General features: G+C 47.0%; 189 protein-coding genes, 21 tRNA genes, 6 rRNA genes, 1 pseudogene and 3 riboswitches (2 of these 220 cut by a window edge). Of the genes and pseudogenes, 145 read left to right on the forward strand and 72 right to left on the reverse strand.

Annotation, left to right across the window (positions count from 1 at the left end; all coding sequences use genetic code 11):
* A protein-coding gene (locus KAI36_RS01295) for an MFS transporter (RefSeq protein WP_220026704.1) crosses the window boundary here: on the reverse strand, positions 1–888 show its 5' portion. 312 nt of this gene lie to the left of the window's left edge; 888 of the gene's 1,200 nt are visible here — the first part of the coding sequence; its start codon is at positions 886–888; its stop codon lies beyond the left edge, outside the window.
* A 231-nt stretch (positions 889–1,119) separates the two neighbouring features.
* Positions 1,120–1,617 carry a DinB family protein gene (locus tag KAI36_RS01300; RefSeq protein WP_023986557.1) on the reverse strand — a complete coding sequence of 166 codons (498 nt, stop codon included), beginning with the start codon at positions 1,615–1,617 and terminating at the stop codon, positions 1,120–1,122.
* Between the two features lie 320 nt (positions 1,618–1,937).
* Here KAI36_RS01300 and KAI36_RS01305 point away from each other — a divergent pair, with 320 nt between their 5' ends.
* The gene (locus KAI36_RS01305; protein ID WP_220026705.1) at positions 1,938–2,441 is read left to right on the forward strand and encodes a MarR family transcriptional regulator; all 504 of its coding nucleotides are present in this window, start codon (positions 1,938–1,940) and stop codon (positions 2,439–2,441) included.
* Between the two features lie 206 nt (positions 2,442–2,647).
* On the opposite strand, the gene KAI36_RS01310 is transcribed toward KAI36_RS01305, so the two are convergent.
* Positions 2,648–3,577: a response regulator gene (locus KAI36_RS01310; protein WP_023986559.1), complete on the reverse strand. Its 930-nt coding sequence runs from the start codon at positions 3,575–3,577 to the stop codon at positions 2,648–2,650.
* Between the two features lie 5 nt (positions 3,578–3,582).
* Positions 3,583–4,887, reverse strand: coding sequence for a sensor histidine kinase (locus KAI36_RS01315; RefSeq protein WP_068938349.1), 1,305 nt, complete (start codon positions 4,885–4,887; stop codon positions 3,583–3,585).
* Between the two features lie 211 nt (positions 4,888–5,098).
* Between KAI36_RS01315 and KAI36_RS01320 the strand changes: the two genes are divergently transcribed.
* The 9 genes from KAI36_RS01320 (at position 5,099) to KAI36_RS01360 (ending at position 14,820) form a co-directional block, all read left to right on the forward strand.
* Positions 5,099–6,352: a cation:dicarboxylate symporter family transporter gene (locus tag KAI36_RS01320; RefSeq protein ID WP_023986561.1), complete on the forward strand. Its 1,254-nt coding sequence runs from the start codon at positions 5,099–5,101 to the stop codon at positions 6,350–6,352.
* A 257-nt stretch (positions 6,353–6,609) separates the two neighbouring features.
* On the forward strand, positions 6,610–8,121 hold the full coding sequence (locus tag KAI36_RS27520) for a methyl-accepting chemotaxis protein (protein WP_220026707.1): 1,512 nt from the start codon (positions 6,610–6,612) through the stop codon (positions 8,119–8,121).
* Between the two features lie 130 nt (positions 8,122–8,251).
* Entirely contained in the window at positions 8,252–8,614 is a 363-nt protein-coding gene (locus tag KAI36_RS01330) for a DUF1304 domain-containing protein (RefSeq protein ID WP_220026709.1), read from the forward strand.
* A 157-nt stretch (positions 8,615–8,771) separates the two neighbouring features.
* Positions 8,772–10,391 (forward strand): ABC transporter substrate-binding protein, encoded by a 1,620-nt coding sequence (locus KAI36_RS01335; protein ID WP_220026710.1) that lies wholly within the window; start codon positions 8,772–8,774, stop codon positions 10,389–10,391.
* Between the two features lie 72 nt (positions 10,392–10,463).
* On the forward strand, positions 10,464–11,414 hold the full coding sequence (locus tag KAI36_RS01340; protein WP_023986565.1) for an ABC transporter permease: 951 nt from the start codon (positions 10,464–10,466) through the stop codon (positions 11,412–11,414).
* A gap of 4 nt (positions 11,415–11,418) precedes the next feature.
* Entirely contained in the window at positions 11,419–12,264 is an 846-nt protein-coding gene (locus KAI36_RS01345) for an ABC transporter permease (protein ID WP_220026712.1), read from the forward strand.
* A gap of 58 nt (positions 12,265–12,322) precedes the next feature.
* Positions 12,323–13,360, forward strand: coding sequence for an ABC transporter ATP-binding protein (locus KAI36_RS01350; RefSeq protein WP_220026713.1), 1,038 nt, complete (start codon positions 12,323–12,325; stop codon positions 13,358–13,360).
* Positions 13,353–14,315, forward strand: a complete 963-nt coding sequence (locus KAI36_RS01355) for an ABC transporter ATP-binding protein (protein ID WP_220026714.1) — start codon at positions 13,353–13,355, stop codon at positions 14,313–14,315. Before KAI36_RS01350 ends, KAI36_RS01355 begins: the two co-directional genes overlap by 8 nt.
* Positions 14,316–14,364: 49 nt before the next feature.
* Positions 14,365–14,820 (forward strand): hypothetical protein, encoded by a 456-nt coding sequence (locus KAI36_RS01360; protein ID WP_220026715.1) that lies wholly within the window; start codon positions 14,365–14,367, stop codon positions 14,818–14,820.
* A 69-nt stretch (positions 14,821–14,889) separates the two neighbouring features.
* Here KAI36_RS01360 and KAI36_RS01365 read toward each other — a convergent pair whose 3' ends face one another.
* A complete protein-coding gene (locus tag KAI36_RS01365) occupies positions 14,890–15,504 on the reverse strand; it encodes a hypothetical protein (RefSeq protein ID WP_220026716.1) in 615 nt (204 codons plus the stop codon).
* Positions 15,497–16,420 carry a hypothetical protein gene (locus tag KAI36_RS01370; RefSeq protein ID WP_028541929.1) on the reverse strand — a complete coding sequence of 308 codons (924 nt, stop codon included), beginning with the start codon at positions 16,418–16,420 and terminating at the stop codon, positions 15,497–15,499. Before KAI36_RS01370 ends, KAI36_RS01365 begins: the two co-directional genes overlap by 8 nt.
* Before the next feature lie 70 nt (positions 16,421–16,490).
* Between KAI36_RS01370 and KAI36_RS01375 the strand changes: the two genes are divergently transcribed.
* The 6 genes from KAI36_RS01375 (at position 16,491) to KAI36_RS01400 (ending at position 25,353) form a co-directional block, all read left to right on the forward strand.
* Entirely contained in the window at positions 16,491–17,534 is a 1,044-nt protein-coding gene (locus KAI36_RS01375; RefSeq protein ID WP_220026718.1) for an iron ABC transporter permease, read from the forward strand.
* A gap of 119 nt (positions 17,535–17,653) precedes the next feature.
* Entirely contained in the window at positions 17,654–18,211 is a 558-nt protein-coding gene (locus tag KAI36_RS01380) for a GNAT family N-acetyltransferase (protein WP_023986581.1), read from the forward strand.
* A 271-nt stretch (positions 18,212–18,482) separates the two neighbouring features.
* Positions 18,483–21,155, forward strand: coding sequence for a pyruvate, phosphate dikinase (gene ppdK, locus KAI36_RS01385; protein WP_220026719.1), 2,673 nt, complete (start codon positions 18,483–18,485; stop codon positions 21,153–21,155).
* Between the two features lie 218 nt (positions 21,156–21,373).
* On the forward strand, positions 21,374–22,672 hold the full coding sequence (locus KAI36_RS01390; protein ID WP_220026720.1) for an ABC transporter substrate-binding protein: 1,299 nt from the start codon (positions 21,374–21,376) through the stop codon (positions 22,670–22,672).
* Positions 22,673–23,086: 414 nt separating this feature from the next.
* Positions 23,087–23,815: a LytR/AlgR family response regulator transcription factor gene (locus KAI36_RS01395; protein WP_220026721.1), complete on the forward strand. Its 729-nt coding sequence runs from the start codon at positions 23,087–23,089 to the stop codon at positions 23,813–23,815.
* 434 nt (positions 23,816–24,249) lie between these two features.
* A complete protein-coding gene (locus KAI36_RS01400) occupies positions 24,250–25,353 on the forward strand; it encodes a hypothetical protein (protein ID WP_220026722.1) in 1,104 nt (367 codons plus the stop codon).
* A gap of 79 nt (positions 25,354–25,432) precedes the next feature.
* On the opposite strand, the gene KAI36_RS01405 is transcribed toward KAI36_RS01400, so the two are convergent.
* Positions 25,433–26,269, reverse strand: a complete 837-nt coding sequence (locus KAI36_RS01405) for a helix-turn-helix transcriptional regulator (protein ID WP_220026723.1) — start codon at positions 26,267–26,269, stop codon at positions 25,433–25,435.
* 138 nt (positions 26,270–26,407) lie between these two features.
* On the opposite strand from KAI36_RS01405, the gene KAI36_RS01410 reads away from it, so the two are divergent.
* Positions 26,408–27,694, forward strand: a complete 1,287-nt coding sequence (locus KAI36_RS01410; protein ID WP_220026724.1) for a Gfo/Idh/MocA family protein — start codon at positions 26,408–26,410, stop codon at positions 27,692–27,694.
* A gap of 106 nt (positions 27,695–27,800) precedes the next feature.
* Here the strand turns inward: KAI36_RS01410 and KAI36_RS01415 are convergent, their stop codons facing one another.
* A complete protein-coding gene (locus KAI36_RS01415; RefSeq protein ID WP_220026725.1) occupies positions 27,801–28,637 on the reverse strand; it encodes a carbonic anhydrase in 837 nt (278 codons plus the stop codon).
* Positions 28,638–28,855: 218 nt separating this feature from the next.
* Between KAI36_RS01415 and adhP the strand changes: the two genes are divergently transcribed.
* Positions 28,856–29,872 carry an alcohol dehydrogenase AdhP gene (gene adhP / locus KAI36_RS01420; protein WP_071559468.1) on the forward strand — a complete coding sequence of 339 codons (1,017 nt, stop codon included), beginning with the start codon at positions 28,856–28,858 and terminating at the stop codon, positions 29,870–29,872.
* 77 nt (positions 29,873–29,949) lie between these two features.
* Here adhP and KAI36_RS01425 read toward each other — a convergent pair whose 3' ends face one another.
* The gene (locus KAI36_RS01425) at positions 29,950–30,315 is read right to left on the reverse strand and encodes a winged helix-turn-helix transcriptional regulator (RefSeq protein ID WP_013308345.1); all 366 of its coding nucleotides are present in this window, start codon (positions 30,313–30,315) and stop codon (positions 29,950–29,952) included.
* A gap of 187 nt (positions 30,316–30,502) precedes the next feature.
* Between KAI36_RS01425 and KAI36_RS01430 the strand changes: the two genes are divergently transcribed.
* From KAI36_RS01430 to KAI36_RS01460, 7 genes are all read left to right on the forward strand, one after another.
* Positions 30,503–31,699, forward strand: coding sequence for an MFS transporter (locus KAI36_RS01430; RefSeq protein WP_220026726.1), 1,197 nt, complete (start codon positions 30,503–30,505; stop codon positions 31,697–31,699).
* 31 nt (positions 31,700–31,730) lie between these two features.
* On the forward strand, positions 31,731–32,573 hold the full coding sequence (locus tag KAI36_RS01435; RefSeq protein ID WP_023986591.1) for an aldo/keto reductase: 843 nt from the start codon (positions 31,731–31,733) through the stop codon (positions 32,571–32,573).
* A gap of 164 nt (positions 32,574–32,737) precedes the next feature.
* Entirely contained in the window at positions 32,738–33,760 is a 1,023-nt protein-coding gene (locus KAI36_RS01440; protein WP_220026727.1) for a LacI family DNA-binding transcriptional regulator, read from the forward strand.
* A gap of 183 nt (positions 33,761–33,943) precedes the next feature.
* Complete coding sequence (locus KAI36_RS01445) at positions 33,944–35,419, forward strand: glycoside hydrolase family 32 protein (RefSeq protein WP_071559465.1); 1,476 nt, start codon at positions 33,944–33,946, stop codon at positions 35,417–35,419.
* Between the two features lie 67 nt (positions 35,420–35,486).
* Positions 35,487–36,905: a sucrose-specific PTS transporter subunit IIBC gene (locus tag KAI36_RS01450; protein ID WP_220026728.1), complete on the forward strand. Its 1,419-nt coding sequence runs from the start codon at positions 35,487–35,489 to the stop codon at positions 36,903–36,905.
* 539 nt (positions 36,906–37,444) lie between these two features.
* Positions 37,445–37,765 (forward strand): hypothetical protein, encoded by a 321-nt coding sequence (locus KAI36_RS01455; RefSeq protein ID WP_220026729.1) that lies wholly within the window; start codon positions 37,445–37,447, stop codon positions 37,763–37,765.
* A 102-nt stretch (positions 37,766–37,867) separates the two neighbouring features.
* A complete protein-coding gene (locus KAI36_RS01460) occupies positions 37,868–38,272 on the forward strand; it encodes a hypothetical protein (RefSeq protein WP_025722579.1) in 405 nt (134 codons plus the stop codon).
* 98 nt (positions 38,273–38,370) lie between these two features.
* On the opposite strand, the gene KAI36_RS01465 is transcribed toward KAI36_RS01460, so the two are convergent.
* A complete protein-coding gene (locus KAI36_RS01465) occupies positions 38,371–39,159 on the reverse strand; it encodes a helix-turn-helix domain-containing protein (RefSeq protein WP_028541943.1) in 789 nt (262 codons plus the stop codon).
* A gap of 179 nt (positions 39,160–39,338) precedes the next feature.
* Here KAI36_RS01465 and pyk point away from each other — a divergent pair, with 179 nt between their 5' ends.
* Entirely contained in the window at positions 39,339–40,754 is a 1,416-nt protein-coding gene (pyk, locus tag KAI36_RS01470) for a pyruvate kinase (RefSeq protein WP_220026730.1), read from the forward strand.
* Between the two features lie 82 nt (positions 40,755–40,836).
* On the opposite strand, the gene KAI36_RS01475 is transcribed toward pyk, so the two are convergent.
* The 7 genes from KAI36_RS01475 to KAI36_RS01505 all read right to left on the reverse strand — a co-directional run bounded on the left by KAI36_RS01475 (position 40,837) and on the right by KAI36_RS01505 (position 47,419).
* Positions 40,837–41,235 (reverse strand): hypothetical protein, encoded by a 399-nt coding sequence (locus KAI36_RS01475; protein ID WP_220026731.1) that lies wholly within the window; start codon positions 41,233–41,235, stop codon positions 40,837–40,839.
* A 244-nt stretch (positions 41,236–41,479) separates the two neighbouring features.
* Positions 41,480–42,601 (reverse strand): GerAB/ArcD/ProY family transporter, encoded by a 1,122-nt coding sequence (locus tag KAI36_RS01480; RefSeq protein ID WP_258382232.1) that lies wholly within the window; start codon positions 42,599–42,601, stop codon positions 41,480–41,482.
* Complete coding sequence (locus KAI36_RS01485; RefSeq protein WP_220026732.1) at positions 42,591–43,742, reverse strand: GerAB/ArcD/ProY family transporter; 1,152 nt, start codon at positions 43,740–43,742, stop codon at positions 42,591–42,593. The genes KAI36_RS01480 and KAI36_RS01485 overlap by 11 nt, the downstream gene beginning before the upstream one ends.
* Before the next feature lie 15 nt (positions 43,743–43,757).
* Complete coding sequence (locus tag KAI36_RS01490; RefSeq protein ID WP_023986602.1) at positions 43,758–44,009, reverse strand: hypothetical protein; 252 nt, start codon at positions 44,007–44,009, stop codon at positions 43,758–43,760.
* A 74-nt stretch (positions 44,010–44,083) separates the two neighbouring features.
* Positions 44,084–45,289 carry a Ger(x)C family spore germination protein gene (locus KAI36_RS01495; RefSeq protein ID WP_220026733.1) on the reverse strand — a complete coding sequence of 402 codons (1,206 nt, stop codon included), beginning with the start codon at positions 45,287–45,289 and terminating at the stop codon, positions 44,084–44,086.
* Positions 45,290–45,325: 36 nt separating this feature from the next.
* Positions 45,326–46,921, reverse strand: coding sequence for a spore germination protein (locus KAI36_RS01500; RefSeq protein WP_220026734.1), 1,596 nt, complete (start codon positions 46,919–46,921; stop codon positions 45,326–45,328).
* 153 nt (positions 46,922–47,074) lie between these two features.
* Positions 47,075–47,419 (reverse strand): DUF805 domain-containing protein, encoded by a 345-nt coding sequence (locus KAI36_RS01505; protein ID WP_220026735.1) that lies wholly within the window; start codon positions 47,417–47,419, stop codon positions 47,075–47,077.
* Between the two features lie 428 nt (positions 47,420–47,847).
* Between KAI36_RS01505 and abnB the strand changes: the two genes are divergently transcribed.
* The 3 genes from abnB (at position 47,848) to KAI36_RS01520 (ending at position 51,217) form a co-directional block, all read left to right on the forward strand.
* Positions 47,848–50,283, forward strand: a complete 2,436-nt coding sequence (abnB, locus tag KAI36_RS01510; protein ID WP_220026736.1) for an arabinan endo-1,5-alpha-L-arabinosidase AbnB — start codon at positions 47,848–47,850, stop codon at positions 50,281–50,283.
* A gap of 386 nt (positions 50,284–50,669) precedes the next feature.
* Positions 50,670–50,870, forward strand: a complete 201-nt coding sequence (locus KAI36_RS01515) for a cold-shock protein (protein ID WP_007428290.1) — start codon at positions 50,670–50,672, stop codon at positions 50,868–50,870.
* Between the two features lie 131 nt (positions 50,871–51,001).
* Positions 51,002–51,217: a cold-shock protein gene (locus tag KAI36_RS01520; RefSeq protein ID WP_013308357.1), complete on the forward strand. Its 216-nt coding sequence runs from the start codon at positions 51,002–51,004 to the stop codon at positions 51,215–51,217.
* Between the two features lie 108 nt (positions 51,218–51,325).
* Here the strand turns inward: KAI36_RS01520 and KAI36_RS01525 are convergent, their stop codons facing one another.
* Complete coding sequence (locus tag KAI36_RS01525) at positions 51,326–52,144, reverse strand: alpha/beta fold hydrolase (RefSeq protein WP_220026737.1); 819 nt, start codon at positions 52,142–52,144, stop codon at positions 51,326–51,328.
* Positions 52,145–52,331: 187 nt separating this feature from the next.
* Here KAI36_RS01525 and KAI36_RS01530 point away from each other — a divergent pair, with 187 nt between their 5' ends.
* Complete coding sequence (locus KAI36_RS01530; protein WP_013308359.1) at positions 52,332–52,664, forward strand: hypothetical protein; 333 nt, start codon at positions 52,332–52,334, stop codon at positions 52,662–52,664.
* Positions 52,665–52,715: 51 nt separating this feature from the next.
* On the opposite strand, the gene KAI36_RS01535 is transcribed toward KAI36_RS01530, so the two are convergent.
* Both KAI36_RS01535 and KAI36_RS01540 read right to left on the reverse strand, forming a co-directional pair.
* Entirely contained in the window at positions 52,716–53,261 is a 546-nt protein-coding gene (locus KAI36_RS01535; protein WP_220026738.1) for a GNAT family N-acetyltransferase, read from the reverse strand.
* A gap of 191 nt (positions 53,262–53,452) precedes the next feature.
* Entirely contained in the window at positions 53,453–54,025 is a 573-nt protein-coding gene (locus KAI36_RS01540; RefSeq protein WP_220026739.1) for a hypothetical protein, read from the reverse strand.
* Positions 54,026–54,238: 213 nt separating this feature from the next.
* Between KAI36_RS01540 and KAI36_RS01545 the strand changes: the two genes are divergently transcribed.
* From KAI36_RS01545 to KAI36_RS01570, 6 genes are all read left to right on the forward strand, one after another.
* Entirely contained in the window at positions 54,239–54,652 is a 414-nt protein-coding gene (locus KAI36_RS01545; RefSeq protein WP_220026740.1) for a GntR family transcriptional regulator, read from the forward strand.
* Positions 54,649–55,362, forward strand: a complete 714-nt coding sequence (locus KAI36_RS01550) for an ABC transporter ATP-binding protein (protein WP_220026741.1) — start codon at positions 54,649–54,651, stop codon at positions 55,360–55,362. Before KAI36_RS01545 ends, KAI36_RS01550 begins: the two co-directional genes overlap by 4 nt.
* On the forward strand, positions 55,359–56,126 hold the full coding sequence (locus KAI36_RS01555) for an ABC-2 transporter permease (protein ID WP_220026742.1): 768 nt from the start codon (positions 55,359–55,361) through the stop codon (positions 56,124–56,126). The genes KAI36_RS01550 and KAI36_RS01555 overlap by 4 nt, the downstream gene beginning before the upstream one ends.
* 40 nt (positions 56,127–56,166) lie before the next feature.
* On the forward strand, positions 56,167–56,652 hold the full coding sequence (locus KAI36_RS01560) for a CcdC protein domain-containing protein (RefSeq protein ID WP_220026743.1): 486 nt from the start codon (positions 56,167–56,169) through the stop codon (positions 56,650–56,652).
* 334 nt (positions 56,653–56,986) lie between these two features.
* On the forward strand, positions 56,987–58,207 hold the full coding sequence (locus KAI36_RS01565) for a stalk domain-containing protein (RefSeq protein ID WP_220026744.1): 1,221 nt from the start codon (positions 56,987–56,989) through the stop codon (positions 58,205–58,207).
* Positions 58,208–58,300: 93 nt separating this feature from the next.
* On the forward strand, positions 58,301–58,978 hold the full coding sequence (locus KAI36_RS01570) for a hypothetical protein (RefSeq protein ID WP_220026745.1): 678 nt from the start codon (positions 58,301–58,303) through the stop codon (positions 58,976–58,978).
* 93 nt (positions 58,979–59,071) lie between these two features.
* On the opposite strand, the gene KAI36_RS01575 is transcribed toward KAI36_RS01570, so the two are convergent.
* From KAI36_RS01575 to KAI36_RS01585, 3 genes are all read right to left on the reverse strand, one after another.
* Positions 59,072–60,076 carry a LacI family DNA-binding transcriptional regulator gene (locus KAI36_RS01575; RefSeq protein WP_220026746.1) on the reverse strand — a complete coding sequence of 335 codons (1,005 nt, stop codon included), beginning with the start codon at positions 60,074–60,076 and terminating at the stop codon, positions 59,072–59,074.
* A 162-nt stretch (positions 60,077–60,238) separates the two neighbouring features.
* On the reverse strand, positions 60,239–63,679 hold the full coding sequence (locus KAI36_RS01580; RefSeq protein WP_220026747.1) for a GH36-type glycosyl hydrolase domain-containing protein: 3,441 nt from the start codon (positions 63,677–63,679) through the stop codon (positions 60,239–60,241).
* A gap of 25 nt (positions 63,680–63,704) precedes the next feature.
* Positions 63,705–65,867 (reverse strand): glycoside hydrolase family 3 N-terminal domain-containing protein, encoded by a 2,163-nt coding sequence (locus KAI36_RS01585; RefSeq protein ID WP_220028022.1) that lies wholly within the window; start codon positions 65,865–65,867, stop codon positions 63,705–63,707.
* 601 nt (positions 65,868–66,468) lie between these two features.
* Between KAI36_RS01585 and KAI36_RS01590 the strand changes: the two genes are divergently transcribed.
* From KAI36_RS01590 to KAI36_RS01600, 3 genes are read left to right on the forward strand one after another with little or no spacing between them, the layout of a single operon-like run.
* Entirely contained in the window at positions 66,469–67,722 is a 1,254-nt protein-coding gene (locus KAI36_RS01590) for a sugar ABC transporter substrate-binding protein (protein WP_220026748.1), read from the forward strand.
* A gap of 36 nt (positions 67,723–67,758) precedes the next feature.
* Complete coding sequence (locus tag KAI36_RS01595; protein ID WP_025723881.1) at positions 67,759–68,643, forward strand: carbohydrate ABC transporter permease; 885 nt, start codon at positions 67,759–67,761, stop codon at positions 68,641–68,643.
* A gap of 18 nt (positions 68,644–68,661) precedes the next feature.
* On the forward strand, positions 68,662–69,516 hold the full coding sequence (locus tag KAI36_RS01600; RefSeq protein WP_023986622.1) for a carbohydrate ABC transporter permease: 855 nt from the start codon (positions 68,662–68,664) through the stop codon (positions 69,514–69,516).
* Between the two features lie 96 nt (positions 69,517–69,612).
* Here the strand turns inward: KAI36_RS01600 and KAI36_RS01605 are convergent, their stop codons facing one another.
* A complete protein-coding gene (locus tag KAI36_RS01605) occupies positions 69,613–70,290 on the reverse strand; it encodes an RNA polymerase sigma factor (RefSeq protein WP_346730195.1) in 678 nt (225 codons plus the stop codon).
* Between the two features lie 126 nt (positions 70,291–70,416).
* Here KAI36_RS01605 and KAI36_RS01610 point away from each other — a divergent pair, with 126 nt between their 5' ends.
* The 11 genes from KAI36_RS01610 to KAI36_RS01660 all read left to right on the forward strand — a co-directional run bounded on the left by KAI36_RS01610 (position 70,417) and on the right by KAI36_RS01660 (position 84,100).
* Complete coding sequence (locus tag KAI36_RS01610) at positions 70,417–72,159, forward strand: ABC transporter ATP-binding protein (protein WP_220026749.1); 1,743 nt, start codon at positions 70,417–70,419, stop codon at positions 72,157–72,159.
* A gap of 104 nt (positions 72,160–72,263) precedes the next feature.
* Entirely contained in the window at positions 72,264–72,449 is a 186-nt protein-coding gene (locus tag KAI36_RS01615; RefSeq protein ID WP_071559456.1) for a CLI_3235 family bacteriocin precursor, read from the forward strand.
* A 71-nt stretch (positions 72,450–72,520) separates the two neighbouring features.
* Positions 72,521–73,975, forward strand: coding sequence for a Cys-rich peptide radical SAM maturase CcpM (gene ccpM / locus KAI36_RS01620; protein WP_013308381.1), 1,455 nt, complete (start codon positions 72,521–72,523; stop codon positions 73,973–73,975).
* An 11-nt stretch (positions 73,976–73,986) separates the two neighbouring features.
* On the forward strand, positions 73,987–75,111 hold the full coding sequence (locus tag KAI36_RS01625; RefSeq protein WP_220026750.1) for a TIGR04066 family peptide maturation system protein: 1,125 nt from the start codon (positions 73,987–73,989) through the stop codon (positions 75,109–75,111).
* Between the two features lie 13 nt (positions 75,112–75,124).
* Positions 75,125–75,400, forward strand: a complete 276-nt coding sequence (locus KAI36_RS01630; protein ID WP_220026751.1) for a peptide maturation system acyl carrier-related protein — start codon at positions 75,125–75,127, stop codon at positions 75,398–75,400.
* A 123-nt stretch (positions 75,401–75,523) separates the two neighbouring features.
* Positions 75,524–76,306 (forward strand): muscle M-line assembly protein unc-89 Uncoordinated protein 89, encoded by a 783-nt coding sequence (locus tag KAI36_RS01635; protein WP_220026752.1) that lies wholly within the window; start codon positions 75,524–75,526, stop codon positions 76,304–76,306.
* A gap of 148 nt (positions 76,307–76,454) precedes the next feature.
* A complete protein-coding gene (locus KAI36_RS01640; protein WP_220026753.1) occupies positions 76,455–78,041 on the forward strand; it encodes a S8 family serine peptidase in 1,587 nt (528 codons plus the stop codon).
* 306 nt (positions 78,042–78,347) lie between these two features.
* A complete protein-coding gene (arfA, locus tag KAI36_RS01645) occupies positions 78,348–79,862 on the forward strand; it encodes an arabinosylfuranosidase ArfA (RefSeq protein WP_276572454.1) in 1,515 nt (504 codons plus the stop codon).
* 421 nt (positions 79,863–80,283) lie between these two features.
* Positions 80,284–82,179: an HSP90 family protein gene (locus KAI36_RS01650; RefSeq protein ID WP_220026754.1), complete on the forward strand. Its 1,896-nt coding sequence runs from the start codon at positions 80,284–80,286 to the stop codon at positions 82,177–82,179.
* 24 nt (positions 82,180–82,203) lie between these two features.
* Positions 82,204–83,265 (forward strand): hypothetical protein, encoded by a 1,062-nt coding sequence (locus KAI36_RS01655; protein WP_220026755.1) that lies wholly within the window; start codon positions 82,204–82,206, stop codon positions 83,263–83,265.
* An 88-nt stretch (positions 83,266–83,353) separates the two neighbouring features.
* Entirely contained in the window at positions 83,354–84,100 is a 747-nt protein-coding gene (locus KAI36_RS01660; RefSeq protein WP_220026756.1) for a glycerophosphodiester phosphodiesterase, read from the forward strand.
* 167 nt (positions 84,101–84,267) lie between these two features.
* On the opposite strand, the gene KAI36_RS01665 is transcribed toward KAI36_RS01660, so the two are convergent.
* From KAI36_RS01665 to KAI36_RS01685, 5 genes are all read right to left on the reverse strand, one after another.
* Complete coding sequence (locus tag KAI36_RS01665; RefSeq protein ID WP_071559451.1) at positions 84,268–85,095, reverse strand: class I SAM-dependent methyltransferase; 828 nt, start codon at positions 85,093–85,095, stop codon at positions 84,268–84,270.
* 144 nt (positions 85,096–85,239) lie between these two features.
* Complete coding sequence (gene galU, locus KAI36_RS01670) at positions 85,240–86,121, reverse strand: UTP--glucose-1-phosphate uridylyltransferase GalU (RefSeq protein ID WP_023986636.1); 882 nt, start codon at positions 86,119–86,121, stop codon at positions 85,240–85,242.
* On the reverse strand, positions 86,118–86,540 hold the full coding sequence (locus KAI36_RS01675) for a GtrA family protein (protein ID WP_220026757.1): 423 nt from the start codon (positions 86,538–86,540) through the stop codon (positions 86,118–86,120). Before KAI36_RS01675 ends, galU begins: the two co-directional genes overlap by 4 nt.
* Before the next feature lie 3 nt (positions 86,541–86,543).
* On the reverse strand, positions 86,544–87,635 hold the full coding sequence (locus KAI36_RS01680; protein ID WP_220026758.1) for a glycosyltransferase family 2 protein: 1,092 nt from the start codon (positions 87,633–87,635) through the stop codon (positions 86,544–86,546).
* 17 nt (positions 87,636–87,652) lie between these two features.
* Positions 87,653–89,998, reverse strand: coding sequence for a glycosyltransferase family 39 protein (locus KAI36_RS01685; protein WP_220026759.1), 2,346 nt, complete (start codon positions 89,996–89,998; stop codon positions 87,653–87,655).
* Between the two features lie 288 nt (positions 89,999–90,286).
* On the opposite strand from KAI36_RS01685, the gene KAI36_RS01690 reads away from it, so the two are divergent.
* Positions 90,287–90,973, forward strand: a complete 687-nt coding sequence (locus KAI36_RS01690) for a response regulator transcription factor (RefSeq protein ID WP_220026760.1) — start codon at positions 90,287–90,289, stop codon at positions 90,971–90,973.
* Positions 90,970–92,460, forward strand: a complete 1,491-nt coding sequence (locus KAI36_RS01695) for a sensor histidine kinase (protein ID WP_220026761.1) — start codon at positions 90,970–90,972, stop codon at positions 92,458–92,460. The genes KAI36_RS01690 and KAI36_RS01695 overlap by 4 nt, the downstream gene beginning before the upstream one ends.
* An 83-nt stretch (positions 92,461–92,543) precedes the next feature.
* Here the strand turns inward: KAI36_RS01695 and KAI36_RS01700 are convergent, their stop codons facing one another.
* Complete coding sequence (locus tag KAI36_RS01700; RefSeq protein ID WP_220026762.1) at positions 92,544–96,836, reverse strand: S8 family serine peptidase; 4,293 nt, start codon at positions 96,834–96,836, stop codon at positions 92,544–92,546.
* Positions 96,837–97,198: 362 nt separating this feature from the next.
* Here KAI36_RS01700 and KAI36_RS01705 point away from each other — a divergent pair, with 362 nt between their 5' ends.
* A complete protein-coding gene (locus KAI36_RS01705) occupies positions 97,199–98,134 on the forward strand; it encodes a manganese-dependent inorganic pyrophosphatase (RefSeq protein WP_276572455.1) in 936 nt (311 codons plus the stop codon).
* Between the two features lie 60 nt (positions 98,135–98,194).
* Here the strand turns inward: KAI36_RS01705 and KAI36_RS01710 are convergent, their stop codons facing one another.
* From KAI36_RS01710 to KAI36_RS01720, 3 genes are all read right to left on the reverse strand, one after another.
* The gene (locus KAI36_RS01710; protein WP_220026763.1) at positions 98,195–99,118 is read right to left on the reverse strand and encodes an alpha/beta hydrolase; all 924 of its coding nucleotides are present in this window, start codon (positions 99,116–99,118) and stop codon (positions 98,195–98,197) included.
* Entirely contained in the window at positions 99,103–99,645 is a 543-nt protein-coding gene (locus KAI36_RS01715) for a MarR family winged helix-turn-helix transcriptional regulator (protein ID WP_069290889.1), read from the reverse strand. Before KAI36_RS01715 ends, KAI36_RS01710 begins: the two co-directional genes overlap by 16 nt.
* A 110-nt stretch (positions 99,646–99,755) precedes the next feature.
* Entirely contained in the window at positions 99,756–100,718 is a 963-nt protein-coding gene (locus KAI36_RS01720; protein WP_220026764.1) for an ATP-dependent DNA ligase, read from the reverse strand.
* Positions 100,719–101,033: 315 nt separating this feature from the next.
* On the opposite strand from KAI36_RS01720, the gene KAI36_RS01725 reads away from it, so the two are divergent.
* The 35 genes from KAI36_RS01725 to KAI36_RS01895 all read left to right on the forward strand — a co-directional run bounded on the left by KAI36_RS01725 (position 101,034) and on the right by KAI36_RS01895 (position 120,765).
* Complete coding sequence (locus KAI36_RS01725; protein ID WP_013308402.1) at positions 101,034–101,309, forward strand: GNAT family N-acetyltransferase; 276 nt, start codon at positions 101,034–101,036, stop codon at positions 101,307–101,309.
* A gap of 291 nt (positions 101,310–101,600) precedes the next feature.
* Entirely contained in the window at positions 101,601–102,167 is a 567-nt protein-coding gene (locus KAI36_RS01730) for a DUF420 domain-containing protein (protein ID WP_013308403.1), read from the forward strand.
* A gap of 184 nt (positions 102,168–102,351) precedes the next feature.
* Complete coding sequence (locus tag KAI36_RS01735; RefSeq protein WP_220026765.1) at positions 102,352–103,626, forward strand: ABC transporter substrate-binding protein; 1,275 nt, start codon at positions 102,352–102,354, stop codon at positions 103,624–103,626.
* A gap of 63 nt (positions 103,627–103,689) precedes the next feature.
* Positions 103,690–104,571: a carbohydrate ABC transporter permease gene (locus KAI36_RS01740; protein WP_013308405.1), complete on the forward strand. Its 882-nt coding sequence runs from the start codon at positions 103,690–103,692 to the stop codon at positions 104,569–104,571.
* A complete protein-coding gene (locus tag KAI36_RS01745; protein ID WP_023986649.1) occupies positions 104,571–105,461 on the forward strand; it encodes a carbohydrate ABC transporter permease in 891 nt (296 codons plus the stop codon). Before KAI36_RS01740 ends, KAI36_RS01745 begins: the two co-directional genes overlap by 1 nt.
* Positions 105,462–105,511: 50 nt before the next feature.
* Positions 105,512–107,338, forward strand: a complete 1,827-nt coding sequence (locus tag KAI36_RS01750) for a protein O-GlcNAcase (RefSeq protein WP_220026766.1) — start codon at positions 105,512–105,514, stop codon at positions 107,336–107,338.
* A 100-nt stretch (positions 107,339–107,438) separates the two neighbouring features.
* On the forward strand, positions 107,439–108,977 hold the full coding sequence (locus tag KAI36_RS01755) for a DUF4127 family protein (protein WP_220026767.1): 1,539 nt from the start codon (positions 107,439–107,441) through the stop codon (positions 108,975–108,977).
* A 5-nt stretch (positions 108,978–108,982) separates the two neighbouring features.
* On the forward strand, positions 108,983–109,702 hold the full coding sequence (locus KAI36_RS01760; RefSeq protein WP_220026768.1) for an N-acetylmannosamine-6-phosphate 2-epimerase: 720 nt from the start codon (positions 108,983–108,985) through the stop codon (positions 109,700–109,702).
* Complete coding sequence (locus KAI36_RS01765; protein ID WP_061832131.1) at positions 109,680–110,519, forward strand: MurR/RpiR family transcriptional regulator; 840 nt, start codon at positions 109,680–109,682, stop codon at positions 110,517–110,519. The genes KAI36_RS01760 and KAI36_RS01765 overlap by 23 nt, the downstream gene beginning before the upstream one ends.
* 129 nt (positions 110,520–110,648) lie before the next feature.
* Positions 110,649–111,611: an ROK family protein gene (locus KAI36_RS01770; RefSeq protein WP_220026769.1), complete on the forward strand. Its 963-nt coding sequence runs from the start codon at positions 110,649–110,651 to the stop codon at positions 111,609–111,611.
* A 25-nt stretch (positions 111,612–111,636) separates the two neighbouring features.
* Positions 111,637–113,247 carry an FAD-dependent oxidoreductase gene (locus tag KAI36_RS01775; RefSeq protein ID WP_220026770.1) on the forward strand — a complete coding sequence of 537 codons (1,611 nt, stop codon included), beginning with the start codon at positions 111,637–111,639 and terminating at the stop codon, positions 113,245–113,247.
* A 391-nt stretch (positions 113,248–113,638) separates the two neighbouring features.
* Positions 113,639–115,194, forward strand: a 16S ribosomal RNA gene (locus tag KAI36_RS01780).
* 354 nt (positions 115,195–115,548) lie between these two features.
* Positions 115,549–118,475 (forward strand): 23S ribosomal RNA (locus KAI36_RS01785).
* A gap of 150 nt (positions 118,476–118,625) precedes the next feature.
* Positions 118,626–118,742: ribosomal RNA gene (rrf, locus tag KAI36_RS01790) — 5S ribosomal RNA — on the forward strand.
* Together the 16S, 23S and 5S rRNA genes with 21 tRNA genes alongside form the textbook arrangement of a ribosomal RNA operon.
* A 36-nt stretch (positions 118,743–118,778) precedes the next feature.
* Positions 118,779–118,855: transfer RNA gene (locus KAI36_RS01795), tRNA-Ile, on the forward strand.
* Between the two features lie 22 nt (positions 118,856–118,877).
* A tRNA-Ala gene (locus KAI36_RS01800) sits at positions 118,878–118,953 on the forward strand.
* Between the two features lie 4 nt (positions 118,954–118,957).
* A tRNA-Asn gene (locus KAI36_RS01805) sits at positions 118,958–119,033 on the forward strand.
* A 34-nt stretch (positions 119,034–119,067) separates the two neighbouring features.
* A tRNA-Met gene (locus KAI36_RS01810) sits at positions 119,068–119,141 on the forward strand.
* Positions 119,142–119,144: 3 nt separating this feature from the next.
* Positions 119,145–119,236 (forward strand) — tRNA-Ser (locus tag KAI36_RS01815).
* A gap of 32 nt (positions 119,237–119,268) precedes the next feature.
* Positions 119,269–119,340: transfer RNA gene (locus KAI36_RS01820), tRNA-Glu, on the forward strand.
* A 6-nt stretch (positions 119,341–119,346) separates the two neighbouring features.
* A tRNA-Val gene (locus tag KAI36_RS01825) sits at positions 119,347–119,422 on the forward strand.
* Between the two features lie 30 nt (positions 119,423–119,452).
* Positions 119,453–119,526: transfer RNA gene (locus tag KAI36_RS01830), tRNA-Met, on the forward strand.
* A 25-nt stretch (positions 119,527–119,551) separates the two neighbouring features.
* Positions 119,552–119,628 (forward strand) — tRNA-Asp (locus KAI36_RS01835).
* A 66-nt stretch (positions 119,629–119,694) separates the two neighbouring features.
* Positions 119,695–119,767 (forward strand) — tRNA-Phe (locus tag KAI36_RS01840).
* Between the two features lie 26 nt (positions 119,768–119,793).
* Positions 119,794–119,869 (forward strand) — tRNA-Thr (locus KAI36_RS01845).
* Positions 119,870–119,873: 4 nt separating this feature from the next.
* Positions 119,874–119,959 (forward strand) — tRNA-Tyr (locus tag KAI36_RS01850).
* 19 nt (positions 119,960–119,978) lie between these two features.
* Positions 119,979–120,051: transfer RNA gene (locus tag KAI36_RS01855), tRNA-His, on the forward strand.
* Between the two features lie 17 nt (positions 120,052–120,068).
* Positions 120,069–120,143: transfer RNA gene (locus KAI36_RS01860), tRNA-Gln, on the forward strand.
* Positions 120,144–120,147: 4 nt separating this feature from the next.
* Positions 120,148–120,223 (forward strand) — tRNA-Lys (locus KAI36_RS01865).
* A gap of 14 nt (positions 120,224–120,237) precedes the next feature.
* Positions 120,238–120,324, forward strand: a tRNA-Leu gene (locus KAI36_RS01870).
* A gap of 6 nt (positions 120,325–120,330) precedes the next feature.
* A tRNA-Gly gene (locus KAI36_RS01875) sits at positions 120,331–120,405 on the forward strand.
* A 10-nt stretch (positions 120,406–120,415) separates the two neighbouring features.
* Positions 120,416–120,486: transfer RNA gene (locus KAI36_RS01880), tRNA-Cys, on the forward strand.
* A gap of 26 nt (positions 120,487–120,512) precedes the next feature.
* Positions 120,513–120,589, forward strand: a tRNA-Arg gene (locus KAI36_RS01885).
* 22 nt (positions 120,590–120,611) lie between these two features.
* Positions 120,612–120,685, forward strand: a tRNA-Pro gene (locus tag KAI36_RS01890).
* Between the two features lie 9 nt (positions 120,686–120,694).
* Positions 120,695–120,765, forward strand: a tRNA-Gly gene (locus KAI36_RS01895).
* Between the two features lie 201 nt (positions 120,766–120,966).
* Here KAI36_RS01895 and KAI36_RS01900 read toward each other — a convergent pair.
* The 3 genes from KAI36_RS01900 to KAI36_RS01910 all read right to left on the reverse strand — a co-directional run bounded on the left by KAI36_RS01900 (position 120,967) and on the right by KAI36_RS01910 (position 123,309).
* On the reverse strand, positions 120,967–122,070 hold the full coding sequence (locus KAI36_RS01900; protein ID WP_220026771.1) for a PAS domain-containing sensor histidine kinase: 1,104 nt from the start codon (positions 122,068–122,070) through the stop codon (positions 120,967–120,969).
* Positions 122,063–122,716 (reverse strand): response regulator, encoded by a 654-nt coding sequence (locus KAI36_RS01905; RefSeq protein WP_016818376.1) that lies wholly within the window; start codon positions 122,714–122,716, stop codon positions 122,063–122,065. Before KAI36_RS01905 ends, KAI36_RS01900 begins: the two co-directional genes overlap by 8 nt.
* Positions 122,717–122,859: 143 nt before the next feature.
* Positions 122,860–123,309 carry a GAF domain-containing protein gene (locus KAI36_RS01910; protein WP_220026772.1) on the reverse strand — a complete coding sequence of 150 codons (450 nt, stop codon included), beginning with the start codon at positions 123,307–123,309 and terminating at the stop codon, positions 122,860–122,862.
* 299 nt (positions 123,310–123,608) lie between these two features.
* On the opposite strand from KAI36_RS01910, the gene KAI36_RS01915 reads away from it, so the two are divergent.
* The 4 genes from KAI36_RS01915 (at position 123,609) to rrf (KAI36_RS01930) (ending at position 130,031) form a co-directional block, all read left to right on the forward strand.
* Positions 123,609–124,349 carry a Crp/Fnr family transcriptional regulator gene (locus tag KAI36_RS01915; RefSeq protein WP_025718906.1) on the forward strand — a complete coding sequence of 247 codons (741 nt, stop codon included), beginning with the start codon at positions 123,609–123,611 and terminating at the stop codon, positions 124,347–124,349.
* Positions 124,350–124,927: 578 nt separating this feature from the next.
* Positions 124,928–126,483 (forward strand): 16S ribosomal RNA (locus tag KAI36_RS01920).
* 353 nt (positions 126,484–126,836) lie between these two features.
* Positions 126,837–129,763: ribosomal RNA gene (locus KAI36_RS01925) — 23S ribosomal RNA — on the forward strand.
* Positions 129,764–129,914: 151 nt separating this feature from the next.
* Positions 129,915–130,031: ribosomal RNA gene (rrf, locus tag KAI36_RS01930) — 5S ribosomal RNA — on the forward strand.
* A gap of 179 nt (positions 130,032–130,210) precedes the next feature.
* Here the strand turns inward: rrf (KAI36_RS01930) and KAI36_RS01935 are convergent.
* Positions 130,211–130,369 (reverse strand): hypothetical protein, encoded by a 159-nt coding sequence (locus KAI36_RS01935; protein ID WP_180984517.1) that lies wholly within the window; start codon positions 130,367–130,369, stop codon positions 130,211–130,213.
* A gap of 294 nt (positions 130,370–130,663) precedes the next feature.
* Between KAI36_RS01935 and KAI36_RS01940 the strand changes: the two genes are divergently transcribed.
* The 5 genes from KAI36_RS01940 (at position 130,664) to KAI36_RS01960 (ending at position 136,945) form a co-directional block, all read left to right on the forward strand.
* Entirely contained in the window at positions 130,664–131,995 is a 1,332-nt protein-coding gene (locus tag KAI36_RS01940) for an extracellular solute-binding protein (protein WP_220026773.1), read from the forward strand.
* 228 nt (positions 131,996–132,223) lie between these two features.
* Positions 132,224–133,114: a carbohydrate ABC transporter permease gene (locus tag KAI36_RS01945; protein ID WP_220026774.1), complete on the forward strand. Its 891-nt coding sequence runs from the start codon at positions 132,224–132,226 to the stop codon at positions 133,112–133,114.
* A 5-nt stretch (positions 133,115–133,119) separates the two neighbouring features.
* A complete protein-coding gene (locus KAI36_RS01950; protein ID WP_371917997.1) occupies positions 133,120–133,953 on the forward strand; it encodes a carbohydrate ABC transporter permease in 834 nt (277 codons plus the stop codon).
* 30 nt (positions 133,954–133,983) lie between these two features.
* Positions 133,984–135,780, forward strand: a complete 1,797-nt coding sequence (locus KAI36_RS01955; protein ID WP_220026775.1) for a sensor histidine kinase — start codon at positions 133,984–133,986, stop codon at positions 135,778–135,780.
* A complete protein-coding gene (locus KAI36_RS01960) occupies positions 135,761–136,945 on the forward strand; it encodes a response regulator (protein WP_220026776.1) in 1,185 nt (394 codons plus the stop codon). Before KAI36_RS01955 ends, KAI36_RS01960 begins: the two co-directional genes overlap by 20 nt.
* 72 nt (positions 136,946–137,017) lie before the next feature.
* Here KAI36_RS01960 and KAI36_RS01965 read toward each other — a convergent pair whose 3' ends face one another.
* Positions 137,018–137,923 carry a LysR family transcriptional regulator gene (locus KAI36_RS01965; protein WP_220026777.1) on the reverse strand — a complete coding sequence of 302 codons (906 nt, stop codon included), beginning with the start codon at positions 137,921–137,923 and terminating at the stop codon, positions 137,018–137,020.
* A 160-nt stretch (positions 137,924–138,083) separates the two neighbouring features.
* Between KAI36_RS01965 and KAI36_RS01970 the strand changes: the two genes are divergently transcribed.
* The 6 genes from KAI36_RS01970 to KAI36_RS01995 all read left to right on the forward strand — a co-directional run bounded on the left by KAI36_RS01970 (position 138,084) and on the right by KAI36_RS01995 (position 144,795).
* Positions 138,084–138,674 (forward strand): flavin prenyltransferase UbiX, encoded by a 591-nt coding sequence (locus tag KAI36_RS01970; RefSeq protein WP_025723836.1) that lies wholly within the window; start codon positions 138,084–138,086, stop codon positions 138,672–138,674.
* A gap of 28 nt (positions 138,675–138,702) precedes the next feature.
* A complete protein-coding gene (locus tag KAI36_RS01975) occupies positions 138,703–140,121 on the forward strand; it encodes a non-oxidative hydroxyarylic acid decarboxylases subunit C (protein WP_220026778.1) in 1,419 nt (472 codons plus the stop codon).
* Positions 140,122–140,161: 40 nt separating this feature from the next.
* Positions 140,162–140,386, forward strand: a complete 225-nt coding sequence (locus tag KAI36_RS01980) for a non-oxidative hydroxyarylic acid decarboxylases subunit D (RefSeq protein WP_220026779.1) — start codon at positions 140,162–140,164, stop codon at positions 140,384–140,386.
* A 71-nt stretch (positions 140,387–140,457) separates the two neighbouring features.
* Complete coding sequence (locus tag KAI36_RS01985) at positions 140,458–140,919, forward strand: pyridoxamine 5'-phosphate oxidase family protein (protein ID WP_025723840.1); 462 nt, start codon at positions 140,458–140,460, stop codon at positions 140,917–140,919.
* Between the two features lie 163 nt (positions 140,920–141,082).
* Complete coding sequence (locus tag KAI36_RS01990) at positions 141,083–142,243, forward strand: serine hydrolase domain-containing protein (protein ID WP_220026780.1); 1,161 nt, start codon at positions 141,083–141,085, stop codon at positions 142,241–142,243.
* 215 nt (positions 142,244–142,458) lie between these two features.
* The gene (locus KAI36_RS01995; protein WP_220026781.1) at positions 142,459–144,795 is read left to right on the forward strand and encodes an Ig-like domain-containing protein; all 2,337 of its coding nucleotides are present in this window, start codon (positions 142,459–142,461) and stop codon (positions 144,793–144,795) included.
* A 72-nt stretch (positions 144,796–144,867) separates the two neighbouring features.
* On the opposite strand, the gene sdaAA is transcribed toward KAI36_RS01995, so the two are convergent.
* Positions 144,868–145,767 (reverse strand): L-serine ammonia-lyase, iron-sulfur-dependent, subunit alpha, encoded by a 900-nt coding sequence (gene sdaAA, locus KAI36_RS02000; RefSeq protein ID WP_220026782.1) that lies wholly within the window; start codon positions 145,765–145,767, stop codon positions 144,868–144,870.
* Positions 145,757–146,446, reverse strand: a complete 690-nt coding sequence (gene sdaAB / locus KAI36_RS02005; protein WP_013308430.1) for an L-serine ammonia-lyase, iron-sulfur-dependent subunit beta — start codon at positions 146,444–146,446, stop codon at positions 145,757–145,759. The genes sdaAA and sdaAB overlap by 11 nt, the downstream gene beginning before the upstream one ends.
* A 211-nt stretch (positions 146,447–146,657) precedes the next feature.
* Positions 146,658–146,773: riboswitch (glycine riboswitch) on the reverse strand.
* 214 nt (positions 146,774–146,987) lie between these two features.
* On the opposite strand from sdaAB, the gene KAI36_RS02010 reads away from it, so the two are divergent.
* The 7 genes from KAI36_RS02010 to KAI36_RS02040 all read left to right on the forward strand — a co-directional run bounded on the left by KAI36_RS02010 (position 146,988) and on the right by KAI36_RS02040 (position 155,625).
* Positions 146,988–148,577 carry a DUF6359 domain-containing protein gene (locus tag KAI36_RS02010; protein WP_220026783.1) on the forward strand — a complete coding sequence of 530 codons (1,590 nt, stop codon included), beginning with the start codon at positions 146,988–146,990 and terminating at the stop codon, positions 148,575–148,577.
* Between the two features lie 326 nt (positions 148,578–148,903).
* Complete coding sequence (locus KAI36_RS02015; protein ID WP_220026784.1) at positions 148,904–149,935, forward strand: ABC transporter ATP-binding protein; 1,032 nt, start codon at positions 148,904–148,906, stop codon at positions 149,933–149,935.
* Positions 149,913–150,839, forward strand: a complete 927-nt coding sequence (locus KAI36_RS02020; protein ID WP_025723847.1) for an ABC transporter ATP-binding protein — start codon at positions 149,913–149,915, stop codon at positions 150,837–150,839. Before KAI36_RS02015 ends, KAI36_RS02020 begins: the two co-directional genes overlap by 23 nt.
* 13 nt (positions 150,840–150,852) lie before the next feature.
* On the forward strand, positions 150,853–151,821 hold the full coding sequence (gene opp4B, locus KAI36_RS02025; RefSeq protein ID WP_103046713.1) for an oligopeptide ABC transporter permease: 969 nt from the start codon (positions 150,853–150,855) through the stop codon (positions 151,819–151,821).
* A gap of 28 nt (positions 151,822–151,849) precedes the next feature.
* Complete coding sequence (locus KAI36_RS02030) at positions 151,850–152,758, forward strand: ABC transporter permease (RefSeq protein ID WP_023986676.1); 909 nt, start codon at positions 151,850–151,852, stop codon at positions 152,756–152,758.
* Between the two features lie 42 nt (positions 152,759–152,800).
* A complete protein-coding gene (opp4A, locus tag KAI36_RS02035; protein WP_220026785.1) occupies positions 152,801–154,621 on the forward strand; it encodes an oligopeptide ABC transporter substrate-binding protein in 1,821 nt (606 codons plus the stop codon).
* Between the two features lie 65 nt (positions 154,622–154,686).
* Positions 154,687–155,625, forward strand: a complete 939-nt coding sequence (locus KAI36_RS02040) for a LysR family transcriptional regulator (protein WP_258382233.1) — start codon at positions 154,687–154,689, stop codon at positions 155,623–155,625.
* A 27-nt stretch (positions 155,626–155,652) separates the two neighbouring features.
* On the opposite strand, the gene KAI36_RS02045 is transcribed toward KAI36_RS02040, so the two are convergent.
* The 4 genes from KAI36_RS02045 to KAI36_RS02060 all read right to left on the reverse strand — a co-directional run bounded on the left by KAI36_RS02045 (position 155,653) and on the right by KAI36_RS02060 (position 158,659).
* Positions 155,653–156,303, reverse strand: coding sequence for an amino acid ABC transporter permease (locus KAI36_RS02045; protein WP_025723851.1), 651 nt, complete (start codon positions 156,301–156,303; stop codon positions 155,653–155,655).
* A gap of 14 nt (positions 156,304–156,317) precedes the next feature.
* A complete protein-coding gene (locus tag KAI36_RS02050; protein ID WP_023986681.1) occupies positions 156,318–156,977 on the reverse strand; it encodes an amino acid ABC transporter permease in 660 nt (219 codons plus the stop codon).
* A gap of 71 nt (positions 156,978–157,048) precedes the next feature.
* A complete protein-coding gene (locus tag KAI36_RS02055; protein ID WP_220026786.1) occupies positions 157,049–157,879 on the reverse strand; it encodes a transporter substrate-binding domain-containing protein in 831 nt (276 codons plus the stop codon).
* A 42-nt stretch (positions 157,880–157,921) separates the two neighbouring features.
* Positions 157,922–158,659: an amino acid ABC transporter ATP-binding protein gene (locus KAI36_RS02060; protein ID WP_029514673.1), complete on the reverse strand. Its 738-nt coding sequence runs from the start codon at positions 158,657–158,659 to the stop codon at positions 157,922–157,924.
* A gap of 327 nt (positions 158,660–158,986) precedes the next feature.
* On the opposite strand from KAI36_RS02060, the gene KAI36_RS02065 reads away from it, so the two are divergent.
* The gene (locus tag KAI36_RS02065; RefSeq protein ID WP_013308442.1) at positions 158,987–159,454 is read left to right on the forward strand and encodes a cupin domain-containing protein; all 468 of its coding nucleotides are present in this window, start codon (positions 158,987–158,989) and stop codon (positions 159,452–159,454) included.
* A 90-nt stretch (positions 159,455–159,544) separates the two neighbouring features.
* Here the strand turns inward: KAI36_RS02065 and KAI36_RS02070 are convergent, their stop codons facing one another.
* From KAI36_RS02070 to KAI36_RS02080, 3 genes are all read right to left on the reverse strand, one after another.
* Positions 159,545–160,210 carry a class D sortase gene (locus KAI36_RS02070; protein ID WP_220026787.1) on the reverse strand — a complete coding sequence of 222 codons (666 nt, stop codon included), beginning with the start codon at positions 160,208–160,210 and terminating at the stop codon, positions 159,545–159,547.
* A gap of 110 nt (positions 160,211–160,320) precedes the next feature.
* Positions 160,321–163,887, reverse strand: coding sequence for an LPXTG cell wall anchor domain-containing protein (locus KAI36_RS02075; protein WP_220026788.1), 3,567 nt, complete (start codon positions 163,885–163,887; stop codon positions 160,321–160,323).
* A gap of 225 nt (positions 163,888–164,112) precedes the next feature.
* Positions 164,113–164,193, reverse strand: a riboswitch (cyclic di-GMP riboswitch).
* A gap of 50 nt (positions 164,194–164,243) precedes the next feature.
* Positions 164,244–165,125 (reverse strand): AraC family transcriptional regulator, encoded by an 882-nt coding sequence (locus KAI36_RS02080; RefSeq protein ID WP_220026789.1) that lies wholly within the window; start codon positions 165,123–165,125, stop codon positions 164,244–164,246.
* Positions 165,126–165,718: 593 nt separating this feature from the next.
* On the opposite strand from KAI36_RS02080, the gene KAI36_RS02085 reads away from it, so the two are divergent.
* Complete coding sequence (locus KAI36_RS02085) at positions 165,719–166,975, forward strand: DUF445 domain-containing protein (RefSeq protein ID WP_220026790.1); 1,257 nt, start codon at positions 165,719–165,721, stop codon at positions 166,973–166,975.
* A 33-nt stretch (positions 166,976–167,008) separates the two neighbouring features.
* Positions 167,009–167,389, forward strand: coding sequence for a TIGR02328 family protein (locus KAI36_RS02090; RefSeq protein WP_220026791.1), 381 nt, complete (start codon positions 167,009–167,011; stop codon positions 167,387–167,389).
* A gap of 104 nt (positions 167,390–167,493) precedes the next feature.
* Here KAI36_RS02090 and KAI36_RS02095 read toward each other — a convergent pair whose 3' ends face one another.
* The gene (locus KAI36_RS02095; RefSeq protein WP_028541224.1) at positions 167,494–168,168 is read right to left on the reverse strand and encodes an NAD(P)H-dependent oxidoreductase; all 675 of its coding nucleotides are present in this window, start codon (positions 168,166–168,168) and stop codon (positions 167,494–167,496) included.
* A gap of 189 nt (positions 168,169–168,357) precedes the next feature.
* On the opposite strand from KAI36_RS02095, the gene KAI36_RS02100 reads away from it, so the two are divergent.
* Complete coding sequence (locus KAI36_RS02100; RefSeq protein ID WP_076294527.1) at positions 168,358–168,741, forward strand: winged helix-turn-helix transcriptional regulator; 384 nt, start codon at positions 168,358–168,360, stop codon at positions 168,739–168,741.
* Between the two features lie 82 nt (positions 168,742–168,823).
* On the opposite strand, the gene KAI36_RS02105 is transcribed toward KAI36_RS02100, so the two are convergent.
* The 5 genes from KAI36_RS02105 to KAI36_RS02125 all read right to left on the reverse strand — a co-directional run bounded on the left by KAI36_RS02105 (position 168,824) and on the right by KAI36_RS02125 (position 175,789).
* A complete protein-coding gene (locus KAI36_RS02105; RefSeq protein WP_220026792.1) occupies positions 168,824–170,071 on the reverse strand; it encodes a stalk domain-containing protein in 1,248 nt (415 codons plus the stop codon).
* A 237-nt stretch (positions 170,072–170,308) separates the two neighbouring features.
* The gene (locus KAI36_RS02110; RefSeq protein ID WP_220026793.1) at positions 170,309–171,058 is read right to left on the reverse strand and encodes a YcnI family copper-binding membrane protein; all 750 of its coding nucleotides are present in this window, start codon (positions 171,056–171,058) and stop codon (positions 170,309–170,311) included.
* Between the two features lie 31 nt (positions 171,059–171,089).
* Positions 171,090–172,808: a copper resistance CopC/CopD family protein gene (locus KAI36_RS02115; RefSeq protein ID WP_220026794.1), complete on the reverse strand. Its 1,719-nt coding sequence runs from the start codon at positions 172,806–172,808 to the stop codon at positions 171,090–171,092.
* Between the two features lie 254 nt (positions 172,809–173,062).
* Positions 173,063–174,913 carry a bifunctional diguanylate cyclase/phosphohydrolase gene (locus tag KAI36_RS02120; RefSeq protein WP_220026795.1) on the reverse strand — a complete coding sequence of 617 codons (1,851 nt, stop codon included), beginning with the start codon at positions 174,911–174,913 and terminating at the stop codon, positions 173,063–173,065.
* 282 nt (positions 174,914–175,195) lie between these two features.
* The gene (locus tag KAI36_RS02125) at positions 175,196–175,789 is read right to left on the reverse strand and encodes a DUF5317 domain-containing protein (protein WP_025723384.1); all 594 of its coding nucleotides are present in this window, start codon (positions 175,787–175,789) and stop codon (positions 175,196–175,198) included.
* A gap of 202 nt (positions 175,790–175,991) precedes the next feature.
* Between KAI36_RS02125 and KAI36_RS02130 the strand changes: the two genes are divergently transcribed.
* The 5 genes from KAI36_RS02130 (at position 175,992) to nfsA (ending at position 181,543) form a co-directional block, all read left to right on the forward strand.
* On the forward strand, positions 175,992–177,221 hold the full coding sequence (locus tag KAI36_RS02130) for a multidrug effflux MFS transporter (protein WP_071639294.1): 1,230 nt from the start codon (positions 175,992–175,994) through the stop codon (positions 177,219–177,221).
* Between the two features lie 116 nt (positions 177,222–177,337).
* Positions 177,338–177,688, forward strand: coding sequence for a metal-sensitive transcriptional regulator (locus KAI36_RS02135; RefSeq protein ID WP_103046733.1), 351 nt, complete (start codon positions 177,338–177,340; stop codon positions 177,686–177,688).
* 55 nt (positions 177,689–177,743) lie between these two features.
* Positions 177,744–177,944: a copper ion binding protein gene (locus KAI36_RS02140; RefSeq protein ID WP_220026796.1), complete on the forward strand. Its 201-nt coding sequence runs from the start codon at positions 177,744–177,746 to the stop codon at positions 177,942–177,944.
* A gap of 113 nt (positions 177,945–178,057) precedes the next feature.
* Positions 178,058–180,514 carry a heavy metal translocating P-type ATPase gene (locus KAI36_RS02145; protein WP_220026797.1) on the forward strand — a complete coding sequence of 819 codons (2,457 nt, stop codon included), beginning with the start codon at positions 178,058–178,060 and terminating at the stop codon, positions 180,512–180,514.
* A gap of 285 nt (positions 180,515–180,799) precedes the next feature.
* Complete coding sequence (nfsA, locus tag KAI36_RS02150; RefSeq protein ID WP_023986699.1) at positions 180,800–181,543, forward strand: oxygen-insensitive NADPH nitroreductase; 744 nt, start codon at positions 180,800–180,802, stop codon at positions 181,541–181,543.
* Between the two features lie 182 nt (positions 181,544–181,725).
* Here nfsA and KAI36_RS02155 read toward each other — a convergent pair whose 3' ends face one another.
* Genes KAI36_RS02155 through KAI36_RS02170 form a run of 4 tightly spaced genes read right to left on the reverse strand, consistent with a single transcriptional unit; the run spans position 181,726 to position 184,622 of the window.
* Positions 181,726–182,568 (reverse strand): TatD family hydrolase, encoded by an 843-nt coding sequence (locus KAI36_RS02155; RefSeq protein WP_220026798.1) that lies wholly within the window; start codon positions 182,566–182,568, stop codon positions 181,726–181,728.
* A complete protein-coding gene (locus KAI36_RS02160) occupies positions 182,561–183,511 on the reverse strand; it encodes an ABC transporter ATP-binding protein (RefSeq protein WP_220026799.1) in 951 nt (316 codons plus the stop codon). Before KAI36_RS02160 ends, KAI36_RS02155 begins: the two co-directional genes overlap by 8 nt.
* A gap of 44 nt (positions 183,512–183,555) precedes the next feature.
* The gene (locus tag KAI36_RS02165; RefSeq protein WP_220026800.1) at positions 183,556–184,332 is read right to left on the reverse strand and encodes an ABC transporter permease; all 777 of its coding nucleotides are present in this window, start codon (positions 184,330–184,332) and stop codon (positions 183,556–183,558) included.
* On the reverse strand, positions 184,329–184,622 hold the full coding sequence (locus KAI36_RS02170; protein ID WP_016818835.1) for an MTH1187 family thiamine-binding protein: 294 nt from the start codon (positions 184,620–184,622) through the stop codon (positions 184,329–184,331). The genes KAI36_RS02165 and KAI36_RS02170 overlap by 4 nt, the downstream gene beginning before the upstream one ends.
* On the opposite strand from KAI36_RS02170, the gene KAI36_RS02175 reads away from it, so the two are divergent.
* Positions 184,621–184,920, forward strand: a complete 300-nt coding sequence (locus tag KAI36_RS02175; RefSeq protein WP_220026801.1) for a hypothetical protein — start codon at positions 184,621–184,623, stop codon at positions 184,918–184,920. The two genes, KAI36_RS02170 and KAI36_RS02175, sit on opposite strands and share 2 nt — an antisense overlap.
* A gap of 4 nt (positions 184,921–184,924) precedes the next feature.
* Entirely contained in the window at positions 184,925–185,107 is a 183-nt protein-coding gene (locus KAI36_RS02180) for a hypothetical protein (protein ID WP_143109560.1), read from the forward strand.
* A gap of 7 nt (positions 185,108–185,114) precedes the next feature.
* Here the strand turns inward: KAI36_RS02180 and KAI36_RS02185 are convergent, their stop codons facing one another.
* The gene (locus KAI36_RS02185) at positions 185,115–186,158 is read right to left on the reverse strand and encodes an ABC transporter substrate-binding protein (protein WP_220026802.1); all 1,044 of its coding nucleotides are present in this window, start codon (positions 186,156–186,158) and stop codon (positions 185,115–185,117) included.
* 191 nt (positions 186,159–186,349) lie between these two features.
* A riboswitch (TPP riboswitch) is annotated at positions 186,350–186,459 on the reverse strand.
* 270 nt (positions 186,460–186,729) lie between these two features.
* Between KAI36_RS02185 and KAI36_RS02190 the strand changes: the two genes are divergently transcribed.
* The 6 genes from KAI36_RS02190 (at position 186,730) to KAI36_RS02215 (ending at position 194,353) form a co-directional block, all read left to right on the forward strand.
* Complete coding sequence (locus tag KAI36_RS02190; RefSeq protein ID WP_053324487.1) at positions 186,730–187,164, forward strand: pyridoxamine 5'-phosphate oxidase family protein; 435 nt, start codon at positions 186,730–186,732, stop codon at positions 187,162–187,164.
* A gap of 220 nt (positions 187,165–187,384) precedes the next feature.
* Positions 187,385–189,487, forward strand: a complete 2,103-nt coding sequence (locus KAI36_RS02195) for a bifunctional 2',3'-cyclic-nucleotide 2'-phosphodiesterase/3'-nucleotidase (RefSeq protein ID WP_220026803.1) — start codon at positions 187,385–187,387, stop codon at positions 189,485–189,487.
* A gap of 275 nt (positions 189,488–189,762) precedes the next feature.
* Complete coding sequence (locus tag KAI36_RS02200; RefSeq protein WP_220026804.1) at positions 189,763–190,824, forward strand: EAL domain-containing protein; 1,062 nt, start codon at positions 189,763–189,765, stop codon at positions 190,822–190,824.
* Positions 190,825–191,221: 397 nt separating this feature from the next.
* A complete protein-coding gene (locus tag KAI36_RS02205; protein ID WP_220026805.1) occupies positions 191,222–192,235 on the forward strand; it encodes a zinc-dependent alcohol dehydrogenase family protein in 1,014 nt (337 codons plus the stop codon).
* 153 nt (positions 192,236–192,388) lie between these two features.
* A complete protein-coding gene (locus KAI36_RS02210) occupies positions 192,389–193,546 on the forward strand; it encodes an SMP-30/gluconolactonase/LRE family protein (protein WP_220026806.1) in 1,158 nt (385 codons plus the stop codon).
* An 18-nt stretch (positions 193,547–193,564) separates the two neighbouring features.
* Positions 193,565–194,353 carry an SDR family oxidoreductase gene (locus KAI36_RS02215; RefSeq protein WP_220026807.1) on the forward strand — a complete coding sequence of 263 codons (789 nt, stop codon included), beginning with the start codon at positions 193,565–193,567 and terminating at the stop codon, positions 194,351–194,353.
* 222 nt (positions 194,354–194,575) lie between these two features.
* Here KAI36_RS02215 and KAI36_RS02220 read toward each other — a convergent pair whose 3' ends face one another.
* Positions 194,576–195,667 carry a hypothetical protein gene (locus KAI36_RS02220; RefSeq protein ID WP_220026808.1) on the reverse strand — a complete coding sequence of 364 codons (1,092 nt, stop codon included), beginning with the start codon at positions 195,665–195,667 and terminating at the stop codon, positions 194,576–194,578.
* Positions 195,668–195,939: 272 nt separating this feature from the next.
* Between KAI36_RS02220 and KAI36_RS02225 the strand changes: the two genes are divergently transcribed.
* Entirely contained in the window at positions 195,940–197,637 is a 1,698-nt protein-coding gene (locus tag KAI36_RS02225; RefSeq protein ID WP_220026809.1) for a glycoside hydrolase family 13 protein, read from the forward strand.
* Between the two features lie 71 nt (positions 197,638–197,708).
* Here KAI36_RS02225 and KAI36_RS02230 read toward each other — a convergent pair.
* Both KAI36_RS02230 and pdaA read right to left on the reverse strand, forming a co-directional pair.
* Positions 197,709–198,476 (reverse strand): annotated as a pseudogene (locus KAI36_RS02230) (HAD-IIB family hydrolase).
* A gap of 160 nt (positions 198,477–198,636) precedes the next feature.
* On the reverse strand, positions 198,637–199,434 hold the full coding sequence (gene pdaA, locus KAI36_RS02235; RefSeq protein ID WP_023986714.1) for a delta-lactam-biosynthetic de-N-acetylase: 798 nt from the start codon (positions 199,432–199,434) through the stop codon (positions 198,637–198,639).
* A gap of 262 nt (positions 199,435–199,696) precedes the next feature.
* Here pdaA and KAI36_RS02240 point away from each other — a divergent pair, with 262 nt between their 5' ends.
* Together KAI36_RS02240 and KAI36_RS02245 are read left to right on the forward strand one after the other, a co-directional pair.
* Positions 199,697–200,719 (forward strand): methionine ABC transporter ATP-binding protein, encoded by a 1,023-nt coding sequence (locus KAI36_RS02240; protein WP_025722905.1) that lies wholly within the window; start codon positions 199,697–199,699, stop codon positions 200,717–200,719.
* On the forward strand, positions 200,716–201,381 hold the full coding sequence (locus tag KAI36_RS02245; protein ID WP_023986716.1) for a methionine ABC transporter permease: 666 nt from the start codon (positions 200,716–200,718) through the stop codon (positions 201,379–201,381). The genes KAI36_RS02240 and KAI36_RS02245 overlap by 4 nt, the downstream gene beginning before the upstream one ends.
* Here KAI36_RS02245 and KAI36_RS02250 read toward each other — a convergent pair.
* Positions 201,378–201,752 (reverse strand): MerR family transcriptional regulator, encoded by a 375-nt coding sequence (locus tag KAI36_RS02250; protein ID WP_025722906.1) that lies wholly within the window; start codon positions 201,750–201,752, stop codon positions 201,378–201,380. The two genes, KAI36_RS02245 and KAI36_RS02250, sit on opposite strands and share 4 nt — an antisense overlap.
* A gap of 99 nt (positions 201,753–201,851) precedes the next feature.
* Positions 201,852–202,832 (reverse strand): aldo/keto reductase, encoded by a 981-nt coding sequence (locus tag KAI36_RS02255; RefSeq protein ID WP_220026810.1) that lies wholly within the window; start codon positions 202,830–202,832, stop codon positions 201,852–201,854.
* Between the two features lie 276 nt (positions 202,833–203,108).
* Between KAI36_RS02255 and KAI36_RS02260 the strand changes: the two genes are divergently transcribed.
* The 4 genes from KAI36_RS02260 (at position 203,109) to KAI36_RS02275 (ending at position 211,318) form a co-directional block, all read left to right on the forward strand.
* The gene (locus tag KAI36_RS02260) at positions 203,109–206,309 is read left to right on the forward strand and encodes an S-layer homology domain-containing protein (protein WP_220026811.1); all 3,201 of its coding nucleotides are present in this window, start codon (positions 203,109–203,111) and stop codon (positions 206,307–206,309) included.
* Positions 206,310–206,471: 162 nt separating this feature from the next.
* Positions 206,472–209,615: an ATP-binding protein gene (locus KAI36_RS02265; RefSeq protein WP_220026812.1), complete on the forward strand. Its 3,144-nt coding sequence runs from the start codon at positions 206,472–206,474 to the stop codon at positions 209,613–209,615.
* A 154-nt stretch (positions 209,616–209,769) separates the two neighbouring features.
* Entirely contained in the window at positions 209,770–210,921 is a 1,152-nt protein-coding gene (locus KAI36_RS02270) for a response regulator (RefSeq protein WP_220026813.1), read from the forward strand.
* Positions 210,922–211,165: 244 nt separating this feature from the next.
* Positions 211,166–211,318, forward strand: coding sequence for a hypothetical protein (locus tag KAI36_RS02275; protein ID WP_167348614.1), 153 nt, complete (start codon positions 211,166–211,168; stop codon positions 211,316–211,318).
* A gap of 142 nt (positions 211,319–211,460) precedes the next feature.
* On the opposite strand, the gene KAI36_RS02280 is transcribed toward KAI36_RS02275, so the two are convergent.
* Positions 211,461–213,215 carry an alpha-glycosidase gene (locus tag KAI36_RS02280; RefSeq protein WP_220026814.1) on the reverse strand — a complete coding sequence of 585 codons (1,755 nt, stop codon included), beginning with the start codon at positions 213,213–213,215 and terminating at the stop codon, positions 211,461–211,463.
* 151 nt (positions 213,216–213,366) lie between these two features.
* On the opposite strand from KAI36_RS02280, the gene KAI36_RS02285 reads away from it, so the two are divergent.
* The 5 genes from KAI36_RS02285 to KAI36_RS02305 are packed head-to-tail and all read left to right on the forward strand — an operon-like array spanning position 213,367 to position 217,889.
* Complete coding sequence (locus KAI36_RS02285; RefSeq protein ID WP_220028025.1) at positions 213,367–214,041, forward strand: response regulator transcription factor; 675 nt, start codon at positions 213,367–213,369, stop codon at positions 214,039–214,041.
* The gene (locus tag KAI36_RS02290; RefSeq protein ID WP_220026815.1) at positions 214,041–215,471 is read left to right on the forward strand and encodes a sensor histidine kinase; all 1,431 of its coding nucleotides are present in this window, start codon (positions 214,041–214,043) and stop codon (positions 215,469–215,471) included. Before KAI36_RS02285 ends, KAI36_RS02290 begins: the two co-directional genes overlap by 1 nt.
* Before the next feature lie 59 nt (positions 215,472–215,530).
* Complete coding sequence (locus KAI36_RS02295) at positions 215,531–216,448, forward strand: ABC transporter ATP-binding protein (protein ID WP_103046757.1); 918 nt, start codon at positions 215,531–215,533, stop codon at positions 216,446–216,448.
* Positions 216,445–217,161, forward strand: coding sequence for an ABC transporter permease (locus KAI36_RS02300; protein ID WP_220026816.1), 717 nt, complete (start codon positions 216,445–216,447; stop codon positions 217,159–217,161). Before KAI36_RS02295 ends, KAI36_RS02300 begins: the two co-directional genes overlap by 4 nt.
* Positions 217,161–217,889 (forward strand): ABC transporter permease, encoded by a 729-nt coding sequence (locus tag KAI36_RS02305; protein ID WP_220026817.1) that lies wholly within the window; start codon positions 217,161–217,163, stop codon positions 217,887–217,889. Before KAI36_RS02300 ends, KAI36_RS02305 begins: the two co-directional genes overlap by 1 nt.
* A gap of 72 nt (positions 217,890–217,961) precedes the next feature.
* On the opposite strand, the gene KAI36_RS02310 is transcribed toward KAI36_RS02305, so the two are convergent.
* Entirely contained in the window at positions 217,962–218,918 is a 957-nt protein-coding gene (locus tag KAI36_RS02310) for an L-lactate dehydrogenase (RefSeq protein WP_028541197.1), read from the reverse strand.
* Positions 218,919–219,454: 536 nt separating this feature from the next.
* Here KAI36_RS02310 and KAI36_RS02315 point away from each other — a divergent pair.
* The 3 genes from KAI36_RS02315 to KAI36_RS02325 all read left to right on the forward strand — a co-directional run bounded on the left by KAI36_RS02315 (position 219,455) and on the right by KAI36_RS02325 (position 221,478).
* Positions 219,455–220,276 (forward strand): MerR family transcriptional regulator, encoded by an 822-nt coding sequence (locus KAI36_RS02315; protein ID WP_220026818.1) that lies wholly within the window; start codon positions 219,455–219,457, stop codon positions 220,274–220,276.
* Positions 220,277–220,420: 144 nt separating this feature from the next.
* Positions 220,421–221,242, forward strand: coding sequence for a serine/threonine protein kinase (locus tag KAI36_RS02320; protein ID WP_220026819.1), 822 nt, complete (start codon positions 220,421–220,423; stop codon positions 221,240–221,242).
* A gap of 116 nt (positions 221,243–221,358) precedes the next feature.
* Positions 221,359–221,478 (forward strand): hypothetical protein, encoded by a 120-nt coding sequence (locus KAI36_RS02325; RefSeq protein WP_013369112.1) that lies wholly within the window; start codon positions 221,359–221,361, stop codon positions 221,476–221,478.
* Positions 221,479–221,657: 179 nt separating this feature from the next.
* Here KAI36_RS02325 and KAI36_RS02330 read toward each other — a convergent pair whose 3' ends face one another.
* The 4 genes from KAI36_RS02330 to KAI36_RS02345 all read right to left on the reverse strand — a co-directional run bounded on the left by KAI36_RS02330 (position 221,658) and on the right by KAI36_RS02345 (position 225,714).
* Positions 221,658–221,843, reverse strand: a complete 186-nt coding sequence (locus KAI36_RS02330; RefSeq protein WP_061831157.1) for a hypothetical protein — start codon at positions 221,841–221,843, stop codon at positions 221,658–221,660.
* 92 nt (positions 221,844–221,935) lie between these two features.
* A complete protein-coding gene (gntK, locus tag KAI36_RS02335; protein ID WP_103046763.1) occupies positions 221,936–223,483 on the reverse strand; it encodes a gluconokinase in 1,548 nt (515 codons plus the stop codon).
* Between the two features lie 41 nt (positions 223,484–223,524).
* On the reverse strand, positions 223,525–224,886 hold the full coding sequence (locus tag KAI36_RS02340) for a GntP family permease (protein ID WP_220026820.1): 1,362 nt from the start codon (positions 224,884–224,886) through the stop codon (positions 223,525–223,527).
* Positions 224,887–225,018: 132 nt separating this feature from the next.
* Entirely contained in the window at positions 225,019–225,714 is a 696-nt protein-coding gene (locus tag KAI36_RS02345) for a GntR family transcriptional regulator (protein WP_220026821.1), read from the reverse strand.
* A gap of 193 nt (positions 225,715–225,907) precedes the next feature.
* Here KAI36_RS02345 and map point away from each other — a divergent pair, with 193 nt between their 5' ends.
* Both map and KAI36_RS02355 read left to right on the forward strand, forming a co-directional pair.
* Positions 225,908–226,654: a type I methionyl aminopeptidase gene (gene map, locus KAI36_RS02350; RefSeq protein ID WP_007428495.1), complete on the forward strand. Its 747-nt coding sequence runs from the start codon at positions 225,908–225,910 to the stop codon at positions 226,652–226,654.
* Between the two features lie 709 nt (positions 226,655–227,363).
* Complete coding sequence (locus KAI36_RS02355) at positions 227,364–228,326, forward strand: glycoside hydrolase family 26 protein (protein WP_104497382.1); 963 nt, start codon at positions 227,364–227,366, stop codon at positions 228,324–228,326.
* 236 nt (positions 228,327–228,562) lie between these two features.
* Here the strand turns inward: KAI36_RS02355 and KAI36_RS02360 are convergent, their stop codons facing one another.
* Entirely contained in the window at positions 228,563–229,060 is a 498-nt protein-coding gene (locus KAI36_RS02360; protein WP_220026822.1) for a CcdC family protein, read from the reverse strand.
* Positions 229,061–229,225: 165 nt separating this feature from the next.
* Positions 229,226–229,702: a disulfide oxidoreductase gene (locus tag KAI36_RS02365; protein WP_220026823.1), complete on the reverse strand. Its 477-nt coding sequence runs from the start codon at positions 229,700–229,702 to the stop codon at positions 229,226–229,228.
* Positions 229,703–229,939: 237 nt separating this feature from the next.
* Here KAI36_RS02365 and KAI36_RS02370 point away from each other — a divergent pair, with 237 nt between their 5' ends.
* A complete protein-coding gene (locus KAI36_RS02370) occupies positions 229,940–230,566 on the forward strand; it encodes a nitroreductase family protein (protein ID WP_220026824.1) in 627 nt (208 codons plus the stop codon).
* A 106-nt stretch (positions 230,567–230,672) separates the two neighbouring features.
* Here the strand turns inward: KAI36_RS02370 and mprF are convergent, their stop codons facing one another.
* Positions 230,673–230,686: the final stretch of a bifunctional lysylphosphatidylglycerol flippase/synthetase MprF gene (gene mprF, locus KAI36_RS02375; RefSeq protein ID WP_220026825.1), read on the reverse strand. It continues 2,629 nt past the right edge of the window; 14 of the gene's 2,643 nt are visible here — the last part of the coding sequence; its start codon lies off the right edge, out of view; it ends in the stop codon at positions 230,673–230,675.

A 230,686-nucleotide genomic window follows, 5' to 3' on the forward strand; every position in this document is an offset into this window, starting at 1 on the left:
CCAAAGAAATAAGATGATTTCCACCATGATCAACAATAGACCGATGATACAAAGCATCAAGCGATCCTTAAGTAGATCAGATATTTTGCCAATAAAGGGCGCTGATATGAAGGTTGATATGCCGATAATTGTAAAAGCTAAGCTAATTTCTGCGGGGCTCCAATGGAGCTTGTAGGTTGCATATATGGAGAAGTACGTTAAAAATATAGCGAATGCACTCATTTCAAGAAAATGAACGGTAGAATAGACAAGTAACTGTTTCGTTAACATGGTTTTTTCTTTGGGTTTCAGAGGGAGCGAATGCTGTTCTTGTGGTTTTAAGGGAGAACTGAGGAAAGTCATTCTTGAAACGGCAACGAAGGATATACAGGAAAAAAAAGCAACGAAATAGAATGGAACGGATAAAGAAAAATAAGAAACAATAGCTCCACTCATAAGAGGCCCTAAAATCATACCAGCACCTTCACTGCTGCTGATATATCCATTGAGTGTGCCTCGATTCTCTGCGGTGCTCATATGGTTGATCGTGACTCTTACAAAGACGGTTAGCCCTATAGCTACCAAGCCTTGGAGGAGTCTCAGTATGGATAGAATGATGAAGCTTGTTGCAATCGGAAACAGAAGCATACAAGCGATTTCGGCAATGAGTAAGCTCAACCCCAAGCGTTTTGCGCCAATCTTTTCATAAATTCGTCCTGCCATGCCTCCACCAAGAAATCTTCCCATATAAAAAAGAGAAAATAAAATACTCATGCCGAGTGTAGATATCCCGAATTGCTCTACATAAATAGCAAAGAGTGGAAGGATCATACTCCCACTCATGTTAGCAATAAGGCTGATCACGATCATACAGGCGATATTACGATTTAAATATAAGTGTCTCACCATAACCTCGAAACCTCTCTTTGATCTTGCATCATGGGAACCGTTATTCGGATTGCACCTGATTACGGATGAACGGTTTCAGGTCGAGTTAGCGGATTCCCATATAGGGTACGCAAGCGAGTTCCTCGTGGTGCCTAAATCCCAATGCAATGATGGAGGTATGAAGCAGCAGATTGGGGAAATCCTTTTGTTTAATTTATGCTCTATTCGTATGACCAGGGCATGGTGTTGCCTTTAAGCGGGAAAGCCGCCTCCTGGTGGTGGCCAAGCTCCATAAATCCGGCGTAGCAGTACGATTTCACCCAAATGATATGAATTGTGGGAAGCGATATTCCGCAGTAGTCCTGCTTTCGTTTCACCTGGGAAATGAGCTAGTGAATCATCCAGTTGCGCGGTTTCGGCAATCTGCACAGCCTGATCTACGCCCTGTAAAAATTCGTTAATGACAGCCTGCCATGCCTCTTCGCTTTGCGGTCCAGTCTCTTCGGGCCAGCTTTCCATGACATTTCCCGGAAGCTGGGGCTTCCGTCCTTCCAAATGCTCCAACATAAATTGCTGCCAGTAAATCATATGCTTCAGCAGTTGATAAATGCTGTAAGGCATTTCTGCATTTTTCTTCCCTGCCAGCTCGACGTCGATGTCTGGTAACGCCCGAGCCACTCGAATATGTCCACGTTCCCCGACCAGTGATTTAACCAGTGCTTGACCGAATAATTGGTTTGCATCCGACATGTATCATCATCCCTTCTATAGAGAGCTTGTTTCTAGCCTGTTCTCATTTTACGATTATACAATTATATTTTTCAAAACGAAAACACCCCTGTAGTTTGGAGAGAAACAGAAATGATTTTTAAAAAAATGGTTGATAATCATTCTCAATTGTACTAAAATAAAATTGTTTCAAAGGAAACAAAGTATCAACGACAGATATATTCTGTATATATACGGAAATGTTAAAGGGGAGCTTTCCGTATGCATATATTGTTTTCTATGAAACAAAAATGGGCTATAATGAAAGGAGGAGTATGCCAAAGGAGTGACCATTTTTTCGTATGGAGAAAGCGACATCAGTTCAGCATGTTTATGATTTGCTCATTAAGATGAATCACCAGCTGGAGCAGCATCAGCAGAGAGAGAGCATGTCTTTTCTCGAAGAAATCCACGAGCATTTTGATGGAATTGCTTCGCTCAATCTGACGGATGTGCACGTCATTGACTGTATTGGGAGGCATGAGCCGATTAATGTTACGACATTAGCGGATCGAATTGAGCTGAGCAAGGGTACAGTTTCGAAAGTCAGCACCAAGCTGCTCAAGGAAGGCTGGATTCGCAGAACTCAGCTTAACGACAACAAGAAAGAAATTTATTTTCGATTAACCCCGTTGGGGAAAAGACTCTTTCTTGTGCATGAACGACTGCATGTTAAGGTACAGCAGCAGTTATTTGAATTTTTAGATCGTTACAGCTCGGAAGAACTGAATGTCTTGAAACGTCTGCTGTCCGATGGTGTAGATCTCTTGGAAGCTATGGAGTGGCAGGACAAGAGTCTGGATTAAAGGGATATCGAATCATCAACGATGGGCACCTGTTTTATCTCCGAGTAATAGATACATGGGGAGATGCAGGTGCTTTTCTTTTAATGTCAGCATTTTGCATAATTCGATTCCCAACGCTCAAGGGTACAATATTTAGACGACGGACTAACCCGTTCTGATCTATATATTGCTGATTTGTGAATACTCTTGGGATTTATGCAAAATGCTTAGTGTAATAGCCGTTTTGCTTCCATATAGAGCACCTGTACGAACTTTTTCGTATTAATGCGGGCTTGGGACAGTGAAGGCTCCACATTGTTTTGCAGCTCCAGCATTTTTTTGCGGATTTCTGTAAAGTCAAAAAATTTGGATGCATAATTTTCAAATTTAGGATGGGTATAGTCGGTCAATCCGAGCGATACTATATGGCTTAGCGTCTGGAAAATAGCGCGGCGGACACGTTGCTCCGATGCTTTGATTTCCTTACTCAGCTCTACTGCTGAGGCTGAAGCTCCTAACCGTTTGGACGCTACATTGGCAAATATATCCTTCAACGGCGGGAACAGATAGGGAGATAGATTGCCTGTTTCCTCCTCATACTGGTCCAGAAATTCCAGCATGTCCAGTAAATCCATACTCCCAGCTTCGCCGATCATCCCCATTTCGGAGAGCAGAAACTGCCCGGAAGTTACGATGTTTCGGGTTGGTTCAATCGTTGCCGTTGGGTTATTCGATGTGAACATCGACAACCCTTGAAGCGTGCGCTGGATATCCGTTATCGACTGCTGCATGCGTAGACGCTCAGCCACCTTATGAATAACTGCAATAATCTCCAGTCGATTCAAAGGCTTGGCCACATAATATTCAATACCGAGCGAGTACGCCTCGCCGATCATGTTTTTGGATTCGATGCGAGAAATCATAATGATTTTGCCGCTGAATTGATCGCCGAGTGCACGCACGGTCTGAATGCCGTCACGAAGCGGCATCAGCAGGTCAATCAGCAATACATCAATGCGGTTCAGCTCCAGGAGGCCGCTATTCACGTAGGTACCATCCTCTGCTTCCCCGATGACTTCCCCTAGACCTTCGTCTTCAATAATGTCTGCCAGCATAGAACGAATTCCCTGATCGTCATCCACAATATAAAAACGCATCCGGGCTATCTTCCTTTCTCCGTCAGTTTCCGTAAAGGCAATGTAATTCTAAAAGTGGTCTGTAATCTATCTGTATTCTCTTCTTCATCCTGTTGCAGTTCAATCGTTCCTTCAAGGCTCTCCGCGACCTCACGCACATAAAACAATCCCATACCGGTCGACGGCTGTCCTTCCTCATCATACTTGGTCGTGTACCCTGGTGTGAAGACCGTTTCCCGTTTCCGCTGAGGAATACCCGGACCGTTGTCGGTAACACTAAAGGAAGCTATATCCTCTTTTCCCGGGAGACAGCGAATGGAAACGTCAATCCTTCCGTTGTCCTTCATTGCTTCAACCGCATTGGCTGTCAGGTTATTAATAAGTGTCAAAACGGTATAAACATGCAGCTTGGGTAACAAAGGATCGACATCTAGGGTAAAACGGATGGACTTGTCCAGCGATTGTGCATATTTGCTGTTCGTTCGGATGATTAGCTCCCCGAGCTCCTGAGAAGCCATGTAATGCACTCCGCTTTCGGCATCAATCAGCTTGGACAAACCAGCAAAAATCCGCTGGCTGTCTTTTTTAATCTCGTGGACCTGTCCGGAAATACGAAGTGCCTGTCTGGCGTAATGTTCTCTATCCTTCAGAGATTCATCCTGCTGCAGCTCACGGTACAGCTCGTAGCTTTCACGAGTGATTTGTTCTGCATGTGACAGCGTTTTGCCTAACTGGACCGACTCCTCATACAAGTCCGATACAAGGAGTAAAATTCGCTCTGTCTGCTGCCTTTGTGCCTCTTCATGCTGAACCGATTGATTTAACCGAATCATATTATAAAACCCAAGCACGAAGAAGCTGCGGATCATAGCCATGAAAGCTACTTTGCTGATCTTAATGATGTCCCAGAAATCGCCGTCAATGCTCCACCGGACGCTAAGTTCCGACACACTTGCGGCAACCTCAATCCCTACAGAGAGGATGCCCACGCGGAGTGCGCGGTAAGGCTCAGCATTAATGTTAAGGACCTGGAAGAGCAGACCGTAGACCATGTAATAAAAAAAGGTAGGGCCGTGCAGTGTCAGCAACTCTTCGAAGGGAAGGCCGGGCTGAGTGTAATGATTGAGTAAGATGCGAAAGGCGACTACCGCTATCCCTGCAAGCACTCCCGATAATGCAGGTGGAATATGACGAATAGATAACAGAAAGAAAAAAAATACAGGTGTACCAAAGCTGAGACGGAATGTATTAGCGAACGGGTGAATATTCAGCTCACCTGCGAGCGGTACAAATACAAGCATGAGCAGGAACAGGAGCGTATTCAACTTCAACTATATTCACCTCCTGGGTATTCAGTCAGAAAGGCAATGTGAGCTAAATTCACAGGCTCGCCGTTAAAGTTTGTGAATTTATAGAAAAAAATAAATGCAGCTGTAGATAATTGTCGTTTTTTATAGATCAGATTGTAGTATAAATAACATCATTTGAATATTAAGAACAGCATACTGCAAAAATATACAAATCAGCCAGGGGGGACACGAAGTGAAAAAGATTAATTTGACGATGCAAATCTTTATCGGTCTGGCTTTAGGTATTATTATTGGTGCCTTATTTTACGGCAATTCAGGGGTGGAAGTCTACTTAAAGCCAATCGGCGATATTTTCATTCGCTTGATCAAGATGATTGTCGTGCCTATTGTGATCTCAACGCTCATTATCGGCGTTGCCGGCGTGGGAGACATGAAAAAACTAGGTAAACTTGGCGGCAAGTCTATTCTGTACTTTGAGATTGTAACGACAATCGCCATCCTTTTCGGACTGCTTGTTGCCAATCTGGTTCGACCTGGTGACGGCGTGGACATGTCCCACCTGGCCAAGAGTGATATCCATTCCTATGTGGAGACTGCAGAGAAGTCAGGCCATAGCTTTATAGATACGATTGTGCATATTGTTCCTACCAATATTATTCAAGCTCTGGGCGAGGGAGATATGCTGGCTATTATATTCTTCTCCGTACTGTTTGGACTAGGGGTAGCGGCGATTGGTGACAAGGGCAAGCCCGTGCTGAATTTCTTTGAAGGCGTAGCCGACGCCATGTTCTGGGTAACCAATCAGGTCATGCGCCTGGCTCCGTTCGGAGTATTCGCACTGATTGGAACGACAGTGGCCAAGTTTGGATTGGCGTCGTTATGGCCATTATTGAAGCTTGTTTTGTCGGTGTACGGCTCCATGGCGCTGTTCATTGTGATTGTTTTCGGAATTATCGCCAAGCTTTGCGGTACCCGTCTCTGGACCATGATTAAAATTTTGAAAAGTGAGCTGTTGCTTGCATATTCGACGGCCAGTTCGGAAAGTGTTCTGCCTAAGATCATGGAGAAGATGGAGAAGTTCGGATGTCCTAAAGGAATTACTTCCTTTGTCATTCCGATTGGGTATTCTTTTAATCTGGACGGTTCCACCCTGTATCAGGCACTGGCTGCGATTTTCATTGCCCAGATGTACGGCATTGACCTGCCAATCACGACACAAATCACGCTGGTGCTCGTTTTGATTATTTCATCCAAAGGTATTGCAGGAGTGCCGGGTGCTTCCTTTGTCGTTTTGCTCGCTACACTTGGAGCAGTGAACCTCCCACTGGAGGGTTTGGCTTTTATCGCTGGTATTGATCGCATTCTGGATATGGCGCGTACGGTAGTCAATGTATTAGGCAACTCGCTTGCCGCTGTGGTCATGTCCAAATGGGAAGGCCAATATGATAAAGAAAAGGGCGAGGAATACGTTGCTTCAATTAAATAAGATGCAATGAACTGAATAGTTGACAGAAAGAGCACTTTTGCGAAGTAATGCGAAGGTGTTCTTTTCGTTTCCAGACTTGTTAAGACCTTTCCTTTTTCGACATTTTTCGATGTTTTTTGTATGAAAATATAGGTATATGGACATAAAAATGATTCTTATTACCTATGCAATTTTAAATTTATTTATAATGATTCTTAATAAAATTCCGATATTAAACTATATCGTTTTATATATTGGCTTAGAAGGGAAGAGCATATATGTTTCTTAAAAAAAATGAGACCCACTCACTTGCTCCTTTAGTAGAAGAAAGCCGCAAACTTTCACAAAGAATACAGCAGAAGGATTATTCCGCCGCAATACAAGTTTCATCCAAATCTTCCGAGGTTCAAGAAATCGCAAACAATGTCAACCAAGCGCTTGAGTCCATGAAAAAGGATGCTCAACATGTTGACATCCGTCTGAAGCTTGTTACCAAGGCTATAGAGATTGGCTTATGGGACATGGAGGTGGTTGCGGGTGATCCCGTCAATCCAAGTAATACGTTCACATGGTCAGAAGAATTTCGTGCTATGCTGGGGTATCAGAGCGAAAAGGACTTCCCCAATGTATTAAACAGCTGGGCATCCCGGCTGCACCCCGAAGATCATGACAGGTCATTGGCAGCTTTGTCAGATCATTTGCTGGATTTTACGGGAAAGACGCCTTATGACGTACAGTATCGTTTGAAGCTGAAGCATGGAGAATACCGCTGGTTCCGGGCTACCGGAACAACGATCCGCGATCAGCAGGGAGTGCCGCTTCGAATTGCGGGTGCTCTATTGGATGTGCACGACCAGAAGATCAAGTCCGAGGAGTTGCAGGCTCTAGTTACAAGATATGATCTCATCAATCGTGTTTTGGTGGAGGCTCCATATGATGTCATTCTGGCTGATGGAGACATTGAGAACCCGGATAATATATTTTGGTGGTCCCAGCAATTCCGCCACACCTTGGGCTTTAAGGATGAGCAGGACTTCCCTAGTGTACTAAGCAGTTGGAGTTCGCGTATACATCCTGACGATGCCGAGCATGCGTTTAAGGCTGTAGTTGACCATTTAAATGACTATTCAGATCGTACGCCATATGACATGGTGTGTCGCTTGCAAAGTAAAAATGGCGAATATCGCTGGTATCAAAACAGTGGAAGAAGCATACGCGATAGCAAGGGAGTGCCTATTCGTATTGCCGGGACCATTCGTGATATCACAGTGGAAAAGGAAAAGCAGGCTGTCGCGGATGAGCTTACGCTCAAAATCCAGCATCTCTCCGATTCCATTACGGAAATGGTGAACGGCGTTAACTCGGTTAGTAACCAGGCGCAGGAGCTGGCAACGGCTCAGGAGCAATCGACAGAGGCAGCGAATCAAGCCAAAGTCAGTGCAGAAGAAACCCAAAACATTTCCAACTTCATTAAAGAGATTGCGAATCAAACAAATCTGCTGGGTCTGAATGCTGCCATTGAAGCATCGCGTGCGGGCGAGCAGGGGCGGGGTTTTGCGGTAGTCGCAGATGAAGTGAGAAAACTTGCCATTCACAGTGCTGATGCGACCGGAAATATCGAGACTAGTCTGGACGAAATGAAGACACTCATCGAGCGGATTTTGCACAATATCGGTAACATGTCTACGCTGACACAAACACAAGCCGCGCTAACGCAGCAAGTGAATGCATCTACGGACGAGATTAACAGCATGTCCAAAGCTTTGTTGGATTTTGCAAGAACGATGTAAGGCTTCATGTAGAAATGAGGCCGAGCCTTAGGCTCGGTCTCTTTACTGTTTTTGGAAGATGAACTATACTTTTCGAGGATAGATCTAAAAATCACCTCATAGTAACTTTATGTGGAAAAGAGGAAACTACTTGAGCTTACTTAGTTCAATATTGGTCGGAATTGTAGCTCTGGAGCATGTGTACATTCTAATATTGGAAATGTTTCTGTGGACGACTCCGCGGGCAATGCGTACGTTCGGCACCTCGAAGGAGCTGGCGGAAGCAAGCAAATCCTTGGCTGCAAATCAGGGGCTGTACAACGGCTTTTTGGCAGCCGGATTGGTGTGGGGCTTGTTCTATCCAGATCCTGTGATCGGGCGGCAAATCCAATTATTCTTTGTCATTTGTGTGGTAGTGGCTGCGTTGTATGGTGCATTAACTGCCAATAAGTCTATTTTATTAAAGCAAGGCCTGCCTGCCATCCTGGCACTGATCAGTTTGTGGATACTCTGAAGACACCCTTCACGGGTGTCTTTTTTCTAGATTCGATCACATAATGTCTGGAATGCTAATGACAAGGGGAATAAACAGTTTTTGACCGATTGTAAATCCGACTATTCCGATTTATAATAAATTTATTACATACTAAGAGGACACGGGGGCTAGAGCGATGCGTCGTAATTTGACTGGTGTATTGGTATTAATTGTATTAATGTTGGTTGTAAGTGCATGCTCCGGCGGGAATTCTGGATCTACGTCTGAGACGAATGGGAATACGCCTGGTACAGCTACCACAACAGCTGATAACGGACAGCCTAAAGATGGCGGCAGCCTGATCATTGGCGTACAAGCTGATCCGGTGGTGCTGAATCCAAACTATGCGGGTGATCGGGTAAGTCTGACGATAGACCAGGCGATATTCGCACCATTGTTTCAGGTGAACAATGGCAAAAAGACATTTTATTTGGCAGACAGTCTGACTCCTTCAGCAGACAAGCTGACTTATACACTAAAATTGAAAAAAGATCTGACTTGGCATGATGGCGAGAAGCTGACAGCTGACGATGTCGTTTTCACCATTAACAAAATTTTGGACGAGAAGCAGCACAGCTTTTTGAGAAGTAATTTTATGGTTAATGGCAAACCGATTCAGGCGAGCAAGGTTGATGATACAACGGTCGATTTCAAGCTTCCTCAGCCAGCTCCTGCTTTTGAGGCAGCACTGGTACAGGTATCCCCGATTCCGAAGCACATTTTCGAGAATGAAGCGGATATTGAGAAAAGCACGAAAAACAACTCTCCGATTGGATCAGGTCCTTTCAAATTTAAAGAGTACAAAACTGGTGAGTACGTTACACTTGAACGGTTCGATAACTATGTTGGCGGAAAGCCGCATCTGGATACAGTAACATACCGGATTGTTAAAGATTCAAATGCTGCGAATTTGGCCCTTCAAAATGGTGAGATCAATGTAAACTATCTCGATCCACAAAATGTAGAGACCATTAAAGCAACAGATAAGTTTGACATTTTCCCTTACAGCGAAGGTCGCTTGGCTTATCTGATGTTTAATGAAAACAGTGATACGAAGCAGTTGAACAAAAAAGAAGTACGTCAGGCGCTTTCTTATGCATTGAATCAGGATGAATTGATCCAGGTATCCTATGGCTCCAAGGATTATGCAGATACTGCGAAATCTGCTCTGACACAGGACGTACTGTATCACACGAACGACGTTTCATTTTTCAATAATGATGTGAACAAGGCAAAAGAGCTGCTGAAATCGGCTGGAGCTGAAGGACTGAAGCTGCGCATTATCATTCCGGGCGGCAACAAGGTACAGGAAGCACAAGCACTCTATATCCAGCAGAAGTTCAAGGACATAGGCGTTCAGCTGGACGTGAACAGCATGGATTCCTCGGCATGGTCGCAAAAGTTCGTCGATACGAATGCCAAGGACTTCGATCTGGCGATCAGCGGCTATATCATGGGGTATGACCCTGACGCGTATCGTATTTTGTATAGCACCGGATCGTCCTCCAATTATTCGCATTATTCAAATAAAGAAGTGGATAAGCTGCTGGAAGAGGGCGCGGGTGAGTCGGATACGACTAAACGTGGAGAAATTTATAAAAAGGTACAAGAGCTGCTGGCTGAGGATGCTGTCATCTACCCGATTGCTTACACCAAAACGATTGTAGCCTTCGACAAGCAGTATGGCGGTATTGATCAGGCTGTGTTGAAGCCGGTCGTGATTTTCGAGGATTTGTCCAAAATTTATCACAAATAAGACAGGGTTTTCAAAAATAAGCTGGGCTAACCAGCTTATTTTTTTCGAAAACAGCAAGGGGAAGGGAAACGTATGAGACAACTCATCGCCAGAAGGTTGCTGCAAGTTATACCGATGCTATTTTTTGTGTCCATCGTCTGCTTCGGCTTGATCAAGCTGGCTCCAGGTGATCCGGTTCTCTCTTTTGTTACACCGAATATGCATCTGGAAGACATTGAACGAATGAGGCATAGCTTGGGGCTGGACCAGCCCGCTTATGTGCAGTACATATTATGGCTCAAAAAGAGCCTAACGGGTGATCTCGGCTACTCGCTAATTAATCACCAGCCTGTGCTGGATCAGATTCTCGATCGTCTCCCGGCTACAGCCGGGTTAATGGGCGCATCCATCATACTGGCTGTGCTGATTGCAATTCCACTCGGTTTGACGGCTGCGGCTAATCGGAATCGCTGGATCGACAAGCTTATTAATCTGATGTCGTACATCGGGATTTCTGTTCCGCTGTTTTGGCTCGGTATTTTACTTATTTATTTGTTTGCGATTTATCTGCACTGGCTTCCGAGTACAGGGATGCGTACCATCGGTACGGACTCGGTGCTGGATGTGATTAAGCATGGGATTTTACCATGTTTTGTACTGGCTTTCGGCTTTCTGTCTGTGTATGTGAGGTACATCCGTTCCAGCACGATTACGCAGCTCAAGGAAGAGTATGTGCAGATTCAATACGCGTTCGGGTCTGGAAAAAGACTGGTTTTGTTTCGACATGTGCTCAAGCATGTGCTGTTGCCCATCATTACGCTGCTCGGAATGTCGGTTGCGGACCTGGTGGCTGGAGCCATTGTGACGGAGACGGTATTTTCCTGGCCGGGCATTGGCTCGCTGGGCATGACGGCGGTGAAAGGGATGGATTATCCCGTTATCATGGGGATTACTTTATTTTCCGCCCTGCTGCTGATCCTGGGTAATCTGCTTGCAGATATCTTATACAGCATTGCGGACCCGAGAATTAAATCAACGAGGTGAATTCATGAATCGGAGCAAATGGCGCAACATCGGGATCGAGCTGATGACGAGCAAAATGGGCGCCGTCGCCCTCATACTATTGATCGTATTCTCGCTGGGGGCGATTTTCGCATTTTTATCGCCGCAGGACCCGAATAAATTGAACGTGCTGGAGCGTCTCCAACCACCGGGAGCGGCACACTGGTTTGGGACGGATGATTATGGGCGGGACTATTTTACAAGAGCACTGTACGGCGGACGTGTATCATTGCTTGTAGGCTTTGCGTCCATGATTATTGCGACCAGTATCGGTGCAGTGGTAGGTATTGTGAGCGGATATTTTGGAGGATGGATCGACAATCTGCTTATGCGGGTTTTGGAGCTGATCATGTCGATTCCGTCTTTCTTGGTTATTTTGCTGCTGAGTGTGTTTTTGAAGCCGGGCGTCGGCAATATCATTGTCATTATCGCCCTGCTCATGTGGATGAACATTGCCCGTGTGGTCCGTGCAGAGACAATGACGTTGCGCGAACGGGAGTATGTACTATACGCCAAAGCTTCGGGACAAAGTACGTTTGGTATTATTATAAAGCACATCGTACCGAATCTGATTCCGGTAATTATCGTAGGGGCGACGAACAATATCGCTTCAGCGATTATGATGGAATCGTCGCTGAGCTTCCTCGGCTTTGGTGTTCAGCTGCCGAATGCTACGTGGGGCAGTATGCTGAATAATGCCCAAGGATATATTGCACAGGCCCCATATATGGCATTATTCCCAGGTCTACTTATTTTACTGACGGTGTTGAGCTTTAATGTTTTGGGAGATGTGCTGCGTGTAGGCTTTGAACCCAAATTAGTAAAACGATGATTCATGCACAGATCCATTACAAATGGCTCCAGGAGCGACAGGAAGGAGCGAAAACACAATGACAGAACATCTACTGTCCGTCGAACAGCTGGAGGTCTCCTTTTTCACTCGTGAAGGGGAAAATCAGGCAGTTCGAGGGGTTAGTTTTCATATTGATGCTGGAGAAACGGTAGGAATCGTAGGAGAATCCGGAAGCGGCAAAAGTGTTACAGCGAAAGCGATCATGTCGATGATTGCCCCGCCGGGCAAGCGGCTGAACGGCGATATCTGTTATCGGGGACAAAGTCTGACCGCTCTGACGGAAAAGCAATGGCGCAAAATACGCGGAAACCAGATAGCGATGGTCTTTCAGGACCCGATGACCTCACTGAATCCGGTCAAAAAGGTTGGCTATCACCTGGTTGAGGTGATCCGCAGACATCGAGGACTGAGCAAGGAAGCGGCTACGCAAGCAGCTGTAGAACTGCTGCGACAAGTAGGCATTACCGAGCCGGAGCGCCGAATGAACCAATACCCGCATCAATTCAGTGGCGGGATGCGCCAGCGGGTGATGATTGCCATGGCGCTCTCGTGCAGCCCGGAGCTGCTGATTGCAGATGAGCCGACTACAGCGCTGGACGTGACGATTCAGGCGCAAATCTTGGAGTTGCTCAAGACGCTGAAGCAGCAATCCGACATGTCGATTGCTCTAATCACCCATGACCTGGGCGTCGTCGCCCAGGTGTGTAGCCGTGTCATCGTCATGTACGGCGGTATGGTGATGGAGGAGGGACGCGTGGACGATATCTTTTATCGTCCGGGCCACCCGTATACGCAGGGCCTGCTGCGTTCTGTGCCCCAGCGCACGAACGGTTTCCGCGAGCGGCTGGTGCCGATTGAGGGCACGCCGCCAGACCTGCTGAACCCGCCATCGGGCTGTCCGTTCATGGAACGGTGCCCGCATGCGTTTGCCCGCTGTGTGGAGCGGCCGCCGATGGTGGAGCTGCGCCCGGATCAGCGAGCAGCCTGCTGGTTGAACGAGCCGGACGCAGTGCCTGCTGGAGTCTACGAGACGCCCGAAGCGGGCCAAGCGGAAGGGGGGAATAACGGTGAGTGAAGCAAACGATGCATTGGGTGAGCATCAGCCCTTGGTAGAGGTACACCAGCTTAAGAAGCATTTTGTGACCGCAAAGGATTTGTTAGGGCGTAGCTCTGAGGTGCTCAAGGCGGTGGATGGCGTGAGCTTTCAAATCAAGCGTGGCGAGACGTTCGGACTGGTCGGTGAGTCAGGTAGTGGGAAATCAACAGTTGGACGCTGTCTGACACGGTTATACGATTATACAGAAGGTACGGTACGCTTTGACGGTCAGGATATTTCCAAGCTGAACGACAAACAGCTCAAGCCGCTGCGTCGGCGCATTCAGAGCATTTTTCAGGACCCATATTCCTCTCTTAATCCGGGTATGAACGTGCTTGACCTGATCGGTGAGCCGATGGATATTCACAGGTTGCATCAGGGGAGTGAGCGTAAGGATGCTGTAGTGGCTTTGCTTGAAAAGGTAGGGCTGAAGCGGGAGCATCTGTATCGCTACTCGCACGAGTTCAGCGGCGGGCAGCGCCAGCGGATTTCCATCGCTCGTGCTCTCTCCGTGAACCCCGAGTTCATCGTCTGTGACGAGCCGATTTCGGCACTGGATGTGTCCATCCAGGCGCAGGTCATTAACACGCTGGAGGATCTCCAGCAGGAGTTCGGGCTGACGTACCTGTTCATCGCCCATGACTTGTCGATGGTGCGGCATATTTCAGACCGAATCGGTGTGATGTACCATGGGCGACTGGTAGAAGTAGCTGATGCAGATGAGTTGTATGAGCAGCCCGCTCACCCTTATACGCAGGCGCTGCTGTCCTCTATCCCTGTGCCCGATCCGAGAGCAGTCGGAGAGCGGGAGGGACTGGAGGGAGGCTTGGCCCAACCAGACGGTTCATTAGTATGGGACAAGGATAACAACAGTGCAACCGAGTTGAGAGAAATCAGTCCCGGCCATTATGTAGCATACCCGGTTAACCGTTAGGGTTAAGATCGGTTGTACGATGTGCATGACCCAAAGGAGGCAAAAAACGATGACTGAATCGACGAATAGAGTACGTATTTCCCAATGGGACGCGCTCTTGCTGGAATCATTACGCTCTTTAGGCTGGTCTCAAGAGGAATTAATCCGTCGGGTGCAGCAAAATGAACTGCCAACGGACGGACCATCCGATTTTGATTATACAGAGCTTGTCACCGGGCTGGCGTCCAAAGAGCCGAAGGTGTTTGTCAGCGCGGTAACGGACGGATATCAGATCAAGTACAATACGATCCGGGGCATTCGTTCGTGGATTGCCGTTGCGTTCGGGCGGGAGCCTGAGCTGTCACTGGAGGAAGGAAGCGAAGCCGTTACATCCGAACTGACGAAGGCTGAGTATGATCGGCTGGAGAGAGTGCTGTCGTTAGGATGGTTCATCCAGGAAGTACGTCCCGCGGCTGGCGAGACTTCGGGATTATACCGAATTGTACCTGCCGCACAGACGAATTAAATATTGTTTATGGAGTAAGACGCTTTACCGAAAATTGAAACGAGCTGACCGTGAAGGCCAGCTCGTTTTTTAATGCAATCCTTCTTCATCTTTTTTATTCAGCATGACCAGACTATTGTGAATGACCCGTGTCATGCAGTAAAAGAAGGCCATTCTGGTGGTTTGCATAATAGCTCCCAGCAACATGGACATCGACTCCATATGGGAAAAATGTAAGATAAGAATCCGGTTAATAATCCCTTCACCAAACCAGACAAAATATAGCGGAACAATCATCTTTTGAATATAACGGGCTTTGCGCTCCAATTCGGGGTGGAGCGCAAAGTACCTATAAATATGGGTGAATGTATTGGAGAATCCCCACAAGTTAATAAAAGGAATCATGCGAGCGATGGCTCCCACGGTACGAATCGGATAATCGGAATGCTTTTGCCGGATGGCTTTATGTACTTGAACTAGCCAGATCAGATAGGTTACAAAACACATGTAGTAGAGAACAAAGCTAAAAACTGTAAATTTTTGCTCCAGCTCGTATAGATGATCGTAATAAAAATCGTTTGCGTAAATATACATTAACGTAAAAATAAGGATGAGAAATTCGCCCATAGTGCCCACTGCTAGTAAGGCTTGATGCACACTGCCAGCCGTCTTGGACGGGAATGCTTTGGAATCTGAATCATTCAAGATGTACTTCCTCCCAGTCTAGTTGCTTCAAATACACGATAGCATCCTCCAGTGTTTCTACGGGGATAATGCGCAGCTTGAGTCCATGCTCCTTTTGGACTCGGGCAGCTTCTGCTTCGTTGCCTTCCTCACCGTACCATTCATAATCTGCCGGTACGAAAAATAGATCAACCTTTGCGGCCTCGGCTCCCAGCAGCTTTTGCTCCAGCCCACCGACCGATCCGACATCTCCGTATTCTTCCATCGTGCCAGAGCCAGCGATTTTGTGACGTCCGCCATCTGAAAAGTCGATGTTATTGGCTTCCTCATACAGTCCGATGCCTGTCATCAGACCCAAGGAATTTCCCGAAAGATCCTGCAAATGAGTCAATAGCTCCGCATAGCGAGCATCCTCCAATTTGCTAAGATTCGAGAACGTTGCCGTAGCCTCAGCTGTGTCGCTGTCTACGCTTAATTCCGTCGCTGCATGTACCGCTTGCATGGCAGAATATTTTAGCGTGTCTGTCTCTGTGAGGTCCTTCAAATACGAGTCCACTTCATCAGGGGCAAGGGGTTCAAATGTAATCGCTCCCCCGGATACATTTTCACTGGAATATACATTCCAACGCTCCAGGAGATTGTTAGCAATACCCGTTTGAACAGACGCAAAAAACACGCTTCCCTGAACGCCAAGATCTTTGACCGGATGCATTTCTCCTTGCAAAATATACTGTGCAGGCATAGGCCGTGTTCCAATAAAGGCAGCGATAGCCGGGATCAGCAGCAGCGCGAAGATGAGTATACGTTCTTTGTTTATGCCAAATATCTTTTTGAGGAGATATGGATTACGGCTTGGCACCTCATTCACAACCTTTCCATCTTTTCTCATACGGATATCATCGGTTGAAATGATTAGAAAGGTTACATTTTTCACCATAAATGACCGATAAGAGTATAGTGATATTCATATTTTATGGTAAATGAGGAAAGGGGATCTTTTAAATCTGATGAGTGAACAAGAAATACATGTGGGTGAACGTGGAGGTGGAATGATTGCTGCTGAACCGAACGCAGCTCCACCCCGTCCACAAAGAATTGTTTTGACCTTGGTTGCAGGATTTATTTTATTGATCCTTGGTTTGTTTCTGTCGCTAATCACAGGTATATTTCCTATCAGCTATGCAGAGGTATTGGAAGTGTTGTTTTCTTCAAATCCCAATCCTATGCTTGTGGAAGTTGTATACCATACTCGTATGCCATTTGCATTGGATATGTTGTTGCTTGGGGGATGTCTGGCCGTTTCAGGAACTCTTTTACAATTACGAACAGCTAATCGCTTTGCATCACCAACCTTAACCGGACTTATGCCTGGGGCAATGGTAGGGCTATGTGTTGTCCTTTTACTTGGGATGGACATAGACTCTTTTGGTAGTATGGCTCTTTGTATTGCAGGAGCGGTATTTGGGGGATTCATTGTATTTACATTGAATAAAATCCGTTTCATTCGAGGACGGTCTGCGGGAGTTCATTTATTCATGATTGGTTTCATTATTGATGTTGTCCTTCGTTCAGCGTCGGGATTTATTATGTTACTTGGAGAATATGGAGAATATCAGCAAGAGTGGGCAATATCTCAGGGAGGTTGGGGAATAAGAGAAGGATCATTCACGTTTTGGCTTGCATTGCTTACAATTCTCGTTGTGTGCTCTGTCTTTGCATTCCCCAAGCAGCTTAGTCCGCTATACATTCCCTTCGCGATTGTGTTGACCGCCGTTACTGTATGGGCATGTGGTACCATCGGATATATAGGACTTATTGTGCCGTATTTCATGCGTTGTATGATAGGAAACCGTCCACGGCTTCTCATTTTGGGCTCCGTCTTTTGGGGGGGAGGTCTGTTGATGCTAGCCAAAGTCATTTCCGCTAAAATCAACGAGCCGGTTGGGTTTCCCGTAACCCCGGTGCTGGCCTGTATCGGCATACCTTTTTTGATCTTTATGGTGTGGATAGAATGGAAAAGAAGCTCTCTGCTTGAAAGCAGTAGATTTTGAACGAGAAAACTTTTCCCAGATCACTGGACTGTTATCATAGGTGCTCTGCTAGATCATCAGACGCTCATTTTTTATGCTATATTTTATACATAAGGAAAATTTGAGAGTTGAGGTGCAGCATGACATCAATGACTATTGTCAAATCATCCGTCACACCAGAATTAATGGCTTTTCAGGCAAGCACTGAAGATCAGGCTGAGGTTCAGGAGTTAATTTTAAAGACGGCCAGATGGCTGCACAGCAAAGGCTCCACGCAATGGGGCAACTTACTTAAAGGAAAAGATGATCACAACTTGGGCGGCGCTATTGCACGCGGAGAAGTGGTTATTTTCCGAGCATCGGAGGACCATAGCCTGGCAGGCGCAGTGATCTTGCAGCAGCAGCCCAGTGCATGGGATCGTAAGTTGTGGGGACTAGACGAAACGGATTCTGAAGGAGGAACCTCAGTATATCTGCATCGTTTGGTTGTGGATCGCGATAGCACCGGGAAGGGGCTAGGCCGTGAGCTGATGCAATGGATTGAACAAGGCATCCACTTCACAGGCAAGGATCGAATCCGTTTAGACTGTATCGCGGGAAATGACAAGCTTAGCGAGTTTTACAGACAATGCGGTTATACGTATATAGGCGAAACGAACGGCTATAATATTTTTGAAAAGATGCTAACAGAGATGTAGAAAAATAAAATCTGAGCTGAGCAAAGGGACGTCTAAACAGATGTCCTTTTTGTTTTTTTAAGTCGTGTCATTCTATCCCGATATACGTCTAACTCCGAATTAAAGTGTTTTATAAATAAGTTTATTCATTAATTAAAACATCATAAATGAATGTTATAGGTATATATTACGTCATATATATTGAAATTTCCTCCTGATTTGTGTTACAACTTTAAATAGACATATAGATTAATTCAGGCATGTATCTCGATAAGTGGAGGGAATGAATTTAATGCTGAAAAGAGTGTACTCATTTAACGAAGGTAAGTTGGGGATGAAAGCGCTACTAGGAGGAAAAGGCGCTAATCTCGCGGAAATGACGACACTGGGTCTCCCGATCCCTCCCGGCTTCACGGTGACCACCGAGGCGTGCCGAGCCTACTTTGCTTCAGGCGGCAAGCTTCCGGAGGGCTTATTGGGGGAGATCGTAATCGCCCTGCACGACATTGAGGAAGCGCAGTCGGCTATATTCGGAGATACGGAGCGGCCTTTGCTGGTATCTGTCCGTTCAGGCTCGGTAACCTCAATGCCCGGTATGATGGATACGATTCTGAATCTGGGTCTGAATGATGAAACCGTGCGTGGATTGGCAGAACAGTCGAGAAATGAAACCTTCGCCTATGACTGTTACCGCAGATTTATTCAAATGTTCGGCGAGGTCGTGCTAGGGATAGACTCCATCCATTTTAATCAGCTTCTGGAGCAGAGCAAGCAAACCAACGGGCGTGTCAGTGACCAAGAGGTTAGCGCAGGAGAATGGAAGGAACTGATCGCAAATTATAAAGATCTTGTCGCAGAGCGGAGTGGACAGCCGTTTCCACAGGATGTGTATCAGCAACTGCAACTGGCGGTGGAGGCTGTATTCCGCAGTTGGAACAATATGCGTGCCAAGGTTTACCGGAAGGCTTTCGGCATTCCAGATGAACAAGGAACAGCAGTGAGCATTCAGGCCATGGTGTTTGGCAATCTCGGCAACGATAGCGGAACCGGAGTGCTCTTCACCCGCAATCCCTCCACAGGTGTGAAGGAACTGTACGGTGAGTATATGGTAAATGCTCAGGGAGAGGACGTCGTGGCAGGAATAAGAACGCCTAACCCTATTCCACAACTTTTGGAAGAGCTGCCGCTAGTCTATGATCGTCTGGAAGAGCTGGCCTCATTGCTGGAGTGTCATTACCGGGATATGCAGGATATCGAATTTACAATTGAAAAAGGCAATTTGTATCTGCTACAGACGCGCAGCGGCAAAAGAACGGCGCAGGCGGCTGTAAAAATAGCTGTGGATCTGGTGGAGGAAGGGATTATCAGCAAAGAGGAGGCTATCCAGCGGATCGAACCGTCCCACATGGACCAGCTGCTGCATCGCTCCATTGATACTTCCACACCGCTGGAGGCAATTACCCAAGGTTTGCCAGCCTCGCCTGGCGCAGCGAGTGGGCGTATTGTATTCGACGCGGATACGGCAGTGAACTGGACGAAGGATGGGCAAAAAGTCATCCTGGTCAGTGTGGAGACCTCACCCGATGATGTTCACGGAATCATTGCCGCCGAAGGGGTGCTGACGAGTCGAGGTGGGATGACCAGCCATGCTGCTGTGGTTGCAAGGGGCATGGGTAAACCCTGCATTTGCGGCTGTGACGCGCTGAGCATTGATCTGAGCAGTCGGAGCGTCAGTATCGGTACCCTGACCTTTCAGGAAGGGGAGGATATTTCACTCGATTCGACCACCGGACAGGTGTACCAAGGCAGTCTGTCGCTCAATGAGCCGGTTATTACACCGGAGTTACTGAAGCTGCTGGAGATTGCGGACGGCATTCGGACGTTGAAGGTCTACACTAATGCGGATACGCCACTCGACGCAGTCAAAGCCCGTGAATTTGGAGCCGAAGGCATCGGGCTATGTCGGACGGAGCATATGTTTTTCTCTGGCAATCGTCTATCTATCGTTCAGGCGATGATTTTGGCCGATGATCAGGAGGAGCGGATTCTTCATTTGAATCGTCTGCTCCAAATGCAACAATTTGACTTTGAGGCTATGTTCAGTGCGATGGACGGTTTACCGATGACGATTCGCCTGCTGGACCCGCCGCTACATGAGTTCCTGCCGAATCTGGAACAGCTTCAGGAGCGACATCGGGAGCTTGTGCTTTCCGGCGGCCATGCGGAGGAGCTCCAACGTCTTAAAAGAACTATCTCCAAGGTTCATGAACTACGGGAAATTAACCCTATGCTGGGTCTGCGCGGTGTTCGGCTGGGCATTCTGTTTCCAGAGATATACGACATGCAGATTGAAGCGATCTTTAAGGCCGCGGAAGCGGCACTACGCAAGGGCGTGGATGTGAGACCGGGGATTATGATTCCGCTGGTCGGTCACTCCAATGAACTCAAGCAAATGAGGGAACTGGTTGATAAGGTAGCCGTTCAGGTGCTTAGCGAGGAATTTAAGTGGTTCAAGTATCGGGTGGGCACCATGATTGAGGTTCCAAGAGCAGCCCTGCTGGCAGATAGCGTGGCCCAGTACGCGGATTTTTTCTCCTTTGGAACCAATGATCTGACGCAAATGACCTTTGGTTACAGTCGAGATGATGCTGAAGGTAAATTCCTCGGCTCCTATATGGAAAAAAACATACTGGAAACGAACCCTTTTCAGGTGTTGGATCAGGATGGCGTAGGCAAGCTGATCGAATGGGCTGTTGTCAAAGGCAGGGCAAAAAAGCCTTTTCTGGAGACAGGTATCTGCGGCGAGCATGGCGGGGATAGTGAGTCTATTCTCTTTTGTCACCGCAGCGGACTGGACTATGTCAGTTGCTCACCGTACCGGGTGCCATTTGCCCGCATTGCCGCTGCCCAAGCAGCTTTGCTTGTCAGAGCGGAGCAACCTGAGGGAGCGTTGTCCGCTTTGTAGCTTATTAGCATATTCAAGGCAGCCTTGCTTCAAAGGCTGCCTTGTTCGTTTTACAGCAACATTGATATGCAGATCTCATCGAGAACAATAAATTTTATATAGAAATGAAAATGGGGATATCGTGTCTCGCCCTCCTACATATGATGATAGGGAAAGTTTTGTAAGCGTTTCAAAAAAAGAAGACATACAACCAAGTGAAGCTACAGGAGGCGGTTAAGGTGGACAATTACATGAGCTGGATAAAGATTGGATTTTTCCTCAGCGTTCTGTTTTTGCTTGCAGCGGCATGCAGTACCTCTCCCAAAATAAAGAACACAGACGGGCAAAAAGTGCGGCTTACGATGCTGGCTTGGGGTAATCCTGCGGAGGTGAAGGTGTATCAGCGGGCGCTGGATGCATTTGAAAAGGAAAACCCATATATCGAGGTTAAGCTGGTGCCTGTGCCGGGAGACCAATATGAGCAAAAGCTGCTGACACAGCTTCAGGAAAGTCGCGGACCGGATGTGTTTTATGCGTATGAACCGACGATTGCGCGTTTGATCGGGGCGAAGCAGGTGCAGCCTTTGGGTGAGTTTTTAAATAGTGATGCGAGTGATGTGAAGGCTGAGGATTTTCCGGAAGGATTGTGGGGACCGGCAAAGCGTGACGGGGAAATCTATGGGGTCACTCTCGATTCCAACCCGATGGTCATGTATTACAACAAAAAGGTATTTAAGGAAGCAGGCGTGAAGACGCCGCAAGAATACTATGACGAAGGCAAGTGGAACTGGGATGCTTTTGAGGAGGTTACATCCAAGCTGAAGGCAGCTGGAAAGCAGGGTTATATTGCGGAAAACTGGTGGGCTCACTGGTATTCATGGGTGTGGTCGAATGGCGGTCAGATCTTTGATGAACAAGGCAAATATGTGCTGGACCACAATGAAAAGGGCAAGGAATCCTTCAGTTTTATGTACGATATGGTAAAAAAGGGGAATGCGGTATATCTCGGCTCGCTTCCCAAAGGGCAAGGGGCTGACGCGATGTTCATGTCCAATCAAGTCGGCATGCTGGCGGCGGGAAGATGGCTGGAGCCCTTGTTTAGTCAAAATAAAAGCCTCGACTTCGATTATATCTACTGGCCATCCAATACCGGTAAGAATGAGCCCGTCGCCATTCCGGTTGCCTATGTAGCTGTAAACAAAAATAGTCCGCATGTGCAAGAGGCCATGAAGCTGGCAGCATTCTGCGTCTCTGTGAAGGGGCAGGAGGCACGGCTGGTTGAAGGCGGGAATGCCATGGGTACACTTGCTGCGGCAGATGAGAGCATAATGAAAAAGGCGACAATTGAGCATTCAAGCTATTTGACTGAGGGACGTAACATAGGGCATGCTCATGGATCTGCACTGGCCTATGATGCTCAGGTGCCGGGGTTGAACTCGGATATCACGGAAACCATCGACCTGATGTTCCTGGGCAAGCAGGATGCTGCGGCAACCATTGAAAAGTTGAATCAGATCATATCCAAGGCGGTCAAGTAGGCACGGGATGGGCCGTGACCGGGGAGGAAGGTGACAAGATGCAGAAAAAGCATCAAGCGCTGTGGGGCTATCTATTCATTGGCCCCCAGCTTCTGGGTCTGTTAAGCTTTTGTTAAAAATTGTTTTCCAGGTTCTGATTAGTTACCCCTTAAAAAGTCAGAGTTTCGCCTTAAAAACAAGCAAGGAATTCGAGTCGCCCATGTAGAAGTTGTTGTTGTCGAGGGAAAAAAGATTCCAAATAAGTCGTCTCGTGCTACGCCGTATTATGAAGGAAACCCGTCTGAAGATGAATTGCCCGTCCCCGTCATAGAATCACATATCAAGCAGTTCGGTAAAGCGCCGCAGGCTGTAGCCACCGACCATAAATTTTCAACACTTGTATCTTAACTGTACAAATGAAGGAAGTGGTATGCCGTGAAGGTCGTAATTTGTGAAGACGAATGTTATTGGCGCGATGCGTTAAAAGCGTCTATATCTCGGTGGGCTTTAAATAAAAATATAGAGCTGCAATGTGCTGATTTTTATTCGTCCCAGAAATTAATTCAATATCTTAATGCTCACATAGATATAGACGTAGTTTTGCTCGATATTTCGCTAAGTAGTGAAGAAGATATTGATGGGATGACTACAGCAAAGCATATCCGAAAAATGGGCAATCGGGTACCTATCATTTTTGTTACCGTTGATTCTGCTCGTGCTATTGACGGATATTTAGTGGAAGCAATGGGCTTCTTGAAAAAACCTATTGACGAGAAGCGACTTTCGCTATTTTTGGATAGAGTAGTGAAGCAAAAAAAACCGGAGCGAGTGTTCACTATCATAGCAGAGTCCACCATAAATAGTGTTCGTCAAAGTGATATAGTTTTTGTGGAAGTGAATAATCATACGATAATCTATCATACAACAAAAGAGGAAATCTATCTTAGAGGAACCTTAAACAAAGTGATGCAGTTATTAGGATGTGACAATTTTATCCAGATACATAGGTCGTATGTAATTGCAAAATCTAAAATCTACAGAGTAAAAATAACTTATCCATATTCCGTCGATATTTTTAATGGTCATGAGATTACCAATCTTCCCGTGAGCAGAAATTATATTACTAACCTGCTTGAGGTATATTCAGATGATGTATTGCAGTGAATATTATAAATACAGTATGCTTTCTTGAAGTGTTTTGAACGAAACGTAGCGTCGTACTGATACCCTTGGCGTAATCAGTCCTATCATCAGAAAGGCATGCCCAAATTAATGAAGGGTGCCGCGAAACAGCTAATTTACAGCTGGTTTGCGACACCCTCTTTTAGTTGTCCGGACGGAAATTTACTCGTATTTCATGCTGTTTACGTCATCAACATACTATCTACGCCAGTCCATTGAAATTTCTTCTGTACTATTTAATAATCTAGACACAACAGAAGAAACGATTGACTCATATTCAAAACTACGAAAGGAGAATGCGAGTGATATAGACTTTTACGTTATGCATCTTAGAGATGATCATGTAGATGACTTCCTAGCACGAAGCTTACTAATTTTTTTGAAAATAAGTATCTCAATCGTGAAAGGAGTACATTATGAAATTTGTCAGAAAAAGTGTTAGTTTTATTTTGGCATTACTGCTCATGTACAGTGTTTCAGTAGTTCCCTCTTTCGCGGCAAGTGAAACAACGTCGCAAGCGGCTAAGGAAGAGACGAAGAAGGCAGAAATTCAATCCATGTCCTCGATACCGTATTCTGCAATGGATACTCAAAAATTTGAAAATCTAGATGAAATATCTCCGGACGAAGCGAAAAAGATTTCCACAGATTCAACCCAGAGCAGAACCGTTAAACCGCAAAGCGCATGGGGTATCTCTGAACCTGTATTTGTAGGAGATGGCACTCTCAGTGATTCATTTGATAGCTACGCGGTTTCTCTCACTGCAAAGCAGCTATCATTCCTAAAGCTGGATTCCAGCAATCCAAATCTGTTGGCTATTCTGTACAATGTCAATGCCAACGGCTCGTTAGGCAGTTCTACTGGATGGGGTGTTAAAGCAAACGGAGGTCAAGCATACATTAATATCCCGGCAGGTAAATATGCGATTGTAATTGGTTCTGCGACAGGTGAAGAAAAAGGCAACTATAAATTGATGTGGAATGCTTCAAATCCATCGGGTGCCTCTGCCATTATCAATTGTACAGCTGACCTTTCCAGAGTCGTATTGTATTATGATCTTTCAACGATCCGCAGCAACGGAGATAATATCTTAACGGGACTCAATTGGGAAAACCACGAAACCTGGTATACCCCAAATGGGTATTCCGCTAGAGATATGAGCATTTCAGTAGCTGAAGTAAAGGGCGTATATTTGGGGTCGTTCTCCAGTAGTGCACCCTATTCTGCTCCAAATGCATTACTGATTGAAATCAATAAGGGGTCATGGCTGTATAGTAACAGCTATTATCGTAATGTAAAGGGAGATGTAACCCATATTATGGATTACACCGATCCTTCGGGTCTTCAAACTCCGAGAACCTTTGGAACAGGGGAAGCCGATTTTTCGTATGGTCCTAGTTACATCGTTATTAATTTGGACACATTCCAGGTTGGTGAGTTCTTAAGTCCATTCAATTATTTTTATACTTCAGATGGTGGCCGCACCTATTCGCTTACCAAGCTACAAAAAATATCTTAAATCGAAATCTTCATCATTGTCTAAAAGCAAATTATTGAAGGCATCACCTTGATGGGAGTTAAGGAGTAGGGGCATTCCTCTACTCCTTTTTGTATTTTTTTCGGTACTGTAGCGGGGTGTGCCCGGTAAGATGCTTGAATACACGACCAAAGTGAGCAATGCTGTCAAAGCCCGTTTTTTCAGCAATGGAGGTTACTTTCCAGCTCGTTTCTCTCAAATACGCACGAGCCTGCTGCACCCGCACATCCTGAAGATATTCTACCAAGGTAAAACCGGTGGTCTGCTTGAAAATACGGCACAAATACGTGCTGCTAATATAAAAATGCTCAGCCAGTCGATCTAGCGACAGGCTCTCGGCATAATGAGCATGCAGGTATGCAATGACCGAGTACACGCGCTGCTGCTTTTCGCTGCGTTCCGGTGCAATGGTATCGGCAGTGGCCGATTGTATGCGCCGGATGCGGATAAGGAGCTGGAGTAGCAAGCTTTGGAGATATAGTTGGCGGTAGGCATGTTCTTGGTGGTATTCATCCAGCATTTGCCGGAATAGATGCTCCAGCTCGCATTGTTCTTCCGCGGAGGGGCGAAGCAGAAAGCTTTTTTCTGGCAGAAGAAGCTGGTTCTGATCGCTGGAGGGAGAGACATTCATTGACGAGGCTGCAAATTCTTCATCAAAGTTAATCAAAATCCGTTCATGGCTACCGCTACCCTTGTTACTCGTACGGTGAAAATCATGTTTGCTGATCCAAATCAGATCGCCCTTCTGGAGCGCGTATACCCGCTGATTAATGTAGTAGTAGCGCTCTCCTGCCAGCAAATAATAGATTTCGTGCGCTTGGTGGACATGGTCGGCAGACATGCTGAATGGCACCTTCCGCAGTGCTTGCTCGATGGCAAAACGGGGTGTAGCGATCATATCGATAGTCTCCTTTAATAAAAGAATGCATAAGGATAATATATGTACACTTTACGGGAAAAATCATAATAAAAGCGAAGATTTTGCTCTTTCTTATACTATAAAATAAAAGCAATTCATGTAAAGGGTGTGAACCAATTGGCTAAAATCAAATATGCACTTGTGGGTACTGGAGGAAGAGCCGAATTTTTTTACGGTGAAGTTGTTACCGTTTTCAAAGATACCTCGGAGCTGATCGCGTTCTGTGACGTCAATCAGACGAGAATGGATTATGCCAATCGGCTGTTGCAGGAGAAATACGAGCATGAGCCGATTCCGACCTATAAAGCTCACGAGTTTGATCGGATGATCGCGGAGACGAAGCCGGATATCGTCATTGTCACGACCATTGACCGGGTGCATCATCGGTATATTATCCGGGCGATGGAGCTGGGCTGTGATGTCATTTCCGAGAAGCCGATGACGGTGGATGAAGATAAATGCCAAGACATTTTGGATGCCATAGACCGCACGGGACGGAAGCTGCGCGTCACCTTTAACTACCGCTATGCGCCGCACAATACGAAAATCCGTGAGCTGATCATGGACGGAACGCTCGGAGAGGTGCTGTCAGTCAATTTCGAATGGCTGCTGAATACACAGCATGGTGCGGATTATTTCCGTCGGTGGCATCGGGACAAGCGCAATAGCGGCGGTCTGCTGGTGCACAAGTCGACGCATCATTTTGATTTGATGAACTTCTGGCTTGGCTCAAAACCGGAGACGGTGTATGCGATGGGGGATCTGAAATTTTACGGACGGGAAAATGCGGAGCAGCATGGCGTGACGGAGTTTTATCAACGAGCTTACGGCAGCAAGGCAGCGGTAAATGACCCCTTTGCGCTACACCTGGACCGTAACGAGCATCTAAAAAGTATGTATCTGGACGCTGAGCATGAGGATGGCTATGTGCGGGATCAAAGTGTATTTGGCGACAATATCAGCATTGAAGATACGCTGAGTGTCATGGTGAAGTATCAGAACAAGACGGTGATGAACTATTCACTGAATGCTTACATGCCTTGGGAGGGCTTTATCATCGTATTTAACGGCACGAAGGGACGGATGGAGGTTCGGGTATCCGAGCAATCCTATGTTAATTCCGGCGGCAGCAAGGCAGATGAGGGTGCGCTAAAAGAGAAGACCATCACCATCTATCCCCACTTTGCAGCACCTTATGAGGTCGAAGTGGAGGAAGGCCAGGGGGGTCATGGCGGAGGAGATCCAGTTATGCTGCGTGATATTTTTGATAAGCCGGCAGAGGATCGGTTTCATCGTGCGGCCTCACATATCGACGGTGCATGGTCCATTTTAACAGGCATCGCCGCCAACCGTTCTATGCGTACAGGTCAGCCAGTGAAGGTGGAGGAACTGGTGCGCTTGTAATGAGCAATAAATTGAATATCAAAAGAAGACCCCTCTAACTAGTTTAAACAGAGGGGTCTTCTTTTGGTATTCAAATATAGAATGCACCTTATCTAACGACATTTTATTATTTGTCGGCAGTCAGTTCCCGGGTTCCCAGTTGTTGTACAGGACGATGGTTATCGGGGAAAATGGCAGCAAACTGGTTGATTTGGTCTGCGGACATTTCAATAGGCTGCTCCAGCACTGTCCAATTTACATGTTCTGTGCATGGCGGGGTAGTCAGCGATCCGTTGTAGCGAACGGAGTGTAGATCTTTTGGCAGCAGCGCAGCGAGATTTATTTCTTCATCCAGAGCTGCTTCTTGGGAAATATCTTTCGGCAGTTTGGACCAGATGCGGTGGAAAGCCTTGTTTTCTTTGCCACTTTGGATAAGGACCCCTAAGACAGCTGTGCTTCCGTTGTCGCTTTGATGGACAAAATGAAGCTCCATTTCAGCATTTTTACCATCTATTTGATGTTCGCTCGGGTGATGAAAATGAAACTGCTTTAAAGTGAATTTAGTACCGTCCAGCATGATGTTATTGCTGGTATCGGCAACATTGATTTGCACAGTGTGCCCATTATTCAAAATGGATGCTTTTGTATTGGTGTAATGAACTTGTAGCGGTTGCTGTGTTTGCGATGCTTCCAGATGGGTATGCTCTATATTGACAGGAGATTGTTCGTGGCCGTTACCACATGCAACAAAGTCTTTTTCCAGTTCTCCCCAATGTTCCGGTCCCTGATCTCCTGCATAGGACCAGTGAGGGCCTTTCTGAACAACTGCATGAGCGTTGTTAGCTGATGAGGATGAAGTGCTGGTGGTACTAGAAATGGCGGGCTGTGAATTGCATCCTGTTACCGACACGACCAAGATAATGGCAAATATGCTGAACAGGCAACCTTTCCAGTTTTTTTTCATGTTTCTTTATCCTTCTTCCAAAATAGAGTATGTGAAACTTTTTACATTGTAAATTATTGTACAAAGTTCCTACAAGGGTCCAAGGACTTAGAAAGAAGCGTTTTTCGATTAAATAGCTTTAAGTTAGATTTATATTTGTCCTTTTTGGGCAAAAATTACTATAATAATGAAGTGTGAATTACAAAATAATTCCATATCTAATTAAAGGAGAGATCTACATGAAAGCAGCAATTGTTACAAAAGACAAGAAAGTCAGTGTAGAAGAGAAACCTTTACGCTCCCTGAAGCATGGGGAAGCGTTAGTCCAAGTAGAATACTGCGGAGTTTGCCACACAGATTTACATGTAAAAAATGCAGATTTCGGTGATGTCACAGGCAGAGTTCTGGGGCATGAAGGTATTGGAAAAGTCATTGAATTAGGTGAAGGAGTAACCAGTCTTAAGATTGGTGATCGCGTAAGTATTGCCTGGATGTTCGAAAGCTGCGGTCACTGCGAATATTGCCTAACCGGGCGGGAAACGCTGTGTCGTGAAGTTAAAAATGCCGGATATACGGTAGATGGTGCAATGGCAGAGCAATGTATTGTCACAGCTGACTACGCGGTCAAAGTACCAGATAGTCTTGACCCTGCTGCTGCAAGTAGTGTAACTTGCGCAGGGGTTACAACATATAAAGCAGTTAAAGTAAGTGAAATCAAACCAGGACAATGGATCGGTATCTTCGGCATTGGTGGCTTGGGTAATTTGGCTGTGCAATATGCCAAAAATGTATTCAATGCTAAAGTTGTAGCCTTTGACATTAGTGATGAAAAACTAGAACTGGCCAAACAAATTGGTGCTGACTATATCGTTAACAGCATGAAAGAAGATCCGGTCGCCCGAGCTAAGGAGTTAACAAACGGTGCTGGTCTGGATGCAACCGTGGTTACTGCTGTTGCCAAAACACCTTTCAACCAGGCCATCGATGTTGTAAAGGCCGGCGCGCGTGTCGTAGCTGTAGGTCTTCCAACCGATAAGATGGATCTGGACATTCCACGTCTGGTTCTGGACGGCATTCAAGTTATTGGCTCCTTGGTCGGCACTCGTGAAGACCTTAAAGAAGCGTTCCAGTTCGCTGCAGAAGGTAAAGTCGTCCCTCTTGTACAAAAACGTCCGATCGAAGACATTAATGAGATCTTCGAGGAGATGGAGCAGGGCAAAATCCAAGGACGCATGGTCATTGATTTCACGAAATAAAATGATGTCCAATTCGTAACCCTTGGAATTCGGAGAGAGAAAGCGCCTGCTGATGTATGCAGGCGCTCTTTTTGGCTTTACAGCTTATTCAGAATGTTATCTTCCAAAACCGCAGACTTATCCCCGTATTCTTTAATAATATGTCTTTCTCCCCAAGCACAAAGAGAATCTAAAATGCCTTTCAGACTACATCCATATTCACTAAGCTCGTACTCCACTTTGGGTGGAACCTGATTATAGCTAATCCGATTGACAATGCCGTCTTCCTCTAATTCACGAAGCTGCTGAGTCAGCATTTTTTGTGTTATGGAAGGCATCATTCGTTTTAATTCGCTTGTCCGCATCTTTCCATGTGTCAAATGACACAGAATCACGCATTTCCATTTTCCCCCGATCACCTCTAACGTCGCCTCAACAGAGATGTTGTATTTTTTCTTCCCCAATGCCGATCCCCCCATGTGTATCGCTTCTGTTATACATACCTTAACAGCCTGTTTTAATCAAAAAGAACTTTATCTAGGGTACTTTTTAGTACCTATATCACTAAAAAGTACGTACTGTTCATATTTGCTTGAATAACTCATAATAACATCTGCTGGTCGAAGATTTCTATAGATAGGAGTGAAAAACATGTCGCCAGAATCAAAACGAAGTATCTGGCCATTACTGGCTCTAGCCGTAAGCGCCTTTGCGATTGGAACAACCGAGTTCATCAGCGTGGGACTGCTTCCCCTGATTGCTGAAGACTTGCATATATCTGTAACGATGTCTGCACTAACTGTAACGCTATATGCATTAGGGGTTACCATCGGGGCACCTGTCTTGACCTCATTAACATCAAGTGTTCCCCGTAAAACGTTGCTGCTGTGGATCATGATTATATTTATTGCAGGTAATAGCCTCGCTGCGGTCTCTAGCGGAATTGCCTTGCTGCTGATTGCACGTGTGATCTCGGCGTTCGCTCATGGGGTGTTCATGTCCATCGGTTCCACCATCGCGGCCGATCTTGTGCCGGATGATCGGCGAGCGAGTGCAATTTCCATTATGTTCTCCGGGTTGACCGTAGCTACGGTCACAGGTGTACCTTTAGGTACCTACATTGGGCAGCAATGGGGTTGGCGGGCTGCATTTATGGCGATTGTGGTCGTCGGTGTAGTGGCACTCATCGCCAATCTGATTCTGCTGCCAGCTACGCTGCGCAAAGGGAACAAGACTCCTTTCCGCGAGCAGGTCAAACTGGTTACCAATGGTCGCTTGCTACTCGCATTTATCATTACAGCTTTGGGGTATGGAGGCACATTTGTGGTGTTTACTTATTTATCTCCATTACTTCACGACATAACCGGATTTCAGCAAAGTACGGTAACGTTTATTCTTTTGCTGTATGGAATTGCGATTGCCATCGGGAATGTCATTGGCGGAAAAGCAGCCAACCGCAAGCCGCTTTCAGCTTTGTTTTACATGTTTCTGATTCAAGCAGTGATCCTGTTTCTCCTGTTGTTCACGGCACCTTTTAAAACGGCAGGACTGATTACGATCTTCTTTATGGGATTGCTTGCGTTTATGAACGTGCCCGGACTACAGGTATATGTAGTCATGTTGGCCGAACGGTTTGCACCCAAAGCTGTCGATGTTGCCTCTGCTGTTAATATTGCAGCTTTCAACGCAGGGATAGCAATCGGAGCTTATGTAGGCGGGATTGTAACTGATTCACTCGGTCTCATTCATACGGCCTGGATCGGGAGCATTATGGTTTTCGTTGCGGTTTTGCTCACAGGCTGGAGTCGTATGCTCGAAAAAAGGGATACAACCACCATTACAGGTTAAAGCTTTTAAAAAATAGAGAGGAAGATACAAAATGACACAAAACTTACAAAGCACAACATTGTTAAACAACGGAGTTCACATGCCTTGGTTTGGCATCGGGGTATTTAAAGTGGAAGAAGGTTCGGAGCTGGTCGATGCTATAAAGGCTGCTGTAAAGCATGGCTACCGCAGTATAGATACAGCTGCAATCTATGCGAATGAAAGCAGTGTAGGACAGGCTATTCAGGAAGCCCTTCAGGAAAATAATCTGTCCAGAGAAGATCTGTTCGTCACGTCCAAAGTGTGGAATGCAGATTTAGGCTATGAAGAGACACGAGCAGCTTATGAAGCCAGTCTGGACAAGCTGGGTCTGGAATATCTGGATCTATATCTGATTCATTGGCCAGTTCAAGGAAAGTATAAAGAAGCTTGGAGAGCGTTGGAATCCTTGTATAAAGAAGGACGGATTAAGGCCATTGGAGTCAGTAACTTCCAGATTCATCATTTGGAAGATCTCATGAAGGATGCTGAAATCAAGCCAATGATCAATCAGGTGGAGTTCCATCCACAATTAACCCAAGCCGAGCTGTTGCAATTCTGTCAAAAGAACGACATTCAAATGGAAGCCTGGTCCCCGTTAATGCAAGGCCAATTGCTCGATCATCCGGTACTGCAAGACATAGCGACCAAGTATGGCAAATCGGTGGCGCAAGTGATTTTACGCTGGGATGTGCAGCAGGGAGTTGTCACCATTCCCAAGTCTACCAAGGCGCATCGGATCGTCGAAAATGCCGACATTTTTGACTTCGAACTGACGCGCGAGGATATGGATCGAATTCAGGCGTTGAATGCCGATCTTCGAGTAGGTCCAGATCCGGATAACTTTGATTTTTAAAATTACGTTCATCATGAGACGCCGTTTCCTTCTTCACTGAAGGGACGGCGTCTCATGATGGGTCTGGAGCCACAGCAATCCAATCCCGCCATATGGTATTATAGGGTTATGTGAAAAGAGATGTTTTGGAAGCATATGAATATGAAAAATCTCCGGGGGACTTCATGAATAAGACGATTGCAGATATAGCCCAAATGGCTGGTGTATCCAAGAGCACGGTATCCCGTTTTTTGAACGGCGGGTCTGTCAGCTTGGATACGAAACGTAAAATTGAAAAAGTGGTTAAAGCCACGGGGTATGTGCCCAATGCCTTTGCCCAGAGTCTTAAGGCGAAGCGGACCAACATTATCGGCACCGTTGTGCCGCGTCTGGATTCTTTTGCGACATCCCATACGCTGATGGGGATTGATGAGGAGCTGCGTTCTCAGCACTATCAGATGCTGATCTCCAATACGAGCCAGGATGTACAGCGTGAAATTGAAGCTATTTATGAGCTGGGCCGACAAAAGATTTCGGGTATCATTTTGCTGGCTGCTCAAATTACAGACGACCATCTGACCGCGATTCGTGACATCGGTATTCCGGTGTTGCTGGTGGGCCAGCAGCACGAGCAGCTTCATAGCCTTATCCATGATGACTATCGTGCAGGATATGATATCGGCACGTACGTTTTGTCACAGGGACACCGCGAAATTGCCTACGTTGGTGTTACTGAAAAGGATGTTGCCGTCGGTGTGCAGCGCAAGGAGGGCTTTAGGCAGGCTGTTCGCGATGCATTGCCTGCTGAGTCTCATAGGGACGATGCGATGCGAGCAGCAGGGTATGATATCAGATACTATGAGACCGGATTTAAAATGTCCGATGCACGGATTGCTGCATCCGCCATTTTGGACAATTTCAAGCCATCGTTAATGGTGTGTGCTACGGATAATATCGCGCTGGGCGTAATCAATGCGGCTTATTCCAGAGGGATTGTCATCCCGTCGGATTTGTCGGTAACTGGCTTTGGGGGATACGATATTACGGAGGTCATTCACCCTGCCCTGACAACCGTTCAATATCCGTATATGGAGGCTGGACGTGTAGCAGCGCAAAATATTATGCGGCTGGTAGAACATAAATCGGTAGAAAAAGTGACGGTCATGAATTATTCCCTTATCGAAAGAGAAAGCGTTGACAAACGCTGAACAAGTGGATTATAATTTCTTCGAAACCGGTTCCATAGCATTCGGGCACAAATGGAATCGGTTGCAAATCCATGGATGAGTATATTTTTTAATCGTATGGGAACCGGTTCCGATCAAATATTTTTTTCATTAATTTGGAACCGGTTCCTGAGGCGAAAGTTTTAATAAAAATGAGGTACACCTATGAAAATGACAAGAGAACAAAAGTATCGAATGATCGAGCAGGCAGAGCCCGGTGAAATAGCCAGCTTGGAGGAGAAAGTGGAGCAATGTCACTGGCGGCAGGCTTTTCATATCCAGCCACCGACAGGTTTGCTCAATGACCCCAATGGCTTTTCATATTACCAAGGTGAATACCACTTATTTTATCAGTGGTTTCCGCTCGGAACGGATCATGGGATGAAATACTGGTATCATCTGAAATCCAAAGATTTGGTCACATGGAATAGTGCGGGCATTGGTATCGCACCTGGGGATTATTTTGATTCGCATGGGGCTTATTCGGGCAGCGCACTGGAGCATGAGGGCAAGTTATATATGCTGTATACGGGAAATGCACGAGATGAAGACTGGATCAGACATCCTTATCAATGCATGGCTGTTATGGACGAGAATGGTCACATTACTAAATGGGAGCACCCCGTTATTTCCAATGTGCCAGAAGGGTATACAGACCATTTTCGTGATCCCAAGCTATGGAAAGACGGCGATAGCTTTTACTGTGTGATTGGTGCCCAGAGAACGAATTTAACAGGCTGCGCCGTCCTCTACCGATCAACCGACCTTCGTACGTGGGAGTTTGAGGGAGAATTGTGCACAGGCCTGGAGTCGTTTGGCTACATGTGGGAATGTCCAGATTATTTTGAACTGAACGAAGCGGGAGTCTTGATCTTTTCTCCTCAGGGCTTGGAGCCTTCTGGGGATGAAAATCACAATATTTATCAATCGGGCTACGTAATCGGCAAGCCGTTAGATACCGGAACAAGAAGACTGGAGCACGGCGCATTCCACGAGCTCGATAGAGGCTTTGACTTCTATGCGCCACAGACGATGATTGACCCACAGGGGCGGCGTATTATGGTGGCATGGATGGGCCTGCCGGATATCGATTATCCCACAGATCCGAACGGATGGGCTCATTGTCTGACATTACCAAGGGAGCTTACGCTTCATGAGGGCAAACTCTTGCAGCGACCGATTCCTGAGCTGACTACGCTGCGTGGAAATCGTGAGGATCGGGTAGCTGACACGTTATTCTCAGAGAGCAAAACCTATGAAGGATTTACAGGTACGGCCTATGAGCTGATCTGTGAGGTAGATCTTTTGAGTGCTAAGGTGTTTGGTATTGAATTCCGTGCGAGTGAGACTGAGAAAACGGTGATTAAATATAATGCCGTCAGCCGCAAACTTGTATTGGATCGTTCGCAATCGGGTGAGCCTGTAGCCACTTCGTATGGTGAGGTACGGCAGTGTTCATGGGATAAAGATCATATCAAACTACATTTGTTTGTAGATACGTCTTCAGTTGAGATTTTCGTCAATGATGGGGAAGAGGTGTTCACCAGTCGTATTTTTCCGCATCCAGAGAGTGACGAAATACGCTTTTTTGCCGACAAGGGAGAGGCTCTCTTCCAGGCGGTGAAATGGGATTTTACATGAGTAGGCTAAGACATCAAGTGGATCGTTAATCATCAAACATAACGGAATGAACGAGAGGATGAACATCATGGCGGAAAACAGAGAAATAGCTAAAGAAGTGATCCAGGCAATCGGTGGGCAAGAAAATATTGCATCTTTTGCTCATTGTGCGACGCGCTTGCGGATTATGGTGCATGACAAGGAGAAGATTGATCAGAAAAAAGTTGAGGAGATCGACAAGGTCAAGGGTGCTTTTTTCAATTCCGGGCAATATCAGATTATTTTTGGTACGGGTACGGTAAATCGAATTTTTGAAGAGGTCGAAAAGCTTGGCGTAACCGGTTCATCTAAAGAAGAGGTGAAGAGTCAGGCGAAAAAGGAAGGAAACGTCTTCCAACGCTCCATTCGTACCTTTGGCGATGTGTTTGTACCGATTATTCCTGTGCTGGTTGCTACGGGGCTGTTCATGGGGCTACGTGGCTTGCTCACTCAGCCGCAAATTCTCGCTCTACTCGGCATGACGCCACAGGACATTTCACCCAATTTTCTATTATACACACAAGTATTAACGGATACGGCCTTTGCTTTTCTGCCAGCGTTAGTCGCATGGTCAGCCTTTAGAGTATTCGGTGGTAGTCCAGTGCTGGGTATCGTTCTCGGTCTGATGCTGGTAAATCCGGCCTTGCCCAACGCTTATAGTGTTGCGGACGGCTCAGCCCATCCGTTGACGATGTTCGGTTTCATTCCTGTGGTGGGCTATCAAGGCTCGGTATTGCCAGCTTTCTTCGTGGGCTTGATCGGAGCCAAGCTGGAGCGGGCGCTGCGCAAACGGGTGCCTGAAGCGTTAGATCTGATTCTTACACCATTTTTAACACTGTTGATCATGATCACTTTGGGATTGTTTGCTATCGGTCCGATTTTCCATTCACTCGAAGAATGGGTGCTGCATGGAACAACGTTTGTGCTGGATTTGCCTTTCGGTATTGCAGGGATTGTCATCGGTTTCTTGCATCAGATTATCGTTGTTACAGGTGTGCATCATATATTTAATTTCTTGGAGATTCAACTGCTTGAAAAGAACGGCGTAAACGCCTTTAACGCCATCATTACCTGCGCTATGGCTGCTCAAGGTGCTGCCTGTCTGGCGGTTGGACTGAAAACGAAGAATAGCAAGCTGAAAGCGTTAGCACTTCCTTCCTCGTTGTCTGCTTTTCTGGGGATTACGGAGCCGGCTATTTTCGGGGTCAACCTGAGATACATGAAGCCTTTTGTCATGGGCCTTATCGGTGGTGCGGTTGGCGGTTTTATCGCTTCGCTCTTCCATTTGGCGGCTACAGGTATGGCAGTTACGGTCATTCCGGGCACGTTGCTCTACATGAATCATCAGCTTCCGCTTTACATTTTGGCGAACTTGGCTGCTATGGCTGTAGCGTTTGTCCTGACCTGGATGTTTGGCTATAACGATAAAATGTTGGAAGAGGTCAAAACAGCGGGTTCTTCTAATTAACGCCACCCAGGTGGTACGAATACACGCAGATTCATGCACGTAAGCATAAATATGATGGTCGTTCTACATGGAACGCTCTTGGTCCCTAGTGAAAAAGGGCTACTAGAGCAGGGTTCCAGGTGGAGCGACCATTTTTTATAGACTTTATCATTACGTATCCGGTTACGTAATTTGACTTTGGCCAACAGTCGGCTCATAACGCAATGAGTTTCAGAGCATCTCAATGAAATGGACTTTGGACGTTAGTCCGTTTTCAAACGCTCAATAGACTGAAAATGCTCCCTTTATGCTGAATGGTTGTCCATTTTTATCTGTCAGACTTCTGGAAGAAGAAAAAATATTGTGTCAATGAGGTAAAAATTACAAATAGTATGCACACTATGGGTATTTTGTGTTTTATTATATAAATGTTGTTAAAATTTAGTATTTGGGAGGCAATTATTCGTGAAAAGATTAATGAAGTTATCAAAAATGCGAAACCCATAGAATGAATTGCTGTTGAAAAAGAACAGACTCAACTCGATCAAAAGATTTCTCCTATGTCATTGGGAGCATGGTCATTTAGTCACCATTCTCGAGACGATGGGGCTGTTTACTCTAATAAGTTTTCGGTTAATAACGCAGCTATCCTGAATTTCCATGTAGTACAATGGGCAGATGGTAGTTCTTGGTCTAGCTCTGAAGTAGGTTACCTGCTCGTGAACAAAAATTATCTGGGAGAGGTTTTTGCCGTTTATGGAAGATATACAGATGAAAATAGGGATTTTCAAATTAAAGCTCCAGGTTTTGGGGAATATCAGGTAATGGTACTTAACCTCAATGATTATACGATTTCAGGAAATGGATACGTTACGTTTTAATACTATTTTATTTAACGATTATTATGTTTTTTTATGAACTCGTTATAATCTAATATTTTCTAAAATACGTAATACATTTTTTGGGAAGGGAGGTGTGTACGTGTGAACAAGCGACTAAGAACAAGTGTTGTTGTCTTAGGTCTAACTGTTCTTATCGGAGGGGTTATAACCGTCATTCAAAGCCAAACTTTTGCTAATGAAATTAAAACTGAGGTTAAAGTAACCGGCGATTCTAAAACCAGTGTAACCAAAACTGAGACTAAGGCAACCGATGATTCTAACTGGCTCTCACCAGAGAGAAAGAAAGAACTAACTCATCTAGCTCAATCTAAGCAACCCCATGTCCTGTTAACTGAGCACGGAGATTTTTATCCCGTTAAGGTCCCAAACAAGTATCAAAGCGATCAGGTTGCAAATTTGGATAATAAGGGGGAAGAAATAACTACTAAAACAAAGCAGGTCATTTTAAGAAATTTCACCTACGAAAAAAAAGAGGAAGAAAACTGATTTTCCCAGAGAACGCTCAAAAAAATGAGCGTTCTTTTTTCTAGCTTCAAATTTAAAATTGCTTCGTAGCATCTTCCCATAATCCTATTTCTGTAGTTCTAAACGATTGAGGAACGTTCATCCAGAAATTCGGACGGTGAGCAGCCTGTCAACCGTTTGAAGATTCGATGAAAATAGGAAACATCACTATATCCCACATACTCCGAAATTTCACGGATCGTTAGCCGGGACTCGGTCAGCATGTAAATGGCGGTTTTAATACGTTGTGTATGTACATGTTCGCTGATCGTTTGGCGTGTTACCTCACGCAGCAGCGTCGCGGCATAATTAGGAGTTTTACGGATGGCGTCGCCAAGCTCCTCCTTGGTTACCTTTTCACGGTAGTGGTTCTGGATATACTGTTTCATATGTTCCACATGTCGCTCTCGATCGCAAGAAATGGCGCCTTTGTCCCACTCCTGATTCATATATATCATGGCCTCGGTCAGCAGACAGTCAGCCATCATGGTGTAGTAGCTTGGGTGTTCAGTCCATTGATAGTACATCGATTTGATCCGTTCATGCAGCATATCGTAGCATCCAGGTTTGATCAACAACGGCTTGTCAGTATTCAGTATGGGAAGTGTGCTGTTCGTACATGTTTTGCGGCAATGTATCACATACTTGGTATGAAAAAGCGTAGGAATGCTCTTGCCATAGTAATCCAGATGACCGGGTAAAAGCAGTGTTTCACCCTTACCGAGAATGAATTTGCAATCGTTCACCCAATATACACATTTGCCAAAGGTGACCAAAATGAACAGTAAGTCATCGTTGTCGCTATTTGCACTAGCCTTTTCATACCAGTCCACACCGTTGTCCTGCCGTATATCCACCAATGTAATCACGAAACTCACTCCCCGATGTCTTCAACATTCATTATACTGTAGTACATTCATCATACTATAGTTCATAGTCTTGGTGCACGGGTACAGGTAGAATAGAGCCATATAAGTTTAATGTAGATAGAGAAGCAAAGTGGAATAGAAAACCATACAGTAAAGACATTCAGGAGGATGACATTACTATGCTTAAAACGAAAATTATTTGTACTATGGGACCTGCCTGTGACTCCATTCATTTGTTAAAAGAAATGATTCAGGCTGGTATGACTGTAGCCCGCTTGAATATGGCTCACGGTGAACTGGAAGATCACGTTAAACGTATCGAAAATGTGCGGCAGGCTGCGAAGGAAATGAATACCTTTATACCTGTCATGATGGATATTAAAGGACCAGAAATACGGATTGGCAAGCTGAGAGAGGCATCTTGTCTGCTGAAACCAGGTAACCAGCTCATTCTGACCACAGAAGAGATTCTAGGGGACGAGCATCGTATTTCAGTGAATTACCCGGATATGCCGAAGGACATCAAACCAGGCGACCGCATTCTCATTGACGACGGTTTGGTGGATCTGACTGTAACCTCCATCGAAGGTACGGAAATGATTTGTAATATTGTAAGTGGCGGTATTTTGAAGCCGAGAAAAGGTGTAAACCTGCCAGGGATTCATACGACCCTTCCAGGCGTGACGGAGCGAGATGTGAAGCACATCCAATTTGGGGTGGAGCAGCGTGTTGAGCTTATTGCGGCTTCTTTTGTGCGTAAAGGCGACGATATCCGTGAAATCCGTGAGATTTTGAAGGGACATCATGCTGAGCATGTACAAATTTATTCCAAAATTGAAAATGCTGAAGGCATGGAAAACCTGGATGATATTATCGAAGCTTCCGATGGTATTATGGTAGCCCGTGGCGATCTGGGCGTCGAAGTGCCGATTCAAGATGTGCCTGTGATGCAAAAAGAAATGATCGACAAGTGTAATCTGGTCGGCAAGCCCGTTATCGTAGCTACCCACATGCTGGAATCCATGCAGGTGAACCCGCGTCCGACGAGAGCTGAAGTTAGTGACGTATTTAATGCCGTTATGCAAGGAGCCGATGTTGTTATGCTGTCGGGTGAATCTGCTGCGGGTAAATACCCTGTCGAGTCTGTAAGAACCATGGCCGCTGTAGCTGCCAGAGCAGAATCGCAATTCGATTATCAGGAGCAGTTCGATAAGCGCAGAGCACGTCAAAGCACTAACATTACGGAAGTGATTAGTCAGGGAGCAGTGAGTTCGTCCCTGGAGCTGGATGCGAAAGCGATTATTACGTCGACTGCCAGCGGATTCACGGCACGTATGGTATCCAAATATCGTCCGAAGGCACCTATTATTGCGGTTACTCCGAATAATACGGTATTCGCTAAAATCTGCCTGTTATCCGGCGTATTCCCGATCAAGGGGGATAAAGTAGCAACAACGGATGAAATGTTCGAATCCTCCATCCGTAACGCCCTGAATGCAGGATATATCCATAAAGGCGATACTGTAGTCCTGTCAGCAGGTGTTCCTGTCGCTGAGGCGGGCACCACTAACTTGATCCGAGTATATCAAGTTTAATTTATAACAAAATATAGACAAGCCAAAAGGCGCTGGCCCCCCATAGGTTCAGCGCCTTTTTCACATTCTGTCGTATCACTGCTTACAGCCCGAACACACTTTTAGCAACGACCTGTGTCAATTCTGCCTTATGGGCTTGGTATTGCTCAGGCGTAATGCTCTTATTGGCCAGTCGTTGATCCAACTGCTTCGTTAACTGAGCTACCTGTAAATCGACAACAGCCTGTGCGTCCTGTTTATTGGATTGTGCAATATCTGCCAAGGTTTGACCGTTATATAACGCATCATACAATTGCTCATCCGAGGATGAGCCCAGTGTTTTCAAAAGTTCATCATCCTTGGAAGCTTCATTATCCTGTACCTGAGGGGCTCTCTCTGGAGCTAGTGTAGCAGCATTAGCCCGACTTCCCCAAGTAGAAGACTGCCCAATAGATAACGCCAGCAACAGTGTACAGATGACCATAATTCGTTTTCGATTCATAAGTGTAAATCTCCTTTTGTGTTTCATTAAAATTCTGACAGGGTGGAGCGGTATATGGATATCCAACGGGAGTAATGTTTATACCTTTAGCCAATCCGGCTTATGTAGTTACCAGATTCTAATACACATCATACACGCCCAATCTTAGCGCCAGCTTAATACTCGTTTAAAATAAACTAAAAGAGGAGATTGTAAACAGTTAACAGCAAAAAAAATTCACCGATGCTCGTAGGATGGATGTGATCTATCCTTCGGACCCTGCTTTTTTCTTTGACCAGAGTTTACGTATCCCGTGAATACAGAGCAGCAGCAGAGGCAGAAAGAGGCCCATAGATAAGACATAAGGTGTCCATATTTTTGCATCCCAGGATTGCTGGTATGGGACATTTGGATATATGATCACCGACATAACGATCAGGATCATCCCGATAGGGAAGATCAGCGGACGCTCATCTTTTAGATTAAAGATTTGGCTTATCGCGATCATAATCGAGTGCATATACAGAGTCAGCCTGAAAAAGAGCGAAATAAACCACATGGCAGCCATGATCGCTTCAATGCGCTGGAGAAAATTTCCAATGTTTATTTTTTTGGCTAATGAATAGCTTGGATATATATTTCTTGCTGTTAAATCAGGGCCAAAAACTAAAACGGCCAATACAATGAGCACAACCAGAACCAACCCGCCAATCAGGCCTCCTGTTAAAAAAGCTCTACGGGCTTGAACGGGGGGATCTACAGACGGAAAAATCATGAGCAAAACAATATGGCTCAGAAATGCAATACTAATAAAGGACAAGGCAGCAGACCAAATGGGTCCAACTCCCTTCTCCAGCACTGGTTGGACGTTCTCCAGCTTGATATTGGACACGACTAAAACGACAAAAGCCGTATACAGCAAAATGAACAACGGAAACAATAGTTCAGCAGAACGGGCTAACGTTTCCAGTCCAAGGCGTACGCCCATTAATACAATGAGCGCAAAAAGGATGTTGACCGCTTGCATCGGCGTTTCCGGCATCATTTGAGTAGTCAAAAAATTCCCCAAATCATACAATACCGCAGCAGGGCCACCGATAAAAAACGTAATCATAAACAGCAGAGCAATGGATTTCCCCAACCATGTGCCCAAAAGGGTCTCCATGATTTCGATCAGGGTCATCTGCGGATACAGGATGGTGATCGTGTTGTACAGCCATATCAACAGCAGCCCGGCACCCACTCCTACGAGTGCAGCGATCCATGCATCCTGTTTAGCTGTAGCGGCCATAACGGAAGGGATGACGAGAATTGCAGTGCCGATTGTAAATAATATTGTTAAGATCAACAATTGACGTGTGGAGATTTTGACTTGCTTATGCACCATCCTCACCTCTATTTTCACGTTTATCATCCGGCTTGTTGTTCTTGTTTGTCCCCAGCCTTTTCAGGGCATGTATACTGAGCAGCAGTGAGGGAAAAAACAACCCCAACGATAATATATAAGGAATCCACGTCTTGGTATCATAGGCTTGTTGATAAGGGACATTGGGATACACGATGACGGACATGATGACTAAAATCATCCCGAGAGGAAGCACCAGTTGCCGGTCGTTTTTCAAACGAAAGATTTGGGCTATTGCTGTCACAGTAGTGTGCATGTACAGCGTGATTCTGAAAAAGAGTGAAATAAACCACATGGTAGCCATAATTGCTTCGATACGCTGTAAAAAATTGCCGATGCTAATTTTTTTGGCTAACGCATAGCTTGGATAAATATTTCTTGCCGTTAAATCAGGACCTAATACAAAAATTGCCAGTGCAACCACCACGACCAACATTAATCCGCCAATCAGGCTGCCTATGAAAAAAGCTTTACGGGTTTGATCGGAACGATTTACAGAAGCTGGGAAGATCATGAGCAGAACAATATGAGGTATAAAAACAGTGCTAACAAAGGACAGGGCAGCAGGCCAAATAGGTCCCAATCCCGCCTCTAATACAGGTTGAATGTTTTCTAATTTAATATTGGACACCACTAAACCTATAAAAGAAATATAAAGAAGAGTAAATAACGGAAACATCAGTTCGGCAGAACGGACCAGCACTTCCAGCCCCAGCCGAACAGCCAACAATATAATAAGCGCAAAAAGGATATTTACCGCTAGAATTGGTGTTTCCGGTATCATTTGAGTAGTCATAAAATTCCCTAAATAAAATAAAACGGGAGCGGGAGCATTGATGAAAAGTGTGGTGAAAAACAGAAGACCGACGGCTTTGCCTAACCATTTTCCGAGCAGGGTTTCCATAATCCCAATCAGAGTCATCTCTGGATACAGAGCTGCAATCTTGCTGTACAAATACAAGACAAGGAGCCCGGCCCCGACCCCGACGAGCGCGGCAATCCACGCATCTTGTTTGGCTACCAACGCCATGCCTGAAGGGATGATGAGGATTGCACTCCCGATCGTAAATAAAGCCGTTAATATCATAATTTGACGTGCTGAGATTTTGATCTGTCCGGGCACCTATTTCACCTCGTCTTATTTTATTAGACCGATATGGGTCAGGAAATCACTGAAAGGTCTATATACCGCTGTTATCCAATCCAGAGGAGTTGGAATAAGCCAGTTTAATGCCTTGGCGCAGCAAATTCCGACGGCAAAAAGGAGAAGGATGGAGAATAACCAAAGCTCTTTTTTTAACCCCTTTTTCCACATGTAGGGGACCTCGATCAAGCTGATTGCAGCAGCGGTTAGTAATATGCCCAGAACTTTCACCATATGAGACAGCATCTTGGGAAACACCTTCTTTTGTAGGGTAAGGTTCTATACAGGAGCCAGATCCCCCGCTGTATCTGACAAGGGATTTACTCCTTAATATCATTCAAAAATGAGCTGCCAATCGTGCCCAAGCGCCGAATCTTGAAATTGACCTTGATATTTACGGGTAATTCTGCAAAGTGCTCATAATCCCAATTTTTTTTAATGGATTTCCAGGTCCTCGGGTCAGCGCGGTGAATGGCTTCACCGAATCCGAAAATGTCAGCTTTGTATGATTTTTGAGCTTTTCTGACAGCCATTTTCATAATCTCTTCTATCTTTTCTTCCTCTTTTTTCTCAATGTCATAAATCGTCCCCACCTGGGTCAGATCCAGGTCATTACACTCGACTTCTCCCACGTTGGCCTCAACCTGCATTTTTATATTGACCTGGGGCTCCCCCCTATAAACGCTCCCTTTTATAGTTGTTTGGGTACGAATGATTTCCGAAACGACTTTGCCGCCTCTGGGGCAAGCTACAAAGCCGACAGAGCTCTGCACTTTGCCGCGGATGAAATTGTAGCCTCTACTTTCAGTTTCATTTAACCACCCGATTAATCGGTCTTTTCTAAATACAGCAAGTCCCGAATACTGTAAACGGCTGAACGGGTCGATCTTTTGTACATTGCCACTTGTCTCTCCCATTTCTTTATTGCCCACGATACGGAGTCCTGTCAAAACAGGCTGCATTCCTTCACTGGTAAGTGCTGAAATCAATTCATCCAAAGTTACCGTCATACTGGGTGACCAGTTTTTCTGCGATGTTTCCAGAGAGGAGAAAAGGTCATTCGCCGGAATGGGATCTAAGGGCGTCATAATTTTCAACGTATCCTCCGCGCTGGCATCCTTGGACACCACAATATAAAAATCAGTGCGGAATTGATGATCCCTGGAAAGTAAATCTAGAGATTTTGCCATTCCTTCGGTGGCTACCGACTCACCGATTACACATATACGCAGGTGAGAAAAATATATTTTCCGAGGACTAAGCGTTGTTATTTTTCGGATCGCTTCAAATATGGTATCCGCTTCCTCTGTATACAAGGTGGCTGGAGCCCCACCACCTGCTCCTTTTTTGGCCGATGCTTTTCCAGGGTCCACCACTTGGATAGAGACCCGAAATTGATCTCCTTGTTTATCGATCCCCATACCGACGGCGATGGCAAGCTCATTCAACTCTCTGCGATTCCAACAGCCCGTCAGAAGTAAAACGAGTGCAAGAATCAGGAACAGAAATGCTTTCTTCCGCTTCATGATTATCCACTCCTTTCCGACTGTTTCTCTTTTCTTCTATTCCCGTGATTTCCGGGGCGGAGTGCTGTTTCGACGTTTGACATTCTTCTGATCGACTAACCGGGGACGTGAAAGCAACATCCAGTGCGGAAGCCGAAATATAGTATCTTTGGTGTCATTTGGTATTAGGGGTGCAAAAGGAGTCATATAGGGAACGCCAAATGAACGAAGGCTGCACATATGCAGGACCAGGGCAATGCCTCCAACGATAATCCCGAACAGTCCAAATGAAGCAGCAAGTCCCATCAAGGGGAACCGCAGCATACGAAAAGCGATGGACATATTATAGGCAGGGAGAACAAAGCTGGAAATCGCCGTAATCGATACGACAATAACCATAGCTGCAGATATGATGCCCGCCTCGACGGCAGCTTGCCCGATGACGAGTGTGCCTACGATAGAGACGGCTGCCCCGATGTACTTCGGCATACGAACGCCAGCTTCCCGCAATATTTCAAAAGTTAATTCCATCATGAGTGCTTCGATAAAGGCGGGGAAGGGAACGGCCTCCCGCTGTGCTGCCAGACCGATCAGCAGTGAGGTCGGCAGCATTTCCTGATGAAACGTAGTGATGGCAATATATAGGGACGGACCTAACAGGGAGATAAAAACTCCGGTGTAACGAAGAATCCGGATGAAGCTGCTGATGTCCGCACGCTGATAATAATCCTCCGCTGCATGCAGGAAGGAAACAAACAGCGCAGGTACGACAAGCACAAACGGGGTTCCATCCACCAGGATCGCGATTTTTCCTTCCAACAGCTCGGCGGCGATGACGTCTGGACGTTCGGAGTTGTATACTGTTGGAAAAGGGGTGAAAGTTTCGTCCTGGATTAACTCCTCGATATAACCGCTTTCGAGAATGCCGTCTACATCAATGCGATTCAATCGCTCATGCACTTCCTCGACCAATTTAGGGTTCACGATCCCTTTGATATACATGACAGCGACTTCGGTCTGGGTTACACGACCGATTTGTTTGGTTTCCAGCCACAAATTGGGATCTTTAATCTTACGCCGAATCAATGCCGTATTCGTGCGCAGTGTCTCAGAAAATCCTTCCCGCGGCCCACGGACGACATTTTCCGAGGCAGGCTCGGTGACACCGCGATCCTTCCATCCACGTGCGCTGGCTACTATTCCCTGTGTCTCACCGTCAATCAAAATGACAGCATCTCCGGACAATAGCGCGTTATATAAGGTTTCAAAGTCGATAATCTCCCGGATGCTTCCGATGGTTAGGGCATAATCTTTCAATATATGCATGACACTAGAGGAGTTCTGGAGCCTGCACTCTACATCCTTGGACAAGCTACTATCCAACATCATCGATTCCATAATGAAGTCGGAGACTATATTTTTGTCCGCCAAACCGTCCGTATAGAGAATTGCAATGAGCTGGTCACCATCTTTGCCGATACGAATTTCTCTTATGATGATGTCGGTGCTGTTACCGAGTGCTTGTCTGATTCGCTGAAGATTGCTTCCGATATTCGCACTGAGCTGCTCTCCTGAATGCTCAGACTTACTTTCGCTGTGCTGGACTGGCGGCTTTTTAATTTTGTTAGGGGGGGTTCTTTTCCGAAAACGCATGAACGTTCTCCCTCTCTTTGAGGATACTTTTTAATCCAGTATGGACGCCGGGGGCTCCAGATAAACTTACTGCTGAAATTTCGATGGGGGAGATACAGATATGAAAAAAACCTCCTTCACAAAAGTGAAAGAGGTTTTAGACATCTACAACCATTACAATTTAGGGTTTTTTCCATACTTATTGTCGCCAGGCTGACTGTCTTGGCAGAAGAATACAATCAAAATAATTGACCCTACCAGAGGAATTAGACTGATTAGAATCCACCATCCGCTTCTACCTGTGTCATGCAGTCTACGGGCCATAACGGCCAAGGATGGCAACAGGACAGCAAGAGAATAAATCAAAGTCAATACCGGTGATAAGCCTACAAGGCTATCGATCAGACTGATTACAAAACTAGCGATTGCACTAAATAGAACAAACATCCAATACTCTGTACGTCTTGCTCTACCTTGAAATCCTACATAGTTTTTTAATGCATTTAAATACCATTGCATATATTTTTCACCTCCTTATAAAATCTAAATGTTTCTTTACAGTATCCGTAAAATTGTTCTTTTAGGTATATCGGCAGGAAACATATAAAATTTTACTTGTAAAATTATAACTTTAAACTAGAAATTTACGCAATACATTTATTAATGTTAATAATTCGATGAATAATTTATAAAAATATAAAATTACATATTGAATTTTCCATATCCATTGAATAATATAGAGGTACGGTTAACCGCCAGGTTTGAATCGTCCTTCTTAACAGAAGGTGCTTTTATTTTCAAATCAATTGAAAGCGCTTTAATGCGAAACAGGAGGGATGAGCAACATTAAATTCGAGGGTGAAGAAGTTAATACAAACATAATCCTGACCGCTTTCTCAATATTTTTTATGTTATCAGGGATGTTCAAAACGAGAGGAGATTGATTTATGAAGCAATCATTTGTTCGTAAAGTAACGGCAGCTTCACTCGCAGGTGCGCTGTTGTTGCCTGTTTCTTTGGTAGGCGCCGAGCAAACACTCAATTCAGATACAGATGGAATTCAAAATGTGGGGCAAACTTCCCTTCAAGCTCAAGACCTGGAAAACTTTTCAATTCAAAGTAAAAAGGCTGTCTCTTTCAAGGAGACTTCCGTACATGATCCATCCATCCTGAAAGTGAAAGACACATTTTACATTTTTGGCTCACATCTGGCGGCTGCCAAGTCCAAAGACCTCATGAATTGGGATACGATTGCTACAGGAGTGGCGAATGGTAATGCATTGATTCCTAACGTCAAAGAAGAATTAAAGGAAGCACTGGATTGGGCACAGACGGACACGTTGTGGGCAGCTGATGTCATTCAACTGGCAGATGGCAAGTTCTATATGTATTATAACGCTTGCAAGGGTGACTCACCGCGTTCAGCAATGGGCCTAGCAGTTGCTGAAAAAATTGAAGGGCCTTATAAGAATAAAGGCATTTTTCTAAAATCCGGCATGTGGGACCAACCGAGTGAGGATGGGACGATCTATGACGCAACCAAGCATCCAAATGCCGTAGACCCGGACACCTTTTATGATAAGAACGGCAAACTGTGGATGGTATATGGCTCCTACTCAGGAGGCATCTTCATTATGCAGATGGATGAAAAAACAGGGAAGCCGCTCCCTGGTCAAGGCTACGGGAAAAAGCTGACAGGCGGTAATCATGCTCGTATGGAAGGGCCTTACATACAATACAGTCCGCAAACGGACTACTATTACTTGTTCCTGTCCTATGGTGGATTGTCAGCGGATGGCGGATACAACTTGCGGGTGGCTCGGTCCAAAACACCGGATGGTCCTTTCTACGATGCTGAAGGCAATGATATGATCAAGGTCAAGGCAAATCCTGATAAACCACTTTTTGATGACGCTTCCATTGAACCATACGGTGTCAAACTGATAGGTAATTACCTGATTCCAAGAGAAATTGGTGATTCGGGTACAGGGCTGGGTGCAGGCTATGTGTCGCCCGGACACAACTCGGCTTATTATGATCCCAAGACGAAAAAGCATTTTGTCATTTTCCATTCCCGTTTCCCAGGGAGAGGCGAACAGTTTGAAGTGCGGGTACATGAAATGTTCATGAACGCTGACGGTTGGCCTGTGGTTGCTCCTTATCGTTATTCGGGAGATGAGGATTCACTGAAAAAGCTGTCAGAAAAGGATGTCCTCGGTCAATATTCGTATGTAAATCACGGGAAGAAAATTTCGGCAAATATTAAGCAAGCCGTTAACGTCAGTCTGGATAGCGGCGGCAAACTGTCTGGTGGAGTGAACGGTACATGGAAGTTGGGGGCAGGCAATCAGTTGGAAATTACAGCAGAGGGCACGAAGTACAAAGGTGTATTTCTGCGGCACCGTGATCCAGACACAGGTGCCAAGACGCTTGCTTTTACCGCGTTGTCCTCCAAGGGTGTTGCGGTATGGGGTTCGCTAAAGCCTGACCTGAAGGCTAGCAAAATTGTAGCTGCTGTGCAGAAGGATCTGAGCCTGGGTGATACGAGCAATGTTCTTTATAATCTGACGCTACCTACTCAAGCAGCGCAAGATACCACTATTTCATGGGAATCCACCCACCCGGAGAATATTTCTGTGACAGGTGAAGTATATCGTCCAGAAGCAGGTTCTCAGCCTGTAACAGTTACATTGACAGCGACCATCAAAAAGGACAAAGCCACAGCTAAGAAAAACTTTACAGCCATTGTTCCCGGGCAGGCCCGAGGTCCTCAGCTCGCACGCTATTCGTGGAGTGAAGATCAAGGAACTTCGGTTGTCGACAGCACATACAATCAATTCGATGGTAAGACCTATGGTGGTGCTGCATGGGATAAAGACGGGAAGCTTGGCGGTGCGCTTGTCCTAAACGGTAAGGATGGTTACGTGCAACTACCAAATACAGTAACAGATGCGAAGGATTTTACCTTTTCCGCTTGGGTGAACTGGAAGGGCGGTGCAGCTTGGCAACGGATTTTTGACTTCGGCAACGGCCAAGCCCGGCATATGTTTCTTACCCCTTCCCAAGGAAACGGTGTGCTCCAGTTTACAATCCATGAGGGTACGGATCAAAGCTTGCTTTCCAAATCATCATTACCTCTAAACCAGTGGACGCATGTAGCGGTTTCACTGGAAGGGAATACAGGAAAGCTGTATGTAAATGGTGAGGAAGTAGCTGTTAATGACGGCATTACCTTTAATCCCAATGAGTTGCTGACGAGCGAGGCTTATCTCGGCAAAAGCCGCTTTGCCGCCGATGCTTACTTCAATGGCAGCCTGGATGAAGTTCAATTGTATAACAAAGCGCTGACAGCAGAGGAAATTAAAGCACTGGCAGAATTGTAATTCAAAATGAGCAGATAAACGCAGGAGATGAGCTTTTAGTAAGAAGTTCGTCTCCTGCACAATGTTTTGTATATTTATTTCTTGATTGCTGGTATAATAGGAAGCAACTGCGGATATAATGTTTTAAGTAGGCGTTAATGACTCACTGCCGCCGAATGAACACAGCTTTGAAGCAGCAATAGAGAACTTAAGCACTCTGCACAAATTAAATTCTCCAGTGCTTGCGTTTTCAATACACTTATGGTAATATGAGTATATTGAAATTGTGACCTGAGATTCACATATTGTAGAGGGTTATTGTTTTAGGTTGAAATAACCTTGTGCAATATGTGAATTTTTATTTGTCAAAAATAAAGGTCATATAAATACATTTTGGAGGTAATTCCATGCAAACAGGTACAGTTAAATGGTTTAACGCAGAAAAAGGTTTCGGTTTCATCGAGGTTGAAGGTGGAAGCGACGTATTCGTACATTTCTCCGCAATCCAAGGCGAAGGTTTCAAATCTTTGGACGAAGGCCAACGCGTAGAATTCAACGTAGTTGAAGGAAACCGTGGACCACAAGCTGAGAACGTTGTAAAACTGTAATTTAAAATTACAGCCTACTTCAGATGCCCCGAACATAGCGTTTGGGGCATTTGTTTTTATCTGTTCACAAGACCGTTTTTGAACTGATTACATCTTATCGCTTTATAAATCATGAAGAAAGAGGGATGTTTATGTACAATTCACGGAAAAAGCCAATGGATGAGATTCCTGAGGAAATTACAACTGTCTGGAATTGCGCCAGCGATACATGTAACGGCTGGATGCGGGATAACTTCGCTTTTTCTGTCGAGCCGACATGCCCCATTTGCGGTTCTGCCATGGTGAAGGGCGAGAAAAAGCTGGCTGTTTTAAATAATACGAGCTTCAATCATACCAAACAATCCTAAACGGATAAATGTTTGTAGTGAAAGATGCCCCATAGCCATTAACGGCGCTGAGGCGTCTTTTTGTTTTTTATAAATATAAATTATACATAAGAATGAACAGGCTTTCAATTATGGTGTGGAGGATGGGGCTAGTATGCTCAGTAAGATAGAATTAAATTCGGGTAGCGCTTCGTAAAATACACCGTGCCCGCTTCGTTCGAAAGGAATAAGCTTTGATCCGGCAATTCCTTTTTGAGTTTGGACAGCCAGGGGGAAAGGACAGACCCGATCCAGCTTGCCGTGTAGAATCCAAGTAGGCACGTGTATACATGGTAGGTCAGCGCGCAAATCAGAGTCACGCAGTGAATACAAAGTACAAGCCATGCTATGAACTGTAGCCGCGAAACCCTGATCACGTAACCAGTCGCGTAAGCTCTGGCTGACGGGATTGGCAAACAACATCTCGCCAAAAGAAGTTACCAGTTGTGGACGATCTGTATAGGCTTGTTTGATGAGTTTATCTACCTCTGTGACAGGAGTACCATAAGGGAAGTCACTGGTTGGGGTGAATCGGGGCGTAGCTGCTCCGATCAAGATCAACTGATTGACGCCAAATCCCCGGTGCCTGCTCATGTAGCGTGTGACAATAGCTCCCCCCATCGAAAAACCGATCAGCCGTACCTGGTTTAACTGAAGCGCCTGCATAACAGCCAGCAGATCGTCCGCCAATCGATCATAATTGTATCCACGCCATGGTCGATCAGACTTGCCGAACCCCCTAAGATCAACCTGAATACAGCGATACCCGTAAGCAGGCAACAAGGCGGCCTGGTATTCGTACATTCGGTGATCCAGCGGCCAGCCGTGAACCATCAGAACAGGGATGCCTTCTCCAATATCCTCGACATACAGCTTCACGCCGCGTTCCACCTCAATATAATATCCCATCGTATTCACCCCTTTAGAGATCACGAAATTTCATTCTCTCTCACATATATGTAGCCAGGGCTTAGCTCATTCGAAAAAGGGATGAGACTGTCACGATATAAGCATATATTATGTTAAAAAATGTATGTCATCCTGCATAGGGATGGGATATAATTATGGAATGAAACAGCATCGGGAGAGTGGAACAATGACACCATCAAAAACATTAAAATGGATTACAGGCGGATTGGAGCTGTTTTTAGCTATTCCCGTTTTGGGCGGGCTGCTCGTCGTAAATTCCGCGTATACTATATTGTTCTTTATGCTGATTTTCCACATTGTTACGTTGGTACTATCGGTGACGAATAGAGAGTCTTATTATGGATCTATTTTAGGGATCGTGACCTCGGTTATTGGATGGATTCCGATTGTGGGCTGGTTGATGCATTTGATCTCAGGCATATTTTTGATGATTACCGCAGCCCAGCAGCCACGTGATCAGTATCGTAATCGCAATCCTTATGATGATTATCGCTACTAGGGTAAGTGTGGCGATACAAAGATGAAAGATCCTGTTGAACAGGGTCTTTTTTTATTTATGAAATCTCCCCATGATTATGGTGTTGTAGTATTTGCCATCTGAAAGAACCTTATCGTATTTTAATAACCCTTCGATCTCAAATCCATGTTTTTTATAGAGCTCAATGGCTTTATCATTCGTTTCCAAAACTTGTAGAGTTATTTTCTTGATGCCATTGGAGTCAGCCCAAGAAATAGATTTTTTTAAAAGATTCGTCCCGATCCCATAACCCCAAAAATCCTTTAGTACGCATACGCCAAATTCAACTTTATGAGAGAATCTGCTCAGAACATGGCCCTCACATCTTGAAAATCCGACGATTTTATCATGAACTGCCGCAACTAAAAATAGGTTTCTGTTATTCTCTGTATCTGATTCAATGAGCTGTTCAAAACCGGATGTACTTATAAACGCTTCTCCCTTCTCTCTGTCTAAATTTTCAGTCTCTCCATCAATCAGAAAACGGATTTCAGACAAATTCTTCGCATCTTGAATCATGGCAGATCTGATCGTATAGCTCATTCCTCGTATATCAAATTCCTGTTTATTTATTTTCATTACCTTCTCCTTATTATGAATTTTAGTGAAAAATGACCTCTGGATCATGTTAGTCTACCACATATTATCTTGTTTACATGACAAATAAGCTTGTCCCCTCCTGTTGTATCAGCAGCAGGGGACAAGCTTATTGATTTCTCCATCCGTACAGGGAAGCCGGATTGAGATTTATTATACATGGGTGGCGGTAGCTATTTTTGCTTAGCAGAGGCTTTAGCTGCACTGGTTTTAGCAGGAGCCTTGGCTGCATCTCCTTGAGCAGGAGCTTTACCGGCATCGGCTTTACCGCCATCTACTGGTGGTTTGGATGGTTTCACGCCATTCACCATATCTGTCATCATTTTCTTTAGATTAGAGACACGTTGGTTATATTCAGTTGCTGTAATCTTGCCGTTTTGTTTTTCCGTAGCCAGTTTCGCTTTCATATCTGAAACCATCACATCAATAACGGAATTTACGCTCACACCTTGTGCTTTGGCGATTGTAGCAAGGGATTTACCTGCTTTCAATTGTGTATCCAACTGACTGGAGGACAATTTCAATAATTTCAGGAGAGCTTTGTTCTCAGCATAGTTTCCTCCTGCGATTTTAGGGCCGTTAGCATCGCCGGGGTTACCCTTAGGTGCCTGTGCTTTGTCTGCAATGGGAGCCTTCTCAGGTGTAGTTGAAGCAGCATGGGCTGCGCTTGTGGAGTACAGTGCCCCGCCTCCTAAAAATGCCAAGGCCATCGTTCCGGCCAAAATTGCCTTCTTGGTGCTCTTCATCTTCATTTTCCACCTTTCGGTTATGGTTTGTTTGGTACGTGATACATCATAAGGGATCAACTTGAATGCTATCTGAGTGCAAGCTGAGCATTTACTGAATAAAATTTGGAGAGCGAGACTAACATTTTAGTAAGATGGTACTTGTATTACGTGTATTAAGTGATATAATACACTACAGGCACGATAGATACAGCCGATTAGGGGGAAACACCCATGGAAGAACAACGGATTGGCTCGTTCCGATTTTTAATTGACTTCAGCCAGCCATTATATGAACAAATATTAAATCAAGTACGAAGCTCCATTGCTAAAGGGGAGATCGAAATGGGAAGTAAAATGCCATCTGTTCGTGATCTGGCGCAGGAATTACGCATGAATCCGAATACGGTGATGCGGGCGTATCAGGAGCTGGAGCGGGATGGATTGACTGAGAAGCGGCGCGGGTTAGGCACTTATGTTACTTCGTCCAGTGAACGGATTGCCAGCTTTAGGGAACAATTGGCCATAACATATATAGAGCAGTTTCTCGGACAGATGAGCAGCCTGGGGTTATCGTGGGAAGATGTACAGCAGTATATACGAAGCAAACAGGACGGAAATGACGAGGAAGGAGGCGAAGGGGCATGACGGAATCTATTGTGGTTGCGAGTCATCTGACGAAGCAATATGAAAGTAAAAAAGCGCTGGACCACTTGGATGTCGTCATTCCGGCGGGACGCATTGTAGGGGTGCTTGGACCCAATGGCTGTGGGAAATCCAGCTTCTTTCGAGCAATCACCGGATTAATTCGGCCGGATGGGGGCGAGCTTCAGGTATTGGGGCAAAAGCCAGGTTGGGAAACCAATCGTGGCATATCCTACCTGCCTGACCGGGCTCGCTGGTACCCTAATCATACGGTGCAGCAGACACTGGAGTGGGGGAAATCCTTTTTGCCTGGCTTCGATATAAAAGATGCCTATAAACTTGCTGATCATATGGACGTGGAGTTGGAGTTGAAAATGGCCGGGTTGAGTCGCGGACAGGAGGCGCGTGTGCTACTGATTTTATGTCTGGCGCGTGAGGTTCCGCTCATGATCCTGGATGAACCGTTTGCGGGCATTGATGTCCTCTCCAGAGAAGCGATCGTGGCCGGGATTATTGATTATTTGGAGGGTCGCCAGCAGTCTATACTCATTAGCACGCATGATATTCAGGAAGTGGAAGGCTTGTTTGACTACACGGTCATGATGGACCGCGGACGGGTCATATGGTCTGGTGATTCGGATGATCTGCGTGCAGAGCATGGCTCGCTGAATCAGGTGTTCCGCAATTTGTACAAAAAGGAGTGGAAGGCGTGAATTCATCAGGGCTGTTCAAAGATTTGATACGCCATGAATTTCGAAATAAAGGAAGCTGGAGAAAGCAGAGCCGCAATCGACTGCCCAGATCGTGGAGACTTGTATATTTCTCACTATTTCTATTTGTGGCGTTCGTTATTTCCTTGTATTTCGCGCTTCACAACCAACTCGAATTGACAAGGCTGTGGTATGTCACCTTGGGCTTGCCCTACATGATCATTTTCATGGGTGTGGGAAGTCTGAGAAGAGAATGGGAGAATGACACCTACGGATGGTGGCTGACTCTGCCCTATCCGCGCATGTGGCTGATTAGCGCCAAATGGATTGCTGCTATTTTACAAGCCGTGGTCGTGACCTTGTCCCTGTTTGTGGTAGGTTCTCTGTACGCGCTGTTCATCTCATCAACCATCCAGTCTTATACGTTTGCGGATGCAGCGTCCTTTATTATAGCTGGATTGAACTGGTTTGTGATGATTATCGCTTTCACACCGTTGGTTATTGCGCTGGGTCTGCTGACGGCCAGTACCAAATACAGCACCTTGCGGCCGATTAGCCCGATACTCTGGATTCTTTTGATGGGTGGCGGGAGTGTCTTTTATTGGTCAGGCGATCAGGGGCTTTATGAGCAGTTTGACCATGTTCAAACAGGACAATGGTTTCCTTTTACCTGGCATTTCCCGATTGCGGTGTTGATCAGTTGGGTTGCTGCATATGTATTAATCCGCTTGAGCGCTTATCTACTGGAGAAAAAACTGTCGATTTAGGCTAGCATATCTATAGGATCTATGAGGAAGGAGTTTCACCATGACGACGATATTTATATATGCATTGTTGGCTGTTTTGGTGGGGCTGATGATCTGGTTCAGAACCAAAAGACGAGGGGGGCCGGTAAAAGGAAACGGAATCCGGATTCTGCTCCCCTTGTTTATCGCGTTCCCGCTTATGATGATGTCTGTGTACCAATTAATGCATATTCCGGGTCAAACGTACGCGCCCCCCGCCTTTTGGGAACTGCTGGTTGCCGGGCTATTAGGGGCTCTGTTTGGCTATGTTATTTTGCTGCATACGGCGTATGAAAGACGGGATGACGGTCTTATTTATCCCAAGCCGAACCAATATTTTAAATATATTATTATCGCTATTATCTTGATTCGCGTTGTTTTGACCCAGTACCTCAGTAGTTTGGGTACGACCGAAATTAGCATGCTGGCAATTACGATGGCGCTGGTGTATATTTCAATCTGGCGAATCGGGAGCTTTATCAAGTTTCGGAGAACGTTATCCGTATAACGATATCAATGGGGTTAACAGCGGCTTACTATTCAAAAAGCGTTTATTCGCTTGATGATAGGAGCCGCTTTTTTTGAGTTTCGGCATTAGCAAGTTATCACACATTGTTATTGCTCCCCATATCCTTTATTCTAAGGTTTGTGGCTTGCATTGTAGCAGTACAAGTATAAATTTTTGAAAGGTGGGTTATTGAAGTTTCAAAACATTTAAATGGGGTTTAAAGTTAGATAGGCGGGGAAAAGCTGCTTTTTGCGATTAGGTGTAACTAAATTGGTTACATAAAAGGAAATTGTTTTCCATATTCTATTTTATATGTTGAGAGGGGCTTACATTCATGAAAAAACATACGGTTACTGCTGCACTCGCTGGTTTGCTTGTTCTGTCTTCTGCTGTACCGGCTTTAGCAGCCGAGGTAAAACCTACCACGGGTATTCAGGTTTGGGTAGATGGCAAGAAGGAGGCTTACAAAATTGCGCCTATCGTGAGAAATAAGCAGGTTTTAATTCCCTTGAGACAATTGGCCTCCAGTTTGGGAATTCCGATGGATGCCAAGCATATTACGTTCAATACGGCACGACAAAGCACGACTATCCGATATGATCAGGCGACGGTTGTACTGGTGTCTGGCAGTCCAGAAGCGCAAATCAACGGGATTAAGGTACCGCTATCCACCTCGACCCTATTAACCAAGCAAGGGGTAACCTATGTACCGGTTGATGTCGTCAAAGAGGCATGGGGCAAGCAAGTGATTTGGGACCCGGCCAGCCAAACGGTGCAAATTGGGGTGAGTAACAAGGATAAGGTCGTTGAAATCGTGAAAAGCTTTGAAACCGGAGACACGAAAGCGGCCGAGACTTGGATCAGCAAGGATCAGTACATTCAGCACAATCTGAGCTTTGCCAGCGGAAGAGATGCCTTGCTGCAAGGAATTAGCCAATTGAAGCAAGCTGGTACAAAGGTTGAAATCCATCGTGTGCTTCAGGATGGGAATTTTGTAGCTGTTCATTATAAAACGACAATTGCAGGTAAATCAAGCATTGTTTTTGATATTTTCCGCTTCGATAGCAATGGTAAAATTGTTGAGCATTGGGACAACATGCAGGACTCGGCTCCAGCCAATCCAAGCGGACACACCATGATTGATGGAACAACACAGATCACGGATCTCAACCAAACTGAGACGAACAAAACACTGATCCGCAAGTTTGTGGATGATGTCCTGGTTGGCAAGAACCGCGCCGCACTGGAAAGCTACTATAACGGTGATCATTACATCCAGCATAATCCTCTTTTTGGTGACGGTGTATCCATTCTGAAGCAAGCATTCTCCGCAGGGGGAGGTCAGGAAGCTTCCTTTGGATATGATCAGGTCCATATGGTCATTGGAGAAGGAAACTTCGTGCTGGTTGTGAGTGAAATCAAATCGCCACAGGGAACCTCAACGGCTGTCTACGATATGTGGCGTGTGGAGAACGGCAAAGTAGCAGAGCATTGGGACGTAGTTCAGGAGGTTCCGGCTAAAACAGAGTGGAAAAATACAAACGGCAAGTTTTAAGAAAGTGCGTTTGTGGTATGGCGTGATTGGCACGCTTTCCTAATCGTCCTGTTCCTGTTAAAATGATGCAAACTTATAACAGGGGGTTGGACGATGGAAGGCTTGAAGCAGCGTGTGGGCTGCCTGCATGCACATCACTCGAACATAGCCTATGTGGAACGAGCTTTTGCTTCTTATGAGGTGGAGCTGATACATTTTGTGGACCCTGGGCTTATGCGCCGGATCTCGTCAGACCCGCATTTTTCTGCGGACGATGCCAGTCGCAAGGTAGAAGAGCAACTAAGCTGGATTGCCCAAAGCGACATAGACGTTATTTTGGTAACGTGCACGAATTATATCGTTTTGGCGGAAAAGGCTCAATTGACCATGTCTACACCTGTAATCGCGCTGGATGAGCCCTTTTTTCATGAGATATGCGATGATTTGCTGCCACGGACCTTGGTATTCACGAATTCGGCTACTGTAGAGGGAACGATGAAGCGTCTTTATCATACGGCTGCTCTGTTAGGCAAACCAGATATCTCTTCTTGGATAGAGGTTAAGGTGGTGGAGGACGCTTTTCAACTGATTATGCAGGGACGTGAAGACGAGTATAAGGAATTGCTGGTTCGTTCGCTGTATGAGCTGAGGAAGGCTGATCCAAGCAGAGGTCTGGCTGTAGCACAGTTGTCTATGGTTGATGCTGCGTTACAGGTGGAGCTGGAGACGGGGGAAACGATTGGCAATCCCTTACGGTCGTTGACGAATTTAATTGAGGATTTGTTACGTTAAAAAAGTATAACTAAAAGAACTTCCAACCCGTGTTCTGGGACTATGGAAGTTCTTTTTTTGAGGCTGGCGAGCAGGTTAATTCTGCGTTGTTCATCACAGATTCTGTTGATCTTGGGTGATGAATGCTGCGCCTGCCGATTCTCTTTGGACAAGCGTAACGTATAAACGTTCATGCTCCACGTCTTCCCCGGCAATGATTTTGAGAACTTGTTCGGCAGCTACAGCGCCCCATTTACGTTTGGAATAGTCAATCGTTGTCAGACGGGGCTGAATATATTGCGCCAGCTCGATATTATCAAAGCCGACGATATGAATATCCTTGCCAATCGTCAGCTCTGACTGAGCCATTCGATTGTAAAAGCCCACTGCCATTTCATCATTGAGACAAAATACGGCTACAGGTTCCGAACCCGGGCTAACTTGTTGCTGCAAAATGATTTCAGCCGCCTGTTCGCCGCCCGATTTCTCAAAATCGCCGGCAATTTCGATCATTTCAGCGACGCCGCTACGCTCAATGGTCTGCTTGACCGCCTGCATCCGTTGCCATGAATCGTAAGAACCTTCTGGTCCGGTAACCACATATAGCTTACGGTGTCCCAATTCCAATAAATGTTCGATTGCGAGAGCAGCGCCCGCTTTGTTATCCAGCAGCACCTGGTTAATGTTAGGATGATTCAGTTCACGGTCCAATACGACAATTTTATGTCCTCGCTCGGCATAGTTCAGTAGCTCCTGACTTTCAAACGTCTGATCCAGCACAATGGCGCCGTCGATCATGCGTTCCGGCAGCATTCGGTGAGACTGCTTACCACTGCATACGATGAGATCATAGCCCTTGCGGTTTAAAATTTCCTTGATGCCGTACAGTAAATCTCCATAAACGTCTCCACGAAAATCAGTCAGGAAAACGCCAATAATTTTGGTCTGCCTTTTCTTGAGATTACGTGCGGCGGCATTGGGCACATAGTTAAGCTCTTTGGCAATCGCTAAAATACGTGCGCAAGTTTCTTCTGTAACCTTATCGCTACCATTTAAGGCATATGAAACGGTAGATATTGAAACGCCCGCCTGTTTGGCGATATCTTTAATGCTGACCACATCGTCACCTCCTTGTCGTCCGTCTTATCATTGCTATTGTATATTCATTATTAACCACATATCTATTCCAAATGTCGTAGTCCTACACATAAGCAGCAAAGGGCGATCCCGCAAGATCGCCATCCCTTTGTTGCCTATACCAGATTTAGCATCAAAAACTCTTTATAAAATAATTTCCAGACGGTGTACACCGTCATGTTCTGCTAAGGCCTGCTCGAAAATCTCACGTTTGATACGCAAGGCACCAGAGCGGTAGCGATTATCATCGGCTGGCACGCTTTCCAGGGGTGTCCCGTTCAATACTGCACGGCCTTGCTCACTACCAGTACGCTCTTGCAGCATGCGGTAGACGAAGGTAATTGGTTTTCCTGCAAAAGAAAATTCAAATTCCAATCCGTCGAGATGATCCGGCAGCACAGGGTCCAGGATCAGGTCTTCGCCCGACTGACGAATACCAAGGACATTCGATATGAGTTGATTCATGTAGATTCCCGGACCGCTCGAATAGATTCTCCAGCCGCCTTTGACGGGTACGGCTCCTTCACGCAGTTCACCAAACCGTTCTTGGGCTTCATAGCGGGTGTTAAATTTACCGTCCGAGCTACTGAAATAGGCGTTGCTTTGGCGCCATTCGGCATTCGGTACGGACGCACGGATGCCGACCGGATTGATGAGCTTCAGGCTGTGCCAAGCGTCATCCTTGCGTCCCAACTTGGCCATCGCTTCTGCAAAGCGGATATGGGCATGCACATATTGCAGCCCGACCTCACGTCCAAAGTTGGCCGCTTGCTCTGCACGCTTGAAGTGCGAGCTCACACCGCCATCATACTGTGCAGGGCGGTTCATCAGACGCACACCATCCGGGCAGAGGAACTGCTCACGGATGAGCTGCTCATGAGCCAATGCTTGTTCAGGCGTGAGCAGCTGGCTGATCATGCTGCGTGTCATTGGCAGCAACCGATAATGGATTCCTGTCTCGGTATCAGACGGATGGAGCATGAGCTTAGGCTGACCGGGCTCTTCCATATACACGAAGCCCGGAATAATTCCGCTCTCCAGCATGTAGCGGTTAAAGTCTTTACGGATGCCATTGGCCATTTGATGTAGATCTTGTGCGATCTTGTCGGCTTCGCTTACTACACCTGCGGGGGCCTGCTCCAAAGCAGCAGCAAAGTTACTAATAACTTGGTAGGTGAGTGCAACTGTCCAGCTGCTCGCCATGTATTGCTTCAGCTGAGCATTGGCTGGCTGGAGGGTATCATCCCAATCGCCGTCGCCATAGGCCGACAAATACGTATCATGAAGGAAATTCTCCCGAATATATTCGATTTCCTTCAGGGCATGTTCCATGAGAGTCGCGGTTTGCTTGGTATAATCGAAAGTATGCCGATGGGTGTAAGGCACATTTTCTCCCAGAATACTGTAATCACGGGTAGCGGTCAAATAATCGCCCAGTACCTTGAGCGGCCAGACGATAATATCCCCATGGCTTTCTTCTTGCTGCACGTGAGTATAGTTGTCAAACATAAACCATTGCGGCCAGTTTCCGCTGTCCTCGTACTGATGGCTGAAAACAGTCAGCAGAATGGAACGAACCTCGTCGAACTTTTGCGTAGCTGAGAAGTATTCCACAGGCCCCTGACACACATCACGTGTTCCCCAGGCTGCGCCGCCGTATTGCTCCAGACCGTGAGGCACAGAGTAGTGAACGAGCATATTGTGGGTGTACCACCAAGCCACTGCGTTCACACGGAATAGCTCGCTCGTTTCGTGTTGACCCAGCGACAGATGGAAACCGTTCATAAGCTCGGCGAAATATTCCCGATAGCGCTCGCGCTCATCTTCAAAGGAAGCGTAACGCTCTTTGTGCGTTGATTCTTGCCCGGCTGAAGGCCCATTCAGCCAACCCTGCACGGTGCAGGTCCATTCGCTGCTGTCACCCAGCTCTAGCACAACCAGAGACGCATCAGGAGAAGCTTTACCCTGTAGCAGTGCGTGAGTGTCGCTCACATGCTGTAATGGAGCGCCCTCTATGTGCATTCGGTACAGCAGGTCTGGGTAGGCTTCGGCGCTCAGGGAAGCGGAGTCTGCCCGGAAGAGCAGGGCGTCACCTTCACGTTCCATATGAAATGGAAGCTCATATTCGTTCACATGCATAGACATTTGCTGAGTGATGAGGAACGGATAGGTTTTGCCGCTTGCCGCACGCATATGAAGCCGTACTTCTGGGCTATCGGCATTCGTATGGTTTGTAATAATGAATGTATCGTCAGCCGTTTTGTAGTACCAGCGCACATAATTAAAGCCAATCTCGAACAGGGAAGGCATCGTGAGCAGGCGGTATTTCCCTTGGATTCCGACATAGATACGCTGACCAGATGTCTTGGGAATATTGAGCGCATTACGCGCGTTGGTGATCATTTTATTGAAATTCGTATTGCCGATTACGAGCTGGGAATTGAACACCCCGTACATATAGGAGGTGGTTGTAATGGTTTCTTCCTTACCTCCTGAGTAATGCCCGCCCATTAAAATGTGCCCATGGGGACGCTCTACACGAAGCTCTTTGGATTTGAGTACAACATGCTCATAGCTGTCCGTGAAAAAGGAAAGTAGCTCATCGCCATCCCGTTCTTCTTCCTGCCGTTTCGGGAAAAGTTGATTCACTTCGGCAGCGGTTAAGTCCAGCGTGCGCAGCGGCTCACCGATGGTTTGAGCTGGAGCCACACGCCCTGCCTGAAGATCACTTGTCGCGTGTGCCGGTATGCTGGTCTCGGAAGTGTCCGCTAGAACGGCAGCTACTTCGTCACGTGCCTTTGTCACCAGCTCTTGATACTCCAGCTTTGTCACTGCGGCTGGATGATTGGGCTGGAACAGACCGTAAAAAGTAAAGCGAGCTTCCCCGGCAAGTTTCACCCGCTCAGATTGCAACGCGGTATAGGCGAATTCGTATTGGTACACTTCATTGGCGAGCGAGTCACGATGGAGTGCTTCCGGCTCATTCGTTTCTTTGTACGAAAGTCCAAAGAACTGAAATCCGTCAGTCGAGTAACCAACAGTGCGGGTTAACGAGCCTTGTTGAATGTATGGGAACGCCTGACTTTGAGGCTGGTTTTGACGTGAGCAAACGGTGTAGCCTCTTTGTTCATCATGATAGACGGTGTGGTCAATATATTGAGACAAATAAGCTTCATTACTGCGCACAGCAGCGGTATCGGCAATGCCGATATCCTGACCGTACACGACATCTGCTTCCACGTCATCGCCCTGTAGGGTTACATCCCAGAACCATACTCCCAGGCGGCTTAGCGTGAAGGTCACCTGATAGCCTACACCAGCGGTGAAACCTTCCCAAATAATCTGCTGATCCGTTTGTCGGATGACTCCCGGTGAGCGAACTCCAAGCAGGGGAGTGATACTTACACCGGACGGACGGTACAATCTCAAGTACAGATTGTTCAAGGAACCGTCGACTGAATTGGTCAATAGCTGGTTGATCATCGTTGAGCCATGGGCGATCTTATACACATCACCGCTGCTCAAGAAGGTAAAAGACAGGTCGCCGGCTCGCAGCAAAATATTTTGATCCAGACTTGTATTCATCAAAGGGAACGCCTCACTTTCCTGTTTATTTCACTAACCGAAAACGGCTTTCACTAGTATCTCGGCTGTTAGGTCCTGTAAAAACGGCAAATTCACCGCTGTCACTGCTGAAGCTCAAATCTGCATGATGATAGCGCAGCTGAGGCTCGGTCAATGCAAATTCCACTTCCCGGCTTTCGCCTGGGGCAAGAAGGACTTTGCAGAAATCTTTCAGTTCCTTCATTGGACGAACCGTATCACCGCTGATATCACGAACATAGAACTGGACGGTTTCCTCGACCGGACGTGTTCCTGTGTTCGTTACCTGCACTTTAACGGTCAGTTCCTGACCAGGTATAAGGGTATCGCCGGAAAGCTGTACGCTGTCATAGGCTACATCGGTGTAACTCAGTCCATAGCCGAACGGGAATAAAGGTTCGTTTGGTACGTCTAGATATTGGGACACGTAGCGTTCTTTTGTATTCGGATCTAACTGCGGACGTCCCGTATTAAAATGATTGTAGTACACGGGCACCTGTCCGACCGATTGCGGGAATGACATGGTTAGGCGACCCGTAGGTTCGGCATCACCGTACAACAAATCGGCAATCGCCGCGCCGCCTTCACCACCAGGGAACCAGGCTTCCAATACGGCGTCTGCTTCTTCAATGACACCGTGCAGATCCAACGGACGACCATTAAATAATACGGCTACCATAGGCTTGTTCAGCGTCTTTAGGCGCTTCACTAGTTCCAACTGTGCTTGTGGCAGACGAATATTGGAACGGCTGCCTGCTTCACCACTCATATCGGAGCGCTCACCAAGCGCCAACACGATAACCTCTGCTTGGCTGGCTGCTTGCAGAGCTTTCGCATATTGCTCCTCAGTTATATCGTCGATAGAGCAACCTGCCGCAACCGTGAGCAACGAGGAGGATATTTTCGATTGGAACCCGTCGACAACGCGAATAGCTTCCTCCTGCGAACCACTCCACGACCAAGAGCCCAGGATATCACCGCTCTCTGCAAAAGGTCCGATCAACGCAATATGTTGATTGCGATTCAATGGAAGAACGGAATCATTTTTGAGCAACACGCAAGATTTAATAGCTAATTCTTTGGCAACCGTACGGTGAGCTTCGCAGAACACAACTTCACGTTCGCGCTCAGGGTCTGCGCCGCGTAGCGGATTTTCGAACAAGCCCAGCTTTTGCTTGAGCTTCAATATACGTATCACGGCTTCATCAATGAGCGCTTCATCCAGTTGTCCGCTGCGAACCAGCTCAGGCAGATGCCCGTTATAGCAGGAGGTCATCATTTCAATATCTACGCCAGCCAGCAGTGCTTTCTTCGCTGCCTCGCGCTCATCCTCGGCGATGCCGTGAGGGATAAGCTCCTTGATGGCAGCCCAATCCGAGATGAGTACACCATCAAAGCCCCATTCATCACGAAGCAAATCACGCATCAGGCGCTTATTGCCCGTTGCGGCTACGCCTTCTACGGTATTGAAGGACGTCATCACCATTTCGCAGCCTTCATCTAAAGCAGCTTTGTAGGAGGGGAGATAATACTCTCGCAGCTGCCATGCGGATACATCTACAGTGTTGTAATCTCGTCCGCCTTCGCCAGCTCCATATGCGGCAAAATGCTTCACGCATGCGGCCACCCGGTCGGTATCGTTCGTCAGATCTTTACCCTGAAACCCGCGTACAAACGCACGAGCAAATTCGCTGTTGAGGTAAGGGTCTTCCCCTGTAGATTCCATCACACGGCCCCAGCGCGGGTCACGCACCAGATCGACCATAGGAGCGAATGTGACGTGAACACCGGATACAGCTGCCTCGCGGGCTGCAATGGTAGCGCTCTCTTCTGCAAGTTGCATATCCCATGAGCAACCAATGGCCAGCGGTATAGGGAAAATCGTTTTGAAGCCGTGTACAATATCTGCCATAATTAAAAGCGGAATACCCAGACGATTTTTACTCAAATGAGCCTGCTGAACACGAATCGCTTCCTTGGCCCCTGCGATACCAAGCACGGAACCGACGTTATGGACATTTTTCTCTGTGATGCCGAGAGAAGCCATGGGGCCGGTAATTTGACTATCCGTTCCCGCTTCTTCAAAGAAGGCACCCACAAGCTGTAGCAGTTGATCGACTTTTTCTTCAAGCGTCATGTTTTCTAAATAGGAATTCAGGTGTTGTTCCATCATAATCCTCCATAAGCTGTATTGTTGGTGGACAGCTCTCTTTTTCAGATTCATGAGATTTTTTGGATAAAATTGATTCAAAAAAGTGCTGAACAGGCTAATAGCTAGTATAGAAGCATAATATTCTGTCGTATTATTAATCGAAACGTTTCTATTGTTGAACTCAGTTGGATTATATACGCTTTCAAATGGAGAGTCAAATCCAATTCAGGGGGTTTTTATAGGCTGAATAACGTAATAAAGATGATATAAACGAAAAAAAGTCGGGATTCTGTGCAAATAAAAAATAATATTTCTATTGAATACGGTTTCAATTTGTTCTATAATGACTATCGAAACGTTTCTATTGACGGGTATGGTCCTTGTGCTTTGAACATAAGTGTTATAGCGGTATGCTTTAATCGCTATGTATTTACATGCATCAGGATTTTGCACGATTCGATTCCAGGCGCTCGAAAGTGCAATATATAGATGAACGAGACCATTTCGTTCTATATATTGTTCATTGGAAGTCGCTTATTGAATTTTTGCAAAATCCTCGTATTTGAATCCGTTATCATATTGCATGATCGGTAAACCGATCATCTCGGGAGGAATTCGTATGATGAAAAGAACGTTGGGGATCATTTTGGCAAGCACCTTATTACTGGGGGGCGCGCTAGTAGGTTGTTCGTCCAAGGATGATTCGTCCGGTAAAGATGCGAACGGCAAGACGACCATCACCTTATGGGGTATGGGAGCGGAAGGAAAGCTGTTGCCTGAAATTGTGAAAGATTTTGAGAAAGAAAATCCAGATATTCACGTCGATGTACAGGCGTTACCTTGGGATAATGCTCACGATAAATTGCTAACGGCTGTTGCCTCGAAGTCTGGTCCGGATGTGGTCCAATTGGGCACGTCATGGGTACCGGAGCTTGCAGCTGCGGGCGCATTGACGGACATCACACCTTATGTCAGCAAGTATCCTGAACTGGAATCGAAGAATTTCTTCGAGGGTGCTGTAGGTACGACAAAATTTGAAGGGAAACCGGTCGGTGTGCCTTGGTACACTGAAACGAGAGTTTTGTTCTATCGTTCCGACCTACTGAAACAAGTCGGATATAATGAAGCACCTAAAACGTGGGAAGAGCTTTCCGATGCTGCCCAAAAGCTGGCGGCTCGGGGCAAAGGCAAATATGGTATCTCCTTTAGTGCAAAGGAGCAGTCTATGGGCTTTATGTTTGCTCTCCAAAACGGTTCCAAACTGGTTGACGAGCAGGGCAATCCGCTGTTCAACCAACCACCGTTTGTAGATGCTGTGAAGTATTTGAATACTTTTTTCCAAAATGGCTCTAACGCAGTGGATATTGGAATTGATTCTGTTCAAGGTTTGCAAGGTGAGGGTATCGTTCCAATGTTTATCAGCGGTCCTTTTATGATTAAAGAAATCAAGAGCAAGGCACCAGAACTGGAAGGTAAGTGGAATATAGCGGAGCTTCCTGGCAAAGTAAACAACCTGTCCGTTTTGGGTGGAGCGAACCTTTCAATTATGCAATTCAGCAAGCACCCAGAGGAGTCGGCCAAATTCATGGCTTACATGAGTAAACCAGAAACGCAGCTGAAATGGATGGAACTGTCCAGTAACTTGCCTGCGGCTACTAAATCGTGGGAAGATGCCAAGCTTAAGAGTGATCCGATGCTTCAAACTATTCGTAAACAGCTGGACCATTCCGCAGCATTGCCGCAACTGGCAGCATGGGAAGAGGTTTCTCAACAATTCATCAAGAGCTTTGAGCGTGTTTACCGTGGTCAAGCCGACGTACAGAAGGAAATGGATGACTTTAATCAGCAGGCTGCAAGTATTATGAAAAAATAATGATCCATATCCGCCATTGTCAAAGGGAGTGAAGGCATGAAAGGAAGCTCGCAGAAGCTTGCGCCATACTTGTTTATCGGTCCCTCCATCATCCTGTTGACGCTGTTTTCGCTGTTGCCGATTCTACTGGCGCTCGTAATCAGCTTCACGGATATGGATCTGTCAGGACTCGTTAATTATGATAGTATTCGCTTTATAGGTCTGGAAAATTATACAAACGTACTAATGGACCCTTCCTTTATAAAGTCCCTTGGTAATACCCTGTTCTTCGTCATCATCGGTGTTCCGTTGGTGCTGATATTTTCGCTTAGCATCGCGATTCTGATTAACATGGGTAAATCACGTGCTTTCAAAGTATTCCGCGTTGTGTTCTATCTACCGTCCGTAACGAATGTGGTCGCAGTCGCAGTCGTTTGGAGCTACCTGTATAATCCGACGCTTGGATTATTCAACTATGTACTTGGTATGATGAATTTAGGTCCCGTCCCATGGCTGACCGATCCAACAGTAGCGAAAGTTTCGTTGATTGTGTTAGCAGTTTGGCGGGGCATCGGCTTAAACATGATTATTTTTATTGCGGCTATTAAAGGGATTCCGGGTTCTTATTATGAAGCGGCTCAGCTTGACGGTGCCAATACATGGCAGCAAATTCGTTATATTACGCTTCCGCAGCTTCGTTACGCTATTTTCTTCGTGTCCATCACGACGATGATCGGCTGGCTGCAATTTTTCGAGGAACCGTTTGTCATGACCAAAGGGAAGCCGCTCGACGGCACGCTGACGGCATCCCTGTTCATTTACAATAACGGCTTCCAATTTAGTAAATTCGGTTATGCCGCGGCGGGATCGTTCATTCTGTTCTTCGCGATCATCGCGGTGACGCTGATTCAGTTCCGTTTGCAAAATAAAGCGGAGTCCTGATAGAGAGAGGTGATGAACGTGAAAACAGCTGTTCAGCAAGCCCGCGCCAATACGCGCAGTGGTGAAAAAACATTTCAATGGTTCGTGGCGATTCTCCTGACCGTGGGAGGTCTGTTGATGGTGCTGCCTTTTGCGTGGATGATTTTATCCTCCTTTAAGACAGAGGGTGAGGTAACCAAAATTCCTCCGACCATCTGGCCGCAGCATTTTACACTGGATAATTTTAAATTACTATTCGATAGCATGGCTTTTGGAACCTATCTGACGAATACGCTGATCATTGTTTTAGCTTCCTTCTTCGGATTATTCCTGAATGCCATGGCGGGTTATGGCTTTGCCAAATTCCAATTTAAAGGCAAAGGGTTTCTGTTCTACCTGGTACTGGCAACGATGATGATTCCAGGTCAAGTGACGATGATTCCCGTCTATTTGATCCTGAACCAGATGGGATTGACCAATTCCATGCTAGGGATTGTCCTTCCTGGATTGGTAGGTGCGTTCGCGATCTTCCTGTTCCGGCAGTTTATGTCCGATATCCCGGAAGAACTGCTGGAGGCGACACGTCTCGATGGAGCAGGGGAGTTCCGTACTTTTCTGCAAATCGTATTGCCTATCTCGACACCAATTCTGGCAGTACAGGCCATTTTAACCTTTATCGGTGGATGGAATAGCTTCCTGTGGCCGCTCATTATTGCGAACGATGAGAAGCTGTACACCTTGTCCGTCGGGCTGTCACTGCTCAAGGGGCAGAACGAAAGTCAATTTGCCCTTCAAATGGCAGGCTCGACCTTCATGGTCGTTCCGATCATGATTATCTTCATTGTTTTCCAAAAGTATATTATTGAGAACTACACAATTTCGGGGATTAAGTAATAGTGTAGTGTGAATACGAATCATAGTCACAAGAACGAACAGCGGAGCTTCTCTTTGGGAGAGGGGCTCCGCTGTTTTTGCTTTACATAGATATATTTATATATGAGTTAGACAATATTGATGGGATAATGTACGAAGTTTTCTTTTCAGTCTGTAGATTCGAGTCGTTGTAGCCGTAACCGAAATATTATATTTGGTAGCGAGCAAGGGCACAGCCAGTTGTCGACAAAAGTAGTCTTCATAGAGTGTATATTCAATGTTGGAAAGCTGCATTAGAATATTAACGATAACCGTATCCACATCTCCCAATCTACGATTTTCCCACTCCTCCTCTACCGAATTTGAAAAACTACAGATCTTCTCACATTCAAGCGTAGTTTCATGCTTTTTTTGTGTATAGTAGCACCTAAATGATTTATATATAAGATTTTTAGCCGTAAGGTATAGCCAACCCTTTACATTGGGATGATGTTTGAGCTTGACCAATTGCTGTCTTGCCGCTACAAAAGTATCTTGTGTACATTCTTCTGCCATAAATGTAAAGCAAGACTGATTCTTGATTAAATGCATACAGAAACGATATACCTCACTCAGATAAAGTTCACAAATTTTTCTGTAAAAGCATCTGGAACTACCTCTGCACTGATCCTCTTTGCAACAGTCGATAACCATCGTAGTCGGCATTTGTTTAAGCCCCCTTTGGACGGATAAAAAAATAAATGATTTTTGTATATGCCAATCATATACATTAATTCCAATTTTCAAGAATGACATAAATCATATTTAATCTCGTAAATGTGGAATTACTAGAACAGTTAAAAGATATTTTAAGGTGATTTTGATTCTGATACGGAATTAGTTAATAGGGGGAGAGGGGCATCAGGTGAAAGGGGGGAAAGGATGAAAGAATCCATAGTATATAAACGTTTGGCAGCAACATTTAGACCTTATCTGAAGACGGTCACTATCATTTTGATATGTCTCATCCTATCAGCGGGCTTGAATATATTATTGCCTTTAACAAGCAAGATTATTGTGGACCAAGGTCTTCTGAAAGGGAATATGCAGGCTGTAATCCTGTACACATCTGCTGCGTTTTTAATCGTTTGCTTGGACAAGCTGTTGAATGTGTGTAAAGAAACCTTTCGGGCAGGCTTAAGCGCACAGGTTACCTTTTCATTATTTGAAAAGGCGTATCTGCATCTGACAAGAGTACGAATGAGCTATTTTAACCGAACCAATGAAGCGGAGCTACTGAACCAAATTGGCACGGATGTAGGCAATGTATCGAGGGTCACAGATAGTGGAGTATTTTTTGTCATTATGCAGGCGTTCAGCATGATTGGTGGTTTATGTGGTTTACTGCTCATTAACTGGAAAATGACTGTAATCGTGCTGTGCTTTTTACCCATCAAATATGTTGTGGTGAAGTATTTTGTGAAGCGTAGAAAAAAACTAGTGGGGGATTTAATTGAAGGCAGTAGTGATTTTGCTCAATGGTTTGGGGAATCTGTCGGGGGCATGAAGGAGCAGCGAATGTTTGGTCTTATTCCACATAAGCATCTGCAGTTCTCATCCAAGCAGCGTCGAATTGTGGATTCAGAACGAAAATTATCACTTCTGGACGCCTGGAATATCGCTTCGGAATCTATTTTAATTCAACTTCTAATGATGCTTTTGTACGTTGTGGGTGCTAATCTTATCTTTCGTTTACAGCTTACTGTAGGTGGGATTTTTGCCTTTGTTTCTTACAGTGCTTATGTTACCACTCCTGTATTCGCTATTTTAAACATTGGCTACATGCTGGCTGAAGTCGTTCCCTCCACCATTCGATATTATCAGTTCTTGGATTGGGCAGAGGAAGAAACATCTAATTCAGTCACTCCAGCGTCTATACTAACTGAGCCGCCATTCGAAGATCACATTGCATTTCATAATGTTTCTTTTTCCTATACCAAGGACGAACCCGTACTGCCCCACGTGAGCTTTAGGATTGCCCGAGGGGAAAAAGTAGCTGTCATTGGAGCAAATGGGGCAGGGAAGTCTACGTTGCTGGATCTGATTATGAGATTCAGCCAGCCTGATCAAGGGATAATCACTTATGACGGCATTGACATCCAAAGCTATGAAATAGATGAGTATCGAAGTCAAATAGCTTTGGTCAGTCAGCAGGTGTATTTATTTGATACTACTATTTTTGGCAATATCCGCATAGGCACAGAAGTCACTAATGATGCAATAGAGGCCATTATCGCGGAGGTTGGTCTGGAAGAATTGGTTCAGAACTCGGCAGATGACTTCCCTATAGGCTCGAATGGCTCCAGGTTGTCGGGTGGGCAAAGACAGAAAATCGCCATGGCCCGGGCATTGATCAGGGAAGCGCCATTGTTTATTCTCGATGAGGTGACCTCCAATTTGGACACAGCAGCTAGGCTAAATGTCCAGCAATTGTTGAAGACCCGGTTGCGTGAAAAGACCGTAATCATCGTTACACATCGCAGCGAGATATTAGCGCATGTCGATAGAGTTATTTTGTTGGAGAACGGCGAACCAGCCCAAATAGGATCACACTCCCATTTTATGACCTGTCATGCAGAATATAGAGGATGGGTATTAGGGGAAGAAGAAGTCCCCATAAAATGATGAAAAAAACAAACGCTTTCATAGTGTGATTTAACACCATGTACGGAATTAGTATAGGTGAACACCTTTTTAAATCATATCATGAATGGGAGGAGTAGTTTAACATGCGTAAGCTTGTGAAAAGAAGCACGAATGTAGGCGACACGATTGAGGCATTTGGCTGTGGTTGTTCCTGTTATTGTCCTTGCTCCTGTTATTGCGCAGGCAGTTTGACTCGAAGCTCCAATACTCAGCGTGAAAGTGACGGTTCTTATCGCAGAGATAACGGAACTGGAATTGGTAATTATTAAGCTTGTATCTGTATGGAGGAGCCTGGGCATTCCAGGCTTCTGTCCACATCAAAACAGAGTAGGTGTGAATCATGAACATGTGCCAACCCTTTATATACACATTTCAGACGAGACTCCACCATTATGTATATGATGTAAATACCAATTTAATTTTGCGGATTAAAGAGGAGGCTTACCATTTCCTGAATTCGCATTCCAGCTTCGACCTGGATCAGATGGAGGCTACACCGGAATTGCAGCAGTATATCCGTGACTTGTTGGATAACGGATTTTTATCTTCACAGCGTCCGCAGATTATGAATCATCCCAAGACAAAGCACCTGGAGCATATGCTTCAGCATCAGCTGAAGACCCTCACCTTACAGGTAACTCAAAATTGCAATCTTAGATGCTCTTACTGCGTTTATTCAGGAGGATATGACAATCGAGGTCATACCAGTCTGATGATGGATTTTGAGACAGCGCGCAAGTGTATTGATTTTGTCATTGATAGGTCAGTAGACAGTGACCGTTTGGATTTTGGTTTTTATGGGGGAGAGCCGCTTATTAATTTTCCGTTAGTCAAGAAGTGTGTGGAATATATCAAGGAACAGGTAGCGTATAGAGATGTAGGCTTTCATTTGACGACCAATGGTACGCTGCTTAATGACGATATTCTGGACTTTCTGGATGAACATCATTTTGTGCTTACGATCAGTCTGGACGGAGATCAAGAGAATCATGACAGAAACAGACGATTTGCTGTTAACGGGCGAGGCTCCTTCGATACGATTATTGCCAATGTGGATAAAATTAAGAGAAATTACCCGGACCTCTTTGAATGGATTAATTTTAATGTGGTGCTGGATACCCGTAATGATTTTGGTTGTATCAATGATTTTTATACGAATTATGAAACCTTCGAAAGTCTGTACAGTGTAAGGTCGTCCTACATTAACGATGCTTATGTGAAGGATGAAATTTTGTACAGAAATGAATTTATTGAGCAGAGAGGCTATGAGGTAGTTAAAATGATGCTTTCCAAGTTTGGAAGAGTAGATGAAAATCATGTCTCCAAGCTGATTAAGGACTATTATATTCAGATGTATTTCCGAATGTTTCATTATAGAAAGCCTTCTGCGGGAATGCCGATAGAAGCGCATCATGGTGGACCCTGTGTGCCTGGTGTACAGCGATTGTTTGCGGATGTGCATGGAAATCTCTATCCATGTGAACGGGTCAGTGAGCAGTCGGAGGTGGTGCAGATTGGAAAAGTGGACACAGGCTTTGAAGTGGATAAAATCAGCCAGATTTTGAATGTAGGGACAATCACGGAGGATGCATGTAAAAACTGTTGGAATTTCCGTTTTTGTACGCTGTGTGTTGCTGTAGCAGATGATTTGCATACCTTGTCCAAAGAAAAGAAGCTGAGTCATTGTTCGGTAGTCAAAAATGATATTAGGCATACCTTACTTGATTATTGCATGATGAATGAGCTGGGCTATGATTTCTCCGAAGATACGATTCTCGATTTTGAAAAAGCATGAGGGGTGTCTCCATGACCAATAAATTAATCATTTTTCCGTTTGATTATGAAACGATAGCCCTGGTTAGGAACTTGAATCTATTAGGAAGTTATGAGGAAGTTGTACTAATTTCTTTTCAAGGGTCGGGTATGATCGGGAAAGATGCCTGTGTAGCGGACAAGGGGGAAGTGACAGGCTTCATAGTGAAGCCGGAGTCTTGTTTGGAGCAAGAAATGGAGCGTTGTGATGCTATATTACTGGTGAAATCCAATTTCAAGCTGGATGTAGCTGAGGTGTATCTTCCCGTGATCAAGAAGGCTGGACAACTTGGCAAAAAAGTCATGTGTAATTTCACTTTGCCAGACGCATGTATGGAATTCATCGAACCCTGTGAGGAGCAAGATGACAAGCTGATTTTAAAAAATACATTTGATGTACGCACGAAAGATATTTTACCGCCTGACCCGGGCTCTGTTATTCATGATTTTTTTACACCGGTTCTGTTTGTATTAGGGCTGAACGAGCGAACGCATAAGCTTAATTTGCAGCTTAACCTTCGGCAGAAGCTTGAAGCACAAGGATATCGGGTGTCGCAAATCACATCTAATGGATGCGGGGAGCTGATTGGTGCACATTCTTTTCCACAGTTTATGTTTGAGAGCGGTATGACGGAAACCCAGAAGATTATCATGTTTAATCGGTATTTGAAAAAAATAGAGCAGAGCGAAAAGCCTGATCTAATACTCGTGGGCATTCCAGGTGGGATTGTTCCCTTTAACAATACGTTCACGAATTATTTTGGAGTAACCTCATTTTTGGTATCCCGCGCTGTTAGGCCGGATGGCCTGATCTGTTGTCTTCACTATGATGAATACAATATAAAATATTTGGAGCATGTGAAACAGTACATGGAAAACCGTTTTTCCTCTTCATTATTAGGATATGCCATATGTAACAATGTATTCGACAGTTACTCTTCTTCCACGGTCAATATGCAATATGCATCTGTTGATCATCGTTTCGTGGAAGAGAAAAAGCAGGAGTTCTTCAATTATTCCGTGCCTGTACTCCATCTGTCCAACGATGAAGATATGAATAGGCTGACGAAGGATATTTTACATTATTTTTCGGTTGATCATCACGTAGTTCAGTTGTAATGGAGGGAAGAACATGAACTTTACTCAGGATGTAACGGGAACAGGAGTAAAACTGGAAAATATATTTTGGAAGCTTTTTAAAATAAAAGCGGGTGAGATAAATAAAGAGGCTACATTACTGGGTCCTGATATGGGGTTGTTCCCCAGAGATCTGGTATATCTATTATTTGAAGTGGAAAAAAGCTTTGCTATCCTAATTTCGGAAGAGCGTATAGTGGGAGGGGGGTTGCTTACATATAACAGCTTGTATGAGACGATAAAGGACTGCTTAACAGTGGAAAAGGAATGAAGGATTTGTGAAAATGATGATAAAACATACAAAAACATACAAAAAAATCCGATATACCTCTAGAATCACTTATTTCAGGATTTTTGAAAAATCCTCATTTAGAAGAGAATTGGAGGTTTTAGGATGAATGTATCATTTACATCATCTCACCAATCGCCGTTCCGCACCGCAGATAACAACCGACTTGAACTACGGCATTCCCTTTCCGCTCAGGCTGAAAGGAAGGGTATAGGCAAGCCACAAAACAAGGTTATTCAACAATTGACAGAACAAAAGCAAAATTTGATGGAGAGGCGTTCGGACTATTTAAGTAATGCTCTCAAGCGTGGTCTCGGTCCGGAAGCTGTAAAAGCTGAAATGGAAGAGATAGATAAGCAGATTCAGCAAATTGACGAGAACATTCAAAAGCAGTCACTGGAAGAGCAAAAAAAGGCTTTAGGCATGGATGAGGAAAGTAAAAAAGAAGCTCAGAAAGGCAAAAAGGAAGAATATACGCCTAAGACTGCTGAGGAGCAGCAGCAAAGATTGATCACCTATACAATGCATAGTGTTGTATCTGCAAACAATGAGTTGAAGAGTGCTAAAATAGCCAAAACGGCACAACTCACATTGGGAAGCGAGGCTAAGGGGTGGGAAAACGCTAACCCTGCAAAATCAGCGGCTTTGCGTGAAAAGGCAGAAGGACTTAATGGAAAGATCATGGAAATCGCTGCGAATATTAATGAGCGTATCAGCGAAGCAGTGAATAACGAGCCGATGATTACAGATCGGGTTGAACCTAAGGATGAGCAGGAGGCGAATGCAGAGGCAGGCAGGGTGTGGACTGAACAAGAGCTCAATGCCTATCTGGACTCGGCTAAAGACGGGGCGAAGACTGCAGGCACGAAGGTAAATATTGCAGTCTGATCCGGCTATCATGTACATGGTTCGCTAAATTAGGAGGGTGCTTTCAGACGAACGCTATCGTTCGCAGAGGCACCCTCCGCTTACTCTAATGGAACGGAACAGAGCCGTGAGATTCATTTCACAATCCGAAGAGACAGGGGGAGAAAAAATGAATGGCAAGATCCATGTAGCCATTATTGACGACGGGGTTAATGCTGGCTTTTTAAACACCCAATTATTATATAACGTCGAAATAGCTCATGGAGACGTAGAAGATGGACGCACCTTAAATCACGGTACCCTATGTGCAGCTATTGTACAAACGTATTTTCCAGATGCGATCATTAGCAGTGTGAAAATAATGAACCATAGAAAAGGAAATGCAACTCAGCTTTGTGCTGCGCTGGATTGGTGTGTAAAGCATGGTGTACAGGTAGCCAATATCAGCCTGGGAAGTATAAATTATCGAGATCGAGGCATGCTGCGGGAAGCTGTAAATGATGCAACTATGGCGGGATTAATTATGGTATGTGCTGCACAAAACGGAGGACTTCTTACTTATCCGGCTTCCTTTGCCAATGTGATTGGTGTGCGCTGCGATCATAGCGGTATACTCACAGCAGGACAATATACATATGATGCTGAGAAAGCTTTCTCAAGCGGTATCGATTTTACCGCTTTTGCCAAGCATGAACTGGTAGGTGCAGCTGGAGAGGCTGTACAATGTCCCAACAGCAATAGCTATGCCACTCCATTGATTACAGCACACATATGTAAAGTTTTGCAGCAGTCCATGCTTGTTCCTTCCATAGAACAGCTAAAATATATTTTACATAAGTATAGTTATCTTCCGATACAGGATACCATAATCCCCGTAATGCGTTACGGACATCCGGATTGGATACGGCGCGCCTATGTGTTTATAGAGGATTGTGCAATTAGCTCGAAAGCACCCTATTATTTTCAGACCCAATGGAAAGCTCAACTCTCTGGCGACAAAATTGCTGCGATCTTCGAACAAGCCATCCTGCAGGAGCGAGAACAACAGGACACAGCGCTCGAAGGTGGACAACGGGTATACGGCCTTACAGATACGATTGTCTTGCTAGGGGAAATGGAGCCAGTGAGTTTGCAGGAAGTGGAGCAATTGGCTTCACGTTATGGAAAACATGTCGTCTATATCTCTAAAAATCAACGATACATCCCCGCACTGAATTTCTCATCTTGCTATTTGCGCTGGTGGCAGCAAGAGGGGGGGCTCTTTATGTCGCAGGAGGAGGCTATCGCAATAGAGGATTCTCGCATTCCGCTTATTTGTATTTATTATGACAAGGACATTGACATTATTTATTTTTTGCATGAGTTGAGAGGGGAATTTGCCCGGGATGGATACCAAAGCTGGATCGCGGTGGACCAGTCCGCGGCAGTGTTGCATGATATGGAGTATACGCTCCCTTCGGATGCAAGCAATGGATTACAGGAACTGTTATATAATGCGGGTACAATGGCATATAACGCTTATACGGATATTGCTATTTTGTGTGTAGAGGCTACGAATATTACGCATTGCACCAAAGAACGAGTTTTATTAGACGTTGATATTGAGCTTTCTTTACTGTTGAAAGCGGAAACTGAACGCATTTATATATCTATACGGACAGAGCAGGGCTATTTGAAAGAATGGGTTCTCTCGAATTTAAACGTGGGCGATATAGGTGGTATTTATACATATTTAGAACAACTGTTGGTAGACTGATATTCATTATTTAAAACAGACTGCAAGATATGGCAGTAGGCACTATTTTGAACGTACCTGTAATCCGTTATTACTATTTAGCAAAGTGGTTATTCACTCAATAAGTTTGTTTATAAAACGAAATATTTTGAAGTACGTAACCAATTGCTTATCGTTTATCATTAATGTTAATAAATATATTAAGTATTTAATAATAATGTTGACTATAATAAATATGGTGTGTTATATTAAAACCGTAAATAAAACGGCTTCTTAGTCTTGGTGGTACAACGGATTTTATTTTCGCATTCAGAGAGGATGGTTTAGGTGGCAGCAGCTGTAAAAGCAAAGATGATTGTAGACAAATCTTTTCGTATTGCTGAAGTCGATAAACGCATTTATGGCTCTTTTGTAGAGCATCTCGGGCGTGCCGTATATGGCGGCATTTACGAGCCTACTCATTCAACTAGTGATGAAAGCGGTTTCCGAAATGATGTTAAAGAGTTGGTAAAACAGCTTGATGTTCCTATTATACGCTATCCGGGAGGCAACTTTGTATCCGGTTACAATTGGGAGGACGGTGTCGGCCCTGTCGCGTCCAGACCTAGACAGTTGGAGCTGGCGTGGAGAACGGTCGAGCCGAATGAAGTGGGTACGAATGAATTTTTCAAGTGGGCCAAGGATGTAGGTTCCGAAGTCATGATGGCGGTTAATCTGGGTACGCGCGGAATTGATGCTGCGCGTAATCTGGTGGAATATTGCAACCACACAGGCGGCTCCTACTGGAGTGATCTACGTCGTAGTCACGGTGTAGATCAACCACACAAGATTAAAACCTGGTGTCTTGGTAACGAGATGGATGGCCCATGGCAGATTGGTCACAAGACAGCAGAAGAATATGGCCGTCTGGCTGTAGAATCTGCAAAAGCCATGAAGCTGATTGATCCTGACATTGAGCTTGTATCCTGTGGCAGCTCCAGTTCCACAATGCCGACGTTCCCAGAATGGGAAGCAACCACGCTGGATCATACCTATGAGGTAGCGGACTATATTTCCTTGCACCAATACTACGGCAATCATGACAATGATACGGCTAATTATCTGGCACGTTCTATGGATATGGATCATTTTATTCATACGGTCATTTCGACTTGTGACTATATCAAAGCAAAGAAACGCAGCAAGAAAAAAATGATGCTTAGCTTTGACGAATGGAACGTATGGTACCACTCCAATGATGCGGACAAAAAAATTGATCCATGGTCTGTGGCACCACCGCAGCTTGAGGACATCTATAACTTTGAGGATGCGTTGTTGGTGGGCAGCATGTTGATTACATTCCTGCGCCACGCGGATCGTGTGAAAATGGCTTGTCTCGCCCAACTGGTCAACGTTATTGCGCCGATCATGACCGAGAATAACGGAAAGGCGTGGAAGCAAACAATTTTCTATCCATATTTGCATGCTTCCCGTTATGGTCGTGGGATATCGCTGATGCCTGTCGTGGATTCGGAAAAATACGATTCCAAGGACTTCACAGATATTCCTTATCTGGACAGCGCTGTAGTTTATGATGAAGAGGGAGACGCACTGACTGTCTTTGCAGTGAACCGTCATTTGTCTGAATCACTGGAGCTAACAGTAGATGTACGCAGTTTTGAAGGCTACCGCATTGTCGAGCATACTGTATTGGAGCATGATGATCTAAAAGCGACCAACAGTCCAGCCGGTGAAAAAGTTACGCCTCACAACGGCGGCAACGCCAAGCTTGAAGACGGAATTGTAAAAGCTCATTTGGGCAAAGCATCGTGGAACGTTATCCGTCTCGCTAAGTCTCATTAATTCTCTTCTGTAAAAGGGTACAGCTTCGACTGTACCTAAATAAGCTCGCATTCTCTCTTGTAAGAGTATTACAAGAGCGGCAATGCGAGCTTTTTGCGTAAAATGAGCCATTTGTCCCTCCATAGATATAGGGTTCTAAGAGAAGGGTGGATTTTAAATAAATATTATGTTTATTACTAAATTTAACTAGACAAAGATGATCCTTATTCACTAAGTGCTCGTACTCCGTACATTTTTATGAAGTTAATTAGACCCAGTGCCATACTTCTCAGGTGAAAAAAGGCCCTATTATATCGTTGTCAACGTACTGATATCTGAAATGCAGGGTGTGCAATCCGACTTAAATCCACGTTATACTTTAAAAGACAGTCTATTTAAAACCAGATGATGATTGTAGCATTTCGAGAAAGGAATGATCTGTATGAGTCAGACAGACCAATATCGTTTTCAAGTGAACTTGGGCGGTATGATTGATATTTTGGCCAATCATTTATATAGCAGTCCACGAGTGTTTATACGTGAGGTTTTGCAAAATGCAACAGATGCGATCACGGCTCGCAAGGAGCTGCGGAAGGTTGCTGCTGAAAGTAAAGTATTGAAAGAAGACAAGGCCCTTGGAGATACAGCTTCTGAGAGTAACGACTATGAAGGTAAAGTCATCGTGGAGTTATCTGGTTCTGGGGAGCATCAGGTATTGATGATTCAGGATAACGGCATTGGATTGTCAGAAGAAGACATTCACCGTTTTTTGTCGATTATCGGTCAGTCTTCCAAGAAGGGAGCCGATTTGCTGGCTTCTGAGACTTCGTTCATCGGACGCTTTGGGATTGGGTTACTATCCTGCTTTATGGTGAGCGATGAAATTGTAGTGCTGACCCGCTCGGTGAAGGAAGGCATCTCCATGGAATGGAGAGGGAAGCCGGATGGGACGTATACGATTCGTCGATTGGAAACCGAGCTGCCTGTAGGGACGCAAATTTATTTGCGCTGCAAGCCGGGAAGTGAGTTTTATTATGAGCCAGCGCACGTAGAGGAGTCTTTAATCTATTATGGTGCGTTGCTGCCGTATCCGGTCATGCTGTCTGTAGACGGGGAGACCAAGCGCGTCAATCTTCCATCGACGAGCTGGATGCAGGACCCAGAACAATTGCGGAGTCGCCGTAGTGAGGTGCTGGATTTAGGCTATCGCCTGATGGGTGAGCGCTTCAGTGATTTTATACCGTTGCGGACGGCATCAGGCAGAACAGGCGGGATTGCATTCATTTTGCCTCGCAGTGTTAATCTGAACAGCAAGCGGCTGCATCGAGTGTACCTGAAGCATATGCTGGTGTCGGACAAGGCGGAAAATGTTTTGCCAGAATGGGCATTCTTCATTAAAAGCCTGATTTGGACAGATGAATTGCAACCAACGGCATCACGTGAGTATTTTTATGAAAATGAGCAACTTGACGATGTTCGTTCTGAACTGGGGACCTGTATTCGGGAAGAACTGCTACGCATGGCGCAGTATGAGCCAGACCGCTTGCAGCACTGGATTCGTTTGCATGAGCTGTCCATGAAGGCGCTCGCCGTGGAGGATGATGAATTTTTGCGGATAATGTACCGTTGGTTTTCCTTCGAAAGTACGTTTGGGCGGCGTGAGCTGAAAGAACTGATCCGAGAGGCGGACGGACGTCCGTTGCATTACACATCGACAGTAGATGAGTATCGTCAGATTACGCATGTGGCGGCGGCGCAATCCATGTTGGTGATCAATGGCGGCTATATTTATGATTCAGACATTTTGGAAAAGCTGCCTTGGATTGACTCTAACCTGCAAACAGAGCGTCTTAGCCCTGAGGAGGTATCTCTTTCATTTACCGGGCTAACACAGGAAGAGCGCGAGAATTATTACGGTGTGCTACGTGTCATGGATGCTGCTTTGCAGCCGATGCGTTGCCGTGCTGAGTTGAAGCGTTTTGAGCCTGCGAGTTTGCCAGTGTTGTATACCATTTCTCAGGATGCACTGACCTTGCGCTCCATGGAAAACACGGTTGAGGAGACAACATCGCTTTTTTCCAATGTGCTTGATAGTCTGAAAGCAGGAGTCCAGCAAAATTCGGGATATTCTACCTTATACTTTAATCTGAACAACCCGGTGGTAGCGCGGATTTTTGAAGCAACCGATACACAGATGATCACGGCTGCTACAGAAATGATGTATGTGAATGCGCTTATGATGGGGCACTACCCGATGAACCGCAGTGAGTTGGGACTGATGAATCGGAGTGTTCTGCATTTTATCAATTGGGGATTAGGGAACGGACACAATACGTAATTGCGTAATTATAGGGGGAGCCAAATGGAAGATACGATATATGATTTGATGGAACAGGCGCAGGATTTGCCCGGAGGGGCGGCAAAGCTGGCGATTCTGGAAGAAGCAGTCCGCTTGGCAGATACTTCCGGATTGAAGGAACTCGCTTATGAAATCCGGGGAGAGATTGTAGACTGCGCTATTTTTAATGGATATCCATTGAAGTCGCTGATTGCTTTTTCGTGGCAGCTGGGCCAATTTGATCAAAATCCAGAGGAATACGACGCAGACGAGCTGTTGTGGAATTACAAATGGATACTCGGGAAGGTGTGCAGCTTTTCCAATATATCGAAGACTCAAATAGAAGATCTGGTGGAGGATATGCGCAGACGTTATGCCGAATACGGGTATAATGAGCGTCCATATTACTATTATAAGTTCCGCATCGCGATGGATATGGGTGAACTGGATGAAGCACGGCGGTATCTGGATACCTTCCGCTTGATTGAGTCGGACAGTATGAGTGATTGTGAGGCCTGTGAGCAGAGCCAGATGGTGCGGTTCTATTATTTGACCGGAGAAGACGAGCAGGCGCTTGCCGTGGCAAAACCGATTTTGTCGGGTCGCATGAAATGTGCAGAAGTACCACATGTGACGCTCTCGCAGGTGCTATTGCCGCTTTATCGTCAAGGCGAGGTTGATCAGGCAAAGGACAATCATCGCAAAGGCTACCGCCTAATTCGGGATGACCGCGACTTTCTGAAAACGATAGCAGAGCATATCGAATATTTGGCGATTGCTGATCCGGTTCAAGGAATCGAAGTAGTAGAGCGTCATCTACATATGGCGCTAGACTATGAGAGCGGGCTGGAGCAGATGTATTTTTACGCGACGATGGTGAGTCTGCTGCAAAGGTTGGATACTTCGGGAGAAAAACGATTGATCCGGTTGCCGGCTTCCTTGGAATGGGGTAAAGAGGATCGCACATTGACAGAAATCATTACGTATTTTAGGCCACTGGCAGAGTCAGCGGCGGCTGATTTTGATCGACGGAACGGGAATACGTTTTATTCCGATTGGATCGGGAAAATTGTTCAAACGGCATAGAAGAAGCGGTAGCTGTGACGAATATTTTATACAGCCCAAACAATGAGCAGGTATAATGTTCCTGTGAAATGACAGGAGGGGTTATGTTGTGACTGTAACCGAAAAGGTGATTAATTTCGCACACCGCGGAGCTTCAGGTGTATGTCCTGAGAATACGATGGCGGCATTCCGCCACGCCTTGGAACTGGGAGCAACAGGTATAGAAACGGATGTGCAGCGTACCCAAGATGGGCATCTGGTGCTGATTCACGATGAGTCGCTAGAGCGTACGACAGGTTGCTCACTGGATGTAAGGGATATTACGCTGGAAGAATTAAATAAACTGGATGCGGGCGGTTGGTTTGATGAGAAATTCCGAGGTGAGCGGGTCCCGATGCTGGATGAGCTACTGGAACTAGCCCAGTCTTCGAATACAATTATTAATTTAGAGTTGAAAAACAGCATTTATCTCTATCCGGGTATGGAGGAAGAGGTCATTGCTGCCGTGAAGCGTTTTGGGTTGGAACAGAGGGTAATCATATCCAGCTTCAATCACGAATCGCTGGCGCTCTGTGCGCAGCTTGCTCCTGAAATCAAGACGGGGGCGCTGTATATCGAAATTATGGTTCGTCCATCCGAGTATGCAACCCAATTCGGGGTAACAGCACTCCATGCCTACAAACAAGTTGTTACGCCAGAAGCTGTATCAGAGGCTTTGGCATTAGGCGTCGTCTACCACCCATGGACGGTGAATGAGCCAGAAGAAATGAAGCGTCTGCTGGAGGCCGGGGTGAACGGCATCATCACGGACTATCCTGACCGGTTGGCGTACTTATTGGATGTTCGCTCTTCCTAAGTCGAAGACGCATCGGAACTGTGACTAAGGGTTTGCAAGGATATGACTGTGGCTATCTATTGAAGCAAAAAAGACTCTCCTGTACGCACTCGTTTTTACGAGGCGAGGGAGAGTCTTTTTTGCCCTAAGCCGAAGAGCGTATCATCCACGATGACCTTGATTCCTTTCTACTTGATGCCGAGCCGCATACGATAGCTGAACAGGATGTCTAGTGTTCTGCCCTGAAAATGATTCTCTACCAGCTTCACGAAGCGGGCTATATCGACGTCAAGCGCTCGATTGCCAAGTTTGAAGAGACTTTGAATACCCCCTTGGCTGAGAGCGAGCCCTGTATAACGAGCTGCGTCACACTGCTCACGGTTATGGAAGACAATTTCCCGGGTATATCGGAATTGTCCGCTGCGGTGCAGATTAGCTAAATGCTGATCCTTGCTCCATTTATGAGCTTGTTGCTCTACTGGGGCTTCCTGTTCCAAAAGGGTATCCGCTTTGGTGATAAGCTCTGTATAAGCTTGCTCTATCTGCCATTGCAGCACCGGAGGCCAGTCACAGTCAAAGGCCGCGAACACGCCGCCCTGAGCCAAGACCCTGCCCGCTTCCTGAAGCGTGCTCTCGGGGTCCATCCAGTGAAAGGATTGAGAGCAGGTGATGACGTCTACAGTTCCGTCCTCAAAGGGCAGGTTGTTGGAGAACCCGCTTTTGAAGGAAATGGTTCCTGCCCTTGTCGTTCCTGCTGTCTCCAGCTTGTGCTGCGCTTTTCCTCTCATGTCCGGGTTAGGCTCGATACCGACAATTTGCCGAGCGGCGTTTTCCCATATGAAAGTTGAAAGTCCTGTACCGCAGCCAATATCGGCAACTAGCTCTACGTTTCGCTCCAGATAACGGCTGATGATTTCTACGACGAGTGACGGTGCTTCCGGGCGGTGCTGATCGTAGTTGTCGGCAAAACCGTTGAAACGATCCACATTACTTTGTAGATTTCCTTCAGGTATCATAAGGTCCTTTTCCTCCTTAGTATCGACCGGGCGGCCGTGTAGACTCAAATGCTGCTGTACTCCTATAGTGTACAATTTTACATGTTCATCCATCTACTCTCGTGATTTCACAGCACCCGTCGGATTTCGGAGGGAGGAATCCCCCTATTTTATCATTGAAGCAAGCGCCCACTCGCGCATCATGGAGTCAAGCATTGGACGCAAATCCTCGCGTTGCATACCCATGTGGAGCACGGCTTCCAGATATCCAGCTTTATCTCCAATATCATAACGTGTGCCTTCCAGTTCTAATGCGAGCAGTTGGTTCTGCAATGCTACTTGATGAAGAGCATCTGTCAATTGGTATTCACCGCCCGCTCCAGTGGACAGATTTTCCAATATGGAGAAAATGGAAGGCTCCAATACATACCGACCAATGACTGCCTGCCGCGAAGGGGCATCTGCCGGAGATGGTTTTTCAACAAGTCCGCCGACTTCGTGAATGAGACCGTTCTGGTGAGTGGAGTCAATAATGCCGTATTTACTCACATCTTGTTCTTCCACTGTGCGCACGCCGACCACTTGCTTGCCAGTCGCTTCGTAAACATCCATCATTTGACGAATCGCCGGGGTGGAGGAATTCATAATATCATCGCCCAGCAACACGGCAAAGGGCTCATCGCCAATGAACTGACGAGCGCAGCTTACCGCGTGTCCCAAGCCGAGGGGTTCTTTTTGACGGATATAGTGAATGACTGCTTTACCCCCGATGCTTTGAACTTCACGTAGGAGATCATATTTACCCTTGCTCTCCAGTACCTGCTCCAACTCCACAGACTTGTCAAAATGATCCTCGATGGCTTTTTTATTACGCCCCGTTACGATAATGATGCTCTCAATTCCGGACTTGATGGCTTCTTCTACGATATATTGAATAGCCGGCTTGTCTACGATTGGAAGCATCTCTTTCGGTAAAGCTTTCGTAGCTGGTAGAAAACGGGTTCCTAATCCGGCGGCTGGAATAACAGCTTTTGTAATTTTTCTCATAGAAACTCACTTTCCTTTCGGGATGGGGAACCGAATACCCAGTATCGGCTCCCGATATAATTGATGATCATTCCGGCTGCGGTCGCGATCAGCTTGCCTAAAGCAAGTGGCAACTCGGTTCCAGTGTGAAGCACTTGCAGTAATAAGGAGGTTATCCCTAATACGATGAGGTTGATGATGATGAATTTAGGTAATTGACGCTTGTTAGTGTCGTTTGATAGTTGTTTGTTGAATGTCCATTTGCTGTTCAAGATATAACTGTTGGCTGTGCCGCAGCTGTACGAAATGATCTGCGCTACAATGACCGGCACTCCGCCCCAAGCCAGCAGCATAAAAATGATATAATCTACACCCGTATTCACCAGACCTACGATGCCAAATCGGATCATAGGAAGCAGCTGGGCCATGCGACTTTTCATGGGTTAGGCTCCATGACCGGATTTGGGTCCGGTATATACTGCACTGTTGCCGCACACTGTGCGTCCTGTCGAAATCAGGCTCTCACGGGCTCCTTGCATGTACAGGGAGTCACGGGGTTCAGGGACTTTCATAGCATGCGTCGGACCGTTTTCGTATTGTCCACCCAGATGCTCACGCACAATGTAAAGCGGACGTGCTTTGGTTTCGTCATAAATGCGTCCAACATATTCACCCATAATACCGAGAATGATCAGGATCACCCCGTCGAAGATCAGGCTGATGCTAATCATAGACGACCAGCCCTTCATCACATAGGAGTCGGTGAAAAAGTTGAGAAACAGTACGTACATCAGATACAGGAAGCCGGACATGGATAGAAGTGCACCGATATACCCTGCCAGTTTGAGCGGTTTAATCGAAAAGGATGTGATCCCGTCCAGACTGAGCTTGATCATTCGTTTCAACGGATACTTGGTTTCACCTGCGAGCCGCTCGTCGCGCTCATATTCTACAGCAGTTTGTTTGAAACCGATCCAGCTGACCAATCCACGAACGAATCGGTTATTTTCCGGCAGCCGTTTCAATTCTTCTATGACCTTGCGATCCATTAGGCGGAAGTCTCCGGTGTCGACCGGGATATTAATATCCGTTGATGCTTTAAGTACACGGTAGAAGAGGCTGGCAGACCATTTCTTGAAGCGAGTCTCGCCATTGCGTTTGAGCCGTTTGGCGTAGACCACTTCATAGCCTTCCTTCCACTTGTTAGCCATCTCAACAATCAGTTCCGGCGGGTCCTGGAGGTCGGCGTCAATGACGACGACCGCCTCCCCTACCGCATAATCCATCCCGGCAGTAATCGCTAGCTGATGACCAAAATTGCGAGAGAAATCAATCAATACAATGGTGTCATCTCTGAGACTGAATTCCTTGATCAATTGGACGCTGCGGTCCGAACTTCCATCATTTACGAAGATCAGCTCGTAGGGCTCCCCAATCGAGCCCATAACTTGTTTCAGCCTCCGGTAGGTTTCCGTAATAACGGCTTCCTCGTTGTACATCGGAATAACTATGGAATAACGGATGGGTTCACTCATTCGTAGTTCCTCCTCATTTATAATGTGATTTCGTATAAAGTACCGCTTCCGCCACGTTCGTCTCCGCCAGGGCCACCTTGACCATCCTGGGCGTTCGCATTGCTGTTCGTGGTGTCGCTTCCGCTCTCGGTTGCTTTAACGTCTGTACTTGTTTCGCCTGTTGTTGTTTTCCATTCATCTGTAGGAATCACTTTGCCGTGTTCTTTGATCCATGCAGTGACTTCAGAGTTACCACCGTCCGGTCCGCCACCTCCACCAGAAATCATGAAGTACTTCACTTGGCCGCTTTCGACCAGCGTCTTGATTTTATCGACGGTATAGACTGGATCGGAAGATACAAAACCGTTCATAATAATTACTTTTTGTCCGGCCTCGACCAGGTAAGGAGCAGCCGTTGAATAATTACTTGCTGCGAAAAGGTAGGTTTCACCTGTGTTATTTTTTTGCAAATAGCTCAACGTTTTTTGATCTAAACTTTGGCTACCGTTGGGTCCTCCCATTCCTCTGGAGCGTGTAGAAGATCTTTGATCCGTGTCTGTACTTGTTTGTGTGCTTGAAGTATTTCCATCAGGGCTGGAATTCTCTGCATTATTGGTTTGGTTATTCGTTTGAGTTCCTTCGGCTTGTTGTCCATTGGCGCTCTGACCTCTATTGCGATCATTGCCGCCCGGCATTCCGCCACCGCCGCCAAATTGAGTGGGTCCGGCTTGTGGAATCATGCTGTTCCCCCCGTAGATGATCGGTGTCATTGCCCAGTATGCAGGACCGATAAACATAGCAAGTACACTTGCAATGATGGCGAATCTTGTGAACTTCTCAGATTTCATTCGTGCTACTACCAGCAGCACCGTGCCGATGATCCCTAAGATCAATACCGCGATGGACCAGCCGCTGCCAATCGTATCGTTGTAATTTTGCAAAACAAACCAGCTAAATACCGAGGTTGCCAATACTGCTGCGGGTAACAGCCAGGAGAGCCAGTTGGAACGCTCACGATACTGCTTCCACAATTCTACGAATCCTGCTCCAAAGAGCGCTGCAATTGGTGGCGCGAGCATAATCAGGTAATAATGATGAAAGAATCCTGCTACGCTGAAAAATGCAGCTACGGGAATCAACCAGGCCAGCCAGAAGATGACCTCTTTGTGTTTTTGTGTGATATTACGACGTCGAATGCTTGCAAGCAGACCGATGGAAGCAATCAATGCGAATGGAAGCAGCCAGCTGGCTTGACCTGACAGGGAAGATTGGAACAACCGCAAAGGTCCTTTTTCACCAGTGCCGAACATGCCGCCGGAATTTCCTCCCGGTCCACCGCCAGGACCACCCTGGTCATTTTGCCCGTCTCCAGGACCACCTTGTCCGTTGCCGCCAAATCCACCCGGTGGCATTTGACCACCTGCACCGAATCCGTCTGCTGCCATGTTGTTGGCGCCAGAGTCATCCGTAGTGGTAGTGCTGTCCGATGTTGGAGTCGTCTGAGCCTGATCTGTGTTCGTATCGCTGCTATTCGTTGTAGCGTTATTGTTCCGATCCGTGCGTTCACCGCCACGATTGCCACCTGTACCCTGATCTCCTGTCAGACGGGACAGGCCGTTATAACCAAAGGCCAAATTCAGCACAGAGTTCGTACCGCTACTCCCCATATAAGGGCGTTCATCTGCCGGAGTGGAGTCCACTACGACTGCCCAGGAGAGCGATACGATCAGGAGGACAACTGCTGATCCTACCAGTGTTACTGCTTTTCGCTTCCAGTTAAACTTGGAGGCTAGCAGATAGAACAGACCCAATGCGGGAACGATCATATAGGCTTGCAACATTTTTTCGTTAAAGGCGATGCCTACGACTGCGAAAGCAGCAAGGATCAGCCCGGTTTTGCTATTTCTAATGCCTCTGAACAATAGCCATGTTGCGAGCAACAGTGTGAAAACCAACATAGCGTCGATGTTATTCGTGCGGCTAACCGCTACGGCTATCGGTGTCGTTGCCATGGCGAAGGCGGCCAATCGTGCGGCCATCGTACCGAAGCTCGGTTTGACGAGTAAGTAAACGAGCAAGACTGATCCGACCTGAGCCAGCGCCTGTGGCAAGATAACGCTCCATCCGTGAAGCCCGAATATATAGGCGCTCAGTGTCTGAATCCAGAACACCACAGGCGGTTTGTCTACCGTTACCGATCCGGCAGAATCAAGTGAGGCGAAAAAGAAGTTGTGAAAGCTCTGTAGCATGCTTGCTACGGCTGTCGTATAGTAGGTGTTTACATATTTGTCTTGCCAGATGTTGTATCCGTTCAAAAATGCGGATATCAGCATAATGATGATCAGGGGGATGTCCGCCCTAGTCTTAAACCATTTCTTAATCATGTTCATTCCACTCCCTGTGAAAATTCTTTGTATTTATTCCGTTGTTCTAGCCGCTATCTTCAGGACTGCGGAATGACCAGTCGCTTCTGATCTTGGCCCGGTGAACTACCGGCTTGCTATTATCATGCCATACGTACCTTAATGGGTTCTGAGCGCTCCCTGAACGTTAGCTGAAAGCTGAGCAGGGGTGCTTTTTTTGCGACAGGATTCAGGTATATTAGATACAGGTGAAAAATGAACTGACTTTTTTATGAGAAAAATGCGGCAACATGAAAGGGAAGATTAATAATGAATCCAATACACGGAGTTAAAATTATGCTGGCAGATGATGAGCCTCATATTTTGCAATTTTTAGAGCTTGGACTGATTAATGAAGGATATGAAGTCAGAACCGCCGAGAACGGGAGTAAAGCGCTCGATTTGGCAAGAGAGTTTCGTCCGCATGTGGCGGTGCTGGATGTGATGATGCCGGAAATGAACGGTTTTAAGGTGTGCCAAAGCCTCAAGGAGACGGAGGATAACATCGCGGTCATTATGCTGACCGCCAAGGATGATGTAGACGATCGGGTAAAGGGATTAAAACTCGGCGCGGATGATTATGTCGTAAAGCCCTTCAGTTTTAATGAGCTGCTGGCTCGCATTGAAGCGCGCTTGCGCAATCAGTTCCCCGATTTGCTGGGGGAAGTGGTTCACGGCCCCTTTCAAGTGGATGATCGACGGAAGGAAATTCGTTATCAGAGTCAGGTGCTGGAGCTGTCGCCTACCGAATATGAACTATTGAAGTTTCTGGTGCTAAACCACGGGATTGTGCTGAGTAAAAGTCGTATACTGGACCGGGTATGGGGGTACGATTTTGGGGGCGAGGATAATATTGTTGAAGTGTACATCCGCTCCTTACGTGAAAAACTCAAAGACAAGGAGCATCGGGTCATTCGTACGCTGCGCGGTGTGGGCTACCGGGTGGATCTGCTATGAAGGTGGGCGGGAAAAGTCGGAGAAAATATGCACTTCGTTCTCTCCGGTCCCAGCTTTTGGCCAGAACGTTACTCATTTTGGCTTTGCTGCTCGTATTGATTGGTTTTCTACAATATTTTCTGATGAAAGATTTTCTGTATCGCAGTCGGGCAGAAGCTATGGATACGCAGTTGAATTCAATTCCTGCCGATTTATTGATTAAGGATTCGCAGGAGCAGAGTGGGGTAACCGCTCCCCAAGAACAAACCAATCGGAGGAATAATCGACCGGGGCCGTTTTTGTTCTGGCCGGATATGTCGCTCGCTTCTATAGATACAGACGGCACTTTCCAGAGCTTGTCCAACGAAAACGGACTTAAGCCGCCACGTCTCACCACTGAGCAATATCATGCAATGCAGCAGAGCAAACGCATGCGTCACGGCTATCAATTAATCACGGATGCTCAGGGGAAAGAGCAACTGGTTGTATTCCGTCCGCTCGGTCCACCTGACCGTTCGTCCGGTTTACTTCAAATGGGCGTATCCACGACTTCTATGCAAGAGCAGTTGATTAACCAGCTCCGCACCTTTATTTTATTGTCTCTGATTGCGCTTGCGATTGGGTTGGCGCTCATGCTTCCTGTGCTGCGCCGCACGTTGGTACCCCTTTCAAGGATGGTCGAGGCAGTCAAACGTATTGATGCGGGCAATCTGGCCGAGCGCTTTGACGCAGAGCAGGGGCAGTATGAGGTGGATCGTTTGGCGGTTTCATTTAACGGGATGCTGGAACGGCTGGAGCATTCTTTTGCTGCCGAACGGGAATTGCAGATGCAGATGAGACGATTTATTGCGGATGCTTCCCATGAATTGCGCACCCCGCTCACGTCTATTCACGGCTTCTTGGAAGTGCTGCTTCGTGGGGCAGCATCTAATCCGAAGCAGCTTCAGTCGGCACTAGAAAGTATGTATGGTGAATCCAAGCGGATGAATAAACTTGTCTCTGATTTACTATTGTTGGCTAAACTGGATCGAACACCGGAGTTGAAGCTGGAAGACATATCACTAGATGCATTGCTGCTAGAAATGAAACCGCAGCTCCTTATGCTGGCAGGTACACGTAAAGTGGTTTTTGATATGACGGCAGGTATACGGGTATTGGCAGAGGGGGATAAAATCAAGCAGGTAGTGCTCAACCTGTTTCACAATGCTGTTCAGCATACCGATATGGAAAGAGGTGTGATCCAGGTAAACCTGTCTGCAGGGAAGAAGTTGGTGGATATCCAAATTCGTGATAACGGACCAGGCATGAGTAAAGAACAGCTGGAGCGGATATTTGAGCGTTTTTATCGTGGAGATGAATCGCGTACACGTAGCTCAGGCGGGGCGGGTCTTGGTCTGGCCATTACACAGTCTATCGTAGAAGCACACGGCGGGAACATTACGGCCGAAAGCACACCGGGAACGGGAAGTGTATTCAAAGTAACGCTACCTTTAGCGGGAACAGTATAGTATTTAAGATTATGGCGTAACATAAAAATAGCCCCCCGAACCGCAGCTTTGGTTATAACACGGCTCGGGAGGCTTTTCTATTGTTAGTTAATCAGCGAAGCTTTCTGTAAAAGCCCGTGCAGTACCTTGGCAGATGCCTCACGGGTTGTAGGTGCATTCGGCTGGAAGTAGGAGGAGCCTTTAATCGCTTCTCCGTTGATGATACCTGCTGCACTTACTTTTTCAATACTGTCCTTGGCATAGCCTGCAAAGGATGAAGCATCATGGTACGGTGTACGTGCAGGGCCATCGACTGCTGCTTTGATTTGAAGCAGATCTACAGCTTTACCCAGCACGACAGCAATTTCTTGACGACTGATATTAGCGTTCGGATCAAACTTGTCGCTGTTGCGACCCGTAATCAATCCAGCTTCATAAGCGGCTGCTACATCGCCGGAGTACCAGCTACCTGCCGGAATATCACTGAATGGTGCAGTAGTACCCGGTGTCAGGCCGAGTGCTCGGGTTACCAGGGCTGCAAATTCTGCACGTGTCACGTTCTTCTTCGGTGAGAAAGTCGTGTCGGTCGTGCCGTTGATCAGCAACTTGTTCGCCAGCGATTGAATTTCGGATTGGGCATACGACGATGAAATATCTTCAAAGCTAACGGGACGTGTCGCCGCTGCATACGTCGAGAAGCCCGGACGGCTTACCTTGACGACGGTAGATCCATCTGCTTGCTTGGTGAAGACGGATGGAACGGGATAGACATTTCCGTTTGCCGTATAGAGTACACCGGCTGTATTGGAATCAATTTGACCAGGTACGGTAAAGGATCTGCTAATGAACTGTCCTGGAGCAACTTTGAGCGATTGACTCTTACCACCAGTGACAACATTAGCTTCAAACCCTACCGGGGTGCCGATCACATTGGAGCCTTTCAGCTTACTTGTAAAAGTGCCACTCGCCTCTGTCTGGCTGCTGATTATCACTTCAATGCCTGCACCAGCAGGAACATTTTTCAGAGCGGATACTGGCAAAGCCAGAGAAGAGCCTGTATTGCTTACAATCAAGCTGCTTCCTGCTGCAGCCTTGCCCAGCGTTACCAGTTGTGTGGAAGTGAGCGATGCTTTCGTCGTTTGGCCTGCTTGGCTAGTAGCCGACAGTACAATAGCTGTCGGGCTGGAACCTGCTGCTGTCACGGTAGCCTGTAAATCTGCATCGGTTACTGTCAGCGACTGTACATTATTGTTCAATGCAACGGCTGTAGTGACAGTTTTAACAGCCTGCCCTTGTTTCACAACGCTTTGAAGTGAAGGTGCAGATGTAGAGACAGAAGTGGATGTGCTCGTTGCAGCAGAAGGTGTAGTATTGCTTCTGCCGCCACCTCCACCACCTCCGCCTCCAACACTACCGCTGGATGAGGCGCTATTATCCACTCGGATAGCTTTAGTGGCGGTGAAGAGTTTAGGGCCGTCGGCATTGCGTACGACTTCGCCGTCTTTATTCAGTTCTGGAGAACTGACTTCCAGCTTGTATACGCCGTCCTTCAAATGCTGAATAACGGGCTGACCATTAGCATCCAGAACAGGTTTTCCCTTGTCATCTAATTCGACATAACTTCCGTCAATATCCTTGAAGGAATATGCGCCTTGTTTGAGGCGAGCGTTGGCTCCTTGTTCTTTGGAAGTCGTAATGCCGTCAATAAGACCAATTAATTTATCATCTAAGCCGTATACATAAAGCGCGATCTGGTTGGTTTTATCCGTGGTCAGGCGGAATGCCAAATCAGTTGAGCGTTGAGCACCTGTACGACTCGGATAAATAATCGGGTTGGTGACACTCAAGTCCTGCAAGCCGAAGCCAGTTGTAGGATTTTCTTTGCCCACATGAACGACGAACGGCAGATGAAGTGTTGGCAGTCCGGTGCTTTTCAGAATAACTTCCCCTTCATATACACCTGTGGCTGCACCTGAATTTGGTTGTACAGACAGGAAGAACGGTTGCGATTTACCCGGTTCTGCCGAGATTGCTCCATTCGCGCCCACACCTTGCAACTGAACGGCAATGTTGCTCACGTCAGGTGTAGCAATCGGCTTAGTTGGATCAGAGGTTACATTATCATGTAAAACGGTGCTGGCTTCATATTGCACAGTGTTAGCCGACAAGTTTTTGAGTTGAAGCTGAATCTGCTTCGCATCACTACCAGGTCGTAACACCCCGAAGCTGGCGGAAGGATTGTAATTCACAACCTCCTGCCGATTAAAGTTCTTGTCGAGAATCGTGATCTTTTCAACAGTTTCCAGCAGGGCTGGCGTCTGAATCGCATTAGCGATGTTTACTAGGCCTGCACCTTGGGAATACACATCATATTGGATTTTATCCTCATCAAAGAGTGTAACCGAAGTGTTTGCCAGAGCAGCGCGGATATCAAACGGTGTCCAGTTTGGATGCTGTTGCTTCAGCAGCACAGCAAGTCCAGCCACATGCGGAGACGCCATACTTGTACCGTTGCTGCGTTTGTAGGCTTGCTCATAAGATGCATCCGGATAGAACTTGGCGAAGGCAGGGTAGGTTGATAAAATGCCAACCCCGGGTGCGCTCACATCCGGCTTGATGCTGAGCAGTTCATCTCCGTTCGGTCCACGAGAGCTAAATCCGGCCATCGTATCGCCTGCATTATCTGTACGAATATAATCTGCCCCAAAGGAGACGGAGAACTTCTCTCCAGCATTGTCCACAAGTTGTTTAGCCAGCGCGCGCCCTTCCTTACCTTTCATGTCAAAGGTCGGAATAAAGTCAAAGCTGTCACCCAAATTGGAATTTACGTAGTCATCGCGACCTGAAATACTTTCCCCTAAATCAGCTTTGGTGATGTCGCCCGCTTTCGTATTCCCATTAAAAACGATTACAGCCCTCGCACCGTTTTCTTTCGCATTTGCGATTTTATCCACGAATGCCAAGTTGCCGCGTGAAACGAGGACGATTTTTCCTGCTACGTCTTTCCCTTCAAAATCATCAGGTTGTCCCAGATTCGCATATACGAGCTCATAAGGGGCAGTTCCCAAAATGGAGGCAAAGTCTTCTCTGCCTGTCTCCCAGCCCATCAAATTAAAATCATAATGTGCATAGGCATCATTAGTTACGGTCTTTTTCAATTCACCGTTAGCCTCCCAATAGGAGTCACGGGTGACCGAAGCTGTACCCGAGAAGCTTTTGCTCGGCGAAGTAGCTGCACCGACGGAAATTGCCAGCTGTGATGTTGCGGGAGAACCCATGGAATAAAAATAGGGGCCATCCTGTGCCGCATTACCATTCGCTATGACCGCGACTACGCCGGAAAGTACAGCATTATTAATAGCAATGGAGTCGGGGGAGTTCGGGTCTTTCTCAGAATCCGAGCCCAGCGACAGGTTAATGACGTTCATACCATCTTTGACAGCGTGTTCAATGCCATCAATGACCTGTGCGGAGGAACCGGAGGAGCGACCTGTCTTGGTATTGCGTCCAAGCACTTTATACACGTATAAGTCCGATTTATAGGCAATACCCTTTTGCACAATATCCGAGGATTTATTTGCGGCTTTACCGGCAATCGTGCCGGAGACGTGAGTACCATGTGTCGTTCCGCTAAAGCCTGTGCCGTAGGGGTCATTTTCTTTTTCAAGGAACGGTTCCTCGTAAGGGTCGTTGTCTTGTTCAAAAGAGTCATATCCGCCTTTATAGGCTTCTTTCAAATCCGGATGCTCATAATCGATACCGGTATCAATAACCCCGACCTTGATTCCCTCGCCATTCAACCCTTTGGCCCAGGCTTCAGGAACACCAATCTGGTCCAGTGGTGCGTTATCATAAGTGGCTTCACTGGCTGTAAGTGTTGGCGGGTCCTGTACGGGGATGGAATAATACGTTTTGTTTTCATGAATGGATTTTACACCTGGCAGTTTAGCCAGTTCTGGAATCTTATTGGCTGGTAATGTGACCTCCAAGCCGTTAAGCACCGTGTTGTACTGGTAATTCACCTGAAGAGAAATGCCATGCTCAGCGGCTTGGTCCACGAATGTAGTTTGCTCGGTGGCAATCGCGGATTCCGCTTTTTGCTCAGATTGAGCTGTGAAAGCTTGGACGCCTGAACGTGCCGCATATTTGTCCACGGCTAGGGGCTCACCATCAAGCTGTACGATAACTCTGACCTGGCGGGAAGAATCTGTGCTTAGCTCTGGCGAAATGAAGGCCGGAGCCGCCTCAATAGTCAATGCTTGCTGAGCTTCCAAAAATGAGTTGATTTGCAGATCTGCGGTAGCAGCAGAACTGACAGACGGCAGAGACAAGCTTACCGTCAAGGCAAGAGCGAGTGATACGACAGGTATTTTTTGCAAAATGATCGGCTTTTTCAAAGATTTCCCTCTTTTCAATCAAAATATGATATGTCTACATACTAGGATTTGAAGCCACTGCCGTTGTTCTCACGCCTCCCTTAATATCTAAAATAATAGAATTGACCACTGGTGACTAACTTGCCAGTTTTGAGGCATATCTTACCATATTGGTGGGATATATTACTATATGTTTTTTATATTTTTAGAAAAAATAAGGGTAACATCACATATAGATTCCATGGAAATGTTATGAATTTACTAGATTATTTTTGAAAACAATCGAAGGGGAATGGGAGAATGCGAGATTTAATGATATAATCTGCATTGGAATTGTTGAGGTTTCACAATCATGTAAAATGCCTAAGGCAAAGGAGTCGATTATGTTGGCAAAAACATTGATTTTCGGGCATAAAAATCCGGATACGGATACCATTTGCTCAGCTATTGCTTATGCAGACTTAAAAACCAAACTGGGCGCGGACGTAGAGCCGGTTCGTCTGGGCGAGGTGAACGGGGAAACGCAGTATGCACTGGATTATTTCAAAGTGAGCGCGCCACGTCTAGTTGAGCAGGTTGCTGCTGAAACGGACAACGTCATTCTGGTCGATCATAATGAGCGCCAGCAAAGCGCCGCTGATATTGACAAGGTACGTGTAACTGAAGTCATCGACCATCACCGGATCGCTAACTTTGAAACAAGCCAGCCGTTATACTTCCGCGCTGAGCCAGTGGGTTGCACAGCCACCATTTTGAACAAGCTCTACAAGGAAAATGGTGTAGCGATTCCGAAACAAATCGCAGGTCTAATGTTGTCCGCGATTATTTCCGATTCCCTGTTGTTCAAATCCCCAACCTGCACGGATCAAGACGTAGCTGCTGCTCGTGAACTGGCTGAAATTGCTGGTGTGGATGCAGATCGTTACGGATTTGACTTGCTTAAAGCGGGGGCTGATTTGAGTGGTCATACCATTGAACAGTTAGTAAGTCTGGATGCCAAAGAATTTCAGATGAATGGTCGCAAAGTGGAAATTGCTCAAGTGAACGCAGTAGACGTCAACGATGTGCTATCGCGTCAAGCTGACCTAGAAGTTGCATTATCCCAAACCATTGAGGCCAAAAATCTCGATCTGTTCCTGTTCGTTGTAACAGACATTGTGAACAGTGATTCCATTGGTATTGCCCTGGGAAGCCAAGCACAAGCGGTTGAGAAAGCCTATAATGTACAGTTGGATGACAACAAGGCTGTTCTAAAAGGCGTTGTATCGCGAAAATCGCAAATTGTGCCTGTATTGACTGACGCTTTTAACAGTTTGTAAGGATAAAAAATAAGCCTCCTGTACCCCTGCATAATGGCAGTGGAAGCAGGAGGCTTATTTTTATTTCTTCAGTTCTGCCAGGACGTCCCCGATGCGGAATTCAAATGCCAATTTCAACTGATCGCTCATCAGGTGCCAGGCGTTTTCAGCTACAGCGAGATCGCCGCTATGGGTAAAGGCATGTGCGGCACCTATGTATTTTTTATACTTCACAGGGACATCTGCTTCAATCATCCGTTTGGCATACAACTCGGCTTCGTCAGCCAAGGAGTCCAACTCCGCGGTTATGATCAGAGCAGGAGGGAGATTATGTAGTGATTCTGCAAAAATGGGGGAAACTAACGGATTTCGCGCCTCATCTGGTGAGTTCAGATAACTTTCATTAAAGATTTTTGCTACTCGTGGCGGAATCCCCTTCTCGAATTGGGGCTTCAATTTGGGATCTGTAGCAATATCCAGTGGTGGGTAATCCAGTACCTGATATACAATCGGAAATTCCTTGCGCTCCCGGGACATAAGACATAGCGCTGCCGCTAGATTGCCGCCCGCACTGTGTCCCCCAACCGCAATGCGTTGAGGATCTACGTTAAGCACATCAGGATGCTCGTACAACCATTGGGTCACATCATAGCTTTCCTGTAGCGGGATAGGGAATTTATGTTCCGGGGCCAAGCGATAATCAACATTAACGACGACGCAATTCGCACGTTCAGCAATGACCGGGCACCAGGGATCATCCATTTCGGCGCTGCCCATTACAAAACCGCTGCCATGGAAATTAACGAATACAGGGAGTGGATCAGCAGACCGGTGAGAAGGTTCATATACAATCACCCTGGAGTCACCAACAGAGGTGGGGATGATCCTTTCTTTCCGATGTACTTTGGGAGAATGCGAAGGTTTGAAATCGGACGCAGCTACCATTCTGCCAGCCGATATGCGGGCGAGTTTGACGAACAGTTTTTGTCTCAGTCTTCGCACCATTTTTCTCTCTCCTCTCTGGAGTCGGTTAGACGCGAACCTTTAACATCTTCAAATGCAGAACGTACACGTGACAAATAGGTTTGGAACTGACAGATTTCCGACTCACTAAAGTCTGACATCAAACGTGACGCCAGCCCTACGAAAAAGGGATCCATCTGTTGAATTTTACTTCTTCCTTTATCGTTCAGGGACACAAACACTCCCCGCTTGTCATTGGGATCGTCATATTTATTAATGAATCCCTCTTGTTCGAGAGAAATAACCATAGAACTGATTGCTGCCCGGCTTACACCCATCTTATCAGCCAAAGCAGAAGGAGATGACATTTCATCTCTTTGCGCTGAAAGTACACAAAGCGCGATATATTGCCCGTAGGAGAGACCAAATTCACGTGAACGTTTTTCCATGTTTTTACGTATTTCATACGTTATGGAAAATAAATCTACCAAAACACCAATCGGTTTATTGCCACCTGGAAAGAGATTATAGGCCAGTTGACGAATTTCGGAGTCCAAAAAAAAGAACATGCGATCCACCTCGATGTAGTTAATTAGTTAACTGTAATTTAATTAACCACTGGTTGCAATGATTTATACAAACTTTGTTCCGCATTTTTTAAAAATATATCTGTAAAACGTCATATCCAGGGACCGATACACTGATCGAGGCTCTGATTCACAAAGGCTTGTATGGAGGGCTGACGCAGGGTGCGTCCTTCTTGCCACCGCCACTCACTATATTGAACCTTGGCGGTATACATGGGTTGCACCCAAAATGCATCTTGATGCCGATCCGGTTTATTGCTAAAGGGTCGTTCCGATATGGTATGTGGCAGTAGGCGCTCGGTAAGCTGACGCCAATCTTCCCGAGTCAGCTTACCCGTACCCACATGCCCGATATAGCGCAGCATTCCTTGTTTATCATATTGGCCCAGCAACACAGCATTGATAATGCCTCCGTTTAGGGTATAGCCACCGATGACGGCAATGATATCGCCATAATTTTTGACCTTGACCCATCGTCCGTCCTTTCCGCCCAATGTGTACGGGCTATCCAGCTTTTTACACACAATGCCTTCCATTCCTTGGCTGCACATAACCTGAAATAGAGCTTGTCCATCAGGATGAGCGGGAGCCAGTTGAATCCGTTCATTCGGTATGATGATCTGATGCAGCAGCTCAAGCCTTTCCTGTAACGGTTTAAGATGAACCCACTCCCCGTTCAGATAAACAATATCAAACAACATGTAAGTAGCGGGTACAGCTTCATAGGCTGACTGAATTCGATCCGTCCGACGAATCAGATCCCGTCGCATAATTTCATGGAACGATGGCTTACCGTCGGCACCGAGTGCGATCATTTCCCCGTCCAATATGACCGAATCAGCCTTACAGTAGGAGGGGAAGAGAGCAAGCTCCGGGTATAAAAGCGTTCGTTCATGCTGCTTGCGGTTGAACAGACGCGTGCTGCCCTGGTCGTGATACGTCAAAATTCTCGTACCGTCCCATTTTATTTCATAACGCCAAAGGCCCGGATCTACAGGTACTTTTTCGCTCAGTTCCGGCTCAAACGGGATGACAGGTTTTAATTCCGTACGCAACGCAGCACCTCCCTTGCCTTAATTGGAATAAATATAGTGTCGACGATAGATCCTATTTTATGTATCAGGATTTTGCAAAATTCGATACCAGTCGCTCCGAAGTGCAAGATATAGACGAACTAAACCATTTCGATCTATATCTTGTTCATTGGAAGTCGCTTATGGGATTTTTGCAAAATCCTCGTATGTGATGTTTCGCTAATTCCTAAATAGGGGAATGATAAGGATATCTAGCGTCGGCATGAAGTGATTGCAGTAATTCGTTAGCATGGAGTTGTAACGGGATTTTCTTCAGTCAGAAAGGGGATTGGTTTCATGAGACAAATTCGCGAGGAGGACCATGCAGTAGTCATGGTGGATGATGGACAGGTAGTTGCAGAAGTAGGCTATAAATCCATAGATGACCACTCATTGGTCATTGACCATACATTTGTATCCGAGCAGTTACGGGGTCAAAAAATCGGCAAGGAGCTCATTGACAGAGTGGTTGATATGGCAAGGAATCAGCATAAAAAGGTTATCCCTGCTTGCTCGTACGCGCTTGCGCTGTTCAAGCGCCATCAGGAGTACAGTGACGTATGGCAGCAATGAATATGGATCATCGAGGCTGCTTAAATGCATAACCGACACAACACCGGAGCGGGTAATCAGACCTTCCCGGTGTTTTTTTTGTGTGCATAAAGCTTGTAAAATCAATGCATTCTACCGTTGATATAGGGAAGTAAAGGGCTATTTTTAAATGTTGAAGCATATTTTCTGACAGATGGCTGTGAAATTGTTCATACTGTTGTCACTTCACAGGCTGTCCATGAGTTCTATATAATATATTATGGTTATGACTACAACAGTAACGAAAACCTGAATTTAACGAAGGAGACGCTCATGATGAATAAAGCGAGTGAGGACAAGCAGTACGTTCCAACGAGCAATCGTAATTTTACAGCCTTGATTATCACCGTTTCCATTATAGCCAACGTGATTATTTTGCTGCTGTTCTTTTCGCCGATCGGATACCAGGGTAGTGTGAGTTTTGATCTCACTATTTTCCCAAGGCTGAATGCGATTTTTAACAGCTTCACATTTATTTTCCTGGTGGCTGCACTGGTTGCTATTTTCAAAAAGAACATTAAGCTTCATAAAACCTTTGTTTTGCTGGCCTTCGCCAGTACTGTTTTATTTTTATTTTCCTACCTGACCTTTCACTACATTTCGCCGGAAACTGCAAAATATGGTGGGGTGGGTATCCTTCGGCCGATCTACTTTACGCTGTTGATTTCGCATAGCATACTGGCTGCGATTATTGTACCGCTGGCACTGTTCACGGTTGTATGGGGATGGACGATGCAGGTAGCAAAACATCGTAAGATTGCGCGCTGGACGATGCCAATTTGGCTATATGTGAGCTTGACCGGGGTACTGGTGTACGTTTTCATGGCCCCATACTATTAATAGATGTGAACCCTTTGCGGGTTGATTTAGGAAAATGGCGTCTCTGCTGAAGAGACGTCTTTTTTTGTATCCAATAAAAGAAAAATTATTCCTTCTAAATTTATTTTATTGAAAAAACGTTCCTTCTTTAGCGGCACTTCTGCTATAATTTGCCTTAATCAACTAAGAACAAGGGGGTCACCATGTGACAAAGAAAGCGAAAGGCAGGTTACGGTTGCTTGTATCTATGCTGGCGCTGGTTGTACTGCTGAGCAGCTGCGGTGGCGGAGGCTCAAAGTCGGAAAAGGTTGACGGAGGGAAAGTGACACTGCAATTTTGGACCATTGCACTACAACCTACATTTACCCCGTATTTCAATCGGGTGATTGCCGATTATGAGCAGAAGAACCCCAATGTCAAAATTGACTGGAAGGATTACCCTTATGACGCAGTAACCAACAAGCTGTTGACAAGTATTGCTAGCAACAGCAGTCCGGATGTAGTCAATCTCAATACAGAATTTGCTAGCCAAATGGGCTCCAAGGGTGCTGTTGTTGATATGAATGAGCATTTATCGCCCGAGGAAAAGGCTGCTTATTTCGAGGGTATCTATAATTCCACATTCATTAACGGTAAAGCTTATGCGCTACCCTGGTATACCGGTACAGAAGTGCTTTACATGAATACAAAGCTGGTTAAAGCCGCCGGATTGGACCCAGCTCATCCGCCCAAAACCCGGGAGGAATTGTCTGAGTGGGGCCGTCAGATCAATAGAAAAATTGGCAAAGCAGGCTATGCTCAGCAACTTGTATCCAAGCTTTTCGCTGTGGACGGCATTCCCATTCTAAATAAAGAAAAGACAGCAGCGGCGTTCAACACACCAGAAGCAGTTACCATGATTGATAATCTAAAAAAACAGATGGAAGATGGCGTTGTGCTCAAGGAAGACGCTGACTTCTCACAACAAGTGAAATATTATGCCGGCGAGCAGGTTGCCTTCGAGCTGGCAGGCCCAACGTTCATCAATTTTATCAAAACGGCAGCGCCGGATGTTTATAAGAACACAATTGCTGTTCCTGTCCCAACCGGTAAAGCTGATGTGCGGCTCTCCAACTCCATGGACCTGGTCGTACCTGCTAAGTCTGCACATGTGGACGAAGCAGTGAAATTTGCTGTTTTCTTGACAAACGCAGAGAGTCAAACAGCTTTTTCTAAAGCGGCGAATACACTACCTTCCACGAAAGACTCCATTAAAGATCCATATTTTACTCAGTCTGACAAATCATTAGAAGCACAAGCCAAGGTAGTATCCGCGCAAAGCTTGGATAAGGCGACAGATTATATGGTCGGTGTACCTAATGCCAAAGATGTGAACAGTGCCATCGCGCGAGCTTTGCAAAATATTGTATTGAACGGTACGGATACGAAGCAGACGCTTACTGCCCTGGAGCAGGAAGTGAACGATATTTTAAAGCAATAGGTTTGACAGGGGAGTAAATGAATACTCCCCTGTTCATTTATCAAAATCAGGTGGTGATGCAGCATGATCAAATGGTTAAGGTCGGAGTCCTTTACGGCCTGGGCCTTTATGACGCCAGGACTGTTATTGCTTGCCGTCTTTGTATTTTGGCCTATTATTTACAGCATCCCGCTGGCATTGACAGACTACTCTGTCATATCAGATACCCATTTTGTCGGCTTGGATAATTTTGAAGCGGCGTTTAAGGACCGTAACTTTCTTATTTCAATTTGGAACTCATTGTTGTACGTGCTCATTGTCCCCTTTCTCCAAATTTTCTCCATCCTGATGGCCGTGCTTGTGAACAGCCGTATCCCGGGAATTAAAATATTTCGTACGTCCTACTACATCCCTGTTGTGACTTCGATGGTAGCTGTAGCCTTAATTTGGAGCTGGCTATTGGGCAATAACAGCGTAGTGAACTACTTGCTCATGCAGGTCGGCTTGATTAGCAAAGACATACACTGGTTATCGGACAGCAACTTGGCCTTGTATGTACTGATGTTCATCACAATGTGGAAGGGACTCGGGTATTATATGATGCTCTATCTGGCTGGATTACAAAATATTCCTCAAGATCTGTACGAAGCCGCTAGAGTCGACGGAGCAAGCCGATGGCGTCTGATTGTTCATATTACTCTTCCACTGCTAAGACCTTACGTTCTGTTCTGTACCCTTATATCACTCATGTCAGCTATTCGTGTATTTGATGAAGTATACGTACTAACCAAGGGTGGACCGGGAACGGCCACGTTGACATCCAGCTTGTATATTTTTCAAAAGGGCATGGAGCAGTTCAATTTTGGATATGCTTCTGCGCTTGGCTTAATTGTCGGTGCAATGATTGCCGTACTTAGTATTATCGTATTCCGATTCAATAGGAAAGGCGGTGTCAATCCCTATTGATGAATCTAAAGGATGACAAAATGCTACGCTCATCTCTTCCTAAAAAGGAAAGCAGCCGCATCATGCGCAGTCTTGCTCGAATGCTGAGAATGACGGTCATCTACGTGCTTCTAGTGCTACTCGCCCTCTTTTTAATGGGACCGTTCCTATGGCTGCTAAGTGTATCCCTCATGCCAGGTCGTAACATTTTTTCAACGCCACCCGCTATTTTTCCAACCTTCATTGATTTCGACAACTATGTTCAGGTGTGGCAGTTCATGAATTTTCCAAAGTATATGCTGAATACGGTCATCATTACGGTGTTGGGCGTTGTGCTCAATGTGGTACTCGCCAGTCTGACGGGATATCCCTTGGCTGTATTTCGTTTTAAGGGTAAAAATCTGGTGTTTACGCTGCTGATTGCCACGATGATTATTCCTTCCTACACCGCATTTATTGTGCACTATCTGACCATTCAAGGGCTCCATCTGGGCAATACATATTTGGGTGTAGTGTTGCCCGGGGCAGTCTCCGTGTTCAACATTTTTCTAATGCGACAGACGTTTATTCATATTCCCACCGATGTGCGTGATTCCGGTAAAATGGACGGCGCTTCGGAGTTTCGAATTTGGTGGCAGCTGGTGCTTCCGCTGGTCAAGCCGGCGCTCGCTGTAATTTCTCTGTTGGAGGCGATGTCGTTCTGGAATAGCTTTCTGTGGCCTATCGTTATTTTGAATGATACGGAGCTATATCCGTTGGCAGCTGCGCTCACGTATCTCAACGGTCAATTTGCCTATAACTTCGGCTGGATCGCTGCAGGCACAATGATTTCGGTACTGCCGATCATTATATTGTTCCTGTTTACACAGCGCTACTATATGGAAGGCCTGGCGGGAGCGGTAAAAGGATAAGCCAGTAGTCACGGCTACGAAGAGCCTGTGAATGGAAGGAGACGATTACGATGAAATTGTCCAAAGGAATGGGGTCTCATTCAGATGTAGGGCTAACACCGCAGGAGATTCAATATTATTTTCGTGATGTGTATGACAGCGGGGAAAGGCTGGTTATCTCCGAACCGCGTCTGATCTGTGAACTGTCCTCTCGCTTTGCAATGAATCAGGAGTATGAAGGTGTGCTGGACCCCGAGGGACCGATCAAGCTAATTGTGCCTCCAGGACCGGGTGTACCGACTGAAACACGGGGAAGCGTGCAATTGGTGCTCGAATATGACGGAACGCTTTCTGCGGACGGATATCGGTTGGACATTCAGAAGGACGGGCGGATTGAAATCCATGCTTCCAATAAAAGAGGGCTCAGATACGGCATGGATGCCCTGCATCTCCTGCTTCAGGTGGAACAGGAGCGATGTACTCTGCCAGTGATGTCTATTCGGGATGAGCCTTCCTTCCCGGTCAGAGGAATTATTGAAGGCTTCTATGGGAAACCGTGGAGTTTCGCGGATCGGCTGGATGCCGTCCGTTTTATGGCTGCGCATCGGATGAATACGTTCATGTATGCCCCCAAGGATGATCCATATCATCGTGAGCTATGGAGAGAGCCGTACCCTGAGGATACATTTGACCAGATCCGCGAATTGAAGGAAGCCTGCGAACGGCATGAGATTGATTTTCATTACTGTATCAGTCCAGGGAACGACCTAAGCTTTGGCAGCGATGAAGATTTCCTTAAATTGACGGAAAAGCTGGCGGCCGTGATTGCGATTGGCGTACGTCATTTTTCTGTATTAATGGATGATATTGATTATGTACTCAAAGGGGAAAATCGACATTTGCTGGGCCGATCGGGTCACGCTCATGTCTTTTTGACGAAGAAGGTTCACACATGGCTGGCTGAACGGCTGCCTGAATTTACGCTGACGGTCTGTCCCTCGGAATATTGGTCGTATTGGGATACTGAATACAAAAAGGATTTCCGTGAGCGGCTGCATCCGGAGATTAAGGTGTTCTGGACGGGGTACTTTGTTTTTGCCCCACAGATTAGTCGAGAGCACGCCGCTGATAATCATGCATTCTTTGGGCATGAGCTGTGGCTGTGGGATAACATCCCGGTGAATGATTGCGACCATGATCGGTTATTCCTTGATCCGCTGCGCGGACGGTATTCCGGGCTACCAGACTGCGGACATACCGGTATGGTGGCCAACCCGATGAATCAGTGGGAATGCTCCAAAGTGACGCTCATTACGATGTCACACTATATGTGGAACAGTGAACGGTATATGCCTGAGTTATCTTGGCAATGGGCTGCGCGGGAGTTAGCGGGAGAGCGTGCGGATGAACTGATGTTTTTCTGTCGTCAAAACAGGAACAGCCGACTGGGCGGCAGCACGTATGAGGACGTGGATCCTGCTTTGCAAATGCGCGATATCCCTGCGCTGGATATGTACTTTGAGCGGCTGCTTCAGACCGTGAGTGTCCTACGGAACGTGCCTGCTGATGATCCGGCGGCAGGTTTCGTGTCCCAGGCCGCGCCGTGGCTGGAACGTGCCGAGCTGGACGCAGGCCTGTGGCATGTGCTGCGCCAAGCTGCGCTCAGCGGCGAGCGACAGGACGATGCACAGTCGGGGGAGAACAACACGCCGAGCGAAGCAGTTGACGGGCAAGAGCCGTCGCCTCTGACGGACGAAATCGCAGGAAAACTGCGACGCGGTATCACTGCTTGCTTAGAAGCGGAGGCTCGGCTGGGTAGCAATCCGGCGATCCGTGCTGCCGCGCAGTGGGGTTATGTCGATCAGGACGAACAAGGCAAATATCGACTGATCTTGTGAGTATTTGCGTTGGATTAAGAAACCAAGGCAGCATAGCTGCCCTGAAAATAATCATTTGCCGTTAGGATAACGGTAATTTTCAGGAGAGGTGGAACGTACGGTGAAGTCAAACACCCGATTACTTTTTATACCGCTGGATGAGCGGCCCTGTAATTATCAATTTCCTTATTTACTGGCACAGGGTACAGACTTGGAAATGGAGCGGCCCCCATTAGAATGGATGGGACAAAAGAAAACCCCTGGCGATACGACCAGACTGTGGACATGGCTCGAAGAACGCGCGGCTACTGCTGATGGAGCCATTGTGGCGATGGATACGTTGCTGTACGGAGGAATCGTACCTTCTCGACTACACGGTATGTCGAGCGAGCAGGTCAGAGATAGAGTGAATCGGCTTCGCAGGCTAAAGCAACAATATCCGCAACTGACTCTGTATGCATTTCAACTGATTATGCGTTGTCCACAATACTCTTTGGCTGATGAAGAACCGGATTACTATGCCGATTGGGGGCGTGAGATATTCCGAAAGGGCTTCATTGAGCATCGTCAGGAGCTAGGGATCGCTACCGCAGAAGAGTTGCTCGAATTAACTGATATTAAAGAGCGTTTGCCAATGGAAGTACTGGATGATTACCTGGGGCGTCGCCATGTGAATTTGGAGGCTAATGAAGTTGCACTGGATCTCGTAGCAGAAGGTATCATTGATTTTATGATCATCCCACAGGATGATTCGGCTCCCTACGGCTATACCGCCAAGGATCAGCAGCGGCTAAGAAGTCGTATTTCTGAGCTTGGGCTGGATTTGAATGTATACATGTACCCAGGGGCAGATGAAGTGGGTTGTACATTGCTGGCTCGTTGGGTTAACAAGATGAATAATGTAGTCCCACTGGTGTATCCCCGATTGTCTGCTTTGCAGGGGGCATTCGTAGTTCCGCTTTTTGAAGATCGCTATTTTTACGAAACCTTAAAATATCAGATTATGGCGGCAGGTGGGCTGATAGCTTCCTCAGCAACGGAGGCTGATTTGATTTTGTTGGCTAACACACCCGGTGACACGATGGCAGAGGCTTCATCCCAGCAGCGTGCAATGGCCGGATATGATGTACATCGGAATGTAGTAGAGCTGGTTGAGTACGGTTCTTATATGCTGCAATATGCAGGCCAAAATGTTGCAGTTGCTGATGTGGGCTACGCCAACGGCGCAGATCTCAAGCTACTTAGACTATTAAAGCAAAAAGGACTGCTTTTTAAGCTGGCAGGTTATGCAGGCTGGAATACCAGTTCTAACACGCTGGGCACCGTCATTGCCCAGTCTATGCTGTATACTCACTATGGCTCTACGGAGGAACATTTGGATTTTCTGTCGCTGCGCTACGCCGAGGATGCCTGTTATTGCGCTGTGGTACGTACGGCTATGAATAACGGAATTGTGGAGCAAATGGGTTTTACCAAGTTTATGCTCGATGGACCGAGAGGCTCGGTAGCTGCGGCTATTCGCGGACGGCTGGAGCAGGCACTCAATGAATATGTGAACGGGCCGGAAGGCTGCGTGGAAGTTACAGATTGCTACATGCCGTGGAACCGCACCTTTGAAGTCGGATTAACCGTACGGCATCATGCCGAGAAGAGAGGATGATTCCTATGGGAATGGAAGGTGTATTATCCAAAGTTCAGCACGGACTGATCGTGTCCTGTCAGGCGCTACCAGGCGAACCGTTGCATGGAGCAGATTCTATGGTCAAAATGGCGCGTGCCGCACAGCAGGGTGGAGCTGTAGCGATTCGTGCCAATGGCGCATCGGATGTACGTGCGATTAAACAGGCGATTTCTCTACCAGTCATTGGCTTGATTAAGCGGGATTATGATGATTCTGATATTTACATTACGCCTACCCTTCGTGAAATAGAGGAACTGGTGGAGGCAGGTGCGGATATCATTGCGCTGGATGCCACATTACGACCGCGCCCAGCGGGATGCAAGCTGAAGAGGCTCCTAGATTATGCCCATGAGCAGGGAGTCACTTCCATGGCAGACATATCGACACTGGAGGAGGCGCTTCATGCGGCCTCCCTTGGCGCAGACTGCGTATCCACCACGTTATCCGGGTATACGCCGTACTCTACTCAGATTGAGGGTCCTGATCTGGAGCTGGTTCGGAGAGCGTCAGAACTGGTTCCTGTTCCTTTAATTGCAGAAGGCAAAATCTATGATCCAGCGCAGGTTGAGGAAGCATTCCGAATGGGAGCACATGCAGTGGTTGTAGGCTCGGCGATTACCAGACCCCAATTGATTACGCAGCGGTTTGCCGATGCCGCAAGGAAGGCAGTGAAATGCATCTATGGAGATGAACGACCGAATTAACACGTACTATCCTTCATTAACGAAATCGGAGCAGAAAGTCGCCTTGTGCGTACTGGAGCATCCCGCAGATATCATATATTTCTCCGTGACGGAGCTGGCGGATTTTGCAGGTACAGGCGAAACGACGGTGATGCGTTTTTGTCGGAAAATTGGTTTCAAAGGTTATCAGGATTTCCGACTGTCCCTGGCACAAAACCAGACTTATCGTAAAACCGATATGGGCGAGGAGAACATCGACCCAGATGACGAACAAGATATTACGCGTACGGTGTATCACAACATGCTCGATATTTTGCACTCCAGTATGGGACTGCTGGACCATTCAGAGCTTGGTCGTGCGATTGCGTGTCTCGATCAAGCGGGCTATGTTCAATTTTTCGGCGTAGGCGCTTCGGGAATTTCCGCGCAGGATGCTAAAAATCGTTTCTTACGGATTGGGCGCCGCGCCGAGGCTGTGGCAGACGGACATATTCAGTCGATGATGGCGGTATCCATGAACCCGGGTGATGTCGCTATCGGCATCAGTGTATCAGGAAGTACGCTGGATACGAACGATATGCTGCACAAAGCCAAGCAAAACGGTGCAACTGTTATCGCAATTACGAATTATGCGAAATCACCCATTACCTCCATTGCTGATATCGTGTTACTGACCGCAGGCAAGGAAGCCCCGATAGAAGGTGGTTCGATCGGCGCTAAAATTTCACAGCTATTCGTGATTGACCTCATCTGCGAAGGGCTTGCTCGCAAGCACACGAATCACACCAAACAGATGAAGGAAAAAACAGCGAGGGCGGTTATTGAACGAAGTTATTGAGATTTTTCAGTTGTGAATTGAAAACTGTGCACTCTGACAGTTCAATGACTTGTGTTTGTGGTGCATATGAATGGCTATTCATGTATTGCTACTAGATAGAAGGTTTGTAAAAAGAGCTAGTAAGCTTTTATGTGGGGCAACAAGGAGGTTGGTGTGGTGGCAGCTGCTGTGAACAGAGTCATTGGAATCGACATTGGGGGCACATCGGTGAAGGCCGCCATAGTGGCACAGGACGGATCGGTGCTTGATGAAATCCGGCTGGATACGGACGCTTCCCGTGGACGTGAATGGGTGTTGTCGCGGGTGTCAGAATCTGTGCTCGGACTGTTGCGTTCTTTTGGAGATACCAGCATCGGTGCCCATATAGATGTAGGCGCTCTAGGCATTGCTACTGCTGGCCGAGTAAATGTGGAGAGCGGCGAAGTTGTGTATGCCACAGATAACCTACCTGGCTGGCAAGGTACATCCTTGGTAACGTGGGCTAGAGAAAAACTGGCTTTACGAGCGGTTGCTGATAATGATGCGAACGCCGCTTTACTTGGAGAAGCGTGGCAGGGAGCGGGGAAGGGCAAACGACGCTTGGTGATGCTCACGTTGGGAACAGGTGTCGGAGGTGCATATATGGAAAATGACCTCTTGTGCAGAGGGGCTCATTGGAGCGGCGGGGATTGGGGGCACAGTATTCTATTCCCGGGGGGACATCCCTGCAATTGTGGAAAAAAAGGGTGCGCCGAGCAATATGTATCGGGGAGCGCCCTGTTACGTCGAGGTAGGGAACACGTCGGTAAATTGTACCGCTCAGGGAACGAGATTGTGAAAGAGGCCGCTCACGGTAACCAGGAAGCAATCCAGGTGCTGGATGATTACACCGCAGATTTAGCTGTGCTTCTATCTAATATCTCGGTGCCTCTTGATCCTGAGGCAATCATTGTAGGCGGAGGAGTAGCGGACGCGGGAGAGGTCTGGTGGCCCATGCTGGAAAAGCACCTGCACCAACTTGGAGTTCAAACGGAAGTAAGTCGGGCATTGTTGGGCAATCGCGCTGGAATCATCGGCGCTGCACGGCTTGCTTTTGAAATGACCGAGTCCTAGTACAAGAATGAAAGGGGAACAAACCATGACGCAAAAACGGCTTGATACCGACATTGTTGTGATTGGCGGAGGTCTGGGGGGGACATCGGCAGCTCTTGCGGCGGCGAAGGCTGGCATGAGAGTCATCGTGACGGAGGAGACGGATTGGTTAGGGGGGCAGTTAACTTCACAGGCGGTTCCCCCAGATGAGCATCGATGGATCGAACAATTTGGCTGCACAGCAACATACCGTGAGTTCCGTAATCGTGTGCGTGACTATTACCGTCAGAACTATCCGTTAACCGAAGAAGCACGGAATAATCCCATTCTCAACCCTGGGAACGGTTGGGTAAGCCGTCTGGCCCATGAACCACGGGTAGCTCTGCGGGTGCTTGAAGATATGCTCGCTCCCTATTTGAATACGGGGCGCGTTCATGTACACTATCACACCGTGCCTATTGCCGTTCAGACGGATGGGGACTGTATTACTTCTGTAACTGTCCGTACCTCGAATAGCGCTGATCATAAGTGTGGATTTAGAGTGCTGCACGGAACGTTTTATCTGGATGCGACAGAGTGTGGTGATCTCCTTCCAATGGCGGGCGTGGAGCATACGAGTGGAGCGGAGTCGCGGGCTGCTACGGGTGAACCTCATGCACTGGAGCGTGCTAACCCTTTTGATATGCAATCTATCACACATGTGGCTGCCGTAGACTATATTCCCCAGGAAAGCTTCATTATAGAGCGGCCGCAACAATATGATTTCTGGAGAAATTATATTCCTTCCTTTTCCCGTTTTCCGATTTTGAGCTGGTTTGCTACTGACGCGGATGATACCAGTAAACTAAAACAGTTCACATTGTTTCCTAACGATCAGGGCATTGTATCCTTATGGGATTATCGTCGTATTGTAGATCCCTCGATATGGAGCGAACCGCTAAATGAGGGTGAGGTAACTCTTTTAAACTGGGCGCAAAATGATTATTACCTAGGGCCATTGATCGGTGTCACCGCTCAGGAGCAGGCAAAACATCGTGAAGGAGCGCGTGAGTTGACTCGTTCATTAATATATTGGCTTCAAACCGAAGCGCCCCGGTTAGATGGAGGGTTCGGCTATCCGGGAATTCGACCACGGGGTGATATTCTCGGCACATCTGACGGTCTGGCTAAAACGGCTTATATTCGCGAGTCACGCCGAATTCAGGCCAAGTATATGATATCTGAGTTTGATGTAAGTCGTGAGCTTCGGGGAGAAGAGGGACCCAAACGGTATATAGACAGTGTAGGTGTAGGTAGCTATCATTTGGATCTTCATCCAACTACGGTATCTCAGCGAACATTCTACATCCCTAACTATCCCTATGAAATTCCATTGGGATCACTTATTCCGGTGAGAGTGCGCAATTTACTTCCTGCCTGCAAAAATATAGGAATGACCCAAATAGCTAATGGCTGCTATCGATTGCATCCTACAGAATGGAATATAGGAGAATCAGCGGGAAGCCTAGCGGCTTACTGTGTCTCCAACGAAGTATATCCCATTGAAGTGAGCCGATCAGCAGAGCATCTTGGATGTTTTCAAAATGTTCTTCTTCGCCAAGGTGTGGAACTGCACTGGCCTGCAGAGGTATTCGAGCTAGAGGGAGTCATCAGCTAATGAAGGGGCAACTAGCCCCTTGACTGATTTAAATGAGCTGGAAGATGAACGGATTTATTCTAAAATAAAAAAAACAAAAAAAGTTCTTGCTAAGTTGCTTGGATTTATGATATATTATTTGAGCTGACAACAAAACAGCAGTTTCAAAAGCGAAAAGCTTGGGTGAAACGATCTTCAAAAAAAGAAAAAATAACCCTTGCATTTTTGAAATGAACATGATATGATCTTATAGCTGCTGAAAAACGCAGCGAAAGAGAAATGTTTGATCTTTGAAAACTGAACAACGAGTGAGTAAAACGATTTTGTTCGCAAAATCAAACAAGAGATATTTTATCTCGTCAGTTTCAACATGAGCTTATCGCTCTTTCTATAAACCAACTTCGGTTGGTCTTTAATGGAGAGTTTGATCCTGGCTCAGGACGAACGCTGGCGGCGTGCCTAATACATGCAAGTCGAGCGGGGTTATGTAGAAGCTTGCTTCTACATAACCTAGCGGCGGACGGGTGAGTAACACGTAGGCAACCTGCCCACAAGACAGGGATAACTACCGGAAACGGTAGCTAATACCCGATACATCCTTTTCCTGCATGGGAGAAGGAGGAAAGACGGAGCAATCTGTCACTTGTGGATGGGCCTGCGGCGCATTAGCTAGTTGGTGGGGTAAAGGCCTACCAAGGCGACGATGCGTAGCCGACCTGAGAGGGTGATCGGCCACACTGGGACTGAGACACGGCCCAGACTCCTACGGGAGGCAGCAGTAGGGAATCTTCCGCAATGGGCGAAAGCCTGACGGAGCAACGCCGCGTGAGTGATGAAGGTTTTCGGATCGTAAAGCTCTGTTGCCAGGGAAGAACGTCTTGTAGAGTAACTGCTACAAGAGTGACGGTACCTGAGAAGAAAGCCCCGGCTAACTACGTGCCAGCAGCCGCGGTAATACGTAGGGGGCAAGCGTTGTCCGGAATTATTGGGCGTAAAGCGCGCGCAGGCGGCTCTTTAAGTCTGGTGTTTAATCCCGAGGCTCAACTTCGGGTCGCACTGGAAACTGGGGAGCTTGAGTGCAGAAGAGGAGAGTGGAATTCCACGTGTAGCGGTGAAATGCGTAGATATGTGGAGGAACACCAGTGGCGAAGGCGACTCTCTGGGCTGTAACTGACGCTGAGGCGCGAAAGCGTGGGGAGCAAACAGGATTAGATACCCTGGTAGTCCACGCCGTAAACGATGAATGCTAGGTGTTAGGGGTTTCGATACCCTTGGTGCCGAAGTTAACACATTAAGCATTCCGCCTGGGGAGTACGGTCGCAAGACTGAAACTCAAAGGAATTGACGGGGACCCGCACAAGCAGTGGAGTATGTGGTTTAATTCGAAGCAACGCGAAGAACCTTACCAGGTCTTGACATCCCTCTGACCGGTCTAGAGATAGACCTTTCCTTCGGGACAGAGGAGACAGGTGGTGCATGGTTGTCGTCAGCTCGTGTCGTGAGATGTTGGGTTAAGTCCCGCAACGAGCGCAACCCTTATGCTTAGTTGCCAGCAGGTCAAGCTGGGCACTCTAAGCAGACTGCCGGTGACAAACCGGAGGAAGGTGGGGATGACGTCAAATCATCATGCCCCTTATGACCTGGGCTACACACGTACTACAATGGCCGGTACAACGGGAAGCGAAATCGCGAGGTGGAGCCAATCCTAGAAAAGCCGGTCTCAGTTCGGATTGTAGGCTGCAACTCGCCTACATGAAGTCGGAATTGCTAGTAATCGCGGATCAGCATGCCGCGGTGAATACGTTCCCGGGTCTTGTACACACCGCCCGTCACACCACGAGAGTTTACAACACCCGAAGTCGGTGGGGTAACCCGCAAGGGAGCCAGCCGCCGAAGGTGGGGTAGATGATTGGGGTGAAGTCGTAACAAGGTAGCCGTATCGGAAGGTGCGGCTGGATCACCTCCTTTCTATGGAGAATCGTTTCCTGCAATGGAAACATTCAAATATGAAGCGTAAGCTTCAAAACTCAGGTTTAGGCCTGTTACTCACTCGTTGCTCAGTTTTGAGAGCTCAAACTCTCAACATACTGCATGATTATCATCTACTCGGTTGAGTTGGACCGATATTCACACAGGCTACAGTTTCGATGAAACTGTATTGCACCTTGAAAACTGGATACCGAAACGAAATTGCGTTTTAGAATATTCCTTTAAGCTGATCTTGTGTAAACAAGTGAAATAAAGGTAGCTGCCTTGAATTTTATTCACACGTAAGTGTTGAACCGAAGTTCAAAGCAAATCGTATTTACGATGTAAATACTAGGTTAAGCTACAAAGAGCACACGGAGGATGCCTAGGCGCCAGGAGCCGACGAAGGACGTGGCGAACAACGATAAAGCCTCGGGGAGCTGTAAGCAAGCTTTGATCCGGGGATGTCCGAATGGGGAAACCCGGCTGTCTTCATCGACAGTCACTTTCTGCTGAATACATAGGCAGAATAGAGGCAGACCAGGGGAACTGAAACATCTAAGTACCCTGAGGAAGAGAAAACAATAGTGATTCCGTCAGTAGCGGCGAGCGAACGCGGATTAGCCCAAACCAAGGAGCTTGCTCCTTGGGGTTGTGGGACGTCTCACATGGAGTTACAAAGGAACCGGTTAGATGAAGAGGTCTGGAAAGGCCCGCCAGAGAAGGTAAAAGCCCTGTAGTTCAAAACTTGTTCTCTCCGAGACGGATCCCGAGTAGTGCGGGGCACGTGAAACCCCGTATGAATCCGGCAGGACCATCTGCCAAGGCTAAATACTCCCTGGCGACCGATAGTGAAGCAGTACCGTGAGGGAAAGGTGAAAAGCACCCCGGAAGGGGAGTGAAATAGATCCTGAAACCGTGTGCTTACAAGAAGTCAGAGCCCGATCTATGGGTGATGGCGTGCCTTTTGTAGAATGAACCGGCGAGTTACGTTCCCGTGCAAGGTTAAGGTGAAGAGCTGAAGCCGCAGCGAAAGCGAGTCTGAATAGGGCGAATGAGTACGTGGACGTAGACCCGAAACCGGGTGATCTACCCCTGTCCAGGGTGAAGGTGCGGTAACACGCACTGGAGGCCCGAACCCACGCATGTTGAAAAATGCGGGGATGAGGTGGGGGTAGCGGAGAAATTCCAATCGAACCCGGAGATAGCTGGTTCTCCCCGAAATAGCTTTAGGGCTAGCCTCGGAAAAAAGAATCGTGGAGGTAGAGCACTGATTGGGTGCGGGGCCCGCAAGGGTTACCAAGCTCAGTCAAACTCCGAATGCCATAGATTTAGTTCCGGGAGTCAGACAGTGAGTGCTAAGATCCATTGTCGAAAGGGAAACAGCCCAGACCATCAGCTAAGGTCCCCAAGTGTGTGTTAAGTGGGAAAGGATGTGGAGTTGCACAGACAACCAGGATGTTGGCTTAGAAGCAGCCACCATTGAAAGAGTGCGTAATAGCTCACTGGTCGAGTGACTCTGCGCCGAAAATGTAACGGGGCTAAACACACCACCGAAGCTATGGCTTGATGCTTGCATCAGGGGTAGGGGAGCGTTGAATGCGGGTTGAAGGTGTACCGTAAGGAGCGCTGGACTGCATTCAAGTGAGAATGCCGGTATGAGTAACGAAAAGATCTGTGAGAATCAGATCCGCCGAAAGCCTAAGGGTTCCTGAGGAAGGTTCGTCCGCTCAGGGTAAGTCGGGACCTAAGGCGAGGCCGATAGGCGTAGTCGAAGGACAACAGGTCGAAATTCCTGTACCACCGTAATCCGTTATGAGCGATGGGGTGACGCAGTAGGGTAGTGACGCGGACTGATGGATGTCCGTCTAAGCAGTGAGGCTGGTGTGTAGGCAAATCCGCACATCGTAAGGCTGGGCTGTGATGGGGAGCGAAAATTGTAGTAGCGAAGGTCATGATCTCAGACTGCCAAGAAAAGCCTCTAGCCAGGAGAAGGTGCCCGTACCGCAAACCGACACAGGTAGGCGAGAAGAGAATTCTAAGGCGCGCGGAAGAACTCTCGTTAAGGAACTCGGCAAAATGACCCCGTAACTTCGGGAGAAGGGGTGCCTCGGTAGGGTGAATAGCCCGAGGGGGCCGCAGTGAAAAGGCCCAAGCGACTGTTTAGCAAAAACACAGGTCTGTGCGAAGCCGCAAGGCGAAGTATACGGGCTGACGCCTGCCCGGTGCTGGAAGGTTAAGGGGAGTGGTAAGCCCTTCGGGGCGAAGCTATGAACCGAAGCCCCAGTAAACGGCGGCCGTAACTATAACGGTCCTAAGGTAGCGAAATTCCTTGTCAGGTAAATTCTGACCCGCACGAATGGCGTAACGACTTGGGCGCTGTCTCAACGAGAGATCCGGTGAAATTTTAATACCTGTGAAGATGCAGGTTACCCGCGACAAGACGGAAAGACCCCATGGAGCTTTACTGCAGCTTGATATTGAATTTGGGTACGATCTGTACAGGATAGGTGGGAGCCGTAGAATCTTGAGCGCCAGCTTGAGAGGAGGCATCCTTGGGATACCACCCTGATCGTATCTAGGTTCTAACTTGGTACCGTGAACCGGTACGAGGACAGTGTCAGGTGGGCAGTTTGACTGGGGCGGTCGCCTCCTAAAGAGTAACGGAGGCGCCCCAAGGTTCCCTCAGAATGGTTGGAAATCATTCGAAGAGTGCAAAGGCAGAAGGGAGCTTGACTGCGAGACCTACAAGTCGAGCAGGGACGAAAGTCGGGCTTAGTGATCCGGTGGTACCGCATGGAAGGGCCATCGCTCAACGGATAAAAGCTACCCTGGGGATAACAGGCTTATCTCCCCCAAGAGTCCACATCGACGGGGAGGTTTGGCACCTCGATGTCGGCTCATCGCATCCTGGGGCTGAAGTAGGTCCCAAGGGTTGGGCTGTTCGCCCATTAAAGCGGTACGCGAGCTGGGTTCAGAACGTCGTGAGACAGTTCGGTCCCTATCTGTCGTGGGCGTAGGAAATTTGAGAGGAGCTGTCCTTAGTACGAGAGGACCGGGATGGACGTACCGCTGGTGTACCAGTTGTTCCGCCAGGAGCACCGCTGGGTAGCTATGTACGGAAGGGATAAGCGCTGAAAGCATCTAAGCGTGAAGCCCCCCTCAAGATGAGATTTCCCAGTATGTAAGACCCCTTGAAGACGACGAGGTAGATAGGTTGGGGGTGGAAGTGCAGTAATGCATGGAGCTGACCAATACTAATCGGTCGAGGGCTTATCCTAAATAAAACGCAAATGAGTTTCGGATCCAGTTTTCAGGGTGTAACCTTGAAGGTATGTACAAGTGACATACGACAAGCGCATGGCTATTCATTCACACGATAAGTGATGAACCGAATAACCGTACGGTAGAATTTACGATGTAAATTCATGTTTGGTGGCGATAGCGGAGGGGTTCCACACGTACCCATCCCGAACACGACCGTTAAGCCCTCCAGCGCCGATGGTACTTGGACCGCAGGGTCCTGGGAGAGTAGGACGTCGCCAAGCGATATCCTTTAAAGGATGATGAAGTTTTACATGTTAGGGCCTTTAGCTCAGCTGGTTAGAGCGCACCCCTGATAAGGGTGAGGTCGGTGGTTCGAGTCCACTAAGGCCCACCACTTCTAGAATAACAAAAAGATTGGGGCCATAGCTCAGCTGGGAGAGCGCCTGCCTTGCACGCAGGAGGTCAGCGGTTCGATCCCGCTTGGCTCCACCAATATTCCCTGATAGCTCAGTTGGTAGAGCACTCGACTGTTAATCGAGTTGTCACAGGTTCGAGTCCTGTTCGGGGAGCCATGTTTTGAATATTTCTGACTTTTATATATAAGGTGGCGGCGTAGCTCAGCTGGCTAGAGCGTACGGTTCATACCCGTGAGGTCGGGGGTTCGATCCCCTCTGCCGCTACTCGGAGAGATACCCAAGTGGCTATAAGGGGACCCTCTGCTAAGGGGTTAGACTGCGAAAGTGGTGCGAGGGTTCGAATCCCTCTCTCTCCGCCATAAATTTATTGGAACCAGAACTTATTTTGTAAGGCCCGTTGGTCAAGGGGTTAAGACACCTCCCTTTCACGGAGGTAACAGGGGTTCGAATCCCCTACGGGTCATAATATGGAGGCTTAGCTCAGCTGGGAGAGCATCTGCCTTACAAGCAGAGGGTCGGGGGTTCGATCCCCTCAGCCTCCACCATAAGAAAATTTGATAAATCCCTTTTAATGTCGCGGGGTGGAGCAGTTCGGTAGCTCGTCGGGCTCATAACCCGAAGGTCGTAGGTTCAAATCCTGCCCCCGCAATTAATTTCCTATTGGAAATGCCTCTGGAACTGTGGTGTAGAGGCCTAACATGCCTGCCTGTCACGCAGGAGATCGCGGGTTCGAATCCCGTCAGTTCCGCCATTTTAACCTCATATATAGTTAGCATATATAGTGTGGATTATATGGTGTAGTAATAAAACAAAATATGGCTCGGTAGCTCAGTCGGTAGAGCAGAGGACTGAAAATCCTCGTGTCGGCGGTTCGATTCCGTCCCGAGCCACCTTTCAAGTGGGAAATGAGTAATGTGCCGGTGTAGCTCAACTGGTAGAGCAACTGACTTGTAATCAGTAGGTTGGGGGTTCAAGTCCTCTCGCCGGCACCATTTTGGAGGATTAGCGAAGTGGCCAAACGCATCAGACTGTAAATCTGCTCCCTTACGGGTTCGGTGGTTCGAATCCATCATCCTCCACCAGTCTTTTCATAATCATATGGCGGTCGTGGCGAAGTGGTTAACGCACCGGACTGTGACTCCGGCATTCGTGGGTTCAAGCCCCATCGGCCGCCCTTTATTCTTAATTTATTGGGGATTAGCCAAGCGGTAAGGCAACGGACTTTGACTCCGTCATGCATAGGTTCAAATCCTATATCCCCAGCCATTAAGAGCCATTAGCTCAGTTGGTAGAGCACCTGACTTTTAATCAGGGTGTCGAAGGTTCGAGTCCTTCATGGCTCACCATTTATAATTATTTTGCGGTCGTGGCGGAATTGGCAGACGCGCACGGTTCAGGTCCGTGTGGGCTAACCCCCGTGGAGGTTCGAGTCCTCTCGACCGCACCATATTTTGCGGACGTGGCTCAGCGGTAGAGCATCGCCTTGCCAAGGCGAGGGTCGCGGGTTCGATTCCCGTCGTCCGCTCCATTATCCATACGGCGCCATAGCCAAGTGGTAAGGCAAAGCTCTGCAAAAGCTTCATCCCCAGTTCAAATCTGGGTGGCGCCTTGACTGCTCATTATGGATTTAAATATGCGCCCTTAGCTCAGCTGGATAGAGCGTTTGACTACGAATCAAAAGGCCGGGAGTTCGAATCTCTCAGGGCGCGCCATTTCTTAAAAAAAGTATAATGTCGGGATGTAGCTCAGCTTGGTAGAGCACCTGGTTTGGGACCAGGGGGTCGCATGTTCAAATCGTGTCATCCCGATACTGATTTGCGGGTGTAGTTCAATGGTAGAACTCCAGCCTTCCAAGCTGGTAGCGTGGGTTCGATTCCCATCACCCGCTTTTTGCTATAGCGGATTCTTGTTGCCTCAGTGGTGACACCTTATAAATAAAGAGAGCCTGTCTGGGGACAGAGCTCTCTCTTTTTTTTGTATCTATCTTCATGTACCCACAATGTGTTGATTATTCATAATCTCGGTATCGGTGTATATCGTTCTGATCATACAACTGGTATACACCGATAACCGATCTAGTGGACAGTTTTTACACGGGAATGGCCAGCTGGATGGAGGTTCCCTCATCTGGAGCAGAGGTCATGCTCATAAATCCCCCTACCCCTCTAGCTCGTTCTTCCATACTAAACAATCCAACTCCCTCTCCTTGGGACTTTCCAGAGAATCCAATGCCCTCATCCCGAATGGTCACTTGTATCATTTCATCTTGATCCTCAACGTCGACATATGCCTCCGCTACATCTGCGTATTTGGCTACATTCGTTAATGCCTCCTGTACAATCCGATAAATTGCTATTTCCTTGCGAATATCAAGGCGTTTACGTAGAGTGCATTGAAAATGCACCTCAATCCCGTAATGAGAACAGAAGTTTTCAATATAGGTTCTTATAGCTGGAACGACACCCAAATCATCCAGAACTGAGGGACGAAGTTCCCACGCTAGACCACGAACATCTTTGATGATGTCGGTCACCTGCGAACGAAGACTCTCCAGAGCAGCACTAGGTTGTTCGGCAAGTTGGCTGTCTAACTGAATAATAAGTGAAAATAAGCTTTGCCCTATCCCATCATGTAGCTCTCTTGAAAAGCGTTTACGTTCTTCTTCCTGTATTTGCATGACTTGCGTCATCATAGACTGGAGTTCTGCTTCTACTTTCTTTAGTTTAGTGACCTCATTGCGGATCGCTAAGTACTGATAGGGTTTACCTTCCTCGTCCATAAACGGAACGATCGTAGTATTCACCCAGTAGTAGCTGTTATCTTTAGCACGATTACGTATTTCTCCTTGCCATACCTCACCTGAACGGATTGTAGTCCACAGGTTTTTCATGAAGGCAGGGGTATGATAGCCTGAATTAATGAGACGATGATCCTGACCGATCAGCTCTTCACGACTGTATTGCGAAATCTCACAGAACTTGTCGTTCACGTACTGAATAATACCTCGATGATCGGTCAAAGCAACGATGGAAGACGTATCTAGAGCAAATTTAAGATTGGATAGTTGGTGGAGTGAGTTACGCAGTGCATGGAGAAAAGGGGACTCTGGTATATAAATTTCCAGATCATTCAGCAGTGTATCGGTTGATTCACCAAAGGCATGCTGCAGTAAAGGATTAGAAGGTTCATTCATAATGGAGCAGCCCCTTTTTTAGTGCGAATTTGACTAGTTCAGGTCGTGTTTTCAAGTTAAGCTTCTCCATAAGATTGCTTTTATGGGACTCTACGGTTTTGACGCTAATCACCAGGTGCTCGGCAATTTCCTTGTTAGCATATCCTTTGGCTACCCACGATAGAATCTCTTTCTCCCGCTCAGACAAGGATTCATAGGGTCCGGCTATGCCTTCCTGTTTGATTTTGTCCAGATATTCACTCATCAGTCGTTTGGTTGCATTCGGGTACAAATAGGCACTACCCTCGGCTACAGACTGGATGGCAGCGAGCAACTCCTCGTGAGGTGCGCTTTTTAAAATATATCCGGATGCTCCAGCCTGAATGGCCCGGAACAGATATTCTTCATCATCATGCATCGTTAAAATAAGGACTTCTGTATCGGGCAACTGTTTTTTTAATTCAGTGGTTGCCGTGAGACCATCTTTGCCAGGTGGCATGCTAAAATCCATGAGCACGACATTAGGTTGTAGCTCCACTGCCTTGCGGATTGCCTCATCCCCGTCTGCTGCATCTCCTACTACCTTGATACCGTTTTTGCCGTCCAATAGGGCCATGAGGCCAGAACGTACGACAACGTGATCATCCACTACTAGTATACGAATCAATTTGTCATCCCCTCGAACGGTAAAAAAACCGTGCGTTTTGTCATAATCATAGCAAATTTTAGGGATTTCAATCAACAAAGATAGTTAGGGACAGTCATATCAAGTATTTTATGAGTTTCATTATCTACAGAAGCATTGTTGATCTATGGAGTAAGAGGGTGAGCACATAGTTGGCTAAGGCGTTGAGCGACTTGAGTGGCCTCGGCTACATCAGACTCTGTGAACATCCTCACATCACGATTACCAAGAAGCAGCACACCGTTGGGCAGATCCCCTGTGCTGGAAAAGGGAATAGCAACAGCAGAGTGAAGCTGCTCGGCCAGCATTAGTGCACATTCCTGACGCATACGTATACTACCTGATAGCAGAGCACTTACAGTCACGGTACGTCCCAAGCGAACAGCCATCCCGGCAATACCATGACCAATCTTAAAAGAAATAAGGCGATAGCGATTGCTTCGGCTACCGGAGGCGTAATACCAATGCAACTTACCACCCGACTTGGACATAAATGCAAGGGCAGTGAGATCACCATAAATAGTATCTCTCAACTGGTTCAGTTCTTTTCGCATTTCATCCGTTATTTGTAGCATAGAAGACACATCCTTTTTCATAACCAAACTATATCTCTAATTCATTGTAGTTCCGACAGTTACAAAAGTAGATCAGGGAACCCCCTGATCTATAGGCGCAGGAAACACTGACTTTTCATCAGGTCGGGTAAGGAGTAGGGAAAAGGCCGATAAATGGGGCGTTAGCTTACGTCTGGAGTGATATTTATCACAGTAAATCAGGGAGTAGGAAGGTATAAAATCAGGTGTTCTCCCGATAACAACCCAGGCATTAAAACATTATGATATAGATATCAGGTAAACACGAGGAGGACGCTAACATGCAAGCCACTTGTATGGAACGGTTTGGGGACGAAGCGGAACGCACGGGAATTCAGATTTATTTGACAGAAGAACATTTTGATCTGCTAAAAGATATTATGTCCTGGAAGAAGGTAAAGGCAGGCGTTATGCTTTTCAGAGAGGGCGATGATGCAGAGCAGCTTTATTATATACATTCAGGTCATGTTAAACTTCGTAAATCGACAGAAGATGGTAAAGAACTGATTCTGACCATTCAGCATCAAGGCGACTTAATTGGAGAATTTAGCGGGATAGATGGAGAAGAGTATAGTTGCACTGCGGAAACAGCCGATGTGTGTGAGTTAGGCGTCGTGCTTGTTAAGGATCTGGAGTCGCTCTTGTCCAAAAATGGGGAAATGGCACTTCAGTTCATCCAGTGGATGGCGATGAAGCAACGCATTATGCAATCGCGTTTTCGGGACTTACTGTTGTATGGTAAAACTGGAGCGCTAGCGTCTACATTGATCCGAGCTAGCAATACATGTGGCGTGGCTGTGAAGGATGGCATTTTACTAAATATGAAGCTAAGTCACTCCGAATTAGGTGAGATGATTGGAGCGACGCGAGAGAGTGTGAACCGGATGCTGAGCGCGCTTAAAGAGCAAGGAACCCTAGATACAAGGGATGGAAAGATTGTCATTCACGATCTCAAGGTATTACGTGGCATGTGCTGCTGTCCTTCGTACGGCCAATGTGCCCATGAAATTTGTCGCCTCTAATATTATGAATACCATTAGGCGGGGTCCAAGAGACTTCGCCTTGCTGCATGTCTTCTAACAATCTAGCACATGGGGTAACGAACAACATAGATTACAAAAAAAGACTAATCAACGCCGTATAGCGGCTAATTACCAATAATGTATTTATAGTAAATGAAACTGAACACATGACATTTTATGAACTAGCTGTTCTGAAATAACGTTGGAGCTAATAATGGTTGACTAAAAGGTGGAAGGGATTTTAAGTTTGGAAAAAGTAATTATTTACAAGTTGCTTTCTTTTGCTGAAAATGATATATTATTTGAGCTGACAACAAAACAGCAGTTTCAAAAGCGAAAAGTTTGGGTGAAATGATCTTCAAAAAAAGAAAAAAAATAACCCTTGCATTTTTGAAACGAACATGATATGATCTTATAGCTGCTGAAAAACGCAGCGAAAGAGAAATGTTTGATCTTTGAAAACTGAACAACGAGTGAGTAAAACGATTTTGTTCGCAAAATCAAACAAGAGATATTTTTATCTCGTCAGTTTCAAAATGAGCTTATCGCTCTTTCTATAAACCAACTTCGGTTGGTCTTTAATGGAGAGTTTGATCCTGGCTCAGGACGAACGCTGGCGGCGTGCCTAATACATGCAAGTCGAGCGGGGCTATGTAGAAGCTTGCTTCTACATAGCCTAGCGGCGGACGGGTGAGTAACACGTAGGCAACCTGCCCACAAGACAGGGATAACTACCGGAAACGGTAGCTAATACCCGATACATCCTTTTCCTGCATGGGAGAAGGAGGAAAGACGGAGCAATCTGTCACTTGTGGATGGGCCTGCGGCGCATTAGCTAGTTGGTGGGGTAAAGGCCTACCAAGGCGACGATGCGTAGCCGACCTGAGAGGGTGATCGGCCACACTGGGACTGAGACACGGCCCAGACTCCTACGGGAGGCAGCAGTAGGGAATCTTCCGCAATGGGCGAAAGCCTGACGGAGCAACGCCGCGTGAGTGATGAAGGTTTTCGGATCGTAAAGCTCTGTTGCCAGGGAAGAACGTCTTGTAGAGTAACTGCTACAAGAGTGACGGTACCTGAGAAGAAAGCCCCGGCTAACTACGTGCCAGCAGCCGCGGTAATACGTAGGGGGCAAGCGTTGTCCGGAATTATTGGGCGTAAAGCGCGCGCAGGCGGCTCTTTAAGTCTGGTGTTTAATCCCGAGGCTCAACTTCGGGTCGCACTGGAAACTGGGGAGCTTGAGTGCAGAAGAGGAGAGTGGAATTCCACGTGTAGCGGTGAAATGCGTAGATATGTGGAGGAACACCAGTGGCGAAGGCGACTCTCTGGGCTGTAACTGACGCTGAGGCGCGAAAGCGTGGGGAGCAAACAGGATTAGATACCCTGGTAGTCCACGCCGTAAACGATGAATGCTAGGTGTTAGGGGTTTCGATACCCTTGGTGCCGAAGTTAACACATTAAGCATTCCGCCTGGGGAGTACGGTCGCAAGACTGAAACTCAAAGGAATTGACGGGGACCCGCACAAGCAGTGGAGTATGTGGTTTAATTCGAAGCAACGCGAAGAACCTTACCAGGTCTTGACATCCCTCTGATCGGTCTAGAGATAGGCCTTTCCTTCGGGACAGAGGAGACAGGTGGTGCATGGTTGTCGTCAGCTCGTGTCGTGAGATGTTGGGTTAAGTCCCGCAACGAGCGCAACCCTTATGCTTAGTTGCCAGCAGGTCAAGCTGGGCACTCTAAGCAGACTGCCGGTGACAAACCGGAGGAAGGTGGGGATGACGTCAAATCATCATGCCCCTTATGACCTGGGCTACACACGTACTACAATGGCCGGTACAACGGGAAGCGAAATCGCGAGGTGGAGCCAATCCTAGAAAAGCCGGTCTCAGTTCGGATTGTAGGCTGCAACTCGCCTACATGAAGTCGGAATTGCTAGTAATCGCGGATCAGCATGCCGCGGTGAATACGTTCCCGGGTCTTGTACACACCGCCCGTCACACCACGAGAGTTTACAACACCCGAAGTCGGTGGGGTAACCCGCAAGGGAGCCAGCCGCCGAAGGTGGGGTAGATGATTGGGGTGAAGTCGTAACAAGGTAGCCGTATCGGAAGGTGCGGCTGGATCACCTCCTTTCTATGGAGAATCGTTTCCTGCAATGGAAACATTCAAATATGAAGCGTAAGCTTCAAAACTCAGGTTTAGGCCTGTTACTCACTCGTTGCTCAGTTTTGAGAGCTCAAACTCTCAAGCTTCGACGAATGTTTCATTCACACATCCGTGTGGAACCGAAATATTCATCGGGTTTCGCTTCGATGAAGCGAATTGCACCTTGAAAACTGGATACCGAAACGAAATTGCGTTTTAGAATATTCCTTTAAGCTGATCTTGTGTAAACAAGTGAAATAAAGGTAGCTGCCTTGAATTTCATTCACACGTAAGTGTTGAACCGAAGTTCAAAGCAAATCGTATTTACGATGTAAATACTAGGTTAAGCTACAAAGAGCACACGGAGGATGCCTAGGCGCCAGGAGCCGACGAAGGACGTGGCGAACAACGATAAAGCCTCGGGGAGCTGTAAGCAAGCTTTGATCCGGGGATGTCCGAATGGGGAAACCCGGCTGTCTTCATCGACAGTCACTTTCTGCTGAATACATAGGCAGAATAGAGGCAGACCAGGGGAACTGAAACATCTAAGTACCCTGAGGAAGAGAAAACAATAGTGATTCCGTCAGTAGCGGCGAGCGAACGCGGATTAGCCCAAACCAAGGAGCTTGCTCCTTGGGGTTGTGGGACGTCTCACATGGAGTTACAAAGGAACCGGTTAGATGAAGAGGTCTGGAAAGGCCCGCCAGAGAAGGTAAAAGCCCTGTAGTTCAAAACTTGTTCTCTCCGAGACGGATCCCGAGTAGTGCGGGGCACGTGAAACCCCGTATGAATCCGGCAGGACCATCTGCCAAGGCTAAATACTCCCTGGCGACCGATAGTGAAGCAGTACCGTGAGGGAAAGGTGAAAAGCACCCCGGAAGGGGAGTGAAATAGATCCTGAAACCGTGTGCTTACAAGAAGTCAGAGCCCGATCTATGGGTGATGGCGTGCCTTTTGTAGAATGAACCGGCGAGTTACGTTCCCGTGCAAGGTTAAGGTGAAGAGCTGAAGCCGCAGCGAAAGCGAGTCTGAATAGGGCGAATGAGTACGTGGACGTAGACCCGAAACCGGGTGATCTACCCCTGTCCAGGGTGAAGGTGCGGTAACACGCACTGGAGGCCCGAACCCACGCATGTTGAAAAATGCGGGGATGAGGTGGGGGTAGCGGAGAAATTCCAATCGAACCCGGAGATAGCTGGTTCTCCCCGAAATAGCTTTAGGGCTAGCCTCGGAAAAAAGAATCGTGGAGGTAGAGCACTGATTGGGTGCGGGGCCCGCAAGGGTTACCAAGCTCAGTCAAACTCCGAATGCCATAGATTTAGTTCCGGGAGTCAGACAGTGAGTGCTAAGATCCATTGTCGAAAGGGAAACAGCCCAGACCATCAGCTAAGGTCCCCAAGTGTGTGTTAAGTGGGAAAGGATGTGGAGTTGCACAGACAACCAGGATGTTGGCTTAGAAGCAGCCACCATTGAAAGAGTGCGTAATAGCTCACTGGTCGAGTGACTCTGCGCCGAAAATGTAACGGGGCTAAACACACCACCGAAGCTATGGCTTGATGCTTGCATCAGGGGTAGGGGAGCGTTGAATGCGGGTTGAAGGTGTACCGTAAGGAGCGCTGGACTGCATTCAAGTGAGAATGCCGGTATGAGTAACGAAAAGATCTGTGAGAATCAGATCCGCCGAAAGCCTAAGGGTTCCTGAGGAAGGTTCGTCCGCTCAGGGTAAGTCGGGACCTAAGGCGAGGCCGATAGGCGTAGTCGAAGGACAACAGGTCGAAATTCCTGTACCACCGTAATCCGTTATGAGCGATGGGGTGACGCAGTAGGGTAGTGACGCGGACTGATGGATGTCCGTCTAAGCAGTGAGGCTGGTGTGTAGGCAAATCCGCACATCGTAAGGCTGGGCTGTGATGGGGAGCGAAAATTGTAGTAGCGAAGGTCATGATCTCAGACTGCCAAGAAAAGCCTCTAGCCAGGAGAAGGTGCCCGTACCGCAAACCGACACAGGTAGGCGAGAAGAGAATTCTAAGGCGCGCGGAAGAACTCTCGTTAAGGAACTCGGCAAAATGACCCCGTAACTTCGGGAGAAGGGGTGCCTCGGTAGGGTGAATAGCCCGAGGGGGCCGCAGTGAAAAGGCCCAAGCGACTGTTTAGCAAAAACACAGGTCTGTGCGAAGCCGCAAGGCGAAGTATACGGGCTGACGCCTGCCCGGTGCTGGAAGGTTAAGGGGAGTGGTAAGCCCTTCGGGGCGAAGCTATGAACCGAAGCCCCAGTAAACGGCGGCCGTAACTATAACGGTCCTAAGGTAGCGAAATTCCTTGTCAGGTAAATTCTGACCCGCACGAATGGCGTAACGACTTGGGCGCTGTCTCAACGAGAGATCCGGTGAAATTTTAATACCTGTGAAGATGCAGGTTACCCGCGACAAGACGGAAAGACCCCATGGAGCTTTACTGCAGCTTGATATTGAATTTGGGTACGATCTGTACAGGATAGGTGGGAGCCGTAGAACTTTGAGCGCCAGCTTGAAGGGAGGCATCCTTGGGATACCACCCTGATCGTATCTAGGTTCTAACTTGGTACCGTAATCCGGTGCGAGGACAGTGTCAGGTGGGCAGTTTGACTGGGGCGGTCGCCTCCTAAAGAGTAACGGAGGCGCCCCAAGGTTCCCTCAGAATGGTTGGAAATCATTCGAAGAGTGCAAAGGCAGAAGGGAGCTTGACTGCGAGACCTACAAGTCGAGCAGGGACGAAAGTCGGGCTTAGTGATCCGGTGGTACCGCATGGAAGGGCCATCGCTCAACGGATAAAAGCTACCCTGGGGATAACAGGCTTATCTCCCCCAAGAGTCCACATCGACGGGGAGGTTTGGCACCTCGATGTCGGCTCATCGCATCCTGGGGCTGAAGTAGGTCCCAAGGGTTGGGCTGTTCGCCCATTAAAGCGGTACGCGAGCTGGGTTCAGAACGTCGTGAGACAGTTCGGTCCCTATCTGTCGTGGGCGTAGGAAATTTGAGAGGAGCTGTCCTTAGTACGAGAGGACCGGGATGGACGTACCGCTGGTGTACCAGTTGTTCCGCCAGGAGCACCGCTGGGTAGCTATGTACGGAAGGGATAAGCGCTGAAAGCATCTAAGCGTGAAGCCCCCCTCAAGATGAGATTTCCCAGTATGTAAGACCCCTTGAAGACGACGAGGTAGATAGGTTGGGGGTGGAAGTGCAGTAATGCATGGAGCTGACCAATACTAATCGGTCGAGGGCTTATCCTAAAATAAAACGCAAATGAGTTTCGGATCCAGTTTTCAGGGTGTAACCTTGAAGGTATGTACAAGTGACATACAACAAGCGCATGGCTATTCATTCACACGATAAGTGATGAACCGAATAACCATATGGTAGAATTTACGATGTAAATTCATGTTTGGTGGCGATAGCGGAGGGGTTCCACACGTACCCATCCCGAACACGACCGTTAAGCCCTCCAGCGCCGATGGTACTTGGACCGCAGGGTCCTGGGAGAGTAGGACGTCGCCAAGCAAGATAAAAGAGCACAGCCTTAACGGGCTGTGCTCTTTTTCCTATAACCGATTCATTTATCATTCACATGAAAGATCATTATCGTGGATTCGGTCAAAAGTTTTACGGTATCCTGGTTGTCCTTTGTATAGTGGTGCCTAGTCAGCATTTTTAACTGAGGACAGTATTAACTGGGGAAGTTAATCTATTTCAACCTGTTCTGTCTGAAGGACACTCAAGGCTTGAAGTTTACGGGTAATTTCTTTTTGCCACTTTGTATCTCCGACTTGTACGGCAAGATTGAGAAGATCCAAATAATCATCAATATGCAGGGAGGTTTTACTAAAAGCTTCTTTCACTGCGGTCCTGCCTCCTTTAAAGTCTATGTGTATTTATCATTTAATAATGATAATCATTATCAAACAATGATCTTATTCATATTATGCCTGTGTTCTAGATAAATTGCAAGTTATGATATGAATGAATTTTGAAGCACGCAAATGAGGGCTTGAAAAAACAAACCCGTCTCCTTAAGTTCACGCATTGTTCACGTCTTTTCTATGGAACATAATGAAAAGAACAAGCGGGCATTGAGTGTCCACCAATAAGGAGGGCAAATTGCGCAATGCTTCAACAAGAGGAGGAAAAGGATCATGAGCAGAACAAAAATGAAAGCGTTTGCCATTGTGATGGCGAGCGCCTTGGCATTGACGCTGGCAGCTTGTAATAACGGACAAAGCGCAAGTCCGGGAAATTCAGGAGAGCAGAGCAGAGGCACCGCGACGAAAGATGTTACGATTACCTTTCAAAACATTAATCCTGATCCGAGCACCCCTTCGTACAAAATGATTAAGCAAATTGTAGGTCAATACGAGCAGGATCATCCTCATGTTAAAATTGAATTGGATTCGCTAAATACAGATCAACAAAAGCTCAAGCTGAAAACACAGGCAGCGGCGAAGGAAGTACCTGATATCACGATTGTAAACCCGGCTGCACAGATGAAGCCATTCGTTGATGCCGGGCTGCTGGCTCCATTAAACGATGTGGCTGATAAAGAGGGGTTAAAAGATACGTTTCAGAATGGACTTCTTAATTACTATAGCTTCGACGATAAGCTCTATGCTTTTCCGGACGGTAACAATATAGAAGTGGTGTTTTACAATAAAGAACTGTTCAAGCAGGCGGGAATTCAGAAGTTGCCGACCACCTTTGACGAGCTGATTACGACGGTCAAGACGTTGAAGGCGAAGGGAATTACTCCGATTGCCATTGGGGAAAAGGATTCATGGACGGGTTCCCTCCTTTTTATGAATATTTTGTTGCGTACGAATGAAGGGCCGAATTTTCTCAATGATGTACTGGACGGTAAAAAGACGTTTAACGACCCAGCTTTTGTGGAAGCGGTGGATGCATTTCAGGAATTGGTGCAGGCAGGAGCTTTCCCGGATGGAGCTACATCTATTGACTACAATGCAGGCGGTAATATTTTTAAAACAGGAAAAGCCGCGATGTATATCATGGGTACATGGGAAACGGGGTCTATTGATGCTTCTTCGGTAGCGGGTAAGGTAGGAGCGTTTCAATTCCCTACGGTAAATGGCAAGGGTGATGTGAATGAGTATGTAATTGCGCCGGGCAGCGCATTTGCGGTTTCTGCGAACAGTGAACATTTACAGGAGACGAAGGATTTTCTGCACTATTTTATTAAAGAGATGCCCAAAATTCAGTTTGATCTGAAAAATGCGATTGGCAGTGGTCAGAAAATGAAAGGTGATCTGAAGGAAGCGGGCTACTCCGAGTTAGCGATTAGTCTTAATGAGCTGTTCAAGAATGTAAAAGGGGGCGATCTCGCTTTTGATAATACGATGAATCCGGCTATTGCGCAGGCGCATCTGAGTAGCATTCAAAACCTGTTCGTGCAAAAAGAAGACTCTGCACAAGTTGCCAAGGAACATCAGAACACTTATGAAGCGAATAAATAAGTGAGTATTTTGCAAAAATCCAATAAGCGACTTCCACTGATCAATATATAGATCGAAATGGCCTAGTTCGTCTAGATATTGCACTTTGGAGCGACTGGAATCGAATTTTGCAAAATCCTGAAGTAGCTGACACTAGGGAGGGAGCGGCATGCTCCTTCCCTGATTGGAAATCATGTAGGTTGTGCATCCTCAGAAGATGTTCAGAATCAACACAAAGGAGATTAGAGCATGAATGTACTGAAGGTGCCAGCACGTACCATTGCCGTTTTTGTGCTACCCTGCCTGTTGTTGTATACCTGTATGGTATTTGTTCCGATTCTGGTGTCGGTGTATTGCGGATTGCTGGATTGGAACGGAATCGCCGAGGCAAAGTTCGTGGGGCTGGCTAATTTTGAGCGGATTTTTACAGCAGATTCAGTGTTCTGGCCGTCCGTGAAACGGACTATGATGTTTGCTGTGTTTTCCATGCTGGAAATTCCGTTCTGTCTGCTGCTGGCGATCTTGCTTAATCGCTATGTGCGTAAGGCCAATACGCTGGTAACGATGTATTTTCTGCCGGTTATTCTGTCGGTGGTCATTATCGGGCAGCTGTGGAAGACGATCTATAATCCAGTCTCGATGGGTGGAATGCTGAACGGTATTTTGCTGGCGATTGGGCTGGAAAGCTGGACGCGCTCATGGCTGACGGAACCGCAGATAGCGATGTACGCCCTCTATTTTGTATCGTTGTGGCAGTATTTTGGCTATCATTTGCTTATCCAGTTTACCGGGGTACAAAATATACCGAATGAGCTGTACGAAGCAGCCAAAATTGATGGAGCTGAAGGATTCAAAGCAGACCGCTATATTACGCTACCGCTCATCGTACCTATTTTTAAGATATCAATTGTATTAGCATTTATCGGCTCCCTGCAATCGTTTGATTTGATCTGGGTGATGACGGGTGGAGGACCAGCTCATGCAACGGATACAGTATCTACGTATATGTACAATATGTCCTTTTTATCGATGAAATACGGATATGGCAGCGCATTGGCTTCAATTCTCGTAGTGATTTGCTTGTCATTTACAATTGTGATAAATTTTGTTTTCAAACGAATCGAAAATAAGGTAAGCTAAAGGAGATGGAACTGTTGAATGCCTTGAAAAAAACGGGAGTCTTTACCTTATTGGCAATCTTAATTGTCACGCAGCTGTATCCACTCTTTTGGCTGCTGACCTATTCGTTGAAGACGAATGAAGAGATATTGAGCTCAAGCTTCTTTGCACTCCCTCAAGTGCCTCAGTGGCACAACTATCAGGAAGCCTATGAATCAGGGAGCTACTTGCGTTATTTAGGAAACAGTGTGCTGGTGACCGGGGTTACGATGATTTTCGTCATTTTATTAAGCTCAATGACTGCTTATGCGATTACACGTTTTCGTTGGCGCTTCGGGGCTGTTGTGCTGACTTTGTTTCTGATCGGGATGATGATCCCGATGCAAGCTACACTGCTGCCGCTGATGGTGATGTTTAAAAACGTCCATATTCTGAATACGTATTTCTCACTGATTTTACCCTATATTGCTTTTCAGACACCGATTGCGGTCTTCATCCTATCCGGCTTTATGCGGTCCATTCCCCACGAAATTGAAGAATCCGCTTACATTGACGGAGCGAGCATTTATCGTATTTTCCGCAGTGTAATCTTACCCATCTCGATTCCGCCTATCATGACGGTATGTATTTTAACTTTCATTAACATCTGGAATGAATACATTATGGCTGCCACCTTTATCTCGTCCGAGAAGCTCAAAACTCTCCCTTTCGGCGTATATACGTTCGTCAGCCAGTATTCTGTGAACTATGGTAATATTGGTGCTTTTCTAGTCATGGGTGCCTTACCGGTCATTATTATTTATTTTGTTCTGTCCGAAAATATCACCAAGGGCATGGTTGCGGGAGCGGTTAAAGGATAGGCGGCCGATGCGAAAGGAGCGCACGGAGGTATGATGCGCCGTTTTCAATCCATTCAATACCGCTTGTTTGTTCTGTTCCTGTTGAGCATGTCCGGCATTGTGCTGGCGGTCAGTCTATTATTTTACAACCGTACTACGGTGCAGTTCCATGATAAGGTCAGCGAGCTGGCGCGTAAAAATGTATCCCAGACGGCAGGCCTGTTCGAATTGCTACTCGGCAGCTATAACAGTCTCTCCAAATCGATCAGCAACAATATGGATTTGGTGCGTCTGTTGACGACGGATAGCAGTGACTTACCTGCTGTCAATTACATTAACGAACGTACGATTACGAATATTCTGGGGGCTATCTATTATTCGCGTGAGGATCTGATTGGCATCCATGTCATCACAGACACAGGCAAGGTATATAACTATGGCAATTATATGAATGTCATTGATACTCATTACGAACATACGGAATGGTATAAGGAAATTCGAAAGTCGGCGGGCAAAATTGCATGGCTGGGCGTGTATCCTCACTCTGTCATTGATCAGGTGGAAACCAGACCTGTGTTTGCGTTCGGACGGCAGCTCTATGATCTGGATGAGCACAAGCCGATTGGTATTGTCCTGTTTGAGGCTGAGCCGCGATCTGTTTTGTCCGCTCTCCACAATTTGCGGCTGGGCACCAATAGTCAGGTATATTTGTTGGGTCATGAAAATCGAATTGTGTCGGCCACTTCCTCTGATCCGCCACCGGATTTGCAAAATCTAGAGCAGCAGGTACCGGAGGAGGATGTTATTGTAAATCGAAGTAATGAAAAAGTTGTAATCGCTTCCAAGTTGCCGTTTGCCGACTGGTCTGTGATTAGTGTGACACCCAGTGAGGATCTGAACGTGGAGCTGGTGCAAAATCAAAGGTACTTATTTATCGTGGCGCCTATACTTATTATTGTGTCGGCGTTAATTGCATCTATCGTCTCCAGGAGCATTTCCTTTCCACTCAAGCGAGTCATTCGGGAAATGAAGCGTGTAGAGACAGGAAATTTCCGTCATACGGTAAACACTAAATCTTATGAAGAAATCAATCAGCTAGCTACCTCTTTCAACCATATGGTAAGACGAATTGCAGAGCTAATCGAGCTGGTGCGTATATCATCGGTCAGCGAAAAAAATGCGGAGCTGCACGCGCTACAGACGCAGGTCAATCCACATTTTCTGTATAATACGCTCGATATGATCTATTGGATGCTGGACGAAAAGGGACAAGATCAGCTCGGAGAGGTAGTCCTCTCCTTATCCCATATGTTCCGTTACAGCAGCCATTGGGAAGAGGGGGCCGATGTAAGCCTTCGTGAAGAAGTGGAGCAGGTTGGCCACTATCTCACCATTATTCAAGCTCGGCTGGAGGGCAGGGTATCTGTAGACATCAATATTGAAGAACGATGGATGGATATCCGCTTGCCGAAAATGACCTTACAGCCCTTGATTGAAAATGCGGTGAAGCACGGACTGGAGCCTCTTCATGCGGATACAGGTGGCAAGCTGCTCGTCAGAGCGGAGGAATATGGCGGTGTATTGAGCCTGCACATCATCGACAACGGTGCAGGGATGGAGTACGAACGATGGGAGGTGGTCCAGGTCGCTTTGGCAGAACCCGGCAAACAGGCGGGCAGCGGGCAGGCGGGAGGCATCGGCCTGCAAAACCTAAATTTACGGCTACGGCACATGTTCGGAGAAGAGTACGGCCTACGGATCTCTAGCGTACCTGGGGCCGGAACAACAGTCACTGTAAGTGTGCCTCTGCCACAGAAGGAGGAGAAACATGAATATTCTGATAGCTGACGATGAAAATATGATTCGGCAGGGGATTCGGCGTACCATTGGCCAAGCTCTACCAACCTGCGGCATTCATCTCGCTGCTTCCACCGAGGAGGCAGCAGGTATTCTGGCGGAGCATCCTGTAGATATTGTATTAACTGATATCCTGATGCCCGGTATGGATGGTCTGGAATTCATGCGTATTTCTAAGCGAAAGCATCCTCATCTGCAGTGGGTTGTCATTTCGGCCCATTCCGACTTCCATTATGCACAAAGAGCAGTAAAGCTGGGTGCCAAAGACTACCTGTTAAAGCCGATTGGTAAAAAAAAGCTGCTGGAATGCATTGAAATACTGGCAGCCGAAGCGCTTGTGGCCTCGCAGCAGGCGAACGAGGGTAGGCTTCTCAAATCCAATATGGTTTATTTGCGTGAAGCCGTTTTCCAACGCTATGCCCTTGGACTGGATACGGGAAAGCTGGATATACAGCCTTTTGTCGAAAATTATCCGGAATTCCATCTCTTCATGGTTCGCATGGAACCTGATCACAAGCAGACGCATCTAGAGCATTTTATGATTGAAAATGTACTGTCCGAGCTCATTGAGGCAGGAGGCAGCGGCTTTGTCGTCAGTCTAGACCGCCATAGTCTGCTGGGCATTGCAAGGCTAAGAGATGAGGCAGAGGCCGCACGGCTAGAGACGTTGCTCGAATCCCATTTGAAGCGTTATGTGAAGCTGCCCCTACAAATTACACGTTCGGGTGTTCATCACAATTTTGCCTCCATACCTGAAGAGGTGGCGCGACTAAGACGTACGCCAGAGGAGATTGCAGCCGCAGCAGCGGATACAGGAGAATGTCTCCGCAAAGGCATGCATACGGTAGATGTGGCATTGCAATACATTCGGGCTCACTTTACAGAGGAACTGTCGCTGGAGAAGGTGGCTTCAATCGTATTTTTGAATCCGGTGTATTTCAGCCAGTTATTCAAGCAAAAGACGGGACAAGGCTACAAGGATTACGTCATTTGCTTGCGTATGGAGGAGGCGAAGCGGCTGCTCAGTGATCCTCATCTGCGGCTGGCTGATATTTCAGAGCGGATCGGTTATCAGGATATGAGGCATTTTACACAGGTATTCCGGCGGAAATGTGGAATGACTCCAACCGAGTATAGACATCAGGGAGTCAAATAAGACGGTATCAACGACCGAATGAAGGAAGTTCTTCAAGCATCAGACTGTTTCAGGAGTAGAGCGGTAGAGCATCTACTCGGGAGCAGTCTTTTTCGTGTCTCCAGCTTGTAGCAGTTCAACAAATTTGCGAGCTGCATTGGATAAATAACGATCCTTGCGCCATACGACGGCAGGCTGTGTGAAGGGGAATGGCTCCTTAATGGAGAGTGTGCGAAATCTGTCCCCGTATTCTTGTCCCAAGCCAGCGTCTGGAATAATGGTAATTCCCATGCCTGTGGAAACGAGCGAGAGAATGGTCGATATTTCTGGACAGTCCAGTACGACGCGCGGAATAAGATGGTGTTCCTGAAATTTGCGGATGACGGTTTCGTACAGTCCGTGTCCTTCTGTTCGGCGTCCCAACAAGAGGTCATAGCTGGCAGCTTCCTGTAATGTAATTTCCTCACTGGGATGGCGATCTGCCCATTCACACGGAAGAACCGCAACAAAAGAAACGCCCTCCAGTTCAATCGTATGGTACGATTTGTCATCTACCGGAAGCAGCAGCAGGGCCAGATCAACTTTATTTTGGTGCAGCAGTTCTTCCAGATGATGTGTGTCTCCGTGTCCTATTTTAACGTATACCTCTGGATAAACCTGATGAAAGCGACTGAGTTGTTCAGTAATCAGAGACATACAGGCGGATGACGTGCCTATAGACAGTGTGCCGGTTACTTTGTTTTCAAACTCCCCAATTTCTCTACAGGTGTCCTCCATTTCAGCCAATAATCGCTTGGCGCGTGTATACAGTGTATATCCGGCCTCGGTAACCTCCCACTTCTTTCCTTCACGGTAAATCAGCTTTACGCCAAGCTCGTCCTCCATATTTTTGAGTTGTTGACTCAGCGGAGGCTGGGCCATGTTGAGCGTTCTGGCGGCCTTGGTGATTTGTCCTTCCTCCACGATGACGCAAAAGTAATGCAGATGCTTCATGTCCATTGGAATTCCTCCTTATTTCTAAATAACGCTTCAATTTGGATACTTTTAAAGTATGTATTCCATATATTATATATATTTTTCGTGTGCAAGGAACAGGCGTATAATTTTTGACAGTAATGCATGGGTGAACATAAAACGATGGGATGGAAGGAGGGGACATATGAAGAAAATCATTGTAGGAATATCGGGAGCGACAGGATCGATCTTCGGTATCCGTATATTGCAACAATTACGAGAGGCTGGAGTCCAAAGCCATCTGGTGCTATCCCCGTGGGCTATTGCGAACATTCCCTATGAGACAGGCTATACGGTGAAGGAAGTGGAGGCAATGGCGGATGCAGTCTACTCGTATAAGGATCAGGCTGCGCGTATTTCCAGCGGCTCCTTTCGAGTAGACGGCATGGTCGTCGCTCCTTGCAGCATGAAGACCCTTGCCTCTATTCGTATAGGTATGGCGGACAACCTGCTTACCCGATCAGCGGATGTGATGCTGAAGGAGCGAAAGAAGCTGCTGCTCATGACCAGGGAAACACCATTAAGCAGTATCCATCTGGAAAATATGCTGGAGCTGTCACGTATGGGCGTGATGATCCTGCCGCCGATGCCTGCTTTTTATAATCATCCTGCAAGTATCGAGGAATTAGTGGATCATATTGTTTTTCGCGCATTGGATCAGTTCGGTATTGTCACAACCGCAGCCAAACGTTGGGATGGAATGAAGCAGACTGACTCCAGACTGCACCAGAATTGAGAAATCGAAAGACGAAGGAGAATGAATGATGGCTTATAAAGACTTTCGCGATTTTCTACACACCTTGGAAAAGGAGGGACAATTACTCACGATCAGCGATGAGGTAAAGCCGGAGCCGGATCTAGCAGCAGCTAACAGAGCATTAAGCAATCTTGGAGATAAGACACCTGCTCTCTTTTTCAACAATATCTATGGCTATACCGATGCTCGTATTGCAATGAATGTGATGGGCTCCTGGCCCAATCATGCTCTTATGATGGGAATGCCGAAAAACACGCCGCTCAAGGAGCAGTTTTTTGAATTTGCCAGACGCTATGAACAATTTCCGGTGCCTGTGAAGCGGGAAGAAACTGCTCCTTTTCATGAAGTCGAGATTACAGAAGATATTAATTTGTTTGATATATTGCCGTTGTTTCGCTTGAATCAGGGGGACGGAGGATTTTACCTGGATAAAGCAATTCTGATTTCACGCGATCTGGATGACCCGGACACCTACGGTAAGCAAAATGTCGGCTTGTACCGGATGCAAGTGAAAGGCAAGAACCGTTTGGGCATCCAGCCTGTACCACAGCATGATATTGCGATCCATATCCGTCAGGCTGAGGAGCGCGGCGAAAATCTGAAGGTCGCTATTGCCCTCGGATGTGAGCCTGTTATTACAACGGCTGCTTCTACGCCGCTGCTGTACGATCAATCCGAATATGAGATGGCGGGCGCTATTCAGGGTGAACCATATCGTGTGGTCAAAGCGAAGGATGCAGATCTGGATCTGCCTTGGGGAGCCGAGGTCATTTTGGAAGGCGAAGTGTTAGTAGGTGAACGTGAGTATGAAGGTCCATTCGGTGAATTTACAGGTCACTATTCCGGTGGCCGCGCGATGCCAGTCATTCAAATTAATCGTGTATATCACCGCAAACAGCCTATTTTCGAGCATCTGTACATCGGGCTGCCTTGGACGGAGACGGATTATATGATCGGCGTGAATACAAGTGTACCGTTATTTCAGCAGCTTAGAGATGCTTTTCCTAATGAAATCGTAGCCGTTAATGCTATGTATACGCATGGGCTGGTCGCTATTATTTCCACGAAAACCCGGTATGGCGGCTTTGCGAAGGCTGTGGGAATGCGTGCGTTAACGACTCCGCATGGATTGGGGTATTGCAAGCTGGTGATTGTGGTGGATGAGGAGGTCGATCCGTTCAATCTGCCGCAGGTCATGTGGGCTTTATCCACCAAGCTGCATCCGAAGCATGATGCGGTCATTGTTCCTGGTTTGTCTATTTTACCGCTTGATCCCGGCTCTGATCCGGCAGGTATGACCCACAAAATGATACTGGATGCGACGACACCTGTGGCACCGGATATTAGAGGCCACTACTCGCAGCCGCTTGATTCCCCGCTGGGTGTAGCGGAATGGGAGAAAAAATTGAGCCAGATGCTTCGCTAACTATTTTAAAAATAAAGAAAGATTAAAGGAGTGCTGACAGATGCATATTTGTCCCCGTTGTGAGTCCAATCGTTCAGAAGTTGTTTCCCGTTCGCCGGTTGAAGGTGCCTGGGAGGTTTTGTTGTGCCCTGTATGCCTGTTCACATGGCGGACCTCGGAACCGAATAGCATTACTGATCCAGCAAAGTATAAAGCGGCTTTTAAGGTAAATCCCAAAGATATTCTGAATGCTGCTCATGTTCCTCCTATTCCAGAGCGGAAATAGGGTCGTTCGTAAGTAGCCGTAAATTATGGTACTTTGAAGTTATAGGCCAAATGTAAAGGGGATTATACTTCATGCAGACACCAAGGATCGGTAAGGAACTGTTCACGCTACTGGACGGCAAGGTATTGGAGGACAAGCAGCATGAAGCCATGATGCTGCTGACGGTCACGGAGGATCAGTGGCCGCACATAGCGATGATTAGTGTGGGTGAGGTTGTAGCGCTGGACGAGGGAAATTTGCGTCTGGCACTATGGCCGGGTACGACCACGACGGGCAACATGATTCGGACTGGGAAGGCGACGCTTGCGGTATTTACCGGAGGAAAAGCGCATTATGTGCGGTTGTCGCTGGAACATCTGCCTGCTTTGCCTGGAGCCAAGCATGTACGTGAGCGATTTGCGGCTCATGTTTTTGCAGCCAGAGAAGATTCAGCCCAATATGCGGATATCTTGACAGGTGTCACGGTTCGTCTCAAGGAACCGGAATCGGTGATCCATCGCTGGAAGGAAACGGTGGCTGAGCTGTTAATGTAAAGCCATCTGATTATGACAAATAATCTATGTATTTACCAAGTTTACCGTTAAAATAAATGCGGGGAATAAGCGCTTACAAGGGATCACGCTGAGCTTGTTGGAACAGGAAATTAGAGTGCGAGGGGAAGTTTGTTTCTTTGAAGGAAAAATAGGAGGGATGAATATGTCTCGTTTTGACAAGGTAGACCAACTATTGAAACAATTCGTAGCAAATGGGCCGGCAGGTTGCGGTTGTGCCATTGCCCAGAATGGTAAAGTGTTGTATGAAGGGTATCATGGATATGCTGATCTGGAAGCCCGAAAGCCAATCACTGAGGATACAGTGTATCGATTGTTTTCCATGACAAAGGTTGTTGTCTGTGCGGCTGCACTTATGCTGTACGAACGTGGGCAATTTTTGTTGAATGAGCCTTTGTATGAATATTTTCCCGAATATCGTAATGCGCATGTATTCAAAACCGCTCCTAACGGATACACCTACGTGGATAAGGCGGAGAAACCCATTTTAATTAAGCATATATTCAATATGAGTGTGGGTCTTCCTTACGCTTCCGAGCCTTCAGAGACAGGACGGGCAATGCAAAGGGTCCTTACAACGTTAAAGGAAAAGCAGGGGAAATATGATCTGCGCACAGAAATTAAAGCGCTTTCTGAGATTCCGCTTTCTTTTGAGCCGGGCACACGCTGGTTATACGGATATGGACATGACCTGGTTGCAGGTCTTATTGAAGTGATTTCAGGTAAATCATTAGGGCAATTCCTAAAGGATGAAATATTTGATCCGCTTGGAATGAACAATACAGGTTACCGATATCGTGGAGATATTGAATCGCGAATGGCCTCCTTTTACCAACGGACAGACGCCGGAGAGCTAGAGAAAATAGAGGGTTTCTTGGATGAGTATCATCAGCCAGATGCTATATATGAAAGTGGGGGCGCAGGTCTGTATTCGACAGTTAAGGAGTACCTTACATTTTCACAAATGCTGTCGAATGGAGGTATGGTAGATGGTGTGAGGCTATTAGGGAGAAAAACCATTGATTTAATGCGCACCAATCATCTGAATACAGATCAATTGTTGGATTTTACTAATTCATATCATACAGGTTATGGTTACGGACTGGGCGTGCGCACGTTAATTGATAAAGCGGCTGGGCATGCAAATAGTTCTATTGGAGAATTTGGCTGGACGGGAGCAGCGGGCACTTGGGTTTCTATAGATCCAAGCGAACAATTCTCCGTCGTTTATATGCATCAGCTGTCTCCTAGTATGGAAGAATACCATCATTTGAGAGTTCGCGCAGCAGCTTATAGCTGTTTGTAAATGCGAGATTGTGGATCTGTTGAGAAAACTCTTCACTATGGCTCTGAAGCTACACAAATTGTAATGTCTAATCTTTATCAAAAACGATCTAGTTAATAAGGACCAAATTTCCTTCAAAGCCTAAACTATTCTTTTCCATATGACGACATAAAACGTAGGTGTAAGGATTTTGCGAAATCCTTAATTTAAGTTTTGAAATGGGAGGGAATTAGATTTTGAAGAATAGATGGTCCGGTTTTCTGGCGTTGGTCATCCTGATCTCAAGTTTTACATCATATGCAGGGTTTGCATCTGCTGCGGATGCGGTGCTTTCCAAGATTGTCCTTTCCTCTAACGAGGTAACTTTGCAGCAGGGAGATACGGCTGCGTTGACGGCTACTGCTGTTTTTAGCGATGGGACAACCTCGAATGTAACCGTAAGCACGGATTGGAAAAGTGATAATACAACTATTGCTACCGTGTATAACGGTACAGTTTCGGCCAAGGCTGAAGGGGAAGCCACCGTGGTTGCGACCTATAAAGAGAAGGTGCAATCGGTTCAGGTGCATGTAACGAAAAAGGTTAAGGCGCTGACATCCAGTGTACAAAGCCTGAACTTGCGTTCAAGCGGTACAGGACAGGTTGATTTGACAGCGACATACAGTGATAATACAACAGCTCAGGTTTCGGGTGATGCTACTTGGACCTCCGATAATCAAAAGGTAGCAACAGTAGTTAACGGATTGGTTACCGCTCAGGGAGCAGGTACAGCCAATATTAAGGCCGTATATGGTCAACAGACCATAACCATTGCTGTGCAGGTGGAGCAGGTTAAACGTCTCGATGTCAGTTCATCAGAGGTTTCTCTTTTGTTGAAGGATGCTGAGAAGGTTAAACTTTCAGCGACGTTCCCGGATGGATCGGTACAGGACGTGACAGAGTCCGCTGAGTGGAGCTCCAGCAATGCAGCTGTGGCGGATGTACTGAAAGGCACCATTACCGGCTATAGCGCGGGAAAGGCGACAATTACAGGTAAATATGGCACGATGTCCGCTACGATTTCGGTAGATGTCGATCAAACGAATAAGCTGAAAGCCAGCGAATCCAATATTTTTCTCCGTCTGGATGAATCTAAAAAAATACAAGTTTCTGCCGTTTATCCAGATGGGACGGTAACGGATATCACAGATAAAGCTACTTGGACATCAAGCGATGAAAAAATTGCGACTGTGAATAAGGGAACGATTATGGCCATTGGAGCGGGTTCGGCTACGGTGACCGCTAAGTATGGAGATAAGACCGTTTCGATCAAGACAGATGTCGAAACCTCCAGATATCTGGATTTGAGTGAGGACAAGCTGAGCCTGAATGCCAAGGAATCCAAAAAGCTCAAGCTGACCGCAACGTACGTAACAGGTACGGAAGAAGATATCACAAGTAAGGCAGAGTGGAAGTCCAGCAATGAAGATATCGCTTTTGTCAGCGCGGGAGAAGTCACAGGTTATAAAACAGGTGAGGCTACCATCACCGCTTCTTATGGCGGCAAAACAGCTACAGCTACGGTATCTGTAAATGTACCCGGTGATCTGTCTTTGTCCTCCAAAACGGCAACGATTGATATTGATGAGGACTATACTGCAACTTTGACAGCTACTTATGCGGATGGACGTAAAGAAGACGTGACACAGGATGCAGAGTGGACTTCAAGTGCGGAAGATATTGCTTCCGTGTCCAAAGGAACGATTACGGGTAAATCCGCTGGTAAAGCGGTTATTACAGCGACCTACAACGGCAAAAAACTGACAATAAACGTACAAGTGGGCCTTGTAGATCGTCTGGAAACAGACTCGCGTGTAATTGCGCTTGGTGCTCAGGAAACGAAGCAGCTGAAAGTAACAGGAGTTAAGAGTGGCGGTACAAAAACAGATGTAACCAAGGACGCCACTTGGACAACTAGCAATGTAAAAGTGGTTGAAGTTAGCGAAGGTTTGATCAAAGCGAATGGTAGCGGTAAGGCAACGGTGACTGCTTCATATGGCAAGCAAAACATTACGTTTACGGTAGAAGTGGACGTAGCGCAAAAGATTGAAGCGGATGCAATCGCGCTATCGCTCAAATCTGGAGATCAAAAAACCATCGCGATTGTGGTTAAATCCAGTGATGGTAAAGAAAAGGACGTTACGGCCCAAGCGGAATGGAAAACGTCTAATTACAAGGTAGCCACTGTTAAAAAGGGTCAGGTTACTGCGGTTAGCTACGGTAAAGCTAACATTCAGGCGAAGTTTGGCGGGAAGGTAATCAGCGTACCCGTGGATGTTGATACGCTTAAATACCTGCAAACAGACGAAGTTGCTTTGAATTTGAAGGCAGGACAGCTGGCTAAGGTTACGGCTACAGCCACGTATAAGGATGAGTCGGAGAAGGATGTTTCCAAACCGGCAGTCTGGTCCTCGTCCAGAATTGTTGTTGCGACCGTCAAAGACGGTAACATTAAGGCACAGGGCAAGGGCAAAGCTGTAATTACTGTGAAATATGCAGGTAAAATGACGAAGGTACAGGTAACCGTTCAGTAAAACAAAAGAGCAAGCATACGTCCAAGGACGATATGCTTGCTCTTTTATTTTAAGGAGGCTACCGCTTATAAATTATGACTTTTCCTTCTTGGTCGGTGTGTTGCGTGTAAGTGATTCGGTCAAACGCTTGCCAGTCGGCGTCTGGGCCAAGCCGCCTTTGGCGGTCTCGCGGTGCTTCGACGGCATCGCACTGCCGACTTCAAGCATCACGTCGATGACTTCGTCAGACGGAATAGCGCTGCGCACACCCGCCAAAGCCATGTCCGCTGCGGCAAGTGCAGTCACGGCTCCCAGCCCGTTGCGCACGATGCACGGAATCTCCACGAGTCCGGCGACGGGGTCGCAAATCAGGCCGAGCGTGTTCTTAAGAGCGAGACCCACGGCGTGAACAGCCTGTTCAGGCGTACCACCGCGCAGCTCGACCATAGCGCCAGCCGCCATCCCGATAGCTGAGCCAATCTCAGCCTGACAGCCTCCCTCCGCGCCAGAAATGAAGGAGTTGTTGGCGATCACGTAGCCAATGGCTCCAGCGGCGAACAGGCCGTTCACCATATGCTCATCATCCCAGCCGAACCGCTCCTGCGCACTGATGAACACACCAGGGATAACCCCGCATGAGCCTGCGGTAGGCGTGGCGACAATGCGACCCATGGATGCGTTAACCTCCGACACGGAGAGGGCATAAGCCATGGCGAGCGCGGAGGCATCACCGGAGCAGGTTTCCCCTGACCGCAGATACTCGGCTAGGCGCTTGCCGTCACCGCCCGTCAATCCACTGCGGGATACGGTGTCTTGTGTCTGACCGCGATGAACGGCTTCCTTCATGACTTCATAATAATCAGACATTTGGCGAAAGATTTCTTCCTCCGTTGTATTCGTCTCTTGTACCTGCTCTTGAATCATCAAGCGGCCAATTGTGGTGGATTCTTCAGCGCATAAAGCGCTGATTTCATGCAGATGGCTAAACCGCATCGGATTCAGCTCCTTTTTTCAAATTAATCATCTTAATTTCATACATATGAGGTAAAGAACGCAGTTCCGCAATCAGTTCAGCTGGAGCAGAACTGTCCGTTTCAATGGCGGTGAGTGCTTCACCATCCCGGCCTTTGCGATCTACGTGCATATAGGCAATGTTAATGTGGGCCGCGCCCAGCGCTGAAGTTATCGCGCCCAATGTACCGGGCTTATCCGAGTGGAGAAGCACCAGCGTAGGCAGCTCCCCGGTCAGATTGACCCGGAATTCGTTAAGCTGCTGGACATGGATGCTGCCGCCGCCGATGGAGGAGCCCAACAGTGTGCGCTGATCCTCGCCCTTCCACAGCTCGAAACGGACAGTGTTCGGATGAGGCGCGGGGAGTCCGCTGACGGCGAATTCCACGGCCATCCCGGCTTGCTCTGCCCATTGCTCGGCATCCGGAATCCGGTGATCGTCCGTATCGTAATTAAGCAGCCCTGCGATGAGCGCCAGGTCTGTACCGTGTCCTTTATACGTATCGGCAAAGGAGCCGTACAGTGTCATGCGGGCACGGTCAGGCTGCGTCCCGAGCCAGTGCCGGGCAACGCGTGCGAGCCGTACCGCGCCTGCGGTGTGTGAACTGGAAGGTCCGGTCATGGCCGGACCGATAATAGAAAATACATCTTTGAAACGCATGGTGTGGCCCCCTGTATGTTCTAATACCATACTTTATGGTATTTCCGCGTCTTTGCGCGGTTATGACGGTTCCTAATGCTGACGCACAATGTGAGCACAAAAAAGGACAGGATAAGGAAGTTTCCCTTATCTCTGTCCTCGTTACCTGAGAGTTTCGTGCGGTGTTCTTACCGCCTTACCCCTTGGGTGGCTTGCGCTCTCTCCAGAGTTGCGTCAGATGACGATACATGGACCTGAGAGATTATCCGCCAGCCGGGTGCTGGCGTCTTGCTCCTTCGGTGCCGCCAGAGTGTAGGCTCCCTGGACAGACTCTCCCGTCATCTTCATTCGCGTATAACGTTCTACATGTCTTTCTTAGCGTAATGTATGCCGTGCTCGGTGTCAATCACAGGTTTAATTTTTACATAAGCAGGTGCGTTTCCAATAAAAAAGATTAAAATTTACATAATTATGGATGAAACCAGGAAGGAATTAGAAGATTGGCGGCTAATCTGATAAAGGACAAGTATATTTATGGAAATCATAGGAGGGATATTGACGTATGGTAAAAGGCTTGCGATTCACAGCTTCACGCTTAAAAGGGATGTTGCATCTAGCAGCGATCGTATCACTGCTGATTGGGATCCTCGTTCCATTCGGTCAGGTCAAGGCGGACGGAGCCTTGACAGTAGCTGAAGCACTTCAGCGCCAAAGCAGTGGAGGTACGGTGACGGTGGAAGGTTACATCGTCGGACATGCTACCGGATCGAAAACGGCTAACTTTTCTTCTCCGTTCGCGAATGATTTTAACGTACTGATTGCCGATCAGGCAAATGAACGTAATACGTCTAATCTGTTGGATGTACAGCTGACTTCAGCGTACAGAGGGCAATATGGGCTATCAGGCCATCCTGAGCTGATCGGCAGCAAAATTCGTGTGACGGGTACACTCGGCGCCTACAATAATTTTGGTGGAGTGAAAAGCCCAAGCGCTGTTGAACTTGTGAACGGAAGCGAGCCGGGTGAACCAGGTGAACCTGGCAACCCGGGTCAACCTGGTACTACATTGCCGGATGGAAAAGGCAAAAAGGTGCTGTTCGATAATACGCACGCACAGACCGCTGGTGCAGCAGATTGGGTCATTGAAGGCGCCTTCTCCGACTTTGCCAATGGACTGCGTAATGTAGGCTTTACGGTAGACCAATTGAACCGTCCCATTCCTTTTACTTATGGAGAGCAGGCCATAACATATGACAAGCTGCGCCAATATGATGTGTTCATTATTGGTGAAGCGAATGTTGCCTTTAAGGCATCTGAGCAGGCTGCCCTGCTGCAATACGTGAATAACGGGGGGAGCGTCTTCTTCATCTCCGATCATTATAATGCGGACCGTAACAAAAACCGTTGGGATTCCTCCGAGGTTATGAATGGCTACCGTCGTGGAGCCTATACTAATCCGGCCAAAGGCATGACTGCAGAAGAAGCTGCATCACCGGCGATGCAAGGATTAACAAGCTCCGATTGGCTGGCGACCAACTTTGGCGTTCGTTTCCGTTACAATGCGCTTGGCGATGTGAATGCTACCGACATTGTAGCCGCAGATCAATCTTTCGGCATTACTAAGGGTGTGCGCTCGATTGCAATGCATGCAGGATCTACGCTGGCTATTATTGATCCTACCAAGGCTAAAGGCATTGCTTATATCCCTTCAGGCACGAAAAAATGGGGGAATGCGGTAGACCAGGGAGTTTATAACGGCGGGGGCCGTGCGGAAGGACCTTATGCTGCTATCTCCAAGGTAGGTCAAGGCAAGGCAGCGTTCATCGGTGATTCTTCCCCTGTAGAAGATGCTACACCGAAATATGTGCGTGAGGAAAACGGACAGTCGAAGAAGACATATGATGGTTTCAAGGAAGTGGATGATTCCACCTTCCTGGTACAAACGGTCCAATGGCTTGCATGGAAGCAGGACTACACGAAATTGTCTGATGTGGCAGGCTTGACTCTGGATCAACCCACGAAGCTTCTGCCATTCGAGGAGCCTGCGGCTTCCACAGAACCGCAGCCTGAGCCTTGGTCTGCTCCGGCAGCAGGCTACAAATGGTACGATCCTAGAACGTTCAAGTCTGGCTCCTATGGAGCGGCTTCTTAATTATCGCCAGAAGCTCAATGTGAGCTGGTATTAGTTAGTCGTTTGGTCCCTGCAGAGGGATCAGGCGACTTTTTTTTGTAATGAAAATTAACCTGTGGTTGGTTATTTCATTACATTTTGTGCCAGAAAGGCCGCGCTACTGCTGGATCATTGATTTTTTAAATGATGTTGATAGCATAATCTTAATTGATATATCCATATACTGGTGATAGGATGTATTCAAATTATTCCGACAAAAACGGTATGTAATGTTCATGAGAGGTTTTAAACATCAAACATGGTGAGAATAAGCGGGACAAGACCATGGAGAATGGAGGAAGCGCGCATTGAATACCGAACCCGTGTTGGAAATTAAAGGATTATCCGTATCTTTTCGCATCAAGGATCAATATCACCCCGCAGTCGACCATCTAGATCTGACGGTCAACCCCAATGAAGTGCTGGCTGTAGTCGGAGAATCCGGCTGTGGCAAAAGCGCGCTGGCGCTTTCGATCGCACAACTGCATGACATGGAACGCACACGTGTAGAGGGAGAGGTCCTTTTTAAAGGTACGGACCTTAACCGCCTTTCTTCAGGGCAAATGAATAAAATCCGCGGAGCGGGCATTGGCATGATCTTTCAGGACCCGCTGACAGCACTCAACCCATTGATGAGCATTGGCAAGCAGATTGAGGAAAATCTTGATTATCATACGTCACTATCTACGAAGCAAAAAAGGGAACGTGTGCTGGAGCTGCTGGAAAGCGTAGATATACCGAATCCTGTGCGTGTGTACGATCAGTATCCGCATGAACTGTCAGGAGGGATGCGTCAGCGTGTGATGATCGCGATTGCCATAGCTTGTCGACCTTCTCTTATTATCGCAGATGAACCAACTACTGCGCTCGATGTAACGATCCAATCGCAAATTCTCGACTTGCTCAAACAGCTTCAACAGGAGACCGGAAGTGGAATTATCCTGATTACGCACGATCTTGGTGTTGTGGCAGAAGTAGCTGACCGCGTGGTGGTCATGTATGCCGGAGAAATCGTGGAGAGCGCTGATGTTTTTGAATTATTCAGGCATCCACAGCATCCGTATACGCGTTCTTTGCTTGCTTCCATGCCGGGATCGCATACCAAGGGGGAATCACTGCATGTCATCGGCGGCATTGTTCCCTCATTACAAGATATCCCCCGCAATAGCTGCCGCTTTGCTCCGCGTATTCCCTGGATTCAGCAGAGAGTGCATGAAGACCATCCCCAACTAAATGAAATTTCCCCTGGACATTGGGTCCGTTGTACATGTTACCAGCATTTTCATTTTGAAGACGAGGCAAAGGGGGAAGCTGCTCATGGCACTACTGGAGTTAAATGATTTGAGGGTCCACTATCCGGTGCGCGGTGGTTTCTTCCAGCGTGTCGTCGATCAGGTGAAAGCAGTGGATGGCGTGTCGATCAGCATTGAGGCAGGCCAGACATACGGGCTGGTGGGAGAATCCGGCTGTGGAAAAACGACGACAGGCAGGACGATTATCGGTCTAAATAAGCTGACGAGCGGACGGATTCTTTTTAAGGGAAAGGACCTTGCGGCTCTGAGCCGTAACAACCGTCATCCGCTGCGTAGAGACATTCAGATGATTTTTCAGGACCCCTACTCTTCGCTCAACCCGCGCAAGCGCGTATTGGATGTCATTGCTGAACCGCTGCGAAATTTTGAAAGGCTGAGCAGTGAGGAAGAACGGAGGAAAGTACAGACGTTGCTGGAAAAGGTCGGCTTGAACGCCGATGCAGCCTACAAATATCCGCATGAATTTTCCGGGGGGCAACGGCAGCGGATTGGGATCGCGCGTGCGCTGACATTAAACCCCAAGCTGATCATTGCTGATGAGCCGGTGTCGGCGTTGGACGTTTCCGTGCAGGCACAGGTGCTTAATTTTATGAAGGATGTGCAACGGGAATTTAATTTGACGTATTTGTTCATCAGTCATGACTTGGGCATTATTCGCCATATGTGCGACCAAATCGGTATTATGTACCGGGGCCGTCTAGTGGAGCAGGGGAGCGAGCAAGACATTTATGAGCGTCCACAGCATCTGTATACCCAGCGCCTCATTGCAACCATTCCCAATATTGATCCTACAAAACGGCTGGAAAATGCCCAAAAAAGGCGAATGCTTTTATCCTCCTACAAAACAGAGCTGCCCAAACATCTAGACGTGAGTGGAAAGCCGTTTGCACTAAAATCAGTAAGTCCATCCCATCAAGTCGCGCTACCATAAGGGGGGTACAGAAATGTGGAAATTTACACTGCGTCGGCTGCTGGTTATGATCCCTCAGCTCTTTGCACTGAGCGTACTTATATTTTTCCTGGCTAAGGCTATGCCAGGGGATGCCCTGACAGGACTTATTACCTCTACACCCAATCTGAATCCGGCCGCATTGGAAGAACAGCGACAAAGACTGGGATTGAATGACCCGGTGTGGGTGCAGTATGGGAACTGGCTCGTCCAGCTGGCTCATGGGGATCTGGGCAAATCTTATGTACATAAAATTAGCGTTACCGATCTGATTGGCAGCCGACTGGGGAATACGTTCTTTCTGGGCGTAGTAATTCTGGTTCTGACGTATCTGATCGCCATTCCGCTCGGCGTACTCAGCGGTCGCTATCAGCATAGTCTGCTGGACAAAACCGTAGTGGGCTATACCTATCTCAGCTTTGCGACACCTCTATTTATACTCGCGTTGTTGCTGCTGTACGTATTCGGATTCAGGCTTGGCTGGTTTCCAACCAGCGGCAGTGTGGATGTAGGCGTGGAGCCGGGGACATGGGCATATTACGTGAACAAGTCGTATCATCTCATTTTACCGGCGGTTACAGGCGCGTTGCTCAGTACAACGGCTACGATTCAGTATTTGCGTAATGAGGTCATTGACACACGACTAAAGGATTTTGTGAAAACAGCGCGTTCCAAAGGGGTACCCGAAGGTAAAATTTATTCGCGCCATATTTTCAAAAACTCTCTATTGCCGATTGCTGCCTTTTTGGGCTACGACCTGACGGGAGTAATTGCGGGCAACATTTTCCTTGAATCTATTTTTGGATATCCAGGGTTAGGTCAACTATTTCTCCAGTCCATCACTCAACGGGACTTTTCAGTCGTGAACGCGCTGGTGATGATTTCCGGCTTCTTGGCGCTATTAGGGACCCTTTTATCTGATGTCATCCTAAGCAAGGTCGATCCCCGCATTCGAATTGAATAGCGAACAAGTCTAGAGAAAGGGAGGGATTATGGTGTCTATTCAGGTGGAGGAGGTCTTCACGCCGGAAATCATTCGTAAATCACCATCCAGTTGGTCTGTACTGCGTCGTGAGCTGGTGCGTGACAAAATGGCCTTGGTTTCCATTGGCTTTGTAATTCTGTTCTTGATCTTTATATATGCCTCTGTCCTGTTTGTAAATCAGGATGTAGTCACGACGGTGGATTTGGGCGCAATCCGTGAAGCTCCCGGCTCAGTGCATTGGCTGGGTACAGACCGAGCGGGCAGGGATATTTTCGGTCAGCTGGTCATTGGAGCCCGCAATTCCTTCACCATCGGCTTTACGATTACATTGTTATCCGCCGCTATTGGCTTAACGTTAGGTTTGCTGGCTGGTTTTTATGGGGGACTGGTCGATAACATCATCATGCGGATCATTGATTTTATTCTGGTACTTCCATTTTTGATGTTGGTCATCGTATTTGTCAGCATTGTACCCAAAAGCGGCATAGGGTCCTTTATTTTCATTATGACTGCCTTTTTATGGATTGGAAAAGCGCGTCTGATCCGGGCCAAGGTGTTGTCGGAGCGCGAACTAGATTATGTGCAGGCTTCCAAAACCCTTGGCACACCCAATTGGAAAATCATCTGGTTTGGCGTGCTGCCTAATCTTAGCTCGGTCGTGATCGTCAATCTGACCCTCAGCCTCGCAGGAAATATCGGAATTGAGACCGGGCTTTCTTATCTCGGCTTTGGCTTACCGGAATCTACTCCAAGCTTGGGTACACTGGTGAGTTATGCCAATGACCCGGATGTTTTGCAGAATAGCTGGTGGATGTGGTTGCCTGCCTCACTGCTTATTTTGGTGCTAATGCTGGCGATTAACTTTATTGGCCAGGCGCTCAAACGCGCCACGGATGCCAGACAACGATTGGGTTAACTGAAGTTCAAGGATAAGGACAATGACAAGGAGGGATTTACAATGGTTAAACACTGGAAAAAAGGAATTCTGCCTGTTCTATCTGCAATTTTGGTACTTTCACTGGCCGCATGCAGCGGTTCGCCTTCCGCTTCAAATGGAGGGAAATCGTCTGACGGTACAGGCGGCTCAGGGTCCGACAGCAAACAGGTGAATGCCACAGCGCTGGCGAAGGCGATCAAGAACGATAAGGCCCCGATTAAGGGTGGCATCATCAATTATGCACTTGTGTCTGATACCCCTTTTGAAGGTATTCTGAATCCTGTATTTTATGAAGGCAATCCTGATTTTGAAGTCTTCCAGTTTTTCTACCCTTCTATGTTTTCGATTGACTCCAATCTAAATATTGACGATAAAGGGGCGGCGACGATTTCCTTTTCCCCAGACAATAAGGCGGTGACTGTCAAAATTGACCCCAAACTGAACTGGACGGATGGTAATCCCGTAACGGCGGAGGATTATGCTTTTTCCTATGAAGTGATCGGTCATAAAGACTACGAAGGTCCGCGTTATGATAGCTTTATGACCAACATTGTGGGCATGGAGGATTATCACGCGGGTAAGGCCAAAACCATTTCTGGCATCAAGGTGCTGAATGAGAAAGAGGTTACCATTCGTTTTAAGGAACCTAATCCTTCGGTGAAATCGGGGCTGTGGTCTACACCACTGGAGAAAAAGGTTTTTCAGAATATCCCCGTGAAAGATATGGCTGGATCTGATCCTGTCCGTAAAAATCCGATTGGCTATGGGCCCTTCAAAATTAAATCTATGGTCACAGGTGAATCTGTGGAATTCGTCAAAAATGAAGATTATTTCCACGGTGAGCCCAAGTTGGATGGCCTTCATCTGAAGGTGGTGAACCCGAATGTCATTACCGAGGCGCTGAAAAGTGGAGAAGTTGACTGGGCCAGCTATCCAACCACCCGTTACAATGAGGCCAGCAATCCGAAAAATGTACAGTTTCTCGGTCAGGAGGAATTATCTTATAGCTATGTGGGCTTTAAGATGGGCAAATTCGATCAGGCCAAGAATCTAAATATCATGGACCCGAACGCCAAGCTGGCCAACAAGTCATTGCGTCAGGCCCTTGGCTATGCGCTGAATAATGAGCAGGTTGGCAAGCAGCTCTATCATGGACTTCGAATTCCAGCAACATCCCTGATTCCGCCTGCATTTAAGGGATATCATGATATAAATGCAAAGGGCATTACGTATGACCCGGACAAGGCGAAAAAGCTGCTGGACGAGGCAGGCTATGTGGACACCAATGGAGATGGATACCGTGAGGACCCTAAGGGCAAGGAACTGGTGCTCCATTATGCGGCAATGAGCGGAGATGCGACAGCTGAATCGCTGGCAAAGTTTTATTTGCAAAACTGGAAGGATGTCGGACTTCATGTCGAGCTGGTGGACGGTCGTCTGCTTGAGTTCAATTCTTTCTATGATCGTGTGCAGAAGGATGACCCCGGCATTGATATTTTTGGCGGCGCATGGAGTACAGGTACAGATGTAAACCCTAGTGGACTGTATGGACGCGGAGCCAGCTTTAACTATTCGCGTTTTACGAGTGAAGAGAATGATAAGCTGTTGCGGGAAGGGGTGTCTGTGAAAGCCTTTGACGACAATTATCGTAAAGATATATACAATCAGTGGCAGGCGTATATGAGCGAGGAGGCACCCATCGTACCGACGTTATTCCGTTATTCGCTGGAGGCAGTGAATAATCGGGTAGCCAATTACGATATTACCCGTGGCAAGGAGTATGATGCAGACACGTTTGCGAATATTACGTTGACTGCGGAAAAAGCAGAAGTAGCCCAATAATCTCAAAAAAGCGCAATAACCTGAAGAAGAAGCGCGAACCGGATTGATCCGATTTTGCGCTTCTTTTGACCTTTTCATGCAATCATTCTGGGGATTCTCGAAGGGAGAGAAGGAAGACGGAAATACGTCAGCTTCAATACTTCATTGCCGTTTGCGAGGAACTGCATTTTACGAAAGCTTCGGAAAAGATTGGAATCTCCCAACCCACGCTTAGCTTGCAAATTAAGGCGTTGGAAGAGGAATTGGGCATGACGCTTTTTGACCGTGCAGGCAAGAAAATTAAAATGACAGATGCCGGGAAATTGTTGCTGCAACACAGTGCACATGCGCTCAAAGATTTACAGCAAGCGAAGGCTTCCATTGAGGAGTTGCGCACCGAGCAACGCGGGAGTTTGCGGATTGGTATCGCATTACCAGAGCTGGAGGAGCTATTGCAAGAGATGCTTATCCATTTTCATCAGTCATTTCCTAAAATCAGTTTGCACATCCGTCCATCATTTGATGTAACAGAACAGCTGCTGGATAACCGGGTGGATGTTGGCATCACCCTACATACCGGTACAGATGAAAGGCTTGTCCAGCTTCCTCTTCGCACGGAGAGTTACTGTCTTATTGTTCCGGTAAATCATGCATTTTCTAACCGTTCTTCCATTACGCTGGACGAATTGAGGCATGTACCTTGGGCGATGCAGCCAGAGTGTCATCCCGGCAGGAAGCTGATTGAGAAGTGCTTCCGTGATCGCGGGTATCCCTTTGCAACCGTCTTGGAGACAAATTCCATACCTTCAATCCTGCGCTGGGTGCAGGGGGGACTTGCCGTAACCCTACAGACGGAGTCCCTTGCGGCAGAATTGGATCGCTCACAATTTTGCACTGTACCTATTTTGTGCGGCGTGATCCAGGGTCAACTAGAGTTGATTTATCAGTCTGGCCGTTATCAGGGAGAAGCGTTGAAGCGATTGATTGAAAAGATACAAGCTGTACTAACAGTGCGTTCCAACTAGTGGCAACCCTAATGAGTATCAGGAGCTTTAATGTGTACGAACTTCCAGCCTGCGTGCAATCAGTGACATACTGTAATTGACAGCAAAGTACAGGAAAGCTGCGAACAGCAGGGCTGGAATGACAAAGGATTGATTTTGCCCACCGACAATCTGAATGTTATGCGTCAGCTCTGGCAAACTGATAATGACAGCCAGTGAGGTATCCTTGAATAGGGAGATGAACTGGCTGACAATCGGGGGCACCATGCGACGAAGCGCTTGGGGCAGAATGATATGCCACAAGGTTTGAGAGTAGCTTAGACCGGAGGAACGTGCGGCTTCCACCTGTCCTTTATGGACCGAATTCAGGCCGCTGCGCACAATCTCGGCGATCATGGCTCCCTCGAAGATCGACAGGCCTGTAATGGCTGCCCACTTGAGGGAAATCGAAATTCCAATGGATGGTAAAACCATACCGATGAAGAAAATAATGAGCAATAATGGAAGATTGCGAATGAGATCAATGATAAAGGCTGCAACCTGTGAAATGACAGGTAAGCGGGTATAGCGCAGGATGCCGAATAAGATACCGAGAGCGAAGCTGAACACGATAGAGTAAATAGCAACCTCCAGCGTGAGCAGGAAGCCCTCCAGTATAAAACGCACATTAGGCCACACAAACAATCCACCGAAATCCATACGGGCTTCCCTCCTTAGGATGTTTTGGACAGACGCCGTTCCATGTATAGTACAAGAAAGCTAAGCGGAACCGTCAAGATAAGATACAACAGCGCCGTGATGGCGTAGACTGTGATGGGCAGGAAGGTATCCGAGTTAATGAGGTCCGAGTAATACATTAGGTCCAGTCCGGCTACAATAGCCAGCACGGAAGAGTTTTTGACCAGATTAATGAATTGGTTGCCGATCGCAGGCAGTACAATTTTGATGGCTTGCGGTAAAATAATGCTGATCATCGTCTGGTTGTAACTCAACCCGGAGGACCTTGCCGCTTCAAATTGCCCCTTGGGCACAGATTGAATGCCGGCACGTATGGCTTCAGCAATAAAGGAGGCTGTGTATACAGTCAATCCGAGCGTTCCAGATACGAATCCGTCCAAAGGGATGCCCAAAGTAGGAAGTCCGAGATAAAAAAACAGTACGACGATCAGCAATGGGATATTGCGGATGACCTCTACATAGACGGTACCGATCCAGTTCAGCCATTTAAAAGGTGCAATTCGGAGGATGGCAATAATAGCCCCCAGAATAAAGCTTCCGATCAAGGCAATGACACTAGCTTGAACGGTATGAAGCAAGCCTTCTCTGAAACGGTCGCTATGATCGAAAAGTACGTTGATATCAAAAGTAAGCATCTGCGAATTTACCTCCTTATCCAGACTTAAGAAAGGAAGGAGCTCGCAATCGCGGCTCCTTCACAAGAATACTATTCGGGTTTAACCCCAAGCCATTGCTCGTGGAGCTTATCGTATTCACCGTTGCTTTTCAGTTCCTTGAGCGTATCATTAATAGCTTGTAGCAGTTCGGTTTGCCCCTTCTTCACTGCAATGCCGTAAGGTTCCTCTGTGAAGTTCCCGCCTACAAGAGTATAATTCGGGTCTTGCTGCTGCATGCCGAGCAGAATAGAGTTATCAGTAGTCAAGGCTTCTCCTTTACCTGCTTTGAGTGCGTTGAAAGCATCCTGATAGTTTTCGAATTCCAATATTGTTGCTTCAGGTGCTTTTTCACGTATATTTTTGGCGGAAGTAGAGCCTTTCACGGCGAGCACCTTGGTATTCGGGGTCAGAGACTCCAGCCCTTTGATGGGGCTCCCTTTTTTCACAAGCAGAGATTGCCCGGCGTTAAAATAGACGTCGCTGAAATCAACCTGCTTTTTACGTTCGTCCGAAATGGTCATCGTCGCGATAATGGCGTCGATGTCCCCGTTTTGCAATAAGGTGATTCGTGTTTTGGACGTGACTTCTTTTAGTTCAAGCTTGGTTTCATCGCCAAAAATATGTTTGGCTACAGCCTTGGCGATGTCGATATCAAAGCCTTCTACTTTTCCACTAGCCGGGTCTTTCAGTCCGAACAGCTTGGTATCGTATTTCACACCAACGACCAGTTTGCCACGCTGTTTGATCGCTTCCAGCCCGTTGGCTGCTGCCGGCTCATTCCCCGACGTTGCCGCTCCTTCTTTGCCTCCACAGCCTGCCAAGACGAGCAGACAAGATAAAGCTACCAGCACCAAAGTGCTCCATTGAAATCTTTTTCTCATCAGAACATTCCCCTTTCGATTTACGCTACATTGGTAGTCTGTTTAATGATGAATCAGACGGCTCAGGAACAGGCGAGCCCGTTCTTCACCCGGATTCTGAAAAAATTCGGCAGGTTGGCTGTCTTCCAAAATCTGTCCTTTGTCCATAAAAATCACGCGGTCCGCCACTTCACGTGCAAAGCCCATTTCATGAGTGACAATGACCATTGTGATGCCCTGATGGGCGAGCGATCGCATAACATCCAGTACCTCTCCGATCGTTTCGGGATCAAGAGCTGAAGTAGGCTCGTCAAACAACATAATTTTTGGATTCATCGCGAGCCCGCGGGCGATCGCGACCCGCTGCTGCTGTCCACCGGACAATTGGGCGGGGTAGCTCTGTGCCTTTTCTTCGATTCCGACGCGCTTTAGATAGGTGATGGCTGTTTGAGTAGCTTCTTCTTTCGAGATGCCCAGTACCTTCATAGGTGCCAGTACAATGTTTTCAATCACCTTTTTGTGGGGATACAGATTGAAATGTTGGAACACCATCCCGATATTGCGGCGGAAGGCATTAATATCAATCTTTTTGTCGTGTACAGGGATCTCGTTAACGATCAGCTCCCCATCCGATATCGTTTCCAGACGATTGATGCAGCGAAGCAGGGTGCTTTTACCCGAGCCGGAGGGACCGATGATTACGACGACCTCGCCCTCCTTAATCTGAAGATTAATGTCTTTGAGTACATGGAAGTGACCGTAATGCTTGTTGACATTGCGAAACTGGATCAGAGAGCTCACCCCTTTTTAGGCTTGGATACATAGCTTAGTAGACGGATTGACATGATCAAGCTCTATTAGAATTTAAAAATTTCTCTCATGATACTATAAGCTTACAATAAAAAACAAGATTTTATGTCACTAAACTTTACGTGTAATGTATTTTGGTGTGTTTTTTGCTAGTAAACTGTTATTTATATGTTGAAAACGAATAAATATCCGTAATTTTATGTTATTAAATTTGACATAAACTATTGATCCTCGACATGCCAAGGGAGAAACGTGACAAAAGCAACGCTATGTTTTACAGTAGGGAAGAAGGAATTTAGGGTAAAGGAAGGTTAGACAATGACGAAAGCTATTTCACCGCTAGTAACGGCATTGGGCATGGAGCCCCATCCAGAAGGCGGCTGGTACAAAGAGATGTGGAAGGCCCATTTCCAAATTCCGAAGCCTGTACTGCCGGATGTGTATTCCGGCCCGCGTTTTGCAGCTTCGTCTACGTATTTCTTGCTGCATCCGGGCGAGTTCTCCGAGTGGCATGTGGTCCATTCTGATGAGCTGTGGTTATATCATAGCGGAAGCCCTGTAGAGTTGAAATTGGGTGGAAGCGGAGAAGAGCCTGGTGAAGAAACTGTGATTATCGTCGGTGCGGATGTGGAGGCAGGACAGCATCCACAAGCACTCGTCCCAGGAGCAGTATGGCAAACGGCACGTCCGCTTGGGGATGAGCCTGTGCTGGTAACCTGTGTGGTTGCACCAGGATTCCACTTTGATGATTTCAAGCTGATTGCCAAGAATCCAACTGAATCATGATGTGAGCATTGGCGGGTGTATTTCTGTAATGAACAGGAATGGCCCGCCTGATTTATGTTTACTCATAGAAATAGGTGCTTTAAAATAGCTTTAGGTGTTTAGTTTGGCCTGAACAATGAGACGATGGGTGGGGTTTATGAGAGGGTCACATGTAATCAGTGTAAGCAGCTTTTGTTTTTTGAAGCTTTTCAGAACAGACACGTCCGTAGGATCAACCACCTTCAGGCTATAAACGCTATATACATATTGGTTACCCCGAGTGTTAACAACAATCTTATCCCCGACCTTCAATTCATTTAGACGATTAAATAAGCGTCCAGAGGTACGGGCTCGATGAGCAGCAATGGCGGCATTCCCCGCTTGTCCCAGCGTCCCCGTTTCCGGCATATGTACAGCCGCGTGTCTCATATTTATCCTCGTTGCGCCTTCCAATACAGGGAGCTTTAAAGCAATACGACTTATACTAATAGTGGCTATGGGAGTTTGTTCATTAGCGCTTACCATGGGAGCAGGGGATGGGGAAGTATTTTGTCGTGCTTCACTAACCGGAACTTCTGTAAGACGAGTGGACAAGCGAGCATAGCTGTCCGTAAGACTGGGAGTCGATAGCGCATCGCCTTTTCCTGATGGTAGCTCGGCTGCTTTTAATAGCTTGCTTTGTTCCCGATCCTCATTCCATTCCATCGCCTTAGGAAGCAAAATAAAAAGTAATCCTAACACAATAAATACGTAGGAAAGTTTACGCAGACTCAGCAATCTCGCCTCCCCTAAGCAATGTACGGATTATACATATTTTTTGAAAAATGCCCCATTCCCGACTCATTCCAATCGGGAATGAGTCGGGAGATCAGGGCAGGTGATCGGTTTTATTTTTTGTTTGTTCGTCTGAATTTCAAAAATACGCCCCACATAACCAACGCTATGCCTGTCAAATAGAACGGAACGGGGCTGCTTTCACCTGTTTGGGGCAATTGATGTACCGCAGGTGTATCCTCCGGCTCTTCAGGTTCTTTTCCCGGAACCTTGAGACGGATCTTAGGTTCGGGATCGTCTTTCGAATCCACCGGAGGAGGATCTTGATGAGGTATAACGGCTGGCGGCTCCGGCTCCGGCGGTATAGGCGCAGGTTCCTCCTGTGGAGGGACTATGTCCTCCGGAGACTTTGGCAATGACGGAGGAACGGTTATAGACGGCGTATCGGGTATTTCCGGATCTTTGTCATGTTTTTTACCTGAGCCTCCGGACGGGGGTGAAGGGTCTGGATGAGTAGGCGTTCCTGGTCCTGAGGGATTCGTGGGGTCTGTTGGAGTTCCCGGGTCTACAGGTGGTTCAGGGTCGTTTTTCTTTTCTTTACGATTGGTGATCACAACCCTCTTTACGCCAGAGCTTTGTCGCAGTGTTGCGTCTATTTTGATCTCGAGCTTGCCCTCGGTGACTTTATAGCCCTCCGGTGCTGCCAATTCTTCCAAGATGTAATCGTCATGAAGCAAGGAGGAAAAGATGATTTTGCCTTCCGCATTGGTGGTCTGAATGAGCGGGGCTCTTTTTTGACCTTTATCATAGAGCGCAAACTGTGCGCCAGGCAGTACCTTGTCAGGCCTATCCTGATCTACCTTGGTCAGCTCAAGACTTTCGGTCACACCTCCGCCAGAACCGGAGCCGGAAGACGTTCGCACGATGATTTCCTGGCTGGTTTCCCGCAGTTCTGTCGTCAAACGATCCCCCTCAAAGGCAACCTTGTTACTCACCTTGGCTTTGTCCTCAGCATGAATGAACGATTGGTATTCAAGTATAAAAGCAGTGGAAATATCCTTGGCAAAAGTAAGTTCAAAAGTTTGATGACCTTGAGCGTCTGTCTTGATATACAGTTTGTAATCTTGGTTTCTAATCAACTCGGTGCCCTTGGTTGTATTTCCGTTGGCAGCGATGATTGTAGAGTACAAATGAAAGGAATCCTCAATTAGGATTTGATTGTTGCTAGGCTGATCTATAATTTTAGTGTTGGATACATGGGACTGTCCTTCATTGATGCGGATGCTCCAGTCGATCTTATTTCCGTTTTGTGTACCGACTTTAGATACATATTCTCCGCCATGAGGTACCGCGACTTGCGCTGCCCATTCGGAGACTGTTTTTTGTCCATCCAGTAGAAGGGCTTGATTGTGAATTTCCTTTTCAATCAGTTCTCCTTCCAATGAAGTTTGAAAGGTAATCCAGTAGGGAGTCTGTATCTTATTTTTGAACTGGATACGCAATTCATTACCATTTTGCTCGGAGGGAGGAATAATGGTGTATTGATCTGCTGGGATTTCAGCCCCCTTTTGTACACCATCCCACCATCCTAGCAAGGTCATATCGTATACTTTTACGGAGGCGGGCAGTAACTTCTGACCTTGCAACAAGGGGTCTCTCACTTCCGCGTGATTCAGAATCTTGCGGTTGTAGTTAGCTTTAATGTCCCAGGTAATGAGCTTGGAGGTCGCATTATAGCTTCCTTGCTTGGCACCGTTTCGTTGTGTCATAAAGTCCGGCCAGATCGGGCACTCCACGTCTTGCGATGATCTTTCTCCGTTTTCAAACTGGTATTCTATAAGGGATTTATTACGAAACTCAGGCTTCGTCGTATCCGTTTTCCAGTCATTATTATAGGTGGTTGAATACTTGATTGTATAAGCCTTCTGAATGGCTTTATGAAAAATGAGCGTAAATCCTTGTTTATAGTCCTGTGATAGCGGAACCAGTTCATAATCCGTGGGCGCACGTAGCTCCGTTGTTCCGTCAACACTTTGAATTTTCAGGGTGTCCGGTAACAAGGCCAAGCCCCCGTTTGGAAACACATCCTGAATGACAATATTTTTCATGGTGTACAAGTCTGTATTGATGGTAATCACCCAAGGTATGATTTTGGTGTTGTAATTGGGTGTGTCATACATTTTAGTCATAACTCCGCTTATGATTTCCGTCGATACGATCTTCTGCGTTCCATCTGAAGTTATGATGTTTATAACTTTTTCATTTTCATAGACACGGCCTCTGGCTTGAGTCTGGTATCGGATGGTATAGGCTGAATCTACGTCGAAGTTGAATTGAAGTTTGAAGCCGTTGCGGTCCGGATAATCAACTGGGACGACAGTATACGCCCACGATGGGAGTTCCTCCAGTGTGTTTCCCTTAAATACTTTCAAAGAACCGGGCAGCAATTCTTGAGTTTTGTTGAAATGATCAATTAAAAGAGCTTTGGCTTCGGGGATTTTTGTCTCGCCGAAGTTATATCTTATGGCCCACGAGAGTGTTTGTGTGGCATGATCATATTTCTCAACCTTTTTGGACAAGAATTCACCACGTTCCACCTGAACAGTAGCGGTAGCAGCAACGTTCTCTATCGCATCTCCTGAAAGCGTCGCTGTGTTGGAAAAACGTGTTTCGTCGCCAATAATACGCGTGGAATATTGAATCTGATAGGCCGTGTTAATGCTATCGTCTTGAAAACGAATCACAAACCCTGTCCCGGCTTGATCTGCTTCAATGGCATATTCACTCGCTTTTACTAGGTCTCGAACAACGGTCGAGCCGTCGATATTGATTTGTAGATGATAGAGCCGGATAGAGTCTCTTCTGAGTTCCAGCCCTGAAGGAATGGGATCGGTAATGAGGGCATGCTTTACGGTGTTTAGCTGTTTGTTCACATCAATGGTCCAGTCGATCTGGTTTGTGCCAGCTATTTTCCCTTGTTTGCTTAGGGTTGGCCCTGACTGGGGTTTTACATTCACGATGACCGTTTGCACCCCGCCTTTGATTGGAATCGCAATGATGATCTCTGTACTGCCTTTCACCGTTTCTTTCGTAAACTCGGTTTTAACTTGTAGTTTGCCGCTGACATTGGAGTGATTCTCTACATATTGGTTAAAGGTCATGATAACCTTGCCCTGACGATCTACTGTGAAGTATCCCACGGTTCCGTCGGTAGTGACTAACGGAGATGAGATATCAGAGTAGATGACAAACTGTTCTGGTAAATGAAAGGTGAAGGTGTCCCCTGACTTATAGGTATTGTCAGGTAGCTCCCATTCATAGCCTAGTTGGATGGCTGATCCGATGTCGAATTGGCTGCCGGGACTATAAACCGCATCAATGACACGCCCTGTTTCGTCGGTCAGGCTCAACTTCGTTAGTATGCTCTGCGGGGCTGCATCATGTTGAGACTTTGAACTGGCTGCTCCTTGAACGAAGGGGACCGTGTTTGAAGGAATCTCCCTAGGGGGTTCAAGGTTTGGGACAACGTATACAGCATCCGTAACGGTATGTGTAGGATCGGATACAGCACTCTGCGGCAGTTCTGGGGCTGGAGCATCTGCGTAAGCCAGCGTTGCGCTGAAAAAGCTTTGGACAATGAGCAATAAGGCAATGATCATTACATTTATTTTTGTTCTCATGCTCCAAGTGATTCTCCTATTCATCGTAATATGGCAATGCTTCGGCGGTTATGTTTTTTTCCTTCCCTCCTCCTAGTTCGAAATTAGTATATTCAGCATGCTAGGCTGACATGACTATCCCAATAGAAAAAAAGCCCTGATCATAGCGATCAGGGCTTTCTTCGAGAGAGGCATAGCAATTTGTGATGGATCTATGTAAAAAAGACATAATAAAAAGCTCGTTCATCTGGTAGCTGGCTGCCATCCGGATAGGAAGGCCCTATAGTTTTGCGTCACTGCCTTTCGACAGTTTTGCCATTAACTTGAATAGCTTGTGCGTCTATCATCTATCAAACTGATTTCATGTAACCTCTCATTTACAACTTGGAACGGTTCCCCCATTTTTTGCGGAAGGAATGAGGTGTTTCTCCTACATGCTCCTTGAATAGGTTAATAAAATGGCTCGTATTGGGAATCCCTACGTACCTTGCGATATCCACAATGGACATGTCACTGGTTTTAAGCCAGCTTTGAGCGGCTGTGATACGGACATTGATGAGATAATCAATCGGAGAGAAACCGATCTGCTTTTTGAAATTTTTAGCCAGATTAAACTTGTTTAATTCAAACATTTCTGCCAGCGAGTCCAGTGTTATTCGCTCACAGTAGGACTGATCCAAATATTGCTGTACCCGGCGTACTTCGCTGAGGGTTTCAGCATTCACATGCGGATGATCATAGGGATGCTGCAAAATGCACGTCAGTATTTCACCAATAAGCCTGGACGTTAGTAGCTCAGCGGAAAGACTTCTGTCAGACTGCCCGCAAATCAGAGCATGGAGCTTATCCAATATAATATACGGGTTATGCATGGAAATGACCGGTTTATTATGCTTGGCAAATTGTTCGTAAAAATTTTCGATCAGGTTGCCATACAGGTACAGGCTGATATACTCCCAGGATTCATGACCGGAGGTGCTGTATTGAACATATTCCTCGCAATTAATAAAGAACAAATCTTGAGGTTTTAAGATATATTTCTTGTCCCGGTACAGTAATTCTCCCTTACCAGACAACGTAAAGACAAGCAAAAAAGAGGCAAGTTCTTTCCTTTCCATCGTAAAAGCAGAAGTTTTTTGGAAGTAGCCTAATTCCTGAATATATAAAAGGGATTGCTTGGCAAAAGCGGAGGGAGTGCGTACAATTACGACCGGATCGCCATTCCAGAAGCCCACGTTGTTTTTTTGGTCTGTTGTCATATTCAATTCCTTTACAAAAAAGCAATTTTATCTAGCATATCTTGGTTTGATTTACCAATATATAATGGCTGATTAAACATGATTTCCTATTTATAAAAGTTTATTTTATCACAACAAATATGTCTATATATCAAATTATGTGTGTGAGCTTTATGGGAGTCTCGCTTTTTATGGATATTTAACTTGATAATCCATAAGAAAAAGTCGAATGCTGTTGAAAGAATCTGGGGTTATCATGGATTCAAATCCTTTCTGAGGTCAAATACCAAAATGGGACTGAAAAAAGGTATCTTATGCCCATTCAACTTTCTTGTTCACTTCTCCTTTCGGTTTAAAAAAAATGGGACTTGGTTCCGTTAAAATGGTTCGTAAGGCTTATTATTGAAAATAAGAGTTTGGGCCCAATACTGTGATTTTGTTCACAAACATGAATGTAAAAAAGAGAGATATATGCATAAAAAATTACGCAAAAAGTGCCCTTGCGCGTTTCATCAAAAGTGCTTTCGACTTTGGAAATGACACGGGCAATGATATGATGGGTAATACAGGTATAGTGCTTTACTTACTCGATAGTCAGTTTGGAGGATTACTGGATGGGAAAACCAAAAAATACGAAAACCGCAGCGGCTTGGTCGCTCGTTATTCTGGGGGCGGGCTTTGCAGCCACATTGCCCTTCCAGCAATATGGCTGGGCTCGTTTATTAGCCGGAGCTTTTGAGGCAGGACTTGTAGGTGGACTGGCAGACTGGTTCGCTGTCACTGCTTTGTTCCGTCATCCGCTAGGCATTCCGATACCACATACAGCGCTGCTTCCTAAAAATAGGGACAAGCTCACGAATGCATTGGTGAGTACCGTGGAAAATAACCTACTAAACAAAGACAGCATTGCGTCTAAAATTGCAGATATTCGTTTGGCCGATTTGGTGCTGGGCGGTGTGGAAAAAGGAATGCGCACGCCGGAGGCAGCGGCATCCATAGATGTTCTTGCCAAGCGTCTCGTCCGGTCGCTCCCGCTCGCGGAATTGGCTCCGGTCATCGTGGCAGAGCTCAAGCGGCAGGTGACTGACTTTGACGCCGGACCGCTGCTGGAGGCGCTTGCTCGTCAAACCAGCGAGAAGGGCTATGATCGCCGCGCACTGGATTACACGCTGGAGCAAGCCGAGTCCTGGCTTTTGCGACCCGAAACGGGTTATACGCTGGGGACCTTAGGGATGCAGGCTGTTAGCGGTTTGCAGGTGAGTGGGCTGATGCAGTTTGCCTTGAACGCATTCCTCGGCTATCTGAACGAAGAGCGTATGGGTGAAATGATTCGTCATTTCCTGCTGGATCAGGTAGCAGAACTGCAAAGAGAAGAGCACCCGCGCCGTCAGGCTGTGCTGGATGGTCTGAGAACACAGGTGACCCGATTGGCGACGAAAGATACGGTTCAGGAAGGGTTGAACGGCTGGAAGGATAGCCTTGTTGAAGCCTGGGAAGGCGATGCGTCAGTGCTGGGCAAAATGGAAGAACTGCGTATACGCTTATTGGACTACATGGAAGACGGAAGCTATGTGCAGACCTATATTTTACCGCTATTGGATCGGATGCTGACTGATTTAAGAGGGAATACCGAGCTGCTGGACAAGATCAATGTGCGAATTGTGGAAGGTATTACTGGACTGGTGGAAGCCAACCATAGTCGAATTGGTAACTTGGTACGCGAAAATGTAGACAAAATGGATAACAAATCCCTGATTGCACTGATGGAGGACAAACTGGGACAGGATTTGCAGTGGATACGTATTAACGGCGCAGTTACAGGCTTCCTGATCGGCATTGTGCTGACAGGTATCCGTATGCTAATCCAATAGACCAGAAAAAGCTACAGATAGGGTTGTGGAAGCATGAGGCTTTGGCATGAACATTTAATCGACAAGTTACCCCGTCCGCAACTGCTGGGGCAACATCGTGAGTGCTGTGCCCTGCGTGGGAATGGATGGGGCAAGCCACACGCCACCGTGAATTATGTGTTCGATAATCACCCCATGCTGCTGGTGCGCTATCATAGGCTCATTATGGACGAAATGAAAAGCAGAGGGTACAATGTTGATCCACTATGGGAACAGCCGTTGTATCGCGGTAAGCAGTGTGAGCCTTGGGAGGCGGAGCTGGGTGAGGAACTGGCAGGCGCGGGTGCATATGTGGAGCATGACGATGAGTATATGAAGGAGTGCCTGGATAACCTGGCTTCCAAGGGTATTTTAATAGAGATTGAAGTGACCTAAAAAAGATGGGCTGCGGTATGTTCATCATTCAGATGAAGTGCCGCAAGCCCGTTTTTTTGATGCTTCAGTGTTCAGTGTTTGGGGGAGAGACTCGGGATATTAGATTACAGAATCCAGCGGGTGACCTTTTCCAGTGGTTGTCTGGATTTTTCCCGCTTGGGTTCATGAGCGCGATAACCGAAGGCAGCAATGACTGAAATATCGAGCAGCCCGTTCTCCAGCAGTCCTTCTTCCTCCAAAATGGCATGCACCTGATCGTAGTTAAAGCCCTCAATTGGACAGGAATCAATACCGATCTGAGCCGCCGCTGTCATCATATTGCCTAAGGCAATGTAGGTTTGCTTGGAAGCCCAGTCAAATAACGTACGTTCGTTTTCCAGTAAGCGTTGATTTTCACCCTGGAAAATCTTATAGCGACCCGGCAGTGAGGCAAAGTCTTCCTCAGACATACCTTTAACCTCTTTATACATATACTCCACGTAAGGAGAATCATAACGAACATCCTTGCGCGCCAAAATCAGGACGACGTGGCTAGCCGCAGGAATCTGCTTTTGACCGCCGCTGGAAACTGCAGCCAGCTTTTCTCTCAATGCCTGATTTTGTACAACTACAAACTGCCATGGTTCAAAACCAACGGAGCTTGGAGAAAGTCGCCCGGTTTCGAGAATGAACTGAAAATCCTCTTCTGGTATGATGCGATTGGGATCGAATTCTTTCGTGGCGTGCCTGAACAGAAAGGCGTCCAGAATTTCTTGTTTTTTAGCTGATGTATTAGACATAAAATGTACTCCTTTTGGTATGGGTTTAGTTGGTACTCTATGGGTTTTCTGCTACTATAATGAGAGCTAATATCGAATATATAGTTATCATATAGAAAGTTTTTGCAGGGAACAAGTACGCACATATTTGTTCCTTGTCATACGTCTGGGGCTATTGGTTTACACATTCTACAGAAAGAAGGGGTATACATGGCACAGGAGATGGAACATGCAGTAAGCGTTAATTTTGGATGTCCGGTAGCGAAAACCGTCGGGGTTATAGGCGGCAAATGGAAGGGAGTCATCTTGTATCATTTGACCACAGGACCGCGGCGCTATAACGAAATTCGACGGACCTTGCCTAATATTACCCAGCGGATGCTAACCTTGCAGTTGCGCGAATTGGAGAAAGATGGCATTGTGCACCGTGAAATTTATAATGAGAACCCACCGCGTGTGGAATACTCGCTTACCCCGTTGGGAGATACGTTAAGGCCGTTGCTGGATTTTATGAGAGACTGGGGGATCTTCTATGGAGAACAGGGTTGCGAGCCTGTGACGACAACTTCCAAATCAGGCAAGCACTTTTGTTAAAGGGCATAAAGAAAGCCCGCCAAATGATTTCTATAGAAGACGCATAAGAAATCATTAGCGGGCGGAATAAGGTCAGGTACACTTATTTAAACTCGATGGCTTCGTTCATCTGCGCCCAGGTCGTTTCTCCAATGATGCCCAAGCGCCAGATAGCGATTCCTTTGAGGTCATAACGTTTGGCTAAACCGATCTTGGCGTTAACGGTGCTATCTTTTTCACTACCCATCGAAATCCCCAAAATGAGCTTGTCCCGCGAGGTTTCCTTCAAGGCCAGTTGTATGGCTTCATCCACTTTATCCAAAGGCTCAGGCGTAGCCTTTTGTCCGTAATCATAGGCCATGATGATCAGATCGTCCGCCAGATTGCCCAGCGTTTTGTAGTCATAGCCAGAGTAAGAGCTGTTCAGCGGATGCAGAACGACGGTGAGCTTGAGCCCGGTCTGATGCGCTTTGGCCGATAGCTTTTTAATAAAGGCGTTGTAGTCTGAACGCGCTTTGGCTTTATCGCCGCTCCAGCCCAATCCTTCCAGGTCTAGCGTAATGCCTTTAAATTGTTTGTCGGTGGCGGTGCTGACGATTTGGGAAATGGTTTGTTCTTGAAGCTGCGCATTTTCCAAAACCTTGGTCAGCTCGTGATTGCCATCTCCGGAATAGACCATCAGGTAAGGGGAAGTCCCCTGGCTGTCTGCCTCCTGCACAATGGACTCCGGTGTTACGGTTCCAGCGGCTTGAGGCCATTTGTATTCCTTGCCGTTTGTCGTAAATTGTCCGTTCGTATCAATTCGACTCCAGCCGAAGGCAACTGCGTTAAAATCCGGTATTTTGGATTTTTGGTCAAAGGAAGACAGCGCATAGAAGCCTACTGTATACATAGCTTCACGTGGCGATGTAATGGAGACCGTCCGTGTTCCCTGGTTCCAGTTCACCGTGGCTCCAAACTGCTGCCCGAAAAAGCCCAGCGGAATCATCGTGCTGCCGTGCACGGTTTGCGGAGCGGCTGTTAGTTGAACCGTTTGTCCGTCCACTGTGGCATTGCGGCTACCCATCTTTAGAACCACCTGCTTGGTAGCAGAGCCTTGCGCCTTGGTAGCAGTGATGCTTTGGCTGGCTTGATCCCATTTCACTGTAATGCCAAGAGCCTCAGAAATAGCGCGAAAGGGAACCATGGTCGTGCCGTTCATCATGGCAGGTTGTACGGGGAACGGTAATGGATATCCGTCCAGCATAATGCTGATCTTACCGGTCTCGGCTTGTGCCAAAGGGCTATAGAAGCCCGCTGCGGTACTCAGAAAAATAGCACTAGATAACAGAGCCTTATTTACGATTTTCATCCTATGATCTCCTATGCTCAATAGATTGCAATGCTATCATGTTAGAATCGTGAGGGTTCTACCATTTTACCAAAAAAATGATAGAAAGGTGAATGTGAAATAATAGGATGAGATGAATCTGAGTATGTATTAAAGCTGAATATTAATCGTTTTCTTTCATACAAAAAAAGCTGACCCCTTTAACTAGGTGTCAGCTTTTTCTTTTTAAAACGATCTTAACTTTATACGTAACCCAGATTACTTGCGGCGCTTGAGTGCAATGCCGACAGCTGCGGCACCAAGAACGACTGCAATGATCGAGAGGACAAGTGCTGTCGTTTGTGCAACAGAGCTGGCTGGAACAGAAGCGGCAGGTGCAGCTTCTACAGCATTGTTGGAAGCAGGTGCGGTGCTGCTGCTATCTTTAGTTGTATCTGTACTCGCGTGACCTGCTGCCGTACCCGCCGAATCGTGTCCGTTGTCTGCGGCAGGGGCAGGAGTTGCGGACGTGGCATCCGCCGTGATTTCGGTAATAGAATGAGGATTGTTACTTCCTTCGTCGCCTGTCCATTCCACGATACTTCCGTCACTGTAGTATTGGAAGGCGTCCCAGGCTGCTGCGGTATTCTGGTCTGCATTTTGCGCTACAAAGCTGAAACGCTGATACTGACCCGCTTGAATTCCGTCTTTTTCAGTCGTCCAGGTCACGGTGGTTACTTTGCCAGAGCTGTCTTTTTCGGTGGCTACCTTCCAGTCCGGTACAGGCTCGTATTGTTTGAAAACGACCTCTTTCGGAATTTTCAAGGCGACTTTGGTGGTTGGAATGTTTTTTTCCACGGGTACTTTCAATGTGTACGTTTCCCACGCATTAGGTTGTGAAACAGAAGGCTTAACTGTCACATGTGCACTGGCCATACCTGCAAAAAGTAAGGCACCCGCCGCAATTAGACCCACAGAGGTTGCAAACCTGGAAAATCTGGATTTTGCTGTTTGAATCGTTGTATTCATATTCATTTCGCTCCTTTTAAGTATAAAATAATTATTTTTTACCGCCTACATGCAGGGTGAATTCAGCATCAACGGCATCGAGTGATGCCGTCAGAGCATGTACTTTTACGGCCCATGTTCCTTCGGAGGTCATCAATTCCTGACTGCGGAATGGCTGTTGCTGTTTCACGGGTAGAACAAATTCCTGTTGGTCTTGGTCAGGGTCTGCTGGAGTGAGCGTTAATGTAACCTGCTGGATTCCTGAAACGGCAGCACCCTTGCTATCCTGAACGGATACCTTAAATTCATTGCTGCCCACAGCATTGGGGCTGACTGCGAGCGTAACGTTGTATCCGCCCGTAGTGCGAGTCTCCTCAAACGGTATAGCAGGTGCCTGGCCGGGTGACAGGTGAGTGAGCACCGCGGTCAACAGCATCACGAGCAGGCCGACGGACAACTCGGCACGCAATCCCCCAGCGGCTCGCTTGCTCGCCGCCGCTTGCCGTGCGCTGCGGAACTGGCTGGCCGCGAAGGCCAGCATGACTAGCAGCAGCGCTGCTTTGCCGAGCAGAACGAGTCCATAGGACGTGTTCAGCAGCATGGAGGGAGCCGGAATGTACAGCACGGCTCCATATATACCGGTGGCGAGTAACGCTGCCACCATCGCAATGCCCCAGCCGGCGAAGCGGCGCAAGGCGGCTTGTCGCAGAGTTGCCCGCTCGGATACGGGCAACTCTGCTCCGGCAACCGGCAGGCACACGACCATGACGGCAAGTGAGCCGATCCAAAAGGTTGCTGCCGCGAGATGGACGAAGTCCGCCGCAATGGCTGGAGCTGGATGCGTAGCCGCTGCCGGATGGCCGACAAAGGCTTTGGACAGCATGAGGCATAGCGTTAGGAGAGCTGAGCTGTAGCCCCAAAGACGGCGCTGGCGATTCGAAATGCTGTAATCCAGCGCGTAAATCAGCGTTACGCTTAGGAGCAGCACGAGAATCATCTGGATAAACCAAATTTGTCCGGCTCCAGTAAACTGGAGAGCTTCTCCGAGAATCGGGAGTGAGAAGCCCTCCCTGATGGAAACTCCGGCATCCCATGAAGCCTGAAGTGGCAGGCTGATCAGAATGGCGGCAGACGTTATGCCGTAGCCGCTCCATAGCAGCTTAGTCCAGCGGGGCAATGTTTCAAAGGGCCGCTGATTTTGCTTATGCTGTTCACTTTGATTCTTGTCTTGGCTTATGCTCGGTAAGATGAACAGCCGGAAACAAATCGCTCCAAAAAGCAGCGATAGTCCTATGTAAAGAAACCAACGGACAGCGATTAAGTCGATTCGTGATGTCCCTGAGCCTTCAGGTGCGGTAGCTTGATGGGTAGGCGCATTGGAACCACTGCCCACTTGAAATGGAATAACTCCATTAACCGGATGTCCGTCTGCGGATAAAGCTCTCCAATTGACGGAGTAAATTCCATTTTTCATCCCTGGAACCAATTGAATTTCCATGGTGGCTTTGTGATTCGGGTCAAGCTGTGCTTTTCCTGTGTCGACCCGCTTGCCTGTTTCATCGGTCACTTTGATCGACATGAAGGCAGATTGCAAATCTTCATTGAAGGTGATGGTCACCTGAGAAGGCGACTTGTCCAAAACCTGATTTTCGGTCGGACTGGATTCAATGACAAATGCATGAGCCCACGAAGAGTGAGGAAACAGGATCAGAAGGGGGAGACACAGCAATAAAAGACAAGCCACACGGGCTGGTCTGGACAGGTACAACATGCCTGTGAAGTCACCTTCTCTCGATTACTTGAAGCGAGGATATCCCCATTTGTAACATTTTATACGGACAAACCCCTTCCTATCTTAATCATAGTGCATATAGCGTGAATAGATGGAGCGAATTATGACATTTATATGAAATTTGAAATAATAAGCATTATACAAAATGCCAATCATATGAAAACCCCTAGCGTGGTTGAATTCAGTACGATTTCAACCACGCTAGGGGCAAAGAGGAAGAGCCTATGAAGGAACTAGAGCCCTGTTTCCATGAGATCCGTGAAAGCAGATTGCTTATGTTGAATATAATGGATAAAAATAGCCGTTAGTTTGGGATCGAATTGGCTACCCGAGCAAGCACGTAGTTCTTCAATGGCCTCCTCGAACGTTTTGGTGGGTTGATAGGGGCGCTCGGTTGTCATCGCGTCAAAAGAGTCGATGATCGTCAGCATCCGACATAAACGTGGAATTTGCTCGCCCTTAAAGCCAAATGGATAGCCTCCTCCGTCAAAACGTTCATGATGCAGCTCCACAAAAGGAACCAAATCTATGAATCGTTCGTTGGCTTCGACAATACGTTTGCCCCACATGACATGCGCTTGCACCATCTGCCATTCCTCACCGGACAGCTTCTCTTTTTTATTGAGGATATTCCAGGGAATCTCCAGTTTACCAATGTCATGAATGAGGGCGCCTAGTATGAAACGTCGCTTATCCTCCGGTCCGAGCTGAAGCACATCGCTCATGTCTGCTGCATATCTGAATACCCGTTTGGAATGCTTGAAGGTGTTAATATCCTTGTACAAGAACAAATTAAGCTGTTGCTCAAGATCACGAATATCCTGCCCCAGATCAACCTCGCGCTCCACTTCATTTAAACTTCCGTGCGTATGAACGATGTTTTTGCCCTGTTTCTTGGCGTAGTACAGGGCTTTATCCGCCAGATCGACCAGCTGTGATTTGTCGTAGATGTCAATGCGGCTTTGTGCAATACCTGCGGAGAAGGACAGACAGCCGTGTGGAAAAATTTCAACACCCTCATAACGAGAATCATTTAATCTTTTTCGAATAGCATTGACTGTTTCATATGCTTGTTCAGCGGTATGACCGGGCATAAGCAGGGTGAATTCTTCTCCACCATAGCGTGATACGGTGATGTGGGTGCCGGAGGTTTCCTTTTTAAGAAACTCACCGAGAAATCCCAGTAGCTGATCGCCTTTAAGATGACCGAAATGATCATTGTATTTTTTGAAATCATCAATATCAATCAGCGCCAGACTGAGAGGAGTATTCTCGGATCTGGATATATTTAATTCAGCTTCAAGTGTATTTTCGAAGTAGCTGTGATTGTATAGCCCTGTTCTGCGATCCATGTTCGCTTTTTCTTCGATTTCCCGATACAGCGTGAACATTTGCTTGAATGCGTGAGACAGGAGCATGCTTAGCCCAAGGAACAGCAAAAGTCCTAAAATGCCGTTGTTATAAATCAGTGTAGTCAATACCAAAGACAGAATGAGTGTACATAAGTATACGAGCAGGGATTCAGCCAAAAAAGCCTGTTTAAGCTCATTGAAGGACCCTTTGTATGCGATATAAAAGTAGATGCCCAGTGTGATGGTGTTCACCGCAAAGTAGCAAATCAACGCCAGCAGGTAGGAAGCGAAATGATCTTGGTTTAAAGCCCCCTGCGTTCCGCCGCTTAGTTCAAATACTGTTGAAGACAGGAAAATGGAAAGGGCGTAAATGGAAAAATTGGCGGTATGCTTCCACCAGGACAGCTCTGTGTGCCGGAACATGGCAATGATTACATTTAACAACAAAATCAGAATAGCAATTTCGGTGCCATGCACAAAAATACAAGCCAGATACACGGAGGAATCCATGGACTGTTTGTTACTGGCCGGTGGTAGCTGGAATGTAAAATGCTCCAGAATCAGAACTGCTCCCAACAGGGAATAGATCGTGACCCACTCTGTTGTCGTATAGTGCAAAAAAGACCATTGGTTCGTATACAGGAGGACGATCACGCCTGCCAAACATATGAAAAACACATATATTCCCGTCGCGGTAACCCGTTCTTGCAGCTTTTTTATTATACTCATCATTTCTTCTCCTGCCTTGTCGTATCTTGATGTCAAAGCTACCAGGGGTGAATGGGATAATTTACAATTTTGTAATCGAAAATTTCACATGAAAAAACAGGCCGGAATCCAGCCTGTTTTGTTGAGCCTGTGCTTCCTTTTTTTCTTATCGGTGACTAGCCCCCGATTTTGTAACCGGAAGTCAAAGCAATTATGACAGAAGCTACGATAACAGCATTGATAATCACACGGGAGTATTTCAAGTTTTTCATAGGGTTCCCTCCCTTCCTTGGAATAAGATGTGCACTAGGCGTGGCGGGGATTGGTTTCTTGCTGCTTATCCTTAGTTCTCTTCACGACCATAATGCTTTGGATAAACAGGAACATCCCGAAGTTCATGACAACATCTCCAATACTAATTACCTGCGTGCGGGGATAGGGCTTGGAGAGAGGAATAATGTCACCAAGCAATGATAGACGCGTGCTCGCATCCATCATGTAATGTTTCGAGATGACACTTCCGGATTTAAGCATATCTGTATAATAGGGACCCAGCACCTCCGAAGCGCTCAACGAGACCGGCATCCTGCCGCCATTCACCGCCATAACGATAAAATTCATCAATACGCCGATTATAATAAGCTTGAATCCCTTATGATGTCTGTTCAACCAGAGAAATATCAATCCAACCACGTAGACTCCCATAAATAGATACCCGTTAATGGCTGCTAACCAAGCCCACTTTTCCTGGAAATAAAAAATAATGAATTGTACCAGCAGCAGCACGGGGAACATCCAGCCGGCTATAAGGCGAATTTGACTGAAACGGATCAGACCTTGCCGCCAGCCTCCTCTGAACAGACCTACAATGAGACCCAGTAGCACTCCATCATAGACCATTATCATTCTCCAGATTCCACAAATTTTTTGTTTTGGTTACCGTATAATTCGACCTGAAATTGGTAAATTCCTGCCTGATATATAGCAGTTTTGAAAAAAAATTGCGGATTAGCGTGTAATTATTCGAAGCCAGACGAAATGAGTGATATCATGATATATTGAAGTAATTATTTATATTTTTGTGAAAAGGATGATTATTATTATGAACCGGTTATCCAATACTGTTATGGTTGCCGCAGATATGACTAAATCGCGAATATTATGGATTGCCTTTGTCCTGGGTGCATTAAGTGCTTTTGGGCCGTTGTCCATAGATATGTATTTGCCGTCGCTGCCTACATTAGCTGACAATTTGCATACGACCACTTCGCTGGCGCAGCTTAGTTTAACCGCCTGTCTGTTGGGACTGGCCGTTGGCCAGATTGTTGCTGGTCCGCTTAGTGACGTAAGGGGTCGCAGAGGACCGCTGGTGATTTCGCTCATTCTGTACGCTGCTGCTTCGCTGCTATGTGTGTTTGCGCCGAATATCGGTATGCTCATTGCGCTTCGCTTTATTCAAGGGCTTACGGGGTCGGCGGGGATCGTGATTTCCAGAGCTGTAGCCCGTGATCTATACTCGGGCAAAGAGTTGACACGTTTTTTCTCACTGCTTATGCTGGTGAACGGCGTGGCCCCAATTGCTGCACCAGTACTGGGCGGTGTCATTTTGAACTTTGTTTCCTGGCGTGGTGTATTCATGGTGCTTTGTGTAGTCGGCGTGGCTATGCTGATTGCCGTCGTATTGGGTTTGCCAGAAACGTTGCCAACTAACCGCCGCTCATCCGGTGGCTTGAAGCAGACGCTAGGAACACTCGGTCACTTGTTTGCCGATCGACGCTTTATGGGCTATGCCTTCTCACAGGCGCTGATTACAGGAGCGATGTTCGCGTATATCGCTGGCTCACCATTCGTGCTTCAGGATATTTTCGGGGTTTCTCCTCAGACGTATAGCATCATTTTCGCAGTGAATGGTTTGGGGATTGTACTGTTTTCGCAGTTGACGGGTAGACTCGTGGGTCGCTTCAGCGAACGACAGTTACTCTTGTCGGGTCTGGTAATTGCGGCTGTAGCCGGAATTAGCTTGCTTACTGTAGCCTTTACTGGAGGCCAATTGTTTGCTGTTTTAGTTCCTCTGTTTTTTGTCGTTTCCTGCGTAGGGATTGTGAGTACAACGACGACTTCATTGGCAATGCAGAGTCAACAGCGCTCCGCAGGCAGTGCGTCCGCCATGCTTGGTTTGCTGCCTCTATTGCTTGGTTCCATCGCTTCACCGCTAGTAGGCTTGGGGAGTGGAACAACCCCCGTACCGATGGCGGTCGTTATAGCTATAGCCGAGGTTGGTGCGCTATTAAGCTTTGTCGTACTTGCTAAGGAAGCACGCGCGAAGGCTTAAAATAGGGCGAAAAAGTGACATTTTTCTAGAATGTTGACATACCCCATGGGGGTATATTATGATAAGGGTATAACAAATGCATAAATGCATATATACACCACACAGGAGGCTGATGTATGGCTGAGGAGCAACCTGTTTCCCACACTGAAATCCATGAGAATCACTGTGGAACAGACGGGGAAAAGACAGTTAGAAAAAGTCATCATTCGGCAGAGTTCAAGAACAGCCTCGTATCCCGGTTGAACCGTATTGAAGGTCAGGTTCGCGGAATTAAGGGCTTGATTGAGAAGGATACCTACTGTGACGATGTACTGAACCAGATTGCGGCTGTCCAGTCCGCACTGAATGGTGTCGGTAAGCTGCTGCTGGAAGGGCATATGAAAAGCTGTGTCATTGAGCGCATGCAGGCAGGAGAGCAGGAAGTGATTGACGAGCTGCTGGTTACGGTCAAAAAGCTAATCCGTTAAGAGTAGTAATCATACACATTATGGGTACGGAAGTATCCCTGAGGAGGAAAAGAAAATGGCACAAGTTACATTGAACGTAGAAGGCATGAGCTGCAATCATTGCGTGAAAGCAGTAGAAGGGGCTTTGGAGAAAGTTGGCGCTACCGGCAAGGTCAGCCTCAAAACGAAGCAAGTGAATGTAGAATATGACGAGTCCAAGCTGAACGTTGAAGCTCTGAAAACAGCCATTGAAGACCAAGGCTATGATGTTGTTTAAGTTGAAGATGCTTTATGTGTGAACAGATTTGATTCGAAGGAGAAGCTTCCATATTAGAAGCTTTTTCTTTTTGGATATGATATACCCCACTGGGGTATAGGAGGAGGATTACCATGGAAAACCGTGCGACCGACGGTGACAAGCAGACAACGCTTCATATTACGGGGATGTCCTGTGCCGCTTGCGCAAGCCGTATTGAGAAAGGTTTAAATCGAATAGATGGTGTAGCACAGGCTAATGTAAATTTGGCTTTGGAGCAGGCGTCGATATCCTATGATCCCAAGCAGGTGGAGATCCCTGAGTTTCGCGATAAAATTGCTTCTCTTGGGTTTGGAACTGTAAGTGAAGAAGCCAATCTGAATGTGACGGGCATGACTTGCGCGGCCTGTGCAACCCGGATTGAAAAGGGATTGAATCGGATGCCTGGTGTAACAGGTGCCACGGTAAATTTGGCGATGGAAACAGCTCATGTGGAATATGCAGCGGGGAGTATTGCGGTTGGTGATCTGGTGAGCAAGATTGAACAGCTAGGCTACGGAGCGATCCCGCAGAGCGCTGAGGACAATATCGCGGATGTGCGCAGTAAGGATATCCATCGAAAAAAATGGAAGTGGATTGTGTCCGCAGTGCTGTCATTTCCGTTGTTGTGGGCGATGGTGGCTCATTTTTCCTTTACATCATGGATTTATGTGCCAGAACTGTTTTTGAATCCATGGTTCCAGCTAGTGCTGACAACGCCGATTCAGTTCGTCATTGGTTGGCAGTTTTATGTGGGCGCGTACAAAGCGCTTCGTAACGGCAGTTCGAATATGGATGTGTTAGTTGCACTGGGTACGTCTGCGGCTTATTTTTACAGCTTGTATCTTACTCTGCGTCCGTCTGATGTCATGGAGGGAATGGCGGGAATGCCTGTCATGACCATGCCAGAGCTGTATTACGAGACAAGTGCGGTGCTAATTACGCTTATTTTGGTTGGTAAATGGTTTGAGGCGGTAGCCAAAGGGCGTTCGTCCGAGGCGATCAAGAGCCTGATGAGTCTACAGGCGACGACGGCACGTGTAGTACGTGATGGACAAGAGCTTGATATACCGATCGAACAGGTACGTGTGAAGGATATCTTTATTGTACGACCCGGCGAGAAAATTCCTGTCGATGGTATGGTCGTGGACGGACGTTCGGCAGTGGACGAATCCATGTTAAGTGGTGAGAGTCTTCCGGTTGAAAAAGAAGCGGGTTCCGCAGTTACAGGGGCGACGCTCAATAAAAACGGGGTACTACGTATCCAGGCTGAGCGTGTAGGTGGTGATACGGCGTTGTCCCGCATTATTAAGGTCGTGGAAGATGCGCAAAACTCCAAGGCCCCGATTCAGCGGATTGCGGATCAGATTTCCGGTATTTTTGTCCCCATTGTTGTTGCTATCGCTGTTTTGGCCTTTATCGTCTGGTTTTTCATTGTGACGCCGACTGATTTTGCAGGCTCACTGGAGAAAATGATTGCAGTTCTCGTCATTGCTTGTCCTTGTGCGCTCGGATTGGCTACTCCAACGTCCATTATGGCAGGATCGGGACGTGCCGCTGAATACGGTATTCTGTTCAAGGGCGGCGAGCATTTGGAGATGACCCGTTCAGTCAACGCAGTGGTATTGGATAAGACAGGAACAGTTACGAATGGCAAGCCAGAGCTGACGGATGTTATGGTTGGAGTAAGCGGCATGGCTGAAAAGGATTTGCTGCGGTTGCTCGGTGCGGCAGAAAAAAGCTCAGAGCATCCGCTGGCGGAAGCCATTGTAAAGGGGATTGCAGATCGAGGCATTGAGCTGGTAGGACCGACAGATTTTGAAAATATTCCGGGTTATGGTGTGAAGGCGCATGTGGAAGGTAAGCAGGTATTGGCGGGTACACGCCGATTGATGAGCAGGGAAGGCATCGCGATAGATGACTCAGCTGAGCAGCATATGAATGAGCTGGAAAGCGCAGGCAAAACCGCGATGCTTGTTGCTGTGGATGGTTCCTATGCTGGACTGGTGGCCGTGGCGGATACGATTAAAGAAACCTCACGGGAGGCAGTTACCCGTCTGCGCGCGATGAACATTGAAGTCATCATGATTACGGGTGACAATGAACGGACTGCGCGGGCTGTTGCCGCCGAGGCTGGAATTGAACGAGTGCTGGCGGAGGTGCTGCCTGAAGGAAAGGCTGAAGAAGTGAAACGGCTTCAGGAGCAGGGCATGATCGTAGCTATGGTTGGAGATGGTATTAACGATGCGCCTGCACTGGCTACTGCTAATATTGGGATGGCGATGGGCACGGGAACGGATGTGGCCATGGAGGCGGCGGATATTACCCTCATGCGCGGCAACCTGAACAGCATTCCTGATGCGATCGAAATGAGCCGCCGGACCATGACAAACATACGGCAAAATCTGTTTTGGGCGCTCGGTTATAACGTGATCGGTATTCCGATTGCCGCTTTGGGCTTCCTCGCCCCATGGTTGGCGGGAGCAGCCATGGCATTTAGCTCTGTTTCGGTTGTGCTGAATGCACTGCGTCTCCAACGGGTGAAGCTGTGAATGTATGGATGTATTAGCAGGATAGCGTGCTGTCGGACATCTGTTGCGAGATAAAGTTATTATCAGAGTATGGAGCAAGTACGCACAATTGGTTTTCTGCGTGCTTGCTTTTTGTTGTGTTTGTTTTTTAAAACCATTCAACTTTCATCACGTCAGGTTGCTTATCATTCGTGAAAGTTCCATAATATTTGTAGGAGTGCCATGCAAGCATGCAAGAACTTCTTCGTATACTCACAGCTTGAAGTAGATAAAGAGCTTATATTATGGATTAGGAGTGAAGCAGTCATGAATGATACGATTTCCTTGTTGATGAACCACCGGTCTGTGCGAAAATTCAAGTCAGACCCCATTACCGACGAGCAGCTCGCAGCTATTGTGGCAGCTGGCCAAATGGCATCCTCGTCCAGCAATGTGCAGGCATATACCGTTATTGCCGTTACCGAGCCTTCTTTAAAAACAAAACTGGCCGAGTTGGCAGGAGGGCAGGCTTACGTTGAGCAATGCCCTGCGTTTCTGGTATGGTGCGCAGACCTGTATCGTTTGAAGCAGGTCACGCTCCACCATCAGCCAGGTCAGCCTTCCTATGAAGGTTCCGTCGAAAATTATACGGTTGCGACCATTGATGCCGCGTTAGCTGCACAGAATGCAGCGGTAGCCGCTGAATCACTGGGCCTGGGTATAGTCTACATTGGTGGCATTCGTACTAAAATAGCAGAGGTATCTGAGTTGTTAGGGTTGCCAGAGCTGGTGTATCCAGTGTTCGGTATGTGTATTGGTGTACCGGATCAGGAAACGGGCTTGCGCCCACGTCTTCCACTGTCCGGTGTTTTGCATATGAACGGTTACGACAAAAATCAGACGATGAAAGCTGTAGAGGTATACGATCACACATCAGCGGAATATTTGAAGGAACGTACGGGCGGTCAACGCTCTACGCCATGGTCTGAGCAAATGGCTGCGAGACTGACCGAACCAGCACGCTTGCAGTTGAAGCCATTTTTGGAACAGAAGGGTTTCTTGAAGCAATAAAAGCTGAGTAGCGACAAAAAACTCTGCAAAATACAAGTAGTATTTGAGCTATATACGTTTGAAAATACAAGAATCTCCTTATTTACGCATGATGAAGTCCCGCGTAAATAAGGAGATTCTTTGCTTTGGTTGCATGTTGTGGTTGTAAACCTTCCAGTCAGTAAATAGCTGGTATGCCTTTATCAATCAGATAGTGAGTAAAAGCGTCTCGTGTTTTCATAAAATAATTGACGGACGGCAGATTCATCTTGATGGGTCAGCTTGCTGTACGCGCGAATGACGTCGGCAGTCATCCGGGGATGTGTCTCTTGTCCAGTAAAAGGTCCCTCGAACGGCCAGGGACCATCTGTCTCTGCCATGATCTGATCAGACGGATACTGTCTTGCCAAACTGCGGATCTCTTCTTCGTACAGGAGATCCGGTGTGAAGGAGACATAATAGCCGTTCCGGGCCATACGTTCGGTCGTGGCGGCAGAGCCCTTGAACCAGTGAAAATGCGCCTGTGTGATGCCATGACGTTCCAAAAGGTCACAGGCGATGTCTGCGTCCTCATAAACGGCGTGCAGGACAATGGGTTTGTTATGCTTGCTTGCAAACTGGATAAAGCGCTCTAGTAGCACTATGTACGGAGCGAGGTCAAAAGGTGAACCGCTTTGTGAGGCTTCCAGCCGATTGTAATAGGGCAAGCCGACTTCACCCACGGCGACCATCTGCTGTACATGTTCGTCCATCCAGTCGAACAAGAGGTCAAGCTCAGCTTGCGGTGGGAGAGCCTGTTCGGGATGAAAGCCAAAGGCTGGTCGTACCAGCCCGGGGTAACGCTTGGCTAACTGCAGATTGGCTCGGCTGGAGCCCAGATGCATCGACACGGCTATCACGGCTTGGACGCTGCTATTGGCAAGTGAAGCGAGCAGTAACTCCTGTTGTTCGGGCGGGTAGCTGTCTACATGAATATGCGCGTCGATCAATGGAGCGATTGCGGAAGCGTTCAAATTCAATGCAGAGAGCCTATTTAGATTATTCATAATGATTTACCCCGTCGTCTGAGGTAATTTTACGGACACTTTCAGTGGTGTCCATGTCGCCGTCCAGTTTATGTTTTTCCTCGCGCATCCAGCTGGTCATGGTCCGCTTCCATTCAATAAAGAGCGGATCGAGGGTGATTTCTTCCCTACGCGGGCGGGGAAAAGGGACATCTACGACATGCACCACTGAAGCAGGTCGCGCCGACAGCACATAGATGCGGTCGGAGAGCAGCAACGCTTCTTCAATGCTGTGGGTAATAAACAGCACAGAACGGCGGTTCTTTTCCCACATCCGTAATAACCATTGCTGCATGTCTGCACGTGTCAGCGCATCGAGTGCGCTGAACGGCTCATCCAGCAGCATTAATTCCTGCGGGCTGAGCAGTGCGCGAAGAAAGGCTGCGCGCTGTTGCATTCCACCAGACAGCGTATGTGGATACGCCTTGGCGAATTTACCAAGTCCAACCTGTTCGAGCCATTGCAAGGCTTCTTTGCGACGCTCGCGTTCACTGGCGTACTGAGGGGGGACTGCTTTATTTTTACGTGGAGCATTTTCCTGCCCGAGCAGTACGTTGTCCAGCGTGGTACGCCACGGGAAAAGGGCGGGCTGCTGCGGCATATAGCTGATATGCCCACGTTCACCAGTCATGTCCCGTCCGTGCATACGGATACGTCCCTGCTGTGGTTTGAGTAGCCCGCCGATGATGTGAAACAGCGTGCTTTTGCCGCTGCCTGACGGACCGATGAGGGAAACGAATTCTCCTGGCTTGACTGTGAGGGATACATCCTGCAGTACGGGCAGTAGGCTTCGCTTTTCGCGGAAGGCAAGGCTGATCCCGTCCAATTCCAAAGCAGGAGGGGCAGTTGATCGTCTCTGCTGTTCCCCGGTTCGTTGTTCATTAGCCACGTTGTGTGATGATAAGTCAGTCGGATGCAGACTCATACGCGCCACGTCCTTTCTTTGCTGTATGTAATTCAAGGAGGAAGCTACTCTCGATCGGGTTTCCAGCGAACCAACCATTTCTCCAGTAGTAAAATAACCACAAACATGAGTAAGCTGAGTGCAACAATAATGCCGATGGCGGCAAAAATGAGGTCCGTGCGATAGGCCGATTTTTGCAGCAGCATATAATATCCAATTCCTTCACTAGCTCCGATCCATTCGGCAATGATCGCGCCCATCACACTATAGGTAGCAGCAATTTTAACGCCAGAAAAGACTTGCGGCAGGGAATGTGGCAGCTCCAACTTCATAAAAATAGCCATGCGGTTTGCACCCGACATCCGCATATAGTTCATCATCGTACGGTCTGTTCGAGTCAGCCCGTCCATGGCCGCTACAGCCACGGGAAAAAAGCATACTAGGGTAATGACCATCAGCTTGGGCAGCACGCCAAAACCAAACCACACCATGAGCAGCGGCCCTAGAGCGATGATCGGAATGTTTTGGCTCAGAATAAGCAGCGGATACAGGGCGGATTTGAGAAAAGGAATTGTATGAAGAACGATGGCGATCAACAGTCCCGTTGCTGTCCCTATCGCGAATCCCGCAAGTGTCAGACGAATCGTAGCCCATGTATGGGCACCAAGCAGCGCCGTCTGGGCCAGGCCCTCTTGTACGATGAGGGATGGAGCAGGCAGCAGCCAGGATTCAACATGCAAATAGGAAACCGCCCCCTGCCAGGCCGCTAAAAAGAAGAGGACCGCCACAAAGGGCGGCCATACGCTTTTCCACCAGGATGCGTTCTTGCCTTTCGGATTCATGGGCGATATTTCTCGGTCAGCTTGTTCATGCTGATGCCTTGTGGGTTATGTGCGATTTTGATCTGTGAAATGACGCTGGGACTGCCCGCTTCCGTCAAAGCCTCGTGCATTTCTTTAACCACTTTCAGCAACTCGTCGAGCTCGCCCTCCATGGTCGTATCCAATGGATTCACCTGATGTTTGACGCCGGAGCGCTGAATGACCTCAATCGCCTTATCTACATACGGGTAAGAGTCCTCGTTATTAGGAGTTTTAGGGATTACTTGAATACTGAGCAGTGTGTTAGCCATGCAAATTCACCTGTCCTTTATTTGGAGTGTTATTAAAAAAATATGGTGGTTTAAGGCGGGGAGACCGCTTCGCGTTTCATTTGATCTTACGATCGCTGTTGCCGTGGGATTCTTTGAATTAAATTTTAAAGGTAAGAATCCAACGGCAAAGGCGAACGCTTCGCTTCTCCAGATTCAAATGAACCGCTACGCTGCTGCCCGCCTTAAAAGCACCCTATTTTTAAAGCTGGTTTGTGTGGCATTTTTAACACACAAACGCACCCACTTAGCGCTTAGATACTATGAGACTAAAGAATAACCAAGTGGAACGAGAACGAAGTGGGCGGAATGGTGCTGTACAAGCGTTAGCGTTCGCCTTTGTACCGAGATTTCAACCTCTGGATATTCATAAAAGAAATCTGGGTACAACAGCGATGGGAAGCACCATCCGACTGCGTAGTGGCGCTTCGTTCACTTCTCTAGTTCAGTCTTATTTAGCGTTTTAACAAATGATTAGCGCTTGGGCAGGAAGTCGTTTGTGAAGGCTTTATCGACTTCCAAAGGCTTGCTGAGCAGCTTGCGTTCGTACATCCAGTCCGAATAGTTTTGCCATACCTCCGCTTTTTGCACGCCCCATTGCGCGGCATCGTCCTGATAACGCGGGCTTAGCCATTTTTGGCTGGCGAGCACCAGTTTTTTATCCAGCTCTGGTACAGCTTTGCTTAAGATGTCCGCGGCTTCTTCTGGATGGGTGATAGTGTATTCATAGCCTTGTGCGGTAGCGTCCATGAACGCTTTGACCAGCGCGGGATCATTTTTTATCGTCTGTTCGTTGCTCACAATTACAGGCGTATAGTAATCGAGGCTTTTGGAATAATCTTTTACATACAGCATATCCAATGGCTCACCTCGAAGCTGGGCCTCGATTCCGGTCCATGCGTAGAAAATCCAGGCAAAGTCGATATCCCGCTTCACGGCTGTAAAATAGTCTGCATTGCCCATGTTGACGATCTTCACTTTGCTCACATCGCCTTTGTCTGAATCCATGATGGATTTCATGACCGCTTCTTCTACGGGAGAGCCCCAACCGCCGTATTTTTTACCTTCAAAATCTTTCGGGCTCTTAATTCCGCGATCTACCGGGGCTGCGAAGCCTGAGGTATTATGCTGAATCACCGCAGCAATGGATACAAGCGGCACGCCTTGCGTACGAGCCTGTGTGACGCCTTCTTGGTAGCTGATACCAAAAGGTGCAGCATTAGAAGCAACCATTTGATCGGCTCCGCCTGAACCAGGTTGAACAATTTGGACATTCAAACCCGCTTTTTCGTAAAATCCTTTGTCCTTAGCGACATAGAGTCCCGTATGATTCGTGTTGGGTGTCCAGTCGAGCACGATTTTAACATCTTTGAGCCCTTTTGCCGGAGTAGACGTTTGAGTGTCGGTAGCGGGAGCCGCTTCTTGGGATGTGGGGGGACTTCCACCGCAAGCGGTCAGGGTCAGGGCCATGAGCCACAGACTGATCAGTCCCAGGCTTAACATTTTCATGCGCTTCATCGTTGTGTTCTCTCCTTTAATTACCCGTTATCCGTCCAATCAGACAGCTTAAGTTCCCCATTTTCTAAAAATAACATCTGCCGGACGCGATCTTTCCAACAACATAATCTTCAACAAAAAAAGCGCCCCGAGTTTCCGGGACGCTTGCGCTTGTATATACCAAAGTAAGGGATGGTCCTATGTAAAAAAGGCACATCTTGCTTAAGCATTCCTACGCTGGCATTACCCAGATCAGGTTGTAAGGGTCAGTGTCTTGGGACACACTCTCAGCCGGCCGATTCCAGCACCCCTGGCATTGTATGGTTTAATGGGTTCATTTATTCGGGTTTACTACGACGATTATATGCCTTGAATGTGGGTCTGTCCAGCATGAAGGGAGAGGTGACGGTTCATTTGCCGAACCACAGGGTACACTTTTACTGTGAGCTTTGATCTGAAAATGAGCATGAATCAATTCGATTCGATCCGGTCATGTTATTTTCAGAACAGCTGCGCAGGTAGGTTCAGATGGGCTGGTGCCCAATGGCGTGGCCGTAGAGAATTCAAATTCGTGAAAAGGAGTTGTTGTACTGTGGGTAAAACGGAAACATTGGATCGCAACCAACTGGAACAAGCCATTGTGAAGGCTTTGGATAACAACAAATTTTGCTCGTTAGGTACGGTAGAGGGTGGCAAACCGAAAGTACGCTATATGGCCCTTTTTAACGATGGAATGAACATTCATCTGGCGACAGATCGCAAAACTCATAAAGTGGATGAGCTAAAGGACAATCCGAATGCTTATCTGCTGCTGGGTTATGAAGTTGGTGGTACGAAGGAAGTCGTAGAAGTTGAGGCTACCGTCCAGATTACAGCTGATGAGGGACTGCGCAAACAAGTGTGGAACGATTCCTTGAAGGAATGGTTTTCCGGACCGGATGATCCCGATTATGTCATTCTGGACGTGAATCCGACGCGCATTGAGTATGTGGGTCAGCAATCTGAGCGCCAGGTTTGGAAGAAATAATACGAATATAAATGGATAAGCCGGTGAATCTCCGAGTTTTTTAGGAGGTTTGCTGGCTTTTTATTTTTGAGAAAATTAATTATTTTTTCATAAATAATTTAAGTAAATGACTACTCTTTTGTCTGGCGTTGGATTAAAATAGAAATGGTGGGTTCAAGGCTTACATATATGTGCAAAAGTATGTATATGAGGCATACACCTTAATGAGGAGGGGTATATTTTGTTATTTCGTAAAAATTGGTTTAAAGGGTTTACAGCAGCAGTTGTGGCTTGTAGCATGCTGGTGTTTTCGGCCGCTCCATCCTGGGCAGCTAGCGATTCTCGCGATAGCGCTACGGTGAATTTGCGGATCATGGAAACAACGGATATTCATGCGTCGCTGATGAACTATGATTACTATTCAGACAAAGAAACCAACGAATATGGCTTGATTAGCACAGCTGGTTTGATCCAACAGGCGCGTAGTGAAACAAGAAACAGCATGCTGTTCGATAACGGTGATTTGTTACAGGGCAATCCATTAGGCGATTATATGGCCAGAAATAAAACCTTCGAGAAAGAAGGCGGTGTCCATCCGGTCTACAAGATGATGAACCTGATGGGCTATGATGCGGCGACAGTGGGCAACCACGAATTCAACTATGGTCTCGACTTTCTGGAGAAATCGCTCAAGGGAGCCGATTTTCCTTACGTAAATGCGAATGTTTATGTTGATAAGGGGGAGCAAGCTACTAAAAATTATTTTACCCCTTATCGAATTCTTGATAAAACAGTAACGGACGAGAAGGGGCAAGAGCACATCCTTAGAGTGGGCGTCATCGGCTTGGTCACACCACAAATTATGCAGTGGGATGAAGCCAATTTGAAGGATAAAGTCGTTACGAAGGATATTGTGGAAACGGCGAAAAAGTTTATTCCTCAAATGAAGACGGAAGGTGCTGACATTATTGTCGTGCTTGCGCACACAGGTTATGAGGATGTGCCGCAAACGCCAATGATGGAGAATGCCGTTAAATATTTAAGCCAGGTGGACGGAATTAACGCTATTCTGTTTGGGCATGCTCATAAATCTTTCCCCGGCCCTGATTTTAAAGAAATGAAGGGTGTAGATCTAGATAAAGGAACCATTAATGGCGTACCGGCTGTGGAAGCTTCCTCATGGGGCAAGGATCTGGGGATTATTGATCTGAGCCTGGAAAAGAAAAACCGTGAGTGGAACGTAATCAACTCTCAGTCTCAAGTGCGTCCGGTTGTGAGTACCACAAACCAGGCTGTGCAGTTTACTCCTGACTACAAACTGACAGATTCGATCAAGGAAGAGCATCAAGGAACGCTGGATTATGTTCGCCAACCTGTTGGAACAACGACTGCACCGATTAACAGTTATTTTGCATTAGTGCAGGACGACCCTTCCATTCAAATTGTGACGAATGCACAGAAATGGTATGTTCAAAACCATCTTAAAGGGACCGAATACGAAAATCTTCCCGTATTGTCGGCAGGCGCTCCATTCAAGGCCGGTGGTCGAAACGGAGCCGAGTATTACACCAATATTCCTGAAGGTACGGTAGCGATTAAAAACGTGTCCGACCTGTATGTGTACCCGAACACAGTTCATGCTGTAGAAGTGACCGGTGCTGAAATTCAGGAATGGCTGGAGTGGTCTGCAGGTCAGTTCAACCGCATTGATCCAAAGCAAACTGAGGAGCAATCGCTGATCAACAAAGATTTCCCAACCTACAATTTTGATGTCATTGACGGTGTGAATTACCAGATTGATGTAACTCAGCCTGCACGATATGATGCCAAGGGAACTATTATTGATTCTTCAGCTCATCGTATCAAGGATCTGCAATACAATGGGAAGGCTATTGATCCTGCGCAGAAATTTATCGTAGCCACCAATAACTATCGTGCTTCCTCATCCAAACTGGCTAATCCAGATGGCAGACGAATTGTGATGGCAGCACCGGATGAAAGTCGCCAGGTCATTGTTGACTATATCCGTACGAACGGAACGATTAATCCATCGGCGGATGACAATTGGTCTATTGCTCCTTTTGGTCAGGCAAAGGTTACTTTCGAGTCCTCTCCTGATGCCAAAGACGTGCTGGCAGGAAATCAACAAATTTCATACTTGAGCAGCGCGGCAGACGGCTTTGCCAAATACAGCTTAAAAGCTGGCGCTAAGCCTAGTGCAGCAACGACTCCTGTAAAGGAAGCTGTGGCTCCCGCGAAAGCAACAGCAAAACCAGCTGTTAAAACGACCAAACCTGCAGCTGTTAAACCAGCTAAAACAACGAAGCCGAAGGCGTCCAAATAACTTCGGATTTTAGTTTCCACTCAATATCAGAATGAAGCAGCAAGTCTCTTTAACCAAGAGATTTGCTGCTTTTTTTGATGCCAAAAACCACAGCCCCGAATTTATCATGATTGCAAAAAGTTTTCTGATTTTTGTCGAATATGTACTTAAGTCCTAAGTTGTCGTAAAGAATAAGCTACTTTTTTGTAAAAACACGTAATTATATAGTGCTTTTGTTCTAGTTATTTGTGATATAATGGTGAAAAAACCGGAAAATTGTTCCGAGGAGGACCATTATGACATGCAGCAATTGCAGCATCATATTACCTATTAAGGATCAAGGATTGCTCAGAATTAGGCATTCCAGGGTGTCGCTTACTCCAGCATTAGATGGTTTGGGTATGCTATCGGAACAACTGAAGCAGGAACATGGGCGTGAGGGTAGCATAGAGTTTCGCTTTGACAGCCGTTCAGAGCTGGAACAGCTGGTTAACGGACTGGCTCGTCTGCCACAGGAATACCTGAACCATATGCAAGTTGTGGTAACGGGCTTGCATCATATCGAAGGATATGAGGACTGGCTTTTATTTAGTCAATTGCAAGCCAGACTGCAACATCCAGATATCGTGAGTATTATTAAGGATCAAAGTTTTTCCAGCCATATGCAGCCTATTGTTGACCACAAGCTGGATATTATCGGGTTTGAGTTTTTGCTGCGTCCGTCACATGCAGAGAGACCTTTTCAGCCTTTCCGGCTGTTTGAAATCGCCCGTGAAGCTGGCTTGCATGCTCATCTGGATCGCTCGGCTCGTATTTCCGCTATTGAAAAAAGTGCAACATGCCTTCCGGCGGGAATTAAACGTTTTATTAACTTTCTCCCTTCCACCATTTATAATCCGGCTTATTGCTTGAATCACACCTTTGAGACGATTGATCGGTTATCCATGAGTACGAAGGATTTTGTATTTGAGGTCGTAGAAACGGAAGAGATAGACGACCTTAATTTTTTACATCATATCTTTGATCAATATCGCAATCGAGGAGTTTCGGTGGCCCTGGACGATGTGGGGGCAGGTTATTCTACGACAGAGCTTATGAATTGCCTTCAGCCGGATTATGTTAAAATTGACCGCAGTATAATTGACGGCTGTCATAGTAACAGTGATCAGAAGCGGCAAATTACAGGGATTGTAGAATCGGCTTTTCGTTTTGGAGGCCAAGTGTTGGCTGAAGGCGTAGAGCAGATGGAGGATTTTGAATTTTGTCGTGAAGCAGGTGTATCACTGGCTCAGGGTTATTTGTTTGGCAAGCCGGAGCCTGGTCCGCCCTCCAATTTTATACTTAGTAACGTAATATAGTCAGGAACAAATTTAAGTAGACGTAGTTTATAAAAATTGGAGCTTAAATAAGGCTGTGGCATAAGCAAATTCCAATTCTATTGGACAGCGCTTTATCACCATTAATGTAAAAAACGCGAGTTGCAGAGATTATTTCACCCCTGCAACTCGCGTTTTTTGGTCATGCTTGCCCACCTGAGCAAGTTCTGGACAATCGAAGCCACCCAGTCTCCAATTTTACTTGGTAAGGAACGTTAAAAGCCCGGAAGCAGTTTACGACCGTTTTTATTTTTAAAGTAAAGATTGACGTCTTGAAGACAATTGGATACAGTGTATTGTATAAGAAACATCGTTTCTTTCATAATACACCGTATCCATACTAGGTAAAAAGTTTAACATTACAGGGAGGACAACCAAAATGAAAGCAGTGCAACTGAAAGACGGTTTTGGCTTTGAAGAGTTAACCTTGACGGAACTTGACATACCGGTGCCGGGACGGCTGGAAGTTCTGATCCGCATAAGGGCAGCGTCCCTGAATTACCGGGATTTGGTGATTATCAACGGGCTAATGCCGATCGGCATTCAATTTCCCTTCATTCCGTTATCCGATGGAGCGGGTGAAATTGTAGCTGTGGGCGAAGGGGTGACAAAATTTCAGGTTGGACAAAGGATAGCGGCAAATTTACAACAGAAATTCATTGGCGGGAGCACGAGAGCGGAGGTCTTAAAGGACAGTCTGGGGGGCCCGCTCAGTGGAGTGGCGGCTGAATATATCGTTCTGCATGAAGAAGGGGTCGTCGCTATTCCGGATCACCTTTCTTGGGAGGAGGCTTCCACCTTGCCGATTGCGGCATTAACCGCATGGAGCATGCTGATGGAATCCGGCGGGCTGCGAGCGGGGGATACGGTGCTCTTGCAAGGAACAGGCGGTGTTTCCATCTTTGGGCTTCAATTCTCTCTGATGGCGGGAGCACGGGTAATTATCACATCGAGCAGCAATGACAAGCTGGAACGGGCAAAGGCTCTCGGCGCATGGCAGACAATCAACTATTCAGAAGTTCCCGAGTGGGATAAGGTGGCTCTGGAGCTGACAGGCGGCGGAGTCGACCATGTCCTAGATGTAGGGGGAGCGGCAACAATGGCGCAATCCATCAATGCACTTCGTACCGGAGGGACTGTGAGCATGGTCGGATTCTTATCGGGCTTGACCATTCCTGAGTTCGATGTCACCAGCATTTTGCAGAAGGCTGCGACGATTCGCGGCAGCCAAGTCGGTAACCGGGAACATTTCGAAAACATGAATCGTGCCATTTCCCGCCATCGTTTACATCCTGTCATCGACCGGGTATTCCCGCTCAGCCGAATCGGCGAAGCCTTCGCACTTTTGGCTGAAGGAAAACAGTATTTCGGTAAAATCGTCGTTCAAATATAAATGAGCATTTTGCATAAATCCCAAGAGCGATTTCAAATCAGCAATATATAGATCGAAACGGTTTAGTTCGTCTATATAGTGTACCTTCGAGCGTTGGGAATCGAATTATGCAAAATGCTGAAATATTATTCACATCACATAGGAGGCACTCTAATGCCCAGTAAACCTGATTTATCTGTCAAAGATTCTCAAGGAAGAAAGACTAAGAAACCGCGTAAATGGCTACGTAGAACCGGATTATCGCTGCTGGCGGTAATCCTTCTGGGAGTGTTTATTTTTATGCTCATTCCTTCCCCTGTCCAGCCTGCAAAATGGCTTGCACCTTCGGCCCCCTCTTTTGAACAAGCGGGTCCATGGCAACAAAACAACAAACTCAGCTCCGCAGAGCTTGTTACAGATGCCCCTAAGTTTCCGGAATTTATCACCTTTGACAAGGAAGGGAATTTATATACGGGAGACTCCGACGGGAAAATTTATAAGGTTGCTTTTGATACAAAGGGCAATCCACAAAAGGCCCAGCTATATGCAGATACCAAAGGAACGCCCAATGGACTTATGTTTGACGCAAGTGGAAATCTGATCGTTACGGATGTTAAAAAGGGGCTGCTGTCGGTAGATCCTTCCGGTAACGTGACGGTGTTGGCCAATCAAGTCGACGGCACACCGATCTATTTGGCCAATGAGCTGGATATTGCCAAAGATGGTACCGTTTATTTTTCTGACACCTCCAATTATGGCAGTGTAGTCTTCAAAGAAATCGCCGAGAACAAGCCACATGGACGTTTGCTGAAATATGATCCGGCGACCAAGCAGACGACGGTTCTGTTGGAAGGCCTTTATTTTGCGAACGGAGTTGCCTTGTCTGCGGACGAAGATTTTGTACTTGTGGCAGAGTCGTATCACTACCAATTGACCCGATACTGGCTCAAAGGGCCGAAGAAGGGGACTTCGGATATTTTTGCGGATAATCTCGCTGGTTTTCCAGATAACATTACGCGTGATGATCAAGGCCATTTCTGGGTCGGTCTCTTCACCACACGTATTCCCTTTGTAGATCAGATGCATGGAAGCCCGTGGCTGGCTGGAATGATGGCCAAATTGCCTCAATCGCTGCTCAGCGGTGCAAGCGCACCTGTGAAGCATGGGCTTGCTGTGGAGCTTAATCCGCAGGGTAAACTCATCGGAAGCTGGCATGATCCTGAAGGCTCGCTTTATGGGGTAACCACGGCTGTCAACCATGACGGATATTTATATATAGGTACAGCTCCTGGAGGCAGCCAGGGGGTTCATCGCGTGCTTTTAACCAAATAAGCTTGAGGAGGGTTTAACATGATATTGGATGAGTTGAAATTATCCTGGAAAGCGAAAGAAAGCCTGGCCGGGAAAGTAGCTTTGGTAACAGGTGCAAGCAGCGGCATTGGGGCATCGATTGCAAAAAAACTGGCAAAGCGAGGCGCGTATGTAGCTGTATTGGCACGCCGTCAGGAGCGATTGGATGAATTGGTTCGCGACTTGCACCAAGAGGAATTGTACGAGGTCATGGCAATACCTGCCGATATCCAAAAAGCTGAAGACGTACAGCAGGCGGTCCACGCTATTCTTGAACGCTGGGGGCGGCTTGACATTATCGTTGCCAATGCCGGCTTCGGGTATCGAAGCCCACTGGCAGAAGTGGAACTGGAAAGATGGGAGGAGCTTTACAAGACGAATGTGCACGGTCTTGTCCTGACACTGAAGTACGGACTTCAGCCAATGAGGGAACAGGTCAAGGGGGATGTTGTCATTGTCTCCTCTATTGCAGCGAAGGAAGTGGTTGCCGGAGGAGGACTATACAGCGCTACCAAGTACGGCGTTAGCGCCATAGCCTCTGCATTGCGTTTGGAGACCAGTACGCAAGGAATTCGTGTAACTGCGATTCACCCCGGGGCGGTCGCGACGGAATTTTCGCAGGTGGCCGGATATCCCGAGCAGGAAATTCGGGCGTTTGCTTCGAGCGTTTTGCCGCTGCATCCCGATGATGTTGCAGAAGCTGCCCTTTATGCACTAGAGCAGCCGGAGCATGTCAATATTCCAGAGTTGACCATTATGCCTTCGAGGCAGGTCCAGCGGTTCAAATAGAGTGATATTTATTCTGACACAAACCGGGTAAGCATGAACCAAAAAGCGTGAGCTACAGGGGGGGATAACCCTTGCACTCGCGCTTTTTTATACTAATGACGAAGCGTGACTGTGCAATAAAGTTTAAAACCAGCTTTGGGACAGCTCCATTTACTATAGAGCAGACCATATCCTGTGAAAATTTTGGCCCCACGTTCGCTCATCCAGTCATCGTGAGCACAGCTATAGTGTAATGACGTACAGACCTAGCGGCGTAGTTGCACTGCCGGCCACCATGAAGCTGAGATCATAGCTGGATCTGCCGGGAGGGACGATGATATCAGCCAATCGGCATACCTTGGTATTATCTCGTAGCAGAGGGATACCATATACACGATCATCCACACGCACAGACCCGGCGAACGCACCCCCACGTGGATTGGCGTAGATGCGGACTGTACGGTCCTCGTCACTGTCATTAACGATGGGAATCGTCGCGTTGTATATGGTTCCGAATTGTCCGCGATTATCTAGCGCAGGCCCCAGCTCGCTGCGTGCCCCGGTAAACAGCAGATCGGCAGGAGTCTCGCCGTTCAGCTTTTTGGTGGCACACGCCCGATAGTTGGCGCTCTGTCCCACCACGTACTCTGGCATCCGCGCATTTGTTTCGGAAAAGGACCACACCCCTCGTGGATGCGCCTGTGGTGGAGGTACGGGAGGAAGCGCATCCATATGAATCTGGCGCAGATCGGTCTGCGTATCCTTGCTGATCACGGTGCGAATCACATAATCCAGCGTACCGTGGCCTTCAGCAAATTCTACTGTGAGATCATAGATGAATCCGGCCAGCGATCCTTCGGGCAGCTCAAATTCCTCCAGCAGGGCGGTGCCTTTGCCGAATTTATGACGGTCTGCTGGCTTCAGACGTTCCATCGTACCCGCCAAACAGCTTTTGGCAATAGACTGCCCGACATCTATAATCCAGTTGCCGTCCTCAGGCACAATCTTAAGGGCACGTTCAATATGACGTACCTCCAGTCCAGCAGCGCTTCTGTTCTCTACGGTGATGCCCAGTTTAACAGCGCTGCCGAGTTTGTTATAATGCCAGCCGAAAATGCGATGCTTGACCGTCCGGGTTGTGGTGCGAACCATGTCATGCCACAGGGTGGCTTGCTCGGTAGGTACCGTCACATGGGTAAGCGTCTCCGGGTTATCGCTAAGCATCAGGCGGCGTATTCCCCCCTCAGTGGCTGACTCCACATCCACATGGATGTTGGGCGGGATCACAGCAGTTTCCACAATCAGATCCTTTGGCTCCTTGGGTCGATGGTTCATGTAAATTCCTCCTTTTATTCAAAAGTGGCACCGCTTTGAGTACATGTATATGGGCAGTTCATAAATATAGGTAACTCCAGGTCCACTTTTACAACCTATTTTGCAAAATATTTTTTTAAAATAAATCTCTGTAGATTATAGAGGCTCTGCTAATGCGTCGAAGCAAGCTTACAAGACTCTTGTTCCCCTACACCAACGATTCGCAGACAGGTATTGCGTGTATGTTAAGAGCATAAGCTATTGGATGTACAGAGAAGCTACAGGAGGGAAACATGCCTAGAAAAATATGGTGGAAGGAAGCCGTTGTATATCAGATTTACCCGATCAGTTTTCAGGATTCTGACGGAGACGGTAAAGGAGACTTGCGAGGTATTTTGTCCAGGCTGGATTATTTGTGTGAGCTGGGTATTGATGTAATCTGGATTTGTCCGGTATATAAATCGCCTAATCACGATAACGGATATGATATTAGCGATTATTATGCCATTATGGATGAGTTTGGAACAATGGAGGATTTTGACGAACTGCTTCACCAGGCGCATGAACGAGGCATCAAAATCATGATGGATTTGGTATTAAACCATACATCGGATGAGCATCCGTGGTTTACGGAGTCACGCTCGTCCAAGGATAATCCGAAGCGGGACTACTACATATGGCGAACAGGCAAAAATGGCGGATATCCGAACAACTGGGAATCGTATTTTTCCGGTTCAGTGTGGAAATATGACAAGCTTACAGACGAATATTACATGCATCTGTATTCCGAGCATCAGCCGGATCTGAACTGGGAAAATGAAGAGATGGTGGGCGAGCTCTACCGCATGGTGGAATGGTGGTTGAAAAAGGGAGTCGATGGCTTCCGCTTTGACGCCATTGCCCATATTGTCAAAGCCGAAGGGCTGCCGGATGCCGATAATCCTGACAAACGAACCTTGGTGAGGGCCTATCAGCTTTTTTCCAATTTGGAGCAGGTACATGTGCTTCTTAGGGTGCTGAATGAAAAGGTGCTGGAGCGTTATCCGTTAATGACGGTCGGAGAAACGTCCGGTTTAGGACCGGAACAGGCACTTGATTATGTGGGGGACCAACGGCATGAGCTGAATATGGTTTTCCAATTTGAACACATGTTTATTGATGCACAAGGGCTAGGGACGGAAAAATGGAAATCCAAGCCGTGGACATTGGTGGAGCTGAAAAAAATAATGAGCAGCTGGCAGACAGTGCTTCATGAGGAAGGATGGAATGCCAATTATCTGAACAATCATGATCAGCCGCGGGCCCTCTCGCGATTTGCTAATGATGGACAATATCGCGTAGAGTCAGCCAAAATGCTGGCAACCTTCACACATATGTTAGAGGGTACGCCTTATATTTATCAAGGTGAGGAAATTGGCATGACGAATATCGCATTCCCGTCAATTGATGATTACCGGGATGTGGAAACGTTGAATTATTATGAGCAGCAACGGAAGATCGGTGAACCGGAGGAACAGATTATGGCGGCGATCTGGCGAAAAAGCCGGGATAATGCACGCACTCCTATGCAGTGGGATGCTGGTCCTGCGGCCGGATTTACCGATGGAGAGCCGTGGATGAAGATTAACGATAACTACACACACATTAATGCAGAGGCAGAAAGAAATAATCCGGACTCGGTTTTCCACTATTATCGCAAGTTAATTGCTCTGCGCAAACAACATGAGGTCATAGTCTATGGCGAATACAAGCTACTGTTGCCACTAGATACGGAGCTGTATGTATTCACTCGTATGTTGGGAAAAGAGTGTTTGCTGGTCATTTTGAATTTCTTTGATCGTGATCCGGTGTACCACTGGCCCGAGGAGGACTTTCCTGTCGCTAAGGCGGAGCTGCTGCTGTCCAACTACGAGCCGGTACAAGGGGAACAACTGCATGCATTGAAGCTGCGCCCATATGAAGCTAGAGTGTATAAGCTAAGCGTGCAATAGGCGTTGCTATCTGTAGAATGGTAAAGGGAAGGGAAGGCTCATAGAGAGACCTTCCCTTTCTTAGCGTTTGGCTAAATGGTTACTGTTTCAGCCAACTCACGTATTTTGGCGATAATCCGGTCTTCTAGATTTTTTCCCTCATTAGGGATCGATTCAGTCGCGAAGGCAGCCAGTTCAGCATGGTGATGAATCATGACGGCATGGTGTGCCTCCCTGAACATCGGAATATCATTCGCATCATTGCCGAAGGCTATAAATTGACGGGGCTGCACACCAAGCTTCTGAAGCGCGTTCCATTTATGGATATTTTGCGGGCTGATGTCCAGCACTTGTTCATTACGGTGTTGATGGATGACTACGCCGAGCGGTGAAAGCTTGGCGGCAAGCTCATCCATATCGTCAGCAGTTAAAATGAGCATTTTTACGATGGATTTCAGGGAATCCAAAGGCAGCTTTTGCGCCAACTTGCTGATATCCACATTGTTGAGTATAGGATGATCAGCTGCACCCGTATATGCATAATCCTACTCGCTGTCAATCAGATAGGTGGTTTGGTGTTCCTCCAGTAGTGCGAGCAGGGCATTCTTCACTTCCGGTAAAAAGGATTCCACGTGAGTTATACTGCCTTGTTGGGAGATCATAGAGCCGTTGCCACCAATCAGAGCATAGGTGTGAAAGCGTTTAGGAAGTACGGGTAACATGTCGCGAATCGGCCGTGCCGAGGCAAAAATGACTTCATGTCCCGCTCGGGACAATTGTTCCAGACAGCTTGCGATCTTATCCGACACACACTGCCCCTTAAAGCAAATCGTTCCATCCAGATCAAATACAAAATGCATGATGTACCTCCAAAAAATAGTGCTTTCCAATTCATTTCTTACAGTCATTATATCCATTACCTTCCTTGGTCGTAAACTAAAAAGCCCGATTCACACTGGCTACCATGGGCAGGTGTGGATCGGGCTGATAACGTATCGGCTCATTAAATTCAGTTACTATTTAGTGATAATGTTTCACCTTAAGGTCGTCTAGACTTTTAAACTCATACCCTTGCTTGCGAGCCTCGTCGATGATAGAAGCAAGCGCCTCGGCATTGTCCTTGGATACGGAATGAAGCAGAATAACCGCACCAGGGTGGAGCTGACGCATGACTTGACGATAGGCATAGTCCGTTCCTTGCTGAATATTTGTGTCCCAGTCTTTATAAGCTACAGACCAGAATACGCTCGTATATCCGGCCTCTCGACAGGAAGCCAATGCTTTTTCACTAAAAATGCCGCGAGGTGGCCGGACATATTTCATTTCTTTTTGCCCGGTTAGCTCTGCCGATGCATTTCGTACCCGATCCAGCTCAGACCGGATCTCTGCCGAAGAAATGGTGCTCATATCAGGATGGCTCCATGAATGGTTTCCGATAATATGACCCTCACTTGCCATGCGTCGCATCAAAGCAGGCTGGTCTTTTACAAAATGCCCCGTCACAAAGAAGGCGGCTGGGACCTTTTTGGCCTTCAATACATCCAGCACTTTCGGAGTATACCCATTCTCATAGCCGTTGTCGAAAGTGAGAAATAATTCTTTTTTAGTCGTATCCCCCAGAAAGATGCCACCTTGTCTTTCGATCAGGTGCATAAAGCCTTCTTGTGCGATAGAAGGTAGCTCTCCTCCCTTACTTTTTTTAAACCCAAAATGATAAGGCTGTCCGTCAACAGTCTGAGTGGCCCATGCGGGTTCCGCCGTAACTGCCAACATCCCCATAACTGCAACGCATAGCCACAAGGTAAATATTCGCTTCATCTATGTTCCTCCGCTTCCGTCCCGTTCGGGTAAGGTGTGTATGCTTCGGCATATTTCATACCATCTGCAATATCATGCTGATTTATGCAAGGACATGAACTAACCAGACTCAAAACACATATTGACATGAATATTAAATCGAAGTAGTATACTTTATAAAACTTACTAGAATACTCGGATTTAATTCGATCGTTCATGCCAAAGAAAAGCAATCAGCTCAGAACATCTTACATACTTGTGAGAACGGAAGGAGTTAGGACTCATGATTGAACTTAGGAATGTATCCAAAACCTATGTGAGAAAAGGCCTAAGCATTGAAGCGTTAAAAAATATAAATATCAAAGTGGATAAAGGAGATATTTTCGGATTTATCGGATTCAGTGGCGCTGGGAAAAGTACGCTGATCCGTTTGGTCAATCGTCTGGAGAAAGTAACCAGCGGAGAGGTTCTTGTTGAGGGAGAACAGTTAAATACCTATTCGACCTCTGGGCTGCGAAAGGTAAGGAAGAAGATCGGAATGATTTTTCAGCATTTTAATCTGCTGGAATCAAAAACGGTGTTCGACAACATTGCAATTCCGTTGGTGCTGCTTAAGCGCAACAAACGGGAAATAGAGGGGCGTGTGAAAGAGCTTTTGGCGTTCATAGGATTGTCGGACAAGGCGAACAGCTATCCCAACGAGCTTTCCGGCGGACAAAAGCAGCGTGTCGGGATTGCACGGGCGCTTGCGAGCAACCCATCCATTTTGCTCTGTGATGAGGCAACCTCGGCGCTTGATCCACAGACCACGCAGTCTATTCTCGACTTGCTTCGCAAAATTAACAAGGAATACAAGATTACCATTTTGATTATCACCCATGAGATGTCGGTCATTCAGCGAATATGCAACAAGGTAGCCGTAATGGAAAAAGGGGAAATCATCGAGCAGGGCAATGTCCTGGAGGTATTCGGGCAGCCGCAGCACCCGACGACGCAGAGCTTTGTACGCACGGTCATTCACGATGCAGTACCCGAGAGTGTGCTGCAAACGTTCGAACAGCAAGAATCACAGCGGATTTACAAGTTGGAATTTATAGGACAGGTTGCTTCTGATCCGGTGGTTCATGAATTGATTCGGCAACATGATATCCATGTGAACATTTTATTTGCCAACATGACGGAGATTCAAGAAACAACGATTGGCTATATGACGATCCAACTGCGCGGTGGACAGCATTCCATTCAGCAGGCTGTTGATTTTATCAAGAGCAAAGGAGTCCATATTCAGGAGGTAGAGAGTCTATGATGATTACAGGAACCACGATAACCTGGGATCAACTGTGGGAAGCTTTGTATGAATCCGTGCTCATGGTCAGCATATCATTATTCATTGGCGCCCTGATCGGTATCCCTATCGGTATTTTACTCGTCATCACCCGTCCGGGCGGAATTCTGGAGAACAAATGGCTGCACAATATTTTGAATCCAATCATAAACATTGTTCGCTCCTTACCCTTTATTATCTTGCTGATTGCGATCATTCCGTTAACTCGTCTGATTGTGAATACATCCATTGGGACCAGTGCGGCAATTGTCCCCTTGATTGTATATATTGCGCCATATATCGGCAGGCTGGTCGAAAACTCGCTGTTGGAGGTAAATCCGGGGATACTGGAGGCAGCAGATGCGATGGGGGCGACTCCATTCCAGGTCATTCGATATTTTTTGCTTCCTGAGGCATTCAGTTCTCTGATTTTGTCGTTAACGACAGCATCCATTGGTCTGATTGGTGCTACTGCTATGGCTGGTGCGGTCGGCGGAGGCGGAATTGGTGATCTGGCGATCGCATATGGCTATCAACGTTTTGATACGCTGGTTATGCTGATTACCGTCATCATTCTAGTCTTGTTTGTACAAGGTGTTCAGTCCTTGGGCAACCTATTGTCTCGTAAAGCGCGCAGGGGTTAAATTAGATGTTTTTCTTTTTCACCTATTGTTTGTTCATAGCTTGTAATTTTATAATCCATGCGTTCCAACACATTTTCCATATCTTTCATTTTTGCAATGAGCTGCTTGCGCTGCTCTATTAAGAGTTCTTTTCTAGCATTCATCGTTTCATCACCCTGTTGGAATAACCTAACATACTCAATCAAAATTTCAATGGGAAGTCCTACGCCTCGCATACATTTAATATATTCAACCCATCTGCAATCTTCTTCCGTGTAATCCCTGATGCCACTTTTATTACGGTTCACACGCGGAATAAGTCCGATGCGTTCATAATAGCGGAGTGTATCCTGAGATAGTTCAAATTTTTTGCTTACTTCTGCGATCAACATGCAGACTTCACCTCCTGATTTCTGATCAAGAAACGCCCTATGTAAATGAATAGGGCGTTCTTGTCGTTTCTTATTTCGAAACTGTCATTTCATCCATATTTACTGAGCGCCAACTACCGGATGAGGAACATACGGCTCTTCCAGTAATGCAATTTCTTCAGGTGTTAATGTAATCGAAAGAGCAGCTACTGCATCTTCAAGATGAGACGTTTTCGTAGCACCGATAATGGGAGCTGTTACCGGTTCTTTCTGTAGCAACCAGGCAAGTGCGATTTGAACGCGGGGAACTCCACGTTTTTCTGCGATGGCCGCAACCTGCTCCACGATCAATCGATCGGTATCTGCAGTTGCATCGTATTTAGATTTCGCAACTTGATCGGTTTCGGAACGATGTGTTGTTTCCTGCGCATCACGCGTCAATCTTCCACCTGCAAGCGGGCTGTATGGAATCACACCGATTTTTTCTTCCTTACAAAGCGGCAGCATCTCTCTCTCCTCTTCACGATATAAGAGATTTAAATGATTCTGCATTGATACAAATCGGGTCCATCCATTCTTTTCAGCGACATGTAACGCCTTTAGAAACTGCCATGCGTACATGGCAGAAGCACCAATATATCTTGCCTTCCCGGCCTTCACAACATCATGTAATGCTTCCATCGTCTCTTCAATAGGGGTATTGTAATCCCAGCGATGGATTTGGTACAGATCCACATAATCTGTCCCCAGTCGCTTAAGGCTCTTATCTATTTCACTCATGATAGCCTTTCGGGAAAGTCCCGCACCATTCGGGCCTTGATGCATACGGAAATGAACCTTGGTCGCGAGGACAATTTCATCTCGATTTGCATAATCCTTTAAAGCCCGTCCAACAATTTCTTCGCTAGTTCCATCTGAATATACATTCGCGGTATCAAAAAAATTAATACCTAGCTCCAGGGCATTTTTTATAATGGGACGACTGCGCTCTTCATCTAGTATCCATGGGTGAATCCACCGTTCTGCAACCCCAAAGCCCATACACCCAAGACAAAGCCGGGATACATCCAAGCCGGTAGTTCCAAGTTTTACATAGTCCATTTGATTATACCTCGCTTTCCTAGATATTGTTTTCTTCAAATGTAGTCTACTCCAGCTACTTACACCGGATATTATTACATTTGGAGTTCACTCCAAGTCAAGCAATTTTGTTGCGGGGATGTCTTAATATAGGACTAATTGTTCAGAATCGGTTCAGTAGGGTTTCGTATAATTCTCTTAGCATAGTTCCTTGGTTGCATAATCCGTAGAACTAAACATGACTAAAGACTTCGATAAAACAGGATATATGCCAATAAATAGTGTCTAGGAGTGGAAATGTTGAAACTTGTAAATCGAAATAAATGGATTGCATCTGCGATGGTATTGGGTATTGCTTCAGGTTCAATCGTATCTCTGCCTTGGGTGGGCGGCGTCCAGACTGCTTATGCAGCGACAGCAGATACGCAAAGCGAAACTGGATTTGTAGCACAAGCCCGCACCTTGGGTTTGATGACAGGCGGTAAGCAGGGCGATTTTATGGCACAAAAGAATTTGACCCGCGCAGAAGCGGCTAAAATTTTGTGCAGTCTGTTCCAGTTGGAAGTTAACAATCAGCAGCAAACTTCTTTTATGGATGTATCGTCCGATGCATGGGGCGCTCCCTATATTGAGGCTGTACGTGCAGCCGGGTATATGACAGGCAACGGGGAACTGTTCCGTCCGGGGGATGCCATTACCAAGGAAGAACTGATTGTATCGCTAGTACGTGCAATGGACTTACAGGATGCCAGCACAGCGAATGCACAGCAAAATGCAGTTCAGGTTGCCCGCTCTTACGGTCTGTTATCAGAGGATGCTTCTGCAACGGATTTGAAAAATCCATTGAACCGGGAGAGTGGTGCAGAAGTATTCGTCAGCCTGCTGGATCATCCGGTAGGAGAAGTGAAATCAGAGGGCAATACCGTTCGAATCGGAAATATCCCTTACCAGTTAGAAGGGTCTTTGCAAGGTTTGTTCGGTGAAAATAACAAAGCTGTATTAAAAGGGGCAAAATTCGACCTTAACCGTAATTTGCGTACACTGACAGGTGTGAATAAGCTGGAAATTAACGCAGACGGCGGCGTATTTGACGGTAAGGGTGTATCTTTTGAGGGACGCCTAATCGTTAATGGCTCAGTAACCTTGAAGAACATGTCCTCCACAGGCGTCTTGGAAATCAAAGGCTCAGGAACTCAGCCTGTATCGGCCATTTTGGAAAATACGGCATGGTCCGGTGTGGAGCTTGGCTCCAAGGATGCCAAGCTGACCGCAACCGGGACGACCAAGATCGACAACCTGACGCTGAAAAATGATGCATCGATCGTGACCGAGGGAAATGCCGCGATTAGCCGTGTTTCGTTGCAACAGGGACTGGGCAAGCTGTTGGTTAGCGGTAGTATTGGTTTGCTGGATGCATCACAATATGTGGGTGTTCCCTTTATTACGCTGGCTAAGGGAGCTACAATCAACCAGCTTAACCTGCCGGAACAAAAACAGCCGCAGGATGTTATCATTAACTATGATGCGATGAAAGAAGCTGTTAGTCTCGTAAATGGTACGAAGAACTCATCCTCTGCTGGATCGGTTGTCACGGACACAGATAGCAAAGATAAGAAAAAACACGACAGCGTCATTGTTAGCGTTGACCGCAGTCAGCTGGAGACAGAAGTCCATGCAGCCAAAGAACTGCTGGAGCGTGCAGGTGAGGGTGGACCGGATCAGGCGCTTTACACGGCCGTAGCGAAGGAAAGCTTGTCCATAGCAATCAATCAAGCTACGCTGGTACTGAACAATACAGCAGCTACACAGGCAGAAGTAGATCAAGCGCTCAGCACATTGAAACGGGATGTTTCTGTGTACACAGCTTCAGTCACAGAACCGGTGATTGGAACACAGGAATTAGTTAGACTGATTCAGGTAGCTTCGACTACCCTTGAACAAAACCGAATGGTTGGCGACGAATTCCCGCCTCTTTGGGATGAATCACTAAGTCAAGCTATTCAATTTGGCAACAATGTGTTGGAAGGGAATGCGCCTCAAAATATTGTGGATCGGGAAGTAAAAAGCTTGCGTCGAGTAATTGAAGTCTACAATGCATCAGTAAAACTCCGAGATGCCTATCTGCATTTTCTTGATGTAACGGATCGTGTGGAGAATTTGAAAACAGACAAAGCGCGTTACAAGTCTTTAGTGAGAGAAGGATTAAATATATATGTGAACCCATTAGCTACAACTGAGCAGTTGGATGAATGGACACAAAAAATAGAAGTTGCCACAGAATCATTCTTGGCACTGCAAGCAGCGGACTTCTCAGTGCTTAAAAATACTCTACAAGAAGCGCAGGTTATCTACGATCAGAGTGGTTCTCAAAATGCTGAACTAGACAACCTCATTCAGGAATATACAGAGAAGATGCACACCGCTATGACGCAGCAGGACGTATTGACCTTGAACATGGAGCTGAGTCAAAGACTTGCGGAATTCACTGCGCCAGTGCCTGCTACAACTCGGGAAAAACTGCAACAGCTGGTTCAAGATATTCAACTGAAACTACTGTCTGACCCTGTTGCTCGTAATTACTTGCTCACGGAAATAATGCCTTTAGAGCAACTAACAGGACAAGCCAACTTTGCACTCATTATGCCGTTTACTCCTGAGGAGCAATTGGTAATCTCTTATAATCAATTAAGTCAGGCTAAAGGGACCTATATTGAAAAATATAACGAGAAAAGACTACAATTGAGACACGAAATCATTGAAATGCAGACATCGATCAATGGAATTTTGGTGCAAAATTCAGGCACATTAAGCGCTGAAGCTCAGCAAGCCTTATCTTCGGCTTCAGAGCATGCCTCCATCTTCTTGAGTTTGTCCAGCTTTAAATTACAAGACGTTGTTCCCGTATACGAGGAGTTGCAACAGGTAAAGAGCCAGTATGCTGTACCAATAGCGGTGGATACCACGTTGTTGAATTTCAACATAAATTTAGCTAATAATGAAGTTCAGACGTTCGGTCGTCATTATACCGAACAAGATAACGAAGAACTTCAAGGGCAAATTAATCAGGCAAACCTTGTGCTTCATACTCCAGATAGCACACAGCTGCAGGTAGACCAGGCTAACACGGATTTGATTACAGCGTTTTCGAACTACCAATCCAAATGGATAGTAACTGGTCAGGATATCTATGAGCTCAAGACAATTGCGAACAATCTGCTCACAGCAAATGGTACAGATCCAACGACGATCTACTTTCACAGAGTAGTGGATGCATTCAATCATCTGGACCAGTATTATCCTATGCCGGAAATCAAGAAAAATTATATGAATCTGGAAGATGCGATTCAGGAGTATAAAGATTTTGTAGCCAGCCAGCAACAAAGCAGCGGAACAGGAAGCAGTGACAGCAACGGTGGAGCAACGCCACCGAGCGATAACAGCGGAGACGATTCAGGCTCGATTCCTGGCGGTGGTAATGATGAAGGCATGATTCCTTAATAAGGGGAATATAGGGAGTAAAAAGGTGTCTAGAAGGGGACGATTCCGCACAGATTTTTGTCTGCGGCGGGCGTCCCTTTTTGCATGGGCAGCGCTTCTAATACAGCTGGTTAGAATAACCGATACTAAAAGATAGACGATATTGAAAAGAGCGGAGGAATTATGAAAAAACAGGGGGTTTTATTTTTTATTATACTTCTGCTTGCGGTTGCGTTGCCGGTGTATCCGTTAGTGTCGGGTGTTTTATCCGGGAACAGTCATTGGAAAGCTCACAACGGTGTTATTGATTTGCGTAATTGGAATCCCGAAAAGGAAGGCCCTGTACAGCTGGGAGGGGAGTGGGAATTTTACCCCAATCAGCTTGTGCAACCTTCATCCTTTCGTGAAATGCAAGATAAGGATTGGGTAAATCATCAGAGTTCTTCAGAGTTGGGGATGGAAACGGGATCTTCTACCAAGATTGTAGATGTGCCTGGTAGATGGAATCAGTGGATGCCTGAGGGACAGGCGACCGGATATGGAACCTATCATATTCGTGTGCTGTTGCCTGAAAAAGCGGAAAATCTGTATGGCATCTATATGCAAAACATTCGCAACGCCAGTCAAGTATGGATTGATGGAGAAAACGTGGGAGCAAGTGGCATTCCCTCTGTTTCTGCCGACAAGGGCAAGCAGGGCAATGCCCCCTATGTTGGATTTGCAGCGGTAGATGGACATTCAGCTGATATTACCGTGCATGTGGCTAATTATAGCTATTCCTCCGGTGGAATCATTTATCCACTGTTATTTGGGGATTACGAGAGTATTGCGCATAGCCGGGAAGTTGCGATGGCAGAGGACACCGTACTGGTAGCTGGATTTTTTATTCCTACCGTATTTTTTATCATGCTGTACCTTTTACGTAAAAAGGAGAAGGCATTGCTTTACTTAGGATGTTTTTGCATCGCGGCTTTATTTTATATTCTGACACATGGAGAAAAGCTGCTGGTTTGGGGAATACCGGATTTACCTTATGAATGGATACTAAAAATACAGTCGTTCTCTTCAACGCTGTTCTACTATTTTCTGATCCGGTATGTTCATCTTTCGACGCAGATTGTTATGAATCGGATCGTGCTGCGCCTCTATAATATTACAACCGCACTGATGCTGGGTATGGGGCTATTGTTGCCTACACTGATACTCTCATCCTTTGAAGCGTTTATTCTCCTTTTTGGTGTAGTCAGTGTGGGATATGTATTACTGATCTTGATTCGTGGACTTCTTCAACGGACGGATGACGCTGCACTGCTAGTCATTAGTATTATGAGCATTCTTATGATTGTAGTGACTAGTTTTGTGTATATTTTGGGCTGGGGAGATGTGCGTGGGGTGACAGCCTATGAAATGCTCATATTCGTATTGGCTCAAACGCTTCTGCTGGCCAAACGTTTTGTACATTCGTTTATGGAGGTTGAGAACCTGTCACGACGGTTGCTAACACTGGATGGGTTAAAAGACGAATTTCTGGCCAACACGTCACATGAACTGCGCACTCCTCTGCATGGAATTATTAATATCGCTCAATCCATGCTAGACCGCTACGGGACACAATTCAATGAGCCGCAAAAGCACAACTTGGCCTTGATTGCGAATGTAGGACGCAGACTTTCTTATTTAATTAACGATATTCTGGATTTTTCTAATTTGAAAAATGGCAGATTAGCCTTAAATCGTCGGCCTGTTAATGTACAGGCAGCTGTAAATTCCGTGCTGGAGGTATTGGGTCATACGGTGGGTAAGAAAAAGCTTCAATTTGTCAAAGAATGGCCCAGTTCGTTGCCCAAGGTGGATGCGGATGAGGATCGGTTGATTCAAATTTTGTACAATTTGTTGGGTAATGCGGTGAAATTTACGGAGGAAGGCGAAATCGTAATCTCTGTCAAAGCGGGGAACCGCGAAATGGAAATCAGTGTGAAGGACACCGGGTCCGGTATTGCCCAAGAGCATCTTTCGCATATATTTGAACCTTTTAACCGAGGGGCGAATGCTGAGGATGAAGGATACAGTGGAACAGGGCTTGGATTAGGCATAGTCCGTCGCCTGGTGGAGTTGCATGGTGGTCATATCCGGGTAGAATCTAGATTGGGCAAGGGTTCGACCTTTTATTTTACACTACCCTTGGCGCAGACCGGAACGTTGGCACATGAAGCTCAAAAAGATGTTTCGTCTACGGTTATATTGCAGCCTGGCGTGACGTCGGGTCAGAATGTGATTCCGCATGAAGAGGATGTCCAAGAGCAAGTTCAGACTGTTCCTTACAAAGTGCTGGCTGTGGATGATGATGAGGTTAATCTTCGGGTGCTGGAGGAGCTATTATATACCACAGGTTGTAGCGTGGTGGCAGTGGATCATGCCGAGGAGGCACTTCACATGCTGAATGGCCGTACCCGATTTGACCTGGTCATTACGGATTGGATGATGCCGGAAATGTCCGGTATTGAGCTATGCCGACGGATACGGGAACGGTATTCCCTGTCCGAGCTACCGGTGTTGCTGCTGACGGCACGCGACCTGCCCGGCGATATCCGCGCAGGTTTTATGGCGGGAGCTAATGATTTTCTACGTAAGCCTGTTGATGCTGAGGAATTAAAGGCGCGTGTGCGCACGCTGTTGAACATGCGTCATTCGGCGGAGGAAGCGGTGCGTTCGGAAATGGCCTTTTTACAGGCACAAATCAAGCCGCATTTTCTGTACAATGCATTGAATGTTATTGTATCGACCGTAGCCGTAGACCCGGATAAAGCAGCGGAGCTGCTCATGGAGCTGAGTCAGTATTTGCGGGGCAGTTTTGATTTTCAGAACAGGGAGAATACGGTGCCGTTATCCAAGGAGCTGGAATTGGTAGAATCGTATGTGGCACTGGAAAAAGCACGATTTGAAGAACGTTTGCAGGTGACCGTAGAGGTAGGAAGGAACATCCGGTCGCTTATCCCGCCATTAAGCATTCAGCCCATCGTGGAAAATGCGATACGACATGGTGTGATGCAACGGGCAACAGGTGGAACCGTGCGAGTGGTTGTGCAGGAGGATGGAACCGATTTTGTAGTCAGCGTGACCGATGACGGCGTAGGGATTCCGTCCGAGCGATTGGAACAGCTGTTGTCGGAGGATCATGTATCTTCCAGCGTGGGACTGCGTAATATCCACCGCCGTCTTATCCATATGTATGGAGAAGGGTTGCGGATTGAAAGTAATCCTATGCAAGGGACGACGGTAAGCTTCCGTGTGCCGGAAACGATCTCACCCCGGAATACCGATGAATAAAAAAGTACAGTACATTTGTCGGAAAAGCTAATGTCGCGTCCGCGATGATACGATATATAAAATATAAGGAATTAAAAATTGTAAGGATAAAGCAGATAGCATGTAAATAGAGCATCATGATGGATGGTTGCACAGGAAGGGAGTACAGACACAAATGAAGGCGATTTTAATTGATGATGAGAGGTCGGCATTAACCTACTTGGAACGGTTGCTGGAGGCGGACGGACGGTTAACGGTAATGGGCAAATATACGTCTGCACAAGCGGGGCTGCATCATCTGGCGGCAGAACGTGCGGATATTGTTTTTATAGATATCGGAATGCCAGAGATGAACGGTCTGGAGGCCGCCGAGTGGATTCAACAGCTGGATTCCCATATTCATATCGTCTTTGTGACCGCGTACTCGGAATATGCTATTGAAGCGTTCGAGTTGCAAGCACTGGATTACTTGTTAAAGCCCGTTCATGCCCGGCGGCTATCCAAAACGTTAGATCGGATTGCAGCCACGCTGGCTAATCCTCGTTCTTCCAGTTTGGGAGTTGCAGCAGAGCAATCCCCCAAGGTACGTTGTTTTCAAAAGCTTGAAATTTTGGAGAATGGACAGGAAGCCTTAGGAGCGAAACCATTCAAATGGCGCACATTAAAGTCACAGGAGCTATTTTCCTTTTTACTACACCATGAAGGAGAATGGGTGAGCAAAGAACAATTGCTAGATGCGCTGTGGCCTGAATATCATTTGGACAAGGCTGTTGTTCACCTGCACACGTCCATTTACCAAATCCGCAAGGCGTTGAAAGAACGGATGCAAGATACGAAGCTGGAATATAATCTGGATCGCTACCGCTTGAACCGCAATGGCTGGATTACAGATGTGGAGCTATTCGAGCGGGGAATATCCGAATGGGCTGCATCCGGTAGCGGCGGTACGCCGCGTATTGAGAGCCTGTTGGCTCTATACCGTGGCAACTATCTAGAAGAGCACGATTACCCGTGGGCGTATGCAAAAAGGGAGAAGCTGCGCAGTATGTATCTGGCATGTGCTTCTGAGCTGGCGAGAGAAGAGCTTCGCTCAGGTCGTACCCGGCAGTCTGTTCAGCGCTTACTCAGCCTACAACAACGGGAGCCATACTCAGACGATATCTGCGGTCTGCTGCTGACCGCCTATGCCCAACTGGGCGATTATACCGCTGCGCAAAAGCATTATGAAAGCTTCGTCCGTATACTGGAAGATGAGTTGGGTATTGAGCCGCAGCAGGTGACGCACCAGTTGTACGTGCAATTGAAAACACGGACGCTACCTGCGTAAACTGCTGTACTGGCTCAGGTAGCGCTGAAAAACTGCTTCAAGGGTATATCCTCTTGGAGCGTTTTTTTTATAGATGGAAATTTCGTTTTTTTTTGTGTGAATCACCGAGCCTCTTTACTCAAAGATCTGATATTCGCCGATACTTATTTTCTACAGCGGCATATTCATATAGCATATCTCTTCGCATTTGAGTCGTAATTGAGAGGTTTAAGGAACTCACGTATATATTTAAGGAGGTATTGCATTGGGAAGAACGAGACGAACTGGCTTTAAGAATAAAAGAGTTTCGGTGGTCGTCAGACAATCATCTTCAGCTCAGACAGGACAAGGCGGTAACCCCATTTCGATCAATGCTTCGGATGTTGGGGTAGTAAGAACAGATGTTAAAAACAAATAATCGACTTGGATAGAAGCTCATATTCAACGTAAAAAGACCACCGGGAACAAGTTAACTATCTTGTTCCTGGTGGTCTCGCTTTTTTACCGTATTCAACAGGTACTTTCATCAGCATCCGCTTATAGAGGCTTATGCCTTTCTTCTACTGAGCAGGCGCTGCCTTCAGCACAGCGTATCCGTAGGGTGGAAGCTTGGCATGCAACCCCTTCGCTCCTATGGACCACTGGCTTTCGCCAAAGGCTAATTGCCATTCCTGCTCAGGAATGTCCAGTTCAAAAACGTGATCCTCATCGGAATGGTTGAGCAGCACGAGCAGCACCTCTTCCTCGCTGCGGCGCTCGTAGGCAAGTGAGGTGCCCTCTGGCTGTGCCTCCAGAAAGGTGATGCTTCCCTGATCACGGAGGACAGGGTGCCCCTTACGAAGAGCAATCAACTCGCGGTAAAAGTCGAACAGCTCGCGGTCCTGCTTGTCGGTGTCCCACTCCATGCACTTGCGGCAGCCTGGATCGGCATCTCCATCCAGACCGATCTCATCGCCGTAATAGATGCAGGGTGCGCCCATGTACGTGAACTGGAACAGGGCGGCCAGTCGCATCAGCCGCTTGTCATCCCCGCACAGTGTCAGCAGGCGTGGTGTGTCGTGGCTATCCAGCAGATTGAAGGCAACCTCGGATGCTTGCTGCGGATAGCGGGCCAGCTGTCGTCCGATGGCGAAGGCAAAGCTTTGGGCATCGGTCACTTTCTTGACGAAAAAATCATTCACCGCGTAGGTGAACGGATAATTCATCGTTGCATCGAATTGGTCCCCCTGAAGCCATTCAGACGATTCATTCCACATTTCACCCAAAATGTACGCATCCGGATTGGCCTGCTTGACCGTAGTACGGAATTCCCGCCAAAAGGCGTGATCCACCTCGTCTGCCACATCCAACCGCCAACCGTCGATGCCGATTTCTTCGATCCAATGCTTTGCCACCTCCAGCAGGTACTTTTTCACCTCAGGATGTTCGGTGTTCAGCTTAGGCATCATCGGTTCCAGCCCGAACGTATCGTAGGTCGGTATGTCATCCGCCACTTCCAAGGGAAAGCTATGTACATGGAACCAGTCCTTGTAAGGCGAGGCTTCGCCTTTTTCCTGCACGTCAACGAACGGTTTAAAAGTACGGCCTGAATGGTTGAACACCGCATCAAGCAGCACCCGAATTCCTCGTTCGTGGCAGGCATCGACCAGTTTTTTCAATGTCTTTTTGTCCCCGAAATGCGGGTCCACCTCCATATAATCCTCGGTATCATATTTATGATTGGTCGTTGCCTTGAACACAGGGGTCATATATATGGCGTTAATCCCTAGCTCGTTCAAGTGATCCAGGTGATCCAGAATCCCCTGTAGATCGCCACCGAAAAAATTGTCTCTTTGTGGCGTTCCGCCCCATGTCTCTGCACCTTCTGGGCTGATGGAGGGGTCACCGTTCGCAAAACGTTCCGGGAAAATCTGATAAAATACAGCATCCTTCACCCATGCAGGTGGCTTCAGAATATCAATCGGGTTCAAAAACGGATATTGGAACAGACTGTCTGCGTTTTGAGGTTCCTGGGTGGTGAAGTCATCCTCGTTCATCCAAATACGTTCCTCACCGTCTTCTAGCAAAAATCCATATTTCAGCCGACGGTGAGTAGGTTTTACGCTGCATTCATAGTAATCAAACCTGCCATCGGTAGCGAATTTGGACATCGGGACAAGCTGTCGGGTGCGGTCCCAATCGTATTTATCTCCGGTGAGAGCATGAACGGTATTCAGGTCATTTTTCTTCGCACGTAGCCGTAGAAATATCGTTTCATCATTATAACCAAAAGCCCAATTGCGTTTCGGGTGATGGTATATCGCTTCCAGCAGCATCGGGTAGGCCTCCTTTTTTCACGAGCATTCAAATTTGAAAATGTGAAGCGTATGTCGTATAAGGTAGTTATTAACCTTTTTAAGTGGGTCATGTACCATAAATGCTATAATGCCCATTACATAAAAGAAAAACGATAAGTAGGTGCCCATGATGAAAACAAATGTGTTATACATCGAAGATGACCAGGATATTGGAGCTTGGACGCATCAGTATTTGGAAGAGCGGAATTACGCTGTAGTATGGCTTCGCAGCGGGGATGGGGCTGTGGAAGCAGCCCGTACGTGCCGACTCGTGATTTTGGATGTGATGTTACCCGGTCTGGATGGATTCACCATGGGGAAGCGGCTCAAGAAAGAGTACGCGGAGCTTCCCATTCTCATGTTGTCTGCCCGTACATCCATTGACGATAAGCTGCAAGGACTGGATTTCGCCGACGATTATGTAACCAAGCCCTTTCACCCGGACGAGCTCATAGCACGTATGGAGATTTTGCTGCGCCGATCGGGAACCGTGCCGGAAGAATCCTTACAACTGGGGCATCTCTCTGTCTTCTCTCCTGATAACCGTATTGTGAACCGTGATACCGGGGAGGAAATTACACTGACAGGTAAGCAATATCACATCTTTGCTTATTTGCTGCGGCATTTGGGCCAAATTATGACAAAAGAGCAAATGTATGAAGCAGTGTGGGGGGATCCCTATATCGACGGAGACAAAACTTTAATGGTCCACATCCGACACCTTCGCGAAAAGCTGGAGATCGATCCTGCGGCACCCCGCATCATTGAGACGATCCGTGGTGTAGGATATCGGGTGAAAGCATAATGAGCAGGACGCGCAAGGATTGGAGGAGGCTACACCCCAGCTCTAGGCCGGGTCAGGGAGGTCGGTTTCGCAGTTCACTGTTGTTCCGTTATCTGGTCATTATTGTGGTTGCTATGATGCTGTTGCCCATTGTGTTGCCTGTTACAGCCTTGATATATAGCGTGTTATTGAACTGGGGGGCGGAGCTCAAGCCTAAAAATGCTTACTATCCCTCTACTACCCATACCGAAAATAGCTGGCATCGCGAAGCTGTAGCTTTGAAGGGAGCCACACCAGAGCAAATCTCAGCCCATCTGCGCAAAATACAACAAGATATGTTCCCTAACTCACAAATATTTTGGGTGGATACCGCAGGTAGAACAAGGCTGGAGTTACCCACACAACTTAACATGCCAAAACAATGGAACGCTGCGCAGGCTATAGCTTTTATGAAGCAAGCAAGCTATGAGGGGCCGTTTACGGTAGTAGCCTTTATTGGCGGGGGCAAGAATGATGTAAATCAGGGCTATATGGTGTTAAAAGTGCCTCGTTCGTTCTTTGAACAGCCACCTACAGATAGTAGCATGTTGATGTACTATCTCTTTTTTATCGTATTGGTTCTGGGCGCTTTTATATTCGTATCTCTTCTGTTTTTTGGAGGCATTCGGCGTAGACTGTTGCAGCTTCAGGCCGCCATGTCGCAGCGAGGAGAGGATGGCTTGCCCATTCTTGTTACCACTGGACGCCCGGATGAAATCGGCAAGCTGGAAGAAGCATTTAATCAGATGGTCGAGCAGTTGGCAGAGAGTCGGGGACGTGAGCGTCAGGAGGAAGAGCTGCGGAAGAGACTGGTCGCGGATCTGTCACACGATATTCGGACACCGCTTACGGTCGTGCGTAGCCATCTGTATACACTAGATGGTGAAAATCTGAGCAGCAGAGGGAAACAGTCGATTACACTGATGGAAAACAAGCTAAAAGACCTTGGGAGTCTGATCGATAATCTGCTCACCTATAATCTGCTAGCTAGTGGAAAATACACTATGAATAACACACCGCGTGATATCCTGCGGCTAGTGCGGGAGTGTGTAGCCAGCTGGTATCCGGTGTGGGAAAAGGAGGGCTTTGAAGTGGATATCGACCTGCCCGAACATAGTATGGTGTGGAATGTCGATGAGCAAGGCTTCCGTCGTCTGCTGGACAATCTCTTTCAAAATGTAGTTCGCCATGCTGCCTCAGGCCGATTTATCGGTGTTCAAGTACAGAAAGATAATGGAACTGAGGCATTGGTTATCACAGATAAAGGGCCCGGTATGGAGCAACAGTCCAGTGAAAAAGGGGCCGGGATTGGTTTGGCGATTACAGAACTGCTGGCTCGCGAAATGAATTTGGAGAGGGAGATTTTCAGTTCATCAGCCGGGACCCGAATCCGTTTTTTAAACAAAACTTAAACTCAGAGTTCCCTTGGCTTTAAACTTGGCACGTTACGATAGGTGTCGAGGTGAGGAAATTGAACGAATACATTATTGAAACGAACAGTCTCAGCAAAATATACAAAGGCCGCGCGGCGGTTAATCAGCTGGACCTGAAAATAGCTCGGGGAGATATTTACGGATTTCTGGGTCCCAATGGAGCGGGGAAAACGACAACGATCCGCATGCTGCTTGGACTTATTCGCCCAACTCGAGGAACGATCCGTATATTCGGCAAAGATATTCGCAGACATAAGCTCGATATCTTGCGTAAAGTCGGCTCGTTGGTGGAGTATCCTTCGTATTATGGTCATTTGAACGCAATTGAAAATCTGGAGGCCATTCGCCGTATTTTGAATGTACCCAAGCAAAACATTGCGGAAGTGTTGGAGGTCGTCCGACTGACCAAGCATGCCAAACGTCCAGTCAAAGGCTACTCGCTGGGCATGAAGCAGAGACTTGGTATTGCAGCAGCCCTGCTTGGGAATCCCGAAGTGCTCATTTTGGATGAGCCTACGAATGGTTTGGACCCAGAGGGTATTCAGGAAATGCGCACATTGATTCAGGCGATGCCCAAGCAACGGGGGATCACCGTACTGGTGTCCAGCCATCTGTTGAGCGAGGTAGAGCATATGGCGAATACCGTGGGTATTATCCGTGAAGGAGAGCTGGTTTTTCAAAATACGATTCATAATCTCCGTCAGGAATCCGCAGGCGGAATTCGGATCGTAGTGTCGGAACCGGAAGCAGCCCAATTGATTGCACGTGAGCAGGGCTACCATTCGGTGAAGGACGGATCGGCGCTGGATTTCGAGAACATGAATGATGCGGCTGTTGCGCTGCTGGTCAGAAGATTGGTCGAAAATACGCATGCCGTATACCGTGTGGAGGAACGCCGCAAATCGCTGGAGGATATGTTCATGCAGGTGGTGGGCAAAGGAGGGGCTTCCTTATGATGCTGCGGGCGCTGACTGCGGATCTGCTCAAAGCGCGCAGAAAGGGAATCTGGTTCCTGGTGTTTCTCGGTCCCCTTGGGCTAGTGGCGATGCAGGGACTGAACTTTGGACTCCGCTATGACTATCTGATTCCGCGATACAAGGGCCATTTGTGGGAATCCTTGATGGATAACATCGCTATGTTTGTCCCCCTTGCGCTAGTGTTAGGAGCCACCATGGTCGCTTCCATGTTGGCGAATGTAGAGCATATGTCTAATTCCTGGAAGCAGCTACTGGCCTTGCCGATTTCCAAATTCAGCGTCTATATGGCCAAGCTGACGCTGGCGATCGGGATGCTGTGTGTGTCCTGTGTACTCCTGACGGTAGGGACGTGGGGACTGGGCATGCTACTCGGCTTCGGGGGAGAGCCGGCGCCGATTGGAGAATTACTGCGGCTTGGATTTTGGCCTTTAGGCGGCACGCTGCCTATGCTCGTATTATTGTTGTGGTTAACGGTCACGTTCCATAATCAGGCTCTGCCTGTAACACTGGGCATTACGTTAGGCATCGGCAGCTTGTTTGCTTCACAGCTGTCCGAATGGTTTCCGTTGGCCTGGCCTCAATTCGCATGGGTTGCACCTCAAGCGTGGATGTTTGCGTCCGTCGGGTGCGGAACAGCTGTGCTTCTCAGCCTGCTGACAGCGGCCCATTTTAGCCGAAAGGATGTGGCGTAATGTTCGGAGGATATGTATGGCTGCTTTCTGTTGAACGTATGAAAATGGCGAAATCGCCCGTCTGGCTCCTTGCGCTCGTCAGCCCGGCGATTGCCGTCTTGATTGGTTTGCTGGCAAACCCGGGAGGGAATTGGCAGGTGTTGTTGTCTGCCATGCTTACAGTTCATGCGCTGCTGTTCATGCCGATGCTGACCGCCGTATTTGCATCTCTGGTCTGCCGATTCGAGCATGGGGGCGGCGGTTGGAAGCAGCTGATGTCATTGCCATTGTCCCGCACGAGTCTGTATGCGGCCAAGCTGACCATCATTATGGCTATGGTCGGATTGACCCAGCTACTGTTCGGAGGAGCGTTGCTGGGTGTTGGAGCTGTGCAGGACATGAACGGACCGATTCCATGGGCCGTGATCGCTCAAAGTTTGCTCGCCGGCTGGGTAGCCTGCCTGCCGCTGGCTGCGTTGCAGTTGATGGTGTCCTTCCTGTGGTCCAGCTTTGCCGCACCGCTTGCGTTGAATTTCGTCTTCACCGTGCCGAATATTCTGGTCGCCAATTCTCAAACCTACGGTCCGTACTATCCATGGACACAGCCTTTATTGGCGATGATGCCGAGTGGAAGAGACAACTTCGGGGCGTTCATGGTGCCAACGGACACACTGTTGACGGTGGTACTAGGTAGTTTTGTCGTGTTTTTGTTGGCGGGACTGACAGTATTTCGTTATAAAGAGATATAGGGCGAAATACGGGGATTGCAAAAACTCCTTATCCTCAATGAGGGTAAGAAGTTTTTTTACTGTGCTATTGGTTTACACTAAGCCTGAAATGGCACGGATATTATTGCTGATAAAGTGGCAAGAGGCGTCGAACTTCGCTTGTTCTTCCGGACTTAGCTCCAGCTCGATGACCTCTTGAATTCCTCTGCTGCCGATAATCGCCGGAACACCCGTGCAGACATCGGTGTGCCCGTACTCGCCGTCCAATACAGCAGAGACCGCTATAATTTTACCATCATCATTTAAAATGGAACGTGTAATATACGCCAGCGCATTGGCAATACCAAAATAAGTGGCGCCTTTGCGGGTGAAGATCTCCCAGCCTGCATCCCTGGTCTTACGGGCAATGTCGTCCAGATCGACGTGGCTGAATCGTTCCTTATGCTGACGCAAAATGTGTAAAAGCGGCTTGCCGCCAATCGTTACGTGTGACCAGGCAACGAATTGGGATTCGCCATGTTCGCCAAGCGCATACCCTTGTACGCTACGTGGATCTATGGAAAATACTTCAGAAAGCAACGTCTTGAGTCGGGATGAGTCAATGGAGGTGCCCGTGCCGATCACCTTGTTGCGCGGCAGACCGGATATACTTTGTACCATATACGTTACAATGTCGACAGGATTAGCGGCAATGACGAATATACCGTCGAAGCCACCCTCCATAATCGCTGTTACAATCTCTCTGGTAATAAGCACTGCGTCATCCAGCACAGATAGGCGGTCTTGACCCGGTTTAGGGTTGGCTCCAGCCGTTATAATCACAACGTCCATATCCGTACAGTCTGCATACGTGCCTGCACGTACCTTGGTACGTGTGGACGTAAAATCCATACAATGGGACAGATCCAGTGCATGGGCCAAAGCCCGATCATACGTGCGGTCAATCATCATGATCTCATCACAAATGGACTGATTAACCATTGAGTAGGCACAGCTCGAACCGACCATTCCCGCGCCGACAATAGCTACTTTCCTTGCCTTCCCCTTCATCTATGTTGCCTCCTCGTTCCAGCGAACGTTAATATGCTACAAATTATGCCTGAAATCCATTTTACGTTACATAACATAACATATTGCTGATCTTTTGAAAATATCCATTTTTTTGTCTCCATTCTGGAAAATTAAAAATCAACTGTGAATAGAGGTGTCTTTCTAGGATTAATTGTAGAATGAACGTAAATTATCAATACTTTTACTGGAAGGTAGGAGAGGACGTTTCAATTTATATTTAAGGTGACCGCTGTATAAATTATAACATGGACTATGTTGATGGTAGGAATGGTGCCATAGAAATCATAAAAGTGTGACATTTATGTGACGCTCATTAAAGAGTCTGAAGGGTACATGAAACAGAAGTATTCTCTGCAATGTCGTTTCTTGTATTTCTACAAATATTCCGTTATGACAAAGGTTCTTAACAGTCTGCAATATTAGAACATTTTTGCCAAAGGGTTTCCAATGGATTTCGCGAATTCTACATATACAAGCTAATTTCTTTCCATACCATCCGGGGAGGTAATGATTAAATGGAAGAAAGCAAATCGACGACGGAAGCAGCAAAGCAGTTGGGAATCGGGGCGAGTACCCTTCGTAAATATGCAGCGGCGCTGGAGGAGCAAGGGTATGTGTTTCAGCGTTCCGCGAATCAATCGAGAATGTTCAGTGCTGAGGATGTTGAGTGCTTGAAGGTGATGCGGAGGGCATTGCGTGAACAGCATATGACGATGGAGCAGGCGGTTCAGGTGGTGCTTGAGAGAGTGACCGCTCCCTTTCAAATGGAGGATGAAGAATTCCGCTTGCCACCCATCTCGGATGCTGAGTCACTGACCGCAACTTGGGAAGAAATAATGGCGGCGGCTGAGGGCAGGGAAGAGACGGTCATGCAGGCGCAAGCTGCTGCTACGGTTGAACTGACAGAGTTACAGGATGAAATGAATGCTCAGGAACTGTCAGAGGAACCCATGCAGCTACAGTCGCAGGAGGAGTTCCAGACTTTGGCATCTACCATTGAGTATAGATTGGAACAAGCGCCTGTATCCGTACAAACGCAGGAGTCCGTAGAGCCACAGGAACTGGCACAGATGCAGGACATGGTGCAAAACGCTTTGTTGGAAATGCGGAGCCGTTTGGAGGAGCTGGAAGCAGAGCACAGCCGTTTGGTGGAAAAGAATATCAACCTGTCTAACCAACTGGAGGACCAAAAACGCTGGATGAAAGAAAGGATCGACGAGGAACGGGACCGGCAGTTAATTACGAATTTGCGTACCTACCAGGGCAGGCAACGAAAATCGCGCAGTTCGTTGTTGTCCTGGCTTGGTCTGACACCGCGCAGACGCAGAGAGGCATAATCAGCATCTTTTCTGATAAAGACCATCAGACCTTCCCGGTTCTGATGGTCTTTTATCGTGGATGGTATAATAACGGAATACAAGAATACGAGAACAAGCCACACAAGAAACGTTGATGCGGCATGTAGAGGAAAGGATATAAGTATGTTTGCTTGGTTGCGGAACGCATATGAATCATGGATGGATTATCCGAAACAGCCTGGTGACTTGCTGAGCGGACGTTATGATGTTTGTTCGCTTTTAGGCATGGGGAGCTATGGTCTGACCTATCTCTGTTTGGATCGGAACAGCGGACAAGAGGTGGCGGTGAAATTGCCCAGACCGAGCAAACGGACGAAGGCAGTTCAGCTATTGCAGCGCGAGGCTCATATTATGCGGCAGATGGAACACCCCTATATTCCGAAGCTACTCGAAAGTGTCGAGCATTCGAACGGAATATATGTGGTCATGGAATACATCTCTGGCATGACGCTGGAGGAGCTTATATTTGAACAGGAGCGTTCCTTTACAGAACAGGAATGCGTTGTCTACATTTTGGAGTTAATGGAGCGAGTTCTGCATGTGCATGAACGGGGCTATATCCATCGGGATATCCGCATTCCCAATGTGATTCACCGCGAGGGGAAGCCTTACCTGATCGACTTTGGTCTTGCTCTGGCGGTGGGAGAGCGACAGGAGGATGTATTTACCGAATCCATGCTGGAAAAGCGCGCACCCGAGCGACAAGATGTCGCCGTCTACAGCGATTTGTACGATGTCGGACATTTAATGCTTTTTATGCTGTATAGCAGTTACGAGCCTCAGTCGGATCAACCGCCGGCAAGCTGGCAGGAAGAATTGAAACTGAGTTCACCTGTGCGTCATGTGCTGGAGCGTCTTTTTCAGATTCGGCCACGTTATGAGAATAGCCGACAGTTTATGCAAGAGCTGGAGGAAGCATTGTTGCTGCTAGAGGTTAACCCATAACGTTAGTCCCTAAAAATAAACAGGCATTCGCCACAAAAATGGGGGAATGCCCCCCTTACGCATTTGACCAGGTCTACATACAATGATCCTGTAAATGAGCGAAGGGAGTGTTGTAAATGAGTCATATGTGTGGAGTAGGCGGTATGGGTTGCGGCGTAGGAGCATGGACCTCTGTAGGAGCGATTCTTGTTCTGTTTATTTTGCTGGTGATCATCTCTAAAACCCTGTTTCTGTAATTTCGGTCATAACCGATTTCCTGTAAAATGCACAGATGTTGCCCTGCATAACGAAGGGCGCACAACAATAAAGCGAAGGCCCTTTAGATGAGAAGGGTCTTCGCTTTATAGGGTTTGAAGAAGCCTGTGGCATGCTTCTTGTGTTACGCTCTATTCCGTCGCTCCTTCTTGTTGTTTGGCTAAGAACTGGAGTAATGACGGCGTTTATCCTTGTAATATCGGTGCCCATTGTGGCTATTCTTGTAACCGTCTGAAGAAGAATGGCGTTTACGTTCACGTTCGTAATAACGGTCTGAGCTGCTGTATCGCCGCTTATGAGAATGAGAGGTGGAATGTAGCAGGCGGTGCAGTAATTGTTTGAGCATCGTCTAATCCTCCTTCTTACCCTGCCCAACTGACATAGACAGGTTTTTATAAAACGGTAATACGCAGCAGCGTTAGAACAGGTTCCACTAATTTAAGATTGTAGGGACTTGGCCTGAAATTCCGCAATATCCTTGAACTCTTCTTCGAATTTACGTGAAATGCGGATATAAATCGGCAGTAAATCGCGATAAATATCCACGTGTTCTGCTACAGGTTTGTGCTGGTGAGTGGTACCGATCATACCGGACACAGCATCCAGCGAATCAATCCGTCCCAGCGCGTACAAGCCCAGTATAGCTGCGCCCAGACACGAGCTTTCCAGACTTTCGGGGATAATGACTTCCTGATCGAAAATATCCGCCATGAGCTGTCTCCATAGCTCCGAGCGTGCAAATCCACCAGTGGCATGAATGACTGACGGTCTGTCGATGACTTCTTCCATGGCGAGCATGACGGTATACAAATTGAACAGCACACCCTCCAGAGCGGCGCGAATCATATGCTCTTTTTTGTGACGCAGGGACAGACCGAAGAAGGAGCCGCGAGCATTCGGGTCCCACAGGGGCGCACGTTCACCGGATAAGTACGGAAGAAAGAGTAGACCGTCGGAGCCAGGACGTACCTGTTCCGCAATTTGGGTCAACACATGATATGGATCAAGTCCCAGTCGTTTGGCCGTTTCCACCTCAGAGGCTGCAAACTCATCCCGAATCCAGCGGAAGACTATACCTCCGTTGTTCACCGGGCCGCCGATGACCCACAGCTTTTCGGTCAAGGCGTAACAGAAAAAGCGCCCTTTGGCATCCGTGAGCGGCTTATCAACTACGGTACGGATGGCTCCGCTGGTGCCGATGGTAACCGCGACAACTCCAGGTTTGATCGCATTCACACCGAGGTTGGACAAGACACCGTCGCTGGCCCCGATCACAAAAGGAGTCGTCTTCAGTAGACCCATGTCATGCGCATAGGTCTCATCCAGCCCTTTGAGCACATGAGTTGTCGGCACCAGCTCGGATAGCTGCTCCTTCGTCACACCTGCAATGTGCAGTGCTTCCTCGTCCCAGTCCAGCTGCTGCAAATTCATAAGTCCGGTTGCAGAGGCAATCGAGTGGTCCACGACATATTGGTGGAATAACCGGGCAAAGACGTACTCCTTAATGGAAATGAATTTGTACGTCTGGGCCGCAACATCCGGTAAATCCCGCGTAATCCACATCAGTTTCGTTAGCGGTGACATGGGATGAATGGGCGTTCCGGTACGTAAGTAAATATCGTGTCCGTTGTATTCATGTTTGAGCGCTTCGGCCCATTTGGCGCTACGGTTATCTGCCCAAGTGATGGAGGCGGTCAGCGGTTTGCCGTTCTTATCCACCGCCAGTACGCTGTGCATGGCCGAACTAAAGGAGACGAACAGCACATGCTCGGCTGATACTCCGCTTTGTTTCATGACCTCTTGCACCGTCGTCACGACAGCTTTGAAAATATCTTCCGGGTCCTGTTCTGCCGCATCCGGCTCAGGTGTATGGAGCGGATAGCCCACATGGTGCTGGGCGGCAATATTGCCGTTTTCTTCGAACAGCACCGCTTTGGTACTGGTTGTACCGATATCGACGCCGATCATATATCGGGTGTCTGTCATATTCAATCTCCCCTTCACTTACCGTTATTAGCTCATTATCGTTAAATTAACACACTCAGCAGCATAATCAAACCGAAAGCGACCAGGGAGAGGATGGTTTCCATAACGGTCCATGATTTTAGAGTCTGCGGAACCGTCATATTGAAAAACTCTTTAATCATCCAAAAACCGGCGTCATTCACATGAGACAAGATCAGCGACCCTGCTCCTGTAGCAAGGACGACCAGTTCGACATTCGCGCCGGGTGTAAGTGCCAGTACAGGTGCGACAATACCAGAGCCTGTCGTCATCGCGACTGTCGCTGACCCAGTGGCTACACGAATGAGCGCAGCGACCAGAAAAGCAAATACAATCACATTCATATGGGCTCCTGTAGCGACCGCTGCAATGGCCTGACCTACACCGCTGTCAATCAATACCGTTTTAAATGCACCACCGCTCCCGATAATTAAGATAATAGAGGCTGTTGGTGCCAGACATTCACTGGTAAAACGGGACAAGTCCTCTTTCTTTAGACCACGTGCATAGCCTAGCGAGAAAAAAGAAAACACGGTCGCAATCAGCAATGCCATAACCTCATCACCAATGAATTTGAAAAATACAGTGAGCGGATGTGTATTGGCCGGGTCTACGATTTCAGCGACTGATCCGCTAAGCATTAGAATAACAGGCAACAAAATGGTGAACAAAGTAATCCAAAAAGGAGGCAACGACCGTCCCGTCGTATTTCTGAACTGCTCGTCCAGCCTCTCGGAAGGTCTAACCATGATTCTTTTGCCAATCCAAGCGCCGAAGACCGGGCCTGCAATAATGGCGGATGGAATGCCCACGATGAGTGCATATCCTATCGTGCGTCCAATATTGGCGTTAAAGGCTTCAATTGCGATCATCGGAGCCGGGTGGGGTGGCAAAAGACCGTGTACCGTCGATAGTCCTGCCAGCATTGGAATACCGATTTTCAGCAGAGACATATTCATTTTACGGGCAACCGTGAACAGGATGGGAATTAATAAAATAATACCAACCTCAAAAAATACCGGAATTCCCACGATAAAGCCTACGATCATCATCGCCCAATGAACGCGTTTTTCACCAAAACGATCCATCAGTGTGGTCGCGATGCGTTCGGCACCGCCGGATTCTGCCATCATTTTACCGAGCATGGTGCCTAAACCGATCACGATGGCGATGGAGCCGAGTGTACTGCCGAGCCCCTTGGTGATGGAGGCAGTAACTTCATGTCCCGGCATCCCGTTAACCAGTCCGAGAAATACCGACGAAAGCAGCAGTGAAACGAAGGGATTCCATTTGAATTTGGCAATCAGCAAAATCAAAAGAATGACGGTAACTAGCGCCCATATGAGCAGGGACGCGTTATGGCTCAAGCCGAATAATGTGTTCATGAAGTAATGCCTCCTTATTCATATATGTGTAGCCAAATGTATACTTGTCGACAACTTCAATTAAAAGAGAACCGCGCCAGCAAGAAACGCATAAAAGCGCGGTACATCGGCTCTTTGTCACGCATGTTGCGGCTAGGACGATGTCTTTCTGTAGGGAGACAGAACGCTATCGTTAACCGCGTTGCGGGTATCTCGATAATGTTCCTCAATAAATCCTGACATCTCCTGAGCATTCCCTTGACTTAAAGCGTTTGCAAAGGTTCGATGTTTGTGAATCGTGACTTGTGATTCTTCGATGTTAGACGCAAATCGTTGTTCTGTCGCAGCTAACATGACCGTCAGGATTAGCTGTCTCATACCGTTCCAGGTATGAAGAATACGGGTATGGCCTGCTTCCAGAACCAGAGCCTCATGAAAATTAAAATCCTGAAGAGAAAATTCAACGACATCCCTGTACTTGAGAGCGACTTCCATTTTGTCAATCATCTGATTCAAAACAGTCACCAATGTGGCATTATCACTATGTACATACCTTTGTACAACAAAATGCTCAATCAGCATTCGCACATCGAATAGCTCCTCCATATCACTGGGTGACATGCCGACGACAACCGCCCCCATGCGCTCCAAACGGATCAGTCCTTCGCCCGAGAGTGCCTTCAAGGCTTCACGCACCGGAGAACGACTGGTACCAAAATCGGCAGCAATCTGATTCTCAGATAGAACAGTGCCTGGCGTCTGAATGCCGCGTATAATCTGAAGCCGAAGTTCACAAGCAATCCTTTCCCCAAGCGATGCGCCCTGTAACCAGGTTGTTGGATATTTCATAGGATACTCCTATCTTGGAAATAATTTTGCATACTGGTATACAAGTTATGGAGTATTATATACCCCGTTTGAGATCCTTGTAAACGGTGTCAGTTGACATCGGTTCCATTTCGCTGCTTTTAGCGTTACAATAGAAGCAGAAAAAAGAAGCAGTGAAAAGTGGAACGAACACGGAAAAGAAGGAGACCGTTTAATGATTATCATTAAAACCAAAGAACAAATTGAAAATATGAAAAAAGCTGGTGAAATTTTGGCTGCTTGCCATCGGGAAATTGCCAAAATGATCAAGCCAGGCATTACGACACTGGAAATCGACGCTTTCGCAGAATCCTTTATGAAGAAGCATGGCGCAACGCCGGAGCAAAAGGGCTATAACGGCTACCAGTTTGCAACATGTGGCTCACCTAACGATGTGATTTGCCACGGCTTTCCGAATAAGACACCGTTGAAGGACGGGGACATCGTGACGATCGACATGGTTGTGAACCTGAATGGCTGGCTGGCAGATTCCGCTTGGTCGTATGCGGTGGGTAATGTGTCTGAGCAGGCGCAAAAGCTGCTGGATGTTACCAAGGAATCGCTGTATAAAGGGATTGAGCAAGCCGTTATCGGTAACCGAATCGGAGATATTTCCCATGCGATACAAACCTACGCGGAAGCGGAAGGCTTCTCGGTCGTACGCGAATTTATTGGGCACGGCATCGGGGAAGAGATGCATGAGCAACCGCAGGTTCCACATTACGGACCGCCGCACCGTGGACCACGCTTAAAAGAGGGCATGGTCATTACAATTGAGCCGATGCTCAACACAGGCACATACCGCAGTAAAATTGACGCGGACGGCTGGACCGCACGCACGTTGGACGGCGGCTTGTCTGCGCAATACGAGCATACGCTGGCCATTACAGCAGATGGCCCGATCATTTTGACCCAGCAATAAAGGCAGGCACCCCTCGGTAGCATACAGACTACCGTGGTGAATGGGCTAGACATATTACAGAAAAGGGGCTGTCCAGGGGACAGTTCCTTTTGCTACGTGCATTCTATAAAAGTCTAGTACATGCGTCGAATAATAGTTCACCTCTAAAAAACCGAATTTGGCCCAAAGGCCGAATATCGGTTTTTTTCGTTTCATGAGTGCCGACGCTAGTGATCCGCGGTTGCTAACTATTCTACACGTGTGTTTATTTTCTAGGCTATTGATAACGGGATACGTTAAGTGTGTGATTATGAATCTTCTATATAGTACAAAAATAACAATATTTTGAATCCCAATTCATAAGAATGAAATGAAAAAATTTCCTTTATTACACACTTAGCCCCTACCATACCTTGCAGGAATTGTTTGTTTGTTGTTATATGAATTATTTTTTGCTCTAATAGAACTATTTCAGCTTTTTTCCTTGATGTCGATATAATTGAGGGTCGCAAAAGCGTATTCCTTTAGGAAGATGGAGATTAACTCGCTAAAACGAAAAGCATGTAGGTTGCGATTCAAAATTGTCTTAGGGATGATTGTGTCAGAATGTCAAAAGTGTTTGGGGAAATAAGGGAGTATAAGTTCTTGATAACTTCTTGTTTCCCGCATAACACACCTTAAGTCTTGCGATTACAAGCAGCAAGATATAAACATTAGGAGGATTACCAATATGAATTCATTCAAGAAAACGAAGAGCTTGATCAGCGCCCTGACCGGGGCTGCATTATTATTCTCGCTACCAATGACGGCAGGCGCGGAGAGCAATATCAACTATACAGGCATGTTCCTGGGCTATGACGGAAGTGTAAACACCAGTCCTGTCTGGACCTACAACCCTGACATCGTCTCCTATGATCTGCTGAACTGGAACCAGGGGGGAACCGATGCAGCCTCCATTACCTCCAATAGCGCCTCCGCCATCCAAGCCTTGGGGAAAATCGTCACCGTTTCCACCCACATGCCCAATCCCCAGGGTGGAAATGTAAACGCCCCGATGTCTGATTCCGATTTCGAGATCTTGGCTAATACAGACATTTCATCCATCAATTCGTCCAGCCCCGCATGGCTGCAAAATTATAAGGCCCAGGTTGACAATGTAGTGACCGGCCTGCAAAAGTTTAACTCATCCCCCGTTTACTACAGACCCTTCCATGAAATGAACGGAGGCTGGTTCTGGTGGGGAGACAAAAACACGACGGACTATAAGAACCTGTACATCAATCTGTACAATTACATCGTGACGACCAATGGCATGTCCAACGTCAATTTTGTCTATGCCCCTAATAAAGGAGCCAACGCGGCTGCTTATTACCCCGGCTCCAGCTATGTCACCTGGATTGGCATCGACGCCTACAGCGACGATCCGTCCAATGACAATGAAATTAAGATGGCTTACAATGACATCAAAGGACTTGGCAAAACTTATGGCTTCTGCGAAATTGGACCAGCCGTGGGTGGCGACCATGTGGATCGCAACAATAATCAGCTCAAGGAATTCGATTATTCGCTTTGGAACAAGGCCCTGAGCGAAATCTACACTGGAGCAAGCTTCTTTATCACTTGGGACGGCGCTTATGCTCCGCAGAATAACACAAACGGCAGCACGCTGTTTACAAAGGAGAGCTCCCAGTAAGTGTCTGGCGCCCGGCGTTCGGGCAGCACGGCATCAACGCGTTAACCCCAAGATGACCGCGGGGTCCTAGGAGAGTAGGACGTTTTCAAGCACGACAACAAAAGCACACCCTTAATGAATTGCGTAATGTAGCTTACGATAGACCAAAAAGACCAAAAGACACGGCTCCTGTTGGGAGAACGTGTCTTTTTGGTCTATACAGCAACATGCGAGCATGCATGTTAAAAAACCGTTTGTCAGATGCGAACTTCCGCCTCGTTCGGAACGAACTGACGATATTGAAAATACATACGAAGCCGCCAGTGTAACAAGGTCCCGAAGGCTAGGATGAAAAATAGCCCTGCTGTCTGCGGAATGGTAATGTAATGCTGAATAAATTCATGCAGCAGCAATCGGATGATCAGCAGGCTGATCAGGATAAAAAAGAAGGTACGTGAGCGTTGCACGAAAACCAGCCCTTCTTGCAACTCAAATTTGGTGCTGCGGATCAACGGGTAAGAAAAAATAAACCAGCCGACCAGAAAAGCGCCCAGCGCCCAAAGCAAGGGAACCCGTACTTCCGGCACCACAAACATCATAAAACCGGTGCTCATGCCGAGCGGAGGAATGATGATTTTTTTGGCATTAATCGGGCGATGACCTGTCTTCATACGGATGAAAATAGCCGAAATAGCGATTATGATCATACCGAAGGTTGCGCCATATTGCAGCAATGGGGTGCTAATATGAAACATGGACTGGCCCCCTCTATAAGGAATATAAGCGTTATTGGACAGACTGCAAACCTTTTACATTATACCACATATGCAATGGATATATTTAGTTACAGTCTTTCCTTGGGCAAGCGGATTATACGCCTCTTGGTGGTAACGGGTCCTATAATTAGGTCTCTTTCATACTTATGCGAGTTCCTTTGCTTGTACCTCTCCTTGAGCTGATTTTTTCTCCTGACGCATGATATAACCCATGGCTGCAATAATAAGGATAAAGGCGATCAGTGCGAGAAAAGGAATGGTGATAAAATCGAACCAGTTCAGGTAATCCTGTTCACAGGATACTCTGCCGCAGGAAGTTGAAGTTTGCGCAGCTGCTTTGGCGGCTGCATGGATGCGCTGAATGATAAAATGATAGGCCGAAATCGCGCCTCCAATGATAGCCAACGGCATGACGTAACGACGTATCCCCGAATCTCCTCGAAAATATGCAATTCCGAGCAGAATGGTCAGGGGATACATCAGAATGCGCTGAAACCAGCACAGCTTACAAGGCTCATACCCCAAAATCTCGCTGAGATACAGACTGCCCAATGTGGCCACACAAGCTACAACCCAGGCGACAAACAAAGCAATATCCGTTTTTTTAAACGATCCAATCATAGTAACGCTCCTTTTTTAATTCAAATGAGAACAAAATGAACTCACCCGTGTCTTGTCCCATCGGCAGGGATCTGCCGATATGTATGTCTTAATCCGTATTGTACTGTATTTTGAGTGCAGGGTCATACTTAAACATATTGACATCATTCACTATCATTTTTATAATTGCAGTAGTTTGGGAAGTTAATGAGGATTCAAGTTAGATATATATCATACGAAATTAGGAGTGTGCCTAGAATGTCGAGCAGTCCAAAAAATGAAACCCTATCTATTATTAGTGAAAGACACGCGGTAAAGAGCTATGTTAAGGATTTTAAATTGCCAGAGGAAGATTTGGAGGCTATTTTGACTGCGGCGATAGAAGCTCCTTCCGCTTGGAACCTTCAACATTGGAAATTCCTTGTCATCGAAAGCGAAGCGGACAAACAAAAATTGCTGCCTATCGCCTACAATCAGGGTCAAGTAGCGGAAAGTTCCGTTACGATTGCGATATTGGGTGATTTGGAAGCGAACCGCAACACCGTCATTTATGATCAAGCGGTAGAAGCAGGCGCACTGCCAGCAGAAATCCGTGACGCATTGGTAGGTCAAATCAACGGCGCGTACCAAAACCCTCAAGTAGCTCGCGATGCAGCTATCCTGAACTCTGCTTTTGCAGCACAAAACATTATGCTGGCTGCTAAATCTCTGGGCTACGACACTTGCGCAATGGGCGGTTTCATTCCAGCACAATTGATCGAGCAATTCAATATTCCGGCACGTTACCTGCCAACCCTGCTTATTAGCGTAGGTAAGGCACAAGTACCAGCACGTCCATCAGGACGTTTCCCACTGTCTGAAGTTGTTGTAAAAGGTAGCTTCTAAGAAGATTTGTGAATGTAAAAGGGTGTTCCTGCAACCGTTCGTGGTTGGGGAACACCCTTTTTTTCGTCGTGTTAGGATGTCAAAAGCCTTTTGGTTAGCCCTTTGTTTAGTCCGAGCGTT

This window comes from Paenibacillus sp. S02, assembly GCF_019454065.1.
In the GTDB taxonomy this organism is placed as follows: Bacteria; Bacillota; Bacilli; order Paenibacillales; family Paenibacillaceae; genus Paenibacillus; species Paenibacillus polymyxa_B.

Excerpts from the sequence above, each read along its gene's own strand:
- KAI36_RS01300 (WP_023986557.1), bottom strand. The coding sequence starts at position 1,617 with ATGTCGGATGCAAACCAATTATTCGGTCAAGCACTGGTTAAATCACTG.
- KAI36_RS01305 (WP_220026705.1), top strand. The coding sequence starts at position 1,938 with ATGGAGAAAGCGACATCAGTTCAGCATGTTTATGATTTGCTCATTAAG.
- KAI36_RS01310 (WP_023986559.1), bottom strand. The coding sequence starts at position 3,577 with ATGCGTTTTTATATTGTGGATGACGATCAGGGAATTCGTTCTATGCTG.
- KAI36_RS27520 (WP_220026707.1), top strand. The coding sequence starts at position 6,610 with ATGTTTCTTAAAAAAAATGAGACCCACTCACTTGCTCCTTTAGTAGAA.
- KAI36_RS01335 (WP_220026710.1), top strand. The coding sequence starts at position 8,772 with ATGCGTCGTAATTTGACTGGTGTATTGGTATTAATTGTATTAATGTTG.
- KAI36_RS01340 (WP_023986565.1), top strand. The coding sequence starts at position 10,464 with ATGAGACAACTCATCGCCAGAAGGTTGCTGCAAGTTATACCGATGCTA.
- KAI36_RS01345 (WP_220026712.1), top strand. The coding sequence starts at position 11,419 with ATGAATCGGAGCAAATGGCGCAACATCGGGATCGAGCTGATGACGAGC.
- KAI36_RS01350 (WP_220026713.1), top strand. The coding sequence starts at position 12,323 with ATGACAGAACATCTACTGTCCGTCGAACAGCTGGAGGTCTCCTTTTTC.
- KAI36_RS01360 (WP_220026715.1), top strand. The coding sequence starts at position 14,365 with ATGACTGAATCGACGAATAGAGTACGTATTTCCCAATGGGACGCGCTC.
- KAI36_RS01370 (WP_028541929.1), bottom strand. The coding sequence starts at position 16,420 with ATGGTGAAAAATGTAACCTTTCTAATCATTTCAACCGATGATATCCGT.
- KAI36_RS01375 (WP_220026718.1), top strand. The coding sequence starts at position 16,491 with ATGAGTGAACAAGAAATACATGTGGGTGAACGTGGAGGTGGAATGATT.
- KAI36_RS01380 (WP_023986581.1), top strand. The coding sequence starts at position 17,654 with ATGACATCAATGACTATTGTCAAATCATCCGTCACACCAGAATTAATG.
- ppdK (WP_220026719.1), top strand. The coding sequence starts at position 18,483 with ATGCTGAAAAGAGTGTACTCATTTAACGAAGGTAAGTTGGGGATGAAA.
- KAI36_RS01400 (WP_220026722.1), top strand. The coding sequence starts at position 24,250 with ATGAAATTTGTCAGAAAAAGTGTTAGTTTTATTTTGGCATTACTGCTC.
- KAI36_RS01405 (WP_220026723.1), bottom strand. The coding sequence starts at position 26,269 with ATGATCGCTACACCCCGTTTTGCCATCGAGCAAGCACTGCGGAAGGTG.
- KAI36_RS01415 (WP_220026725.1), bottom strand. The coding sequence starts at position 28,637 with ATGAAAAAAAACTGGAAAGGTTGCCTGTTCAGCATATTTGCCATTATC.
- adhP (WP_071559468.1), top strand. The coding sequence starts at position 28,856 with ATGAAAGCAGCAATTGTTACAAAAGACAAGAAAGTCAGTGTAGAAGAG.
- KAI36_RS01430 (WP_220026726.1), top strand. The coding sequence starts at position 30,503 with ATGTCGCCAGAATCAAAACGAAGTATCTGGCCATTACTGGCTCTAGCC.
- KAI36_RS01435 (WP_023986591.1), top strand. The coding sequence starts at position 31,731 with ATGACACAAAACTTACAAAGCACAACATTGTTAAACAACGGAGTTCAC.
- KAI36_RS01440 (WP_220026727.1), top strand. The coding sequence starts at position 32,738 with ATGAATAAGACGATTGCAGATATAGCCCAAATGGCTGGTGTATCCAAG.
- KAI36_RS01445 (WP_071559465.1), top strand. The coding sequence starts at position 33,944 with ATGAAAATGACAAGAGAACAAAAGTATCGAATGATCGAGCAGGCAGAG.
- KAI36_RS01450 (WP_220026728.1), top strand. The coding sequence starts at position 35,487 with ATGGCGGAAAACAGAGAAATAGCTAAAGAAGTGATCCAGGCAATCGGT.
- KAI36_RS01455 (WP_220026729.1), top strand. The coding sequence starts at position 37,445 with ATGTCATTGGGAGCATGGTCATTTAGTCACCATTCTCGAGACGATGGG.
- pyk (WP_220026730.1), top strand. The coding sequence starts at position 39,339 with ATGCTTAAAACGAAAATTATTTGTACTATGGGACCTGCCTGTGACTCC.
- KAI36_RS01475 (WP_220026731.1), bottom strand. The coding sequence starts at position 41,235 with ATGAATCGAAAACGAATTATGGTCATCTGTACACTGTTGCTGGCGTTA.
- KAI36_RS01480 (WP_258382232.1), bottom strand. The coding sequence starts at position 42,601 with ATGGTGCATAAGCAAGTCAAAATCTCCACACGTCAATTGTTGATCTTA.
- KAI36_RS01490 (WP_023986602.1), bottom strand. The coding sequence starts at position 44,009 with ATGCTGTCTCATATGGTGAAAGTTCTGGGCATATTACTAACCGCTGCT.
- KAI36_RS01495 (WP_220026733.1), bottom strand. The coding sequence starts at position 45,289 with ATGAAGCGGAAGAAAGCATTTCTGTTCCTGATTCTTGCACTCGTTTTA.
- KAI36_RS01500 (WP_220026734.1), bottom strand. The coding sequence starts at position 46,921 with ATGCGTTTTCGGAAAAGAACCCCCCCTAACAAAATTAAAAAGCCGCCA.
- KAI36_RS01505 (WP_220026735.1), bottom strand. The coding sequence starts at position 47,419 with ATGCAATGGTATTTAAATGCATTAAAAAACTATGTAGGATTTCAAGGT.
- abnB (WP_220026736.1), top strand. The coding sequence starts at position 47,848 with ATGAAGCAATCATTTGTTCGTAAAGTAACGGCAGCTTCACTCGCAGGT.
- KAI36_RS01515 (WP_007428290.1), top strand. The coding sequence starts at position 50,670 with ATGCAAACAGGTACAGTTAAATGGTTTAACGCAGAAAAAGGTTTCGGT.
- KAI36_RS01520 (WP_013308357.1), top strand. The coding sequence starts at position 51,002 with ATGTACAATTCACGGAAAAAGCCAATGGATGAGATTCCTGAGGAAATT.
- KAI36_RS01525 (WP_220026737.1), bottom strand. The coding sequence starts at position 52,144 with ATGGGATATTATATTGAGGTGGAACGCGGCGTGAAGCTGTATGTCGAG.
- KAI36_RS01530 (WP_013308359.1), top strand. The coding sequence starts at position 52,332 with ATGACACCATCAAAAACATTAAAATGGATTACAGGCGGATTGGAGCTG.
- KAI36_RS01535 (WP_220026738.1), bottom strand. The coding sequence starts at position 53,261 with ATGAAAATAAATAAACAGGAATTTGATATACGAGGAATGAGCTATACG.
- KAI36_RS01540 (WP_220026739.1), bottom strand. The coding sequence starts at position 54,025 with ATGAAGAGCACCAAGAAGGCAATTTTGGCCGGAACGATGGCCTTGGCA.
- KAI36_RS01545 (WP_220026740.1), top strand. The coding sequence starts at position 54,239 with ATGGAAGAACAACGGATTGGCTCGTTCCGATTTTTAATTGACTTCAGC.
- KAI36_RS01550 (WP_220026741.1), top strand. The coding sequence starts at position 54,649 with ATGACGGAATCTATTGTGGTTGCGAGTCATCTGACGAAGCAATATGAA.
- KAI36_RS01560 (WP_220026743.1), top strand. The coding sequence starts at position 56,167 with ATGACGACGATATTTATATATGCATTGTTGGCTGTTTTGGTGGGGCTG.
- KAI36_RS01565 (WP_220026744.1), top strand. The coding sequence starts at position 56,987 with ATGAAAAAACATACGGTTACTGCTGCACTCGCTGGTTTGCTTGTTCTG.
- KAI36_RS01570 (WP_220026745.1), top strand. The coding sequence starts at position 58,301 with ATGGAAGGCTTGAAGCAGCGTGTGGGCTGCCTGCATGCACATCACTCG.
- KAI36_RS01580 (WP_220026747.1), bottom strand. The coding sequence starts at position 63,679 with ATGAATACAAGTCTGGATCAAAATATTTTGCTGCGAGCCGGCGACCTG.
- KAI36_RS01585 (WP_220028022.1), bottom strand. The coding sequence starts at position 65,867 with ATGGAACAACACCTGAATTCCTATTTAGAAAACATGACGCTTGAAGAA.
- KAI36_RS01590 (WP_220026748.1), top strand. The coding sequence starts at position 66,469 with ATGATGAAAAGAACGTTGGGGATCATTTTGGCAAGCACCTTATTACTG.
- KAI36_RS01595 (WP_025723881.1), top strand. The coding sequence starts at position 67,759 with ATGAAAGGAAGCTCGCAGAAGCTTGCGCCATACTTGTTTATCGGTCCC.
- KAI36_RS01605 (WP_346730195.1), bottom strand. The coding sequence starts at position 70,290 with ATGTCATTCTTGAAAATTGGAATTAATGTATATGATTGGCATATACAA.
- KAI36_RS01610 (WP_220026749.1), top strand. The coding sequence starts at position 70,417 with ATGAAAGAATCCATAGTATATAAACGTTTGGCAGCAACATTTAGACCT.
- KAI36_RS01615 (WP_071559456.1), top strand. The coding sequence starts at position 72,264 with ATGCGTAAGCTTGTGAAAAGAAGCACGAATGTAGGCGACACGATTGAG.
- ccpM (WP_013308381.1), top strand. The coding sequence starts at position 72,521 with ATGAACATGTGCCAACCCTTTATATACACATTTCAGACGAGACTCCAC.
- KAI36_RS01625 (WP_220026750.1), top strand. The coding sequence starts at position 73,987 with ATGACCAATAAATTAATCATTTTTCCGTTTGATTATGAAACGATAGCC.
- KAI36_RS01630 (WP_220026751.1), top strand. The coding sequence starts at position 75,125 with ATGAACTTTACTCAGGATGTAACGGGAACAGGAGTAAAACTGGAAAAT.
- KAI36_RS01635 (WP_220026752.1), top strand. The coding sequence starts at position 75,524 with ATGAATGTATCATTTACATCATCTCACCAATCGCCGTTCCGCACCGCA.
- KAI36_RS01640 (WP_220026753.1), top strand. The coding sequence starts at position 76,455 with ATGAATGGCAAGATCCATGTAGCCATTATTGACGACGGGGTTAATGCT.
- KAI36_RS01650 (WP_220026754.1), top strand. The coding sequence starts at position 80,284 with ATGAGTCAGACAGACCAATATCGTTTTCAAGTGAACTTGGGCGGTATG.
- KAI36_RS01655 (WP_220026755.1), top strand. The coding sequence starts at position 82,204 with ATGGAAGATACGATATATGATTTGATGGAACAGGCGCAGGATTTGCCC.
- KAI36_RS01665 (WP_071559451.1), bottom strand. The coding sequence starts at position 85,095 with ATGATACCTGAAGGAAATCTACAAAGTAATGTGGATCGTTTCAACGGT.
- galU (WP_023986636.1), bottom strand. The coding sequence starts at position 86,121 with ATGAGAAAAATTACAAAAGCTGTTATTCCAGCCGCCGGATTAGGAACC.
- KAI36_RS01675 (WP_220026757.1), bottom strand. The coding sequence starts at position 86,540 with ATGAAAAGTCGCATGGCCCAGCTGCTTCCTATGATCCGATTTGGCATC.
- KAI36_RS01680 (WP_220026758.1), bottom strand. The coding sequence starts at position 87,635 with ATGAGTGAACCCATCCGTTATTCCATAGTTATTCCGATGTACAACGAG.
- KAI36_RS01685 (WP_220026759.1), bottom strand. The coding sequence starts at position 89,998 with ATGATTAAGAAATGGTTTAAGACTAGGGCGGACATCCCCCTGATCATC.
- KAI36_RS01690 (WP_220026760.1), top strand. The coding sequence starts at position 90,287 with ATGAATCCAATACACGGAGTTAAAATTATGCTGGCAGATGATGAGCCT.
- KAI36_RS01695 (WP_220026761.1), top strand. The coding sequence starts at position 90,970 with ATGAAGGTGGGCGGGAAAAGTCGGAGAAAATATGCACTTCGTTCTCTC.
- KAI36_RS01705 (WP_276572455.1), top strand. The coding sequence starts at position 97,199 with ATGTTGGCAAAAACATTGATTTTCGGGCATAAAAATCCGGATACGGAT.
- KAI36_RS01710 (WP_220026763.1), bottom strand. The coding sequence starts at position 99,118 with ATGGTGCGAAGACTGAGACAAAAACTGTTCGTCAAACTCGCCCGCATA.
- KAI36_RS01715 (WP_069290889.1), bottom strand. The coding sequence starts at position 99,645 with ATGTTCTTTTTTTTGGACTCCGAAATTCGTCAACTGGCCTATAATCTC.
- KAI36_RS01725 (WP_013308402.1), top strand. The coding sequence starts at position 101,034 with ATGAGACAAATTCGCGAGGAGGACCATGCAGTAGTCATGGTGGATGAT.
- KAI36_RS01730 (WP_013308403.1), top strand. The coding sequence starts at position 101,601 with ATGATGAATAAAGCGAGTGAGGACAAGCAGTACGTTCCAACGAGCAAT.
- KAI36_RS01740 (WP_013308405.1), top strand. The coding sequence starts at position 103,690 with ATGATCAAATGGTTAAGGTCGGAGTCCTTTACGGCCTGGGCCTTTATG.
- KAI36_RS01745 (WP_023986649.1), top strand. The coding sequence starts at position 104,571 with ATGAATCTAAAGGATGACAAAATGCTACGCTCATCTCTTCCTAAAAAG.
- KAI36_RS01750 (WP_220026766.1), top strand. The coding sequence starts at position 105,512 with ATGAAATTGTCCAAAGGAATGGGGTCTCATTCAGATGTAGGGCTAACA.
- KAI36_RS01760 (WP_220026768.1), top strand. The coding sequence starts at position 108,983 with ATGGGAATGGAAGGTGTATTATCCAAAGTTCAGCACGGACTGATCGTG.
- KAI36_RS01765 (WP_061832131.1), top strand. The coding sequence starts at position 109,680 with ATGGAGATGAACGACCGAATTAACACGTACTATCCTTCATTAACGAAA.
- KAI36_RS01770 (WP_220026769.1), top strand. The coding sequence starts at position 110,649 with ATGTGGGGCAACAAGGAGGTTGGTGTGGTGGCAGCTGCTGTGAACAGA.
- KAI36_RS01775 (WP_220026770.1), top strand. The coding sequence starts at position 111,637 with ATGACGCAAAAACGGCTTGATACCGACATTGTTGTGATTGGCGGAGGT.
- KAI36_RS01900 (WP_220026771.1), bottom strand. The coding sequence starts at position 122,070 with ATGAATGAACCTTCTAATCCTTTACTGCAGCATGCCTTTGGTGAATCA.
- KAI36_RS01910 (WP_220026772.1), bottom strand. The coding sequence starts at position 123,309 with ATGCTACAAATAACGGATGAAATGCGAAAAGAACTGAACCAGTTGAGA.
- KAI36_RS01915 (WP_025718906.1), top strand. The coding sequence starts at position 123,609 with ATGCAAGCCACTTGTATGGAACGGTTTGGGGACGAAGCGGAACGCACG.
- KAI36_RS01940 (WP_220026773.1), top strand. The coding sequence starts at position 130,664 with ATGAGCAGAACAAAAATGAAAGCGTTTGCCATTGTGATGGCGAGCGCC.
- KAI36_RS01945 (WP_220026774.1), top strand. The coding sequence starts at position 132,224 with ATGAATGTACTGAAGGTGCCAGCACGTACCATTGCCGTTTTTGTGCTA.
- KAI36_RS01950 (WP_371917997.1), top strand. The coding sequence starts at position 133,120 with ATGGAACTGTTGAATGCCTTGAAAAAAACGGGAGTCTTTACCTTATTG.
- KAI36_RS01955 (WP_220026775.1), top strand. The coding sequence starts at position 133,984 with ATGATGCGCCGTTTTCAATCCATTCAATACCGCTTGTTTGTTCTGTTC.
- KAI36_RS01960 (WP_220026776.1), top strand. The coding sequence starts at position 135,761 with ATGAATATTCTGATAGCTGACGATGAAAATATGATTCGGCAGGGGATT.
- KAI36_RS01965 (WP_220026777.1), bottom strand. The coding sequence starts at position 137,923 with ATGGACATGAAGCATCTGCATTACTTTTGCGTCATCGTGGAGGAAGGA.
- KAI36_RS01970 (WP_025723836.1), top strand. The coding sequence starts at position 138,084 with ATGAAGAAAATCATTGTAGGAATATCGGGAGCGACAGGATCGATCTTC.
- KAI36_RS01975 (WP_220026778.1), top strand. The coding sequence starts at position 138,703 with ATGGCTTATAAAGACTTTCGCGATTTTCTACACACCTTGGAAAAGGAG.
- KAI36_RS01980 (WP_220026779.1), top strand. The coding sequence starts at position 140,162 with ATGCATATTTGTCCCCGTTGTGAGTCCAATCGTTCAGAAGTTGTTTCC.
- KAI36_RS01985 (WP_025723840.1), top strand. The coding sequence starts at position 140,458 with ATGCAGACACCAAGGATCGGTAAGGAACTGTTCACGCTACTGGACGGC.
- KAI36_RS01990 (WP_220026780.1), top strand. The coding sequence starts at position 141,083 with ATGTCTCGTTTTGACAAGGTAGACCAACTATTGAAACAATTCGTAGCA.
- sdaAA (WP_220026782.1), bottom strand. The coding sequence starts at position 145,767 with ATGCGGTTTAGCCATCTGCATGAAATCAGCGCTTTATGCGCTGAAGAA.
- sdaAB (WP_013308430.1), bottom strand. The coding sequence starts at position 146,446 with ATGCGTTTCAAAGATGTATTTTCTATTATCGGTCCGGCCATGACCGGA.
- KAI36_RS02010 (WP_220026783.1), top strand. The coding sequence starts at position 146,988 with ATGGTAAAAGGCTTGCGATTCACAGCTTCACGCTTAAAAGGGATGTTG.
- KAI36_RS02020 (WP_025723847.1), top strand. The coding sequence starts at position 149,913 with ATGGCACTACTGGAGTTAAATGATTTGAGGGTCCACTATCCGGTGCGC.
- opp4B (WP_103046713.1), top strand. The coding sequence starts at position 150,853 with ATGTGGAAATTTACACTGCGTCGGCTGCTGGTTATGATCCCTCAGCTC.
- KAI36_RS02030 (WP_023986676.1), top strand. The coding sequence starts at position 151,850 with ATGGTGTCTATTCAGGTGGAGGAGGTCTTCACGCCGGAAATCATTCGT.
- opp4A (WP_220026785.1), top strand. The coding sequence starts at position 152,801 with ATGGTTAAACACTGGAAAAAAGGAATTCTGCCTGTTCTATCTGCAATT.
- KAI36_RS02045 (WP_025723851.1), bottom strand. The coding sequence starts at position 156,303 with ATGGATTTCGGTGGATTGTTTGTGTGGCCTAATGTGCGTTTTATACTG.
- KAI36_RS02050 (WP_023986681.1), bottom strand. The coding sequence starts at position 156,977 with ATGCTTACTTTTGATATCAACGTACTTTTCGATCATAGCGACCGTTTC.
- KAI36_RS02055 (WP_220026786.1), bottom strand. The coding sequence starts at position 157,879 with ATGAGAAAAAGATTTCAATGGAGCACTTTGGTGCTGGTAGCTTTATCT.
- KAI36_RS02065 (WP_013308442.1), top strand. The coding sequence starts at position 158,987 with ATGACGAAAGCTATTTCACCGCTAGTAACGGCATTGGGCATGGAGCCC.
- KAI36_RS02075 (WP_220026788.1), bottom strand. The coding sequence starts at position 163,887 with ATGAGAACAAAAATAAATGTAATGATCATTGCCTTATTGCTCATTGTC.
- KAI36_RS02080 (WP_220026789.1), bottom strand. The coding sequence starts at position 165,125 with ATGACAACAGACCAAAAAAACAACGTGGGCTTCTGGAATGGCGATCCG.
- KAI36_RS02085 (WP_220026790.1), top strand. The coding sequence starts at position 165,719 with ATGGGAAAACCAAAAAATACGAAAACCGCAGCGGCTTGGTCGCTCGTT.
- KAI36_RS02090 (WP_220026791.1), top strand. The coding sequence starts at position 167,009 with ATGAGGCTTTGGCATGAACATTTAATCGACAAGTTACCCCGTCCGCAA.
- KAI36_RS02095 (WP_028541224.1), bottom strand. The coding sequence starts at position 168,168 with ATGTCTAATACATCAGCTAAAAAACAAGAAATTCTGGACGCCTTTCTG.
- KAI36_RS02100 (WP_076294527.1), top strand. The coding sequence starts at position 168,358 with ATGGCACAGGAGATGGAACATGCAGTAAGCGTTAATTTTGGATGTCCG.
- KAI36_RS02105 (WP_220026792.1), bottom strand. The coding sequence starts at position 170,071 with ATGAAAATCGTAAATAAGGCTCTGTTATCTAGTGCTATTTTTCTGAGT.
- KAI36_RS02110 (WP_220026793.1), bottom strand. The coding sequence starts at position 171,058 with ATGAATACAACGATTCAAACAGCAAAATCCAGATTTTCCAGGTTTGCA.
- KAI36_RS02115 (WP_220026794.1), bottom strand. The coding sequence starts at position 172,808 with ATGTTGTACCTGTCCAGACCAGCCCGTGTGGCTTGTCTTTTATTGCTG.
- KAI36_RS02120 (WP_220026795.1), bottom strand. The coding sequence starts at position 174,913 with ATGATGAGTATAATAAAAAAGCTGCAAGAACGGGTTACCGCGACGGGA.
- KAI36_RS02125 (WP_025723384.1), bottom strand. The coding sequence starts at position 175,789 with ATGGTCTATGATGGAGTGCTACTGGGTCTCATTGTAGGTCTGTTCAGA.
- KAI36_RS02130 (WP_071639294.1), top strand. The coding sequence starts at position 175,992 with ATGAACCGGTTATCCAATACTGTTATGGTTGCCGCAGATATGACTAAA.
- KAI36_RS02135 (WP_103046733.1), top strand. The coding sequence starts at position 177,338 with ATGGCTGAGGAGCAACCTGTTTCCCACACTGAAATCCATGAGAATCAC.
- KAI36_RS02140 (WP_220026796.1), top strand. The coding sequence starts at position 177,744 with ATGGCACAAGTTACATTGAACGTAGAAGGCATGAGCTGCAATCATTGC.
- KAI36_RS02145 (WP_220026797.1), top strand. The coding sequence starts at position 178,058 with ATGGAAAACCGTGCGACCGACGGTGACAAGCAGACAACGCTTCATATT.
- nfsA (WP_023986699.1), top strand. The coding sequence starts at position 180,800 with ATGAATGATACGATTTCCTTGTTGATGAACCACCGGTCTGTGCGAAAA.
- KAI36_RS02155 (WP_220026798.1), bottom strand. The coding sequence starts at position 182,568 with ATGAATAATCTAAATAGGCTCTCTGCATTGAATTTGAACGCTTCCGCA.
- KAI36_RS02160 (WP_220026799.1), bottom strand. The coding sequence starts at position 183,511 with ATGAGTCTGCATCCGACTGACTTATCATCACACAACGTGGCTAATGAA.
- KAI36_RS02165 (WP_220026800.1), bottom strand. The coding sequence starts at position 184,332 with ATGAATCCGAAAGGCAAGAACGCATCCTGGTGGAAAAGCGTATGGCCG.
- KAI36_RS02175 (WP_220026801.1), top strand. The coding sequence starts at position 184,621 with ATGCAAATTCACCTGTCCTTTATTTGGAGTGTTATTAAAAAAATATGG.
- KAI36_RS02170 (WP_016818835.1), bottom strand. The coding sequence starts at position 184,622 with ATGGCTAACACACTGCTCAGTATTCAAGTAATCCCTAAAACTCCTAAT.
- KAI36_RS02185 (WP_220026802.1), bottom strand. The coding sequence starts at position 186,158 with ATGAAGCGCATGAAAATGTTAAGCCTGGGACTGATCAGTCTGTGGCTC.
- KAI36_RS02200 (WP_220026804.1), top strand. The coding sequence starts at position 189,763 with ATGACATGCAGCAATTGCAGCATCATATTACCTATTAAGGATCAAGGA.
- KAI36_RS02205 (WP_220026805.1), top strand. The coding sequence starts at position 191,222 with ATGAAAGCAGTGCAACTGAAAGACGGTTTTGGCTTTGAAGAGTTAACC.
- KAI36_RS02210 (WP_220026806.1), top strand. The coding sequence starts at position 192,389 with ATGCCCAGTAAACCTGATTTATCTGTCAAAGATTCTCAAGGAAGAAAG.
- KAI36_RS02215 (WP_220026807.1), top strand. The coding sequence starts at position 193,565 with ATGATATTGGATGAGTTGAAATTATCCTGGAAAGCGAAAGAAAGCCTG.
- KAI36_RS02220 (WP_220026808.1), bottom strand. The coding sequence starts at position 195,667 with ATGAACCATCGACCCAAGGAGCCAAAGGATCTGATTGTGGAAACTGCT.
- KAI36_RS02225 (WP_220026809.1), top strand. The coding sequence starts at position 195,940 with ATGCCTAGAAAAATATGGTGGAAGGAAGCCGTTGTATATCAGATTTAC.
- pdaA (WP_023986714.1), bottom strand. The coding sequence starts at position 199,434 with ATGAAGCGAATATTTACCTTGTGGCTATGCGTTGCAGTTATGGGGATG.
- KAI36_RS02240 (WP_025722905.1), top strand. The coding sequence starts at position 199,697 with ATGATTGAACTTAGGAATGTATCCAAAACCTATGTGAGAAAAGGCCTA.
- KAI36_RS02245 (WP_023986716.1), top strand. The coding sequence starts at position 200,716 with ATGATGATTACAGGAACCACGATAACCTGGGATCAACTGTGGGAAGCT.
- KAI36_RS02250 (WP_025722906.1), bottom strand. The coding sequence starts at position 201,752 with ATGTTGATCGCAGAAGTAAGCAAAAAATTTGAACTATCTCAGGATACA.
- KAI36_RS02255 (WP_220026810.1), bottom strand. The coding sequence starts at position 202,832 with ATGGACTATGTAAAACTTGGAACTACCGGCTTGGATGTATCCCGGCTT.
- KAI36_RS02260 (WP_220026811.1), top strand. The coding sequence starts at position 203,109 with ATGTTGAAACTTGTAAATCGAAATAAATGGATTGCATCTGCGATGGTA.
- KAI36_RS02265 (WP_220026812.1), top strand. The coding sequence starts at position 206,472 with ATGAAAAAACAGGGGGTTTTATTTTTTATTATACTTCTGCTTGCGGTT.
- KAI36_RS02270 (WP_220026813.1), top strand. The coding sequence starts at position 209,770 with ATGAAGGCGATTTTAATTGATGATGAGAGGTCGGCATTAACCTACTTG.
- KAI36_RS02280 (WP_220026814.1), bottom strand. The coding sequence starts at position 213,215 with ATGCTGCTGGAAGCGATATACCATCACCCGAAACGCAATTGGGCTTTT.
- KAI36_RS02285 (WP_220028025.1), top strand. The coding sequence starts at position 213,367 with ATGAAAACAAATGTGTTATACATCGAAGATGACCAGGATATTGGAGCT.
- KAI36_RS02290 (WP_220026815.1), top strand. The coding sequence starts at position 214,041 with ATGAGCAGGACGCGCAAGGATTGGAGGAGGCTACACCCCAGCTCTAGG.
- KAI36_RS02300 (WP_220026816.1), top strand. The coding sequence starts at position 216,445 with ATGATGCTGCGGGCGCTGACTGCGGATCTGCTCAAAGCGCGCAGAAAG.
- KAI36_RS02305 (WP_220026817.1), top strand. The coding sequence starts at position 217,161 with ATGTTCGGAGGATATGTATGGCTGCTTTCTGTTGAACGTATGAAAATG.
- KAI36_RS02310 (WP_028541197.1), bottom strand. The coding sequence starts at position 218,918 with ATGAAGGGGAAGGCAAGGAAAGTAGCTATTGTCGGCGCGGGAATGGTC.
- KAI36_RS02315 (WP_220026818.1), top strand. The coding sequence starts at position 219,455 with ATGGAAGAAAGCAAATCGACGACGGAAGCAGCAAAGCAGTTGGGAATC.
- KAI36_RS02320 (WP_220026819.1), top strand. The coding sequence starts at position 220,421 with ATGTTTGCTTGGTTGCGGAACGCATATGAATCATGGATGGATTATCCG.
- KAI36_RS02325 (WP_013369112.1), top strand. The coding sequence starts at position 221,359 with ATGAGTCATATGTGTGGAGTAGGCGGTATGGGTTGCGGCGTAGGAGCA.
- KAI36_RS02330 (WP_061831157.1), bottom strand. The coding sequence starts at position 221,843 with ATGCTCAAACAATTACTGCACCGCCTGCTACATTCCACCTCTCATTCT.
- gntK (WP_103046763.1), bottom strand. The coding sequence starts at position 223,483 with ATGACAGACACCCGATATATGATCGGCGTCGATATCGGTACAACCAGT.
- KAI36_RS02340 (WP_220026820.1), bottom strand. The coding sequence starts at position 224,886 with ATGAACACATTATTCGGCTTGAGCCATAACGCGTCCCTGCTCATATGG.
- KAI36_RS02345 (WP_220026821.1), bottom strand. The coding sequence starts at position 225,714 with ATGAAATATCCAACAACCTGGTTACAGGGCGCATCGCTTGGGGAAAGG.
- map (WP_007428495.1), top strand. The coding sequence starts at position 225,908 with ATGATTATCATTAAAACCAAAGAACAAATTGAAAATATGAAAAAAGCT.
- KAI36_RS02355 (WP_104497382.1), top strand. The coding sequence starts at position 227,364 with ATGAATTCATTCAAGAAAACGAAGAGCTTGATCAGCGCCCTGACCGGG.
- KAI36_RS02360 (WP_220026822.1), bottom strand. The coding sequence starts at position 229,060 with ATGTTTCATATTAGCACCCCATTGCTGCAATATGGCGCAACCTTCGGT.
- KAI36_RS02365 (WP_220026823.1), bottom strand. The coding sequence starts at position 229,702 with ATGATTGGATCGTTTAAAAAAACGGATATTGCTTTGTTTGTCGCCTGG.
- KAI36_RS02370 (WP_220026824.1), top strand. The coding sequence starts at position 229,940 with ATGTCGAGCAGTCCAAAAAATGAAACCCTATCTATTATTAGTGAAAGA.